The following is a 169,675-nucleotide window of genomic DNA, read 5'->3' as shown; positions in this document are numbered from 1 at the left end:
CTTACTTTCTACGTCGCTCACACAAGCACGAGCGTCGACAAAATCATGCGCGCCTTCATGACGTCGGGAGAGTTACCGGCGACGCGGAACAGATCCAGCAAGCGCAACCGCGCTGCATCCTTTGCTTCCGTGTCATCGGCCGTCGCAATGATCTTCAGCAACAGGTCAAACGCACCTTCGTGATCACCAGACGCAAAGAGAGCATCAGCATGGGCCGCCGGATCAGACGCATCAGCTGAAGCACTCCGCACAGCAACACGCACACGCGCCAAGTGAGCCTTCGCGGCCTCGTCCTTCGGATTCAGATCCAGGACCTTCTCCCACAAAGCGATCGCTTCATCCAGCTGTCCTGCTTCTTCGGCGCTAAGAGGAGCCTCGTGTGCAGGCGGAATCGGAGCAGCCGTATCCTCTTCGGACACCGCAATACGACCGTTAACCCCCATCTGAGCGCCAGCATCCAACACCTGATCAATGATCGGGCGCACCTGATCCTTCGGCGCAATTCCCTGGAACAACGGAAGCGGACGCTGATTCATCAACGCCACAACGGCGGGTACACCCTGAATCTGGAACGCCTGCGCAATGTGAGGCGACGCATCAACATCGCCAGTCGCCAACTGGAAACGACCCGCATAGTCGCGAGCAAGATCCTCCATCGAAGCAACAAACGGCTTCGACTCCAATTGTGACGACGAATACATGACAATGATCACCGGAACGGTCGCTGAATTCGCCATCAGATCTTGGAAGTTCTCTTCACTGACCTGCACAACCAGTGGCACATTCAACCCCACCTGAGCCTCAGGTGAGCCCGTTTCCTGGCCAGAAACCTGAGCGGAAGCTAAAGCCCCCAGCTCCACTGCCCCATGGGAGTCAGCAGGCATCATGCTCGATTCATTCGGCATTGTTCCTCCAATGCATTTCAGACATACGTCGGCGGTAGTACCAATCAAGCGCCCCTCGAAGCGTGAGAACTCTAGTTACCGGGGTTCGTTGATTCGTCCATCGTCACGGATTCAAGAACACGTTCAGCGCCGATAATACGCGCGACACCGCCTTGTTCGCTCGACGGAATGTTCATCATCACGGTCGCCACGTAGGTTGCAACCGCAGTGCCCTTGACCGAATCATCATCTCCTGCGTTCATGGTTGCCGTCTGGCCCCCCAGTCGCATCGTCGAGCCAGCAACCGTACGAGAGTACGTCAACGTGTACGAGAATGTCGTAGCGACAAGAGCCGAACCATCTTCCAGTACAACGCCCGTCACCGGGTTCTCCGTCAGTCTTGCCGACGCAGTCACATTACCGGCAGCTGCCAGCGAGGAATTCAACGACGATGCCGCATCAAGGTACTTGGACGTGAACTCGTCCGAAGCGAAGTGTTCATTCGAAGACAAAGATGCGTTCAGCATGTCCACATACGCTTGCGCAGCGTCACCGGGTGTCATGACAAACCCCTCGGTGTCATTCGTTACGTATGCCGACCCCTTCGTCACCGCAGGGGTGGTCAGCGAAGTTCCCCCGAGCATACGCGCCCACGCAACCAGCGAGTATTTGCTACGAGCATCGTTCTGCACGAGCATCTCGATGACGGGCAACTGCGACGTGTCGGCTTGGCGGATATTCACGATGGCACGAGGCCACTGCAACGAGTTTGTCACTGCTGTCGTCTGAGGAGTCAGGTCAAGCTGGGTAACAGCCTCACCGGACGCAACAGAGTAAGCGTATTGGGCTTTACGCATACGAGCTGCGCCACCGGAAATACGGCCGTCAAAGACGTCACCATTGAGCGCTTCATCAGCACTGTTCAACGTTTCTTGAACCTCTGCCAGCGCTGACGAAATCCGCTCTTGATCAAGGTTCGGCGAAACGGAGGCCGACTGGTTGGTGTCAGAAACAGTCAGTTCTCCCCCGCCACATCCAGCCAGGCCAAGCGTCGCTACAAGAGCAGTCGAAAAGACGAGAGTGCGTCGTTTCATTGCAATCTCCTTCGTCAATTCTTCTTCAACCAGCGAGACATGAGCTTCGTCCACGAGTCACTTCCGCTACGGGAAGCAGACGAGGATTCTTCAGACTCTGATCCCGCAGACTCATCAGAATCCGTCTGGTGCACAATCGGAATCAGGCCGGTGTGGAACTCGCGTCCATCAATCACGATCTTCTCTTCGCCCTTCTCACGGGCTTCGCGCAGTGCGCGACGGCTTGGAAGTGTGACGCCGGGGCGGATGCTCGACAGATCGATGATGCCGGTATCGGTTGAGACCTTCTCGGGCGGATCCTGGTCTTCGGTGCCCGCCCATTCACCGTGACGACCAGCCACCGGCTTCACAGTCTCTTCTGCTTCGGGGACTTCTTCTGAGGTGTTGTCTTCGCCCCCAGCTGAATCTTCAGATTCAGCTTGAGCAACCTGCTCACTGTCGCCGGAAACAGGGTCACCATCGATGGTCACATCATCGAAAGTGGTTGCGTCACTGGTTTCTTCAGTGGTTTCGCCGCCGTTTAGTCGGTCATCCGTCGCCCATTCGTCGATTGCCTGAGCTACTGCCTCTTCAGAATCGCTGACCTTGTCTGTAGCTTCAGTATCTGCGACTTGGAGGGCGTCATCAGAAGTGTCCTGTTGCGCAGACTCTTCGTTTTCCTCGGTGGAAGCGTCCTGAATAGAAGCTTCTTCGGCCTTCTTTGCATCGGCTAGGGCGCTCACCGCATTAACGTCAATTGCTTGAGTCTCGGTCGAGTCAGCGCTACGACGCTCTTCCAGCGCCTTCGCGCGCTCAGCACGATGACGAAGAAGCTGGTAACGGCTCAGGAATGCCACACCTGCGATCAACGCAAACAAGATCGCAAGAATAAAGGAAACAATCGCAAGAGTATTCACACTACGGGTTGCCCACGTCAGTGTCAGGGTCGTATCAGAAGCACCCGACGTAGAGACTGCCAGCACCGAAAGACCAGCGGAAACATCATCTAAAGACACGGATACCGTGCCCTCACCCGTCACGGAGTGCAACCACATATCAGACTTGGATGCGTCGGCAACCAACTGAGCAGGCTCAGTCCCCACCTGAGATTGAGTAGCACCAGACTGTGCACCAGACTGTGCACCTGACTGAGCACCGGAGTGCGCCGTATCCGAGCCAGACTGAGCACCAGACTGTGCACTCGACTGACCGGTATCACCAGCAACGCCTTCGTGCTGATTCACCTTCAGGACACTACGATCCGAGGTCAGACCAACAACTTCGGTGTAGGGATCGTTCCCGATCCAACCGAGGACGTCACCGGGAGTGCCGACACCCAGTGTCAGCTCAGCGCCCGATTTTGACGTCGCCGTCACGACAACGTTCTTGTCAAGCAACGGCAGAACGCGGTCACGCGTCATGATGATCGCCGTTGGCGACTCAATAGACGACGACAGTTCCTTTGGTGGCTGAAAAATGGTCAGAGCAAGGACACCAATGATCACAAAAACCAGTGCGATCGCGCCAGCGGTGGTAGCAGCGGCGTACGCCTTGATTCGGTTCACGCGTTGCCTCCTCGGTTATGAAGTAAAGACTCTAACCGTTCAACGATACGAGGAAACGCACGAACAGGCACATGAAATTCACTATCTCGTGACAAATAACATGAGATTAAAGGGCGCTTCCATACTCCTATGCCACTTCCTAGTTCGGACGCAGTCTCCTGTTCCAACAAGCCGTGTGCCAATGACGCCTACCATCGAGTCCCTGTGGCAGACCATAGGGAGCTTCTTCTGGCCATGCAACAACGTGTGCTGCCCCAACACGCACCGGGCGCAAACACCCCGGGCATGTATATTCCTTCGAAGATGACGAGACGCGACGAACCTGATAATCACTACCATCAGGCCCAGTTTCCGTATGAGGCATCGACGAAAGCCGTGTCATATCAAGCTCACGGTGAGGCTCACTCCATCGCCGTTTCATTGAACGCCGTGCCATGGCCCTACTTCTCCATTCGCTTCGTCATCATGGCGATAGATGTCAGCGCGCGTTCGACGACATCAGAACAGACGTAACTCAGGATCATCGAAGCCACGCATAGCGTCATAATCGAGCACAACACAGCGGATGCCACGATCCTCGGCCAGAGTACGAGCCTGCTTCGAAATCTCCTGGGCGGCAAAAATGCCCGACACATTCTTCAACAACGGATCGCGCGACAAAAGCGAAAGGTAGCGAGTCAACTGCTCAACACCATCGATACCGCCACGACGTTTCACTTCAATAGCAACATGCTCACCCTGCGGATTCTTCACCATCAAATCAACGGGGCCGATCGGAGTTTCAAACTCACGGCGAACGAAAGTCCAGCCTTCACCCAAGACTTCAGGAACCTGCTCTGCCAGCAACTCCTGAAGATGTGTCTCAACACCGTCCTTCACAAGACCGGGGTCTTCGCCCAAATCAACATTCACATCCGAGACGATGTCGTGAATCGAGATGACAAGACGGTCATCTTTCTTATCTGCTTGGACAGTCCACACTTCAGTAACGCCGTCGACTTCCTCATCACTTTCAGGCACTTCCACAGTGACCGTGCACGGGGCATTCATCCAATTCAGAGGCTTATATGATCCACCATCCGAGTGGATCAAAATTGAACCATCCGCCTTGAGCATGATGACGCGCGTGGCGGGGTCAAGGTGGGCTGACAGACGACCGGAATAATCAACGGTGCACGTTGCAATGAGGACTCGCACGCCCCAGAGCCTAACAGGTGAAGGCACTCGATCTTTACTATCAACGCCTCAGACGTGGCAAGATGCTCAAATTTCAAAGCTGAGAAGCAGGAAGCAGACAACCGAGTAGCAGTGCATGAAAGGAACTCAGACCTGAGGCGGACCGGATTCGACCCACGAGACAAGCGCATTGTATGTTTCCTTTGACAATGCGATCTCATAGCGCTTCTCGTTGGAGAGCAGGCGAATCTCAACAAGTTCGCCATCTTTAGAATGCGGGTTCGCCGCAGAGATCTGAAGTCCTCGACGCTTCACGGAATACACGGGCTTATTCGTCAAGCCAACCAAGCGATACCACGACAGCGATTCAACGTCGTAGAGTCCCAGTCCCGCGGTCCATCCCGAGTGCTGATCGGGACGTGAGAATGACCGGAATGCGCCAAGCTTGTTTTCCAAGTGACGCGCACGCACGTTAATGATCAGCAAGACAGGCAGACCAATAACCACAACACATACCACGAGCCACAGCACAATGGCGAAAAGCGAAGTCATAAAGCACCTCCGATCAAAAGTATGAAAGTGCCCCCGCTCGGATTCGCCCGAACGGGGGCTCCTTATCAGGAAATCGTACCGTGATCAGCGACCACGGTCACAAAATCAGAGTCAATGGACGCAAATCCGCTGTCAACGGTGAACGTCTGGACACCTTCCTTGGTCGTCACCAGCACAGTGCCTGCATTCAGCATGGCAAGCATGGGCTGACGACCCGGAAGAATACCCAGCTGTCCATCAACCACGGGGATCTGGACGGACGTACCAACGCCGTGCCAGAGACGTCCCTCGTGGGAGACAATTTCGACTTGGAGTACCTTGTCGGCCATCAGGCGTCCTCGCCGAGCTCGCGCCAGCGGCGCTCGAGGTCCTCGATGCCGCCGATGTTGAAGAACGCCTGCTCCGGAACCTTGTCGTAGTAGCCCTCGGCGATGCGCTTGAAGGCCTCGATGGTCTCCGACAGCGGGACCGTCGAACCGGGGACGCCCGTGAACTTCTCCGCCATATAGGTGTTCTGGGAGAGGAACTGCTCGATGCGCCGGGCACGCGAGACCGTGACCTTGTCCTCCTCGGAGAGCTCATCGACGCCGAGGATCGCGATGATGTCCTGGAGCTCCTTGTTCTTCTGGAGGATCGCCTTGACGTGCGTCGCCGTGTCGTAGTGCTCACGACCCACGAGGGCCGGATCGAGGATTCGCGAGGTCGAGGCGAGCGGATCCACGGCCGGGTAGATGCCCTTCGAGGCGATCTCTCGGGAGAGCTCCGTCGTCGCGTCGAGGTGCGCGAAGGTCGTGGCCGGGGCCGGGTCGGTGTAGTCGTCGGCAGGCACGTAAATGGCCTGCAACGACGTAATCGAGTGACCGCCCGCCGAGGTGATGCGCTCCTGCAACTGGCCCATCTCATCCGCGAGGTTCGGCTGGTAGCCGACCGCCGAGGGCATGCGCCCGAGGAGGGTGGAGACCTCGGAGCCCGCCTGGGTGAAGCGGAAGATGTTGTCGATGAACAGAAGCACGTCCTGGTGCTGCACGTCGCGGAAGTACTCAGCCATCGTCAGACCGGTGAGTGCGATACGCAGACGCGTCCCCGGCGGCTCGTCCATCTGGCCGAACACGAGGGCGGTCTTGTCGAAGACGCCGGCCTCGCCCATCTCGCGGATGAGGTCGTTGCCCTCTCGGGTGCGCTCGCCGACGCCCGCGAAGACGGACACGCCGCCGTGGTCCTGCGCGACTCGCTGGATCATCTCCTGGATGAGGACGGTCTTGCCGACGCCCGCGCCGCCGAACAGGCCGATCTTGCCACCCTGGACGTAGGGGGTCAGAAGGTCGATAACCTTGATGCCCGTTTCGAACATCTTGGTTCGGGCTTCAAGCTGATCGAATGCCGGAGGCTGGCGGTGAATTGGCCAACGCTCAGTGATTTCGAGTTGCTCGCCTTCCTTCAGATTCAGCGGTTCGCCGGTCACGTTGAACACGTGGCCCTTGGTGATATCGCCGACGGGAACCGAGATCGGTGCACCCGTGTCAGTGACAACAGCACCACGAACTAGGCCATCGGTCGGCTTCAGCGCGATGGTACGAACAAGGTTGTCACCGAGGTGCTGCGCGACCTCGAGGGTCATGGTGAAGGATCCTTCACCCTCGCCCTGTCCGGCAAGGTCAACATCAACCTTCAGTGCGTTGTACAGCGGAGGAATGCTGTCTGGCGGGAACTCGACGTCAACGACGGGGCCGACGACGCGAGCGACGCGACCTTCCGCTTTGTGTTCTTCCTGGCTCATAGTTCTTCTCCGTGTTCTGGGGCTCAGCCCGCGACCAATGCGTCGGCCCCGCCCACGATCTCACTGATCTCCTGGGTGATGTCCGCCTGACGGGCCGAGTTGGCCAGGCGCGTGTACTTGGTGATGAGCTCTTCAGCGTTATCGGTTGCGGTGTGCATTGCGCGCTGACGCGACGCAAGCTCAGAGGCAGCCGACTGCAGGAGCACATTATGAATACGACCTTCCACATACAGCGGAAGGATCGCATCGAGTACGGCTTCCGGAGATGGGATAAATTCGTATTCGGGGAACGTCGATGATGGATCGTCGTAGTAACCGCGTTCTTCCCCGCGTTCTTGGTCCGATTCGGGAGCATCAACAACAGAAAGCGGAAGCATCTGTCGGACCTCGGGAACCTGACTCATCACGGACACGAAACGCGTGTATACCAGGTGAACTTCTGAAACACCCGTCATCAGAGTACCGTCCAAGAAACGGGAGAGAAGTTCGGTTGCGATCTCACGAGTTGTTTCAAGAGTCGGCGAATCAGATTCGCCTTCCCATGAACGTTCGATGGCGACTCCACGGAATCGGAAATACGAGCGTGCACGACGACCGAAGGTATAGATGATGGGTTCTTTGCCCTCGTCCTTCAGGCGAGTAATCAGACGTTCCGATTCACGAAGAATCGTCGCCGCATAGGCACCCGCCATGCCACGGTCGGAAGCAATGACAAGAACAGCCACGCGAGGAGTATTGTGACGTTCACGCGTCAGTGCGTGATCCAAATCCGTGTGGATCGCGACTGCTGCAACTGCCTGCGTCAATGCCTTTTCGTACGGGCCAAGGCCCGAAGCCGCGCGACGCGCAGCACCAATCCTTGACGCTGCGATCATTTCCATCGCGCGGAAGACCTTCGCCAGCGTTTGCGTTGAGGCAATCCGCTGCTTGTAGATCCTCTGCTGACCACCCATGGATCAGGCCTTCTCGTTCGAGGGACGCTGACGGGTGATTTCTTCGCGAGTCTGAGCTGCTTCCACCTCGGAGTCATCCAGATTGGCAACGCCTCGACCGGCGCTGACCCACTGATCATGGAATGCCTTCACCTGGGATTCCAGTTCAGCTTCTGTTTCGCTTTCCAACAGACCGGTTGATTCGATCGTGCCCAGAACTGAAGAGTTCACGCGCAGGTGATCCAGCAGGGAGCGCTCGAAGGAAAGAACCGCGTCGACCTCAAGATCATCCAAGTAGCCATGCGTACCAGTCCAGATCGAAGCGACCTGCTCTGCAGTCGAATACGGCGATGCTTGCGGTTGCTTCAGAAGCTCCATCAGACGCTCACCGCGAGTCAGCTGCTGGCGGGTTGCCGGATCAAGGTCGGAAGCGAACATGGCGAATGCAGCCATCGAACGATACTGAGCGAGTGTCAGCTTCAGCGTGCCAGCAACCTTCTTCATTGCCTTCACCTGCGCGTCGCCACCAACTCGAGAAACCGAGATACCGACGTCAACGGCCGGGCGCTGATTCGAGTTGAACAGATCGGACTGCAGGAAGATCTGACCATCGGTAATCGAAATGACGTTGGTCGGAATGTAGGCAGACACGTCGTTTGCCTTGGTTTCAATGATCGGAAGCCCCGTCATTGAACCCGCACCGAGCTCATCGGAGAGCTTCGCACAACGTTCAAGGAGACGAGAGTGCAAGTAGAAAACGTCACCGGGGTATGCCTCACGCCCTGGCGGACGACGCAGAAGAAGGGAAACCGCTCGGTAGGCTTCAGCCTGCTTGGAGAGGTCATCGAAGATGATCAGAACGTGCTTGCCCTGATACATCCAGTGCTGGCCAAGTGCAGAACCCGTGTAGGGGGCCATGTACTTGTAGCCTGCGGGGTCGGAAGCCGGGGAGGCAACGATGGTCGTGTATTCGAGTGCACCGGCATCTTCCAGAGTTGAACGCACAGAAGCGATCGTCGAGCCCTTCTGACCGATAGCAACGTAGATGCATCGCACCTGCTTGTTCGGATCGCCGGATTTCCAGTTTTCGCGCTGGTTCAGGATCGTGTCCAGAGCAATCGCGGTCTTACCGGTCTTGCGGTCACCGATGATCAGCTGTCGCTGTCCGCGACCAATCGGGATCATTGAGTCGATTGCCTTCAGGCCGGTCTGCAACGGTTCGTGAACCGACTTACGCATCATGACACCGGGGGCCTGCAGTTCGAGTGCGCGTCGGCCATCAACATCGGTGATCTCGCCCAAGCCATCGATCGGGCGACCCAGCGGGTCAACCGTACGCCCAAGGTAGCCATCACCAACCGGGACAGAAAGAACTTCACCCGTTCGGTGAACAACTTGGCCTTCTTCGATGCCACCGAAGTCACCGAGGATAACGGCACCGATTTCGCGTTGTTCAAGGTTCATTGCCAGGCCAAGTGTGCCATCGGAGAAGCGGAGAAGCTCATTGGCCATTGTGCCCGGCAAGCCTTCGATGTGAGCGATACCGTCGGCGGTCTCGGTGACGTGGCCAACCTCTTCGGTGGCTACTTCACTGGGACGGTAGGACTGCATGAAGGAGTCCAATGCGCCACGGATCTCCTCGGGACTGATAGACAGGTCAGTCATGAGTAATTCCTTCTGTAAACGTTTCTAATCGGTAGTGGTGGCTGTTAGGAAGCCAGAGCCTGTTTCATATCTGAGATACGAGTCGAGAGGCTGGCATCGATCGATGTTGTCTGTGCACGTATTTTGAAGCCACCGACAAGACCGGGAACGACCGAGATAGCAAGCGAAATCTCTGAGTTGAAGCGCTTTTCCAAGAGCGAACGCAAGCGAGAAACCTGCTCTGGCGACATTTCGACCGCGCTTTGAACTGTGACAAGCCGCCTGTTTTGGATGACAGCTGACCATTCGGCGAAGCGCCGAAGGTTCACCAGAAGGCGCCCACGACGAGAACGACCGACGGCACGACGTAGCAAACGCATCGTCCACACTGAAAGCTTCGATTCAAAAATCGCGGTGGCTAGATCACCACGTTCATGGGATGTGCCTAGCGAAGCATCGGAAAGCTTCAAGCGGAGTTCACGGTTGCCTTCAAGGAAATGGCGTACTTCAAAGAGCTCGGATTCGACTCTATCGAGGCTCGAAGCACGATTCGCATCTGAAAGAACTGCGAGGATACCAAGGACCTCCGTGGCATCGGCAAAACTATCGAGATTCGACCAGTGTTCACGCACCATCATTTGAAGAACGCTGAGTGAAGCGTCCGTTGTAAGGTGCGAGCTCAGCAAAGTGCGAACCAGCTGGGCTTTGTCGTCACCACTACGTGATGGATCAGTGAATGCACGAATAACCCGCGGTTCTTTCTTCACGAGGTCAGTGATGGAGAAGAAGTCCTCTCCCACTGCACGCGCGTCGACACCGCTCTGGGCTAGTGCGTCTTCGAGTTGCGTTGCATATGCAACGCGAGAGAGTCGACCGAGTTCACTCATCGATTCGTACGCTCGCTTTCACGGAGAGTATCCGCCTCAAGATCGTCAAGGAAACGATCGACGACACGGCTGGTCAGTGCGGTGTCGCTCAGATGTTCACCAACGATCTTTTCTGCCAACTCGGTTGCCAGAAGACCAACGTCAGAGCGCAGGGAGATCTCAGCTGCCTGCTTTTCAGCAAGAATCTGACGTTGCGCGTTCTCGAGGATACGGGTTGCTTCGTTCTGTGCTTCCACCCGCGCGTCAGCAATGATGCCCTGTGCTTCTTGGGAAGCCTTTTCACGAATCTCGTGAGCCTCGATATTCGCCTGCTTCAGCACGTCTTCACGATCGCGTGTTACACGCGCCTGGTCTTCCTTTGCCTTTTCGGCAAAAGCAAGGCCCTCTTCGATCTTCGCTTGGCGTTCGTCCATTGCAGCGTAAAGACGCGGAAGAGCAAACTTACCAACGAGGAGGAGGACGATGAGTAGAACAAACGCCGACCAGAAGATCTCGTAGAGTGGAGGAAGAATGACGGCGAGGCCACCTACTTCCTCACTCGCGGCGATTACCTGGTGCATAGCGATGGTCACTTAACGATGAGCGGAAGAACGAAGCCGATGAGACCGAGTGCCTCGACCATGCCGGCGCCGATAATCATATTGGTGAACAGACGGCCACCAACCTCAGGCTGACGAGCGGTGGATTCCTGGGTCTTTCCGACCAGGAGACCAATGCCGATGCCAGGGCCAAGGGTTGCAAGACCGTAGCCGATGTAGGCAAATGCTGCGGTTGTCATAGTGTTCTTCCTTTTGTATTGGACGCCAAGAGGCGCGGTTGGGCTCAGTGAGCTTCGATGGACAGTTTGATGTAAACGGCGGAAAGGATCGTGAAGATGTACGCCTGAAGGAACGCAACGAAAACCTCGAAGGCCGTCATGACAAACATTGCTGCGCCGGTCAGCACGCCGAGGGAGCTCATTGCGTTGAGCTCGTGCAGAAGGATTGCGGTACCGAAGTAGGTCATACCCAAGAGCAGGTGACCAGCAATCATGTTCGCCAAAAGTCGCAACATCAGTGTGGATGGGCGAACGATGAACGTCGAGAGGAACTCAATCGGCGTGATCAGCAGGTACATTGCCTTCGGCAATCCCGGCGGGAAAAGCTGGGACTTAAAGTAGTGGCCAATGCCTTGGGCCTTGATACCGCTTCCGACGAAGGTCACGTAAGAGATGATGGCGAACACCATCGGAACAGCAACGACCGAGGATGCTGCAATGTTGATGCCGGGAATAACGCCGGCAAGGTTCATGGCCAAGACGCCAAAAAATGCAAACCCGATGAATCCTGCGAAGCGACGACCGTTCTTGTTCCCAAGCATTTCAAGCGCAACATTCGCGCGAATAAAATCGGCGAGGAATTCAACGGCCATCTGACCGCGACCTGGAACGAGCTTCGGCTTACGGGCAACACCGACCAGTGCAAGGCAGAGAACAAGCGCCATGATCACGCGGGCAAGAGTCAAGCGTGAGAACTCAAAAAGAGTTCCTTCCCCGAAAATTGCGCTCGGGAAAAAATCCTCAAGTCCGGGTTGATGGGGGTGCTGTGTAAAAGCGGGAATTGCCGTAACAACGATAACGATGACGAGAATGACAAGAAGCGTCCAATACCAGACCGGTTTTGCGGTGCTTGCTCGACGGCTCGTCGAGGGCGATGACGTGGACAGGGTGTCCTCCCGGGTAGGTTACTCGACTTTGACAGGCATTTTCACCGTTGATGAAGCGGTCTGACCATCGTATCAGCAGCGTGAGCTTTGATTCATCTTTAAACATGAACTCACCAGATTGGTATGGCTCACGTTTTCCAAATGGGAACGAACGAGCGTTCAGAGGAGCAGTTCACACACGCAGTCGAAAGCCAGTCACGAGGTTCTTTCTGAGCCTCGTGAACCTTCGCACAACTAGTCGACGTTGAACTGGCGCATTCGCACCAGCGCCACCAACTCGAACAATTGGGAGCCGACGATCGCGATCAAAGCGCAGGTAGCGGGAAAACGCACCGGCTGGGCAAAAGCGGTCGGTAGATAGACGAACAGAGCGATTGCGCCGATGCGACCGATGTACGAAAAGGCAATCCACGCCAGAGGATTGCGGGCGGGCTGGGCGAGCTCCAGAAGCGACCTCACATGAATGCCAATAACTGACGCGATCACGCCGATAGCAAGGAGGATTGAGAGGATTTGCGCTCCCCCCGCGTACCCCAGCGCCCCTACAAGGAGGATCGCCACCACTGCGGTCACGATTTCAAGACGCGCAAGCTTTGCCACGGTCGAAGCAAAGAAAGCGGGACGAGAATCGTCTACTCCTTCGTTTTCCTTCGGTTCGTGATTGTGGGAGGAAGTCGTCATTACAGGGTAGTTCTCTCAAAAGTGGGCGACGGGTATTCAGCGTGCGCTGTAGCGGGCACTAGGGAATTCGCGCAGTGTCAGCCCGACAGCAACAGCCAAGAATGGGCTGGTAATCAGCAGAATGATCTTCCAGTCGACCACAAGCAGACAGACTGCGGGAATACACACTAGGGCTGTCCACATCCACATGATCGCGACGACCGTACGGTGCGAGTGTCCTCGCATGATCAGACGATCATGGAAGTGGGATCGGTCGGCGTGGAATGGGCTCTTGCCTCGAAGCATTCGCCTGATCGACGTGACAATCAAGTCAAGAATCGGGATGAAAATGACCGACAAGGGCAGAACAATCGGGAGCACCCCGACGAAAACCTGTTGCGTTCCCAGCAGTGATGGGTTAATTTGCCCAGTCATGATGATGCCGGCTGCAGCCAAAACAAGACCGAGTGTCTCCGCTCCCCCGCCCATCATGATTGACGATGGGTGGAAGTTGAACCAGAGGAAGCCGACACATACGCCTACCAGCGTGATCGTAATCAACGAGGCCGTCGTCGCATACGATGTTGCGCCGACGATGCGGGTCACCGAATAGGAATAGACGAAGAATGCCGCCGCCCCGATAGCGATAATCCCCGCTGCTAGCCCATCAAGACCATCAATGAAATTGACGGCGTTAATGATGCCGACGACAAGGAACACTGTCACGATCAAAGACAGGCGCGATGACCCGATGGTGATGCCGAAGATCGGGAAAGATACCAGCTGAACACCGTTAAACGCCATGATTCCGGTGATCAGAATCTGCCCGGACAGTTTCGCCATCCAGTCCAGTTCGATGACATCGTCGATAACTCCAAGGATGCACATTCCGAGAGTGGCAAAAAGGACTGCCCAGGGAATACTGGTTGCATACAGGGGACTCATGTAGGGAATCCTCGACGCCAATAAAAGCGTCACGACAAGACCGACCGTCATCGCGATTCCACCAAGGCGAGGAATCGGGTCCTTCTGGATATCGCGGGAACGCAGCTTGGGAACAATCCCCCACGCAATGCACGCACACCTGACAATGGGAGTCATCAAAACGGTGACTCCCATGGCGACGAGCATGAGCAGAAGATAGACCTTCATCGGTCGGGGGTTCCTGGCCTTTCAGTGTGAACTGGTTGCGATCACTTTGACGTATTCGCGGGTTCGATGGTGGTTCCAGCGGTAAGCGATAACTGTTCTAAGGATAGTGTGCCCAGACGGATTGCCCGTACCCCACCCTTCGTGAAGTCGAGGATTGTTGAGGGTATCGAGCCGGGAGTCGGGCCACCGTCAACGTAGAGCGGAACCTGCGTCCCAAAGTAGTCCACTGCTTCACCAACGCTTGTTGCCGGTGGATTTCCGGTGGTGTTTGCGCTGGTCAAAGCCAGTGGGCCGACCGTATCCAACAGCGTGCGGATGCGGGGCTCGTTCGGCATACGCACACCGATTGTTCCCCCGGTTTCACCCAGATCCCAGCCAAGATCGGGGCGTGCCCGCAGGATCAGAGTCAATCCGCCCGGCCAGTATTCATCTGTCAACCGGTATGCAGCCTCGGGGATATCGATGCAAAGAGTTTCGATTGATTCGCGCCCCGGAACGACAACGGGCGGCGGCATTTGGCGACCTCGTCCCTTGGCTGCAAGAACGCGAGCCACTGCGTCAGGATTACTCGCATCGCACCCGATTCCGTACACGGTATCTGTCGGGATGACGATCAGCTGACCGCTTTTGACAGCGGTTGTCGCTTCCTTCAGGTCTGAGCTATCCCACGTGGGGGTGCAAGAAATGATTCGCGTAGTCACATCGGCATTGTGCCACGTCTGGTAACAAGATAGCGATCACGACCCGTCAGATCGGGCATGGTCTGAGGGTGCGTGAAGCCTGCCCGTTGTGCAGCGGTACGCATCAGTTCTGATTGACTCGGCGAGTGTTCAACAATCACCCAACCGCCGGGCTTCAGCAAGGTGGCGCTGCGCGCGAGGATCGCAGATGGAATCTGCATGCCATTCTCTCCCAGCCCGTAGAGTGCCATATCCGGGTCTCGCTGGGCTTCTGTCTGCGTCGGAGCCTCGTTAAAAGGAACGTAAGGCGGGTTCGAGACAACAATGTCGACACTGCCGTCAAGGTCAGCCAAAGTGGCCGGGTCAGTTGCGTCACCGTTCACGAGGCCAATGCGCCCGCCACCGTATTTTTCACAATTTTCCCTGGCGCATTGGAATGCCACCGGCGACAGTTCGACGGCAAAAACATCGCTTTTGGGGATTTCGTGTGCGAGCGAGCAGGCGATTGCACCAGATCCGGTACACAGATCGACGAGGCGCACGCTGTCACGAGTTTTCAGGATCTCGCGCGCCTGATCGATCGCCTGGCCCGCAACGACTTCGGTTTCTGGACGGCACACGAAGACACCTGGCATTGCACGCAACGTCAGACCACGGAAGAACATGCGCTCAGTGATGTGTTGCAGTGGAACACGTTTCATTCGTCGTTCAACCCCATCAATAAAGCGATGAACGATCACTGGGGCGATGGGCTCACGGATTGACCACAGTGATTCCACATCCGCCGCCCATTCCAGAAGTTCGCGCGCCTCGGAAGCTGGAGCGGCCTCGTCGATCTGTGAAAGCTGGGCGCGTGCGAAGGCAAGAGCGTCGCGGACGGTGGAAATCTCGGCAGTCATTGGACGGTCGGTGAAATGGTCGCGAGAGACTCTCAAGCGCTGGCAGAGGCGAGTCGCTCGGCTTCATCGGCTTCGATCAGCGAAGCGATGACAGGCTCAAGTTCTCCGGCAAGCACGCGATCAAGATTGTGCGCTTTGTAGCCGGTGCGGTGTTCAGCGATGCGGTTTTCTGGGAAGTTGTAGGTGCGTACGCGCTCGGAACGATCAACGGTGCGAACCTGACTGAGGCGCTGGGCCGATGCTTCAGCTTCGCGCTTCGCACGAGCTTCGGCTGCCAAACGGGACGCCAAGACGCGCAGGGCTGCTTCCTTGTTCTGTAGCTGCGATTTTTCGTTCTGCATCGAGACCACGATGCCCGACGGAATGTGGGTGATGCGGACAGCGGAATCCGTGGTGTTCACCGACTGGCCACCGGGACCCGAGGAACGGTAGACGTCAATGCGCAGGTCGTTCGGGTCGATGACAATCTCAGTGTCATCTTCAATTTCGGGCATGACGAAGACGCCGACTGCGGAGGTGTGAATACGACCCTGCGACTCGGTGACGGGCACGCGTTGCACGCGGTGAACTCCGCCCTCGAACTTTAAGTGAGCCCACACGCCTTCTTCTGGGGTCACGGTTCCCTTGGCGCGAATTGCCAGCGTGATGTCTTTGTAGCCACCGAGTTCAGTGTCCGTTGAAGAGAGTTCGTGGACGCTCCAGCCCTTCGATTCGGCGTAGCGCGCGTACATGCGAGCGAGGTCGGAGGCGAAAAGAGCGGATTCTTCACCGCCCTCCCCTGCTTTAATTTCGAGGATGACGTCGAGGGCATCCTCACTGTCGCGCGGTGCGAGGATTTTCAGTAGCGCGTCGTAGGCGTCTTGCGCCTCATTTTCGAGGCCTGGAATCTCGTCAGCGAACGATGGATCTTCCGTGGCCAGTTCACGGGCAGCCTCAAGGTCATCTCGGGTGCTCGAGAGTCGATCAGCAGCAGTCTTGATGCGAGACAGCTCAGCGAAACGCCTTCCCACGCGACGCATCTTCGCAGGGTTGGACAGAGTATCCGGCGCCGACATCTCCTGTTCGACGCTTTCGTACTCGCTCAAGAGTGCTTCAAGGGCACTCAGACCTTCACTGGTCTCGTTATCGACTGTCATGGACTTCCTTTAAAGCTGAGTGGCCAGATACGCCTCGGCGCCGGGCGCTTAACGCTCCCGGCGCCGATCAAAACGCAACGTACGCTTGCCTCATTTGGAGGGGCGAACACGCTTTCCGTAACGTGCCTCGAACTTAGCGACGCGACCGCCGGTGTCGAGGATCTTCTGCTTGCCGGTGTAGAACGGGTGGCAAGCGGAGCAGACGTCCACGCGCATCTCACCGGTGGTGAGGGTGGAACGGGTGTGGAAGCTGTTACCGCACGTGCAAGTCACGAGGGTATCCACGTATTCGGGGTGGATGTCCTTCTTCATGGAGTATCTCCTGGGTTCGTTGGTGCCCCGGGTCCGGATCCGCAGATCTTCCCACATCTGGTGGCAAGTATCCTTCCGCCTTGGAGTATCCAATTGGAGTATCCAAACGGTGGCGAACCGGTGAACCGATGGCCGACGGCGTCAATTGTGCCACTTTCGGCGCTCTTACGTCTATGTGGCAGGGCCCTCATATGCGTGAAACGCGCGACCTTTTGACGCGCGTTTCACGTCAGGGGGTTCTCAGTCAGCACTGGGAGTGGTCTTTTGGACCATCATCAGGAACTCAGCGTTCGACTGGGTTTCCTTGAGCTTTTCAAGGATCAGTTCCAGACCGGACTGCTGATCCAGCGTGCCAATCACGCGACGAAGCTTCCACATGATGCGAAGTTCTTCAGGCTGGAACAGCATTTCTTCACGGCGGGTACCGGACGCATTGACGTCGATCGCTGGGAAGATACGACGGTCTGCCAGCTGACGCGACAGACGCAGTTCCATATTGCCGGTGCCCTTAAACTCTTCGAAAATGACCTCGTCCATCTTCGAACCGGTCTCAACCAGAGCCGACGCGATGATGGTGAGCGAGCCGCCTTCCTTGAGATTACGGGCGCCGCCGAAGAACTTCTTCGGCGGATACAGGGCGGATGCGTCAACGCCACCCGACAGGATACGGCCGGAAGCCGGTGCGGCTAGGTTGTAGGCGCGCGACAGTCGCGTGATCGAGTCAAGAAGAACGACAACATCCTGGCCGAGTTCAACCAGACGCTTTGCGCGCTCTATGGCAAGTTCGGCGACGATCGTGTGATCCGATGCGGGGCGATCGAAGGTCGAGGCAATGACCTCACCCTTGACGATCGAACGCATATCCGTCACTTCTTCCGGACGTTCGTCAACCAGGACGACCATCAGGTGAACCTCGGGATTGTTGATCTCGATAGCCTTCGCGATCTGCTGGATGACCATCGTCTTACCGGCCTTCGGTGGCGAAACGATCAGACCACGCTGGCCTTTACCGATCGGAGCGACCAAGTCGATAACGCGTGGCGTGTATGCCTTTGCGGACGTTTCGAGGCGTAGTTGCTCATTCGGGTAAACCGGGGTGAGCTTGGAGAACTCGCGACGAGCCTGGGCTTCCTCGATCGACATGCCGTTCACGGAGTCAACGCGAACCAGAGCGTTGTACTTCTGACGCTGCCGTTCACCTTCACGGGGCTGCCGAACGGCACCTGCAACGGCATCGCCCGCACGCAGACCCCAACGGCGAACGTTGCCAAGGGTGACATACACATCGTTCGGACCGGGAAGATAACCAGAAGTGCGAACAAATGCGTGATTGTCCTGGATATCCAAGATGCCCGCGATCGGAGCAAACTGTTCGTCTTCGCGCACCTGTTCTTCGCGGTCGCCACGATCATTGCGGTCACGGTTACGACGATTATAGCGATCGTTGCGGTTGTTGCGATCACGGCGACGGTTGTTGCGATCACGGCGGTTACGACCGCGCTCTTCGCCTTCTTCCCCTTCGGGAAGCTCAATGGCGTCCAGGGACGGAGCCTTGACGGAAGCGTTTTCTTCCGCTTCGGGCTTCTCACCGCCCTTCTTGGGAGCCGGCAGTTCAATCGTCGCCGGTTCGGTTGGTCCAGCGGTCGCGACGCGACGACGACGCGACTTGCGCTGGGGCTGTTCAGCATCGTCATTCTTCGTTCCCTGATCCTGGGCAGGTGCCTGGGTAGCAGGCGCAACCTGCTCATGTGAAACTTCAGCGGTAGCCGCACGACGCGTACCACGGGCACGGCGCGTGGGGGCCTCGTCAGATGAAGCGGAAGCCTTCTTAGCTGGCGCAGACGAGGAAGAAAGAGCTTCGATCAGGTCGGCCTTACGCATCTTTGACGTACCCTTGAGACCTTGGCTGGAAGCTAGCGCCTGGAGTTCAGCCAGCTTCATGCCCCGCAATGCAGACTGTGTCTTGGGGGCGGCTTGTTCGTTTGTCACGAATGAATCCTCACTGGATATGGAATGCTCTTTTCGAGCAAATGGGGATCTCCCTTTAAAACGGGAGGAATACGTTGCGATAACGCTGATCGCGTGACGTAAGGGATGAGCCACCAAAACGTGGCGGGCCGTAAGACCCGCTTCAAGTGTACCAACCGTTTATCTCTATACGCACCACAACGTTAAAGTCGCGCGTTTGTGCGCATAAAGTCACACGAGAGTGAAAGAAAACAAAGAAAACAGAACTGAAGGATAATCAGTAGAGCTTCGCCAGTCGCCCGCGAGTAATCGCCGCACCTTTGCTTGGCACGTCAAGAGCCATGACCTTCCAGCCCGCTGATCTGGCGTCCGCGCAGATTTCGTCCGGCACCATCTCCACGGCCAGAACCGTCGGTCCAGCACCAGAAACTGTGGCCGCGATGCCGGCATTGCGCAACCAATCCACCAGCGCAAGCGAAGGCTCCATGGCTTCGCGTCGGTATTCCTGGTGCAAAACATCCGCCGTGGCATCCATCAGCAGATCATGGAACGAGGCCTGCCCCACCGAACGAGCCTGTCCTGAAAGGAGCGCAGAAAGAAGAGCGGCTCGGGCAACATTGAAGCGCGCATCTGTATGGGCGACCACTTGCGGAAGAGCGGAACGGGCCTTTTCGGTTGCCAGTTCAAAGTCAGGTATAAACACGACGGGGGCAATGGTGTGAGGAACCGAGAGTGAAACTGCACCCGGCCGGCCGTTATCGACCCACGCGATTGTTGCTCCACCAGCGATTGCTGGCGCAACGTTGTCGGGGTGTCCTTCCAATTCGGTACCGATCATGAGGACTTCTTCGTCCGTCAGGACATCCTCGCGCCCGATAAGCGCGCGAGCAAGAAGAATTCCCGCAACGATCGCACTGGCCGATGAACCCATTCCGCGCGAATGAGGGATGCGGTTTGTGCAACGCATTTTCACGCCAACCTGAGGTGCGCCCGCACGATCGAGCGCTAAGCGCATCGCTTGGACGACAAGATTGTCTTCACCGGTTGCAACGTTCCCGGCGCCCTCACCTTCAACGGTGACGCTTGTGTGGACTCCGGAGGTTGCGTGAACTGCAACTTCGTCCCAAAGGTTCAGCGCCAGACCCAGCGAATCGAATCCTGGGCCAAGGTTCGCGCTGGTTGCGGGGACGCAGACGGCAACGAATTCTTCGGTGACTCTCATGTCACTCCCCTTCGACGCGAATCGCGCTGGTGACTTCACGAACCGCGGGCGAGTGCGACAGGGCGTGTGCGACTGCCGCCAGATCCGCTTCGCGGGCAAGGTGGGTTGTCGCCACGATCACGCAGGCACCCGGTTCCTTGTCGTCGCGCTGATGCACAGACTGGATGGAGACGCCGTGGCGAGCGAATATTCCGGCAACATCGGAAAGTACACCAAGGCGATCCTCTACCTGCATACGAATCTGGTAGCGAGTGAAGGCCGTGCCCGGGTCAAGAATCGGCAGGTGAGCGTAGACGGACTCACGGGGTGCGTGTCCGCCGAATGCGCGGTGGTGGGCAGCAGCGACGAGGTCCGAAAGAACAGCGGACGCGGTGGGAGCACCACCTGCACCCTGACCGTAGAACATCAGACGGCCTGCTGCTTCACCTTCGATGAGGATGGCGTTGAACGCTCCATCGACACTGGCCAGAGGCGAATCGAGCGGGACGAGCGCGGGGTGAACGCGCATGGCAACGCCGTCTTTACCGTCTTCTCCAACACGACGCTCAGCGATGGCAAGAAGCTTGATCGTACGACCGAAGAAGGCAGCTTCTTCCATATCTTCTGCCGTGATCTTGGTGATGCCCTCAACGGCAACGTCATCGATTCCGACGCGCGTATGGAAAGCCAAGGAGGCCAGAATTGAACACTTTGCTGCCGCATCGAAACCATCAACATCTGAGCTGGGATCAGCTTCGGCAAAACCGCGCTCCTGGGCTTGATTCAACGCTTCCTCATAGGACAGGCCGCGCGACGCCATCGCATCGAGGATGAAATTGGTCGTGCCATTGACGATGCCCATCACCTTGGTGATGCGGTCACCCGCAAGCGATTCGCGCAGGCCGTAAACGACGGGAACTGCGCCCGCAACCGAGGCCTCGTAGTAGAGGTCTGCGCCGGTTTCAGCCGCAGCGGCAAACAGCTCTGGACCGTGAGTAGCAAGAAGCGCCTTGTTGCCGGTCACCACGGAAATGCCCTGTTTGAGTGCTCGGATGACATAGGTTCGGGCTGGCTCAATACCGCCGATCAATTCAACGACAATATCGTGGCCATCGATTGCTTCTTCGGGATGGGTCGTCAGAAGTGCAGGATCCACATCGTAGTCACGAGGCGCATCAAGCCTGCGGACCGCCACCTTGTTCACGCGTATACGCGCACCTGAACGAGCTTCAAAATCGTCGGCCTGCTCTGTGAGCATTCGGATAACCTGTGATCCGACGGTACCTGCACCGAGAACACCGACTTTCAGTTCGGGGCTACGCTCTTCCACCGAGAAACTCCTTGACCACTCACGCACGTGTTTGCACTGTTGGTAATGAGCATAGGCATAGATAGGACTCAATACATACGCGCGTCCATTTCTTTGAGAGAGAACAATAGTCGAGCGCGACCTCGTGCTTAAAGAACATCACACCCATGCTTAGGACTAACGTCCCCATCAAAAATGTTTATTGTTAACAATTGTGCAGGTTGTGATAACCCGCACCTGTGACAAATGACCTCTGTATGGAAACCCTAACTATGTAGGTACACAATTGTTACAAGGTACCTACCGGTACACATTCGAGAATCATCTAATGCAGTGCGGTACAACGATCGTCCGCAAGCATTTATTGAGAAGAGGAACGATGACAGAGCAGACCGCTCCCAGCATCCCCACACAAGAGGCTTGGACCGATTTCAAAACTGGAAATTGGGACAAAGAAATCGACGTCCGCGACTTCATCCAGCGTAACTACACGCCGTACGAGGGCGATGCCTCCTTCCTCGCAGGTCCCACCGACAAGACGCTCCGCGTCTGGGACACCCTCGAAAAGGAGTACCTTTCCGAGGAACGCAAGGTCCGCATCCTCGACGTCGACACCCACACCCCCGCCGATATCGACGCCTTCAAGCCCGGTTTCATCTCCTCCGACGACGACGTTATCGTCGGCCTGCAGACGGACGCCCCCCTCAAGCGCGCGATGATGCCCAACGGTGGCTGGCGCATGGTCGAGACCGCCATCAAGGAGGCCGGTAAGGAGGTCGACCCCGAGGTCAAGAAGATCTTCACCCAGTACCGCAAGACCCACAATGACGCGGTCTTCGACATCTACACGCCGCGGATCCGAGCCGCCCGCTCCTCGCACATCATCACTGGCCTGCCGGACGCCTACGGTCGCGGTCGCATCATCGGCGACTACCGCCGCGTCGCCCTCTACGGCGTCGATCAGCTCATCGAGTGGAAGCAACAGGACAAGGACCGCTACGCAGACCAGCCTTTCTCCGAGCACTGGGCACGCTACCGCGAGGAGCACTCCGAGCAGATCAAGGCGCTCAAGAAGCTGAAGAAGATGGCGGCCGACTACGGCTTCGACATCTCCGGGCCCGCGAAAACCGCGAAGGAAGCGGTCCAGTGGACCTACTTCGGCTACCTCGCCTCTGTGAAGTCGCAGGACGGCGCCGCGATGTCGATCGGTCGCCTCTCCGCCTTCTTCGACGTCTACTTCGAGCGCGACCTCGCCGCCGGTCTCATCACCGAATCCGACGCACAGGAGATCATCGACGCCCTCGTCATCAAGCTCCGCATCACGCGCTTCCTTCGCACGATTGATTACGACCAGATCTTCTCGGGAGACCCCTACTGGGCAACCTGGTCAGACGCAGGCTTCGGCGACGACGGTCGCACGCTGGTCACCAAGACCTCATTCCGCCTGTTGCAGACCCTGCGTAACCTGGGCCCCGCCCCCGAACCGAATATCACGATCTTCTGGGACGAAAACCTGCCCAAGGGCTACAAGGAATTCTGCGCAGCGATCTCGATCGAAACCTCGTCCATCCAATATGAGTCCGACCCGCAGATCCGCCAACACTGGGGCGACGACGCCGCCATCGCATGTTGCGTCTCCCCGATGAAGGTCGGCAAGCAGATGCAGTTCTTCGGCGCACGCGTCAACGCTGCAAAGGCCCTGCTCTACGCCATCAACGGTGGTCGCGACGAAATGAGTGGCAAGCAGGTCGTTGAAGGCTACGAGCCCATCACCGGCGACGAACCACTGAAGTTCGACGAGGTCTGGGCCAAGTACGAAGAGATGCTCGACTGGGTTGTCGGCACCTACGTTGAAGCCCTCAACATTATCCACTACTGCCACGACCGCTACGCATACGAAGCAGTCGAGATGGCACTGCACGATTCCGAAATCATCCGCACCATGGGTTGCGGTATCGCAGGCCTGTCGATCGTTGCTGACTCGCTGGCAGCCATCAAGTACGCAAAGGTCACGCCGATCCGCGACGAAACCGGACTGGTTGTCGACTACACAACCGAAGGCGAATTCCCGACCTACGGCAACGATGACGACCGCGCCGATGAGATCGCCGCAACCGTCGTCCACACCGTCATGGACAAGATCCGTCAGATCCCGATGTACCGCGACGCAATCCCGACGCAGTCCGTCCTGACGATCACCTCGAACGTCGTCTACGGCAAGGCAACCGGCGCATTTCCATCCGGTCACCGCGCAGGCACCCCGTTCGCACCGGGCGCAAACCCGGAGAACGGCATCGACACCCACGGCATGGTTGCTTCCATGCTGTCGGTCGGTAAGCTCGACTACAACGATGCGCTCGACGGTATCTCGCTGACGAACACCATCACCCCGTCCGGCCTTGGCCGTACAAAGGCCGAGCAGATCGACAACCTTGTCGGAATCCTCGATGCAGGCTTCGTCCCGGACGATACCTGTGAAATGATTTCCAGTAACTAATCATTCTTACCGGGAGCGGGGCACTACCAAGCCCCGCTCCCGAGACCAGACAACCCCCATAAGGAGAAAATCATCATGGCAACCAAGACCTACGAAGAGCGCCTCGCAGACATGAAGGCAGCCCGTGAAGAGCGCGGCGAGTCCGACGGCCTGTACCACGCCAACATCAACGTTCTTGATCGTTCCACCCTGGAAGACGCAATCGAGCACCCCGAGAAGTACCCGAACCTGACCGTTCGCGTTTCCGGCTACGCCGTTAACTTCGTGAAGCTCACCCGCGAGCAGCAGCTTGACGTTCTCTCGCGTACCTTCCACCACTCGGCCTGATATCCGCTTTACGCTGGCGTAAAACAGATTCAGCACCTTCCGGTTCGGGGCGCGGGATTCTTCCTGCGCCCCGAATTGCGTCGGCGCCTTTAACAATTGCGCACTCACAATGAACAGAGCATGAACGTGCGCCTCGTTCCCTTTCATTCACGATCAGGACACCATGACTGAGCTTTCCCACACCGCCCCCGTAGGCGATGGATCTTCAATCGTTCCCACCGGACCCATTGATTCCCACTCGAAGCTCCGCGATCAAGACTTCCAAGCACCGACCGGTCGCGTGGGCGGTCAAGGAGTCGCAGGCCTGGGTGAGCTGAGCGAGATGGAACGCACGGAGCGCCTGCACAAGATGCATGACGGCACGCTGGGATCCGTTCACTCGTGGGAGCTTGTGACCGCTGTCGACGGTCCGGGAACGCGTCTGACAGTTTTCCTCAACGGATGCGGGCTCCGCTGCCTGTACTGCCACAATCCCGACACGTTCTTCATGAAGAATGGAACGCCCGTTGAGATCGACGAGATCCTCGGCCGCATCCGTCGCTACCGTAAGATTTTCCGCACGACGGGTGGCGGTATCACCCTGTCCGGTGGCGAAGCCATGATGCAGCCGGAGTTTGTTCGTCGTATCTTGGCCGGAGCGAAAGCAATGGGGGTTCACACCTGTTTGGATACGTCGGGGTTCCTTGGCGCGAACTGCGATGACGCGATGCTCGACGATCTGGATTTGGTTCTGCTGGACGTGAAGTCCGGTATCCCTGAGCTCTATAAGAAGGTCACGACCGGCGACCTTCAGCCGACCGTTGACTTCGGTGATCGCCTGGCGGCGCGTGGCACGACACGCGTGTGGATTCGTTTTGTCTTGGTGCCGGGATTAACTGATGGCAAGGACAATATCGAAGCGATAGGAAACATCATCACGAGGTGGCGCAATATCATCGACCGCGTTGAGGTCCTCCCCTTCCATCAGATGGGTCAGGATAAGTGGGATTCACTGGGCTTGGATTATCAGTTGCGTGACACAAAGCCACCCTCGCCTGAGGCGACCGAGGAAGTTCGTGATTACTTCCGCTTACTGGGCTTCGAGGTTCACTGACGCTCAGTCGCTGTTCGTCCTATCGACGAGGCCCCACATGAGTCTCTTTACTCTATGCGCCATGCACTTTGCAGGTATTTTTTCGTGAAAGGGGCGGGTGCTATCAATGAGTAGCACCCGCCCCCACGTTTATTCAGGTCGGAAGTCTCACCGTTCTTGGCACATTCGCCACGAGACGTCACGGGGTCTGACGCGATCGGCTAAGCGCCCCCAGTGAAACCAGAAGACCGAGTCAGTTGGTTGCAACAAAAGCGTCGAGCTCACCCAGCAGGCGTGCACGCTCTGCGTCGGAAACCCAAGCGATTTCAAGAGAATTACGTGCCAGCTGAACAAGCATGTCCTTGGTGAAGCCTGCCTGGTCGGCAAGAGCGTAGAAATTGTCGGCAACGTAGCCACCGAAGTAGGCCGGGTCATCAGAGTTGATGGTGACCTTCACGCCACGTTCAAGGAGAGTCTTCACTTCCTTGTCCTTCATATCGTGGTTGTTCGCGGTGACGAACGAGTTCGATAGCGGGCAGGAGGTCAAGCCAATGCCCCTATCTGCGACCAGCTGAACCAGCGCATCGTCTTCCACGATGTTCGTGCCATGGTCAAGGCGCTCGGCACCGAGCTCAGTCAGCGCACGACGGATATTGTCGATAGAGCCAACCTGATCAATGTCGCAGTGCATCGTGACATGCAGACCGTTGTCCTTCGCCATCGCGAAGACCTCGGCGAACTTCTCCGGTGGATTATCGCGCTCGTCAGAATCTAGGCCAACGGCGAAGAACTTGTCCTTGTATGGCAGTGCTGCTTCAAGGGTTTCTCGCGCGGATTCTGCGCTCATATCACGCAGGAAGCAGAGAATCAGGTCAGCGGAGAGTCCGTCTTCGCGTGCCTTCTCAACAGCCTTGTAGTAGCCGTTGATGACAGTTTCAATCGCAATACCACGCGTGGTGTGAGCCTGGGGATCGAAGAAGCACTCAGCGCGACGAACACCGTTCGCCTTGGCTCGCGCAAAGTAAGCGGAGGCCAGAGCCTCGAAGTCCTCTTCATCCTGCAGGACATTCATCGCCGGGTAATAGACGGCGAGGAACGAGGTCAGGTCGGTGAAGTTGTAGCTGGCCTGAACTTCCTCGATGGTCGACTGACCGATATCGACGCCGTGCTTGGTAGCAAGAGCAAGCTTAAGATCGGGTTCAAGCGTGCCCTCAAGGTGGAGATGCAGTTCTGCCTTGGGCAGGCCAGCAACGAATTCACGCGTGACGGTAGTGGTCACGATTCCTCCTTGGTAAAAGTTGTGCGACGAAAGTGTCACCCGCCCATTGTGTCACGACCGAATGACGAACATCTAGCCACTGAACAAATCGGTAGAGTGCCAGTTCGTGCCTCGTCAATCTACGTCCCCACTTTGTCACTTTTCGCAACTAAGCTTGATTGCATGAGCGTGCGAGTCCACGCATTCACCAACCGTCAGGAGCACCCATGCCTACCCGTCACGCGTCCGGTTACGAAATCTTTCTTTCTTCTGGAGAATATGAGGCTCGGATTGTTACCGTCGGCGCCGGACTCGCCTCACTCACGTACGCAGGGCGCGACTTAGTCGTCGCCCATGACGCGGATGAAATTCCCGAAGGCTACTTGGGGAAAACGCTGATGCCCTGGCCGAACCGTATTGCCGGAGGAACATACACATGGGAAGACATCACCTACACGGTTGACGTGAATGAAGCTGCAACCGGCTCAGCATTGCACGGTCTGATGACCTGGGTTGACTGGACGATTATTCACGCTGATTCTGACTCAGCAACACTGGGAGCATTCATCGCTCCCCGCTATGGCTACCCGTGGCCGATTGAAGCGTGGGTAACCTACGCGCTCAGCGCCTGCCGTGGTCTGACCGTCACTCTCGTGGCAAAAAACGTCGGCTCCACACCCGCCCCATATGGTGTTTCGTCCCACCCCTACCTGTCACTCGATGGCAAGAAGAATGATGGATACGAGGTTACGATTCCAGCCTCTGAAATCATCCGGGTCGATCAGAACATGGCTCCTGTTGAAACGGTCCCGGTAGATGATCTTGAGCGTGATTTCCGCACTCCGCGCCTACTTGGCTCACAATCTATTGACCATGCTTTCACCGGTTTGCCCGAAGGTGAATGGACCGTTCAACTGCGTGATCCAGAAACCGGATTGACGGTTCAATTGAAGGCTGACACCCCGTGGGTTCAGGCGTTCACTGCTGATTCCATGGGACGAACCGGCATCGCTGTTGAGCCAATGACCTGCCCCCCGAATGCCTTTAATTCAGGCAAGGATCTCATTGTGCTTGCCCCTGGCCAATCCCACACAATGACCTTCACGATCATCGGTTCGATCGAAAACTGAGGCTTTAACCCATACACGTACTGCTGGCCGACGGTATTCACTGTCGGCCAGCAGTACATACGCTCGAGTTACAGGCGTCCAAGCGTCGCGCTTAAGAGTGTCGCTCCCACGGCTCCAGCCGTCGACGAGCGAAGAACATTCGCGCCAAGACCAACCAAAGACGCCCCAGCGTCTTGAAGCCAGTTCACTTCTTCGCTCTTCATTCCGCCTTCTGGGCCAACCACCAGCGTCAAACTTGACGCTGTGGTGAATGACCTGGGATCACTGGCAATGATTGAGCTCAGCGATTCGGTTGCTTCCTCGTGGCAAATTAAAACTTTGCCCCCGGCTTCTGTATTTGCCTCAACCCATGTGGCGAGCGCTTTTGAGTTGACAACGTCGCCGACGCTGGGGATCCACGCTCGCCGCGCCTGCTTAGCGGCCGCACGAACGACGGATTCCCACTTCGCTTTACCTTTTGAGGCTTTTGAACCGTTCCACCGGACAACCGAATACTCAGATTGCCAGGGAATCACTTGATCAATCCCGATTTCGGTGCAGGCTTCAATTGCCTGTTCGTCTCGTCCAGCCTTTGCAAGCCCCTGAACAAGAATCAGTTGGGGCGTCGCCTGAGGTTCGATCACACGCTGATCGACACGAAGAACAAGACCTTTCTTCGAGGTGGAGAGAACCTCGCACGTGAGCCTCGCGCCGTGGCCATCTATCAGGTCGATCCACTCACCTACTCCGATGCGCCGAACGATGGCCGCGTGATGGCCTTCAGTTCCTTCAAGCGAGACTGTATCGCCTGCATCCAACTCGCAGGGGACGAGGTCGCCCTCGTAAATGAAAACGGGACGTGTCATTGGCCGGTGAACGCTTCGCGGATCTTGTCGAACATTGACGAGGGACGACGGTCAGGTTCGATACGCGTCTCTTTGCGAAGATTCGCAAGCTGCTCAAGAAGGTCACGCGAACGATCATCAAGCTTCTTCGGGATCTCAACATTCACGTGGACGTGCAAGTCACCGCGACCAGAACGCTGCAAACGACTGACGCCCAAGTTCTTCAGTTCAATATCAGCATTCGGCTGAGTACCAGCCGGGATCTCGACGTGTTGCGCACCGTCGAACGTATCGAGGTCAAACTTCGTGCCCAAGGCCGCCGTTGTCATCGGGATCGTGATCCACGTGTGCAAGTCATCGCCTTGGCGGACGAAAACATCATCCGCTTTCTCGTTGATCTCAAGATAGAGATCACCATTCGGACCGCCACCGGGGCCAACTTCAGCCTCGGAACCAACCCTGATACGAGTTCCTTCGTCTACACCGGCGGGAATATCAACCGTAATCGTACGACGCGAACGAACACGCCCCTGACCGGCACATTCATGGCAGGGCGATGCAATAATCGTGCCATACCCCTGACAGGTCGGACAGGCTCCACGCGACTGCATACGACCAAACATCGTGTTCTGGACGCGCGTCACCGAGCCCGTTCCATTACACGTCCCGCACCGTGTGGGCTCAGTATCCGGAGCACACATCGAACCATGGCACGAATCGCACAGAATATATGTTCCGTATGAAACTTCCTTCTTCGCGCCGAAAACAGCGTCCTTCAAGGAAATCTCCACGCCGATCAGCTGGTCGGAACCACGACGAACGCGAGGCGCAGGCCCGGAAGCTTGACCGGAGAAACCAGAGAACATCACATCAAAGATGTCAGATAACCCGCCACCAGCACCACCAAATGGTGAACCGCCACCACGCAAGGCATCCGGCCCTCCAAGGTCATACATTTGACGCTTCTGGGGATCTAAGAGCGTTTCGTAGGCGACAGAAAGCTCTTTGAAAGCCTCTTCTGACTCGGGTCCAGCGTAGTCAGGGTGTAGCAGACGTGCTTTCTTACGATACGCCTTCTTAATCTCGTCGACAGTCGCATCCTTTGATACGCCAAGGACCTCGTAGTAGTCGTTCACTCGTCTTCGTTCCTTATGTTCTTTCGTGTGATCACCGCATCGGCGGTGAAAGCTCATGGGAGGTGATCTAGCGATTCAAGTACCGCGAAAGATAGGCAGCAACAGCCCTGACCGAAGCCATCGTTCGCGCATAATCCATGCGAGTCGGGCCAACAATACCAAGGTGAGCACGCGTATCACCACTACGTGGAGGCGCATGGTACGTGGAAGCCACAACCGATGCTTCAGCAAGCGCGTCATGTTCATTTTCCGCACCGATCGAAACATGAACATCATCATCAAGCTGCAGTTCAGAGAACAGGCGCATCAATACCACCTGCTCTTCCAAAGCGTCTAAGACCGGCGCAATATCATGGAAGTCAACCGCTCCCCTAGCAAGATTCGACATACCAGCCATGACGATCTTCGATTCACCACTGGGGCGAAGGAGACGCGCGATGCTCTGGGCAAGAGCATCTGCCACATCATGCAAACGCATTTCAAGAAGCGCCTTCAGGGCCTCGACGCTACCGAGAATCTGATCGGGGCCCAGAGCTGAAAAAACAGCGTTGAGCTTCTCGCGAAGAACCGCAATATCTCCGCTAGTCAACTGCGTACGAAGCTCAATAGTGTCCTGAGAAACGCGTCCGGAATCGGTCACGACAATGACCAGCACGTTGGTCGCAGCAAGATCAACGATCTCTACCCGCTTCAACGTCTGCAACGCCAACGTCGGATACTCAACAACAGCCACCTGATGCGTTACTTGCGCCAGCAGACGCACGGTCCGGACAACCACATCGTCCAGGTTCGAAGAGTCCTCAAGGAAATGCTCAACAGCACTGCGCTCCGGGTCACTCATCGGTTTCAACGCGGACAGGGAATCAACAAAAAGTCGGTAGCCCTTATCCGTGGGAACACGACCAGCACTGGTATGAGGCTGATAGATCAAACCGGCTTCTTCCAACAGAGCCATGTCATTACGAATCGTCGCAGAAGAAACACCTAAATCGTGCGACTGAGCAATCACCTTCGAACCCACGGGTTCACGGGTGTGCACGTATTCAGTGACGATCGCTCGAAGAACGCCGAGCCGACGATCGTCGTTCATGTGTCCTCCGTTCCAAGCGAAAACTGACGCGGAGTACCACACGCCATCGAAGCCGTGATGTGAAGGATCGGTTTCGACACGAATCTGGCACTCGCTCTATCTGAGTGCCAATTCTACTCCCTGCCCATCAAAGCACCCAGCCGAAGTAACGAGCACAACGTTGGCACTACCTCTTCACAACGGGCACTACTCACGCAAAGTCTTTGCTGACGGTCCCGGCCTCGTCACTACGAAACAATGAACGGCGGTGGAAATATCCCCCAACTGCGCAGACGCTAACGAGTACCGGGTTCAGTGACAAAATCAATCAGCTCTTCAACGCGCCCCAACAGAGCCGGCTCAACGTCCTTATAATTGCGGACCTGGGCGAGAATTCGCTTCCACCCCATCGCAATATCCGCTTGATTTGCATGCGACCAGCCCAGCGCATCGAGAGTGCCATGCTTAATATCCGTACCTCTCGGAATATCCGGCCAGCGAGTCAGCCCCAGGCGAGCAGGTTTCACAGCCTGCCAAATATCCACAAACGGGTGACCAACAACCAGCACACCGCTAGACCAACGCGACTGAACACGCTGGGCAATCCGCGACTCTTTCGACCCCTCCACAAGGTGATCGACCAGAATACCGGCGCGAACTTCATCAGACGGTCCGAAGACTTCCAGGATCTCTTCAAGATGATCCACGCCCTCAAGCAACTGGACGACTACTCCCGCTTCTGCCAGATCATCGCCCCACACGTGTTGGACGAGCTCCGCATCGTGGCGACCCTCAACCCAGATCCGCGACTGCTTCGCTATCTTCGGGCCCCCCTTCGGCCCAGCAATCGAACCCGAGTTCGTCACCGCACGCCCACCATGGGTAGTCAGCTGAGGCTTGAGTGTGGGCACATCAGATTCTTGTCGACGAGGTGGCGCAAGCATAACGGGACGGCCCTCCAGCCAGAAACCGCCACCGAGCGGGAAGGAACGGACAGAGCCTCGCCGATCTTCTAATTCAACGACGTGCATGCCACCCGATTTTTCAACGCGAATAACAGCACCCACCCAGCCTGTTGCCACGTCCTCTAACACCATGCCCAGTTCAACCGGGATTTCCTGCGAACGCGGGCGAAGCGCATGTGGCCCCTCACGGTGCGGGTCGGAGCTCAAAATATCCGTGCCATACGGGTCGAACGAAGTCGAATATGGGTCGAAGCGGTTTTCTTGGGACATCACTCGACCACACTAAGCAAGATTGCGAGGCAGTGCCTGCCCGAAACGCCGCCGTTGATGACCAGACGGACACGTACGCGACTGTCCCCCCTCCGCTGATCGCCCCTACCAGTTCGGTTATACGAGGCGACAGAATCGGGCTCCCCGCCAAGAAAACGGCGCCTTACACGACACACCCCACCACAGCGCCCCGCCCGAAACGCAGGTGCCCGGCACCCCTAATGGGGCACCGGGCACCTCAGTGCACAATCGCACCAGAACGCGTGAGTTCGCGTTGATCAGTTCAGCGTGTCCTTGCGGGTCTTGGAGTACAAGAAGCCGATCACACCAGCGAAAACGACCAAGCCGAGCCACTGAGCAACTCCCGCGAACGAGTCAGGCATGAACGCAAGTGGTGCGTCCTTACCGGAGAAGCCGACGATACCGGCGTAAACGACGCCCCAGAGGGACTCACCGACGATCAAACCGGTGGCAACCAGGGTACCCATGCGCCTTGCCTTCTCGGGATCCTTCTGCTTAACGGCCCACTTGTCGTGGATCATGCCGAGTAGCGCACCGATCGGGATAGTCAGGGTGATCGAGACCGGCAGGTACATGCCCATGCCGACAGCCAGACCGGGGAGCGACATCTTCTTAGTGGTCTTCTTCAGGACCTCGTCAATGATGATGATGACGATGCCGATCAGTGCGCCGATGCCCAACAGATTCCAGTTCAAGTCTCCGCCGAAGACGCCCTTGATCAAATCAGAGATCAGAGAGGCCTGCGGAGCTGCAAGAGCGTTTTCGCCAGCGCCCGGAGCTCCCTGGAAACCGAAAGCGTTTCCCATCAGGTTCAGAACCGGCGGAATGATGATCGCGCCGAAGAGAACGCCGATGACCAGAGCAACCTGCTGTTTCCACGGGGTTGCACCCACCAGCTGACCGGTCTTCAGATCCTGCAAGTTGTCGTTCGAAATCGTGGAGATACCGAAAACAACGGCTGCAGTGAACAACGTGTAGGCAACCAGGGCGGACAGTTCATCACCGGATGCGGTGCCGTGAATAGCCTTCACAACCAGGGCAGCTGCGATAGCGACGATGATGCCGACACCGGAAATCGGCGAGTTGGAGGCACCAATCAGACCCGCCATGTAACCGCAGACGGATGCAACAGCAAGCCCCGTGATCAGGATAAACAGGATCGAAATGATGATCAGGCCCAACGAGTTGTGTGCAATGGCGGTGTCTTTTAAGAACAGCCAGAGCAAAACACCGATCGGGAGCATCACCGCAAGGGTCACGCCGATAACGATCTTGCCGGACAGGTCCTGCTCGGTCAGCGGGACAGTTTCACCCGACTCGCGCTTCGCGGTCGATGCAAGCGAATCCTTAATACCGATGACGATGGGGCCGATCAGCTTGATCAGCGTCCACACTGCTGCAACAGCAATCGCGCCGGCGCCGATCAACCGGACTTCAGAACGGAAGACGGTACCAACCGTGTCAGCCAGAGCCGAGGGATCAACAATTCCCCAGGTCCGCCACGGTAGCAAGACGATGTACGAAATCGCCAGGCCGACGATCATTGCGATACCCACACCAATGCCAACCAGGTGGCCAACACCGATCAGGGCCAGCGAGAACGAAGCCGAAGCCATGGTGCCACCCGCTCCGAACTTGAAAGCGGTGCCGATTTCGGTCCCGAGAACCTTCATCGAACCGAGGATGGCAAAACCAGCTGATGACAGACCGCCCCAGATAATGGCGAGCAAACCACGCTTGGATTCTTCGGCACCTTCGTTGGTGTCGCCAACCTTCAGGACCTCGGCAGCTGCAACGCCTTCGGGGTACGGGAGATCAGAGTGCGTGACCAGTGCGCGACGTAGCGGGATCGAATACATCACGCCGAGAATGCCACCGAGAGCGATGACGAAGACCGACTGCCAGTATGGGAAACCCTGCCACCAACCGACCATGACGAGGCCAGGGAGAACGAAGATGATCGCGGACAGTGTGCCTGCCGCGGACGCGATCGTTTGAACGATGTTGTTTTCTTGGACCGTATGGTCTTTGAAGTAACGCAGAATTGCCATCGAAATGACGGCCGCGGGGATGGAGGTTGCGAAGGTCAGGCCCGCCTTCAGGCCGAGGTACACGTTCGCTGCGGTGAAGATGATGGTGATGATGCCACCGATAATGACGCCTCGCAGGGTCAGTTCCTTCACCGACGTCCCCGTCGATTGTGTTGTCTGGGACATATAACCGGACTCTCTACTTAATAGACTGTGCCGATGGGAGTTTACCACCGCACTATTTCTCAGCAAATTCGGCAAAAGTTTGTCATTGTTGCAGTTCACGTACATGCTCAGCCTCTCGTTTCGCCGACGAGGCAACGCGATGGGACTACAGGCTGGATTTGAATGGAAACAAAAAGCGGGTGATACCGGATCGCTCCGGTATCACCCGCCCCTTGAAAGACTCAGTGCCTTCTATGAAACTCAGTGTTCGCCATGCTCCAAGGCTTCGGCTTCCATGGCTTCTTCGTAGGTCACGTGGATGGTGCCATGTGCGTGCTCCGGCGGAGCGTAGATCGAGTAGACGCGAAGGGGCTCATCACCGATTGCGGTGACGTTGTGCCAAGAGCCAGCCGGAACGAAAATGGCATCATCGTCTGAGGCTTCGGCCTCGAAGGACAGATTATCCTTGGTCGGCCCCATCTGCACCAGGCCTCGCCCGCCTTCGATGCGGAGGAACTGGTCGTGGTCTTCGTGAATTTCCAGGCCGATGTCGTGTCCGGGCTGGATGCACATGACGGTGAGCTGCAGGTTCTTACCAGTCCACAGGGTGGTGCGGTAGTTGGTGTTTTCCATCGTCGCATCTTCGATGTTGACGACGTACGGGTTGGGTCCCATGTCTTGGCTCATTGCGCCCTCCTATTGACGGATCATCTGCGGCCAGTAATGACCGCGCTCCCTTTCAAGAATAGAGGCACCCCTGTAGGGGTGCAGTGGCAACGAGAGATGAAGGTTAGAATCCCATGAGTTCGCGGGTCACATAATCGGCAAGAAGTCGCCCTTTCAGGGTCAGAACGACCCGCCCTTTCAGCGCATGTACTCCGTCGATCAGCTGGTCTGCGATCAAGCCTGGCAACGCGTGGATATTGATGACATCCGACGTGCGTATGCCTTCGGAGGTGCGCACGGCGAGCATGATTTTCTCCAGTGCTCGAGCATCGGATTCAAGTATTTCGCCCGCGAGCGCCGGAGAAACTCCCGCTTGCACGCGCCCCGCGTAGGCGGTCGGGTGTTTGACGTTCCACCAGCGGTAACGTCCCACGTGCGAGTGCGCGCCGGGCCCTAGCCCCCACCAGTCCCAGTCACGCCAATAGGCCAGGTTATGTCGACTTGCGTGGCGCAGTTCGGTCGGTTCCACGCCAGCTTCGTTTACGTCCGGGCGCGCAAAATTCGAGATTTCGTACCATTTGAAGCCCGCATCAGTAAGGACCTGGTCAGCGAGTTCATACTTGGTTGCTTCGTCGTCCGGGTCCGGCATGGGCAACTCACCGCGAGCGACCTGCGCACCCATTTTTGTGCCCTCTTCGATAACCAGCGCATACGCACTAATGTGATCCGTTTCCAGGGCGACCGCAGCATCCAACGACCGATGCCAATCATCGATGCTCTCCCCCGGCGCCCCATAGATCAGGTCGACGGACACGTCCAAGCCAGCATCGCGCGCGGCTTGGACGACAGAGGGGACTTTCTGGGGATTGTGCGTGCGGTCCAACGTTGCAAGCACCTGAGGTACTGCTGACTGCATTCCGAAAGAAACCCGAGTGACACCCGCCTCTTTTAGCTTGAGCAGCCCCTTGGCGTCGATTGAATCGGGATTCGCTTCAATCGTGAGCTCGGCTTGGTGTGCGATCCCAAAATGATTTCGCAGGCTATCGAGGATGCGTGCCAGTTCGTCGGTGTCAAGAAGAGTGGGCGTTCCACCACCGATGAAGACAGTTTCGGCTGGTCGCGGTTCAAATCCGGCATTCACGAGGCCGCGCATACCGAATTGTGCTTCGGCTTCAATTGAGCGCGCGTATGAGCCGGGCTCTGCCCCCACGCCGAACCCTGTTGTGTACGTGTTGAAGTCGCAGTATCCGCATCGAACCGTGCAGAATGGCACATGCACGTAGAGCGAAAGCGGACGCCCTTGGTCGACTTCAGCTAATGCTGGCTCAAGATGGCCATCTTTTGGCCATTCAATTCCATCGGGTTGGACCGGAGGCAACAGCCAGCTCCTTATTCCGCCTGATCGGAAGTATTTTCACCCTGGGTCGTACGCGCATTCGTGGTTTCACGAGGCAAACGAACTCCGACAACGTCGTGGGCAACGCGACCTTCGTTAAGGCCTCGGGTTTCGAAGTGCGTGACAATGCGACCTGCAAAGCGAGGGGCAAAACCACCGCGAGTCGGTTGTTCATCGGCTTCGTCGGGGCGCTCGCCTTCGTAGGGATTAGCCAGCAACGGGCATCCCTCTACTACGTCGCGCATCTGCCAGGCGTAGTCGTCCCAATCGGTTGCAAGTCGCCAGATACCGCCGTCAGCGAGGATTCGGGCAACCTCGAGCGCAAACTTGGGGGACACAAGACGACGCTTATGGTGACGCGACTTCCTCCACGGATCGGGGAAGAATGTCCACACCTCGTCTGCGACTGAGTCAGCGAAAACAATCGGGAACGCCTGCTGAGCATCGGCTTCGATCACACGAATATTCGTTGCTCCAGCTTCAACGGCTTTGGAGATCAGCTTCGCAATACCGGGCACCCACACTTCAAACGCCAAGTAATCACGTTCGGGGTGTGTGCGAGCCGCTTCAACGATCTGTTCACCCGTGCCCGATCCGATTTCAACGGTCAGAGGGGCCTTGCGAGCGAAAAGTTGAACCGGATCCAAGCGAAAAGTATCGGCGACAGTCGTATGGCCGATCCCCCGCTCAGGTTCGATCACATACTTCGACGCGTGAGCATCCCAGGTTCGCTGGAGATTCAGCGGGAGCTCACGACTACGACGTGTAAACGACTTGGTCCGCGCGAAGAAGACTTCCCCTTCGGGAGCCTCTCCTGGGCGATAGCTGGGGCGATCCGCCACAATCACTTCTTTCCGGTCGGAACATCCGATGTCAGAGCTGCGATGAAGGCTTCCTGTGGCACGTCCACGCGACCGATGGACTTCATGCGCTTCTTGCCTTCCTTCTGCTTTTCGAGCAGCTTGCGCTTACGCGTAATGTCACCGCCGTAGCATTTAGCCAGCATGTCCTTACGCAGTGCCTTGATCGTTTCGCGAGCGATAACGCGTGCACCTACTGCCGCTTGAACAGGGATTTCGAACTGCTGGCGGGGGATCAGCTCCTTCAGACGCTTCGTCATCCGCTGACCGTACGCATATGCGGCATCGCGGTGAACAATCGCGCTGAACGCGTCAACGCGGTCACCGTTGAGCAAAATATCGACCTTCACCAGATCGGCACTCTGCTCGCCCTTCTCCTGGTAATCGAGCGAGGCGTATCCGCGAGTGCGCGACTTCAACTGATCGAAGAAGTCGAACACGATTTCTGCCAGAGGCAAGGTGTAGTGGAGCTCGACGCGGTCTTCGGACAGGTACTCCATGCCCTTCATGGTTCCGCGACGATCCTGGCAGAGTTCCATGATCGTGCCGGTGAAATCAGTCGGCGTCAGGATTGTTGCTTCGACAAGAGGCTCGCGAACCTCAGAGATCTTCCCTTCGGGGAACATCGCCGGGTTTTCAACGATGATCTCGCTCCCGTCTTCTGCAACGACCGTGTAGACAACGTTCGGCGCTGTTGCGATCAAGTCGAGTCCGAATTCGCGTTCCAATCGCTCCCGGATGATTTCGAGGTGCAACAGTCCCAAGAAGCCACAACGGAACCCAAAGCCGAGGGCTGCCGACGATTCAGGTTCGAAGGTGAGCGCTGCGTCATTGAGTTGAAGACGTTCAAGGGCATCTCGCAGATCAGGGAAGTCCGAACCGTCAACCGGGTAGATACCGGAGAAGACCATCGGACGTGGATCCTTGTATCCGGACAGCGGTTCCTCAGCGCCTCGAACGTTCAATGTCACCGTGTCACCGACGCGCGACTGACGCACGTCTTTCACGCCCGTGATGAGGTAGCCTACTTCGCCGGCGGCAATACCTTCGCTGGGCATCGGTTCTGGCGAAATCACACCGATTTCAAGCAGTTCGTGGGTCGCGCCGGTCGACATCATCTTGACGCGCTGGCGCGTGGACAGGGCACCATCAACGACACGAACATAGGTCACCACACCGCGGTAGGTGTCGTAGACGGAGTCGAAAATCATGGCTCGGGTTGCACCGTCTGGATCGCCATTCGGAGCGGGAACGACTTCGACGATACGATCCAGCAACTCGGCAACGCCTTCACCGGTCTTACCCGACACTTTCAGGACCTCGGATTCATCGCAACCAATCAGCTGAGCAACCTCAGCAGCATACTTTTCAGGCTGAGCACCGGGCAGATCGATCTTGTTCAAAACGGGAATGATCGCAAGATCGTTTTCCAAAGCGAGGTAAAGATTCGCCAGAGTCTGTGCTTCAATACCCTGCGCAGCATCAATCAGAAGAACCGCGCCTTCACACGCTGCAAGCGATCGAGAGACCTCGTAGGTGAAGTCAACATGACCGGGCGTATCGATCATATTGAGCGCGTACGCCTGGCCATCTCGTGTCCACGGCATACGAACAGCCTGAGACTTAATGGTGATGCCACGCTCACGCTCAATATCCATACGATCGAGGTACTGAGCGCGCATATCACGCTGCTCAACAATGCCGGTCAACTGCAACATGCGGTCAGCAAGCGTGGATTTACCGTGGTCAATGTGCGCGATGATGCAGAAGTTTCGCAGGCGTGACTGCTCGGTGTGAGCAGGACGAATCGTTTCCACTTGTGCGGGCGTAGGGATTGGCACGGTACCTCCAATAGATATTCCCCTTTATCGTCCCATTAACGCGCCCCCAAGTGCCAACTATGAGCGCGCGACCTCGCGCACATCACGTTCTTCCGTGTAAAAGAACTGTGTCGCATCCCTACTCTTCACCTTCCATGACAACGATCTGACGATAGCTTTCACTAATCTGGCGGAAGGTTTCGATCTCTTCTTCTTCCAATTCTTCGGGGGGATCATTGACAAGCATCTCTGAGAGGTCGATAACCGCCTGCGAATCATCCATATCAATCGACGCAGCAAGAAGAACACAATGAATCTCAAGTGTCAGCGGATTATGTGCTCCAAGAACCTCTACGCAGTCGGTGAACGTCTGTTTCCACTCTTTCATCGCCTGTTTTCTGCGTCCAAGCAAGAATTTTGTTCGAGCAATTTCCCCGCGCAGGCGAAGAGTTCTTCCGTCTTCAAGCCCCCACTTCTTCTTTGAGATCCCATGCAGACTTCTATAGATTTTTAGTGCAGAGTCGTACTTATCAGCCAGCACCAAGGCTTCAGCCAAGTTGTCTTGCGCGGCCATCGCCAGCGAGTCGTCTTCGGCCAAGCGCGTCCCCATATCGCGCACAACGCGCCGATAAATTGAAACGGCCTTTGTAAAGTCACCCCTAGCTTTAGCGGGCATCGCGGAATTTGTTCGCACCGCCCACGCAAGTTCGCTGTGGTTCCCCATGACATGCTCAACATCGCGAATCAGAATCCGGTAGTTCTTATCGATATTTTGATAGTTTCCCAGCGTCACCTGCCAGTAAAGCTCAGAATTACGGGCAACCAACACATCCTCATCCAACGGTCCCAGGTTGTCCATTCCGATCTCGGTGGCGATACGTGCCACGCGAAGACAGTCGGTTGCTTGGTCGTTGAGCGCATACCAATCAACAAGTGCGCGAGCAATCGTCAACCGCTCGCGCACATCAACTGATTCATCCTTGACCAGCTCCTCAATCTTTGCGATTACCTCGCCCGAGTCTGATTGGAGAGCCTCTTCCATACGCTCGCGCACACGCATGTGCGGAAAACCCATGCCGGTCCCACCCCAGTCAGGCGCATGCGAATCGGCGGGATTCCCTGCCTCGTCGATAGGGGTGGCAGACGTGCACTGAAGTGCCATGATCGCGTTCCTCCTTGTACGCATTGGTCACTGGTGCACCCACTGTCTACCTTCGACGACAAGTGCGCCATCTTCCCGGTGACACATTGTGGATAACTCAGGGGGTGTGCACTGTGTGGATAACTTCGCGCCCGCCATCACGCAGAAGTCGGAATCCTCGTGTCACACTTGACCGCAGAAAACAGTAAGGAAGGACCTCACGCGGCACAGGAAGCACCTAACGGCAGGTACTGGCTGGATATCGGATCGGGCGCATGGGACACATCAGGTCGCCCATCCGAGGTTCGCTTGGACCGAGCTCTTGTCGTGAGCCCCCGCGCTATCAGGCGTGAGGGCGCCACTGTGCCTCGCGACACGTGGGAAATGATGCTTCAAGCGCTCAAGAAGCACCCATAAGCGCGTTTAGTGAGCGCATTCACGCCCACTTTCCGCTAAGAAAATAGCGTTCGACGTATCGCGCTGGTAACGTTGTTAGTCGGACTCCCGGCCTGGTCGGGCAGGGGGTCTGGTCCGAGCCGTTTGCGGATGTCCCCACGTCCCAGTCCCGGTTCTGACACAGCCCTCACCGACCCTGTAATCACTTCAAGCAAGGAGTTTTCCGACTGTGGCGAATATTAAGTCTCAGATCAAGCGGATCCGCACCAACGAGAAGCGTCGTCTTCGTAACCAGTCTGTGAAGTCCGAGCTCAAGACGCTCGTTCGCAAGACCCGCGAAGCTGTTGAAGCAGGAGACAAAGAGCTCGCAATCGAGTCCCTCAAGACTGCTTCCCGCAAGCTGGATAAAGCCGTTTCCAAGGGCGTTATCCACAAGAACCAGGCCGCTAACCGCAAGTCCAAGCTTGCAAAGCGAGTTTCTTCGCTCGGCTGATCGCTCATTCTTCACCTTTGGGGTCGCATCCACGTGAGATGCGACCCCAAAGTGTTTGTGTACGGCGTGTTCATCAGGCAACGGACGGACGTGTTGGGTAACCCGTTCGCCCCGCGAACTTGAGCGTTTAACGCCTTCGACGCAACCGACAGATCGTCGTAATGGCCTTTTCAACTGCGTAGCGCGGGTCTCGGGACAAGCCTTTTGTTTCACTGTCTGCACGTCCAAGCGCTTGGATAGCATCTGCGAGCGAACGATCGTTCCACCCCCGCAACTGGCTACGCACGATATCCACCTGCCACTGTTGCATTCCCACGTTGACTCCGCGTCCGCTTGATGAGGCAGATACTTTCACCATCTGTCGGATCTTGATTGCCAGGGCAGCGACAAGCTGTTGAGGTTCAACACCCGTAGCGAACGCGTGCCGTACAAGGGTGAGGGCTCGCGCTGTTTCACCAGCGATGGCTGCATCGGCTACTTCGAATCTGCTTGCTTCAATGCGTCCCGCGTGATAACGATGCACGTCCTCTAGCGTGATTGTGCCGTCGCAGTCAGAGAGAAGCTGGGCAACTGCGGCCGCCATTTCGCGCAGGTCGGAGCCAAGCGCGTCAACGATCGCTTGCATCGCATCACGATCCATCTGACGGTGAGCACGGCGAACATCAGAGCGGATCAGCTCAAGCTTGTCCCGGTCAGATTTAATGATTTCTGCTGAGATAACGGGGAATTTAGCTTTTGCGATAGCGTCGGTGACCTTTTTTCCCTTCGCGTTTCCGCCGGGGTGAACCAGAAGAAGCCACACATCGAAGGCAGGGGCCGCAATATAGGTCAAGAGGTCGTTGGCAAGAGCGTCGCTCATCGTTTCAAGGTCACGAATGATCACCAGTCGGCTTTCACCAAACAGTGATGGCGAGGCAATCATGTCCAGTTGACCCGCCTGATAGGTGGCAGCGTTCAGGTCTGTGCGTTCAAGGTTTGGATCTACAGAACGCGCCTGCGAGCGCAGAGAATCAAGAGCGCGATCAATCAGCAGCCCTTCTTTGCCCTTAATCAAGACAATAGGAGCCAGTTCAATAGCAACCGGAGCTGACGGTTTACTTCCCCGACTAGCCATTGATTACCTCTCTTTCTTCGCACGCCCTATAAGTCTGACACGTTCCATGTACACATGCGTTTGCACTCGACGTAGTAGGGGGATGACGAGCGCACGCTTCCAGTAGAGCACCAGTGTCGCGCTCACAATGCTAGCGACGATCACGTCACGCGACGAAAGCTGATGGCTAGCCCCTGGAAGGTGTGCAAAGAAGAAAGCAACGTTCGTAATCCACCGCGTGAAGAACGCTGATCCTTGCGCACACGCGTGAGCGAGCCAAGGAGAGACTCCAAGCAGGCACGTTGCCGCGATCGCCAGCAATGTCGCCGGCGCAACCGCTACCGAGGCCATAACATTCGCCGGTATGCCGTATACCGGGACGCGTGGGGTGGCAAGAAGCAGGATGGGGAAAGTCATCGCATAGCAACTGACTGGGATTGCCAAGTAGTCAATCGCGACGCCAATTGTTTTGCCGATGAGTGTGTCCGAACGGATTTTTCTGCGCCGATAATCGAGGATGTGCCGAGCGATCACAACCATTCCAAAGGTCGCCGCTACGGAGAGTGAAAAACCGAAGTTACTTGCGACCCATGGGTTGAACAGGATTGATCCGATGGTGACTGCGCTTAACGTCGTCACCCCCTGTTTTCCCCTACCGCTAGCCTCTGCCCCAATCCCCAACGCCGAGGTGAGTACCGCTCGCATTACTGCAGGCGTTGCCCCAACTATTGCAACCACAATGGTCAGAACTACTACGATTCCGAACAGACGAAAACGTGTGCGGCCTCGTAGGACGAGGGCCGCAACTCCCATGATGATCGCCAAGTGCGAGCCGGAGACTGCAGTTAAATGCAATAGTGAGGTCCGGCGAAAAGCTTCCTTCAGTTCTTTCGTCATTGCAGAGTCATTACCGATTGCCATTCCCGGAACCAAAGCTTGCGCTTGAGGTTCCAAGTCAGCAACCAGATCGACGAGGCCGGCGCGAATTCTTCGCACCGTAGCTCGCCACCCTTGTGGCCTAGCAACACATTTCAGTTTCGAGGTGTGAATGATTCCTGCCCAAGGAAGATGCGCGCTGAACTCAGTGTCGATCACTCCCCTGGTTTCAACTGTGTCCCCACGATAGAGAGTGGGCCAGTGGCTTCCTGTTAGTCGCACTTTAATAGGGCTAGTTGGTCGCATCCCTTGTGTGCCCGCGCCTGTCACGCGAAGGGAAACGATCTGCGAATCTGACGAGAACTTCCCTGAGACTTCAGATGGATCATCTTCTAGCTCGCCACGTATCGTGATCAGCGATCCGGTTTGAGCCGCTTGAAAGACCTCGGTGCGCCGTGCACTGTTGTGAGCGACCGCCCCCAAACACACGGCCACAACAGTGGCAAAACAGACCAGTGCTAGCAGGGCTCGCAGGGAACCAAATGGGATCAGGGTGTGACGCCCTTGGCGTGGATGAACCGCATTCAACGATGCCAGCATCCACACGCACCCCAGGCTTGTAGCACCAGCAACAGCAGCTATGGCCGTGTTGCTGTCCGTTTTCGTTCCGAAGAGGGCACCGCACCAGACTGCCACCGCCACGGGGGCAAGACGCCAATCATGCATTGCCGGTGGCGGTTTCATTGACACGCCCGAGAACGGATCTTCTCTAGTAGTGCTGGTCCTATCCCCGGCACCGCATCAACGTCATCCACCGATTGGAACGGACCGGATTGGTCTCGGAACTCTTTGATTCGCCGGGCAAGTGCCGGACCAACGCCATCTAACTGCTCGAGAGCACCAACATCGGCCGTATTCAGGTCAATACATGAGCTCCCAGTTGTTGATGCGGTCGGTGACGAGGAATCAGAAGGGGTGTGTGCGACCTCGCCCACCCGAGGAATCACAATATGTTCCCCGTCCACCAGTGGGCGCGCTAGATTTACTTGTTCAACATCGGCATCTTCTGCCACTCCGCCCGCTTCTTCGAGTGCGTCAGCGACCCGTTTGCCCATTTCTAGGGTCAATAGGGACGGCGAATTGACCGCTCCCGTCACATAAACGGTGACCTGTTCTCTGTTCTGTTGAGGTGCCGGAAGCGACGTGGGTTGGCTGGCGGATGACGCTACCCGAATCGACTGCCCAGACTCAGTGCTGGCGTAGTCTTCACTGTCATTCATCTGTTTCGCCGACGATGCCGTGGTTGTTTTCCACACACCGATCCCCGCAACAAGAAGAACAACGACTCCCAGTAGCACCATCGATTGAACCGACGGGAGCAGACGCACCTTCCACTCGGGACGCGGCTCATCGAGCGGATCCTCATCTTCAGGCTCAAACACTGCCTCGGTCAGACGAGCGACATTCAGACGATTCGTGACATTCATGCGCACACACTAAGAAGCAACACCTCCTCGCGCACCTACGCAATAAGAAAACTGTGGATAACTCATCCGGCTATCAACAGGTTGGCTTGAGTCACGCCACCCGGCCTCGTCCCCCTTGAGGATGAAAGGTAGAACGTCGAGTTCAGACATTCCCCGAAACGCCTTTGGCGTTGAACGAGGTTCTGACGCATCGTGGTACCGGACAAGCATGTGTCACGGTTCTCAATGAATCAGGTCGCCCAACTCCGGTTGCGCCGACGTCCATGTGGGCACCGCTTGGGTCATGGGACCGGCAAGCGCTGACTTTTGAGAAGGACTCCAAATCAGACAGGCGCGCACACTACGGCCTATCCCAACTAAGCTAAGGGTTTAAGGAACACAGCAGTGGCGAGCATCTCGCTTCATCCACTGCGGGATGCTTCTTCATCAAGCAGAGCCTGAAAGAGGAATCGACATGCGCATCGGATTTATTGGAGCCGGTTCAATGGTCGCCGCAATTGCACGTGGTGCGGTTGCGGCCGGAATGAACGGAGCTGATTTCCTTTTCACTGACGCGAATGGTGTCCATGCTCCGGCGCTTGCCCGCGAAGTTGGTGGGCAGGTTGCTTCATCCAATGGGTCGCTCGCTCATCAGGTTGACCTGCTTGTCCTTGGGGTGAAACCTCATATTCAGTCTGAAGTGATCGAACAGATCGCTCATATCGTTCGCGAGCGTCCAGATATGGCCGTTGTTTCTTTGGCTGCCGGTCGCACCCTTGATTCGATGCTCCACGATTTCGGCGCAGCGGTTCCCTTGATCCGCGTGATGCCGAATGTCAACGCACAGGTTGGCCAGTCAATGAGCGCAATCTGCTCTCAGGATGCAACCGAGGCTCAGCTTGGAGCAACCGAACGCCTGCTCGGCGCTGTCGGGCGTACCGTGCGAATCAGCGAGAAAGAATTCCCTGCGTTCATGGCGTTGGCAAGTTGCTCGCCCGCGTGGGTTTTCCAGATTATTGAGACGCTTGCCCGAGCCGGCGTGAAACATGGGCTGACGAAGTCTTCTGCCACCTTGATTGCCGCCCAGGCTGTTGCTGGCTCAGCGGACCTGCTTCTTGCAAGCCAAGAACGCGGTGTGAATGCTGCCCAGCTTATTGATTCGGTCTGCTCGCCCAATGGCACCACGATTGCCGGTCTGCTGGCCGCTGAAAACGCCGGTCTGTCCCCCGCACTTGTGACAGCTGTCGACGCTGCTATTGCGCGCGATCAGGAAGTGTCTTCCTGATCTTTGTCTATCCGGCGCGTCATCGCTCCCAGTTGCGCGAACCCGACCAAGAAAACCCCATCTCCCCATGAATGCTGTTGTCCTCTGATTGCGGATTTCACACTCGCGTGACTGGCTACGAAGGAGACTTCGTAGCCAGCCTTTATTGTGTTTCATTGACGAGGTTCCTCCCCGGGCCTCGTTGATTGATCGCCAGGGGCAAAGGTCGCGAATACCCGATGCGCACGTTTGGTTTTCCCCTTGAAACCCCACTACTCTAGTGGGGTACATGTCCACGACTCGGATGGAGAATATTGATATGGGTGGCCGTCTTTCGACCCCGACTTCTGTTGTAGCACCGACGGTTCCTGACCGTGTTGGCGCTGAAGGTTTGGAACACAAGTGGGGTGAGAGCTGGGAGAACGCAGGTACCTACGATTTCGATCGTACGGCAACGCGCGAGCAGGTGTACTCGATTGACACTCCGCCACCCACGGTTTCGGGTTCTCTTCACGTTGGACACGTGTTCTCGTACACCCACACTGACGTTATTGCGCGTTACCAGCGCATGATGGGTAAGTCCGTTTTCTACCCGATGGGTTGGGATGACAACGGTCTGCCGACTGAGCGTCGCGTGCAGAACTACTTTGGTGTTCGCGTTGATCCGACGCTCCCCTACGATCCTGACTTTGTTCCCCCACATGAGGGTGGCGAAGGTAAGTCGATCAAGGCTCGTGATCAGAAGCCGATTTCGCGTAAGAATTTCGTTGAGCTCTGCGAACGTCTGACGGTTGAAGATGAGGCTCAGTTCGAGGCGCTGTGGCGCTACCTTGGTCTGTCCGTGGATTGGAAGCAGCATTACCAGACGATCGGTAAGCGCGCCCGCAAGGTCGCTCAGGCTGCATTCCTCCGCAACTTGGCTCGCGGCGAGGCCTACCAGAGCGAGGCTCCCGGTCTTTGGGACATTACGTTCCAGACCGCTGTTGCTCAGGCTGAGCTTGAGTCGCGTGAGTACCCGGGCTTCTACCACCGTCTGGCGTTCCACCTCACAGATGCTGATGCTGCCGCGAAGGCTGTCGCTGCCGGTGCTCCCGTGGAGAACGGCGTGGATGTCTGCATCGAGACAACTCGTCCAGAGCTGCTCGGCGCGTGTGTCGCCCTTGTTGCTCACCCGGATGATGAGCGTTACAAGCCTTTGTTCGGAACGACCGTTGCCTCCCCCGTCTTCGGTGTTGAGGTTCCTGTTCTTCCTCATCCGCAGGCCGAGATGGATAAGGGCGCTGGTATCGCCATGTGCTGTACCTTCGGTGACACCACGGATATCGACTGGTGGCGTGACCTCGACCTTCCTCTGCGCGCGATCCTACGTAAGGACGGCCGTATCATCGCTGAAACGCCCAAGTGGATCACGTCCGCTGAAGGTATCGCAGCATTCGAGGCGATCGCCGGTAAGACGACGTTCTCCGCACGCGAGACCCTGGTTGCGATGCTCGCCGAGTCCGGCGAGATGCGCGGTGAGCCGACGAAGACGATGCGTCAGACGAACTTCTTCGAGAAGGGCGATAAGCCACTCGAAATCGTGACCTCGCGCCAGTGGTACATCCGTAACGGTGGCAAGCCGTGGACGAACCCGGCGTCGGGTAAGGATCTGAACGAAGAGCTGGTTGCTCGCGGTCGCGAGCTGGCATTCCACCCCGACTTCATGCGTGTACGCTACGAAAACTGGGTGACTGGCCTGAACAATGACTGGTTGGTTTCCCGCCAGCGTTTCTTCGGTGTTCCGTTCCCGCTGTGGTACAAGGTGAACGAGGCCGGCGAGGTCGATTACAACCAGATCATTACGCCGGCCGAAGACGAACTGCCCGTCGATCCTTCGTCTGATGTTCCGACTGGATACACCGAAGCCCAGCGTGGCGTTGCCGGCGGTTTCGTGGGAGAACTGGACATCATGGACACGTGGGCAACGTCGTCCCTGTCCCCGCAGCTGGCATGTGGTTGGCTCGAGGACGAGGATCTGTTCAGCCGTACGTACCCGATGGATCTGCGCCCTCAGGGTCAGGACATCATTCGTACCTGGCTCTTCTCGACCGTTGTTCGCGCAAACCTCGAGTTCGGAGAACTTCCGTGGAAGCACGCTGGTATCTCGGGCTGGATCCTTGATCCGGATCATAAGAAGATGTCGAAGTCCAAGGGCAACGTGGTCACCCCGATGGGTCTGCTTGAAAAGTACGGTTCGGATGCGGTTCGCTACTGGGCAACGTCCGCTCGACTGGGCTTGGATGCGATCTTCGACGAAGCGCAGATGAAGATCGGTCGTCGTCTGGCAATCAAGGTTCTGAACGCTTCGAAATTTGCTCTGACCATGGGTGGTGAGGGCGCGGCGATCGATCTGGATCCGGCGCAGGTGACGGTGCCGCTGGATCGTTCGGTTCTGGCGACGCTGGCCTCCGTCATCGACGAGGCCTCGGCTGCTCTGGCGTCCTACGAGCACTCTCGCGCGCTCGAGGTCACGGAGTCGTTCTTCTGGACGTTCTGCGACGACTACCTGGAGCTGGTCAAGGAGCGCGCCTACAACCGTGATAGCGCGTGGGACGAGGCCTCGGCCGCATCCGCCCGTGCGGCTCTGGCGATCGTTATCGACAACGTCGTGCGTCTGCTCGCCCCCTACCTGCCGTACGTGACGGAAGAGGTGTGGAGCTGGTACCGCGAGGGCAGCGTGCACACCGCTCCGTGGCCGGTCGTAGCTGACCTGGCTGGCGTCGAGGGCAATCCCTCAGTGCTCGAAGCCGCGTCCTCTGCTCTGATCGCGCTGCGTCGCGTGAAGTCTGAAGCGAAGGTGTCGCCGCGTACGCCGTTCCTAGCGGTGACGGTGCGCGCCCCGCAGGCTCAGGTCGAGGCTCTGAAGTCCGTGAAGGGTGACCTGGAGGCCGCGTCAAAGGCCGTGGATGCCCTGACCGTGACCGCCTCCGATGACGCTGAGGCCACCGAGGCCGTCGTCGAGTCCTTCAAGCTGGGCGAGGCTCCTGCCAAACGCAAGGGCTGAGCGTTAGGCTGCTGGGGCCTCCGTGGGAAACCACGGAGGCCCCTCCTTTTACCCAGTATTGAAAGACGGGGCTAATGTCCGAAAGACACAGGTCTCAACAGCACTGATCTGCACGTTGACGACCTAGGGTGAAGCCATAGCACTCAAGAGGCTCAATGGGTTCCTGGCGGCCATCCCACACTCCGACAACCGCGCTCGGATGGTAGAGGTGGCGGACTGGGGTGTTCACAACTCCCCGGAACTGGAGCTACGCATCGCGTGGAACCAGCCGATGTTCACTCACCACAGCACGTATATCATTCGCGCTGAACTGGGATTGAATAGAACGAGCGATGCTCTCGCCTGATCCTGTCCCGCAAGGCTCGGCGACAGTTCAGAGAACTTCGACGCTCCCTCTCCCCCGTTCTACGGGCGCGTAGGATAGGGGGGAACAGTAGGAGCGCCGCTGGCCCCGTCCCGCAGCACACACCGCCCAGCGACCAGGGAGCAGACATGACCGCCGAAGAAACCCCGGCCTCGTCCAACGACGACACGACGACGCAGGCGCAGACGACCACCAAAGCCCTCGAGTGGCACGCCCCCGTCCTGGTGCGCATCGACGATCACACGACGATCCCCCACCTGCTGAAAGAGCGCGTGCAGCGCAGTGCCACCCGCCCCCTCATCCTGCGCAAAATCGGTATCGGCGACACGTGGCGTTCCATCACGGCGCGCGACTTCTACGATGAGGTGCACGCGCTCGCCGCTGGCCTCATCGCGCGGGGCCTCGAACCCGGCGACCGCGTCGCGATTATGAGCCACACCCGCTACGAGTGGACGCTCCTCGACTTCGCGTGCTGGGCGGCCGGCCTCGTCCCCGTGCCCATCTACGAGACCAGCTCCATCGACCAGGTCGCCCACGTCCTCGTCGACGCGGACGTCAACCTCATCATCACCGAAACCGTGTCCATGGCAGAGATCGTGCGCGCGGCAGCAGAGCGAGAAAACCGGGACAGCACCCACGTGCTCTCCCTAGACTCCGAGGCCATCGAGACCCTCATCGCGGAGGGCTCGGCCACCCCGCGCGAGCGCGTCCTCGCCCGCTCGGAGGCCCTCACCAAGGACGACATCGCAACCATCGTCTACACGTCGGGCACGATGGGCACGCCCAAGGGCGCAGTCCTGTCCCATGAGAATTTCACGAACCTATGCCTGAACGCCCACTCGTGGATGCCGGAGATTGCCGCCGGCAAGGACTCGCGCCTGCTCCTCTTCCTACCGCTGGCCCACGTGTTCGCGCGCTTCCTGCAGGTCTTCCAGATCAGTGGCAACGGCGTGCTTGGCCACGCCTCTAACATCAAGAACCTGCTGAACGACCTGGCATCTTTCAAGCCGAGCTATCTCCTCGTCGTCCCGCGCGTCCTAGAAAAGATCTACAACTCGGCGGACACGAAGGCTTCCGGCCCCAAGCGCAAGATCTTCCGCTGGGCCGCCAAGATCGCGATCGCCTACTCGCGTGCCCTCGACACCGAGGAAGGCCCCAGCGCCTCCCTCAAGGCCCAGCACGCGCTGGCGGATAAGCTCGTCTACCAGCAGATCATCCGCCTGGTGGGTGGCAACGCAGACTACATCGTCTCGGGCGGCGCGCCCCTGGCCACTTGGCTCGCCCACTTCTATCGTGGCGTCGGTATCCCCGTTCTAGAGGGCTACGGCCTGACAGAGACGGTCGGCCCGGTCTCTGTCAACACGCCCCACCTGTCCAAGATCGGCACCGTGGGCCCGGCTCTGCCGCCCATGTCCTTCAAGATCAGCGACGAGGGCGAGATCCTACTCAAGGGCCCAAGCATCTTCCAGCACTACCACAACGACCCCGAAGCAACGACCGCCTGCTTCACCGAAGACGGCTGGTTCCGCACGGGCGACCTGGGGTCCCTGGACCGCGACGGCTACGTGTCCATCACGGGCCGCGCGAAAGAGATCATCGTGACGGCGGGTGGCAAGAACGTCGCCCCGGCTGTCCTCGAAAACCCGATGCGCTCCCACCCGCTCATCTCCCAGGTCCTGGTCGTGGGCGACCAGAGGCCGTTCATCGCCGCGCTTATCACGCTGGACGCGGAGATGCTGCCCGATTGGCTCGCCACCCATTCGCTGCCCCCGATGAGCGTGGCGGAGGCAGCCACGAACGTCGAGGTCCTGGCCTCCCTAGAGAAGGCGGTGGCCTCGGCGAATAAGCACGTCTCGCGCGCCGAGTCGATCCGCAAGATCAAGGTCCTCACGACCGACTTCACGGAGGCAAACGGCCTGCTCACACCCTCGCTCAAGGTCAAGCGCCTGAAGGCCACGCACCGCCTTGCCTCCGTCATCGACGAGATCTACGGCGGTCCCGTGCAGAACTGACCTGCTCATGAACAAAGCCGTGGCCGGCTCGCTCCCCTCTCGGTGTCGGGGTTGGCGAGCCGGCCACGGCTTTCTTATGTGGGCAACCTACTGCGAGGCGAGCGCCGCTGTGGGTGGCGTGCGGGCTGCTCGGATCGCGGGGTAGAGCCCGGCGACGGCGCCGATGAGGAGAGTGGAGCCGAGGCCTGCGGCGATCACCCACCAGTGCAGGGTTGGCGGCCATCCGTACGCGTAACACATGCCCCAGGTGACACCGGCGCCGATGAGGCATCCGGCGAGTCCTCCGAGGAAGGACAGCAGCAGGGCTTCGGCCAGGAACTGCACGGTGACGTGTCCCCGCTTGGCGCCGAGCGAGCGGCGCAGGCCAATCTCCTTACGACGTTCCAGGACGGAAATGATCATCGTGTTGGCCACGCCGATGCCACCGACGAGCAGGGCGATCGAACCGACGCCGGCGAGCAGGGTCGTGAGCGTCTGGTCGGCCGCGTTTTGGGCGGCCAGTGCGTCGGAAGGGCGTGAGACCTTGAGGCCGGTGGCGCCCTGCGGGGCGAGCGTGGGTCCGAGGAGCTCGCGGACGTTCTCCACCTGGTCCTCGGAGGAGCGCTCATAGATCGTCGTGGGGGTCTTGCCCGCGCCGAAGTACGTGTCCGCGGCGGCAACGCCGATGAGGGCGGCGTTATCAAGTTCCTCGGCCAGGGGTGCTGGATCCATAATGCCCAAGACGGTGAACGACATGCCACCCAGCCACACCTGGGTGCCTGGCTCGACGACGCCGAGCAGCTGCGCGGCTTTCGAGCCCAGGACGACGCCCGGATACTTCGCGGTGGCATCGTTGAGCCACGTGCCCTTCTTCATGGTCCCGGATACGACATTCAGGAGGTTCGTGTCAGCCGCCATCGTGATGATGCCGCCGGTCGCGTTCGGGTCGGACAGGCGCGAGCGGTACACGGAGACGCCACTCAGCGTCGACGTCGAAGCCGCGTCGGTGACGCCCGGGATCATGAGAGTGCGGCCCACGGCGTCCTCGGGCAGGATGAGGTCCGTCCCCGACAGGTCAGCGCCGCTGCGCGCCGTCAGCATGTTGGTACCCAGCGCCCGCAGCTGCTCTTGCAGGCGGGCCTGCGAGGATGCGGAGACGCCGACGACGCCGACCATGGCCGCGATGCCGATCGCGATGCCCAGGGCCGAAAGGACGGCGCGCATAGGGCGAGCGCGTAGGCCCGTCAGGCCCAGGCGCGCGACGTCCGAGAAGCGCAGGGCGGAGCGACCGGTTCCTGAATTCTTCTCACTCTCCATGGTCACCTCCTGGGTGTGCGGAGTCGGAGACGATCTCGCCATCGCGGATGGCGATCTGCCTGGGCAGCGAGGCCGCCAGGTCGTTGTCGTGGGTGATCACGATGATGGTGGTGCCGGCCTCGTTGAGCTCGCGCAGGAGGGCGACGATGGACGCGCCCGAGCGCGAGTCGAGGTTGCCAGTGGGCTCGTCGGCCAGCAGCAGGGCCGGGTGCCCGATGATGGCACGAGCGATCGCGACGCGCTGGCGTTCACCGCCCGACATCTGGTGGGGCTTGTGGTCCATGCGGTGTCCGAGGCCCACGCGGGTCAGAGCCTCACGCGCGGCCTCGCGACGCTTGGCACGGGGCACGCCCCGATAGAGCAGTCCGTCTGCGACGTTGTCAAGGGCGCAGACGCCGGCCGTCAGGTGGAACTGCTGGAACACGAAACCGATCAGCGACGATCGCACTCCCGACAGCTCCGTGTCGCGCAGGGAGGACACGTCTGTGCCGTTAATGCACACGCTGCCCGAGGTGGGGCGGTCGAGCGTTCCGATGAGGTTGAGCAGAGTGGATTTTCCGGAGCCGGACGGCCCGACGATGGCGACGAACTCTCCCTCGTCGACGGCCAGGGATACTCCGTTACAGGCATGCACGGGCGGGCTGCCGAAGGACCGGTGCACGTCGGTCAGTTGCAGGATGTGGCTCATCGGTTGGGCACCACCACGCGCTGGCCTTCGGCGATCTCGTCGCCGCTCACTTCGACGCGGTCTCCCGCGAACAGGCCGACGGTGACAGGGACCCGACGAATCTTGCCCGACTCATCCACGACCTCGACGCCGAACTGGTCGGCACTCAGGGCCACGAGCGCGCTGAGGGGCACAGACAGCACGTCCGTGCGAGTCTCGGAGGTCAGGCCCAGGGAGACCGAGGCCTCCTGGAGCCCTTCGAGGGCGGAGGTGTCATCGGGGGTGACGGTGATCGGAATAATTCGTTCCTTGGTCGTCTCCTCGGATCCCTCCTCGCTGGCTTTTTCGCGCGGGGGTTCGACCGAGGTAATCGTCCCGGTCGTCGTGGTGGTGGAGCCGGGCAGGCGCACGGTCACTGAGTTTCCGACGACGCCGAGAGCCTGGTCGGAGAGCTTCAGGTTCGCGGAGATGACTTGACGCGAGGAAGAGGCCGTGAACAGTTCCGTCTCCATCGTCGCGTTGTCGCCGACACGGGCCTTCAGGGCACCAATACGCAGGTCCTCAGGTGCAAAGAGGACGGTGCCCAGCGGCAGCGAGCCGGTCTGGGGCAAGTTGAGGGCCTTTTGCCACCTCTGGATCGCCACGGTCGTGTTCCAGTCGAAGTGGGCATCGGGGGTAGCCTCGAAATAGCCGAGCTCGGACAGCGCGGTCTCCAGCTGGGTGACATCCTCGCCGTTGTCCATGCCTGCCTCAAACGTGCGCCAGGCGGGGGTAGAGCCGTGGAGCAGATACGTGTTGTCGCCACCGACCGTGTACACGTGCGATCCCTGGGTGAGGGTCGTGCCGGGCGTGGGCAGGGAGGTGACAACGCCTTCGAAGGCGCTCTTGAGGGTGTAGGAGTCGGCGTAGTGGAGGTTTCCCTGGACGGTGGTCTCCCCCGCCAGGTCTCCCTTCGTAATGGTCTCCGTCGCACCGTCAAAGGACTGGGGGGCTTGGGCGTCTGTGTTGGTGCCCGAGCAGGCGGACAGGGTCAGCGCGCCGATCGCCAGGATCGCGAGTGCCGCGGGGCGCAGGGTTTGCGAACGCTTCACTTGGCGGCCCCTGACTGCTGGAAGCACTTGTTGAGCACATCCTCGGGGATGTCCTTGACGCTGATGCCTTCGCCCGCCTGCGGGTCCTTGACGTCATATCCGGCCTCACGCAGGCACTGCGCTGCCTTGACCATTGACTCGCGCGCTGCGGGGTCGTTCGCAATGTTGTCCTCGCCGGTCAAGCCGGAGACCTTCATCATGCACTCGTTGAGGGCAGAGTCGAAGGCGGTGGAGTGATCGTTGAGCTGATCGGGCGTCAGGCCCGTGTCAGGCACGTCGAAGCCCTTGTCACGCATGCACTGAGCAAACAGCAGATTCGGGTCGTTGCTGGCCGCGCTGGTGGCCGTTCCGCTCTGGCTCTTGGTGCTGGACGCGGACGAGGTGGACGAGCCGGTCGATCCGCATGCGCTGAGGACCGTAGCCAGGGTGACGGCGACGACGGCAAGAGCGCGCATCTGCGTGCGATTCTTCATCAAAAAAACTCCTTGAGGACTGCTTATCGGCAATGGTTCTCACTGCCTGAATAGATTACAGTCCACAACCCTGAAAGCTGCCTGAAAACTATCGGGGAGCCTGCGCAGAATTTCATCAGACAATCCTGAGAGGGCAAAACGAGACGGGGGACGCTCGCACATCCACCGTCTCTCAACAGATTCTCTTCCTCGTCGGGTGCTTATACGGTCAGTCTTCGCCCCCTCGGAGTGAGCTGTGTTTTGCTCGAGGATGGACAGGATCTCTACGCGCTTGGCCTCACTCAAGGCAACCTACCGGGTGCCCATCATCTCCCAACAATGCCATGCTTCGGTATTGAGTGGGCGCTCCCCTCGTCGTACTCGGCCTTGATGTCTTCGTGGTGGCGAATAACTTCCTTCACCATGAAGGCAAGGAACTTTTCAGCAAAGTCGGGGTCGAGGCCGGATTCTTCGGCGAGCGATCGCAGACGCGCAACCTGTCGTGCTTCACGTGCCGGGTCAGCCGGCGGAAGATCATGGAGAGCTTTGATGTGTCCGACTCGCTGGGTACAGCGGAAACGCTCAGCAAGAATATGGACGAGCGCAGCATCGATGTTGTCGATGGTTCCACGCGCGTCAGCCAGCTCGGCAGGGATGCCTGTTCCGATCAGGGCCTCTCCGGACGTGTGGGCGCTGATCTGCGTTTCTTCTGCCACTGGTTTTCCCATCCGGTTCAGGCGGTGCGAATCTGATGAGCGCGCTCGGCGTAGAGCTCAGGCTCACCTTCACCAAGAACGTACTCGCGCGTAATCACAACACGCCCCACGTCGTCACGGCTGGGCAGCTCAAACATCAGGTCAGACAGTGTGTTCTCCATGATCGACGACAGGCCACGGGCACCGGTCTTACGCTCGTTCGCCAAGGCCGCGACCTCGAGCAACGCCTCGTGCGTGAACTCCAGATCAATGCCGTCAAGCTCGAAAAGATGCTGGTACTGGCGAACTAGGGAGTTCGTCGGCTCGGTCAGGACGCGGACGAGGTCTTCTTCGGTCAGTTCCTGCGTGGACGTCAGGATCGGCAGACGACCAATGAATTCTGGAATCATGCCGAACTTGTGCAGATCTTCCGGGGTGATCTCTTTGTACAGGTCACCCATTTCAGCAGCAGACTTCAGGTCTGAGCCAAAACCGGTGGAACGCTGACCCAAACGAGCCTTCACGATCTCTTCAATACCTGCGAAAGCCCCCGCTGCGATGAACAGGATGCCCGACGTGTCAATCTCAAGGAACTGCTGGTTCGGGTGCTTGCGTCCACCCTGCGGCGGCACCGAAGCAACCGTGCCTTCAATAATCTTCAGCAGAGCCTGCTGGACACCTTCGCCGGAAACATCGCGTGTGATCGAGGCGTTCTCTCCTTTACGGCCAATCTTGTCGATTTCGTCGACGTAGATGATGCCCCGTTCAGCCTTTTTAATGTCACCATCCGCGGTCTGGATCAGACGAAGAAGAATATTCTCGACGTCCTCACCAACGTAGCCGGCTTCCGTCAGCGCAGTCGCGTCAACGATCGCGAAAGGAACGTCAAGCATACGCGCCAGCGAACGCGCCAAGTGAGTCTTGCCCGTACCCGTGGGGCCAAGCAACAGAATGTTCGACTTGGTCCCCTGCATATCTTCAGCATGCCCAGCGTCACGCGACTTCACACGCTTGTAGTGGTTGTAGACCGCGACAGACAGCGCACGCTTCGCACGATCCTGGCCGATCACCCACGAATTCAGGAAGTCGTTGATTTCAATTGGCTTCGGCAGGGGCAGTTCCGAGGTTTCTTCGGGAGCCTTGCCCAATTCCTCAGCGATGATTTCGTTGCAGAGGTCTATGCACTCGTCGCAGATGTAGACACCGGAACCGCCGATGAGCTTGCGCACCTGCTTCTGACTCTTTCCACAGAACGAGCACTTGAGCAGTTCAGCTCCGTCGGTCAGTCGAGCCACGTTAGCCCTCCATCGATCAAAATTCATCACTACCGCGCGCCACCGGGACATCACACGTAGATATGTTGGTTGCCACCTAGGATTGGCGTGCAAACGCTTCCGTTCAGCGTGTCTTCAGCCTATGTGAGGACAGGTAAGTCCGCCATTCGGCGCGCCATTTTCTCCCCACAGCGTAGCCACCTTCACGCTAGTGAGCGCCAGCGTTTTATCCCTTGCGGGACTGAAGAACCTGGTCGATCAGGCCGTATTCTTTCGCCTGGGGAGCGGTCAGGATCTTGTCGCGTTCGATGTCGCGACGAACCTGCTCAACCGGGGTGCCCGAGTGATGCGCGAGCGTATCTTCCAGCCACGCGCGCATACGGTCGATCTCGTCAGCAACGATCTGGATATCGGATGCCTGCCCCTGCATGCCTTCCATGGCCGGCTGGTGGATCAGAACACGAGCATTCGGCAGTGCCAGGCGCTTGCCCGGTGAACCGGCCGCCAGCAGAACGGCTGCAGCCGATGCGGCCTGACCAAGGCACACGGTCTGGATCTGCGGCTTAATGTACTGCATCGTGTCGTAGATTGCGGTCAGCGCGGTGAAGGAACCACCGGGGCTGTTGATGTACATGGTGATCAGCGAATCTGGATCCTGGCTTTCCAGAACCAGAAGCTGCGCCATCACGTCATCAGCAGACGCGTCATCAACCTGCACGCCGAGGAACACAATGCGATCCTCGAACAGCTTGGCGTAGGGGTCCTGGCGCTTAAAACCGTAAGCGGTGCGCTCTTCGAAATTCGGCAGAACATAGCGAGCCTGTGGCATCTGACGGGCGATACCTTCAAAGTACGGGGTGGTGCTCATCAGTTTTCTCCATCCTGGCCGAGCGTGCTAATTTCCTGCGGGTTCACGATGACCTTGTCAACGAAGCCGTATTCCAGGGCCTCGTACGCCGAGAACCAATTGTCACGGTCCGCGTCCAGTTCGATCTGCTCAACGGACTTGCCGGTACGCTCAGCGGTGATCTCGGCGAGTTCCTTCTTCATCTTCAGAATCAGGTCCGCGTTAATACGAATCTCAGTGGCGCTACCACCGGCACCACCAAGAGGCTGGTGGAGCAGGACGCGAGTATGCGGGGTGATGAAGCGCTTGCCCGGCGCGCCTGCGGTCAGCAGGAACTGACCCATCGAAGCAGCCAAGCCCATTGCGACAGTGACGACATCAGGCTTGACGTACTGCATAGTGTCGTAAATTGCCATGCCTGCGGTCACCGACCCACCCGGGCTGTTGATGTACAGGTAGATGTCGCGGTCCGGATCTTCGGCGGCAAGCAGAAGCATCTGGGCGCAGATCGCGTTGGCGTTTTCATCACGGACCTCGCCGTTCAGCCAAATGATGCGTTCTGCAAGAAGTCGCTGGTACACGGAGTCGGACAGACCCATCGGCGATTGCACGCCGCCGCCTGCCATTACAGCCTGGTCGCTCACGAGGATTCTCCTTGGTCGAATAGATCCGCTTTCAGATCCCACTGGGTATAACTTATCGGTTTCACGCGGACAAGGCTCAGCCAATCCCCCTCTGTTCGCTGTAGGCGCAGTGCTCATAGCAGTATGAGGCCTCCCACATGCAATGTGGCCGGTACCCGAAAGTACCGGCCACATTCACTCGCGTGTTGCTAGCGCATGCTTGAATCAGGCTTCAGTGGTTTCTTCTGCCTCTTCAGCTTCTGCTTCTTCCTTTGCAACGTCGCCGAAGAACTCAGAGAGGTCAACGACCGTGCCTTCAGTGTCCTTGACGGTGACCTGACGCAGAGCCTCGATCATAGCCTTGGAACGTCCGAGGTCTGCGACAACTGCTGCCATCTGCTGCGAGGAGGAGAACAGCTGGTTGATGTCGATGCCGAGGTTCTGCGACATCTGGATCGCGTAGTCGATGAGTTCCTGCTGGGAAACCTGAACATCGAACTTCTTCGCGATTGCCTCGGAGAGGAGTTCAGAACGCAGTTCGCGCTCGACGGCCGCGCGCGCTTCCTTCTTTTCTTTCGGCTTGGCATCTTCGGAGACGCGGCGCGAAACCTCGTGCTCGATGACCTCTTCAGGAAGAAGAATCTCAACCTGTTCGAGGAGGTCGGTGATCAGGTTGTCGCGGGCCTGTAGCGCCTGCTGCGAGGTCTTTGACTGGCCGGCCTGCGTGCGCAGGTCTTCCATGAGCTCGTCGATGGTGTCGAATTCAGAAACCATCTGAGCGAAGTCGTCGTCCGCCTTCGGCAGTTCGCGCGCCTTCATGGACTTCACGGTGATGGTGATGTCTGCTTCTTCACCTTCGTGGTCGCCGCCCTTGAGGGTGGACGTGAAGGAAACCTCGTCGCCTGCCTTGGTGCCACGCAGAGCCTTGTCCTGACCATTGAGCATGTTGCCCGAGCCGATTTCGTAGGACACGTCTGCGACCGAGTCGACCTCTTCACCGTTGATGGTGGCAACCATGTCGATGGTTGCGTAATCGCCGGTCTTGGCCTTGCGGTTGATGGTCTTCAGAGTTGCGAAGCGAGAGCGGAGCTCGTCGAGTTCCTTCTGGACGTCTTCGTCGGTGACCTCGGTGGTGTCGACGGTGACAACGGTCTTCTCGTCGAATTCGGGGAGCTCGAAGTCCGGCACAACCGGGACCTCAGCGGTGAAGATCAGCTGTCCCCCCTGTTCGCCGGTGGTGTTCGGGATCTCGGTAACCTCGACCTGTGGCTGTTGCATCGGGCGGAGCGAATGCTCTGCGACTGCATCCGAGTAGTGACCCGGCAGGACCTCGTTGACGACCTGTTCGATGACGGCTGCGCGACCGAAACGCTGGTCGATGATGCGAGGTGGCACGTGGCCCTTACGGAAACCGGGGATGGAGACCTGCTGGGAGATATCCTTGTAGGCCTTGTTCATCTCATCGGACAGTTCCTCGTAGGGAACCTCAACGGTCAGGCGAACCTTGGTGGGTTCGAGAGTCTCAACGGTGCTCTTCACGTGCGTGCACTCCAAAACGTTTCAAATTTGCGGGAGCACCCAATTCGGGCGCATGACAACTCGCCTAGTTTACGACAGACCCGCGTCAATGTCCCTATCGAGACCAGGTTTATGGCTTAAATGCGCGCAACTCCACTAATCGAGGGCGACTCCACCTTCGAAGTTTCCAAGGAGTGATCCACAGACCAGTCATTCATCACGTGCGCAAACTCGAGGATCCCTAGGCTCTCACATACATAACCCCAACAATGCAGCTTTCGCCAGTGAAAGATCTGGGGTCTTCATCTCAGGCATACAGAAATTATCGCGAGGAGTATCCGCTGGGCGCGCTATCTCCCAGAAGGAGATCCACTCAATCCGCCTGCCTCGCCCTACTTAATCGCCAGAAGAGATCATGGACGCACGGCGTAGGCGTAGTACACCGACGAGGCCGAGGACAAGGAAGAGGCTCGCGGCTAGGAGTGCCCAGCTTGTGGCGTCACTAAAGCCCCTCGTCAGTGCTTCCACGGTGAGAGCAGTTTGATCACCAAGGGCGCTGTGATCGCCTTGAGCTCGCAGTTGCGCGATCATGACGCCGGCGGACGAGCGCGTTGCCTCGGCAATGGAATCGAATGCCTCCCCTGTCAGTCCGGCGTCTTCAAGCGCTTGAGGAAGAGCCATCGAGAGCGAAACGGAGAGCATGGCCCCCGCAACAGCAGTTCCCAAAGCCGAACCAATCTGCCTGACCGTACTCTGTGTCGCCGATCCTTGACCGGAGAATTGAACAGGAATATCCCGAAGTACCGTGCCCGTCAACTGCGCTGATGCAAGACCGAGTCCAAGACCATAGACGGTCAGAGGCAGGCCAATCCCCCATCCCGGGGTCGTCGGGCTCACAAGAAGTGCGAGAACCAGAATGCCTACCACTTCCAGAGCCAGTCCGATCAATACTGTCGCCGGAGCGCCGAACCTCGCCGCAAGATGTCGCGCAGACGCACCCGACAAGAACGCACCAACTGCCATCGCCGCAAGGACGAGCCCCGCGCCCATGATGTCCAAGCCAAGTGCGTTGATGAGATACAGGGGAAGAACAAAAATGATCGCAAATTCTCCCACTGCAACCATTCCGGCAGTCACGTTCCCCCACGCAAAGGTCGGTAGAAGAAAGAGGTCCAGGCGAAGAAGAGCTGTGCGCTGAACCTTCTCACGATGGCGTTCCCACATCACGAAGAGAGCCAGCGCAATCACTGCGACTCCCAAGGCAACGGGGACGGGAGAAAGCGCAGCAGTTGTCGGCCAATCCCACCCAAAGATGCTGAATTCACCCTTCGGAGTCCACCACCCAAGGTCAGGGCCCTCGATAACGGCGAAGACAAGAGCTCCGAAGCCAATCGCACTGAGCATGGCTCCATCAACATCGATGCCGGGACGCCCACTCTTCCCCCGAGTATTCGGCACGGTAAACAGCGCGGCGACGAATACCAGCGCGCCAATCGGAAGGTTGACCAGGAAGATCCACGGCCACGAGGCCCACTGAGTCAGCGCTCCACCCGCAAGTGGCCCAACTGCGGCAGCGCCGGAAATAACGGCACCCCAGACACCGAATGCCGCCGCCCTATATCGACCGCGGAATACCGCGTTTACCGTTGAAAGCGTCGAGGGCATGATGAAAGCCGCCCCCAATGCTTGGATCGCGCGCGACGAGATCAGAACCCCCGCAGTTTCGGATTGGGCAGCTACAAGACTCCCCGCTACGAACACGACGATACCGATCAGGAATACCTTTTTACGTCCCCACCTATCAGCCAAGTTGCCCGTCGAAAGCAGAAGCGCTGCGAGCAGGACTGCATAGAGACTGTTTACCCATTGCGCGTCGGTGATATTCAGCTGCAAGTCCCCAATAATGACAGGGAGAGCAACTCCGACGATTGTGCCGTCAAGGACAATGAGCCCCAGACCGATGGAGAGAACTGCTAGAGCCATCCAGTCACGGCGCGTGGGTGCTACTTCAGAATTCTGGTTTACTGCGCTCATACTTCAACGACCTTTGACGTGGATCAACGAACGAATGCCATATACACAATTATTATGACACTCTGTCAGATACTTTGCTGAGCGAAGCGCACATAAAAGGGGCAAAGCACCGAAGAGGGGCAATCTCACAGCGCTGAGGGCAAACTTTATCTGACCAAAGAAGCGAAACCTTACCCGCGCCACCCCACCGTTCTAATACCACCAAGACAACGGCGGGCAGGTAGTCGCGTTGGGGTTACCTGCCCGCCCTGTTGACAGGTAGCAGGCCGGATACGGACTTGCGAGGGGCGGATGTTAGGAGTTGGCGAGTTGGCAGACGCGAGAGCGAGACAAGCCCATAATGTAGCTAATATCTGCCAGAGAATAGTTGGCGTCTTTCAGCGCTCGTATTGCTTTTCGGGACGCTACGGAGGCTACTTTGGCGGATTCTTCAGCTGTTTTAGATGCTTCGATGGATTGTTTTACTTGGGCGGATTGCTCTATCTCAGGGACGATAGTGATGTTCCAGGTGGAGTGATCGACGTTTTCTTCCATCGTGTCGAGGTAGTCGATTACTTGCTGGCGGGCTTTGGGAAGAGTGCGCACTTGTGTCCAGATGTCGTCCCCGTTCCACAGTTCCCAGCCACCGCTCCAGTGGCGGGCGGTGATGGTTATCGTGTTCATTTTGTGTTCCTTTTGCTTGCTTCGATCGTTTTGAACGCTTTGCGGGTCAGGCCCGGGGAGATTTCGCGGGTTTGGGTGATGGAAACGCTGAAAGACCCGTTTGACCATATTTCGTGATCGCCTTTGCCTTGGCGTGAAGTAAAGCCTGCCTCTTTGAGGAGTGTGGTCAGTTTATGGCATCAGGATCCGTAAAATCCTGACGAGTACTGGAGTCGAATCCTATTCAGAACGGCAATTCAATGATCTCAAGGCTGTTGGGAAGCTACTTGATCATGTGGAAACCGGCAAAAAGTACATCCTCGTAACTGGTAGACATGCTGCTCTAATCAGAAATACAGGAAGCAGATACGAATATTTGGAGCTACAAAGCCCCTATCCAGATCAAAACGGCTGGCATGAGCTCACAAAAGCAGAACTGCGAGAGCGTTTCGCCTGTAAAATGTCACATAGTTTCCGAGGTTTTAGGTACGAGGCTGACTCGACAATCGCGGAAATCACCACACTTGCACTCAGTGACGGAGACGCTGAACTGGTGGGCTACCTTAACACTGTGGAAACAGCGCAACGAAAGGGGTCGCTAGGTGCTGTTAAATGATGAGTTTGTCATCGACGATCCTGAAGTTGCTGATCCTCATGTGTGGACTGTAGGGCGCGTCTGTGAAGATGGGTCTTTTGAGATAGGTTCCCTGTATGTCACGTTCGATAAGAAGACAGTGTTGAACCTGTGGACGGACTACCCGCAAAAGTTCACTCCAGAGCAGATTCAGATCCTGCGGGAAGAACAACCATACTGGTATAAGTTCTTCCTGCCGAGGCTAGAAGAAGCTTGAGGGCTCTATTCAGACGCAGCACCAATACACATCGACATCAGTCGGGCAGAAAGCCGTTTACGACCACAAGCCGGTGCAGATTCATTTCAGCGTTCCCCAAGGAACTCGGGCGGTCAATCCGATGCGGATTGGTCAATACGGTGCATCTGAGCGCGAAATCATTCTCCACCGCGGCCTGAAATACAGAATCGATCACGTGCAAAACGATGAAATGGCAGGCCAGATTCACGTCTTTGCTACGATTCTCGAGGAAAAAGAGTAGAACAACGCCATGGAACCGCAGAAGAAGAAGCCACTCTCGAATGAGGAGCTGAACAGGCTCGTCGAAGAATCCGGCTGGATCGACGGCGAGTGGCATTCTGCTGCTGCGATAAGTCCCGCCGGCGAATCGTCCCTCCCGGAGGGTCGCTACCCATGTATGCTCTTCCTCGTCGACGAGACGCCAGTCTCATGGGTCGACCTGATCCGCGATGGTAAGGTCGTCGCCATGCTCGCCTGGTACGGAGACCCTGTCACCTACATCGACCCGGACTGGATCAGCCTCAGCACGGCCGATGATGAGCTCCAGCACTACATGGACGAACTCGGGATTCGCAGGCTCTCCATGACCGAGGCGCGCGACCACATCCTGGAGATCTGGGAGCACACCGAGATCCGCACAGGCACCCTCGGTGAGTGCAACGCGATCTACGAAGAACGGCTGAACAAGCTGTAGAAGCTCAAGCGCTAACAGCACCAATACCTTCAACACACGGAGAGGACCCCGAAGCTACTGAGGCTCCGGGGTTTCTTTATGCCGAGGCTAGAAGAAGCCTGACCGGATAAAAGCTCACACGCTGTTACTGACCCCTGTCACCGTTTTGGTGCCGGGGGTTTTCTGTACCCAAGTTTCCCTGACCACTGGGGTTCAGTGGGTTCATCATGGCCGACGGGCCTTGTACGGAGAGGACACACTTGGCAGACCAGCAGACCGAGCTATTCCCGATGGATTGATGAATTCACCACTTCCCGCGGCCTGTCGTCAGTGCCCCTCACAATCCGCACGGGAAAGTGAGGGCGGTTTTTGCGTATCTGCCATCAATTGGTTGTCTTTGACCAGTTGCCGCGTCCTGGGCGACGAGCGTTCCACTCGTCGATTGTTTCTGCTTTCCAGCCCATTGTGCGCCTGCCTTCGAGTCCGATGTACACGTCGGGCTCTGGAAGCGCGTAGCGCCCTAGAGTGCCTACTTGTACGCCGATACGGCGGGCAAGGTCAGAGCGAGACAGATAGACGGGTGTCTGGTCTGTCATTTCTTATTCCTTCCCATGATGAATGCAATCAGGTAGATGACCCCTGCGACGACAAGCAACGTGCCTGCGATTGCTGCGTAGACCGTATAGCCTTCGACGGCAAGCCAGACAATGATGCATACGAGGGCGAGCAAGATCAGGATGTCCTTGATGTTGTTCATATTGTGTGGTGGAATTTTTCGTAGGGGCCGGCGGCCCGGAGTTGCTAGTGACATCTCCGGACCATCGGTCTCATTTGCGCTTGCTCCTCGATGCTGTGATCACCTGGGCGCTTGCCTTGATGATTTCAGCGATCCCGAAGAGAATTCCCAGTAATTCCTACGAAATCCGTTTCCTTCACCTCCTTCCTACACCCCCATAATACCACACTAGTAAAGTGTTGACAGGTGGAAAGAGGATACAAAGCAAGAAAATGACTAGAACTTAAAACTCTCCCCCAGCTTCCGCACATTCGGCTTCCTCAGCTTCCTTCTGACGCTTACGGCGCTCAGCAGGTGTGATATACACCCCACAAACCATCTCTGACTTCGCAATCGCCATCGCGTTTTGGGCGTCTTTCAGATTGGAATACGAGCCGATTAGATATCGTTTGCCTTCAAAACTGAAGCGGACGCGGTATTTTCCTCAGTATTCCTCGATTCCACGCGGTAAATGTGGCATTTCAGCTCATTGTTTGCGCCTGGTATCAATTTCAGCGGCTCTTGGTATCAGACGGGCTTGATACCAGCATGATACCAATTTCAGGTATCTAAACGGCTTTCACTCTCACCCGCACCACCCCACCACAAACGGCGTGATAGCAACAAAAACCCCCGATTCTCAACGAAAACCGGGGGTTATCAGAGCGGATGACGGGAATCGAACCCGCGTGATCTGCTTGGAAGGCAGAGGCTCTACCATTGAGCTACATCCGCAGACGCATCAAAGCGCGCATGGTCGATAGTAGCGGGTTTTCACTTCGATTGCGAAATTTAACCGTCTAGGCCTTATGATCTTCCATGTAGCATTTCGCTTCGGCGCCCTCAAACGCCGTTGCGTGTGTTTCGGGGTGTGGCGCAGCTTGGTAGCGCGCCTGCTTTGGGAGCAGGATGTCGCAGGTTCAAATCCTGTCACCCCGACAGTCAAAAAGAGGCCGTGACCCGTATAAAGGTCACGGCCTCTTTCCCTTCAATGCTCATGAAGCAACGTATTTCAGAACGTTGCCGTATCGATCACGTAGCGGTAGCGCACCTTGGAGTCGACAACGTTGTTGTAGGCCTCGGTGATGTCTTCGCCACTGATGATCTGAACCTGCGGGGCGATTCCATGCTCTCCGCAGAAGTCCAACATTTCCTGCGTTTCGGGGATGCCACCAATGTTGGAACCAGCAACGATTCGGTTACCGCCAATGACCGCACGCCACGGCAGGGTCAGCGGTGTCTCGGGCAGGCCGATGTTCACGAAGGAACCGAGCGGACGCAGTGTTGCAATCAGCCCCGCGTAATCAAGGTTCGCGGCGCTGACGGTGCAGATAATCAGGTCAAAGCTGGAAGCAAGCGAGGCGACTGTCCCCTCTTCACTGGTGGCGTAGAAGTGCGTTGCGCCGAACCGACGCGCATCTTCTTCCTTCGAACGACCGTGCGAGATCACGGAGACCTCGGCACCCATGGCTGCCGCAATCTGGACTGCCATGTGCCCCAGTCCGCCCATGCCCACAATTGCGACCTTCTTGCCGGGGCCAGCTCCGAAGCGCTTCAGTGGCGAATACGTCGTAATACCCGCGCACAGCAACGGAGCCGCTGCCTCAAACGGGATTTCATCCGGGATACGGCACGCAAAGTTTTCCGACACCGTGAAGCCCTGGGAGTAACCGCCGGCAGTCGGATTTCCATCGGCATCCAAACCGTAGGTCCAGAGCGCTCCTGGAAGGCCGGCCTCGTCCCCTGTACAGAACTGTTCGTAGCCCGAGGTGCACATTTCACACGTGCCACACGAGTTGGTCAGGCAACCGACGCCGGCCTTGTCGCCGACCTTGTACTTCGTGACGCCTTCGCCGACTTTGGCGACGATGCCGGCGATCTCGTGGCCGGGGACCAGAGGGTACTTCTTCGGGCCCCACTCGCCCCTGGCGCTGTGAATGTCGGAGTGGCAGATGCCGGCGTACTTGACCTCGAAATAGATTTCGCCGGGGCCGGGTTCGCGCAGGTGAATGGTGGTTTTGTGGAAAACGCTGGCGGTGTCGTCGCACGCGTAGGCGAGAACGTCGGGCATGATGCCTCCAAAGAATGTGGGGGGGCGCCGATTATCGGCGTCGTTTCATTATCCGCGTTGGGTGCAATTCGCACACGCCGACAACGGTGATGAAGTTGCTGGCGACGCGAGCACGGTGGACGTGGGTGGATTCAGTTGCCATAAGTGGATCATTCCACGATGCACGAGATCGCACCCCTGATGAGGGCTCAACGCCTATTTGGCGCGAATATCACGAAGCATTTCCGCTGAGCGCTCTGGGGATCCTCGTAGCTCGTCGCCTTACCAGCGACGAAGCGGCACCAACCGTAATCTGAAGGTCGCGGTGGCTGAACCAGGTTTGCCTTCGTCTTCACACACAAACGAGAAAAGATCATCAATCATTTCTCGCAATTCGCGGAGCGTGTGACCCTGCGTGTGGTAGGTCTGCCCAGCGTACGTTAAATGAGCGATCCACCAGCCACGATCACGAGCGACCTCAACGGTCATCATTTCCCCTCCAGTTCCTCGTAGGAAAAATACCACTGTAGTCCTCAGGCATTCGCGGAGCACCCCTTATTCCCCTTATGCCCCCGTCAGCGTAGGAAACTCCTTACGAAAACAAAATCCCGGAACCGCAAGGTTCCGGGATTCATCTGGGTGGCTGACGGGACTCGAACCCGCGACGTCCTGGACCACAACCAGGTGCTCTACCAACTGAACTACAGCCACCATTGAAGCGCTTAGCGCAACGGAGAAAACTCTAGCAAATAAGTCACCTCAAATGAAAATCGTACTGGGTACTAGCGCGTGTCATTCGCCACGTCGCCCCCAACAAGCGCAAAGCCACACCAAGCAAGGCGCCACGTCACCAACCGCACCCAACGCGACAAAACCGAGCTTTTAAACCCACATTCGTCGCACCAAGTGCACGTGGGAACAGAAAAGACTCAGCCAGGCACCGATGCAATATCGGAATCAGACCCTTGAGACCCTAACCACCTAGAATTAAACCAGTCCAACTTCCGGGGGCTAGTTCACCAACTGCCGGGGGCTAGTTCAGGCCTTCGCGGCGTCCTCACTCAAGCGAGATGCTCACCAGTGCGCACGCACCGAGATTGCGTCAGCAAAGTTTCCGAGCGCTTCCGGCGTCGCCCCCAGGTACAGGTCAGCGTCAACCAAAGACACTTCCATGACCAGGAACGAGCCCTTACCGTCCGGCACCAGGTCCACGCGGTTGAACAGGAACTGTTCGTCGCGTCCAATGCGTTCCTTCACGTATGCGTGCAGGTTACGGCGGATTTCTTCGCCCCACTGCCATGCGACAGAGTCGGCTGCCTGAGCGGTAACGACTGCTTCGTGCATGCTCGGGTCGGTGACGGATGCGGGGTGCAGCTGCGCACGCTTCACAACAGCGTGCGAGACCAGACCATTGAAGAACACCAGCGAAATCTCACCGTTGGTGTCGATTTCTTCAAGGTAGCGCTGAACCATGACCGCACGTCCCTCGCCCAACAACTGCTGGACCTGCGCGATGGCGGCTTGACGCTGCGGGGTGGAAAGAGTGGTGTATCGGCCGATATCACGCACGCCGGACGAAACGGCGGGCTTGACAATGAACTCACCAGAGGCCGGGAATCGTGTGTGGATCTGGTGCTTCGACAGATTCTGCTCAGGTTCCAGCCAAGTGGTGGGAATGGTGGGCAGACCGCGCTTCGCCAGCGAGCGCAGGTAGGTCTTATGCGTGTTCCACTCGAGAATGTCGGGGTGGTTCAGGATTCGCGGAACCTTCTTGGTCCATTCGAGGAAGGTGTCGCGTTGCAACGGGTAGTCGCTGACCGAACGAACGATAACCATTCCGGCTTCGTTCCAGTCCACGTCCGGGTCGTTCCAGACTTTAATGTGGGGGTCGCATCCGCGTTCCGCGAGAGCATCCAGCAACCCTTCCTCACCGTGGTAGAGGTTCGGCATTGCAGATGAGGTCACCAGCGTGACTTTGGGCTTGGTCGTCATAGTTCCAAAGATACCGAATCGGCGCATGCTTGTGGGAGTTAAGTCCTGAGAGCCAGCGCACGCCACAGTGGTCGTTTGTTCGCTCAGCAACGAGGCCGCCTCCACTTAGAAACCGTCTCACCACTACAGGGGCGGGGCACACTCGCGCCTAAGATCAAGGAGGGGCGTACTCAAATCTGGGTACGCCCCTTCCCGTTGTCATTATCGGTTCGACACTTATCGCAATCCGAGTTCCCGATCGAGCGCTTCTTCAAGAAGTGTGTCAATCAAGCTGGTGTAGTCGAGTCCTCCCTTTGCCCACATTTGCGGGAACATGGAGATCGGCGTGAATCCGGGCATGGTATTCACTTCGTTGATGATGACGGATCCGGTTTCTTCATTGTGGAAGAAGTCGACACGTGCCAGACCTTCGCATTCCAAAGCGTCGAACGCGCGGGCAGCCGTGTCGCGGATCTTCTTTTCGAATTCGGGCGCCACGTTTGCCGGGCACACGAGGCCGATGGCTTCGGTGTCGACGTATTTGAGTTCGTAGTCGTAGAACTCGCCTTCGGGGACCTCGATTTCGCCGAGGGGCGCGGTGCGCGGGTGTCCCGTGGCGGATCCGAGGACGCCGCATTCGATTTCGCGTCCAACGATTCCGGCTTCGACGATGACGCGCGGGTCAGCGTTTTGCGCTTCCTTCATGGCGACTGCAAGCTCGCCCGCGGAATCGACTTTGGTGATACCGATGGAGGAGCCTGCGCGACAGGGCTTCACGAACACAGGGTATCCAAGTGCGCTCACGCGGTCGGTGCATGCCTTGGGGTCTTCTGCCCATTGAAGAGCGGTGATGAGTTCCCACTGCCCCACGTCGATTCCGGCTGCGGCAAGCACGGTCTTCGTCAGGTGCTTGTCCATAGAGATTGCGCTGGAGGTGACGCCGCATCCGACGTAGCGGACGTTCGCCATCTCGAAGAGGCCCTGGATGGTGCCGTCTTCGCCGTAGGGTCCGTGCAACAGAGGCAGGACAACGTCAACATGTCCAAGGTCTTCAACGCCGGAGACATGAGAATCTAAAGCCGAGGGATCGCCTTCGTAGGTGACGTCAAGCAACGACCCAGAACCGGGAGCAAGAACAACGCGCGAGGCGCCGGCCGTCACGCTCTGGCCGTGTCCGTCTTTGAATTCCAACGCCGAAGGGTCATCGGCTACGCGCACCCATTCCCCATCGTGAGTAATACCGACGGGCAGAACATCCCACTTCTCGCGATCAATTGCGCGCAGAATTCCGGCCGCTGTCGCACACGAAACCTCGTGTTCACCTGAGCGTCCACCAAAAACGATGAGGACGCGACGCTTTTCAGTTTCAGTCATGCGTTAAGAGTATCGCCACCGCGCGCCCGTTCGACTACGCGGTGGCGGTGTGCCCGTTTACTCGCATTGCCGAAGCCGCGCTCGGCATATTTTCACGCTACACGTGAACGCCACCCGAACAAGGGCGCGAATAGGAACCTCAGAGTAACGAGATCTCCCAGCCATCCATCTTCTGCGGGCGCGCAAGGAGCATCTGCCCCATCTGTTCGATCGTGGCGTCACCGCTGACAACGGCTAGAACGGCTGCGCTGATCGGCATATCGATGCCCAGCGAATCAGCGACGGCAAGGATCGGCTCGGCAGAACGCACACCTTCAACAACGCCAGGTGACAACGCGAGGGCCTTGTCCAAACTCAAGCCCGTACCCATACGATGACCCAAGGAGAAGTTACGTGACAGGCGCGACGAACAGGTTGCCATCAGATCACCAATACCGGCGAGTCCAGCAAAGGTAGCGGGGTCTCCCCCAAGCGCTTGACCCAGGCGAGTCATCTCAGCAAGACCTCGTGTAATGAGAGTCGCGCGGGTATTGAGCCCCAGCCCCATCCCCTCTGCAGCGCCAATAGCCACGGCAATGACATTCTTCGTCGCGCCCGCGATCTCACAGCCAATAACGTCCGTCGAGACATACGGCCTAAAGTACGAGGTGTGACACGCCTTCGCAATATCGATAGCCAACTGCTGGTTCGTTGAGGCAACGACTGTGGCCGTCGGCTGATGCTCGGCGATTTCGCGCGACAGGTTCGGCCCGGAAATGATAGCAATACGATCTTGGCCTAGTCCCGAGGCTTGTTCGATAATCTCGTCGACGCGCAGATGACTTGCAAGCTCCAAGCCCTTCGCAAGAGACACGATCACAACATCATCACTCAAGCATGGGCGCGCAGCCTCCAGAGTCGAACGCACACCGGCAACCGGCACAGCGATAACGATCAGTTGAGCGCCGGTCACAACCTCTTCGATAGACGTCGACGCACTGATCTGATCCGACAGTTCAATACCGGGAAGATAGGTCGCGTTCTCACCCGAGTTGATGAAGTCAACCGTGGTAGCTTTACGACCCCACATTGTTACATTGAGCCCAGCATCCGCAAGAATCTGCGCAAAAGTAGTACCCCAAGCGCCGGCACCTAAAACCGCCGCGCGCGTAAACACACGTTCCTTACTCATATGTGAGACCCTACTAGCACCTCGACAATTATGGCGGTGAAGATTCAATGATGTCTCGTAAGCGTGTGATTGGCGTTGCCCTACTGGCATCCTGCGGTGTGATCTTGGGCGCGTGCGCACCTCAAGTCGACGACACTATGAGTGATGGATCGACACCACAACCGATGCCCTCACAATCTGGCCAGTCAGGCCAGTCGGGTGATGCCACCCCAGAATCTGGCCCTGACAAACAAGAACAGGGCACGCAGCCAATTAACGGCGACGCTTGGGTCAACGAGTTGGAAGACGCCCCGTCTCAACCTGGTAAAACCCCCGCGATCTTCCACGATATGCGTGTTGGCGAACACGACACTTTCTATCGCATTGTCGTTGAGTTCACCGGCGAGGCCACCCTGGGCTACCACCAATCGTGGGCCGACAAGCCGATCGAACAGGGACGCGGACAGGAATTGGACGTGGAAGGCGTCGCCTATCTTGATTTCGTCCTGACCGGAACATCAATGCCGATCATGGACGGACAACTCGAGCAGTATTATCAGGGGCCACGAAACCTGCAGGTTGGTCCCTTGGACGTACGCGAAGACGGAACCTTTGAAGATTCGACCCACATCGTGATCGGTATGGATCACGCGAGGAATTTCCAGCTCGGCTTCCTGACACATCCGCTTCGAGCAGTAATCGACATCCAGAAATAGCAAGCAGAGCTAATCCAGAAATAGCAAGCAGAGCGAGAGCCTCGGGAGCGCTTGTCTCCCCCAGCCTATTTGCCTGCCTTCTTCGCCTTCTTCGCCTTCTTCTCTTCGAGCTTCTTACCTTCTTTTTCCCACCACGGGCCGGCCTTCGTCTTCGCCTGCCACATACGAGTCGGAGGTTCAAGGCCGCGCAGTTGTGCCACTCCCTTGGTCAGCGCAGTGTGCATGCGCGAAGTCGCTTCTTTCACTGCCTCGTGATTATCTGCCCCTTGGTCACTCATCAGATCCGACAGGTCAACAGGAGGCATGATCTGGTAGCGAATCGTGCGCCCAGGGCGGAAATCAATCTTCGACGAGTATGGGCCCTTGACGAATTGAGCACCCCATTGGGCAATCGGAACCACCGACACACCGGTGTCCAACGCCAGGCGCGCAGCACCCGTCTTGAACGACATCGGCCATTGATCGGGGTCTTGAGTGAATGTGCCTTCCGGCCAGATAGCGACAATATCGCCGTCTTTCAGAGCCTCGGTGGCAGCTTCCAAAGACTGAGCGGGATTCACTTCGCGGTCAACGGGGATCAGCCCCATGCCCGCAAAAATTGTGCCCATCACCGGCACAGAGAACATCGACTTCTTCGCCAGAAAACGAATCTTCGTCTTGCGCTTCATATAGAACCAGCAGAGGCTCAGCGGATCAACGGCTGACAAATGGTTCACAATCAGCAAATACGGGCCGTTTTCCGGGATGTTTTCGGTACCCTGCGCATCAATCTTCACCCACGGTGTCATGATCGGACGCAGGACGTTCTGGGCGAAGCGGTAGACGCCAGTGATCTTCGTGCTCATGGATCGAAGTCTAACGTGAGAACAGGCACTCGCCGCGGAATGTCAGGGTGCTGTCCACCTGCGCCTTTGCGTCTAAGGTCGGCGAATGGGTGCAGGAGCGATCCGTCACGCCTTACGCCGACTACGTTCCTCAGACCAGAACGTCGACGATGTGCGGCGCCGAAGTCACGGTGAAGGGAATCTCGGCCACCTTATCGCCGTCCGCCATGGCAACCATGCCAACGGGCTGGGTAATTTCAATCGACGAGGCCGGCTCCACATGGATGACCTCATGCCCCTGCGAGCGGCCACCCACAACCTTCGCCAAGATCGGAAGAGCCTTCAACAACGGGATGTCTTCAACGTGGCACAGTTCCATGATCCCGTCGGTCATATCGGACTGAGGAACAAGGCGAACGCCACCACCCAATCGTCCAGAGTTAGAAACGGACGTGATCCACCCAGTAAGCTCGCGTTCTTGCCCATCAATCTTCAGCGTAATGGTGGAAGGACGATGGGTTGCGAGAGCAGCGAACGCTCCATAGCCGTATGCGATAGGACCAGACGTAAACATTGACTCGTTCGCCAATAGATTCGCCTTCGCATCCAAGCCCAAAGAGACCAGGCCCAAAACCAGGGAATGAACAGTTCCGTCTGGGGTGGTCACCCACATTCCGTCCATCGGGCGAATTCGCGAAGCAAATAGCTCGTCGCTTTCTTCGTTCACAAAACCCAGTTCTGCCAACTGTTTCGCGCGAGCTGACGCATCGGGGCTGATCCCAAGAGCTCGACACAGATCATTGCCTCGTCCGCCAGGAATCGGCGCGAACAACGCGCCAGCTTCGTGGGCGCCTCGTGCGATCGCCGAAATGAAACCGTCACCACCCAGGGCGCCAATCACATCCTCGGTTGTTGCAGACGCAATCTGACAAGGGTCATCTGACGCTCTGGTGACGCTGACTCGGACTGCCCAACCACCGCCACGTAAAATGCGGACAACTTCGGGGCCGACGTTCACTGAACGACCACCGGCTGACATAGAAGAAATCAGCAGATGGATTGATCGCCTCTCCGCCGTAGTGTGCGCAGTCATTGATTCGCTTACTTCACGTAGTCGACGCGAGCATCCAGCTGGTGCAGCTTCTTCGTAAAGTGCTCATAGCCTCGAGCAATCACGTCAATGCCAGCAACCGTAGACGTTCCCTGAGCGGCAAGCGCAGCAATCAGATGCGAGAAGCCACCGCGCAGATCAGGAACCTCGATGTCCGCACTATGCAGCGGAGTGGGGCCGGAAATAACAGCGGAGTGGAAGAAGTTACGCTGGCCGAAACGGCACGGTGTTCCGCCCAAGCACTCGCGGTAGACCTGAATATTTGCGCCCATCTTGCGCAGGGCCTTCGTGAACCCAAATCGGTTCTCATAGACGGTTTCGTGAACGATGGACAGGCCTTCAGCCTGAGTCAAAGCAACGACAAGAGGCTGTTGCCAGTCGGTCATAAAGCCCGGGTGTACGGCCGTTTCAAGGGCAATCGACTTCAGTTCGTCACCGGGATGGTAGAAGCGGATGCCGTCAGAGTCGATGTTGAACGCTCCACCAACCTTGCGGAAGGTGTTAAGGAAGGTCGTCATGTCGGGCTGGTGTGCGCCACGGACATAAATATCACCGCGGGTTGCCAGCGCAGCGGCGCCCCATGATGCAGCCTCAATACGGTCAGGAAGTGCGGTATGACGGTAGCCCTTCAGCGTGGGCACGCCTTCGATGCGGATCGTGCGATCCGTATCGACGGAGATGATGGCACCCATCTTCTGCAGGACGTTAATGAGATCCATGATCTCAGGCTCGATCGCCGCCCCCTTCAAGGTGGTAATACCTTCAGCACGAACAGCGGTCAAAAGGGTCTGCTCGGTGGCACCGACTGAAGGGAACGGAAGCTCAATAACCGCACCGTGCAAGCCCTCTGCGGGCTTCGTGATGTGGACGCCGTCAACACGCTTATCGACGTTCGCGCCAAACTTGCGCAGGCCTTCAAGGTGGAAGTCAATGGGGCGACCACCGATGTTGCACCCACCCAGTTCCGGGATGAAGGCTTCACCGAGCTGGTGCAACAACGGACCGCAGAACAGAATCGGGATGCGCGAAGCCCCGCCGAGGGAATCGATGTCAGAGCGCGACGCAACCTGAACGTTCGTCGGGTCCAGCGTCATCACACCGGTTGTTTGGTCGAAATCAACAGTCACGCCGTGAAGGCGCAACAGGTCCGACACAACATCAACGTCGCGAATCAACGGCACGTTCGACAGCTGTGACGGAGATTCACCAAGAAGCGACGCAACCATCGCTTTGGGCACGAAGTTCTTGGCACCACGAACAGTGATTTCACCGGTTAGCGGGTGACCGCCTTCAACGCGAAGCACGGAGGGCATGAATCAGGCTCCTCAAAAAGATGAATAGTCTGCCTCAACTTTAAAGCACGGCGTGCCGTGAGCGTCTGCAAAGGAGAGTCACGTCTCCCACAGATTCACTCACGGCACAACACACTCAGATGAAACCGAGTTTCGAAGTATTCAGTGACCCGAACTCGTTCAGCGAGCGGACGGCATTCCCAGCCCAACAGGACGAGCAGGAATGACCTCTTCCTTCGGAAGATACTTCGCCGGAAGCGTCTTCGGCTTGAAAGAAGGACGGCTGGTTTCGTAGGCGTCGATTGCGTCTTCGTCGCGGAGAGTGAGAGCAATATCGTCGAGGCCCTCCATCAGGCACCAGCGCACGTAGTCATCAATCTGGAAGGACGCGGTGATCGGACCGGCGGTCACCGTCTTGTTTTCAAGCGAGACAGTGACTTCGGTGCCCGGCTCGTTTTCGAGGATCTTCCACAGGGACTCACAGTCTTCTTGAGAGATCACGCCAGCAACAAGACCCTGCTTGCCCGCATTGCCTCGGAAAATATCGGCAAACTTGGCAGACAGGACGACGCGAAAACCGTAGTCCTTCAACGCCCATACCGCGTGTTCACGCGACGAACCGGTACCGAAGTCGGGGCCGGCAATCAGGACAGAGCCAGAGCGGTACGCATCCTGGTTCAAGATGAACTCGGGATCGTTACGCCAAGCAGCGAAGAGAGCGTCTTCGAAGCCGCTGCGAGTAATGCGCTTCAAGTAGACGGCGGGAATGATCTGGTCGGTATCGACGTTCGAGCGACGAAGCGGAACACCAACACCGGTATGGGTCGTGAACTTCTCCATGAGTGTTATCTCCTTCTTCGTTTCTTACAGATCAGCGGGGCTGGACAGGGTGCCTCGAACCGCAGTTGCAGCGGCAACCAGCGGGGAAACCAGGTGGGTGCGACCACCCTTACCCTGGCGACCTTCGAAGTTACGGTTCGAGGTGGATGCTGAACGCTCCCCTTCCTTCAGCTTGTCGGGGTTCATTGCCAGGCACATCGAGCAACCGGCATTACGCCATTCGGCGCCGAAGTCGGTGAAGATCTTGTCCAGTCCTTCAGCTTCAGCCTGCAGGCGCACGCGAGCAGAGCCGGGCACGACCAGCATGCGCAGGTTGTCTGCCTTCTTACGGCCCTTGATGACGGCTGCCGCTGCACGCAGATCCTCGATACGACCGTTCGTGCACGAGCCGAGGAAGACGGTATCGATCGGGATTTCACGCATCGGAGTGCCCGCCTCGAGCCCCATGTATTCAAGCGCACGCTGGGCTGCCATCTTGCCAGTCTCATCGGTGAAGTCATCCGGATTCGGGACAGTGGCTGAGAGCGGCACGCCCTGGCCGGGGTTTGTGCCCCAAGTGACAAATGGTTCAATATCGGCTGCTTCGAGGATGACCTCGTTATCGAAGACGGCATCATCGTCGGATCGCAGAGTCTTCCAGTATTCGACTGCGCGTTCCCACTCTTCCCCTTCGGGAGCGTGCGGACGTCCCTTGATGTATTCGAAGGTGGTTTCGTCGGGAGCAACCATGCCGGCGCGGGCGCCCGCTTCAATCGACATGTTGCAGATCGTCATGCGGCCTTCCATCGACAGCTCGCGGATTGCTTGACCTCGATATTCCAGAACGTAGCCCTGGCCACCGCCGGTGCCGATCTTTGCGATGACAGCGAGGATGATGTCCTTCGCAGTCGACCCTGCAGGCAGGGAACCGTTGACGGTGATTGCCATGGTCTTGAACGGAGCCAGTGGCAGGGTCTGGGTTGCCAGAACGTGTTCGACCTGGCTGGTACCGATACCGAATGCGAGTGCGCCGAATGCACCGTGCGTCGAGGTGTGCGAGTCACCGCAGACAATTGTCATACCCGGCTGAGTGATACCCAGCTGCGGGCCGACAACGTGAACGATGCCCTGGTCGGCATCACCCAACGAGTGCAGACGAATACCGAACTCTTCAGCGTTCGAACGCAGAGTGTGAATCTGTGTACGGCTGGTCTCATCAGCGATCGGCAGGTCGATATCGAGGGTCGGGGTATTGTGATCCTCGGTGGCGATCGTCTGATCGGGACGACGAACCTTTCTCCCTGCCAAGCGCAGCCCTTCGAAAGCCTGGGGACTGGTCACTTCGTGAACAAGGTGGAGGTCAATGTAAAGAAGGTCAGGGGCGCCACCTTCGCCCTTTTTCACAATATGGTCTTGCCAGACCTTTTCGGCCATTGTGCCGGTCATGTTTCCCCCTTACGTGCGTTCAAAATAGTCCTGAACAGCGCTTACTTACAGACAAACGGTCACCGAGCGACTTATTCGCTTGCTGTTTCCTTGTTCATCGTCTGCCGTTTCAGCATGCGAAGAGTTGCAGTCTCATTGGTTGAGATGGCAAACTTTTGAATATGGAGGATTCAACGACTAGTGGAGTCGGAGTTCTTGACAAGGCAGCACTCGTTCTCGGCGCGCTTGAAGCCGGACCTGCCACCTTGGCTCAACTCGTCTCCGCGACAGGTTTGGCCCGACCCACCGCGCACCGTCTAGCGGTTGCCCTTGAGTACCACCGCATGGTTGCTCGCGACATGCAGGGACGTTTTGTTCTCGGTCCCCGCCTCCAAGAACTCGCTTCGTCTGCTGGCGAAGACCGTCTGCTTGCGGCGTCGATGCCCGTCCTGAAGGCTCTTCGGGATCATACGAAGGAATCCTCACAGATCTTCCGTCGCCAAGGCGACTACCGTGTCTGCGTTGCCGCATCCGAACGTGAGATGGGTCTGCGCGACTCCATCCCGGTTGGCGCAACTCTATCGATGTCCGCCGGTAGCGCAGCACAGGTTCTGCTTGCATGGGAAGAACCCGACCGCCTCCACCGTGGTCTTTACGGAGCCTCCTTCAACGCGACGACGCTCTCTCAGGTTCGTCGGCGCGGGTGGGCACAGTCTGTCGGCGAACGCGAGCCGGGAGTCGCGTCAGTTTCCGCTCCGGTACGAGGCCCCTCGGGTCGAGTCCTCGCTGCCCTGTCGATTTCCGGTCCGATTGAACGCATGGGGCGCCAGCCCGGTCGCCAGCACGGCCCGTCCGTCGTCGCAGCAGCAAACCGCCTGTCTGACTTCCTGCGTAGTGTCGAAGACGGCGAGCTCTAACCTCCTCTTCCGCCTTTAACCTCCAACGCATAAAAGTGTGAGCCCCAAGAAAACTCTTGGGACTCACACTTTTTGACTATCGAGTCGTCAGCAGTCCGTTGTCGTGTTCAGACGCAGGACACCGTAGGTCCAACCGTGTCGGTGGTAGACGACGCACGGTTGCTTCGTTTCCTTGTCAATGAACAGGAAGAACGGGTGGCCAACCATTTCCATCTGGTTGAGTGCTTCATCAACCGTCATCGGTTCGGCTTCGTGAACCTTTTGACGAACCAGGATCGGAGTATCGCCAAGCTGCTCTTCGCGTGCTTCACCAACCTTGAGGTCTTCCGCAGAGCGAAGCTTGAGCGGAGCGGCCTCTTCGATGGTATCTTCAACCGGCACGGGTTCTTCGAGGAACTCGACCTCATCCATCTCGTGAGAGTAGCGACGATGATGATCCTTGGCGCGGTCACGCAAGCGACGGAGGCGTTCGAAGAGTTTACCGGCCGCAATATCTACAGCTGCGTAGCGGTCGCCGGATTCTGCTTCTGCTCGAATGATTGGACCCTTGCCGTAGACCGTGAGCTCAATTCGCTCGGCGGTATCTGCTTGGCGAGGATTACGTTCGTGTGTCAGTTCCACGTCGACGCGCTGAGCGCGCGGGTAGAACAGGGTAATCTTCGAGACTTTCTCTTCGACGTACTCACGGAAGTTCGGGTGGATTTCCGCGTTGCGTGCGACGACAGTGATGTCCATTTTTCCTCCATGGGAAGCTGGCGAGCTTCGTTGCTCGCGGGGTTGAATGTCCGATTGCCTCATCGCATCGGACGGTGATCGTAGCTATCACCCCCAGTCACTGGGCAAAGACGCCATTCTTCGGGTCATCTTTGCTCTATCGGTTATACGCCTATCATACCCCTTTTTTCGTGAGCTGCGTCATAGAAAGGCTAAACTCGGGCGCATACGCCGACCGCGTCAACCCGTCCAACAGCGCGCGCCACCTCACGGCATGTCGCTCCTGTTGTCAACACATCATCAACAATCACTACCGCCACATTGGCGGGAATATGAAGCCGCCGGCGCATGGATCCGGCTCGATCGAGACGGCGGCCTCGTCCCCCACGACCCGCTTGAGAGCGCACGCCAAACCGCAAACGAACTGCGCCAACCACCCGCGCTGGCCGTCCACTGACCTGCGCAAGCCCTAACGCAACACCCCGGGCAAAAGCGCCGGTCACATTCTTACCGTGAAGCACTCGTTTCCAGCTCGACGGCGCAGGAATCACCCACCACGGCTCATCGCCTGGAAGCGCAGTGGCAAGACAACGCCCCACACTTGCGCCCGCGTCATATAAGAAGTCGTCGCCACGAAAGGTCGGCGAATGTTTAGAGGCGATGATGATGTTCCTCAACTCGCCGTCATACCTTCCGATAAACGCCATCGGCACGGTGGCGCCACTTCCGTCATTATCACAGGGCGCGCATGGCATTCCCGTTTCGCTCTTCCCTAAGGTGACGAGGCCGATCCGCTCTAATCGAGCGGATCGAAGCGCGATACTACGACAACGCGGACACACGACATGATCCCAGACCATACAACCCGCACATTGAGCAGGCATCAGTATTGACAGCAGGGACAAAACCGCGATGCGTAAACGCTGAAGAACCTCCATTTCTCCATCATGTGCCTCTGCTTCAAGGAGGGCGAACGGGGAATCTGCATTCTGTGGATAACCCGCCTCAATTTGCTACGGTGTTTAACAATTGTTCACTTTGACGTGAAAACGAAACTGAAAATGAATCAGATGCGCACTCTAGCCAGGGAATCGCACGTCGGCGAAAGTTGCGGGCATAGCCTGCCATAAAGCACCCGTTCGACACGTGACGCTACCCGAAGGGGCCTTCACACACACATTCGCCGTCGTCAGACCAGCACTGACTGCTAAGGCCTGATCTGGAACCTCGGACTGGGAAACAAAGCCACCAATCGCAACTTCATCCAGTTCCATATCGTCACTATCAGCCGACGATTCAGCCGAACGAACAACCACATAGGACGACGAACCAGCCCACGAAAGATCAGCAATCTGCCCGTGAATACCGAGAATCGCCTGACCGTCTTCAAGGCCTAATGGCACACCGCTACTATCTCGCGCAACCGCGAACATCCAAGCGGTCGCGTTCGACGGCGTTCCAGACAAAACAAGAGCTCGCGCGCCATCGGGCGAAATGGCAACGCGAAGCACGCTCACAACACCTGTTTCATTCATGGGAACACGTCCAACCTGGCCGTCGGGAGTCGTTGCAATGATCGGTCCGCTTGTTGAAGCGGGCGACCAGACCCAGCCGAAGCGGTCAATCGAAGGAGCCCCGGCCTCGTTCCCCGACCCCACGTCCACCGACGAATGCGCGCCTTGAGCACCCGAGGCGGACACGACCAGCGAATTTCCTTCGCGCCATGCCACAACATCGCGGTTAATCGGCGACACCGCCGGATACGACGCGGAAGACGCAGGAGAAATCGGCAAGTCAAACGGTGTCAGAGTAGAGCCCGCCAGCGATCCAATGCGGCCTGCCTGCAAAGCAATTCGCGTATCCAACGAATAGGAGGACAACGCCGGAGTCTCGACCCCTTCAAGAGAAACCCCGGAAAGACTCAGATCCACTGTGGAAATCTGCGAATCCTGAAGGAGGGTTTCCGTCACCTCCCACGCAAGAAGCTGACGCGGGGTTCCCTCGCCAACCGTGGGGGAGCTCAGATCCACTTTCGCGATCTGATCACTGATTTCAACCCCCTGAGCCGGGAACGTCGTTCCACCGGGAATCGCATTCATGACCGCCGCTTCGATCGTTTGGCTCGGCCCAGCGATCAGACCTGAGAGCAGATGCGAGGCAAGGCGACGCGAAGGATACCAACGAGGATCCGCAACCAAGGCATCCCCGGTCCTCGCTGGGAAATAGAGGTTCGCTTGTTCATAGGCAGCGCTGAACGCCGTTTGAGAAACGATGAACGCATCTTCGGGGGAATCGATGCGCCACTGCCCGCCCTCTTGGACCAGGTTGAACGTCGACGAGATCATGGAGTCTTCGCTCCGCGTCATCACGCCTTCACTGTTCACTGAGGCGACAGCGGGAACAGTCACCGTTGCTGTTAACGTTCCCGATCCCTCATCACCTTTAATTGAAATCGACGGCGACGAAGCAGTGTCATAGATCAGAGCCTCATCATCTGGTGCCCACACCTGCTGGGAAGCAGCCGTTAAAAACAAGCGCGCAGTCGCAAAATCATCATTCGTTCCCGCAGCGCTTGCAAGAAGAAAATCAGAAATCAACGTCTGCGGATCAGAATTCTTCAAAGGCCCATCAGCAGCAAATTCAACGGGATCAACGTCAGGAACAGACACCTCAAAGGGCGCTGGATCCGATGCCAGAGGCAACGCAATACAGCCGGCAAGGCCAAACATGAGGATTCCGGACAATAATCCGGACGCACATCGTCGCTTGAGGGCACACCTCATCATGTGGCTTCCTCCCACAATTCAAGAGGAGTCGACACTACGGTCCCACCCGCCGCCTTCGGCAGGGTCATCACGAACGAGGCTCCTTCGCCAATCTTTCCTGTCGCAACCAAAGTGCCCCCGTGAAGCGCCACGTCCTCTGCAGAAATGGACAGACCCAACCCGGTACCACCCGTTGTGCGTTTACGCGAAGAATCCGCGCGGAAGAAGCGGTCAAAAACGTGGGAGGCTGTTTCCTCACTCATACCGGCGCCATGGTCGCGCACCCTGACAGCAACGTCTGTTTGACTCTGAGCGACCGTAATATCAACCGGAGTTCCTTCAGCGAATTCAAGAGCATTCACGAGAAGATTGCGTAGCACGCGCTCGATACGACGCACATCAATCGGGCACGCACACCGTTCTTCGCCCGCGTGAAGTGCGACGGGTACACCCAGCCGATATGCCAGCTCAGTATTAGCTTCAATAACCCTGGCAACAACCGTCTTCAGGTCCGTCATTTCAGCTTCAAGATCGGCTGAGCGAGCATCGTAGCGTGAGATCTCAAGCAGATCGGTAAACAGTGAATCCATTCGTTCTGTCTGATCGTGGAGAAGTTCAGCCGATCGTTTCGCCAGAGCGGGGAGGGCATCCCGGTTATCCCAGATGACTGAATCCGCCATCTTGATTGTCGTCAAAGGCGTTCGAAGTTCGTGGGACACATCGGAAACGAAGCGCTGCTGAAGCTGTGAGAGCTCATCGTATTCTTCGATCTTTAATTGTAAGGATTCAGCCATCAGGTTGAAGGCCCCCGACAGCTGAGCCATTTCGTCACTGCCCTTGACGTCAAGACGAACGTCCAGATCACCGGTAGCAAGTTTCTTCGCCGCATCTGCCGTTTTGCGAACGGGACGAAGCAACTGAAATAGCATCCAAAACGCGCCAACTGGCAGAGCAATCATCAAGGGAGTGGCGGCGACCAAAAGGACACGCATCACCATATTCACTTGGCGTTGATCGGAGGCAAGGGAATAGACGATGTACAGTTCGTGCGTTCCTGCTCGAGGAAGACGCACCGTCGTTCCGACAAGGATTCCCGGATCCACGTGATCGCCGTTGGCTGGGATGGCAACAGACTTCCACTGAGCCTGTCCCCCGTTTTGCACGGCATCACGCATTTCGGTGTCGATCAACGCATCAACATTCGCGTCGACGATCTGGTTGATACGGAACGTCGATGTCGAGGTCTGAGAACGCAAGAGAATAACAGAAACAGCACCCGCACCGCCGGCAGATGCCCGAATGTTCTGAACAACCTGACGGGCAGCTTCCTGAACCTGATCGGGAGTTGAAGCCGTTGACTGGTCGAAAACAACCTGGGCGCTTGAAAAACGCAGGGCTGCGTCTTCGAGGATCTGAATTCGACGCGACTCAAATGCGGTATCTTTCAACTCAGCAGACACGAGCAGTCCGAAAACAGTGATCACTCCGAGGGCTGCAACCGTGATCGCTAAAGCCGAACGAAGTGATAGCGAGGCGCGGACCGCGCGCGCAGGCCCAGAGCGATAGACGGCTGTGTAGACACGCGAGTTCGTCCACTTACGCACACGTGTTCGAAGGCTCTGAACCCACTTCTTCAGCCGCGGATACTTGTGATAAGGCGTGTCAGGCGAGCTGGCAACATCGCTGGTTGAAGCCACCGCGTCATCTTGAACGAGCTCCGAGTCAGTGTCGCTTGCCACGCCACGGTCAGGCGCCTGCGCCGGCACGGTAGCCGACTCCCCTCACCGTGATAACAACTTCAGGCTTTTCCGGATCTCGTTCGATCTTCGAACGCAGACGCTGGATATGAACATTCACAAGACGTGTATCCGCCGCATGGCGGTACCCCCACACCTGCTCAAGAAGTTCTTCTCGACTAAACACCTTCCACGGTGCTCGCGCCAGCGCGACAAGAAGATCGAATTCAAGCGGGGTCAGCGAAATTGCTTCGCCCCCACGCATGACCTCGTGCCCAGGAACATCAATCTCGACGTCATTAATCGACAGCTTTTCGTCACCTGAGTCGTCACGCCCACGCAGACGTGCACGAATTCGAGCAACAAGCTCCTTCGGCTTAAACGGCTTTGCCACATAGTCGTCCGCACCTGCTTCCAGGCCAGCCACAACATCTGACGTATCCGTGCGAGCGGTCAGCATGACAATCGGAACATCCGACTCCAGACGAATCTGTCGGCAGACTTCAATTCCGTCGAGACCGGGCAGCATGAGATCCAAGAGGATCAAATCAGGATTCGACGCGCGGAAAGCCGCGAGCGCTCCGCTTCCATCTGAGCAGGTGGCGATAGCAAATCCTTCGGCTTCTAATACGATGCCAATCATCTCTGCAAGGGCGACGTCATCGTCGACTACTAGGATTCGCGAAGTCATATAACGATCGTGTCACGATCGAACGGTTTTTGTGACTCGACTCGCCAAATGGTTCAACGTTACCCCTTTTCGCTACCCTTTTCCCTTATCTTTTTATCGTCTCATGCCATACTTTTTTCATCTTCATTGATTGAAGTGACCTCCAGAGAGCCGTCATGACTGATTCAAACGACTTCCGCCACCTCCACGTGGGTTCATGGGGAGAACCGGATTCTCCGAACACTCCACAGTTCCACCCACAGGACAATGCCACTGTGTGTGCCTCTCAGGATCCTTCGTCCACCCAGGGATTCAATCAGCCTCCCCTTCAGGCAATGAACTCCACGCCAATGTCGCCCGGTTCTCCCTCCCCAGTTCAGCCCGGAATTATCCCCCTGCGCCCACTGGGCGTGGGTGACCTGTTTTCTGGAACGTTCGAGGCTCTTTCAAAGAACCCGTTCATCTTGTTTATTCTTCCCGGAATCGTCACGATTGTTACTGGGATCATTACGCTCGTCACGATCTATTTCGCGTTACCGAATTTCACGTCGCTTGTTGATTTTGACGGTCGCATATCGACCGATGACCTGTCGACAATCGGGATGACGATGACGCTTCGTACTATTCCCTTCGTTCTGATTCTGCTTGGTCTAGCTGGCTTGTTCCCAGCGATCGTGGTTCCAAACGGTACGGCTGACGCGATCATCGGTAAGAAGCTATCCGCCGAAGATGCCTTCAAGCGCTTTAAGTCCAGACTGCTTGCCATGATCGGTTTAAACATTCTCTGGGCATTCCTCTTCACCCTGATCGTCAGCGTTACGTTCACCGTATTCTCGCTGGTCGCCCTAGGCGTAAACTACGTCACCGACCGTAGCCACACTCAGATGATGATGGTTTTCTTGCTCTTCGGCTCAGTTGGAGCGATCACGACATTCCTTGTGTGCGTGTTCTTCCACGTTCGGTTCATTTTTGCTCAAACGGTATGCGCGGTAGAAAATCTCTCCCCATTTAAAGCGTTGAAACGCTCGTGGAAGCTCACACAAGGCGTAGCGTTCAAGACTCTTGGACGCACCATCCTGATTGCAATGGTGATGGGCGCGATCGGAAGTATTTTCTCCGGAGTGCTCTCCACATTCACTACGTTCACCATCAGTACCGACTTCACTTCGTTCACCATCAGTACCGATCCGCAGATGTATCTGACCGCAATTCCGTTAGCGGCAGTAGCATCCACGATCGTGCAGATGCTTGTCATGCCTCTTTCGCAGACATACATCGCGTTGATGTACGTCGACGAACGTATCCGCAAAGAAAACTTCGCGTACACGTTGATGGAGCAGATTCGTCACTGAGCCTGCTGAGCGCGTCCGTTTAGTGTGAGTGCGGAGCGTCAGAATCAGAAATAACCGTGAACTGAGCCCTGCGTTTCGCATACGGAGACTGCGGGTCAAGAGGGCTTGAAGTATCAGGATCTTGGGACGTAAACGGACCTCGTTCGCAGGCCTCGTAGGTTCGCGGTCTGGAACTACGCGATGGCGAATCCGTTGCCTGAGAGGCGGACGAACGCGGAGGAACTCCAGCCTGCGATGCTTCGGATGACGAGGTAGGCGTCTTGGCGGCCTGGCGAACCGCGTCCACAAGGGCAAGCAGATCGTCGCCCGAAGGCGGAACCGAATCAAAGTGGGTGACAAGTCGGATGAGCTGCCAGTCCTGAGGCGGATTAAAGCGGTTCGCGTGGTCTTCGCACATGTCATACGCGTTGGGTTGCGCATATGTTGACAGTGGGCCGAGGACAGCCGTAGCGTCCGCATAGTCATAGGTCAACGTGGCAACTGCCGGACGTGAGCATCCTGGCTTAGAACAAAGACGAGCCGAAATCACCCCCATAGCCTACGCCAGGATTACCCATTCGGGGCGTTGGCACTCTGACTAAGGCGAAGCACGTTAATGTTGTGGGGTGCCTAGTCGAATTCATCATCCTCGTCGCGATCCTCATGGTCGTGGTGGCAGGGGTCCCGTCTTTTTCCCGGGAACACCCGCATGGCGAACCAGGCGCGAAGCCTTCGATGAAATGATCGGCGCGCACATCGTAGAGCTCACTCGACGCTGGCCCGAAGTGGCAACAATCGAATTCGCTACCGAGGATGTTCCTCCGTCAAATCCAGCTCCGTGGGAATCTCACGCTGAAGTGCTTGCACGCATTTTCCACGCTGATCGCAGGCGAGGTCTTCGAGACAGAATTGTCATCTATCGGCTTCCGATCGTTCTTCGCGCAGGCGATCAGGACGTCGTGAAGATTACACGTCAGATTCTGGTCGACAGGATCTCGCACATCTTGGCGATTCCGCCGGATGAATTAGACGAATACCTGCGCTGACAGGTTGAAGACACACTGCCAGCCGAACACGTTGTCAGCGCGTCGGCTAATATGCGTGCCTTACCTAGTTGAAAACACACTGCCAGCCGGGACGTCGTCAGGGGCCGACGTGGACCCTAGCTTGTTGCGTTGCCAACCCTCCGGTGCCAACATTCCACGTTGCGTGCACAACACCATTCGGAGTTGTTGCGCTGACAACGATGGAGGCGTAAATCTGCTGATCAGATGTCACCTTGCCGTCATCTCTAGGAAGATCAACGACGGTGGATGTGCCCGCAGGAACTTGGACTTCCCGACCAGCAACGCTGACCGTAGCGTCTGAGGACGCATCCGTGAGAGGATTCACCAGTACCATCTGCGCAGTCACGTCGCTCACACCGGAGTTACTTTCCAGAGACGTTGCGCGCAGAGGCGTGGCACTCAGTTCCTTTGTTACCAGATCACTCAGGGTTGTTAGCCCTGGAATATCTGCCTTCGAGAGAGCGTTCGCAGTGGCGATACTCGACAGGATCGTCCACGTCTGATCCGTCTGCGCCCACTTTCCGCCATCCCACGATTGTTCAATGGCACTCACGACCGGCGCATCGGACGTGACCATAATGCCACTGGCGGCTGATGCGATACCCGTCAGTGGAATATCCAGAACGGTTTGGGCATCAATTTCCAGTTCTGTTCCTTCGACAACCTTTGACCCGTCCTCGCCGATCAAGGTGACCTGAATCGACGCGGGGTCTTCCCCGGGGACACCGATGCGGAGAAGAGACGCTGTTTCGCCACCAAGACCCGCGAACACTACTTGTGTCGCAGGTTTCGTCGACGCACTCCATGTGGCACCAGCGGGGATTTCGCCATCCAATCGGGAAGTTTGAGCCCACGCGGAGATGCCCACCGAATCGGACTCAATATGCAGGGCGATTCTCTCTTCGTCGGGGTACCAGCCCGAGGGCACGACGGTGATCGTTTTCCCAGCGGGCACGGTGAGCGTGTGCGGAGCATCGTCCAGCAATCCAATCGGCCCATAGCCGGTCACGGAAACGGTTGCTGGGGTTGCGCTGGGATTGGCCAGAGCAAGAACAACGTCATTACCCGCATACGTCGAGCCCGTAAGAATCCATTGATCGCCGCTGGGAAGTGAGCAGCCCGTGGCTGACAATCCCAGTAGTTCTCCGCCACCTTGGCCAGTGATGACAACACCTGTAGGAACGCCGATTTCTTCATTTGGCGCCCCTGAGGCAGTGATCGATCGGGCCAGTTCATCACCGTCTGTGGGGGCAAGAGTCGACCAGATGTGTCCTGCAGTCGTGGTGGCAGGAGTCGACGCGAATGGGTCAATGATTCCCGGTGGACATGCAAGCGTCACCGATGACGGGGCAGCCGTGATGACGGGTGTTTCAATCGTCGTGGGTTCTTCACCGGACAGGAACGTTGTAGCGCTAGCGGCAAGCCCCAAGAGTGCAAGCGCACCAAGGGAAGCGAGCAGTGCGACCGGTTTGTTCATGCGTTCAGTCATGAGCGACGCTTCCTCCACGGCATACCGGCCAAGAACGCGAATCCTAGAGCCACCAGTGATGCGATCATCCACGGGAGTTGCCACCAGCTTTGATGCCACACGTGAAGCTCTCCGTCGGTAACCCCACTAAATGCTTGCGCCCAGCCATTGGAGGCCAGCTGCGGGGTGAGCTCGGTTCCGTTCACTGTTGCTTTCCAGCTGGAATGCGCGCGTTCTGCCAGCTGCACTGTCGCATTCGTTCCGGTGTTTTCAACCGTTCCACGCGCATCAAGCAAGCCGGAGTCGAGGCTGGCGACGGTGTTGAACGCATTCAGTGTCACCCGCGCAGGGGTACGGCCTTGCGGGCGGATACGCCACAGGTATCCCGCATCGGTTTCGCCAACGCGTTCAATGTCGGGGGCAGATGCCAGTGCTTGCACGAACTGCTGGACTTGTACAGAATCAGAGCGCACCAGAATCGAGTCGATTCCGTGCTCACCGATTGCCTGGACTGTAGAGGCGTCAGGGTAGGAAACGAGCGTGAGCACCAGCGTTTGAAGGTCTGCTGTTGCTGCGTCCGATGGTGCACCCGAGGTGGCCTCGTGGTAGGCGATCGCGCGGGTAAGCGCTGTTGAGTCGGTGAATGACGGTCCGTTTGCGCGCCACACGTTGGCATCAATGACGAAGAATGTTGCGTCTGCGTCCAGGACAAGAACGCGTCCTGCAGTTTCGGACGTTTGCGCCTGCTTGGACACTGCCGCGATCACATTCGGGTTGGCGACGACGTGGTCTGAAGTCAAGCGTTGAGTTTGCGTCAAGTCGCCGTCAGCGCCAAGCGCACGAATGTGAGTGAAAGCAGGAAGCACCCCACCGGCGACGATTCCGATTGTGCCGATGAAAGCGACCAGTTTCAGCCAGAACGGTGCTTTGGCGTCCCACGTCTTGACGTGAGAGGACGAAAGTGCAATGGCAACAAGCATGCCGACCGCGCCAAGCGAGAAGTAAGTGCCAGTCCAGATAGTTGTCGTGGTTGCTCCGCTCAGGCCTGCATCGAGTCTGGAGGCGAAGGGTGTCGACGCAAGAATCAGTGCACTGGTGAACACGATCAGTGGGACGACGCGGTTGCGACGGTGCGCGCTAAGCGTCGACGAGGTCATGACTGCGAAAGAGCATGCCACTCCCCCGATGATTAAGAATGCCGAAGGCGCGACCCAGATGCTCATTTCAAGAATCGACGAGGCCGCGCTTCCCAATCCGAGCACCGTGAACCACGAGGGCGCGGTCGTGGAAGCAAAGGTTCCGCCCGAAGCGTCCAGCAAGGCTCGCCAGCCTCCGGGACTGGTCAGGGCGAAAGCGTAGAGCGGAGTGACAAGAGCGACCGAAGGAAGAAGAGCGAGCAGAGCGCGAACCCATGGCAGGCGCCGGGTTGCGGTAGCCACAATCAGTACGAAGAGCACTGCAAGAAGCCCGGAAGGAAGCGCTGCAACAAGGAAAGCCGAGGTCAACGCAAAGCGCGCTAACGCACCGGTTCGTTCTGACCTGAGCAGTTCCACGGTGCCTTGCGCTCCGGCAATTCGCAGAGGCTCTGGCGCAGTGAGAACGCGGAACCATTGGTCAACGGCAAGGGGAAGCAGGACGTGGAAGAGTGCCGGTCCGATACGCCCCTGCGAGGCGGCAAGGCTGAGGGACGGAAGGAATGCCCATGCGAGCGATCCCAGGGCACGCACTGTGATGGACTGAGTCAGACGACCGGTCAGGTGCCATGCGCTCAGGCAGGAAAGTGGCCCGGTGAGCATCGCAATGATGCCGATAACGGTAGTCGGTTCGATGCCGGCAAAAGAGAAAGGCCACGTAATAAGTGCGAAGGGAATCAACAGCGGATCGTTAGGGCCGGCCATACCATCGCCACCGGGGATCCATGAAGCCCATGCTGCGTCCCAAAGATCGCTCCACGACGAAGGGAGAGTACGCCACGCGCCACCACTCACTGACGAGGTACGTCCCCACCAGAAGGCCACGCCGAGGGCGATCGTGGCGAGCATGATGGTCGCGAAAGCTACGCGTGAGCGCGAACGATACTGAGCGCGCGATGCGGTAACCAGCGGGTCTTCGTCTTTGTCTTGACCGATTGCCTGACGTCGTCTGCGCGCACTGTCACGCACCTGTCGACCGCTTACGTACAGCTCGCGAAGAACCTTGACGGGAACGATACGACTACGTGCTGCACGGTGACGCGCTAAGAGCAGGTGCGGGGTTATCGCAATCAGAGCCAACCATGCCCGCAATTCAGGCCAGAACAGTTCACCGCGACCGCTGACTAAGCGCCCAAAAGCACGCGCGGGCGACCAGAAGGCAAGCCAGAGCGCCAAGAATGGCAAAGTGAAGACTCGCACGCCCTTTGCCCAGTTATAGAGCTGGGCAAAGCGACGCTGGCCAAAACTCATATCGCGGGGGACGCGCACGGAAATGGAGGAAGGCTGGTTGAACAGATCGAGAACGCTGGCATCGTCACTCGCCGTTGCAGGCTGGTCGTCTAAAGACTCTTCAGTGTTTTCGCTGAGCGCCAGTAGTGCCGGAGGAATGTACGAGGTACGAAGGTGGCGAATCCTCGCTTTGGGCGCTACAACAACGCGATAGCCGGCAAGGTGCAACCGGCGGGAGAAATCGAGGCCTTCTCCGAACGGACCGAGAGCAGTGTCAAATCCTCCCACTGCGTTCCAGGCAACGGTGGAGACGAGCATTCCCGCAGTGCCGACGCCCAGGACATCAGAGGTTGAGTCGTATTGTCCTTGGTCGATTTCGCCACGGAGAATTCCGTCAGCTCGACGCGCGCTGGACGTTGCCTGAATACCGCATTCAATGATGTGGGACCCATCGGAGCACATTTGTTTTGGACCGACGGCACCGATGGTGCGTGAGCGGTCTGCATGTGCCCAGAGGGCATTCAAGCAGTCTGGTTCAGGAATGGAATCAGAGTGAAGGACCCACGCCCACGCGTAGGTGTTCAGAGCAGCGTCTTTATCGGCGAACGCCCGATTGAGAGCCTGCGAAATGTTCTTGGCGCGGGGCGCGCTGATTCTGTGGGCCGTGGGAGCAATGCGACCAATGAGCCCAGCAATTTCAGTGTCTGACGCTGGAGAACAATCAATAACATAGATTGCACCAGGCTTCATTGTCTGGGCTTGAACAGCAACGAGGACATCGCTGAGGATTTCAGTGGCCTCGTGAGCAACAACGAGAGCTACGACAGAGGAGCTCACTGGAGAGTCATCTTTCAGATAGCGAGGCGACGCATACGACGGCGTTCGCGCTCTGACAGCCCGCCCCAAATACCGAATCGCTCGTCGTGGTCGAGAGCGTACTGCAAGCATTCTTCACGAACTTCGCAGGACTGGCAGACAGCTTTTGCTTCGCGTGTTGACCCGCCCTTTTCGGGGAAGAAGGCTTCCGGGTCGGTCTGAGCGCAGAGTGCGTGCTCTTGCCATGCAAGAGGACCGTCAATCGACGCGTAGAAGTCAGCATCGAGTGCTTCAGACCAAGAAATCGGTCCGTCACCGAGAATGTTCCACACGCGAATATCTCCTTGCAGTTTTACATCAATATAAGAATTACACGCGTGTCATCTTCATAAGTCAAGCCCGAGGGAGTAATTGAGAAATCCTTGCCTGCCAGTTGCAAGAAGTGAACTATTGTGGTTAGCCAGTATTTGTGCGCCTCAAGCAGGTTTTCGGCAGGAATCCGGCATTGTTATTCGATGAGCTTGGAGAACATCTGTCCACTACGATTCCACTTATGACCACTTTCCCGCAACTCATTTCGCTTCTGGCAACACGTCCATCCCCGCAAATGACGATCTATTCGCACGAACGCGTTGAGTTCAACGGACCGGTCATTGCCCGCTGGTTCGCGAAGGTCGCCAATCTTCTGGGAAGCGACCTTGCTCCGAACCTGTTTGATGGCCCCTTTGGCTTCGAAACTCCCTCGACCGTCTCTTCTGACTCCAACAATGAGACGCGCCAAACACTGTGCCTCGCCGTGGGCCCGTGGCAGAAGCTCACGTGGAGCGTTCCCGCGCTTGCTATGGGATTGAAGCTCTGCAGTGATTCAGCAACGCTAGGTGTTTCCGACATCCTTGTGACAGATTCGGTTGACGAGGCCTCACGCGACGCGCTGAAGCGCGGCGCGTGGGTGTTAGCCCAACCACGCACCTACCTCACGTTTTCGTGGAATGGAGAGCCCCTGCCTGATGGAGTGCTCGATGCACTCATGGAGGTCGGCGCTCAAAGCGACGCACTCGAAGTACCCATTCCACAGCTGGCACCCACATCCGTTGAAGAAGCGTGTGGCATCACCCACCTGCTTGAACCAGCCACCGCGTCTTCTGAATCGCAACGCATTGCCCTTTATCAGTTGGATCATTGCGCCCCCATCGCAGTCACGCACTGGTTAAGTGGGCGCAGCCTCGTACTTATTGATCCGAAACTGTATTCCGAGCAAGAGGCACAACGAATCGCTCAGTCAGAAGGCGCATCGCTCCTTCACGACGGCGCGCACTGAACGCGACTGAACAATCGGCGACTACCACACGCCCAATACGTGTGCGAGCGCCAGCTGGAAACCTTCATGAGGCTTGCGTCGAATCTGACGCCAACGACGAGCGAACTTCAGACGACCAGAAACAGACGTGTCCTCAAGCTCGCCGATCAATGTACTCAGATCCGCCATCACCTGATCGTCGTATCGTGCCACCTGACGCACAGCACGCGCGACCGCCAAGAACTGACCACGATAGAAACCGCTACGCAGACGCGCAAAACGGTCGGCATACGCTCCCAATCCCCTATTCGCGCCCTGCACATTCGCTTCATGCTGACGATAATCCAGGGTCGGCGTCGCACTCACAATCCACTTGGCACCAATCGCACGCGAAATCGCATACACGTACCAATCGTGGACACCGATGGCAGAGTAGTCCAAAAGCTCTAGAGCATCACGAAGTTTTTCATGGAATTCCGGCGTAAAAACATAGGTCGACCCCGGTCCGGCAGCCTCAAAAATGTGGTCCCACCGTTGCATGGCACCCGCTTTATCAATCAGAGTCTTCTTCCCCGACTGATCGAAGCTCGTGACATTCGAGGATGTCACATCCGCATGTTCAGCTTCAAGAATCGCAATCTGTCTGGACAACTTATCCAGATGCCACACATCATCTTGATCCGTAAACGCAACATACGAACCATCCGGACGATGCGTCATGAACAGATGAAGGAAATTCCCCGTCACACCCGGCGTACCGTCGCGAGGCGGAAGAAGGCGAATACGTCGATCCTGACCAGCGCGCTGTGCAACGTGTTCAACAGTGCCGTCTGTTGACCCGTCATCAGAAACGAGCAACGTTACGTCGACTCCCCTCTGATCAAGGATTGAATCGATCTGTTCGTCAATCCACGTCCGACCGTTGTAGGTCGCCATTAAGACCGTGACGCGCGGGTTTTCACCCAACGCGCCACGTGCGTGGCTATCCACGAATCAGTGACCTTCAGCCGCGTACTTCGCTTCGACGGCTTCCTTCAGCGGCGCCCACCATGCTTCGTTATCGGTGTACCACTTGATCGTGTCGGCAAGACCCGAGCGGAAGTCCGTAAAGTGGGGCTCCCACCCAAGTTCTTCGCGGAGCTTCGTGTTATCGATCGCGTAGCGCAGGTCGTGGCCAGGGCGATCGGCGACATGATCGAAATCGTCTGCCGGGTAGCCCATCAGTTCGTTCAGGATCGTGACAACATCATGGTTGTTCGTTTCACCGTCAGCGCCGATCAGGTATGTTTCGCCGATACGACCCTTCATCAGGATGTCCCAGACCGCCGTGTTGTGGTCGCGAACATGGATCCAGTCGCGAACGTTCAGACCATCGCCGTACAGGCGCGGACGGACACCGCGCAGACGGTTCGTGACCATGCGAGGAATGAACTTCTCGATGTGCTGGTAGGGACCGTAGTTGTTCGAGCAGTTCGAAATCGTTGCTTCCACACCGAACGAACGCACCCACGCGCGAACCAGATGGTCCGAGCCGGCCTTCGATGCCGAGTAGGGCGACGAGGGGTTGTAGGGAGTGGTCGGCATGAACTTAGCGGGATCGTCCAGTTCCAGATCGCCGTAGACCTCGTCGGTTGAAATGTGGTGGAAACGAACCTTGTGGCGTCGGACTGCTTCAAGCAGGGTGAACGTACCAACCAGGTTCGTCTGAATGAACGGCGACGGATCGTTCAGAGAGTTGTCATTGTGTGACTCGGCAGCAAAGTGCACGACAGCATCAGCCTTCGCAACGACTGAATCGACAAGATCAGCATCCGCAATGTCGCCTTCAATGACGCTCAGACGTTTCGCCATGTCCTCGGACACATCGGTCAACGAGCCACGGTTGCCTGCGTAGGTGAACGCATCAAGAACAACAACATCTACATCCGGATGGTCTTCAAGAAGAGTGTGGACGAAGTTAGCTCCGATGAAACCAGCACCACCAGTAACGACGATTCGCACGATGAACTCCTAACAATTGAACAGCTTTATAGGCAATTATGCCGTACGAGGACATTGAATGAGCTTCAGACGCACCATCAACAGAAAAGAGAAGCCGGGGGAAGCACATTTCTTGATGCCGTGCTTGCGAGCACAAGAAGCCCTGATCACCTGAGGGGAGAAAGACGCACTCCCCTGATCCCCATCAGCTAGATATCGTCTCAGGAATCAAAGCTTCGCAGAAGATCACGACCGAACGCCCAGATACCTCGCGAATACTTCGAGTAGTTGCCTTTAGACGCCTCCCCCATAAGCGTTGGGATCCGAGAAAGATGCCCTTTGGGCATGAGTGAACGAGCCTGCTGATGCTTCGCTGCCCGTTCTAAGCGTTCTCTGTCCTCTTCGAGTCCACGGTTGGTGCTGGCGACAAAGTGGAATGCGCTGAGGGCTCGCGTCAAGCGTCGCGCGTCATCATCAGAGTCTGCTGAAATCTTGCGTTTGATCTGAACAGATAACGGTTCTTTTTTCGCGCCAATTTGGTTATTCTCATGCTGGCGATAGTCCGTCAGGGCTTCTGGAAGAAGAACCAGCTGACGGTCAAAAGCGGCAATGAACGCAAGCCACTCGTCGTGGATCCAGCCGTCAGGAACCGGCATAATACTGCGCGCGAATTCCCCCTTCACCGCAGCCGTTGCGCCCGTAACAAGGTTCCGCTTGAGTAGTACCGCGAGCGCATCGCCATCGACGAGGTTCCGTTTCTCCCACGCGCTGACGTTGAGCTCTTCAAGAAGCGCCGATCCCTTTGGATTCCCCTCAGCGTCGACAAGGCGGGCATCAGAATGAACGAGCTCTTTGTCGTCAAGAGTTTCGACTAGTTTCTCAACTTTGTCCTGATGCCAGACATCATCCTGATCGCACAAAATAATGACGTCACCGGTCGTCGCGCTGATTGCATCAGCAAAGTTACTCCTGACGCCAAGGCCGGGATTATGACGCCGGACCATGAGGTCGATGTTTGTTCCAGCAACACGCTCTTCAACAATCTGAACTGTGTTGTCACTAGAAGCGTCATCGCCCAGAACAATTTCATCCACCGGCATGGATTGAGCCAGAATCGACTCAATCTGCTGAGCGATAAATCGTTCGCCGTTATACGTACACAGGGCGACGCTGATGCGCGGAGAATCAATCATTGAAAGTAATTGTTGGCATCATCGCAATCGGCCCCGTACCTGCATAAGGCCCAGCAACGATCAAGTCCCACGCGTTGTGGCGATGATTGATGGTCCTCCCAAGTCCATCTGCAATCCCCGCATGAAGGCGATACATTCCATCCCCAAGAGGAAGATTAGGAATCGAGAATGTGACTCGATTCTGACCCGTAACTGAAGGCATCACCGATTTTGAGGCATTGGTATCAAATGTAAACAAGTGCTGACCAAGATTGGTCTCGAATGTAATACCAACCAGCCAGTCATCCATTTTCTCTTCAGTGGTGAAAACCATCTGGACTTTCATATCATCGCCAGTATTCAGGCGATGAACACGATTACCGTGTGCGTCCTCAATATAAACATCATCGAGACGGACTTTGCCAAACAAGTAATCTGAAGGATCGCTTTCCTTCTGTTCCCTATCGGCAAGCTCAAATGCTTCACGAAGAGCATGAACTGCTTCTTGCGTATTACCGTCAAAAACAACGTGTCCATGATCGAGAACAACACCGCGGTCACAGACCGCATTCACTTGATCTGCTGAGTGCGAGACAAGAAGAATCGTTCGTCCTTCACGTTGAAATTCGGAAATCTTATCCATGCACTTTCGTTGGAATGGCTCATCACCAACCGCAAGGACTTCATCAACAAGAAGAATGTCCGGATCCGAGTGAACCGCAACTGCAAAGGCTAGGCGCACATACATTCCGGAGGAATAGAACTTCACCTGAGTGTCGATGAAGCGTTCGATTCCAGAAAAGGCAACGATCTCATCGAACTGTCGTTCAGTCTCCACGCGAGTCATGCCAAGAACTGATGCATTGAGAAAGACGTTCTCTCTACCAGTTAAATCCTGATGGAAGCCAGCTCCAAGCTCAAGTAAAGCCGCCATGCGCCCACGTGTAGTCACCGTTCCTATCGTCGGACGAATGATCGAGCCCATGATTTTAAGCAGTGTAGATTTACCAGAACCGTTGTGTCCCATCAGACCGACTGTTTGATTCATTGGGATCGACAAAGAAACGTCTTCCAACGCATTAAACTCTTCGATATGAGCTTTTGAAGAATGGACGACTCGATCCTTTATCGACATATCTCGATGGATCTTAAAAGATTTTGACACATTATCTACACGGATAACATCTGGATAAGTCTTAGCCATTATCACAGCTCCTGTGCGAAGTTACCTTCGAGACGCACAAACACGCGGTGCGCTCCGAAAAGAAGAAGAATTCCGACAATCAAAGCAATTGTCATGCGGAGAATCATATGAGTGGGATAGGGAGCATCGACTCCTGCCGCCCACATTGTCCTTTGGAACCCAAGAATTGCTAGGGTAATTGGATTAGCCAGGTACAGTTCAAGAATCCATCCGGAAACTGTGTTTGCTACGAAAGAATAGGAATAGACAATAGGGGAAGCCCAGAATCCTAGAAATGTAATCACTTCAATCAGATGTTGAACATCACGCAAGTAAACATTTATTGCTGAGAGAAATAAGCCTCCAGCCAAGCCGTAAACGATAAGGAGAAGAAGGGCTAGCGGAAAGAATACGAGTAAATGCAGATGCGGAAATTGAAAAGTACATACGACAGCAATCAGGAGGATGATGAACTGAGTTAAGAAGTTAACAAGCGCATTTCCTGCAACAGATAGTGGGAATACCTCACGTGGAAGGTAAACCTTCTTTACAAGCCCGGAATTTGCGACAATTGATCCGGTTCCTCCATTAATGATGTCAGCGAATAGCGTCCATGCTGTCAATCCGGAGAAGACGAAGATAGCAAACTGCGGGATACCTCGCGCTGCTCCAAGAAAATGACCAATAACGATGAAGTAGATCAGCAATTGTGCCAGTGGCTTCACTAGCGACCAGGCAAAACCGAAAGTTGAGTCCTTGTATTTTGCTTTAAGCTCTCGTCTGACAAGGTAACCGAACAGTTCTCGACGTCGCCACAGATCTCGGACAGCCGTCCGCGTACCTTTGATAATTCCCGTCTTGTCCCCGAGCTCTTTAAGAGGTTCTTGAACCAGGCGTGCTTCCCGATCAGCAACGATCTTGTCGAGTGTTTCTGGTGTCATCCCTGATAATTCGGCTCCTGATTCAGAGGGGCTATGAAACTCTGAGTTCGCTCTTGTAGTCACTTCACTCTCCCCCTCATTCTCCATAGCGCTTCAACGCTGAACGCACTCCTCGACGTACGCCTCGCCAGCGCTGGACATGATAGGCCGGGTTCACAAGCAATCCGTGAAGCTTGCGTTTGGTTGTAACCTCGCGATCACGAACTAAACGAACAGCATCCCGAAGCACTCCACCAACAACAAGCTTTGCGACTGTAGGAATCGACGGAAGGGCTACATCAATCCCGACTTCGCGAAGGCCCTGCGTTTCTTCGAACATACGATCGTCGTATTCTAAGATCGTCATCTCGTTAGAGTGCCAAACGACAGCTCGCGGAGCGTACGCCTTAATATAGCCAGCATCAATGACATCTCGGCCAAGCAACTGATCCTCGGCATACGAAACATCGCGGTAAGGAATCTCGCCTGTGAGAACTGAACGACGAGCTGCCGAATTCACGTCGGAATAGAAGGTCACCGCATTACGCACGCCCTCGTCCTGAATGAAATCATCGTCGTAGAACAAGGTTGTACCGTGCATCGGCCCAAAACTGGCAAAGGTGTTTTTCACGTCGTAGCGCAGCAATGGGAATGCATCTGCACGAGGCACTTGAGAACCCATAACTGCAACAATGCGCTCGCTAATATCAAAGGGAGCAGTGATCTCATGAAGCCAGCGATCAGATGCTGGAGTCGCATCGTGAGTCAGGTAGACAACATAGCGCCCCTTAGCCAAGTGGGCACCAAGGTTGCGTGTTTTTCCATGACCAAACTCGCTATTCGGGATCTGATGAAGCCTGACCCACGGATTCTTCGCGATGATGTCGAGCGTCGAGTCTGTGGATCCCGAATCAATGACGAGCGTTTCAAACGTGCCACCATAGCGCTGAGCATGAACCGCATGAAGAATTTCCTCAAGGTGTTGCTCACCGTTATAGGTCAGAATGACGACTGTTGCGTCGAATTCATATTCTTTTTCAGAAGCCATGTTCACAAATCTCCTGCCACGTACGTTGAATACCGACCTCAAGTTCAGTCATTTCGAACGGTCCGAACTCGTTTTGGATGCGTGTCGTGTCAAGAACGCTACCGTGGACATAGGTGCTGGGAACGTCACGGTATTCGATAACGGGATGCCTACCCGTCACGTTGACCATCGCGTCGACAAGTTCGTTCACCGTAGTGCCACGTCCCGAACCAACGTTGTATACCGGCTGGCTTGGGCCCGTCGAAATCATCGTAGCGACGATATTCGCGAAATCTTTGACATAGATGTAGTCACGGAACATCGTTCCGTCTCCCATCACTGTCAGAGGCTTATTGTTCAGAATATTCCTCAAGAAAATCGGAATAATTCCCTGGCGCTTATGCGGGTTTTGACGAGTCCCATACGGGTTCGAAATACGGAAACTCGTTGAACGCAAACCATATTTCCGTTCAAAGAAACGCATGTAGTTTTCGATGGCAAGCTTTCCAATGCCATAGGGAGAAACTGGAAGCGTCAGATCCTCTTCGGAAAAGTTTTCTTGATCGCGGTCTCCGTAGATCGTGCCACCTGAAGAAGCAAAGTAGACATGCTCAACTCCCTCGTCAGCACAGATCTGGAACAACTCAACCGAGCCAAGAATGTTCGTGCGAATATCCACGATCGGGTCATTTTCTGCTGTTGCAGGATCCGTCGTCGACAGCATGTGAACAACAATCTGCTTGCCGCGAACCGCCCGTCGAAGATCAGCTATGTTCAGAAAATTTCCATCAACGATATCAACGCCTTCCGAGGCCCAATGGGTAGTCCCCGAAAACATGTCGAATACGGTGACACGATGCTCACGCACTACGAGAGCATCCACGAGGTGGGATCCAAGAAAACCGTTTCCGCCAATGACGAGAATGTTAGCCACGCATTGCCTCCTCGAAGGCGGTGACAAATTGAGCCCCCGCATCGTCCCATGAGAAATCCGAAACGGACGAGGCTGCCTCGCAAGATTTTTCAATCTGCTGAGAATCATCGAGAATTTCAACGATTCTATGCGCCAATGCCTTTGGCGACAGTGGCGTGTATGCGATATGCGGATTAGCTGAAACCAGACGGTTATTCTCTGCGTCATTTACGACCGGGATCGTTCCGCACGAAAGCAATTCAAGTGGGAGCAACGACATGTTCGTCAGTGACATCACCAGAGCGGCCGCACATTTGTTGTAGAGAGGACTCAAATCACTGATACTCATCGCACCATGATCGATAAAGTCGAATGGCACATCCCAACCACCGAGAGGCCATCCTGCCATGTGAATCGTTGTTAGAGGACGTAGCCGTTTCACTTCAGCAAGAGTCATGACCCCCAGCTCAAACCCTCGACGAGCCGTCACTGGTCGCGCATAGAAGAACACATCTGATCGGCGCTGTTCATTCGTTCGCTTATAGAGTGAAAAATCTGCCGCAAAATCGAAGGGATGTGTTTTCATTCCGTAGTCAGTGGAAAGCTTCTTTGCAAGCCAGCGTCCAGCAGTGAAAGCTTCAAAGCCGAAGCGGTACGTATTTTCGGCAAGCACGGATTCGGAGCCAACAGAGTAGAACGACGGCTCGAAGTCCTGCACAAAGTAGTATCTGCGCGCATTCGAACGGTCGAGGTACGAGGGGTATGCCGTCTCCCAACCGGTGGAGAAGATCGCGTCGACTTCTTCGCCGACTCCAGCCGATGGCGAATACACCTCGATTGAAGCATTCAACTGAGGATAAGCAACCGAATCACGAAGTATCTTTTGGATGCCCTTGATGTTGATCGGCAGGGGGTTAGAGGAATAGAGAAAGATCTTGACCGTATGTCCGGCTTGTTCCAAGAAAGAAAGGAAACGGAATATATTCTGGTGTCCACCTGAATGCTCTCCGGGGGGAGACATAATCCAGGCAGTCGTAAATGGGCCGTCTCCGACCGATCGAGGCTCTTGTTTCCACTGCGGAGCTACTGTCCAGTCAGCAACCGCCGCGTCCTCGAACTTCACCAACGAAGCATTCCTTCGTCCGCTGAGCCCACCCGCATTTTTGGGAGAGGATAAGTGAGTGCCCACTCCAAGGAAGAGGCGCCCTACTGTCAGTCGTGCGCCGTTACGTTTGTAATACGAGGCGCCCAGCTTTGAATAGTTCGCGAGCTTCTTCATTCCATTCATACGCGTCAGTGTATATGTCCGAGGCCTTGATACAGGGCAGTACATACACAGGTCTGCCAGTTCCCCATCACACGACGTTGACGGGAAACTGACAGATCAGATCACTTCAACAGGTCCAGCAGGTACTGCCCGTAACCGGACTTCACCAGCGGTTCAGCGCGCTGACGCAGTCCTTCATCATCAATGAAGCCCATACGCCAAGCCACTTCTTCAGGAGCTCCAACCTTCATCCCCTGGCGTGCTTCCACTGTACGAACGAAGTTCGTTGCATCAGCAAGGGAATCAAATGTTCCAGTATCGAGCCAAGCAGTACCTCGAGGGAGAACCTCAACTTGAAGCTTTCCTGCTTCAAGGTAAACCTTGTTCACATCCGTGATTTCGTATTCACCGCGTACGGAAGGCTTGAGATTCTTCGCGATCTCTACGACGTTATTGTCGTAGAAGTACAGACCGGGAACCGCATAGTTCGACTTCGGATGAGCAGGCTTTTCTTCAATAGAAATTGCGGTGTAGTTATCATCGAATTCAACGACACCGTACGCGGTTGGATCTGCCACATGGTAGGCGAACACTGCACCACCATCAGGATCCACATGACGGCGAAGCTTCGTGCCCATACCGGGACCGTAGAAGATGTTGTCACCAAGAACGAGAGCCGCGGGGTCAGTTCCAACATGATCAGCACCAAGGACAAATGCCTGGGCAAGTCCGTTCGGCACTTCTTGAACAGCATACGAGATATTGACACCAAGCTGTGAGCCATCGCCCAGCAGGCGGTGGAAAGCTTCGGCATCATGAGGTGTCGTAATGACAAGGACGTCTTGGATACCTGCAAGCATCAGCGTTGACAACGGATAGTAGATCATCGGTTTGTCATACACCGGGACAAGCTGTTTTGACGTTCCCAATGTAATTGGATTCAATCGGGTTCCTGATCCGCCGGCAAGGATAATGCCCTTCATCGTTCCTCCGCAGGTTGAGTGCGCGCACTGATCGACTTACTTGTGCACCTTGACGCTCATTATGCCAAGACTTTTTCTAATGTTGCGCATCACACTCACACATGTACCAGAGTGCAACTGAGGAATATCACCGTCTGCTTCACCGATAAACGGCCCCCTATCACCTAAACTCGTTCCAGTACTAGTTTCCACTCAGCGCCAGCCATGGATGTAGGAGCACGATTCACGATGACGACAGCGACAGGAAAAGCTCTTGGCATTGAAGAAACCCCTATTCCTGGCTTCCTACGCATTGATCTCACCGTGCATGGAGACAACCGTGGCTGGTTTAAAGAAAACTGGCAACGAGAGAAGATGCTTGCTCTTGGGTTACCTGACTTTGGCCCCGTGCAGAACAACATTTCTTTCAACGATGAAGTTGGCGTAACACGCGGTATTCACGCTGAGCCGTGGGACAAGTTTGTTTCGGTCGCAACCGGCCGAGTCTTCGGCGCGTGGGTAGATCTGCGCGAAGGCCCTTCGTTCGGAACGGTTTACACGACTGAAATTGACCCCTCGGTTGCAGTCTTCGTTCCTAGAGGCGTGGGCAATTCATACCAGACTTTGGAACCAAATACCGCATACACCTATCTGGTGAATGACCACTGGTCTGCCGACGCAAAATACACCTTCTTGAACCTCAACGATGAAACTGTCGCAATTGATTGGCCAATTCCGTTGGAGGACGCGATTCTGTCCGATAAGGACAAAGCTCATCCCAAACTCGCAGATGTTATTCCTTTCCCTTCCCCAGATACGCGACGTGTTTTGGTAACCGGAGCAAATGGTCAGCTTGGACGCGAACTCCTCAAGCAACTCCCCGAAGCTGGGTACAACGTGACGGGTGTCGATCTTCCAGAATTTGATATTGCTGACGATGCCGCCATGGACGCGCTCGACTGGTCGCAATACGACATCATTATCAATGCAGCAGCGTGGACAAACGTCGACGGAGCAGAAACACCTGAAGGACGCCCGCTTGCTTGGCGAGCCAATGCCCATGGACCTGCGAATCTCTCTCGAATCGCAAGCAAACACCACTTGACGGTGGTGCATATTTCTTCCGAATACATCTTCGATGGTTCAGTGGAATTTCACACGGAGACCGAGAATCCAAGCCCTCTAGGCGTGTATGGTCAGTCGAAAGCTGGTGGCGATGCAGCAATTGTCACCACTCCCCAGCACTACTTGGTTCGGACCAGCTGGGTTGTTGGCGATGGAAAGAACTTCATTAAGACGATGAAGGGTCTTGCTGATGAAGGTGTTAATCCCACCGTTGTCAACGACCAAAAAGGGCGTCTTACCTTTACTACCGACCTAGCAGGTGGCATCATTCACCTTCTTTCAACTAACGCCGAATACGGAACATACAACCTTTCTGGTGGAGGTCCCGTTGTCTCGTGGTGTGACATCGCGAAACGAGTTTTCGAGTTAGTCGGTCGTTCGCCAGACGACGTTATCCCCGTAACAACCGTTGAGTATTACGCAGGAAAAGAACAGATTGCTCCCCGTCCTCTCAACTCGACGCTTGATTTGATGAAGCTTGAACAGACAGGCTTCACACCACGAAACTCGATGCAGGTTCTTACAGAGACTCTCAGCTGACCGCAACTTACGCGTTATGACCGCCCTGGATACCAAACCAAGTGAAGGCACTCGCACCATCATGAACATGAAACTGTATCGGGATGCTTCTGAGGCGCCACTGTGGGTACGAACTATTCTTTTGGCTCTTATCTTTACGGCGCTCTCAGCGCTCGTCGGTTATCGCTATATTTCGGAGCATAGTGCGATCTCCCCGCAAGACGAGTACGTATATATCGACGCTGTTGATAAAGCAATGCACGGCGAAGTTACTCGTCAATACTCTGAAACGGACGAATACGCGCGTTCGCTCATTACATGCGTAGGCATCGAGATTTACGGCCGGCAAGGTCCTGCCTGTGGTGACACCAATGCGCCCTCTGAAGATTATCCCTTTAAAGGCTATTCAACCGCTTCAGTTCACTCACCTCTCTATTTCTTTATCACTGCTTTCTTGACGAAGATTCTTCTCTTCCTCGCTCCCGGCAAACAGATGTATTTGTTAGCCAAGTTCACCGGTACTCTATGGCTCGGGCTGGGATTAACTGCGACATGGCGCCTTGCGCGATACCTCGGCGGTTCACGCCTTATCACGGCATCAGTGACCGCTCTTATGCTTGCAAGTCCCGCGATCAGGTGGGCGAACTTCTATATCACCCCTGACTCGTTCAGTTTGCTCGCAGGTTCATTCATCTTCTTATCTACGCTGAAAATGGTCCGCAAAGAATGGACTTCGATTCCCCTCATCGTTGCCTCGATTTTTTTTGGTCTGATTAAGTTCCAGATGCTCTTTGCAACGGGTGCAGCACTGCTGTTTATCCTCATCTATTTCATACGCGTTAAAGAGGAACGCTCTTCACTCAAGCGACCAATTCTTCTTACATTCTTGGCGCTACTTTTGGGCCTTGTCGCTCAGTTTGCCTACCAGCATTACAGGAACGTCACTGCAATCCACATCGCCGAAAATTATTCAATCGATGCGCATGTTCCCTTCTCACCGACTTTTGCGGTCGAGCAACTGGATAATTTCCTTACCTACCTTTACATGGGCCCTGTATCACTCAATGGCGGCTTAATCGGCGCAGTCGGGCTCCCTTATGCTTTCACAACGTTATCTTCCTTGCTTCTGGTTTCAGGTCTCGTTGGAGCAGCTCTCTTCGCTGTTAACACTGAAGTACTTAACCAATCATTCGCGCTTGCCCTATTGTTGGCCTCAATCTTCGTAGCCCCCGCGTTCTACATCTACCTGAACCTCACAATGGGTGTTGGGTTTGACCTTGCTCCGCGATATGGTGCCGCTCTTCTACCGGCTCTTGCGATAGGTCTACCCGTGACAGTAAAGTCCAAGACTTCTTCGGTTCTAGTGGCAGTATTCGCCGTGTTTGCACTCGCGTTTGCTCTGATTGCAAACAGTATTGTCTAGGTCAGTACATTCACTATGCACTTAACACCGACGAGCAGAAAGTAACAGATAATGGCTGAAGCAAAATCACGAATCTTGGTCATCGTTCCGGCATGGAACGAAGAAGCAGTCATCGGACCTGTGCTTGAAGAACTTCGTAGCGAAGTCGGCTCGATGGCTGATATAGCTGTTGTCTCTGACGGCTCCGGCGATCGCACAGCAGCAATTGCCAAAGAACACGGCGCGATAGTTCTTGATCTGCCAATCAACCTCGGTGTCGGAGGAGCGATGAGGACAGGTTATTCCTATGCTCAACGCAACAACTACGACTATGCTGTTCAGCTCGATGCAGACGGGCAACACGACCCCAAGGAGATCTCGAATCTCTTGGCATCCGCGAAGAAAACGGATGCCGATGTTGTGATCGGCGCACGCTTCGCAGGAAAAGGCGACTACACCGTTCGAGGCCCCCGTCATTGGGCAATGAAAGTTCTCTCCACAATCCTTTCGAGAGTATGCGAAACAAAATTGACTGACACAACGTCGGGCTTCAAACTAAGCAACCGAAAAGCTATCGCTTTGTTTGCACGGAACTATCCGGCTGAGTACCTGGGTGACACAATCGAAGCACTTGTCATCGCAAAACGTCACGGTTTATCGATTCGGCAGGTCCCCGTAGAAATGCGTCCCCGTGCTGGAGGAGAACCCTCACATAATCCTCTTAAAGCTGCTCGATTCCTGATTCGTGCATTCATTGCACTGTCCGTTGCCTTGACACGCCCCTCTGTTGGCTGACGAGTGAGAGAAACTGGAGATCAGAAATGACATCAACATACTGGCTCGGCATCCTTTTCGCGCTCGTCATCTTTTACGCAATCTTCATCAAGATGCGCAATGCTGGAATGAAGGAACGCTACGCGACGTGGTGGTTCGTCATTGCAATCGGGGTATTGATCGTTTCCTTGTTCCCGAAGGCCCTGAGCTTTGTTGCTCATCTCTTGGGTGTGCAGGTTCCTCTCAACCTTGCTCTAGTGACTGGAGCAGTTGTTTTCATGCTTCTTACACTTCGAATGAGCGTTGATCTTTCCCATGCCAGCGAAGAGCGACGAAAGCTCACTGAAGAAATCGCAATCCTCAACTACGAGCTCGAGATCATTAAATCCCAGCAAGTTGGAAAGCAATCAGATCACTAAAGCCATTCAACGTGTTATCTCGGAGAGCTAAGACCTCACTGGCAACGTGACGAGCACCAATCTTTTCGGTAAGAAGAACTTGAGATCAGTCAGGTAGGCTCACAACATGAATGTGCAGTTCCTAAGAGACTCCGTGCGCGCCACGGCGCTTTTTCTGTTTTCTCTGATCACAGTTGCTCTGTTCGGAATGGTCGTCAAGACCGGCATCGCCTTGGTATTCTGGACAGCCGTCATCGTTGCGCTTGCCCTTCTTGGCGTCGTCATCTATCGGAACTACCAGACACTGACTCGTCGGTCTTTCTTCACTGCACTCGCAATTCTTCTTCCCTCTCTTGTCGGTATCGCTTCAGTCGTCTATTTGCTCTCGTACTATGACGGTGGCGTTCCGGTTCAGTTCACGCGTAACGATATGGTGATGAATACCATCGAAGCGCTGACAATCCACCAGAACGGCGGACTAGGCTCCGGCGATGAGGTCAAACCTGTCTTCCTTACTTCGGTTATCACCTCAATTTTCTATGGGCCAGGTACTTCCTTCAGCCCGCTTCTGACGATGCTGTATGGCAATATCGTTGCGGGTCTCGTTGTATGTTGTCTCGCCAGTATGTTTACCGGCTGGTTGACGTGGGCGTTGTTGCCAAACGCTCCATGGCCCCTACGTACAGCTGCCGTGTTTGTTATCGGATGGGTCCCCTTTACTCGTAATATTTTTGGCGCGGTTGAATTTGATGGCTACCTCAACATCCCAGTTATCTATTTGATCTTGATCCTTTCGTGGATTACCTATCGGACCCTCCGTCCTGCCCAAGCACTCATTTGGCTTCCTGTGCTACTGGTCGCCACACTTGCTACGTGGTCTCCAGCTTCCCTGATGCCTGGCCTGCTGCTATTAATGGCACTTGTACGTTGCCTTCATAATCTTCCCGTTCATCACCCAACGTCACGAGAGTTGATTTGGATCGCACTGACTTGGCTCTGCGTTGCAGTATTCTTCTTCGCTTGGTCACTGCCAGCACTCCGCATCGACGGTGATTACCTCTCTGCTGGTCCCGGCTATTTTGCTGGTGAGATAAGCGACCACCTTACAATTGCCAGCATTCTTCTGCTTCTCCTGCTCTTCGTTTTCGTTGCCGCCTTTCCCCGGCATCGCTCGCCCGAGACAATGGGACTTGGTGCCTTTGCAGTTGGCGGTTGGCTCGCGACTTTCTTCCTCCTCTTAATGCGAGAATCTGGCGACTCTCGCTGGGGCTACTATCCCCTGAAGATGATGTGGATCTCAACGATCACATTTGCAACCATCATGACGATTGAAGCGCTCCGCCAAGCGTTTACCCATCGGTCAGCATCTGACCGACGCTCCTACGCATGGTGGCGAGGGCGTTTTGTTCAAGTCGCCTTCTTCGTTCTGTCGGTAGTCATCATGGGTGTAGGCTCTCTTCTCCCATTTGAACATTTCGGTCGGGGTGGGACTCTCTTCCCCACCCTTCCTCGCTACGCAACAATGCCCACAAATAAAGACCACACAATGCCGACCGCTGAGGAAAAGAAACTGTACGACCAGTTGGTTGAAGTTTTTGACGAAAACCAGGGCGCTCCTGTCGTATTTATTCGTCACGCGTCCAACCGCGCATACGATGGCGATCGAAATCGCTACCTTATTCAATTCTCAGCGCCTACCAGTTATGATGTGCGTATTCACGCATACCGCGAATGGCAAGGCGACTACTACGGAATGCTATGCCCACTCCTACGCGCTTGGGATAAAGAAGCGACTGTTATTACGTCCACTGAGGGCTACGAAACTACGCGTGAGCAGATTGACTACTGTGGCCTATCGGATCGCGTCAAACTCATCACCCTCGACAACTGATTCAGTCTTGTCTTTAGCTCTTTAGGAATCCATGCTCGATAAGCTACGAAAGACCTTCGTCCAAAAAGATCTCAGTTCTCGAGATAACTCGCTGAATTTTCTACGTTTGCTCTTCGCTCTACTCGTCGTCTTCTCCCACGCGCAGATTCTCACCGCTACAGGTGATGGCGTCGTTGTTCTAGGACAACACCTCGGAAGCTGGGCAGTTGTTGGATTCTTTGGAATTTCGGGTTACCTCATTACCGGAGCCCGAGTCCGAAGCGATGCGGGAAAATATCTGATTAACCGCGTCGCCCGCATCTATCCTGCATTCCTTGTAGCACTAGCATTCGTCGCTTTCGTGCTCGCTCCTATTGCCCACGTGATTGAAAAGGGCACTATTGACGGATATTTTGGTTCTTCCCCTACCCCACTTGACTACGTTTATAGCAATATCCTGCTGAAAGTCAGCTACTACCACATCGGTACAACCCTGTCAGATCATCCGCTTACGGCGTGGAATGGGTCGCTGTGGACGCTCTCATATGAATTCTGGTGCTACATCATCATCGGCGTATTCATGTCCTGGGCATTTATGCGCAAGCATGTCTGGCCAACTGCCGTTCTATTCGCAGTTTCAGTGTTGGCCCACGCTGGTATTGGACGCCTCAATCCCTACATCGATAGCAACTACGATTTGGGACTGCTCATTTTCATGCTTCCCTATTTCTTGGGTGGTGCACTGATTTTCCAGCTGAAGGACAAGCTTCGAATGCGTGGTCGCTATGCACTGATCGCTGCTATTGCTTCGGTTGGCATCATCTACGCCTTGCCAGACTTCGGTAAGCAACTCGCCTCTCCGCTCATGGCATACTTCGTTCTCTACCTCGGTACGATCGTGCCATCACCGCGTTGGGTGAAAACACATGATATTTCGTACGGGATCTACGTATTCCACTTCCCCATCATTCAGTTCCTGATCACTCTTCACCTGGACAAACTCGGATTCGTTCCATTCTTGATTGTCGCTGCACTTATCACGATGGCACTGGCGACTCTCAGCTGGTTTGGTGTCGAACGTGCTGCAATGCGGTGGGCACGTGGAAAATCACCGTGGGGTGACCTAAAGGAGACCTCTTCTTTTTCTCCGGTGCCGGCGAGTGAAAACACAACCGAGGACAGGCCTGTTGTACGTTAAGATCTGTTTTCCTCACCGCTAATCCAGCTTGAAACCACAGCTGGGATTCCCAAAGGGTGCTCAGATCATTAGACTCGCCCTATGGGATCTCATCGCATTCGCTCTGTTGCATCATTGTGCCTCGCGCTGACACTGCTACCTTCAGTGACAGTGTCTTCCATCGCTGAGCCAATTACAGCCTCCCAGGACGGATGGTCGCTCCAGGACAATAGCTGGATGTTCACCCGTTCGGGACACGTTCTGCGGGGCTGGTTCCAAGATCGCGGTTCTTGGTATTGGGCTGACTCAGAGGGCCGAGCCGTCCTTGGATGGAAGCAGATCAATTCTTCGCGGTATTACTTCAATTCCTCGAATGCGATGGCTACTGGCTGGCAGCCCATCGGGGGCAAATGGTATTACTTTGCCACCAGCGGCGCCATGCAAACTGGGTGGCTCCACAATGGAAACACCTGGTACTACCTCGACTCTTCCGGAGCAATGGCCACCGGCTGGACCCTCGTCAACAACACCTGGTACCACTTCACCCAGAGCGGCGAAATGAAAACCGGCTGGGTCGACAACGGTGGCACGTGGTACTACCTCACCACCTCGGGAGCAATGGCCACCGGCTGGCAATCAGTGAACGGAACCTGGTATTACTTTGAAGCATCAGGCGCCATGAAAACCGGTTGGCTGGAAAACAACGGCACCTGGTACTACCTCACCACCTCCGGAGCAATGGCCACCGGCCGCCAGGTCATTGATTCGGCCACCTACTACTTTGCCTCCGACGGAACGTGGTTTACTCCTACGCCGATCATGGGAGCCCCCCACACAAACCGTGCCACAACGATCCAAGCAATGCTGAACGCATACGCCCAATCGGGTCATTCCTATCCCTCGGGTGCACTCAGCATTGGGGGCGCTCCCACCGCTTTAGACTTCTTCTCGATCCTCTATGACGAGGCAACAGCCGAAGGCGTCAACCCGGAAGTTGTCTTTGCCCAGTCCATGCTAGAAACCGCGTGGCTCTCATTCGGTGGCGACGTCAAGATTCAACAGTTCAACTTCGCAGGACTTGCCGCAACAGGTAACGGAGTACAAGGCAACGGCTTCCCCAATGTGCGCACCGGTCTGCGGGCACAAGTCCAGCACCTACGCGCATACGCTGACCCACATGCAACTGTATCTAGTCTTACCTACCCCTTGGTAGATCAGCGGTTCGCCTACGTTGTAACGGGAAGCGCGCCCATCGTTGAATACCTCGGCATTCAAGAAAATCCCCAACACCGCGGGTGGGCGACCGGCAAAAACTACGGGTTCCACATCGTTGCCCTGATGAAGCGGTCTTTCAGCTAAAGAGTGAACAGAGGTATGCCCAGTTGGGCTTGAAGCCGTTTCGGCTCTCACATACGACTACTGTTCGACGGCTTTCTTATCCCTGTTCGCTACCAGTACGAGTCCGAAGATCATGGAGAGCACGGTCATCGCTATTCCATATGCAATCGAAGCACCCATAATCTGATAATGCGGGATCAGAATGGGAACAAGAGCTGCAATCGTCAACGCTGACGCGGCGTACCCTACAAAGACCAGCTTCTGCTGGCGCATCGTCGTAATCGCGTAATAGAGAATCACACTGGCAGAGTTCATGGCTCCGCCAAAGACAAGTACAATCAGCTCCGTTCGATATGGAGCAATATCTTTACCGAAAACAAGATTGAGAATCGGAACACCAATAAAGTAGGTCACAATCGCAACCGCGACAAATGCGCCCGCCGTGGCAGTAAGCCCGCGACGCACGATCCCAACAAATCCTGGCCAGTTGCGGCGAACCCAATGATGAGCCATCTGTGTCAGAAGTGGTCTAAAGACAACCAATGCCAGCAAATTGATCGCTACCGCAGGCATGTAAAGAATTGCGAAAATACCCTGTTCTGTCAGGCCCAAGTAACGGTCAATGCCGAAACGTGGAGCATTCGCAAGATACATGGAAATAAACGATGCAAGAGCAAGCGGTAGACAATCAATGAGGAGAGCAGAAATCTCGCGTTTTGTCCATAGCGGTGTGAAAGCAAAAAGACGCACGCTCTGAGGAACAAATAGAACGATCATCGCTACGAGCGACGCAACCAAAGTTGCAATTACTGTTATCCAAAGGTTCTGCGTAATGACAAGCCCGGCGCTAAATACAGCTGTAGTGACAAAAGTACGCCAGAACCCTGCTGCACCAGCAATATCCAGATGGCCACTACGTTGAAGCTCGCAGTAGTAAACATCTTCGAACGCATCAAAGACGCGGATCGAGGCAACCAGGATCATGAGCATCACAGCGGAGAGCCCATCGCCACTCACAACCGCGTATCCTGCAATGCCAATAATCATTGCAACGACGGTCAAGATCCTCGCTGCATGATAGGTGCCGAAAGTGAACTTTCCCGACGCGTCTGTCACATGGTACGTGCGTACTTCAAACATTCCCAGCGTCTGGAATTGTTGACCGACCGCAATTGCTAATGAATATAAGCCGGCAATCTCAATACCGAGAACACGAGTGACAACGATCAACATGACTACCGTCGCCACAGACTGCATCAGAGAATATGCGGTATTCCAAAAGTAGTCACGTTTGAGAGAACTACTGGCACTGGTGTCCGACATGGACTCGTCCTTCTCTCAGGAGAGGGGCTCGTAGGGACCGAAATCGATTTCTACCGGCTTATGGTTACGGCGCTTCTCTTCCGGTGGCATCTGCATATAGTCGCCGTACGAACGTGTCAGAACCGCGTCGTACTCGCGCTGGAGTTTGACCGTAATGTCTTCAAATGGAACATCCCGAGCTGGGAAGAGCTCCTCACGAGTCACTGTCCAGTTCCACGGATCACGCATCGAAAAGTCAGCGTAGATCCCTGTATCAACCGATTCGAAACGACGAGCAGCCTTATCCCACTTGTTCTGCAACATTTGTGGGGTTACACGGAATAAACGCATAGCCCAATGAGCAAGCGAGGTTGCGCTGTGGATCGCAAAACGCTTGAAGCCGTGTGTGTCGATCAAGTAGGGAGTCGGGGTTCCCTGTACGTAGAGCAGACGACCCCACACCCATGTTCTGCGACTCATTGCTTTAACCGCTGCAGGATCATCGCCCGGAACATTATCGAGAGGAAGGAGATCGATTGCTAGGCGCATCCGGTACTTCGAGTCCTTGCCAAACTCAGGAATGAAGACAGTTCCATCCAGCCCAAGTTTGGTAAACATGAAGGGATATTCTGGCACCGTACGCGTATTGTCGAAACGATAGTCTTTCGACATAATCTTCGGCGCCTCGGCAAGGAAACGCTCGTAATCGGCACGGGGCATCAGCACGTCAACATCATCGTCCCACGGGATGAACCCCTGATGCCGCACAGCCCCAATAGATGTTCCACCGTAGACCGTGTACTCGACCCCAAGCTCGCGACAGGCTTGATCAAAATCCTTCAGAATCTTTAGGAGAACTGCCTGAATCTTCGCAAGTTGCTCCGGATCTGAAAATGCATCAGGCGTTGCCATACGTTGTCCTTAAACTCGAGCATCATTCCAACTTGATCGTTACCCGATTATCGCACAGGAGAGTATTTCAGCCGAGAAACACATCGTGCTTCAACAATGATCCCAGACTCGTTACGCCACAAGAATTCACATGCACATCCACGTTGTTCACCACTGTCGTAGGTTGCACACGAGAAACAAGAGTCGATCAAGGGGAGCCAGATACGCGTCCATTACACTAAGTGACCATGCATCTGCCCCAACCATATACGCGAGATCTTGGCTCTCGCGATAACGCCCTCAACCTCCTGCGATTAGCCCTTGCGTTTCTGGTTGTGTTTTCTCACGCCCAGATTCTGGCAGGTGTTGGAGATGGTGTTGTCTGGCAGGGACAACACCTGGGTAGCTGGGCAGTCGTTGGTTTCTTTGGTATTTCCGGCTTTCTTATCACGGGCGCACGAACTCGAAGTAATGGCGCACACTATTTGATGAATCGCATTACTCGCATCTATCCCGGATTCTTGCTGTCCCTAGTTGCGGTTGCTTTCATCTTCGCACCGATTGCCTATTACGTTGAAAAGCACTCGTTCGACGGGTTCTTCGCAACTCCGACTACGCCACTCCACTACATTTACTCGAATATCTTCCTTTTAATTAATCACTACGATGTCTCGGGCACTCTTGCATCGGTGCCTTATCCGTCGGCTTGGAATGGTTCCCTCTGGAGTTTGTACTACGAGTTCTGGTGTTACATCATCATCGGTGTCTTCCTGTCATGGACGTTCACAAAGAACCACGTGTGGCCAACAATCCTGCTATTCCTCGTGTCGGTAGCAATTCACGCGAGAATCGGTTGGTTCCTTCCCTACGTTGGAAATAGTGGCGATTTTCAGCTACTCATCTTTATGCTCCCGTACTTCCTTGGGGGCGCGATTATCTTCCAGCTAGGCGATAAGTTGCCAATGAGATGGGAGTACGCTTTTGTTTCCCTCATCCTTGCGCTTGTGTGTATCTACGGTTCGGACGGTTTCGGTAAGCAAGCAGCATCACCATTTATGGCCTACGTGATCCTCTGGCTGGGAGCTGTTCTCCCCTCTCCGAAACTCATTCAGGTTCATGACATCTCGTACGGCGTGTATATTTTCCACTTCCCCGTCCTTCAGCTTCTTATCCTGTTCGGCGTTCACACGATGGGGTTCTGGTTCCTTTTAATGGTTGCCACGTTCATCACTGTCATCTTGGCGACAGCGAGCTGGTTGGGTGTTGAACGTGCAACGATGCGTTGGGTTCGCGGAAAATCCCCCTGGGGAGAGCTCTCCTTAGCTGCTCGTTAGTAAGCCTCAGCAAACAAGGCTTTTCGCTACAGAGAACTCACTTCCCTCATTTCCGCCATTGCCTTCCAACGAAGTGATAGCCATTCACTGAAAGAGGTTGGTGGGCGCTTTTCAGAAGCACCCACCAACCTCTTTCAGTGTGCTCTGATACACTACGAAATCACATGCTTCAGAAGTTGCGAGACAGCCGCGTTATCCTTCTGCTTCAAGGCTTGGGGAAGCAAAGTCAGAGCATGTGCTCTCGACGTTGAATGAATACGCGCAGCACGTGCAGCGCGCCTCCAGCCATTCTTCAATACGAGCTTCTCGGCAATTGCAAAGTAATCGCGTTCTCCTTGGAAACGACGGCCATCAAAAAGTGCAGTCGACGATGCAGATTCAGCGTGACGACGGTATGCAAAACATACATAGGGATCGAAGAGCAGAGAGCCTCCAGCCACGATGACATCCATGACAAGCGCAAGATCCTGAATAATCGGGAAACCCGGACGGAACTGCGTTGTTTCAAAAACCTCACGCTTGAAGACGAGCGAAGGCCAGTACAACCAATCGGCTCGCAACAGCGATACGGCAAGATCCTCACCGGACAACAGACGAGGCCGCTGCGCATCAGGTCGCAGTAGGGACTTAACCCGGTCGACAACAGGAGTGACCGCAGAGCTGCTCTCATCAATGATTCGAACTCCCGGCTGGATAATGGATGCAGAGGGAAATTCAGAGTGAAGCTTCAAGATTCGTTCGACGAAGTCGCGTTCTGGAACATCATCGCATCCAAGCAACATAATGAGCTCCGCCGAGGCAAGTTCAACGCAGTGCTCATAGTTCTGGGTGATGCCCAGATTGTTTTCATTGCGAATATAAGTCACGCGCTCGTCATCAAGGTGCGAGAAGTACTCGCCCACCTGCGGATCTGGGTAGCAGTCATCAACAACCGTCAACTTCCATCCGCCCACGCTTTGGTTACGAACGGCCTCTACTGTTTCAAAGAGGTACGACGGTTCGCCCCAAAACGGCAACATAATGTCGAGGGTATGCATAGCTCAATCTCTCAGATTCTTCGGGGGAAGGTAGACAACGGGTCTGGCTTCTACCTTTCAGATAACTCCATCTTAGTTGCTCGATTATTATCTCGGCAGAACCTACAGGGAACGCCAAGATAGTGCGCGAACCCTCACCTATATTTTTCAGCTCACGGTGTCTGATTTAGCTCGTTTTATACGAGGTAATGGCAAAGCCAACTGATACCATCACACCTATGCGAAAGACTGTTCTCGTTACTGGTGCCGGTGGCTATATTGGTCGCCATGTCGTCGACGCTCTGCTGAAGCATGACGTCAATGTTTCTGTCGTGGATTTGAAGTTTGACGCAATCGATGAACGCGCTAAACGCCTGAACGTCAATATCTTTTCAGGCGACGCTGACATCTACGAGCAGCTAGGCAAGCCCGATGTTGTGCTTCACATGGCCTGGAGGGACGGTTTCAAGCACAATTCTCAGGCGCATGTGGACGATTTGGCTTCCCACTACCACTTCATCTCAAATCTGCTTGAAGGTGGGTTGTCTCAGATTGCAGTGATGGGCTCAATGCATGAGGTCGGATATTGGGAAGGCGCTATTGATGCTGACACCCCCTGCCACCCCGCGTCCCTCTATGGAGTAGCAAAGAATGCTCTGCGTGATCTCACCGCTATTCGCGCTTCTCAAACTGGCTCATTGATGCAATGGATCCGTGGCTACTACATCGTCGGCGATGACAAATTCGGTAATTCCATTTTCAGCAAGCTTCTTCAGGCTGATGAAGAAGGCAAGACATCTTTCCCCTTCACCATGGGAAAGAATCTGTACGATTTCATTTCCGTTGATGGTCTAGCGCAACAGATCGCCGCGATCGTGACGCAGGATGAGTACACGGGCATCATTAACGCGTGCTCGGGTCAACCGATCTCATTGGCTGACCGCGTTGAGGCATACATCAAGGAAAACAATCTTTCTTTGACACTCGAGTACGGCGCCTTCCCCGATCGTCCTTATGACTCCCCCGGCGTTTGGGGCGATCCAACGATCATCAACCAGATCATGGCAAAGAACTGACTTCGCGTTCACATAGGTGTGGCCTCCCTACAGACAGGGAGGCCACACCTTTTTGACCAGGATCCTATGTGAACTGCGAACGCAGTTCCTTCCAGTTCGGCGTAGCAGCCAGAACCGTACCCACCAAGATAACCACACAGCACACGATCTGTAGGACGCTGGGAACGGTCCCTTGCAAAAGGAATGCGAAGATCACCGCCCACGCAGAGTAAGAGATGTTCAGTGCCATCCCTCGCGAGGCGCCGACTGTGTCGATGGCCTTGTAGTAGAAGAGATACGAAGCCGTTCCGGCGATTGCGGCAATCGCGATCACACCAGTTCCCACCGTCGGGATTGCACGGAGGGTAAACCCGACGACCCCAGCGATCGGAGCAACAACAATGACATACACGAGCGCCGATGTTGTTTCACGAATATGGAGGGCAGTCTCGTTGTCAACGGCATCGTCACGCATTCCCCACGCGAGAATGACAGCTTCGGAGCCCCAACCAAAAACACAGGCAAGAGCGGCAATGACGCCAAGGACAGGGTTGCCCTCGGTAACCGTCTGCGTGGACGAATAGCCGATCATCACAATGGCTCCAAGAGCTACGAGCAAAGCAATAATCTGCTTGGGGCTCATACGTTCTTTCAGGAATACGAACGCCAGAACGGTACCCACGGCCGGGTAGAAGGTGGAAATGATGGCCGTAAAGCCCGGCCCGATGTGATTGATCGCAATCAGGTACCCGGTCATACCGAACGGACCACCCAGCAATGCGCCGAGCATGACGGCTCGACCCGATCGAGTCTTCACCGCAGCTAAAGAGTCACGTAGACGACCTCTCAGGCCCATATAAACAAGCAGGACCAGGGCGGCCGTCACATCGTGCAGTAGCGCGGATGAAAGCGATGATTCTGACGCATCGAGGAACGGGACAAAGACTAGTGCGAGAGCCAGGATCGACGTGTCCAAGCCCCAGAGAGCACCCGAAAAAATACCCCACTTCATTGCGTGTCTCCTCTTCAGTTATCCAGCTCGGCGTTCTCGTACGCAGCAAGTAATTCGTTGAGCTTTCCGGTTGCGTGCGAGTAGTAGATGTACAGCCATTCACCGACGTTGTCGCCCTCTGCTTCCTTTACGAGGGACCAGATGTACCAACACCACCCAGCAAAGACAACGTATGACCAGAAGTGACGCTGTTCGGTTGGGGTGGGTGTTCGGCCAAAATAGTATTCGAGGGCTTGGGTAGCAAGCTCATCGGTGAGATCGGTCGCGCAAACGACCATTGTCCCGAAGTCAGCAGCGATATCGGACATCCCCGCGTATTCCCAGTCGATCAGGTCAAGATGCCCGTTCTGAGAAACAAGGAAGTTCAGGTTGAAGAAATCGTTGTGGCTGGGACCCAGCGGGAAGTTGTCCGCATCGGCGTGTGTCTTCAGCCGAAGGACCTTGGTGCGAAGCTCCTCATATCCAGGTACGTCGATGGGACCAAACTGTTTCAGAATCTCTTCGTATCGCAGACCTTCAGTGACGAAGTCAAAGTTGCGAGTGAGAGTCTTCCCACTGTCATGTAGGCGTCGGGACATCTGCATCGCGCGACGAAGCTCGTCGGGATTCGTCACGTCAAGGTTGCGACAATCGGGGATAAAGCGAGAGATCTTCCATCCTTGAATCGGGTTGGAAGCAAGGAATGTCGAGTCTAGTTCCAGTTCACTCGCCAGATTCAGTGCTTCGCTTTCGGCTTGTCGGTCCACGATCTTGTCAGTTCCCAGGCCCGGATGGCGATAGACATACTCTTTGTCTCCCACAGCAAAGTGGCATGACAGATTAGTAATTCCCTGCTTGAGGGGGTAGACATCCTGGATATCATTCACATCGCAGTTCAATGTTGCCGTGATGTTGTCAAAAATCTCGGAGTCAACGTTCTCCATGAAGAACGGGTCAAAAGAGCGAAGTTCATCAAGAGAATCAAATTCGTTAATCAGGCCAGCAGGGTATGTGCGCATGACCATCGAGAACTGCTTGATGTTGTCGACATAGATCTGTTCCCAGAGCTTCGGGGTGGTTTCTGGAAGGTGATAAACGCGCTCGAGGATCTCCACAAACGTGGCTGAGAATTCACGGTCGAAGTAGACGTGGCCAAGCATGATCCACGCGTCATGTCCGCCAACTTCAACGCCGGTAATGCGACCGCCAGCGCCGGTTGTCAGACACCACTCATCGGTCTCACCTTCAACATACTGGGCAGAGTAGTAGGCGCGGTAAACGTGGGATTCGAAAGGATTTTCGGTGAAGTAATCGTCGGACGAGCAGACGTAGGTATTGGCCAGTTTGTCGCGTACCAGCCACAGCGAACCATTGTTGTTTCGCGTGGCGTATTCGGAGTTCACAACGATTTTCACGCCGTATTTTTCGACGAGGTAGAAGAAGTATTCCTTCTTGTAACCGACAACGACGGTGATGTCTGTAATTCCGGCTTCGTGGAGCTGCTCGATCTGGCGTTCGATCAGAACCTCTCCGTGAACACGCAGGGTCCCCTTCGGTCGTTCATAGGAGATGGGGGCGAAACGTGATGAGAGACCTGCTGCCATAATGACTGCGTTATCGACAGCATATGGCGCGAGAGCTTCCAGGCCAGCGTCAGTGATCTGACGGGCCGCAAGATACCCGCTCGCTTCAAGCTCACGAACAGCCGAGTTCACACGTCCTAGTGACATACCCGTTATTGCTTGGATCTCACGCTGAGTAAGCGTTCCTTCGTTACAGTTCACTGCGTAAAGAACATCGAATTGCGCGTGTGACAGTGGTGCAGACATCAGCCATCCGTTCAAGAATTGTTTTCCGAGACTCACGTTCAAACATAAGCCTTGTGTAAATAATTATGAACACACAGCGTGGTGATGTCACGCATTTTTGCGTATTTCACATATTTTCAATCGACTTCAACGAAGCAAATACGTGCACTTCATCGACTTTCTGGCACGTTATTCACCAATAACGACGCGTGGCACCCCCGCCCACAACTCGGGTGAGGTCACGCGACGCCCATCGAGTAGCAGACGAATTCCTGGGCAATCCGCTGGGGTGAGCGTGCGGTACAGTGCATGATCGGCCTGAACAATGGCGCAGTCGCACGCATCAGCCCCCAGATGATACGGCTCCCACCCGAAGCCTCGTAACTCATCGTCTGAGTACATCGGATCATGAACGGCGACGTTTGCCCCGCGAGTGCGCAGAGACTCAACCGTGGCGAACACGCCGGAGAACGCCGTCTCTTTCACTCCCCCCCGGTACGAGGCGCCTAGAACCGCAACTCGTAGCCCCGCTAGCGAACCCAGCACGGACTCCGCGCGAGACACAACGTATTCCGGCATCGTCGCGTTGTAGGAACGCGCAGTGCGCACGATCGATGCATCCGGGTCGGTCGACAGGTAGAGGCGCGGGTAGACGGGAATACAGTGCCCTCCCACTGCGATCCCCGGACGGTGGATATGCGAGTAGGGCTGGGAATTGCACGCGTCGATCACTCGCTCAACATCAATCCCCACCTTGTCCGCATAGACTGCAAACTGGTTGGCCAAGCCAATGTTGACATCGCGGTAGGTAGTTTCAGCGAGTTTCGCCATCTCTGCAGCCTCGGCGCTTCCCATATCCCAGACTCCGTTGGGGGAAGGCAGGTCAGCGCGCTCATCGAAGTCGAGAACCGCTTCATAGAAAGCGATACCCGCTGCTGTTCCCGCATCGTTCAGCCCACCAACCAGCTTCGGGTATTTACGCAGGTCAGCAAAGACTCGTCCGGTCAGCACACGTTCGGGCGAGAAGACGAGATGGAAGTCTTGCTCTTCCTTCAATCCCGAAATCGACTCAATCATTGGCTTCCACCGGTTGCGGGTTGTACCCACGGGCAGCGTGGTCTCGTAGGAGATAAGAGTATTCGGAGTGAGATGCGTGGCCAGCGAGCGCGTCGCATCATCCATCCACCCGAAATCCGGCTCCCACGTCGTGTCATTAACGAAAAGCGGAACAACAAGGACAACAGCGTCAGCGCCGGGAATCGCTTCTTCATACGACGTTGTCGCACGCAAGCCCCCTGAAGCAACAACGTCGCGCACGTATTCATCAAGGTGCGCTTCACCTGGGAAAGGTTCGACGCCCTTATTCACCAGGTCAACGGTCGTTTCATTCACGTCGACGCCGATGACGTCATGCCCTTTCATCGCATACTGCACGGCCAGTGGCAGTCCAATTTTTCCGAGGGCAACAACAGCGATACGCACGGGTACTCCTTCAGGGCTCTGTTCGCCATCAAGTATGCGCTGAAGAAGCCGTGACTCTCTTGATTCACGCGCGGAGCGCCGGTATCCGTGGGCGCACACAACAGATAGATAGAATGAATTCCATGTCGCGTCCCCAAATTCTGGTCCTCTCATTTTCTCCGCTTATGCGCGATGCCCGCGTACTGCGTCAGCTCAGCGTCGTTGCTGAGTTTGGTGACATCACGACCTGCGGATACGGTCCTGCAACGCCCTATTCCACGCATCATGTTGAAATCCCAGCAGGCGCGGCCTCGTTGCCCCAGACTCCCCTGGGAGTTGCGTGCTTGGCACTTCATTGCCACCGCGCATCGGACTTGGCAGCCCCCGGCACGCGCGCAGTCATTGACGACTTACGGGCACGTCACTTCGACGCAGTGATCGCCAACGATGCGCGCGCACTTCCGCTTGCGTACGAGGCCGCCCAGTCTGCACCGATCTGGGCTGACCTGCACGAGTGGGCACCTGAAGAGCGCACCCACGTTGCAGCGTGGAGGATCCTTATTGCGCCGTGGATCGATTCGGTCTGTGAGCGTTATCTTCCCAGGGTCGCGAATGCGACGACGGTTGGCACAGAAATTATGAAGCTCTACGAGCGCCGTTATGGTGTTCGCCCGCAGCTCATGCGTAATGCCGCTCCTTTCGCGGACCTCACGCCATCAACTACTCCTACACACAGGCCACTACGCATCGTCCATTCGGGTGCGGCAGTGCCCGGGCGTAGCCTCGAAACAACGATCGACGCAACCCTGGCTACGGACGGCGATTTCAGCCTTGACCTGTACGTGGTGCCCGGTGGGGATAAGGGCGCTTATCTCAAAGAATTGAAGGCGCGAGCATCCGGTTCGGACCTCGTTCGTTTCCACGATCCTGTCGCTCCCGCTGACCTGCCGGCCACCCTGAACGCCTACGACATTGGTGCATTCTGGATGCCACCGGTGACAACAAACGCACGCCTCACGCTACCCAATAAGTTCTTCGACTTTGTGCAGGCACGTCTTGCCCTGGCAATTGGGCCGAGCATTGAAATGACCGCTTTACTCGAAAAACACGAACTGGGCGTCATCTCCGCCGGGTACGAGGTTCCTCAAATCGTTGATTCCCTGCGCCAGCTGACACCAGAAGTGGTTGACCAATTCAAACAGGCTTCGCACACCGCCGCACCCGAGCTCTGCTTTGAGAAGGAAGCTGAAGTCGCACGCGGAATCATGCGCGACATGTTGGGATGTTCTTAACGAATAGTTCGCTCCCACATCAGCACATTGAGTCGCAGGTTCCCCGAAGTGACCCCCTGTTGAAACTCAGCGTGAAGATTGAGCCACTTCCAGCACGATTGCGGTAGCTCGCGCAGATGAGACCGCAACCGATCGGTGTTCTACAACCCAGCGATGAAGGCGCGCACGATCACAGCGCGGATCATTGTCATCAAGAGTTGACAGCTCAACCATCGCATCACACACCGCATCGACATCTACATCAACTGCGCACCCCAGGTTTGCTTCCGCCACGTCGAGTGCAGCCTGCCCGGGACCAGCAAAAATAACAGGAGTTCCCGCTGAAAGGGACGATAAAATCTTCGTCGGATACGCGTAGTCGTAGGCGCCGGGCTTCATTGAGGCAAGCGACGCAGTGGCGAGCGCGTACCAGCGTTGGGCTTCCTCGGCGCTGACAGTTGGGTGGAATTCAATTCCAGCAATCCCGCGAGCGCGATCGCGCAACTGCGCCCACGCACTCCCCTGCCCTAAATAAATGAGGCGCGCCTCCGGAAGCTTCTCCTTCACCTTTTCGAACGCATCGATAAAGATCTCCGGAGCGAGCCACTGGGCGACTGTGCCCGCGTAAAGGAAGACGGGGCCTGAAGTTTGGGGGAATCCTTCGGGGACGAGGCCACGATCCCCGCTCAATTTGCCGTCGCTTGTTTCATCGCGGGTCGTATCAATGCCATTGGGGACGACGACTGCTTCCCGACCTGAAATGGCCTGGACTCGATCCGCGACACCCTGGGATACGGCGATGACTGCCGTTGCTCGCTTCATTGCGGTTCGTTCCATCCACGTCACCGCGTCAACGACAAGTCCAGTGGTTCCTTGGGCGCGCGCCGCGTCCGACACGATATCCGCCGCATAGTAAATGTGAGGAATACGCCGTATACCGCATGCTATAGCGGTAACAAGACCGGTGGTCGGTGGCGGTTCGTTTACCACTGCATCTGGGCGTTTCGCCGTTAGCAGGCGGAAAAAGAGCGGAACGTCGAAAGACATATAGGGAACGTATCCGCGTACTGCTCCCGTTGCGTCACGAAGAACCGGCCAGCGCCTGACGTCGATATCGTTCATCCACGATGGGAGTGGGAGGCTCCGCAGTGATTTTTCGGGTTTTGAGGTGAAAACACTCACCTGAGCCCCGCGCGCATGCAGGGCACGAGCGAGAGCACTCAAGCGAAGTGCCGCGGCAGCTGGATCAGGCGTAAAAGTACGGGTCGCAATAACGACACGAGCCTTTGATCGCGATGGTGAGCGTCGTCGTTTCACTCTTTAAGTGTGCAGCACTCTCCCCTGATACTCCAAGCAGACACCGTAATGGCACAATTGCACGTATGGGTCCGTCTATCCTGCGTCGAATGCGAGCTGAACATCCTCAGCTGGCACATATTTCGACGCTTCTGACGGGAACCGTCATTGCACAGCTGATTGTCCTTGTGACAACCCCCATCATCGGGCGCCTCTATACTCCTGAAGATATTGGATCATTTGCTGCGTTCCTTGCTGTTGCGCAGATTGTCGCGGGCGTGAGTGCTGGCAGATACGACATGGCAATCGTGCTTCCCGACCGTGACAACGAGGCGCGACGCCTTGTCCGCGTTTCGCTCACGCTGACATCCATCGTTGCAGTACTGACATCCGTATTCTGTTGGATCTTTGCCCGCCCGATTTCCCGCGCTTTAAACCACGAGGAATTGGCGGGGATTCTTGGCTGGTCAGGCATTGTTGTCATGTGCCTTTCCGTCACGTCAGTGATGAATTACTGGCTCACTCGAGTCGAACGATTCTCAGTCATTTCATCAAATAGGGTGCTCAATTCTGCCGGTATTGAGTTGAGCCGCATCGGAGCCCCGTTTGCTGGCTTAGCTCCCCTAACGGGTCAGCTTTTCAGCCAGTTCTTCGGGCAGATCCTCTCTACTTCTACTCTGCTGTATCGTGGCCGATCGAGCCTCGTCGCCCCCGAGACTGGCGGACGCACCACGAAGCAACTCCTGCGCCGCTATCGGCGAATGCCGTTACTGAACGCTCCCAATGCGTTGGTTGATGCTGTGCGAGTCAACGGAATCGTCCTGCTCATTGGCGTGTGGTATTCAGCTGATCCGCAGGGGCAGTTTGCCAAAGCGTGGCTCCTCATGCAAGCGCCCGTAGCTCTGATCACCAGCGCAGTTTCTCAAGTGACCTATCGTTCCCTCGCTGTTGCACCCCGCGGAACGCTGTTGATGACAGTCCGTAGATCGATCCGTTTATCCTTCTTCGCCTCCATCGGTCCCTTCGTTCTGCTTGCCTTGATCGCTCCTTCGTTGTTCCCCTGGTATTTGGGGGTCGGTTGGGAACAGTCTGGGCTGATTGCTCAAGCCCTCCTCCCCTGGCTTCTGCTCAATGTCGTGACATCGCCGATTTCAACGGTTTTCGTTGTCACAGACAGGCAAGGTCTGATGCTCGCATTCGCGTGCGTGTATGCGGCAACTCCCCTTGGAATCATCCATATCATGGGTGGCGCAGGCTTTCCGATCGTCACCACGCTCTGGGTTGTCTCCATCGTCCAGGCACTGTTACTTGCCGGCCTCACCGCGCTCACGGTTCGCGTTGCTAGAGTCTGGGATAAGTCTGACAATACGGAGTCTTACCCCGTTACGCCACGCACTAGTGGCGTGGCGCCCATGACCGTTGAACAGGCAGATACCGAATGAAAGTCACACTTGCCAAAGGTACCCTGTCGATTCCTCCCACGTATTTCGCCACCGCCCATGCGCTCGCAATGCCGGATATCGACTGGACCATCGTGACTCGTACGGCGTTCATCGATGATCCATCAATGAGCATTCCTGTTCTCCAGGTGGTTCCCGATCGTCTTGCCCCTACAGTTCAACGCGCTGCGAAATGGGCGTATGGGCACGCCATGACACGCATGATTGTTGCCAGCCACCCCGACATCATTCATCAACAGCAGGCAACGTGGTCTCTTCCAGCGGCTCGAGCATCACGCAAGCTCGGTGTTCCACTGGTGACAACCGTGCACGGTGGGGATGCCTATCATCATTCCAACCTTGGAATCCATCTTCCCTCTATACCGAGAAGAGCCGGCGCATATTGGAATGACCTCAATATTGAGGCTGCGTTCCATCAATCTACACAGGTGCTCGCCGTGTCGAGGTTCCTTGCTGACAAAGCTGTTCAATCTGGAGTAGATGCCCGCAAACTGACTGTTCATTACCAAGGCGTCGACACCAGCTGGTGGACTCCCGCCACTTCTTCCATCACCGGCGAACAATCTCCGCTTGCCACCGATGATCCAATCCTGCTTTTCGTCGGAGCGCTGAGCGAGCTCAAAGGGATCCCCGACCTGCTTTCTGCTCACGATTCCCTCTTAAGTTCGTACCCCCATCGCCTTGTCCTGATCGGAGATGGGCCGCTACGTTCTCAAGTCGACAAGGCCGCTTCCGCCGACCCATCAATTCACGTGCTCGGACGCGCAACAAAGGAAGAGGTCCGCAAGTGGATGCGTTGCGCGACCGGCCTCGTACTCCCCACCCAAACAACGAACGGTAGAGCCGAAGCCGCCGGACTTGTCCTTCTTGAAGCGCAAGCGTGCGGGACCCCCGTTATCGCGAATCGGGTCGGTGGAACTCCTGAAATGGTCGCACCATCGTGGAGTGAACATCTCGTAACGGAGCGCGATGTGCAATCCCTTGCATCCCAGATGACAGCCCTGTTGAGCATGAACGAATCTGAGCGTGAAGAACGCGCTCAGCATGCGTCACGCTGGGTCAAAAAGAATCGCAGTGTCACACGCGCAATCGAACAACTACGGGATATCTACAGTCAGCTCACACACTCAACAGCCTTCTGAGCGCGCGGAGTCCGAAAACACCGTGGGCGTTGTGAGGAATTCTCCTTTCGCGCCCACTTTGCTGTTTCTGGTCACCTACTTGCGCACATCCGGGCTTTCATGAGAACTTCGTCTGAAACAGCACCGGTTCCGCCTAGAGCGACAACCTTCTTGGGTTTAACGTCCTTCAAGTAGTCGCAGACACTGGAGGGCAGTGAAGCGGTTTCGGTCAACAGACGAGGACCATCCGTGAGGGTGCCTGATGCAACACCATCCATGAAAACATCGCCGCGGACAAGATAGACAATTGAAGGCTTTGTCGGATACGAATGACGCGCTGAAGCAACCGACGTGGAGTACCGGTCTGTCCCTCCGAGCGAGGTGGCACCAGCAGCTAGCGACACCGAGCCCAGCTGATACCTCTTTCCACCCAGCTTTGATGCCAAAGAAGCAGACGCACTATCCAAGCCAACTCCCGGCTTCGCCAAGAGAATCGGCCCGTCTTCGGCGTTTGCAGCAACCAGAGCGTCAGCTGAGCCAACGCCGTTCACACCCAAGCCATCTGCAACGTAAACCGCTGCGGATGTCGTGGGAAACACGTATGAAGCAACACGACGAGCAGTATCAAAACGATCAGTTCCGCCCAAGCGCACTCGAGAAACACCCGGGAGCGAGTTCCAGAGCGAATCTGGCAAGACTCCGGTTCCACCAACCATGACGACCTTTGAAACACCAAGGCGTCTCATTTCGTTGACTGTTTCAGGCTTCACTCCCCCGCGTGAAGCGAAGAGAATTGGCCCGTCTTTAACGACGCCGGCAGCCAAAGCATCAACCGGCGACAGGCGGTTCACCAGATAGGCTGTCGTCGCTCCCGAGGGGAAACGCGCTTGCGAAATGGCAATTGCGGTGGAATCGCGGTCTGCGCCCGAAAGACGTCCGCCTTCAGCGGGAACAGCTCTGGGAGTCTCCTGAACATTGCCTGCTCCGTCAATCCAAGCGTTGTTGCCTTTAACGAGGCTGGCAACAACCTTACGCAGACGCGGAAGCTTGTCATAGAACGCTTGACCTGGGCACTCTGTTCCCCCGACGTCACGGTGACCCGACAATGCTGGAATCCAACGACCACCGGCTGGCTGCCCCTGAACCCAGATGCCCTTGTAGGGATCCTCGATACCGATTCGTTTAAAGAGCCACGCAGCGAGCTTTGCCACGGAGTTCTGAGCTACATATGGCGGTTCTTCGTAGACGAAGTTTCCGACAACAGAAATGCCCAGCGTGTTCGTGTTCGCACCGTAGGCATGACCGCCTTCGTAGAAGCCAGTCAAAGATCCTTCGCGACCTTCATATACGGTGCCATAGCGATCAACGAGGAAGTGGTAGCCCACATCACCCCAACCATTCACGTTGGTGTGAAAATTCCAAATACCCTTCACCGTCGCCGCGGCGCTTGCCTTAGAGTAGCTGTTGTCCGAGGCAGTGTGGTGGATAACAACACCCTGAGGCCTAATCGCTTCAGGAGTCCAACCTGACGACCATGGCAGACCGTATTCGCCACGGGACAAAATATTCAGTCCCTGCATTCCAGTGTTGTACGAGGCGCCTCGTACACCAGTATTCACTGCACGCGCGCCCGGTTGCTCCTTGAAGTCAACCTTCTTCAACGAAGAATCAGAGCCAAGTTCATTTTCCTGGGTTTCGGTGTACACCACGCTCACATGAACGTTCCCCAGGGCCTGGACATCAGTATCAGTGCCAGGCGCCGCTTTCACGACAGCTTCGATTTTCGAGGCATCCTCAAGATAAATGGGATTCGTGCTCTGCGTCATTGTCTCAGCAACAGCATCCTCAAGTTCGACGTCTGTCCAGCCAGACCACATACCATCGGCTTCGCTTCGGTATGCGATCGTGACTGCGCCTTCTTTAATACCGTCTTCGAACACAACACCGGCAATAACAACACCTGAAGGAAGATCAGACGCGACGTGCAGAACAGATTCTTCATTCTCTTCGGGAACTACTTCGGAAGCATTGTGAAGAGAGCGCTGTTCAACCTCAACAAGGAACGGATCTTCACTTTCACCAGTTCCGTATTCACTTGGAGCGACTTTTTCTTCCATGGGAGCTTCAGCGATGTCTTCCATGCCATGAATATCAGCAATGGAAACCGTGGCAGGAGCAACATCCATGTCAGAGGGAAGAACTAAGTCAGTAGCAGTCGAAGGCGTCGATGGCTGAAGGGCAAGAGCAGCAGCTAACGCGCCCACACTCAGAAGCGACACAATAGACAATCGGCGCACAATTACTCCAAAACGCGGTGACAGATGTTGCTAGTGTGACACATGTTGTTAATGGAAACAATGTGAATTCACCAGTATCACGCCATTGAGCCCCTATTTGTTACAGGGTCACCGCGTACCCTTCGCGCGCAGACTCCAGTATCGCTTCCGTGATTCGTAGGGTCTCTAAAGCTTCACGCATCGAAACATGATTCGCCCCTATACCGTTGATCGCATCGCGGAAGTTCTCCTGTTCAACAACAAGAGGTTCACGCTTATCAATCGCATAGCGAGTCACTGTTCCCTCACTGACACCCCTAAAAGCTGCCACTTGATCCCACTGAACGCGTGTTGAGCCGTTTTCGTAGAACGTCAGGTCCGCCATCGCAGTATCGGCGACCAGGGCCCCCTTCTCTCCAACGACAATCGTCGTGCGATCTTTATAGGGAGAAAGCCAGTTGATCTGGTGGTTGACCAAGATGCCATTATCCAAACAGCCCGAAGCAACCAGCATGTCTTCATCTTCGCGCCCCGAACGATACGCCGTTTGGGCAAAGATTGTCCGATAGCTACTCCCCGTCACCCACTGCGCAAGATCAATGTCGTGCGTTGCCAGATCCTTCACTACACCGACGTCGGAGATGCGCGCCGGGAAAGGTGATTGCCTCCTGGTTGAAATCTGAAAAATTCTTCCAAGCTGACCGCCAGCGATGCGCTGACGCATTTGCATGAGCGCAGGGTTACAGCGCTCAACGTAGCCAACAGCACCGATAACACCAGCATTATCGAATGCTTCAACGATCTTCTTGCCCGCTTCGTATGACGTGGCAAGTGGCTTTTCAACCAATGTGTGAACACCAGCGTCAGCAAGGCTCAGTGCCACTTGCTCATGGAACACCGTCGGTACAGCAACGATCGCCGCATCAATACCTTGGGAAATCATGTCATCAACGCCAGGCAGAACTTTCATGCCATTGCCGACACCAAAGCGATCTCCTGCTGGATCAACAAGGGCAACCAGCTCAACTCCATCGGTTTGTCGAGCAATGCGAACGTGATGGCGCCCCATTGAGCCAACGCCAACGATACCCAAACGAATAGTCATCGAAACCTCACGCCCCAGCGCGAGCAAGCGTGTTCACGGCTTCAACGATGCGTTCACGTTGCTGGTCGATCAAGGATGGATATACGGGCAACGACAATACCTCGCGCGCAGCGCGAAGCGTATTGTCGAGTTCGGTCGATGGCGCATAGGGTTTCAATGACTCAAGCCTATGATTCGGAATCGGGTAATACACTCCGCTTCCCACTCCCCATTCCTCAGCCAATGCCTTCATGAAACGGTCTCGATCAGTATCAATCAGACGAATCGTGTACTGGTGATATACGTGAGTCGCTCCCTCAGCGACACGAGGAACAATTACTCCTTCTAAATGAGTGTCAAAGAATGCGGCATGAGCTTGACGTTGCTTGGTCCACTGTCCAACTTTCGTCAATTGCACCCGCCCGATTGCCGCATGGATGTCGGTCATGCGGTTATTCAAGCCAACCAGCTCATTCGCATACCGTTGTTCCATACCTTGGTTACGCAAAAGACGAACGTTTCGTGCAATCGTCTGATCCGTTGTCGTCACCATGCCACCCTCACCGGATGTCATGTTCTTCGTCGGATAGAAACTGAAAGCTCCAAATGCTCCAAATGTTCCAACGAATTGACCATCAAGCTGAGCCCCGTGTGCTTGGGCCGCGTCTTCAAAGAGCATAAGCGAGTATTTGTCCGCGAGCGCTTTCAGCTCATTCATCGGCGCCGGATGACCATAGAGGTGAACCGGCATAATGGCTTTCGTTCGCTCAGTGATTGCATTTTCAACCGAAGCGGGACTCAGACAGAACGTATCAAGATCAATGTCAGCAAAAACAGGCGTTGCTCCGGCGAGTACAACTGCATTGCCCGTTGCCGCGAAAGTAAACGACGGAACAATAACCTCGTCGCCGACGCCGACCCCCGATGCAAGAAGACCCAAATGAAGCGCAGAAGTTCCTGAATTAACGGCAACGGCATTGGCGCCACCAGCAAGCTGAGCTGAAAACTCGTTTTCAAATGCGGCGACTTCTTTACCCTGGGCAAGCATTCGAGAACGTAGAACTCGGCAAACAGCGTCTACTTCCTCTTCGCCGATAAGGGGATGGGCGGCAGGAATCATTGCAGGCATCAGTCATCGTCTTTCGTCAGGACAGTATCGCCAACGACAGTGTAGGTTTCACCCGTCTTGGGGCAACGCAAACGCGACGGTTGTCCCTCAATCTCTTTCAGTGGAACGCCAGCCGTTCCTACCCAGCCAACCTGTCGGGCAGGAACACCAGCGACAAGGGCATAGTCTGGAACATCTCGCGTAACAACAGCGCCTGCTGCAACCATCGCCCAACGACCAATTGAGACGGGAGCAACCACAACAGCTCGCGCGCCCACCGAAGCTCCATCACCAATTGTGACGCCGACAGGTTGCCAATCATCAGCAGATTTGATGGAGCCATCTACGTTCACTGCTCGTGGAAAATGATCGTTTGTCAGGACGACTGCTGGCCCAATAAAAACTCCGTCACCCAATAGGGCAGGTTCGTACACCAAGGCATAGTTCTGAACTTTGCAGTTAGCTCCCAGCCTGACACCTTCGCCGATATACGCGCCACGACCGATGATGCAGTTCTCGCCCAGAATCGCGGCCTCGCGAATCTGAGCGCAATGCCAAACCGCGCACGAAGGCGGAACTGAGGCGTTCTCGCTCACATCCGCGCTTGCTTGAATACTCACCGGTCATCCTTTCATAGGCAACACTCCTACTGTACCGGCGACGTTTCTTTCCTCTCAATGCTCTTCATCCCCATACACTCACGTCGCCACGCTGCATATAAGAGTGCGAGAATAGCGGTCATGAGGATTGATGACGATACGTGGATCATCATCCCTACGTACAACGAGGGACAGATGATCGGCACCGTTATCGATGCTTTGATGCCTTATTTTTCTCGGATTCTCTGTGTAGACGACGGGTCAAACGATGATTCTGCCAAGGTCGCCCGCTCACATGGAGCCACTGTCATTACCCACCCGATCAATCTTGGTCAGGGCGCAGCTCTGCAAACAGGAATCGAATGGGTGAAGACTCATACATCGGCGCGCTGGATTGTCACTTTTGATGCTGACGGTCAACACGATCCGAAAGATGCTCGTTCAATGGTGGAATACGGGAAAGAGAATCAGCTGGGTTTCGTGCTTGGATCTCGTTTCTTAGGAAGACACGGCAAGTCCGTTCCGCTACTACGTCGCGTTGCGCTAAGAACAGTGGCATTCATTTCCGGTCTACTCGGGGGGCTTCGTCTGTCGGATGCACACAACGGGCTTCGAGCTCTGAACCGTGATGCTTTTAGCCACGTGCACCTGCATCACAACCGCATGGCACACGCCTCGGAGATTAATTCTCAGTTGGCACGCACTCACTTGCCTTATGCTGAGTACCCGGTCCACATCACGTATTCGGACTATTCGCAAGCTAAGGGACAATCCCTTTTAAACGGCGTCAATATTCTTGTTGATCTTATGTGGGAGCGATGATGACAGAGTATTTTCTTATCCGCGCCCTACTGATCATCGGTCTTGCCCTTGTCACGTGGCTACTGGTTCGCCCAGTTCAAAGCCAATCGCATCTTGCCGCCCAACGGCTACTGATCCTCGTCATCGTTATCTTTGCCATCATCACAATTGTGTATCCGCCACTTCTGAACCAGATTGCGCGGGTTGTCGGTGTAGAACGGGGCATTAACCTTTTGGTCTACGCCCTCATTATCTGTGTACTCGCCCAGATGAGCGCGTCGTATCGCAATTCCATGGCGCTGGAAAAACGAATCACTCTTCTTGCCCGCCAAGTCGCGCTTCGCAACGACCCACCTTCGCGCGAATCCCCTCTGACGACGCATACTCACACCACCGACGAGCCCGGGAATCCCTCAAGTGAGCCAAGTACCACTCTGAACAACACGGGCGATTAAAAACGCCACTTTTGGGTGCCCAACCGCCGAAAACGCTTCTATTCACGCTACGATCGACACCGATGAGTAAAAAAACGTTGAAGAATCGGGCAAACCTGGTTCAGCATGCCGCACGGAACCCCTTCCGTTTTGGTGTTCTGCGAACCGTGCTCGCATCTCTTTTGACCGTGACGCTATTCGTTGGCTCCACTGCGGCTTTCGTCTATCGGAGCCTTGCCAATCAGGTAAAGAACGCGTCGCTGGATATTTCCGCGCTTGAGGCACCTCAATCCACCAAACCAGAACCAATGAAGCTCATCGATGCTTATGTGGGACAACCGATCAATATTCTTGTCTCCGGTGTCGACTCACGCTATAACCAAAGCTCTGACTACGGTGACGCCGAAGAACTGACGACGATTCAGTCCGACACGACGATGATCGCCCATATTTCCGCCGATCGTTCGGAAGTCACATTTGTCTCCATTCCTCGCGATCTTCTGACCCATATCCCTTCGTGTATGCGTTCAGATGGTTCGATTACGTCGTCGTACTACGGAATGTTTAACTCAGCATTTGCAATGGGTGCCGGCACAAACGATCTGGCAGGTGGCGTTGCCTGTACCAAAGCAACGGTCGAAGAACTGACTGGTTTAACGATTGACGGATTCATTGTTGTTGACTTCACCGGCTTTAAAGGGTTGATCAATGCTGTCGGTGGCGTGTGGCTAGATATTCCTGAAGAAATGTACGATCCCGCGTCCGGTCTCGATCTTGAGGCAGGGTGCCAGTACCTCGACGCGAATAGCGCGCTAGCGTACGCGCGCGCTCGTAAAAATGTCGGCGACGGTTCAGATATCTCTCGTATTGGACGCCAGCAACAGCTGATCGCGGCAGCGCTTCGTGAACTTTTGTCCCGAAACTTTATTACTGATTTCCCCGCCCTGATTTCTTTCGTTCAGGCAGCAATTGCTTCTCTTACAGTGTCACCGAACTTCGGCGACATTAACGCTGATGCCGGTCTGTTTGCCTCCATGCTGAAGTTGCAGGCATCGAACATTCGCTTCACAACGATGCCGTGGGCTGAAGCCCCCGAGGATCCCAACCGAGTGATTGAGATTGAATACCTTTCGCGACCATTGTGGCAGGCATTAGCAACTGACACTCAGCTACCGGGCGGTACAGAGTACACCGACGGGACCGGGGCTCAAATGACGATCCCTTATGAAGACGCACCTGCTGATTCCACTCAATCAGTTGCTCAGGCTTCTTCCTCCTCTTCCGGCGGAGTCATTGAAGAACAAGATGAATCTGACACGACTGCCGTGTCAGGTACTGCATCATCTGCTTCCACCGACACCGCTCAACCTGTCCCTGCAACCTGTCCCCCGAACCGATGAGCACCGAACCTCCCTCTTTCGTCCCTTCATCTGGTCGAAAGCGTCCTACACGCGCGGATGTAAAGAAGGTGAATGGCGAGACACGCCACCCTGATTCTCCGGGCATTCCTCGCCTCTCTGTCGAACAGCGAGCTATTTCGTCCTCAGAATCGGGAGCAGATTCGAAGGATCAGGTTCTTCAGCGCCCCGTTATTCGGCTCCGTGAACGCCCTCGTGTCAGCGGTATTGCGGCAGACGATGCCGAACCGCATGCGTGGCGAATCGGATCAGAATCAGCAGATGAACAGATGCCGAAGCGTTCTTTGCTCCCAACAACCGCTGACCAACCTGCTGAAAATCTTCCTCCATCTTTTGCTCCCGGACGCAAACATCGCGTGGGGCGAAACTCAGATTCAAGCGAGCATCGGCAAACAGCAAATCCCCCTGCTTATACTCCGGGTCGCACGATGTCGAAGCCTAGCGGGATCACTCATACTCCACCTACTCAGGAATCTCGCCAACGTGGAATGTCAACAACCACGTTTTCTGTTCAGCGCTTTCAACCACGGGGTCAATCAACGAACGCTGTCTCTTCGAAAGCGTCACTTCGTCACCCTGTAGCACCAAAGAAACGTTCTGCTCATTGGGGACGCAAACTCGTCTCCCTTGTGGTCGCCCTTCTTGTCCTGATCGTTGCGTGGGGAGCTTTTTTGGTGTGGGATGCTAATTCTCACCTTGGTCGAACAAACGCTTTGACAAGCGGAGCGAACACGCCCGGTACAACCTATCTTTTAGCGGGATCTGATTCCCGCGCAGACGGCGCAGTGCAGGATGATTTTGACGGGAATGATCGCTCGGACACCATTATGTTGGTTCACGTCGCTCAGAATGGTCAAGCAACAGCCCTCTCCATCCCGCGCGACAGCTACGTGGAGATCCCCGACTATGGCTGGGACAAGATCAATGCTTCTTTCGCATATGGTGGAGCAAATCTGCTGACACAGACAGTTGAAAATCTGACCGGATTGCACGTTGATCACTATGTTCAGGTCGGCATGGGTGGCGTTGCGAATATTGTCGATGCCGTTGGCGGAATCAATGTATGTTTCGACGGTGATGTCAGCGATGATCCTTCTGGGCTTGTCTGGCAAGCTGGATGTAGCGACGTTGATGGGACGACAGCCCTCGCCTTCTCACGTATGCGCTACTCGGATCCGAAGGGCGATATTGGTCGTGCTGAGCGGCAACGTCAGGTGATTTCAAAAGTTATTGACAAGTCCGCAAGCACCGAAACATTTGTTAACCCTGCACGTACTTTACGCCTTGAGCGAGCTGGCTCTGAGTCCTTCACTGTTGATGAGGATTCGTCCGTTGTCGATGTTGCGAAGCTTGTTTTGGCCTTCCGCTCTGCATCGAATAACGGATTGATCGGTGCGCCCCCAATCGACGAGGTTAACTATCAGACTGATATGGGCACCTCTGCTGTCCTTCTTGAAGGAACAACAGCCCCTGATTTCTTTGAGAAGCTGCGTTCAGGCTCACTCTCCATCGAAGATTTCAATATCATCAACGGTTAATTCTCAGTTTCAAGCTGAAGATCATGCAACGGTGTGTGGGGGATGGTCGTAACGATCATCCCCCACACCGCAAGTAATCGAAGACTTACTTCATGTACTTTGTCACGTCGATACGGCGAGGTCCGGCCTGCCAGCCGGAAAAACTTGACTCCAAAATATCGTGAAGCGTATGGCGTGCTACCCAACCGAGTTCTTCACTGATCCGTGTTGCGTCCCCAACAAGGACGGGGGGATCACCCGCACGCCGCGATTCCTCAACGACTTCGAAATCCCAACCGGCAACACGGCGCAGTCCGTCAATGATTTCGCGGACAGAAGTGCCCCTCCCGGTTCCAACGTTGAAGACGTTATGTTGAAGTGGACGAGAATCAGCAAGAGCATCGAGGGCAGCGATATGAGCTTCTGCAAGATCTCGAACGTGGATGTAGTCGCGAACGCATGTACCGTCCGGAGTGTCATAATCCGATCCGAAAATCCTGGCGGGCTCATCGCGTTCAACACGATCGAGAACCATCGGAACCACGTTCAAGATTGCCAGATCTGCTAGATCATCCCAACCAGCACCGGCAACATTAAAGTAGCGCAACCCGATCCATTTGAGGCCCCATGCGACCTCGCAGTCATGCATCATCCACTCGCCTATAAGCTTCGTTTCACCATAGGGATTAATCGGATGGCATTCGGTATCTTCGCTAATGATATGAACGTCCGGCATTCCGTAAACAGAGGCTGACGATGAGAAGATGATCTGTTCAATACCAGCATCGTTCATGGCGCGAAGGACGTTCGCGAGGCCACCAATGTTCTGCTGGTAGTACCACATGGGGCGTCGAACCGACTCCCCTACCTGCTTTCGTGCTGCACAATGAACAACGGCAGTGACGTCTTCATCCAGCATGACGTTCGCAAGATCTGTGCTTGCGCTATCGGTAGCGATATCAAGAGTGATGAGTTTTGCGCCTTCTACCCTTGATGCTGTGCCCGTTGAAAGATCATCGACAACGATGACCTTTTCGCCTCGTTCCAATAGCAGTCGGACTACGTGGGATCCGATATATCCAGCGCCACCAGTGACAAGAATGCTCATGCTCTCATCCTAGTCGCCGTATAGCCGCCTCAAAGGACTTCGTCGGTTTCTTCCGCCTTTGTCCACCTATTGGCGAGGCCCAGCTAGGTCGTACTTCCGTCACACACAGTGCGAGCCACGATGCCCGCGGGAATCTTGCGGAGCCACGTTTGTCTTGGCGTTAATGCTTAGCTCAACGAAGCTTTCACTGTGTCAGCTAGGGCGCTCCCCTTTGCCGTTGCAACGTCGCGCAGAGCAACTTGGAATTGACGCATTTGGGCGCGCAGTTTCTCGGCCTGGGCTCCTTCACCTGCTCCAAGGATTCGTGCTGCCAGAAGGCCAGCATTGCGCGCACCGGCAATCGAAACCGTAGCAACGGGAACGCCTGCCGGCATCTGGACGATCGAGTGCAGGGAATCGACACCATCAAGGTGTTTGAGAGGAACGGGAACACCGATGACTGGAAGTTCCGTAAGGGCTGCGAGCATACCCGGCAGGTGCGCCGCACCGCCTGCGCCAGCGATGATGACGCGCAAACCTCGAGCGGAAGCGCTTCGCCCGTACGCAACCATGTCTTCGGGCATACGGTGTGCAGAGACCACACCCACCTCGCAGGCGATACCGAATTCTGCGAGCGCAGCAACAGCGGGTTCCATGGTGGGCCAGTCGGAATCGGATCCCATGACGATACCGACTGCAGGGTTGTCTCCGGTCTTTGTCAGAGTGATATCGAGCTGGTGTGTTTCGGTTGTCATCGATGGCTCCTTCACTAAAACGGTCAATGGGTCATGTATGCGGGCATGATTACGGATCGGGGGTGTGAGTGCCACCCGGCCTCGTCGATGACGAAGAACGAGAGGCGAAACGTGAGCGTTAGCCACGCAGAGTGGCGACAACGGCTTCAGCTTCGGCGCGCGCAACGGCTGGGTCCTTGTCGACGACGGTGACGTGACCGAGTTTGCGCCCGGGGCGAACCTCTTTGCCGTAGAGATGCACTTTGGCGCGCGGGTGGTCTGCGAGCGCAGAGGCAAGGTGGCGTGCTGGGTCGACGAATTCGGAGCCAAGCAGGTTCACCATGACCGCGTGTGTTCCAGGATTGACGAGGTCTGTTGAACCGAGGGGCAGGTCAAGGACAGCGCGAAGATGCTGTTCGAATTGGCTGGTGAACGCCCCATCGATCGTCCAATGGCCGGTGTTGTGTGGGCGCATCGCAAGCTCGTTCACAAGGACGTGCTGGTCGCTTCCTTGTCCGACGACGAACATTTCGACGGCTAGGACACCCGTGACGCCAAGTTCACGCGCGACCGTTTCACCAATCGATGTGGCCTGGGCACGTGTTTCCTCAGTCAGGCCTTGAGCAGGCGCGGTAACCACGGAGCAGACTCCGTCCACCTGTTCGGTGGATGCGACCGGCCAGGATGCGATCTGACCGGAGGGAGTACGTGCGCTCAGGGAGGCGACTTCTGAGGTGAAGGGGACGCAGTCTTCGGCAAGAAGAGTTCCTTTGGCAAGCCAATCGACGGCGTCTTCAGCTTGGTGAATCACTCGTACACCGTGGCCATCATATCCGCCGACCGGAGTCTTCACGACGATCGGCCACGTGCCAGCATCACCGAAAGAGGCGAGTTCTTCAAGGGTGGACACTTTCGCCCAACGGGGACATGGAATGCCCAGCTCGGTCAGCTTTTCGCGCATTGCAAGTTTGTCTTGGGCATACAGCAACGCGGTTCGCGGGGGCTCTGCTGGAAGGTGACCCTCGGCGGCGTCAAAGACCGAAGCCGGAATATGTTCGTGTTCGAACGTGACCACATCCGCGCCGTCAATCAGCTGTGCAACGGCGCAGGTATCGCCTGGCATTCCGACGATCGACGTGGCGAGTGCCTGCCCTGTTGCGCCATCCGAGGCTTCAACAAGCGCACGAAGTTCAAAGCCGAGGGCGATCGAACTTTCCGCCATCATTCGGGCAAGCTGCCCACCGCCAATTACTGCAACAACCGGACGAGTGTCCTTGGCTTGATCCATGGCTCTTAATCTAGTCGCAAGGGGCTTATGGGCGCACCTACGTTCACGGCGACGTCAGAGCCTCATTGTTCTTCCTTTGGGATGCGCGCGAAAGCAACGCCAATTTCAGAAGCGACGAGAACGACGCCCCATCGAGACAACCGATCCCTGTGGCATGACGTGATCCGGGTCCATCGAAGCAGGAATCGCAGAAAGCGAAACGGTGAAAACCGGAGGATGGTTCTGTGTCAGTTCCAGACGCCCACCCATCGCTTGAGTCAGGTCTTTCGCCAGCGCTAAGCCGATCCCCGTCGAACCGTGGCCGGAAACTCCCTTGGCAAAAATATCGGGAGCAAGATCATCGGCGACACCCGATCCTTCGTCTGAGACTTCGATAATGACTCCGCGCTTGTTCGCCGACTTCCGTGCGACGACCAGGGTTGTGCCTTCACCGTAGTTCAGCGAATTTTCAATCAATGTGGCAAGGACCTGGGAAAGCTTGCTGGCGTCGGCAAGCAACGGCAGTTCAGCTTCGTCGGTGAATACGAGGCTGCGCCCGGCTTTTTCGAACGCGGATTCCCATTCTTCGCGCTGTGTGTTGAACGCTTCAAGAATGTGGATTGCTTCAGTTTGCGCAGATGCTCGGGCGTTCGCATCAAGGAGTTCAGCCACAACGCCCGTGAGGCGTTCGACCTGTTCGAGACAGTTGCGAGCTTCTTCTTGTACCTCGGGTTCAGTGGAGATCATTTCAATCTCTTCGAGGCGCATGGAAAGTGCAGTCAGTGGAGTGCGAAGCTGGTGTGACGCATCGGCTGCGAACTGACGTTCGGCAGCTAGCCTGCCCGCCATGCGTTCACTGGTACGCGACAGTTCTTCTTGGACCAAGTCGATTTCTTCGATGCCCGAAGGTTTGACCTGAGCACGAACCTGGCCCGCACCGACCTGCTCAGCGTGGGCTGCCAGGTAGATGAGGGGCGCGGATAGCTGGCGTGAAAAGCGGAGGGCAAGGGCTAAACCAACCAGCAGGCACACTGCGATTCCGGCAATAAAGATTCCGAACACGAATGCGATACGTTTCAGCGTTTGTTCTGCGGATACTTCCATGCGGATCGACGTTCCCGCCGTGGATGACGCATGCACGACGAACGACATTCCCCGGGGTTTTTCCCCGGCAAGCATCAGTCCGTGTTGGCGCGTGTTCACACTGATATAGGCATTCCCCTGCATGTCGGTCACTGGTTTCGCCAAAGAAGTGACCGTGTCTTGATCGACATCTGCACCAGTCGCTATACGACGATCGATTGTGTTCACAATCGTCTGTGCCCGGGATTGGACGCGATCCCAATCAGAGTTCCACACAATGGTGGAGGTTGCGACCGCACCGGGAATACCCATCAGGAAACACACCACTGCAACAGCGGTGACAATCATGCGAACGGCTTTTTTACGCATGGGTCCCTTTCATTCCCTACGATTCCCGGCGAAGCGATGCTGTCAGATCGTTCCCCTGAAATAGGTTACCCGCGGCGAAGGATTCGCCGCGGGCCCCATAAGGTTGTCAGTGTGTCAGCGAACTTCGAAACGGAAGCCCATACCCCTGACGGTGGTGATGTAGTGCGGTTTGGTCGCATCATCGCCAAGCTTTCGACGAAGCCATGAGACATGCATGTCCAGAGTCTTCGTGGATCCTGTCGGGTCCGATCCCCAGACCTCACGCATCAGAGCGTCACGTTCGACAACGCTTCCCGCGTCGCGAAGCAGTACGCGCAACAGGTCGAATTCCTTCGCCGTCAGTTGTAATTCTGTTGAACCAACGAAAGCACGGTGAGCGTTCACATCAACGCGAACATCCTGAGCGCCCAGGTCACCCTCGACGCTTTCGGTTCCCGTGCGACGCAGAAGAGCACGGACGCGCGCAAGAAGTTCTGCAAGGCGGAAAGGCTTGGTCACGTAATCATCGGCGCCGGTATCCAAGCCAACAACCATATCGACTTCATCAGTGCGCGCCGTCAGGATCAGAATCGGAACGCTCTTTCCCGACGCACGAATTTCACGCGCGACATCCAGACCATCCATGTCTGGAAGGCCAAGGTCAAGCAGAACGAGGTCAGCGCCATCTACTTCAGCGAGTGCGCCACGACCGGTGCCGTGCGCACGCACTTCGTAGTTCTCGCGGCCAAGGGCGCGAGCGAGAGGTTCGCTGATCGCGGGATCATCTTCAACGAGCAGAACAGTAGTCACGTACCCCATCATATACTTTCAAGATAATTTCTTTCAGATTTCTTGACCTTTTGGACACGGGTTTGTTGAGAAGCTCATGCACGTCAAAGTGCCCGGCCTCGTACCTAAAAGCGGCACCCCTAGTCTTGGAGCGTCAGCAAGTAGGGGGAAACCGGACCAAATCCGTGGAGGTCCGCGGAGGGGAATTCCTCCAAGCGATACCCATCCCCCGCCTTCGAAGCAACGGCAGTAGCGGTCGCTGGGTCCGTCAAAATCTGACCGACCGGCGCAATATCAACCAAACGAGAAGCCAAGTTCACCGTCGGGCCGAACACGTCACCCGAACGTGAGAAGACATCGCCACGGACGAAAGATGCACGAACAGGAAGGATCGTATCATCCGCATTCAAGCGCTCAATCAGCGAAAAAATCACGTTCAAACCGGTCTCAAGATCGTCGGCAATGTACAAAACAGCATCGCCCAGCGTCTTCACCACGCGACCGCCAGCCTGCGTGATCGCCTGACGCGATTCGGCTTCAAAGTGCTCGATCAGTTCGACGACCTCACCACCCAGGATTGTCGACGAGGACGTGTAGGACACCATGTCGACAAAGCCCAACGAACGATTGAGTGGGAACCGAGCCTTGGAGTTCTCGTGACCGCGCTGGGACACTTCCTTATCCAAGCGCGACAGCAATGCCTCCATCTGACGCTGCCACGAGTGAATGAACATCCTCTCGAATGCCTCGACACGGTCCTTCATATGGTCTAGAACGTAGAGGCGAGCCGTCGTGTCATCCAAGCCTAGGCGTCGCACCGCGTCTTCAACAAGCGCTTCACACTGCCACAGCGCTAGACGATCGGCCAAGTGGGAATTCGCCCTCAGAAGCGAATGGCTGGTTGCCGTGTCAATCGCCTGTGAATCAATCATGTCGTTCCACGAGACGAACACGTCCAGATCACGTTCGGTGAACGTCTTTTCGCCAGGCTCAGGGGGGCGGAATCCCAGTGAATTCCAAAAGTCATTGATTTGTTCAACGGTAGTACCAGCGTGCTGGGCGAGCTCGTCGGCACTCATCGTCAGAGGACCGCCCAAAAGGCGGGGAACGTAGCGTTTAACGGTCTGATGGTCGTCCGAAGTAGGGGACTGAGACTGGTGAGCTTGAGCTTCGCCATTGGGCACAGCGCTGTCCATCTCTCCCCTTCACATACAGATCCACACAGATACTTCAGTAGCGTACATCACGTTTGACAGATTCGTGCAGTTACTGCACACAATTATCAAGATGTATCAATTGCCGATTGAAAAGGCAAAATAGACCTATGCGTTTTCTTCTTGCCTCAAAGTCACCGGCTCGCCGAGCAACTCTGATTTCCGCTGGCATCACACCTATTGTTCGCATATCCGACGTTGATGAAGACCTCGTGCTCGCCGACTTCTGCGCGCGTAGCGCCGGCGTTCCTTCGCCCGGCGATCAGGTGACAACCCTGGCAGACGCGAAGTGCGGTGCGGTCATTTCCGGCTTAGTCGATGGCACGATTGTGATCGACGAGGCCCACTGCGAACGCCTCCTCGTCGTTGCGTGCGATTCGATGCTGCTGCAGGACGGGCAGATGCTGGGCAAGCCCCACACTGCAGAAATTGCACGCGAGCGCATCCGAGCTTTCAGAGGCTCCGAAGCAATTCTGTGGACCGGCCATAGCGCAGCGCTCGTCGAGCGAGATCCCTCTACCCCGCTAGATTCCTACGCTCTGATTGCGCGCACCCACGCCTCGACTTCAACCATCGTCCGATTCGGCTCGATGAGCGACGCCGAGATTGATGCCTACGTAGACTCCGGCGAACCGCTCCACGTTGCGGGGTCTTTCACGATCGACGGTCTTGGCGGACCCTTCATTGCTGGGGTCGACGGCGATCACCACAACGTTGTCGGGATTTCACTCCCACTGGTTCACACGATGGCTGAAGAAATTGGTGTTTTCTGGCCAGATCTCTGGGATCATCGCCAGCCTCGCTGAACTTTCCCAGCATTTGGGAGCACTCATCACACCTTGCAAACCTGCCGAAAGGCGGAATGGGCACCCCACAGCGGGCACTCTCGCTTTACAGTAAGCCCATGGATACGAATCAGGCATGGGGCATTGGCCTCGCAACAGTGACGAAGAACGGCGAGACTCTCGACGTCTGGTACCCGCGCCCACACCTGGGTCAGATGGAACCTGGCGATGACACAGATCTGCTCGACACCCTGACTCACATGCAGCGCCACAATGATGCGCGCGGTGTTCGCACCACGGTTGTCACCTGCAGGTCAGATCTGGACGATCAACCGCAGTCCACTGCGGATTCCTACCTGCGCCTCCACCTGCTTTCCCACCGAATGAAAAAGCCGAACACCATCAATCTTGACGGTATTTTTGCTCGCCTCCCCAACGTCGTATGGACCTCCGAGGGCCCGTGCGCAGTCGCAGACTTCGAAGAAACACGTCTGCGTATGCGCGCTCACCTTGGCCACCCGATCACCGTGATCGGCGTCGACAAGTTCCCCCCGATGGTGAACTACGTCGTACCGAAGGGCGTGCGTATTGCAAACGGTGCAACCGTACGCCTGGGCGCCTACCTATCTGAAGGAACAACCGTCATGCACGCCGGTTTCGTGAACTTCAACGCCGGCACCCTCGGTCGATCCATGGTTGAAGGCCGTATCTCTCAGGGCGTTGTCATCGACGACGGTTCCGACGTGGGCGGCGGCGCATCCACAATGGGCACCCTGTCCGGCGGTGGCCGCCAGCGCGTGAAGCTTGGTAAGCGGTGCTTGCTCGGCGCAAACTCCGGTCTCGGAATTCCTCTTGGCGACGACTGCGTCGTCGAAGCTGGTCTGTACTTGACCGCAGGAGCAAAGGTTGCCGTCATGGAATCCGGTGGCGTCGTCCCCGGTTCGAACGGCCTCTTCGCAGAACCTCGGACGGTTGCAGCGCGCGAGCTTGCAGGCGCATCAAATGTCTTGTTCCGACGCAATTCTCAGTCGGGTCGAATCGAAGCACTGGCCCGCGGTGGCAAGGGCATCGAATTGAACGATGAGCTACATGCAACCAACTGATGAAGGCTCGATCCTTTTCATGCTCACGGGGGTGGCAGACCACGGTCTACCACCCCCGTTGACGTTCAGTTGATCGGCCTCGTCCACGCGCGGCAAGGACTTTGGCTATGCGCCGAGCGCAAACCCGACAGCGCGTTAGTCAATCACGCGAGCCGAGCGCTGGCGAAGAAGCACATAGTCGCGTTCAGTCGAGCCAACGTACACCTGACGCGGGCGACCAATCTTCGTCGACGGATCCTCGGTCATTTCAACGTACTGCGCAATCCAACCGGGCAGGCGACCAAGTGCGAACAGTGGCGTGAACATCTTGGTCGGGAATCCCATCGCCGAGTAGATCAGACCCGTGTAGAAGTCGACATTCGGGTAGAGCTTGCGCTCCTTGAAGTAATCGTCATTCAGAGCGATATCTTCAAGCTCCATCGCAATATCCAGGAGCTCGTCGCGCTTGCCGAGGCGAGACAGAACATCGTGTGCGGTTTCCTTCACCAGAGCCGCGCGCGGATCGTAGTTCTTGTACACGCGGTGCCCGAAGCCCATCAGACGTACACCTTCAGCCTTCGACTTCACCTTGTCCACATAGCTCTGAACCGACTCACCTGTGTCGCGAATCTGATTGAGCATGCGCAGAACCGCTTCATTCGCGCCACCGTGCAATGGGCCAGCAAGCGCGCCCACGCCGGCCGCAACAGATGCATACAGGTTCGCCTGCGAGGAGCCGACCAGACGAACGGTCGAGGTCGAACAGTTTTGTTCGTGATCAGCATGAAGAATCAGCAACATATCGAGTGCTCGAACAATCGCAGGATCAATGTCGTACGCCTGATAGGGCATACCGAAGGTCATGCGGATGAAGTCTTCGGTGTAGCTACGTTGCGAGTCTGGGTACAGCAGTGGCAAGCCTGCGGCGCGCTTCGCGATGTAGCTGATCATGGTCGGCACCTTCGCCAGCAGAAGAACCAGCGCGGTATCCAACTGAGTGCGGTCGCGCGGATCAAGCGTGTCTTCGTAGTAGGTTGCCAGGCCTGCGACACCCGCTTGGAGAATCGCCATGGGGTGGCCCCTGTGCGGGAACGCGGTGAAGAAAGCCTTGAAGTCTTCGTGAAGCAAGCGGTGGCGGTGGACGGCGCGAATGAAGCTTTCCAGTGTGGAGGCATCAGGGAGTTCGCCGTAGATCAGCAGGTAAGCAACCTCTAGGAACGACGAGCGCTTTGCCAATTGTTCGATCGGGTAACCGCGGTAGCGCAGAATTCCCGCACCGCCATCGATGTAGGTAATCGCAGACTGGCATGACGCTGTGTTCGTAAAACCGGGGTCGAGGCTGACTACGTCGCCGTCGGCGAGCAAGCGGGAGACGCTCAAGCCATCATTACCGACGGAGGCGCTGGTGCGCGGGAGAACGATCTTCTTTTCCCCGACGGTAAGCACACTGTCGGGAGTAGTGTCGACCGATTCCACTTTTGCCTTGGCCATGAGGACTCCTTAACGCGTTGGGCAATGCGGAGCCATGCAAGCACACAGGTTGGAAGAATGCGCGAAAGCGCTTTCGTTCTCAACGAGTCGCTTCACTGCGACCACAATCGCCACTTAGGACGAAAGTCCGTTATTTCTGTCACTCTATACGCCGCTGTTCGACCTGTAAAGCGCTAGAACATTAAACTTTCTTCAAAGTTATTGTAAAGGACTAGTCAATAACATGCTAAGTGTGGATCATTATTCGCAGACAGGAAGACATCACACCCGGGAGAGTTTCCCCTTACGCGAGGAAATTGACGCACGTTTCAAGGCGCTGCGAGGCAGCCTCGATTCGCTCATCACTTGCCGTCAGAGCCACTCGCACACGCCCCTTCGCAGCCTCCCCATAGAAATCACCGGGGGCAACCAGAATTCCCAGTTTCGCGAACGCGTCAACCAACACCCACGAATCCTGCGTGCGCGGATGTGCGAGCCAGAGATAGAGTCCGGCAACAGAATTTTCATCATTCACGAGGCCAGCTTTACCGCACGCTTCGACCAGCCTGCTACGTCGCCGTTCGTACACAGCACGCTGAGCCTCGACATGCGCCTCGTCGCGAAGAGCGATTGCCATCGCATGCTGAACGGGAGCAGGAACCATCAGTCCAGAGTGCTTGCGGACCTCGACGATCGGGGCGACGAGCTCAGGATCCCCGTAGACGAGTGCGGCGCGATACCCCGCGAGGTTCGACTGCTTGGAGAGCGAGTAGAGGACGAGGAGGCCGCTCGGGTCGCCCTCGCACACGGCCTCGTCGAGGAGGGAGGGGACGCCCTCCGAGATCCAGGGCTCGGCCCAGGGCAGGGCCGCGTAGCACTCGTCGGACACGACAACGGCATCGTGCTCACGCGCCCACTGACGAACGGCACGAAGTTCGTCAACTGACAGGACATGACCATCCGGGTTTCCAGGAGAATTGAGGAAAACAAGAACGGCATCCGGCCACGTATCCGGCTTCCTAGGATCAACTGGAACGGGGGTTGCTCCACCAAGACGCGCACCAATGTCATAGGTCGGATAAGCAACCTCTGGGACAAGCACCGTATCCCCCGGGCCAACTCCCAGCAGACGCGGAATCCAGGCAACCGCTTCCTTCGAACCGATGGTGGGAATAACGCCGGACAAGCCAACGTCCACCATATTGCGACGTTGCCCCCATGCAAGGATCGCTTCGCGCACTTCCCGAGTGCCAATAACCGTCGGATAACCGTGAGCATCCGACGCTACCGAAAGTGCCTCGCGGATAAAACCCGGAGTCGAATCGACGGGGGTTCCCACCGAAAGATCGCAGATCCCATCGGGATGCGACGAAGCAAGCGCCTTCGCGGGAGCAAGCTGATCCCACGGAAATGCAGGAAGATATAAAGAATGAGGCAACGTGGTCATATAGACACGTTAGCGACTCAGTCCTGATTCTGCGGAGGAAGTCCAGCAATCATCGAATCGTCGAAGTCCTGGACACCGGTCTTCTGCGCGCCACCGGGGGAACCAAGATCCTTGAAGAAGTCAGCGTTTGCTCGGTAGTAATCCGACCATTCCTCGGGCAGATCGTCCTCGTAGAAAATTGCCTCGGTCGGACACACCGGCTCGCACGCACCACAATCCACGCATTCTTCGGGGTGAATGTAGAGAGTACGCGCACCTTCGTAGATGCAATCGACCGGGCACTCATCAACGCAAGCGCGGTCCTTCACGTCAACACAGGGCTGTGCGATGACGTAGGTCATGGCAACTCCTCATTGGAATCGATAGGGAAGCTTCTGCCCTCTATTATCTCCTTTATGAGTCAAAGTGCCCCAATTGAAAGCGCCAATGCGCATAATCGCGCCGAAGACAAGACCTCGTCCCCCACGAGCGAAACCAACGCGAAGGCGCGATTTTCCAAAGACCCACGGGGCGCAATTCCTGCCAACATAACCGAAGGCGCGAATCTACCACCACTCCCATGGCTCGCATGGACACCCGGCGAACGCGTTGTTGTCCGCTACCGTTTAGCCGACGGACTCCATGACGCTCTTGGCACCCTCAAAACAACGTCCCGCGACTACGTCGAGATTGAAACCCGACGTGGACTGGTCCGAATCGATGCCGAAACCATGGTCACGGGTAAAAAAGTTCCGCCCCCACCAGCCTTCGGATCGTTTCAGAAGGAAAACTGACGGGGACGGAATCTATAGCTGAGCTAGTAAAGCGTGGCTGCGCCACTCACTTCGCTGCGCGACGCTCGCGTGCTGCGATCTTGAAACGTTCCTGCGCATCCAAGACGACCTTGCGGACGCGAACCGCTTCAGGCGTGACCTCGACACATTCGTCGTTAGCCGCAAATTCAAGCGACTCTTCAAGAGTCAGCTTGCGCGACGGAGTCAGCGATTCGTACACATCAGCGGTAGCTGAACGCGTGTTCGTCTGCTTCTTCTCACGGCAGATGTTGACGTCCATATCTTCGCCACGCGGATTTTCGCCAACAACCTGGCCTTCGTAAACCTCGGAAGAAGGCTCAACGATGAAGGAACCGCGTTCCTGCAGGTTCGTCATCGCATACGGAGTTGCCTGGCCTGCACGGTCAGCAACCAGCGAGCCGGTCAGACGCTGCTCGATGACACCCTGCCACGGGGCGTAGCCGTCAGCGATCGACGATGCGATACCGGTACCGCGCGTTTCGGTGAGGAAGCGGGTACGGAAGCCGATCAGACCGCGCGCCGGAACAACAAACTCCAGGCGGATCCAGCCCGAACCGTGGTTCGACATGGTTTCCATGCGCCCCTTACGGGCTGCCATCAGCTGCGTAACGGAGCCGAGGTACTCTTCGGGAATGTCGATAGTCATACGTTCCATCGGCTCACTGCGAACACCTTCAATGTCCTTCGTGACAACCTGAGGCTTACCGACGGTCAGTTCGAAGCCTTCGCGACGCATCTGCTCGACCAGGATGGCAAGAGCCAGCTCCCCGCGCCCCTGGACCTCCCAGGCATCGGGACGCTCGGTCGGCAGAACCTTCAGAGACACGTTGCCCACCAGCTCGCGGTCAAGACGATCCTTGACCTGACGTGCGGTGACCTTCGCACCCTTGACACGACCAGCCATCGGCGAAGTGTTGATACCGATCGTCATCGAGATCGCCGGATCATCAACGGTGATCAACGGCAGAGGACGAGGATCTTCAAGGTCGACCAGCGATTCACCGATCATGATGTCTTCAATACCGGCAACAGCGACGATATCGCCGGGGCCAGCAGTCTCAGCAGAAACGCGCTCCAGGCCTTCAGTGCGTAGCAGTTCGGTGATACGCACGGAACGAATGGTGCCGTCATGGCGGGCAAGACCCACATTCGCACCCTTGGTCAGTGTGCCATTGTGGATACGAAGCAGAGCAAGACGACCTAGGAACGGCGATGCGTCAAGGTTCGTAACGTGTGCCTGAAGCGGAACGTCCTCTTCGTATTCTGGGCCGGGGATACGGTTCAGAATCGTTTCAAACAGGGGCTCGAGATCCTCGGTCGGAAGCTGGCCGTCACCGGGGTTTTCCAGCGAGCACACGCCAGCCTTGGCGGACGCGTAAATAACGGGCACATCGAGCAGAGAATCAACATCGGTTTCAATACCGTCATTCAGCAGATCTTCACCCAGCGACAGCAGAAGGTCGGTCGTTTCAGAAACGACCTCTTCGATACGCGAGTCCGGGCGGTCAACCTTATTCACAACGACGACAACCGGGAGCTGTGCCTGCAGAGCCTTACGTAGAACGAAGCGAGTCTGAGGAAGCGGCCCCTCGGAAGCATCGACCATCAGGACAACACCATCAACCATGGACAGACCACGTTCAACCTCGCCACCGAAGTCAGCGTGACCGGGGGTGTCAATAACGTTAATGGTAACGCCGTCTTCAAGGCCGAGCTTCTGAGCGGCTGGACCTCGATAGTGGACAGCCGTGTTCTTCGCGAGGATCGTAATGCCCTTTTCGCGTTCAAGATCACCCGAGTCCATGACGCGCTCGCCCGTCTTCTCGACGGTGTCACGGTCAGAAAAAGCGCCGGACTGCCAGAGCATCGCGTCGACCAGGGTCGTCTTACCGTGGTCAACGTGCGCCACGATTGCGACATTACGCAGGTCAGAGCGGGTTGGCATAAATGAACTCCTCAATAACAAGTCAGCCAGCAGCACCTAAATCAGTCAGTGCGAACATGGCCGGTGGGCACGCATTCGACCCACACAAATGGCTGAAACCAGAATATCGGCTTAACGCCGGCATTCCCCTACCCATACCTGCGACGTTCACCACGTCATGTGGGACGCTCATGCACGCTCGCGAGCCGTCGTACTACCGTTAGATAGGAAGTACGACCACATGATGCGCCTCGTTGCCCATCATTGTCGAACGCCACCCAACCACCCCGAAGCACCCACCATCGAGAGGGACACTGTGCGAATACGCCCGCTGATCGCCCGCACGTACATGAAGTTCTCGCGTTGGACTCTGTCCGCCGAACCCCTGCCTGAAAAAGTCATGGTCATCGGCGCACCTCACACGTCCAACTGGGATGGCGTTTTCATGGCGCTCGCATTCTGGTCGATTAACCGCGAGTTCACGTTCCTCGTCAAAGACTCCGTGGTGAAGGTCCCCATCTTCGGCAGGTTCGTCAAGTGGATCGGCGGACGTGCGATCGATCGCAGTGGCGCACACGGTGTCGTTGGGCAGATTGTGGAGCAGTCGAACGCCGTAGATGAGTTCACCATCGTGCTCACCCCGAAGGGTACGAGGTCCCCGCGCGACTACTGGAAGTCCGGTTTCTACCGCATTGCGACGGACGCTCACCTGCCTGTTCAGCTCGGGTTTGTCGATAAGAAGACAATGACTTTCGGATGGGGTCATAACATCACCCTGACCGGCGACGTGCGCGCTGACATGGAGGTCATCCGCGAGTTCTACGCCGACAAGGTGGGCGTGAACCCTGAAATGGCATCGGTTCCGCGCCTGCGCGCTGAGGACGAAGAGGCCTAACCCCCTGGTTTTTTACGGGCAGAACGCCGGATTGTGTGGCCTCGTCTCCTATTTTGCGTTGAGAGAAGTCGCTCCCTTGGGGCGCGCAAGGCACCGTCGCAGGCCTCGAGTCCGGTGGTGGCGGAACGGTCGCAGTGGCCATCATTTCGATCCTTCTGATTGCGTTCTTCTGGCTGCCGCAGGCAAACGCATGGTTCATCAGGAGCACTGAAGAAGCTGACCGGGCATCGGGCATGACCACCTAACCACACAGCTGATTTCAGAAGCAGCCGAAGAGCGTTCCCTAGTCGATGACGAGGGAACGCTCTTCGCTTACAACGAGCACCTCGGCCCCCTTGAGGGCCTCACCGAGAACGTCGTTGACCGCCCACTCAAGAGAGTCAAGGGCGTCTTCTCCCCCGCTGATGGCCTCAGCCTCGCAGTCGTTGACCCGGATGAGCGCAGCCCCGCCGATTGGCACAACACCCTCGGCATCAGAACCGTGCTCTTCAACAATGCGCGCCCACGCGGAGTCCAGCGCTTTCGGCGTTATGACACGCACCCGGACTCGGTATGCCAGGTCTTGGGTTGTGTGCCGATCAAACCAGTCATCAGACACTTTCCACATCGTCATGCTTCAAGTATCAGACCGAGCAGCAGAAACTACAATGGGTGGGGCACCCCGCTCAACGTTGAAGCAGAGCTCAACCTACTCGAGGTTCTTAGCCGAAAGCATCACCGAGCGAACAACACGAGTAGCTACTGCGAAAGCGAAGAATGTTGGCATCGGAACGAGCGAGGTGCGCAGTGCGTGGCGGGTTACAGCCTTCGACTTGATGAGGCCCTTGGCGCGCGCGGTCCGCACATAGTCAGCTCCGAAGGGACGACCCTGCTCATGCGGGCCTTCCAGGCGCGTGTTCTTCATCCTTGTCACATATGAACCCAACACATGCTCACGCGTCTGAGAATCACCACGACCGCCTTGCGGCCCAGATGAATCCCGTCGACACACACTACGTCATGAACCTAATCCACCAGTGGGGAAAGCGGCCAAATACTCCACAAGTCCTTACAACGACGTCTAAACTATCTTCCCTAACTAGGCATATCCACCTGCCTGGCGCCAGATAAAAACCAGGACGAAAACTCCTCTAAACGCTTAACAGTGTTGGCAATACTGTTAAGCCCACTAACGTTACAAGCCGTACAACGCCGCCGTTGCCGCCCCTCGCCGTTGTACCCGCAGTTCCCGATCATCGTTTATGCTCCGCTTGCTTCCAGTAGCAGGTAGATCGCCGAGTGCCCAGGAAGCCAGCCCGGAGCCGACGGAACCATCTCGATCCGTTCTTCGACCCGCATCTCGGAGAGGTCGACCATGGTGGAACGATGGTTCACGATGATGGCGTGGCGTCCGAAGCGCGCTATTTCAACGCCTCTACTCTCGGGCATGGGCGCGGACTCAGGGGTCCCGAGGATCGCTCCGACCGGTGTCCGGTCGAATAACACGACAGGATGGATGTCCTGCTTCCCATATTGAGGCGGCACCGCTGGCATCGTCCGTCGAGAATAGGCGTACCCGTACTCGAACCCGAATGAGTACACAGAACCTCGACCCACGTGTGTGCACGCAAAGGCCGTCTCACCCGAGCCGTAGTATGCACCGAACTCCTCGTCCGCCGATTCATAGGCCACGGTCGACCATCCGTGGGGTATGACTCCTTGTTTCTCCCAGCTGATGCAGTCGTATGGCACATCAGATCCTGTGATCCCGAACGCCGCCTCGACTAGGGCGTCGTGTGGTCCATGGAGAACAGTCCCACCCGACTCCGCGAACTCATGCACTGCTCCTTCCAGAGTCTCGTCGCGGCTGAAGCGGTACATCGAGTTCGCAGGGATCACCAGGTGGCGATATTCGCTCAGGGCGCCGGAGACAACCTGATCCTTGTGCAGAATATCCACCTGCCACCCGAGGTCCGTGAGCTGTTTGTACCACCCCAGAAGATCCATGCGATGGCGCCCGTCCTCGTCAACCTCGACCGGTTCGAAGAGGCTCATCTCCGCAGGAAAGAGCAGAGCGACCTCCTTGTCGCGCGGAGCATCGATCAATGGGATGACTTTTTGCGCCCACAGGTTCGCCTCTCGTATCGACTGTTTAAAGTCGCTGCCCATTCGCCACAGAACGCCCCCATCATCAAGCCCGGAATACCCGTAGACGTGCATTCGGCGGGCGCCACCGGCCACCTCCGTGGCGATCGCCTCACCAGGTGAGACGAATGCATAAATATCCTCGTTCACATGTCGGCCAAGATAGAGGCCTCCTGTGAAGTCCCTGCCACCATTCGCACACCGCGCGATGGAAGTCTCCACGGACAGGGCGTAGGCGTTCGGACGATTCTCGGCGTCCAGCGGAGCCGCAATGATCAGGGCCGAATCGACGTGACGCGCAATCCTGTAGACGTCCAATGCACGCTGGCCTGTTTGCCACACAGCTCGGCCTGGCGGATTGAAGAAGTAACCCCATTGCTGCAGGACAGGTTCCGAGAACACACGTGTATCCTCGGATAACCAGGAACTCTCCATGGTTGCGAAGTACTCAACCGTCAACTCCGAGAGGTACTTCTGATTGTCGAGCCATCGGAAGAGATCGGGCGTCTCACCACTGAAGTCAGCCTTCGTCGGGACGGCGCAGCCTGCTGAACTCAGTTCCTCCGGTCGCAGCCAGTATTCGCAGGGACTGAGATCATCAAAGCTCTTCGCATCCAAGTCGTACTTCCGGTTCAACGCATCGAGGTCGTAGGAGTATTGCTGACGTAGCCACGAGATGTAATGCCGCCGTCCCTCCTCATCGAAGCTGGGTTTGACCATCGGGTCGAACATCGTCTGAACGACGGGGCGACCGTCCACACTCCTACGCATCCCCTGGCCATACAGGCGCAGTAGGCCTTTGACATGATCGACCATTGTCTGACGGGCACGGGTGGACCAGTATTTGTAGGTTCCCAGGGACTCGCCATTAATCCCAATCGCGTCTTCGCCGCGAACGGGCGGCACATCGCGAATGTTCGGATAGAGGTTGTCGCCGCAGAAGTACAGAGCAAGGCACGTGTAATCCATGCCTAGCGCAGCGCACTCCGACATGATGAACTCCTGCATTGCCACATACTCGCTTGCTGGCTCCCCGCGATAGCGAGCGAAGAAGTCTTCCCATGGCTTGGAATCGAGGTTCACCGTGGTGAAGCCCAGACGCGCAGTATCCGCCAACCCCTCACGTACCGCCTCAACATCGGAGAAGAACGGCTCGAAAAAGTTGCCAAACCAGAGCTCCAACATCGGCCGCACATCGACATTCATCACGTGTTCCTCCACTCCGGGTCACCGCCGCAAAGACAGGCGGACGGTCAGGATCTCGAAGGGTCTTAGATCCACGACAACTGAGTTCGCGTCAACGCGGAGTTCACTTTCCACTCGTTCCAATAGATCCGTCAGAGCAGCACGAGTGATCTCCTCGCTGACGTGCAGGCGGATCCTCGCGCGGCCACCGAGAGCCTCGTAGACACGGAGGATCAAGTCGCCACTGCGATCCTCGGCAAGTTTGACGGTGTCGAGGAGTGCGCAGCCAGCCTCGTTCTCGGGTCTCACCAGTGGCTCAACCGGCCCTTCGGACTCCACCGGACGGGGAGGACAGTTGACCTCGTAGCCCGCTGCGATAACCTCTTCAAGGCCCTCCCCCACGACAATGCGGGCCCGGAAACGGTGCTTCCCCTGGTCCGCATCGGGATCGGGATACTTTGGCGCGCGCAAAAGGCTTTGACGGATCACGGCGCCTCTGCCCGATTCGTCCTTTGCGACGTCATGCCCATAGATCGAGTCGTTGACAATTCCCACTCCGAAGCCGGACTCCCCGACGCACACCCATCGGTGTGCGCACACTTCGAACTTGGCTTCGTCCCAACTTGTGTTCGTATGCAGCGGCCGGTTCAGATGGCCAAACTGAATCTCCGAAGAGAAGTGGTCAGAATGGATATCAACCGGGTAGGCAATCTTCAACAAGTGCTCTGACTCGTGCCACTCAACATCGCACACCACATCCACCTGTGCCTTGCCTGGGACCAGGCTGATGCTCTGAGACAGACTACTGCCACCGAACCTCCGCGTGACCCTTACCGTCGGCTCTGGCGACTCCCGATCCAAACAGACCGCCTCGACGTCAAGCAGGGTGCGACCGGTACCTGCCGGGGTTGGGTCCAGATCCCACGCATCCCATTTTGCTGGGTTGTCTCGGAACAGCTGCGGGACAGCCGCCTTCTCTCCCTGGAGAAGGACCTCCCGGTCGAGCGCCACGTAGATGAGCGAGTCAATCGCACCGTCATGGCCTACGTGGACACGGAGTTCACCGTTGTTCAATGTCCATCCCGTAGCATCCTCGACGGCGAGGGTACGTGTTTCCGGAGCCTGCGCCGTTCCCACACCTCCGGCTGGAACGCCAGCCAGGGAAAACGGAATTGAATTTGCGGAGGCCATGACACGCGGTGCTCCGGTGTTACCCTCACCGCAAAGGCTACGCAATGCTGATGTCGTTATCTCCTCTGCGCCCCTTTGGACCGCAGCGTATTTCTCCTTGAATTCGTCGTATACCCACCCGATCGCAGACCCCGGCAGAATGTCGTGGAACTGCCCCAGAAGGACCGTGCGCCACAGATTCGATAATCGGTCATAAGGATAGGGGGTGCCTCGACGCACCGAGGCCGTCGCAGCCCAGAGCTCAGCCTCGTGGAGAAGCGCCTCCGAGCGTCGATTGCCCCGTTTCGTCGCCGACTGTGAGGTGAACACCCCCCGGTGCAGCTCCAGGTAGAGTTCGCCGCACCACACTGGTGGGCGCGCATCTTCCGCTTCACTTGTAATGAAGAACTCTTCGGGCGTCCCTACTGACACCTTCGGAGAGCCTTCGAGATCCGCCGTGCGGCGGGCAGCTTCCATCATTTCCCGGACAGGGCCGCCACCGCCGTCACCATAGCCAAAAGGCACCAGAGACACGTTCGCGCGCTCCGGACTGGAGAACTGGCGCTCCGCACGGTCGAGATCCGCAGCGGACAGATCGGAGTTGTAGGTGTCGACGGGTGGGAAGTGTGCGTACAGGCGACTCCCATCAATGCCTTCCCACAGGAAGGAGTGATGTGGCATCTGATTCGTGTCATTCCACGACAGCTTCTGGCTGAGGAACCACCCACAACCCGCTCGCCTCGCAATCTGCGGGAACGCTGCTGAGAAACCAAAGGAGTCCGGCAGCCACACCTCGTGGGTTTCCACCCCGAATGTGTTCCGCATGTACTGCTTTCCCTCGACAAACTGGCGCACCAACGATTCTCCGGAGGGCATGTTCGTATCCGACTCTACCCACATGCCCCCTACGAGGACGAACCGGCCCACCTGAACTGCCTCACGCACACGGGAAAATAACTCCGGATAGTCGATCTCGATCCAGGACAAGTGTTGGGCCGCTGGACATGCGTACACTAATTCTGGGTACTCCTCCATGAGGTCAAGGACGTTCGAATACGTCCTCGCCACCTTGCGCCGAGTCTCCCTCAACGGCCACAACCACGCCGAATCGATGTGGGCATGACCAGTCGCGACCACGGCATGCGCCGATGGGACCGCCGGACTCGCCAGCACTGGGCGCAATGCCGAGCGCGCTGCCCCTGCGGTCGACGCCACATCGTGCGGATCGGTGACTGCCAGCACGGCATCCATCGCCTCGAGTATCTGGCTTCTCCTCGGGCGATCCGCCGGCAGGAAGTCCACCAAGCCGCGCAACACCCTCAGGTCCTGAAGCAGGCTCCATACGACTTCGTCCCTTTGTATTAGCAGAAAGTCACCGCGCTGATACTGAAAGGCAGTGCCTGCGGTCTCTCGGCGCCCCAATTCCGTCGGCATGAACGACTCGGCACCGCTCCGAGCCAAGTCCGGGTTTCCCGCTGCCTCAACATAAACGACGACTTGCTGACCAGCGGAAGCATGAACCGGAATATGGGCGTTGCGAGGCTGAACACCCTTAATGATCCGACCGTCGACGCCCCATGCTGTGCCCTCGGCCTGGAATCCGGGGTTTGCCTGTGTGAATCCCAAATCGACTGTGAGCTCGATGCGACCCTCCTCTGGGCGCCACGTCGTCGGGATCATCGTCTCGAGGCGGAACCAAGTGGTCGACCAAGGTGCGCCCCACGCCTCTCCGGATACCGACGGCCGATAGTCGGCCTGCGTCGCCTCAGCGAAGGACACCGGCTCTCCCGGGGCATCCCAACGCAGGACGTCGACCGGGATGGCGTGGATATTCACTGCAGGAACAATGCGGTCGTGAACCAGGCGATCGATGCGATCGATAGTGAGACGTGCATGCGATTTATTCATTGCTTTGACCAGATCCTTTCATGTCCGAAACCTCCGGCCCCGCATCCGCAAGCCGTCCTAGTCGCCTTCGATGTGGAAGCGAACGGTGCGCTTTGCATCCCCACAGTCTTCATTAACCCTTCATCGAACCAGCCATCGATCCACGCACGATGTAGCGTTCTAAGAGGAAGAACACCGTGAGCGGGATCACCATAGACACGAACGCCCCGGAAGTCAACAGGTGCCAGCCCACACCGTTGGTCCCTGCCAGATTCGCCAGGCGTACCGTTAGCGGTGCCGCATCAACATTTCCACCGACGAAGGTCAATGCGATGAGCAGGTCGTTCCAGACCCAGAGGAATTGCAGGGTCGCATAAGACGCGATACCGGGCAACATCAGGGGAAATACCACCCGGAGGAGGATCGATACTTCGCTTGCACCATCAACACGGGCGGCCTGGATCAGCTCCTGAGGAATTTCAAACATGAAGTTGTGCAGGAGGAAAACCGCCAACGGCATTGCAAATATAGTGTGTGTGATCCAGATTGGAAGAAAAGGCGAGATCGAGTTGAGATCGACGCTCACAGCGATCGTGAGCAGCGGGATTAATGCCATCTGAATGGGAACGATCTGCAACCCAAAAATAATCAGAAAGACGACGTCCTTGCCTTTCCATTCCAAGAAGCAGAACGCATAGGCCGCCATTAGTCCCAGAGCAAGCGGAATGAGGACTGATGGTAGAGCAATCACCACGGAATTGACGAAGTAGTCCGCCAGCTGTCCGGAAGAGCCAGAGCCGAATAGGACGTTCTGGTAGTTCTCGAGGGTCAGCGATGGGTTCGAAAAGACGGTCCACCAGCCTGTTTTTTTGATATCGTCCTGATGCCGGATCGACGAGACGAATAGGCCAACTGTGGGAATGGTCCAGGCGATGGCGATGATGACCGCAACCGCGCTGGCAGTTCGGTTAGCCAACTTCTGTCTAGCTGTACGCGCCGCGGCGGATATCGAGGAATTCTTTGTCACTACCGAAACTCCTTGTTCCTTCGCATCTGCACAGCATTACCAATCATGACGGGCAGGACCAGCAAGAGGAGCAGAACAGCAACAGCTGCGCCCTTGCCAGGCTCGGAGTACTTGAATGACTGGTCATACATCATGTTGGCGAGCACCGTTGTCTGAAATTGTCCGCCAGTCATTGTGCGGATCACATCGAAGAGTTTAAGAATCGCCACCGATATCGTTGTCAGCGAGACGACCAATGACGGGCGCACGAGTGGGATCGTTACACGCGTGAGAATCTGCCATGCCCCCGCGCCGTCCAAGCGAGCTGCCTCAATCACCTCGGCGGGGATAGACTTAATCGCTCCGGACATGACAATCATTGCGAACCCCGTCTGGGTCCATACGACGACGACCATGAGAAAGAGGGAGTTCCAGGGCGTGTTGACCAGGAACTGCTGCGGCGCAAGCCCCAGCCACACTAAGATTTGGTTGAGAAGACCGATCTGCTCCTGGCCACCTTGCCGGTAGGTGTACACGAATTTCCAGATGACTGACGCCCCGACGAACGAAATCGCCATAGGCATGAAGAGAACGGCCTTCAGGATGTTCTCGTACCTGGATTTGTCGACCAAGAGCGCGTATCCGAATCCGATGGAAACGGAAATGATCGGAACGACGAGCACCCATAGAAATGTATTCCGCAGCCCGATCAGTGCCCCAGAGTCTGTGAAGATCCACAGATAGTTGTCCAAACCAATGAAACATGCACCGTCGGAGCTACGAAACGATCGCGAGACGGTCTGGATAGCAGGATATAACAGTCCCGCAACAACGAACACGATCGTGCCACCGATTAGAACGTGGGGTGTTACCCATTTCTGCCATTTCCTCGGTAACTTCTCAGCGAACGTCACCATTGCGAGGATCGTTACCACGATCACTGCAAGCACGCCGATAACGCCGAGCAGATGAAGTACCTTCGTGACCACGTCACTCATCCGATCACCTCCTGCTATACAATCGTCCGGCTGGCCGCCCCGATCCGGGAATCGAGGCGGCCGCCATCACGTCCGATGTCAGTTGCCGGCCGGCCAGCTGGTTTCAATCTTCCCGAGGGTCTCCTCGGTCGAGGCTCCCTGGATCCAATTGAGCATCTCAGTCCAGAAACTACCCGTGCCAACAGTGGACGGCATGAGATCCGAGCCGTCGAAGCGCAACACGGAGTTCGGATCGTTGAGGATGTCGAATCCGCTCTTGTCAATTGCGGAGGGGATCAATGCTGAGTCCATGCCCGAGTTCGAACTGATATACCCGCCGAATGGAGCCCTATCGTTCGCCCACTGGACGCTCGACACGTAGTTCTGGAACGCCTGAACCTCAGGGCGGTCAGAGAATGCGGCGGTGAACTGCCCAGAGACGACGACCGGGTTGCCGACCTTATCGTTGACCACGGGGAATGGGAACGCATAGACATCCCCATCGGGGGCTACCTTTACCGAGTCGTCGAACAAGGAGACAGCAGTACCTGCCGCCAAGTGCATTCCGCATTCACCCGACGTGATAGGCAATGGCGCGTCCGCCTTGGAGGTCGACACGATCGAAGAGGAATCACCGAACCCTCCGTTGACATAGTCATTATTCTTCAGGATCTTGCCCGCAAGATCAGTCGCCTTGCTCACCGCCGTGTCATTGAACGGGATCTCGTGACCCACCCACTTGTCATAGGTCTCACCGCCAGCGTCGGCCAGCAACAACACCTCAACCCAGTCGGTAAGCGGCCATCCGCTGGCACCGCCGGACTCAGCACCTTCACACCAGGGTTTCATTCCATCTGCGACCATCTGGTCCGACAGTGCGATCATCTCGTCCCAGGTCTTCGGTTGCTTATATCCACGCTCCGCGAAGAGACTAGGGGAGTACCACACAAAGGATTTCACGGCAGTCGTAAAGGGCGCGGCATAGAACGTGTCGTTCACCGTCCCATATCTGACCATGTCGGCATTCCAGCCTGCCTCAGCGTTCTTCTTCGTCTGCTCCGGGGCGGCGACCAAATCGCCTGACTTCGCAAAGCGTTGCATAAGACCAACCTGAGGGAAGATAACCAGATCGGGTGCATTTCCAGCCTCTACTTGCACTACGACCTGGCTTTCAAAGTCGGAATCGCCGTTGTACCGGACGTCAATTCCAGTGCATTTCTCAAAGTTAGCCCACGACTCTTCGTTCAGGTCAGCGTCGTTGCCAACGAAAGAGCCCATAACCGTAACCGTAGCGTTATCGAAATGACCATACTCCGCATAGGATGCACAATCGGCCGATGTTGTTCCAGACTGCTCGCTCGAGGCGACATTCTGCGTGCCGCTCGAACAACCCGCAAGTGCCACGAGCGCAACACCCGCGCAGGCCACTGCCGTCACGGCTCCACGCCTTCTTCCTAATTGCACCATGTGCCCCACGACCTCACTTCCTTGTAAGTCCATTCTCGTGTCGAACACCTTGCCCCTATTGACACAGATCAGAGCATATCTTGGCCCCGACGAAGTTAGTATATCATCTGGATTTATTTAGAGTCAATAACACTTGTACCATTAGAAGTGCTTCACCCCGAGGATCCGAGGAGAGATTTCCAGTGAATCTACCAGCTACGCGCGCCCGATCCCTGCGTCGAGGATCGAACCTCCCCCAAGTCGCCGACTTCAACGCCAGCGTCATTCTCGGAGCCGTCCGACGCGCTCGAGAAGGGATCGCCCGAACCGAGATCAGCGAGCAGACCGGGCTGACAGCCCAAACAGTATCGAACATCACTCGACGCCTGCTGTCCGAGGAGCTCCTCATAGAGGGCGAGCGGGTGACGGGCTCTCCCGGAAAACCGCGAACGCTCCTGAGGATCAACGCCTCGGGCCGATTCGCTATCGGCATGCACGTCGATCCCGCTGTCCTCACCTACGTCCTCCTCAACTTCGACGGCACAGTCATCAGGCAGTCGCGGATATACAATCCCTCGGATATCAGACACGAAGAGCTCGTCGACCTTTCGCGTGCCGAAATCGAGTCATTGATCTCCGCTTCCGGCATTGAACGCAGCCGGATCACAGGCCTTGGAATCGCCTCTCCTGGTCCGATTGACACTAAACTTGGAATCGTCGTTGACCCGCCACACCTCAAAGGGTGGAATCGTGTCCATCTACGCAAGGAGCTACAAGACACCACCGGCCTCCCTGTCATCCTCGATAAGGACGTCACAGCGGCCGCCGTCGCGGAACGCTGGGCCGGCGCTGCAACCGAAAGTGCCGACTTCCTCTTCCTCTACCTTGGCACTGGTCTAGGAATGGGGATGGTCATCAATGACATCGTGGTCAGAGGGTTCTCCGGAAATGCCGGGGACATCGGTCACATCATCACCGGACAGGGGACGAGCGCGTGTTCCTGCGGTCAGAGAGGCTGCCATGGGCAAGTCGGATGCGTCGGAGTGATCTGCTCCCCCATTTCCCTCGTCTCTCAGGCCATCGAACGCGGGATCATGGCGCCAAGCCCCTCATTGCCCGCCGGCGAAGCTCTCACACGGTTCCCTGAGCTGTGTGACCTCGCTTCACAGGGCTCAGCCGAAGCGAAGGCAATCCTAGATTACGCAGCAGTGCGGCTCGGCGAGTCTCTCAGTCAAGTCTGCAATCTCATGGACCCTGAATTAGTCGTAGTCGGGGGCCCCGCGTGGACTCCTGCTGCTGACCACTACCTCACGCCGCTCCGCCAGTCGCTTGAATCGCAGTCAGTGGCCAGAGACATCCACCCACTCAGGCTCGTCGGCACATCAATTGGCGACGACGTCGCCGCCGTAGGTGCGGGATGCTTGGTCCTCGACTCAATCTACTCTGCACGCCCCGACTCACTGATGGTGTCCTAGCAAGGACTACGCTGCGAAAGGATACGGAATTATAGGACAAAATGGACTGGTTGGATCTAGTCCCAGTCGGCGCGGTAGAGGCATTGGCGGCAGAGTTCGAGCCAGGCGTTAGAGCCACTCCATGGGGGGATGGAATCCGCGGTGGGGCAGTCTCGTGAGGCTTGCTGCCAGGCCTGTTCGATCTGAGTGTCGCGGGCATGACTTTCAAGGATTTGAGCGCCCGATAAGAAGTGTCCCATGCACGTATAGCCACACCAGAATATCGTCTCAATCTTGCGCGTGAGCCGCATGCTGCGAGGGGCGCTCAACATTTGACGCAGGAATGCGTTCGATGCCTTTTAGCGAACCCACTCGAAGGAAGGCGGTGTCGATAGCCCCACAGCGTCTACCTCGCAAGGAATAAGCTCTCCAGAGGTGGTATAGCCCATCGGCTGCACGCTCTTGGGCGACCGTCCTGTCGCACTCGTTGCACGTGTGCATGGGATTGTCGCAACCCTCTTACGCTCGACTTCGGCACGTGCGACGGCGGCCTTGATACGCTCGTACATCCTCCCGCCATCACTACTGAGGTCGGCATCGCCATTCGAGGTGACAAGGAGCACGCCGCGTAATTTGGCACGGTCGATCCAATCTTCCAGCTCTAAGGGCCGGCGGGTTAGGAGATCGAGGCCATAACAGACGATTGCGTCGAAAAGACCCGCCTTGTAGTCCTGCGCCATCCGCAGGTAGATAGGACGCTTCTTGATGTGATCGGACGTAGAGATGGACTGGTCTGTGTAGGTTTCCACGATCTCCCAGTGGCGGTACTTCGCGAGGTTCTCGCCGTCCTCAAGCTGGCAACCGGTCGCTAGCTAAACCTGCCCATCTCCCGGTCTAGCGAGATGCGCAGGTAATATGGGTTGGGAGGAGAACTAGGGGGTCTGATTCATACCCCCATTCTACTTCTTTGATGTAAGCCCCGTTCGGAACTTGGTCAGAGGTTCAGACGTTGAACCTGAATTCGACGATGTCGCCGTCAGCCATCACGTAATCCTTGCCTTCCATGCGGACCTTGCCGGCCGCGCGGGCTTCCTGCATGCCACCGTATTTGATCAGGTCGTCATAGGACACGATCTCAGCTTTAATGAAGCCCTTCTGGAAGTCCGTGTGAATAACCCCAGCAGCCTGCGGAGCAGTATCACCGCGATGGATCGTCCACGCGCGTGATTCCTTCGGACCTGCCGTCAGATAGGTCTGCAAGCCAAGAGTTTCAAACCCCACGCGCGCCAGCTTGTCCAAGCCAGCTTCGCTCTGTCCGGATTCTTCCAACATCTCGCGCGCATCGTCTTCATCAAGCTCAACCAGTTCGGCTTCGAACTGAGCGTCAAGGAAGATGGCATCAGCCGGAGCGACCAGCTCACGCAACGATGCTTGCAGGGCCTCGTCTTCCATCCCCTTCGCGTCCATGTTGAACACGAAAATGAACGGCTTGGTCGTCATGAGCTGGAACGATTTCAGCGCATCGGGATCCAAGTCAGCGCCCGCAGGGCCCGACAGGAGCTCGCCACGTTCGAGGATTTCAAGAGCTGCCTTGGCTGTTTCAAGGACGACCGCTTCGGTCTTCTTACCTCGTACCTCTTTTTCGAGGCGCGGGATCTGCTTTTCCAGCGTCTGGATATCGGCAAGAATCAGCTCGGTCTGGATCGTCTCAATGTCGGAAGCAGGATCAACCTTGCCGTCAACGTGCACGACATCCGGGTCTAAGAATGCGCGAGTCACCTGGCAGATCGCGTCAGCCTCGCGAATATTCGCGAGGAACTGGTTGCCCAGGCCTTCACCCTCAGACGCACCTCGAACGATACCTGCAATATCAACGAAGGAAACCGTCGCGGGAATGATCTTCTCTGAATGGAAGATATCCGCCAGCACCTTCAGGCGAGGATCCGGCAAAGGTACAACGCCAACGTTCGGTTCAATGGTTGCGAACGGGTAGTTCGCCGCCAGAACGGTGGCGCGAGTCAGAGCATTGAACAGGGTCGACTTGCCGACGTTGGGCAGTCCTGCGATTCCGATAGTAAGAGACACGCTGACCATTCTAGGTCAGCGCGCCATCGTATGGAGTATCAGCTAGTGTGATCAGGGCCAGCCTTGCGCGGTGCGTGAGGGCGCGCGTCGACTAAGCCGTTCGCTTCCAGTTCCGTTCGCAAATTACGAGGCAACGCGAAGGTGATCGTTTCCGTTTCAGTTCGAACAACGTCAACCGTGGGGAACCCACGAGGTTGCAACCACTCAATAACATCGCGAACCAGGATCTCAGGCACGGAAGCACCCGAGGTCAGACCGACCGTCTTGGCGCCTTCAAACCAGACTTCCTGCAGTTCTTCAGCCTTATCCACGCGATACGCTGCACCGGCACCGGCTTCAAGAGCGACTTCGACAAGGCGCACCGAGTTCGAGGAGTTCGCCGAACCGACAACCACCATGACGTCAACCTTCGGGGCAATCGTCTTAACGGCAACCTGACGGTTTTGGGTCGCGTAGCAAATGTCATCCGACGGCGGGTCAATCAGATTGGGGAAACGCTGACGCAGACGGTCAACCGTTTCGCGCGTCTCGTCAACGGACAGCGTGGTCTGTGAAATCCACACGACACGGTCAGGATCACGAACCTCAACGTTTGCGACCTCGTCGGGTGTTCCCACGACCTGAATATGCGAAGGGGCTTCACCGAAAGTACCTTCGACCTCTTCGTGCCCCTGATGTCCGACCAGAATGATGTCGTAGTCTTCCTTCGCGAAACGCATGGCCTCGCGGTGAACCTTGGTCACCAACGGGCACGTCGCATCAATCGTGGCAAGCCGACGACGTTCAGCTCCATCACGTACTTGTGGCGAAACACCGTGCGCGCTAAAGACAACGCGTGCTCCTTCGGGGACCTCGTCAGTCTCTTGGACGAAAACCGCACCACGCTTCGTCAGTGACTCAACGACGTATTTGTTGTGCACGATCTCTTTACGCACGTAAACCGGCGCACCGTAAAGGTCCAAGGCCTTTTCAACGACATCAACAGCCCTGTCCACTCCGGCGCAGTACCCACGTGGGGCGGCCAAGTAGATATGGCCGGTCTCGTTCCCCGATTCCTTCGAAGAAGCGGAGTAGGTCGAATCGATGGCGGGAAAAGCATCCGTCAGGTCACTCATGCTCTCAATTTACCGACATCTGGGTCGTGAGTGCGCGTTGAACGAGGCTTTGAGCACAGCTCCACATTTCTGCAATTCGATTCACCCATGGCCTGTGGCATTCTTGGATGCGTGACGAATCAACCTCTGGCACTTCGGGCCGCGGACACAACCGCAGATAACCCCTGGCCTCTCCGCAAGCTAACGGAGAACATCAAAATCTACGTCGAACGCATGTCTACGCTCTGGGTCGAAGGCCAGATCGTTGAATATAAGCCACGCGCTACCTCGAAAATCGCATTCTTCGTCCTCCGTGATGTTGAGACCGACACTTCGATGACCGTCACCGCATGGCCGGGGATGCTGAAGGAACTTGGTGGCGCTTTCACAGAGGGCGCACGGATCGTCACGCGTGTTACCCCTCAGTTTTGGACATCAAAGGGTTCCCTGAATCTGCGCGCACAAGAAATCCGTATCGCGGGCTCGGGCAATCTTCTGCTTCAGATCGAGCAATTGCGCGCTCAGCTTCAAAAAGAAGGACTCTTTGCCTTTGAGCGAAAGAAGCCCATCCCCTTCCTGCCCGGTCGAATCGGCCTGATCTGCGGGTCGAACGCGAAGGCGAAAGACGATGTCCTCGTCAACGCCACAGACCGCTGGCCCGTCGCCGACTTCGAGATCAGGGAAGTCGCCGTTCAAGGCGAACGCTGCGTACCCGAAGTCATGAGTGCTCTCAGTGAATTGGACGCACGGCCCGATATTGATGTCATCGTCATCGCACGCGGTGGCGGCTCCGTCGAAGACCTTCTGCCGTTCTCTAACGAGCGACTACTGCGCGCCGTCGCATCAACTTCCACTCCGGTCGTGTCGGCGATTGGACACGAGGCCGACGCTCCCCTGCTGGACTTTGTCGCCGATTTCAGGGCGTCGACTCCGACGGATGCTGCGAAGCGAATCGTCCCGGACTATGCAACTGAGCAAGCGCACATTCAAACAGCAATCGACACAATGCGCGGAGCCATCATGCTTCGATTGGGCCGCGAGCGCCAGCTCATCGATTCATACGCTTCTCGCCCGGTTCTGCTCAGCCCGGGGGCGGTCGTCGATACGCATCGCGCGGGGCTTGCTCAAACGCTCACCGGTTTGCGACATGCAGTCGAGCGACGCCTTTCAGCTGAAACAACCGCACTGGGACGGATGCAGGCAACACTCACTGCTCTTTCCCCGCAGGGAACACTCGATCGCGGATATTCAATTCTGAAGCTTCCCAGTGGAGCAATCATCAAGGATGTTGCCGACGCACCAAAAGGTAGTTTGATCGAAGGCATCCTTGCATCGGGCCGAATGGTCGCTCAGGTTGTGGGAACTACGCCCGCGTCGCCGACAGGCCAAGCGAACGGATAAATGGGCGTGGCCTCGTCCCCCTTTCTTTGCACATCAACCATTCACTCTCACATCGACTGTCATACCCCGGAGGTACATATGGATAACGAACTGGCTCCCGTCGAGTCACTGTCCTACGAGCAAGCACGCGACGAACTCGTGCAGATCGTCAAGCAACTCGAATCGGGTCAAGCACCGCTTGAAACGACTCTGTCTCAGTGGGAGCGCGGGGAAGCGTTGGCCACTCACTGCAAGCAGATTCTTGATGTTGCCGCGTCTCGTCTGGATAAGGCTGAGGCCCCCACACAGTAAGCTGGCAGGCGCGAATGATGGTTCGCGTAGAGCTTGTATCAGATTCGTTTGGAAGTCTTTGTGGATGTGCTTGAGATCCAGTTGATATCCGCTTTGGGGTCGAACACGGCGACCATGGCGGGCAACAGACCAACACCCTGCGCACAGATGCCACACGCGAGCATCGATTGGGCACGTTGATACCCTGCTCAGACTAAAATCGGTACAGATCGCGCAGCCTGTCTGCGCACCCGACAAAGGATGTGCCATGGATCTTGCTCACGAGCCTCATATTCTCGCCATCGGCGAAGCGCTCATTGACATCGTTACGCCTATTTCTCACCCTGAAGATGCACGCGAAATCCCCGGTGGTTCGCCAGCGAACGTCGCTATGACCCTCGGGCGTCTGGGACGCCCATCGGTGCTCTCCACGTGGTTTGCAAACGACCCGCGTGGCAAGGTCATCGAGGAACACTTCACCGCTTCCCACGTGGTCATCACCCCCGAATCGCGCGGGGCTCACCACACGACCACTGCTCTTGCATCCATTGATGACAAGGGCGCGGCCACCTACACCTTCGACTTCGACTGGAACCCCACCAGCCCGATCCCCGTTTCTGACCAGGCGCTGATCGTGCACGCAGGCTCGATTTCCGCGGCCGTCCAACCCGGTGCCGACACCGTGTACGAGGCCCTGAAAACCGCGCGCCCTCACGCACTGATCACCTTCGACCCGAACGCTCGTCCTGCCATTATGGGCTCGCCAGAAAAAGCCATGCCCCTGGTCGAAAAATTTGTCGCAGTATCGGACGTCATCAAGGTGTCCGACGAGGATCTTGAGTGGCTTACCAATGGTGAAGACCTCGATCATGTGATTGCCCGTTGGCTTGACCTTGGGCCTTCGTTGATTATCGTCACTCGTGGCAAGAAGGGCGGTCTAGCCGTTTCGAAGTCAAGTGTCCGCGTCGAAGCTACCCCCGGCGATGTCAAGGTCGTCGACACCGTTGGTGCCGGTGATTCGTTCATGGGTGGCATTTTGGATGCAATGTGGGGTCTTCAGCTGTGCGGTGCTGAAGGACGCGTCGCTCTTGAGACAATTGATGCTGACCAGGTTCAAACAATTCTTGACCGCGCTTCCCGCATCTCTGACGTGACCGTGTCGCGCGCGGGCGCTAACCCACCGTGGTCGTACGAAATCGACTGACGCGCTACGTACAATACGGGCGATACCTCATGAAGTATCGCCCGTATTCTTTATCCAACAGGTGGCTTTACTCCACCAGTGTCACACTCCGACGGATCTATTTTCCCAGCCTGCGTTCACGTTGAGCATAGGAGCGCAGAGCACGCAGGAAGTCCACGCGCCTAAAGTCCGGCCAATAGGCCTCGCAGAAGTAGTACTCCGAATGGACTGACTGCCAAATCATGAACCCGGACAGTCGTTGCTCGCCGGACGTGCGGATCACCAAATCGGGGTCCGGTTGGTCTTTCGTGTACAGGTGAGCAGTGATATCCGCATCGGATAGACAGTCCGCGACTTCGTCAAGGTTCTTCCCCTGGGCCGACGCCTCACGCATGATCGCGCGAACAGCTTCGGTGATTTCGTGGCGTCCTCCGTAGCCGACGGCAACGTTGACTTTCATGCCCCGAACGGTCGCGGTCGATGCAACCGATGCGCGGATCCGCGCTGCTACGTCTTCGGGGAGTAGGCCCAAGTCTCCAACGACGTTGAGATGCCATTTTCCTTGCATAGCCAAGTGGTCAACGGCGTCGGCGATGATACCAAGGAGTTCGGTCAGTTCCTCTGATGTGCGAGAAAGATTGTCGGTCGACAGCATCCACAAGGTGATGACTTCGACGCCGAGTTCTTCTGCCCAGACGAGGAATTCGGAGATCTTTTCGGCGCCGGCACGATGACCTTGCGACGCTTGTTTTCCGGTGGATTTGGCCCAACGACGGTTTCCGTCAAGAATGACACCAATGTGTCTGGGGATGGCCGACTGGGGAAGCTGCTTGCGCAGACGTTCCTCGTACAGGTCATAGGCCAGAGCGAGTCGCGCCATGGTCCCTCCCATTTCAGACTACCGGTAGCAGTTGACAGTGTCGTAACCGTTAGCGACACCGTATTGGGCAACCGCTAGCGATCGTTGATCTGCGTTAAGGGTAATCGTTTTTCATAGTGAAAGTGACCTTACCTGCGCGCGTATGCACAGTGGAGGTGCGCGATGACCACGATTGTTGGAACCGAACACCTTGGAGGCCTTGGAAGATGTTCATCTGCTGAATTGCCACTCGTACGCATTCGTTAACTTACGGTAACGTAGGTTATGTGGATGTCAGCGTGAGACTGACAGCCACGGTTTGATTAATTCGCGTTTGAATTCGTTGTGGGAGGCATCATGAAGGTCGCATCGCTTCATCCGAAGTCGTGGGTTCCAAACCAGCTGATCGCTATTAAGCCTCACCTGCGAGGATGGTTGCATCTTGTTACAGCCCCACTCTCGCTAGCGGCATCAATTGTGCTGATCTGTCTTGCCCCAACGACTCCGACGAAGTGGGCATCCGCGGTTTACCTTGCCTCGTCTCTTCTTCTTTTTGGCATCTCGGCTCTCTATCATCGCTTCTACTGGAAGCCGAACTGGGAGCTCGTGTGGAAACGGCTTGATCACTCGAATATTTTCCTTCTCATCGCTGGCACATACACTCCCTTGTCGGTTGCCTTGCTCACCAGGCACGATGCAATGGTTCTGCTGTCGATTGTCTGGATTGGGGCCGTCATCGGGATCCTCATCAACCTTTTCTGGCCGACCGCCCCGCGGCGGCTCTCAACGTTAATCTACGTGGTTTTGGGATGGACTGCTGTCGCATACCTCCCTCAGCTCTGGAGCGCTGGTGGCCCGGCTATGGTCTGGCTGATCGTCGCGGGGGGCATTCTTTACACACTGGGCGCAATAGTCTACGCAACAAAGCGTCCGGATCCTTCCCCGACGTGGTTCGGGTTCCACGAAATCTTCCACGCTTTCACCGTTGCCGCCTGGGCATGCCACTGCGTGGGCGTGTACTTGGCCGTTCTTCTCTGATTTTCTCTGCCCGTGTTGACGAGGCCGGACGGCTCATCTGCACGTTACGTTTGCGCCCGGAATTCACCTGACTACTTCACATTCGGGCAGGAATGTTTTGACATTGCTAGACTGACTGAGTCTTAGCGCCGGTACCATCGTTCCGGCTATCGTTTTTGGAGGACACTTATGGCCGACACTCAGTGGCTGACTCAGGCTCAGTACGACCTTCTGCACAAAGAGCTCACCGAGCGCATTGAAATCAAGCGCCCGGAAATTGCGAAGCTGATCGATGCGGCTCGCCAAGAGGGCGACCTGCGTGAGAACGGTGGCTACCACGCTGCACGCAACGAACAGTCGATGAACGAAACGCGCATCCAGACTCTCCAGGAGATGCTCGCTTCAGCAGAGGTTGGCGAAACGCCCGCTGATGACGGCATCGTTGAACCCGGCATGGTTGTGACTGCTCTGGTTGGCGGACGCGAGATGACGTTCCTGCTCGGTTCACGTGACGCTGGTGGAGACTTGGGCGTGCAGGTCTTCTCTGCGAAGGCTCCTCTGGGTGCCGCGGTCACCGGGCACAAGACGGGCGACAAGGTGTCATACGAGGCTCCAAATGGCAAGGAGATCGAGGTCGAGATCCTCACAGCAAAGCCTTTCGCGGGCTGATCCGCTCTAGAGCGCCCCTTCATTCCTACTCTTTCACGGTCAGCGTTTCAAAGAGGATACGCTTCCGTAGAACACCCGGAGGGAAATAGCGCCGAAGCA

151 protein-coding genes, 3 tRNA genes and 2 pseudogenes are annotated in these 169,675 nt (G+C 56.4%); 44 read left to right on the top strand and 112 right to left on the bottom strand.

The window, feature by feature from the left end; genetic code table 11:
* Nucleotides 1-17: 17 nt before the first annotated feature.
* The 23 genes from AC5RE1_RS08390 to AC5RE1_RS08280 form a co-directional block, all read right to left on the bottom strand.
* Complete coding sequence (locus tag AC5RE1_RS08390; protein WP_493938642.1) at nucleotides 18-905, bottom strand: tetratricopeptide repeat protein; 888 nt, start codon at nucleotides 903-905, stop codon at nucleotides 18-20.
* Between the two features lie 71 nt (nucleotides 906-976).
* Nucleotides 977-2,032, bottom strand: a complete 1,056-nt coding sequence (locus AC5RE1_RS08385; protein WP_285068067.1) for a hypothetical protein — start codon at nucleotides 2,030-2,032, stop codon at nucleotides 977-979.
* Nucleotides 1,993-3,522 (bottom strand): hypothetical protein, encoded by a 1,530-nt coding sequence (locus AC5RE1_RS08380; RefSeq protein ID WP_285068066.1) that lies wholly within the window; start codon nucleotides 3,520-3,522, stop codon nucleotides 1,993-1,995. Before AC5RE1_RS08380 ends, AC5RE1_RS08385 begins: the two co-directional genes overlap by 40 nt.
* Nucleotides 3,523-3,661: 139 nt before the next feature.
* Nucleotides 3,662-3,958, bottom strand: coding sequence for an Rv1322 family protein (locus tag AC5RE1_RS08375; protein WP_493938639.1), 297 nt, complete (start codon nucleotides 3,956-3,958; stop codon nucleotides 3,662-3,664).
* 62 nt (nucleotides 3,959-4,020) lie between these two features.
* Nucleotides 4,021-4,719, bottom strand: coding sequence for an endonuclease NucS (nucS, locus tag AC5RE1_RS08370; protein WP_493938637.1), 699 nt, complete (start codon nucleotides 4,717-4,719; stop codon nucleotides 4,021-4,023).
* Nucleotides 4,720-4,845: 126 nt separating this feature from the next.
* The gene (locus tag AC5RE1_RS08365) at nucleotides 4,846-5,250 is read right to left on the bottom strand and encodes a DUF2550 family protein (RefSeq protein ID WP_103631922.1); all 405 of its coding nucleotides are present in this window, start codon (nucleotides 5,248-5,250) and stop codon (nucleotides 4,846-4,848) included.
* A 65-nt stretch (nucleotides 5,251-5,315) separates the two neighbouring features.
* A complete protein-coding gene (locus tag AC5RE1_RS08360; RefSeq protein WP_103631923.1) occupies nucleotides 5,316-5,579 on the bottom strand; it encodes a F0F1 ATP synthase subunit delta/epsilon in 264 nt (87 codons plus the stop codon).
* On the bottom strand, nucleotides 5,579-7,027 hold the full coding sequence (atpD, locus tag AC5RE1_RS08355) for a F0F1 ATP synthase subunit beta (RefSeq protein ID WP_103631924.1): 1,449 nt from the start codon (nucleotides 7,025-7,027) through the stop codon (nucleotides 5,579-5,581). Before atpD ends, AC5RE1_RS08360 begins: the two co-directional genes overlap by 1 nt.
* A 23-nt stretch (nucleotides 7,028-7,050) precedes the next feature.
* Nucleotides 7,051-7,980 carry a F0F1 ATP synthase subunit gamma gene (locus AC5RE1_RS08350; RefSeq protein ID WP_103631925.1) on the bottom strand — a complete coding sequence of 310 codons (930 nt, stop codon included), beginning with the start codon at nucleotides 7,978-7,980 and terminating at the stop codon, nucleotides 7,051-7,053.
* A 3-nt stretch (nucleotides 7,981-7,983) separates the two neighbouring features.
* Nucleotides 7,984-9,624, bottom strand: a complete 1,641-nt coding sequence (gene atpA / locus AC5RE1_RS08345; RefSeq protein ID WP_103631926.1) for a F0F1 ATP synthase subunit alpha — start codon at nucleotides 9,622-9,624, stop codon at nucleotides 7,984-7,986.
* Between the two features lie 44 nt (nucleotides 9,625-9,668).
* A complete protein-coding gene (gene atpH / locus AC5RE1_RS08340) occupies nucleotides 9,669-10,490 on the bottom strand; it encodes an ATP synthase F1 subunit delta (protein ID WP_179369756.1) in 822 nt (273 codons plus the stop codon).
* Nucleotides 10,487-11,050 (bottom strand): F0F1 ATP synthase subunit B, encoded by a 564-nt coding sequence (locus tag AC5RE1_RS08335; RefSeq protein ID WP_103631928.1) that lies wholly within the window; start codon nucleotides 11,048-11,050, stop codon nucleotides 10,487-10,489. Before AC5RE1_RS08335 ends, atpH begins: the two co-directional genes overlap by 4 nt.
* 8 nt (nucleotides 11,051-11,058) lie before the next feature.
* Nucleotides 11,059-11,268: an ATP synthase F0 subunit C gene (atpE, locus tag AC5RE1_RS08330; RefSeq protein WP_006681264.1), complete on the bottom strand. Its 210-nt coding sequence runs from the start codon at nucleotides 11,266-11,268 to the stop codon at nucleotides 11,059-11,061.
* A gap of 44 nt (nucleotides 11,269-11,312) precedes the next feature.
* Nucleotides 11,313-12,194 (bottom strand): F0F1 ATP synthase subunit A, encoded by an 882-nt coding sequence (atpB, locus tag AC5RE1_RS08325; protein WP_219585870.1) that lies wholly within the window; start codon nucleotides 12,192-12,194, stop codon nucleotides 11,313-11,315.
* 234 nt (nucleotides 12,195-12,428) lie between these two features.
* Nucleotides 12,429-12,875 carry a hypothetical protein gene (locus AC5RE1_RS08320; protein WP_103631930.1) on the bottom strand — a complete coding sequence of 149 codons (447 nt, stop codon included), beginning with the start codon at nucleotides 12,873-12,875 and terminating at the stop codon, nucleotides 12,429-12,431.
* Between the two features lie 36 nt (nucleotides 12,876-12,911).
* Nucleotides 12,912-14,006: a glycosyltransferase family 4 protein gene (locus AC5RE1_RS08315; protein ID WP_103631931.1), complete on the bottom strand. Its 1,095-nt coding sequence runs from the start codon at nucleotides 14,004-14,006 to the stop codon at nucleotides 12,912-12,914.
* Nucleotides 14,007-14,047: 41 nt separating this feature from the next.
* Nucleotides 14,048-14,707 carry an L-threonylcarbamoyladenylate synthase gene (locus AC5RE1_RS08310; RefSeq protein ID WP_480939164.1) on the bottom strand — a complete coding sequence of 220 codons (660 nt, stop codon included), beginning with the start codon at nucleotides 14,705-14,707 and terminating at the stop codon, nucleotides 14,048-14,050.
* A complete protein-coding gene (gene prmC / locus AC5RE1_RS08305; protein WP_493938631.1) occupies nucleotides 14,704-15,585 on the bottom strand; it encodes a peptide chain release factor N(5)-glutamine methyltransferase in 882 nt (293 codons plus the stop codon). The genes AC5RE1_RS08310 and prmC overlap by 4 nt, the downstream gene beginning before the upstream one ends.
* Nucleotides 15,586-15,617: 32 nt before the next feature.
* Nucleotides 15,618-16,721 (bottom strand): peptide chain release factor 1, encoded by a 1,104-nt coding sequence (prfA, locus tag AC5RE1_RS08300; protein WP_285084372.1) that lies wholly within the window; start codon nucleotides 16,719-16,721, stop codon nucleotides 15,618-15,620.
* Nucleotides 16,722-16,811: 90 nt separating this feature from the next.
* Nucleotides 16,812-17,033: a 50S ribosomal protein L31 gene (gene rpmE / locus AC5RE1_RS08295; protein WP_006681271.1), complete on the bottom strand. Its 222-nt coding sequence runs from the start codon at nucleotides 17,031-17,033 to the stop codon at nucleotides 16,812-16,814.
* Between the two features lie 240 nt (nucleotides 17,034-17,273).
* On the bottom strand, nucleotides 17,274-19,022 hold the full coding sequence (gene rho, locus AC5RE1_RS08290; protein ID WP_285084371.1) for a transcription termination factor Rho: 1,749 nt from the start codon (nucleotides 19,020-19,022) through the stop codon (nucleotides 17,274-17,276).
* Nucleotides 19,023-19,278: 256 nt separating this feature from the next.
* Nucleotides 19,279-20,223 carry a homoserine kinase gene (gene thrB, locus AC5RE1_RS08285; protein WP_285084370.1) on the bottom strand — a complete coding sequence of 315 codons (945 nt, stop codon included), beginning with the start codon at nucleotides 20,221-20,223 and terminating at the stop codon, nucleotides 19,279-19,281.
* 1 nt (nucleotide 20,224) lies between these two features.
* Nucleotides 20,225-21,532, bottom strand: a complete 1,308-nt coding sequence (locus AC5RE1_RS08280) for a homoserine dehydrogenase (RefSeq protein ID WP_285084369.1) — start codon at nucleotides 21,530-21,532, stop codon at nucleotides 20,225-20,227.
* 358 nt (nucleotides 21,533-21,890) lie between these two features.
* Between AC5RE1_RS08280 and pflB the strand changes: the two genes are divergently transcribed.
* The 3 genes from pflB (at nucleotide 21,891) to pflA (ending at nucleotide 25,428) form a co-directional block, all read left to right on the top strand.
* Entirely contained in the window at nucleotides 21,891-24,008 is a 2,118-nt protein-coding gene (gene pflB, locus AC5RE1_RS08275) for a formate C-acetyltransferase (protein WP_285084368.1), read from the top strand.
* Between the two features lie 75 nt (nucleotides 24,009-24,083).
* Nucleotides 24,084-24,335 (top strand): autonomous glycyl radical cofactor GrcA2, encoded by a 252-nt coding sequence (gene grcA2 / locus AC5RE1_RS08270; protein WP_179369766.1) that lies wholly within the window; start codon nucleotides 24,084-24,086, stop codon nucleotides 24,333-24,335.
* 163 nt (nucleotides 24,336-24,498) lie between these two features.
* A complete protein-coding gene (gene pflA, locus AC5RE1_RS08265) occupies nucleotides 24,499-25,428 on the top strand; it encodes a pyruvate formate-lyase-activating protein (RefSeq protein WP_285084367.1) in 930 nt (309 codons plus the stop codon).
* Nucleotides 25,429-25,660: 232 nt separating this feature from the next.
* On the opposite strand, the gene add is transcribed toward pflA, so the two are convergent.
* Complete coding sequence (add, locus tag AC5RE1_RS08260) at nucleotides 25,661-26,686, bottom strand: adenosine deaminase (RefSeq protein ID WP_103631940.1); 1,026 nt, start codon at nucleotides 26,684-26,686, stop codon at nucleotides 25,661-25,663.
* A 206-nt stretch (nucleotides 26,687-26,892) separates the two neighbouring features.
* Between add and AC5RE1_RS08255 the strand changes: the two genes are divergently transcribed.
* A complete protein-coding gene (locus AC5RE1_RS08255) occupies nucleotides 26,893-27,795 on the top strand; it encodes an aldose-1-epimerase (RefSeq protein ID WP_285084365.1) in 903 nt (300 codons plus the stop codon).
* Between the two features lie 68 nt (nucleotides 27,796-27,863).
* Here AC5RE1_RS08255 and AC5RE1_RS08250 read toward each other — a convergent pair whose 3' ends face one another.
* From AC5RE1_RS08250 to AC5RE1_RS08205, 10 genes are all read right to left on the bottom strand, one after another.
* Nucleotides 27,864-28,640, bottom strand: a complete 777-nt coding sequence (locus AC5RE1_RS08250; RefSeq protein ID WP_103631942.1) for a 16S rRNA (uracil(1498)-N(3))-methyltransferase — start codon at nucleotides 28,638-28,640, stop codon at nucleotides 27,864-27,866.
* Nucleotides 28,637-29,755, bottom strand: coding sequence for a molecular chaperone DnaJ (dnaJ, locus tag AC5RE1_RS08245; RefSeq protein ID WP_103631943.1), 1,119 nt, complete (start codon nucleotides 29,753-29,755; stop codon nucleotides 28,637-28,639). Before dnaJ ends, AC5RE1_RS08250 begins: the two co-directional genes overlap by 4 nt.
* 67 nt (nucleotides 29,756-29,822) lie before the next feature.
* A complete protein-coding gene (hrcA, locus tag AC5RE1_RS08240) occupies nucleotides 29,823-30,845 on the bottom strand; it encodes a heat-inducible transcriptional repressor HrcA (protein WP_103631944.1) in 1,023 nt (340 codons plus the stop codon).
* Nucleotides 30,846-31,120: 275 nt separating this feature from the next.
* A complete protein-coding gene (locus tag AC5RE1_RS08235; RefSeq protein ID WP_103631945.1) occupies nucleotides 31,121-32,059 on the bottom strand; it encodes a DUF3097 family protein in 939 nt (312 codons plus the stop codon).
* Nucleotides 32,060-32,337: 278 nt separating this feature from the next.
* On the bottom strand, nucleotides 32,338-34,296 hold the full coding sequence (locus AC5RE1_RS08230) for an OPT family oligopeptide transporter (RefSeq protein WP_181002089.1): 1,959 nt from the start codon (nucleotides 34,294-34,296) through the stop codon (nucleotides 32,338-32,340).
* Between the two features lie 240 nt (nucleotides 34,297-34,536).
* Nucleotides 34,537-34,962: a cupin domain-containing protein gene (locus AC5RE1_RS08225; protein ID WP_006681285.1), complete on the bottom strand. Its 426-nt coding sequence runs from the start codon at nucleotides 34,960-34,962 to the stop codon at nucleotides 34,537-34,539.
* A gap of 103 nt (nucleotides 34,963-35,065) precedes the next feature.
* On the bottom strand, nucleotides 35,066-36,319 hold the full coding sequence (hemW, locus tag AC5RE1_RS08220; RefSeq protein WP_103631948.1) for a radical SAM family heme chaperone HemW: 1,254 nt from the start codon (nucleotides 36,317-36,319) through the stop codon (nucleotides 35,066-35,068).
* Nucleotides 36,320-36,330: 11 nt separating this feature from the next.
* Nucleotides 36,331-37,185 (bottom strand): tRNA (guanosine(46)-N7)-methyltransferase TrmB, encoded by an 855-nt coding sequence (trmB, locus tag AC5RE1_RS08215; protein ID WP_006681287.1) that lies wholly within the window; start codon nucleotides 37,183-37,185, stop codon nucleotides 36,331-36,333.
* Entirely contained in the window at nucleotides 37,182-39,038 is a 1,857-nt protein-coding gene (gene lepA / locus AC5RE1_RS08210) for a translation elongation factor 4 (protein ID WP_285101485.1), read from the bottom strand. Before lepA ends, trmB begins: the two co-directional genes overlap by 4 nt.
* 118 nt (nucleotides 39,039-39,156) lie before the next feature.
* Nucleotides 39,157-40,179, bottom strand: coding sequence for a tetratricopeptide repeat-containing protein (locus AC5RE1_RS08205; RefSeq protein ID WP_219585224.1), 1,023 nt, complete (start codon nucleotides 40,177-40,179; stop codon nucleotides 39,157-39,159).
* Between the two features lie 604 nt (nucleotides 40,180-40,783).
* On the opposite strand from AC5RE1_RS08205, the gene rpsT reads away from it, so the two are divergent.
* The gene (rpsT, locus tag AC5RE1_RS08200) at nucleotides 40,784-41,047 is read left to right on the top strand and encodes a 30S ribosomal protein S20 (RefSeq protein WP_006681291.1); all 264 of its coding nucleotides are present in this window, start codon (nucleotides 40,784-40,786) and stop codon (nucleotides 41,045-41,047) included.
* 127 nt (nucleotides 41,048-41,174) lie between these two features.
* Here rpsT and holA read toward each other — a convergent pair whose 3' ends face one another.
* The 3 genes from holA to AC5RE1_RS08185 are packed head-to-tail and all read right to left on the bottom strand — an operon-like array spanning nucleotide 41,175 to nucleotide 44,503.
* A complete protein-coding gene (holA, locus tag AC5RE1_RS08195; protein ID WP_179369775.1) occupies nucleotides 41,175-42,161 on the bottom strand; it encodes a DNA polymerase III subunit delta in 987 nt (328 codons plus the stop codon).
* A gap of 3 nt (nucleotides 42,162-42,164) precedes the next feature.
* Nucleotides 42,165-43,760, bottom strand: a complete 1,596-nt coding sequence (locus AC5RE1_RS08190) for a ComEC/Rec2 family competence protein (RefSeq protein ID WP_493938620.1) — start codon at nucleotides 43,758-43,760, stop codon at nucleotides 42,165-42,167.
* Nucleotides 43,757-44,503: a helix-hairpin-helix domain-containing protein gene (locus AC5RE1_RS08185; RefSeq protein ID WP_219585226.1), complete on the bottom strand. Its 747-nt coding sequence runs from the start codon at nucleotides 44,501-44,503 to the stop codon at nucleotides 43,757-43,759. The genes AC5RE1_RS08190 and AC5RE1_RS08185 overlap by 4 nt, the downstream gene beginning before the upstream one ends.
* Before the next feature lie 137 nt (nucleotides 44,504-44,640).
* Between AC5RE1_RS08185 and AC5RE1_RS08180 the strand changes: the two are divergent.
* The 4 genes and pseudogenes from AC5RE1_RS08180 to AC5RE1_RS08165 form a co-directional block, all read left to right on the top strand.
* A pseudogene (locus AC5RE1_RS08180) lies at nucleotides 44,641-44,801 on the top strand (helicase HerA-like domain-containing protein); the annotation flags it as partial.
* A gap of 156 nt (nucleotides 44,802-44,957) precedes the next feature.
* The gene (proC, locus tag AC5RE1_RS08175; protein WP_285068051.1) at nucleotides 44,958-45,767 is read left to right on the top strand and encodes a pyrroline-5-carboxylate reductase; all 810 of its coding nucleotides are present in this window, start codon (nucleotides 44,958-44,960) and stop codon (nucleotides 45,765-45,767) included.
* 298 nt (nucleotides 45,768-46,065) lie between these two features.
* The gene (gene valS, locus AC5RE1_RS08170; protein ID WP_219585228.1) at nucleotides 46,066-48,789 is read left to right on the top strand and encodes a valine--tRNA ligase; all 2,724 of its coding nucleotides are present in this window, start codon (nucleotides 46,066-46,068) and stop codon (nucleotides 48,787-48,789) included.
* Between the two features lie 492 nt (nucleotides 48,790-49,281).
* The gene (locus AC5RE1_RS08165) at nucleotides 49,282-51,165 is read left to right on the top strand and encodes an AMP-dependent synthetase/ligase (RefSeq protein ID WP_493938617.1); all 1,884 of its coding nucleotides are present in this window, start codon (nucleotides 49,282-49,284) and stop codon (nucleotides 51,163-51,165) included.
* An 87-nt stretch (nucleotides 51,166-51,252) separates the two neighbouring features.
* On the opposite strand, the gene AC5RE1_RS08160 is transcribed toward AC5RE1_RS08165, so the two are convergent.
* The 11 genes from AC5RE1_RS08160 to AC5RE1_RS08110 form a co-directional block, all read right to left on the bottom strand.
* Nucleotides 51,253-52,461, bottom strand: a complete 1,209-nt coding sequence (locus AC5RE1_RS08160; protein ID WP_285084361.1) for an ABC transporter permease — start codon at nucleotides 52,459-52,461, stop codon at nucleotides 51,253-51,255.
* A complete protein-coding gene (locus AC5RE1_RS08155) occupies nucleotides 52,451-53,149 on the bottom strand; it encodes an ABC transporter ATP-binding protein (RefSeq protein WP_493938615.1) in 699 nt (232 codons plus the stop codon). Before AC5RE1_RS08155 ends, AC5RE1_RS08160 begins: the two co-directional genes overlap by 11 nt.
* Nucleotides 53,146-54,219 carry a peptidoglycan-binding protein gene (locus AC5RE1_RS08150; protein WP_181002091.1) on the bottom strand — a complete coding sequence of 358 codons (1,074 nt, stop codon included), beginning with the start codon at nucleotides 54,217-54,219 and terminating at the stop codon, nucleotides 53,146-53,148. The genes AC5RE1_RS08155 and AC5RE1_RS08150 overlap by 4 nt, the downstream gene beginning before the upstream one ends.
* Nucleotides 54,216-54,692 carry a hypothetical protein gene (locus AC5RE1_RS08145; protein ID WP_219585230.1) on the bottom strand — a complete coding sequence of 159 codons (477 nt, stop codon included), beginning with the start codon at nucleotides 54,690-54,692 and terminating at the stop codon, nucleotides 54,216-54,218. Before AC5RE1_RS08145 ends, AC5RE1_RS08150 begins: the two co-directional genes overlap by 4 nt.
* Nucleotides 54,693-54,997: 305 nt before the next feature.
* Nucleotides 54,998-55,387, bottom strand: a complete 390-nt coding sequence (locus AC5RE1_RS08140; RefSeq protein WP_006681302.1) for a chorismate mutase — start codon at nucleotides 55,385-55,387, stop codon at nucleotides 54,998-55,000.
* A 17-nt stretch (nucleotides 55,388-55,404) separates the two neighbouring features.
* Nucleotides 55,405-56,661: an ATP-dependent Clp protease ATP-binding subunit ClpX gene (gene clpX / locus AC5RE1_RS08135; RefSeq protein WP_006681303.1), complete on the bottom strand. Its 1,257-nt coding sequence runs from the start codon at nucleotides 56,659-56,661 to the stop codon at nucleotides 55,405-55,407.
* A 205-nt stretch (nucleotides 56,662-56,866) separates the two neighbouring features.
* Entirely contained in the window at nucleotides 56,867-57,508 is a 642-nt protein-coding gene (locus AC5RE1_RS08130) for an ATP-dependent Clp protease proteolytic subunit (RefSeq protein WP_006681304.1), read from the bottom strand.
* Complete coding sequence (locus AC5RE1_RS08125; protein WP_040318567.1) at nucleotides 57,508-58,113, bottom strand: ATP-dependent Clp protease proteolytic subunit; 606 nt, start codon at nucleotides 58,111-58,113, stop codon at nucleotides 57,508-57,510. The genes AC5RE1_RS08130 and AC5RE1_RS08125 overlap by 1 nt, the downstream gene beginning before the upstream one ends.
* Before the next feature lie 222 nt (nucleotides 58,114-58,335).
* Nucleotides 58,336-59,649 (bottom strand): trigger factor, encoded by a 1,314-nt coding sequence (gene tig / locus AC5RE1_RS08120; protein ID WP_006681306.1) that lies wholly within the window; start codon nucleotides 59,647-59,649, stop codon nucleotides 58,336-58,338.
* Nucleotides 59,650-60,024: 375 nt separating this feature from the next.
* Nucleotides 60,025-61,662: an MFS transporter gene (locus tag AC5RE1_RS08115; protein WP_285084359.1), complete on the bottom strand. Its 1,638-nt coding sequence runs from the start codon at nucleotides 61,660-61,662 to the stop codon at nucleotides 60,025-60,027.
* A 294-nt stretch (nucleotides 61,663-61,956) separates the two neighbouring features.
* Nucleotides 61,957-62,325 (bottom strand): antitoxin HicB, encoded by a 369-nt coding sequence (locus AC5RE1_RS08110; protein ID WP_219585232.1) that lies wholly within the window; start codon nucleotides 62,323-62,325, stop codon nucleotides 61,957-61,959.
* Nucleotides 62,326-62,906: 581 nt separating this feature from the next.
* Between AC5RE1_RS08110 and AC5RE1_RS08105 the strand changes: the two genes are divergently transcribed.
* The 3 genes from AC5RE1_RS08105 to AC5RE1_RS08095 are packed head-to-tail and all read left to right on the top strand — an operon-like array spanning nucleotide 62,907 to nucleotide 63,870.
* Nucleotides 62,907-63,155: a DUF7675 family protein gene (locus AC5RE1_RS08105; RefSeq protein WP_219585233.1), complete on the top strand. Its 249-nt coding sequence runs from the start codon at nucleotides 62,907-62,909 to the stop codon at nucleotides 63,153-63,155.
* Nucleotides 63,156-63,162: 7 nt separating this feature from the next.
* A complete protein-coding gene (locus tag AC5RE1_RS08100; protein ID WP_219585871.1) occupies nucleotides 63,163-63,417 on the top strand; it encodes an ADP-ribosyltransferase in 255 nt (84 codons plus the stop codon).
* Nucleotides 63,418-63,426: 9 nt separating this feature from the next.
* On the top strand, nucleotides 63,427-63,870 hold the full coding sequence (locus tag AC5RE1_RS08095; RefSeq protein ID WP_285084358.1) for a hypothetical protein: 444 nt from the start codon (nucleotides 63,427-63,429) through the stop codon (nucleotides 63,868-63,870).
* A 362-nt stretch (nucleotides 63,871-64,232) separates the two neighbouring features.
* Here the strand turns inward: AC5RE1_RS08095 and AC5RE1_RS08090 are convergent, their stop codons facing one another.
* From AC5RE1_RS08090 to AC5RE1_RS08080, 3 genes are all read right to left on the bottom strand, one after another.
* Nucleotides 64,233-64,445, bottom strand: coding sequence for an XRE family transcriptional regulator (locus AC5RE1_RS08090; RefSeq protein ID WP_285084357.1), 213 nt, complete (start codon nucleotides 64,443-64,445; stop codon nucleotides 64,233-64,235).
* On the bottom strand, nucleotides 64,442-64,606 hold the full coding sequence (locus tag AC5RE1_RS08085; protein WP_285068049.1) for a hypothetical protein: 165 nt from the start codon (nucleotides 64,604-64,606) through the stop codon (nucleotides 64,442-64,444). Before AC5RE1_RS08085 ends, AC5RE1_RS08090 begins: the two co-directional genes overlap by 4 nt.
* Before the next feature lie 682 nt (nucleotides 64,607-65,288).
* Nucleotides 65,289-65,359: transfer RNA gene (locus AC5RE1_RS08080), tRNA-Gly, on the bottom strand.
* A gap of 130 nt (nucleotides 65,360-65,489) precedes the next feature.
* Between AC5RE1_RS08080 and AC5RE1_RS08075 the strand changes: the two genes are divergently transcribed.
* A tRNA-Pro gene (locus tag AC5RE1_RS08075) sits at nucleotides 65,490-65,563 on the top strand.
* A 73-nt stretch (nucleotides 65,564-65,636) separates the two neighbouring features.
* Here the strand turns inward: AC5RE1_RS08075 and AC5RE1_RS08070 are convergent.
* The 6 genes from AC5RE1_RS08070 to AC5RE1_RS08045 all read right to left on the bottom strand — a co-directional run bounded on the left by AC5RE1_RS08070 (nucleotide 65,637) and on the right by AC5RE1_RS08045 (nucleotide 71,190).
* A complete protein-coding gene (locus AC5RE1_RS08070) occupies nucleotides 65,637-66,695 on the bottom strand; it encodes an NAD(P)-dependent alcohol dehydrogenase (RefSeq protein ID WP_493938608.1) in 1,059 nt (352 codons plus the stop codon).
* A 261-nt stretch (nucleotides 66,696-66,956) separates the two neighbouring features.
* Nucleotides 66,957-67,166, bottom strand: coding sequence for a hypothetical protein (locus AC5RE1_RS08065; protein WP_006681315.1), 210 nt, complete (start codon nucleotides 67,164-67,166; stop codon nucleotides 66,957-66,959).
* 146 nt (nucleotides 67,167-67,312) lie between these two features.
* Nucleotides 67,313-67,385, bottom strand: a tRNA-His gene (locus AC5RE1_RS08060).
* Between the two features lie 363 nt (nucleotides 67,386-67,748).
* The gene (locus tag AC5RE1_RS08055) at nucleotides 67,749-68,666 is read right to left on the bottom strand and encodes an ATP-grasp domain-containing protein (protein WP_040318568.1); all 918 of its coding nucleotides are present in this window, start codon (nucleotides 68,664-68,666) and stop codon (nucleotides 67,749-67,751) included.
* 216 nt (nucleotides 68,667-68,882) lie between these two features.
* Entirely contained in the window at nucleotides 68,883-70,019 is a 1,137-nt protein-coding gene (locus tag AC5RE1_RS08050; RefSeq protein WP_006681317.1) for a D-alanine--D-alanine ligase family protein, read from the bottom strand.
* Nucleotides 70,020-70,158: 139 nt separating this feature from the next.
* Nucleotides 70,159-71,190, bottom strand: a complete 1,032-nt coding sequence (locus tag AC5RE1_RS08045) for an NAD(P)H-dependent glycerol-3-phosphate dehydrogenase (protein WP_285068048.1) — start codon at nucleotides 71,188-71,190, stop codon at nucleotides 70,159-70,161.
* 50 nt (nucleotides 71,191-71,240) lie between these two features.
* Between AC5RE1_RS08045 and AC5RE1_RS08040 the strand changes: the two genes are divergently transcribed.
* A complete protein-coding gene (locus AC5RE1_RS08040; protein WP_285068047.1) occupies nucleotides 71,241-71,885 on the top strand; it encodes an AMIN-like domain-containing (lipo)protein in 645 nt (214 codons plus the stop codon).
* Between the two features lie 65 nt (nucleotides 71,886-71,950).
* Here AC5RE1_RS08040 and AC5RE1_RS08035 read toward each other — a convergent pair whose 3' ends face one another.
* The 5 genes from AC5RE1_RS08035 to leuC all read right to left on the bottom strand — a co-directional run bounded on the left by AC5RE1_RS08035 (nucleotide 71,951) and on the right by leuC (nucleotide 77,377).
* On the bottom strand, nucleotides 71,951-72,730 hold the full coding sequence (locus AC5RE1_RS08035; protein ID WP_285068046.1) for a lysophospholipid acyltransferase family protein: 780 nt from the start codon (nucleotides 72,728-72,730) through the stop codon (nucleotides 71,951-71,953).
* A 130-nt stretch (nucleotides 72,731-72,860) separates the two neighbouring features.
* Nucleotides 72,861-73,802, bottom strand: a complete 942-nt coding sequence (locus tag AC5RE1_RS08030; RefSeq protein ID WP_493938604.1) for a diacylglycerol/lipid kinase family protein — start codon at nucleotides 73,800-73,802, stop codon at nucleotides 72,861-72,863.
* Between the two features lie 8 nt (nucleotides 73,803-73,810).
* A complete protein-coding gene (gene murA, locus AC5RE1_RS08025) occupies nucleotides 73,811-75,133 on the bottom strand; it encodes a UDP-N-acetylglucosamine 1-carboxyvinyltransferase (RefSeq protein WP_285068044.1) in 1,323 nt (440 codons plus the stop codon).
* 159 nt (nucleotides 75,134-75,292) lie between these two features.
* Complete coding sequence (gene leuD, locus AC5RE1_RS08020) at nucleotides 75,293-75,952, bottom strand: 3-isopropylmalate dehydratase small subunit (protein WP_493938601.1); 660 nt, start codon at nucleotides 75,950-75,952, stop codon at nucleotides 75,293-75,295.
* 24 nt (nucleotides 75,953-75,976) lie between these two features.
* A complete protein-coding gene (gene leuC, locus AC5RE1_RS08015) occupies nucleotides 75,977-77,377 on the bottom strand; it encodes a 3-isopropylmalate dehydratase large subunit (RefSeq protein WP_493938599.1) in 1,401 nt (466 codons plus the stop codon).
* Nucleotides 77,378-77,538: 161 nt separating this feature from the next.
* Here leuC and AC5RE1_RS08010 point away from each other — a divergent pair, with 161 nt between their 5' ends.
* Entirely contained in the window at nucleotides 77,539-78,273 is a 735-nt protein-coding gene (locus AC5RE1_RS08010; RefSeq protein ID WP_006681325.1) for an IclR family transcriptional regulator, read from the top strand.
* Between the two features lie 87 nt (nucleotides 78,274-78,360).
* On the opposite strand, the gene hpf is transcribed toward AC5RE1_RS08010, so the two are convergent.
* The 5 genes from hpf to mtrA all read right to left on the bottom strand — a co-directional run bounded on the left by hpf (nucleotide 78,361) and on the right by mtrA (nucleotide 84,179).
* Complete coding sequence (hpf, locus tag AC5RE1_RS08005) at nucleotides 78,361-79,008, bottom strand: ribosome hibernation-promoting factor, HPF/YfiA family (protein WP_493938597.1); 648 nt, start codon at nucleotides 79,006-79,008, stop codon at nucleotides 78,361-78,363.
* 191 nt (nucleotides 79,009-79,199) lie between these two features.
* Nucleotides 79,200-79,694, bottom strand: coding sequence for a ComF family protein (locus AC5RE1_RS08000; protein WP_285069657.1), 495 nt, complete (start codon nucleotides 79,692-79,694; stop codon nucleotides 79,200-79,202).
* Between the two features lie 372 nt (nucleotides 79,695-80,066).
* The gene (locus AC5RE1_RS07995) at nucleotides 80,067-81,773 is read right to left on the bottom strand and encodes an LpqB family beta-propeller domain-containing protein (protein WP_493938595.1); all 1,707 of its coding nucleotides are present in this window, start codon (nucleotides 81,771-81,773) and stop codon (nucleotides 80,067-80,069) included.
* Nucleotides 81,770-83,356 carry an MtrAB system histidine kinase MtrB gene (mtrB, locus tag AC5RE1_RS07990; protein WP_285101511.1) on the bottom strand — a complete coding sequence of 529 codons (1,587 nt, stop codon included), beginning with the start codon at nucleotides 83,354-83,356 and terminating at the stop codon, nucleotides 81,770-81,772. The genes AC5RE1_RS07995 and mtrB overlap by 4 nt, the downstream gene beginning before the upstream one ends.
* Nucleotides 83,357-83,498: 142 nt before the next feature.
* The gene (gene mtrA, locus AC5RE1_RS07985) at nucleotides 83,499-84,179 is read right to left on the bottom strand and encodes an MtrAB system response regulator MtrA (protein WP_285068039.1); all 681 of its coding nucleotides are present in this window, start codon (nucleotides 84,177-84,179) and stop codon (nucleotides 83,499-83,501) included.
* A gap of 155 nt (nucleotides 84,180-84,334) precedes the next feature.
* Between mtrA and AC5RE1_RS07980 the strand changes: the two genes are divergently transcribed.
* Nucleotides 84,335-85,510: a DUF7847 domain-containing protein gene (locus AC5RE1_RS07980; RefSeq protein ID WP_493938592.1), complete on the top strand. Its 1,176-nt coding sequence runs from the start codon at nucleotides 84,335-84,337 to the stop codon at nucleotides 85,508-85,510.
* Between the two features lie 19 nt (nucleotides 85,511-85,529).
* Here the strand turns inward: AC5RE1_RS07980 and AC5RE1_RS07975 are convergent, their stop codons facing one another.
* Nucleotides 85,530-86,039 (bottom strand): DUF3499 domain-containing protein, encoded by a 510-nt coding sequence (locus AC5RE1_RS07975; RefSeq protein ID WP_006681332.1) that lies wholly within the window; start codon nucleotides 86,037-86,039, stop codon nucleotides 85,530-85,532.
* A gap of 76 nt (nucleotides 86,040-86,115) precedes the next feature.
* Between AC5RE1_RS07975 and AC5RE1_RS07970 the strand changes: the two genes are divergently transcribed.
* Nucleotides 86,116-86,535, top strand: a complete 420-nt coding sequence (locus AC5RE1_RS07970) for a metallopeptidase family protein (RefSeq protein WP_219810861.1) — start codon at nucleotides 86,116-86,118, stop codon at nucleotides 86,533-86,535.
* Between the two features lie 97 nt (nucleotides 86,536-86,632).
* On the opposite strand, the gene AC5RE1_RS07965 is transcribed toward AC5RE1_RS07970, so the two are convergent.
* The 3 genes from AC5RE1_RS07965 to AC5RE1_RS07955 are packed head-to-tail and all read right to left on the bottom strand — an operon-like array spanning nucleotide 86,633 to nucleotide 91,595.
* The gene (locus tag AC5RE1_RS07965; protein ID WP_179369793.1) at nucleotides 86,633-88,045 is read right to left on the bottom strand and encodes a DUF5719 family protein; all 1,413 of its coding nucleotides are present in this window, start codon (nucleotides 88,043-88,045) and stop codon (nucleotides 86,633-86,635) included.
* Complete coding sequence (locus AC5RE1_RS07960; RefSeq protein WP_493938589.1) at nucleotides 88,042-91,284, bottom strand: glycosyltransferase family 2 protein; 3,243 nt, start codon at nucleotides 91,282-91,284, stop codon at nucleotides 88,042-88,044. The genes AC5RE1_RS07965 and AC5RE1_RS07960 overlap by 4 nt, the downstream gene beginning before the upstream one ends.
* A gap of 14 nt (nucleotides 91,285-91,298) precedes the next feature.
* The gene (locus AC5RE1_RS07955; RefSeq protein WP_103631983.1) at nucleotides 91,299-91,595 is read right to left on the bottom strand and encodes a WhiB family transcriptional regulator; all 297 of its coding nucleotides are present in this window, start codon (nucleotides 91,593-91,595) and stop codon (nucleotides 91,299-91,301) included.
* Between the two features lie 221 nt (nucleotides 91,596-91,816).
* On the opposite strand from AC5RE1_RS07955, the gene AC5RE1_RS07950 reads away from it, so the two are divergent.
* Complete coding sequence (locus AC5RE1_RS07950) at nucleotides 91,817-92,581, top strand: hypothetical protein (protein WP_493938587.1); 765 nt, start codon at nucleotides 91,817-91,819, stop codon at nucleotides 92,579-92,581.
* 21 nt (nucleotides 92,582-92,602) lie between these two features.
* Here AC5RE1_RS07950 and AC5RE1_RS07945 read toward each other — a convergent pair whose 3' ends face one another.
* From AC5RE1_RS07945 to rfbA, 9 genes are all read right to left on the bottom strand, one after another.
* A complete protein-coding gene (locus AC5RE1_RS07945; RefSeq protein ID WP_493938585.1) occupies nucleotides 92,603-93,550 on the bottom strand; it encodes a glycosyltransferase in 948 nt (315 codons plus the stop codon).
* Between the two features lie 3 nt (nucleotides 93,551-93,553).
* Nucleotides 93,554-94,561: a dTDP-glucose 4,6-dehydratase gene (gene rfbB / locus AC5RE1_RS07940; protein ID WP_493938583.1), complete on the bottom strand. Its 1,008-nt coding sequence runs from the start codon at nucleotides 94,559-94,561 to the stop codon at nucleotides 93,554-93,556.
* 200 nt (nucleotides 94,562-94,761) lie between these two features.
* Nucleotides 94,762-95,733 carry a glycosyltransferase family 2 protein gene (locus AC5RE1_RS07935; protein ID WP_285101507.1) on the bottom strand — a complete coding sequence of 324 codons (972 nt, stop codon included), beginning with the start codon at nucleotides 95,731-95,733 and terminating at the stop codon, nucleotides 94,762-94,764.
* The gene (locus AC5RE1_RS07930; RefSeq protein ID WP_006681341.1) at nucleotides 95,726-96,916 is read right to left on the bottom strand and encodes an ABC transporter ATP-binding protein; all 1,191 of its coding nucleotides are present in this window, start codon (nucleotides 96,914-96,916) and stop codon (nucleotides 95,726-95,728) included. The genes AC5RE1_RS07935 and AC5RE1_RS07930 overlap by 8 nt, the downstream gene beginning before the upstream one ends.
* A gap of 2 nt (nucleotides 96,917-96,918) precedes the next feature.
* Entirely contained in the window at nucleotides 96,919-97,899 is a 981-nt protein-coding gene (locus tag AC5RE1_RS07925; protein WP_219810862.1) for an ABC transporter permease, read from the bottom strand.
* Nucleotides 97,900-97,912: 13 nt separating this feature from the next.
* The gene (locus AC5RE1_RS07920) at nucleotides 97,913-98,863 is read right to left on the bottom strand and encodes a glycosyltransferase family A protein (RefSeq protein ID WP_493938579.1); all 951 of its coding nucleotides are present in this window, start codon (nucleotides 98,861-98,863) and stop codon (nucleotides 97,913-97,915) included.
* Nucleotides 98,853-99,776 (bottom strand): NAD-dependent epimerase/dehydratase family protein, encoded by a 924-nt coding sequence (locus tag AC5RE1_RS07915; protein ID WP_006681344.1) that lies wholly within the window; start codon nucleotides 99,774-99,776, stop codon nucleotides 98,853-98,855. The genes AC5RE1_RS07920 and AC5RE1_RS07915 overlap by 11 nt, the downstream gene beginning before the upstream one ends.
* Complete coding sequence (locus tag AC5RE1_RS07910; RefSeq protein ID WP_103631988.1) at nucleotides 99,769-101,043, bottom strand: rhamnosyltransferase WsaF family glycosyltransferase; 1,275 nt, start codon at nucleotides 101,041-101,043, stop codon at nucleotides 99,769-99,771. The genes AC5RE1_RS07915 and AC5RE1_RS07910 overlap by 8 nt, the downstream gene beginning before the upstream one ends.
* Before the next feature lie 101 nt (nucleotides 101,044-101,144).
* Nucleotides 101,145-102,005: a glucose-1-phosphate thymidylyltransferase RfbA gene (gene rfbA / locus AC5RE1_RS07905; RefSeq protein WP_103631989.1), complete on the bottom strand. Its 861-nt coding sequence runs from the start codon at nucleotides 102,003-102,005 to the stop codon at nucleotides 101,145-101,147.
* A 228-nt stretch (nucleotides 102,006-102,233) separates the two neighbouring features.
* Between rfbA and AC5RE1_RS07900 the strand changes: the two genes are divergently transcribed.
* From AC5RE1_RS07900 to AC5RE1_RS07870, 7 genes are all read left to right on the top strand, one after another.
* The gene (locus AC5RE1_RS07900; RefSeq protein WP_493938576.1) at nucleotides 102,234-103,649 is read left to right on the top strand and encodes a sugar nucleotide-binding protein; all 1,416 of its coding nucleotides are present in this window, start codon (nucleotides 102,234-102,236) and stop codon (nucleotides 103,647-103,649) included.
* 16 nt (nucleotides 103,650-103,665) lie between these two features.
* Entirely contained in the window at nucleotides 103,666-105,051 is a 1,386-nt protein-coding gene (locus tag AC5RE1_RS07895; RefSeq protein WP_219585321.1) for a hypothetical protein, read from the top strand.
* A gap of 51 nt (nucleotides 105,052-105,102) precedes the next feature.
* Nucleotides 105,103-105,825: a glycosyltransferase family 2 protein gene (locus tag AC5RE1_RS07890; RefSeq protein ID WP_006681349.1), complete on the top strand. Its 723-nt coding sequence runs from the start codon at nucleotides 105,103-105,105 to the stop codon at nucleotides 105,823-105,825.
* Nucleotides 105,826-105,851: 26 nt separating this feature from the next.
* Nucleotides 105,852-106,223 carry a DUF2304 domain-containing protein gene (locus AC5RE1_RS07885; protein ID WP_219585323.1) on the top strand — a complete coding sequence of 124 codons (372 nt, stop codon included), beginning with the start codon at nucleotides 105,852-105,854 and terminating at the stop codon, nucleotides 106,221-106,223.
* 106 nt (nucleotides 106,224-106,329) lie between these two features.
* Nucleotides 106,330-108,093 carry a hypothetical protein gene (locus AC5RE1_RS07880; protein WP_219585325.1) on the top strand — a complete coding sequence of 588 codons (1,764 nt, stop codon included), beginning with the start codon at nucleotides 106,330-106,332 and terminating at the stop codon, nucleotides 108,091-108,093.
* Nucleotides 108,094-108,124: 31 nt separating this feature from the next.
* The gene (locus tag AC5RE1_RS07875; protein WP_493938573.1) at nucleotides 108,125-109,270 is read left to right on the top strand and encodes an acyltransferase family protein; all 1,146 of its coding nucleotides are present in this window, start codon (nucleotides 108,125-108,127) and stop codon (nucleotides 109,268-109,270) included.
* An 81-nt stretch (nucleotides 109,271-109,351) separates the two neighbouring features.
* Nucleotides 109,352-110,608 carry a glucosaminidase domain-containing protein gene (locus AC5RE1_RS07870; RefSeq protein ID WP_493938571.1) on the top strand — a complete coding sequence of 419 codons (1,257 nt, stop codon included), beginning with the start codon at nucleotides 109,352-109,354 and terminating at the stop codon, nucleotides 110,606-110,608.
* A 57-nt stretch (nucleotides 110,609-110,665) separates the two neighbouring features.
* Here AC5RE1_RS07870 and AC5RE1_RS07865 read toward each other — a convergent pair whose 3' ends face one another.
* Together AC5RE1_RS07865 and AC5RE1_RS07860 are read right to left on the bottom strand one after the other, a co-directional pair.
* Complete coding sequence (locus AC5RE1_RS07865) at nucleotides 110,666-111,910, bottom strand: lipopolysaccharide biosynthesis protein (protein WP_493938569.1); 1,245 nt, start codon at nucleotides 111,908-111,910, stop codon at nucleotides 110,666-110,668.
* A gap of 15 nt (nucleotides 111,911-111,925) precedes the next feature.
* On the bottom strand, nucleotides 111,926-112,801 hold the full coding sequence (locus AC5RE1_RS07860) for a LicD family protein (RefSeq protein WP_493938567.1): 876 nt from the start codon (nucleotides 112,799-112,801) through the stop codon (nucleotides 111,926-111,928).
* A 227-nt stretch (nucleotides 112,802-113,028) separates the two neighbouring features.
* Here AC5RE1_RS07860 and AC5RE1_RS07855 point away from each other — a divergent pair, with 227 nt between their 5' ends.
* Nucleotides 113,029-114,114 carry an acyltransferase family protein gene (locus AC5RE1_RS07855; RefSeq protein ID WP_493938565.1) on the top strand — a complete coding sequence of 362 codons (1,086 nt, stop codon included), beginning with the start codon at nucleotides 113,029-113,031 and terminating at the stop codon, nucleotides 114,112-114,114.
* Nucleotides 114,115-114,266: 152 nt separating this feature from the next.
* Here the strand turns inward: AC5RE1_RS07855 and AC5RE1_RS07850 are convergent, their stop codons facing one another.
* Complete coding sequence (locus tag AC5RE1_RS07850; protein WP_006681358.1) at nucleotides 114,267-115,151, bottom strand: glycosyltransferase family 2 protein; 885 nt, start codon at nucleotides 115,149-115,151, stop codon at nucleotides 114,267-114,269.
* Between the two features lie 218 nt (nucleotides 115,152-115,369).
* Between AC5RE1_RS07850 and AC5RE1_RS07845 the strand changes: the two genes are divergently transcribed.
* Entirely contained in the window at nucleotides 115,370-116,206 is an 837-nt protein-coding gene (locus AC5RE1_RS07845) for an NAD-dependent epimerase/dehydratase family protein (protein ID WP_493938563.1), read from the top strand.
* Nucleotides 116,207-116,270: 64 nt separating this feature from the next.
* Here the strand turns inward: AC5RE1_RS07845 and AC5RE1_RS07840 are convergent, their stop codons facing one another.
* The 3 genes from AC5RE1_RS07840 to AC5RE1_RS07830 form a co-directional block, all read right to left on the bottom strand.
* The gene (locus AC5RE1_RS07840) at nucleotides 116,271-117,197 is read right to left on the bottom strand and encodes a DMT family transporter (protein WP_006681360.1); all 927 of its coding nucleotides are present in this window, start codon (nucleotides 117,195-117,197) and stop codon (nucleotides 116,271-116,273) included.
* Nucleotides 117,198-117,211: 14 nt separating this feature from the next.
* Complete coding sequence (locus tag AC5RE1_RS07835) at nucleotides 117,212-119,005, bottom strand: NTP transferase domain-containing protein (RefSeq protein ID WP_493938561.1); 1,794 nt, start codon at nucleotides 119,003-119,005, stop codon at nucleotides 117,212-117,214.
* 168 nt (nucleotides 119,006-119,173) lie between these two features.
* The gene (locus tag AC5RE1_RS07830) at nucleotides 119,174-120,466 is read right to left on the bottom strand and encodes a nucleotide sugar dehydrogenase (protein WP_006681362.1); all 1,293 of its coding nucleotides are present in this window, start codon (nucleotides 120,464-120,466) and stop codon (nucleotides 119,174-119,176) included.
* A gap of 122 nt (nucleotides 120,467-120,588) precedes the next feature.
* On the opposite strand from AC5RE1_RS07830, the gene AC5RE1_RS07825 reads away from it, so the two are divergent.
* Entirely contained in the window at nucleotides 120,589-121,737 is a 1,149-nt protein-coding gene (locus tag AC5RE1_RS07825; protein ID WP_257878420.1) for a glycosyltransferase family protein, read from the top strand.
* 66 nt (nucleotides 121,738-121,803) lie between these two features.
* On the opposite strand, the gene AC5RE1_RS07820 is transcribed toward AC5RE1_RS07825, so the two are convergent.
* Nucleotides 121,804-123,033: a glycosyltransferase gene (locus AC5RE1_RS07820; RefSeq protein ID WP_493938558.1), complete on the bottom strand. Its 1,230-nt coding sequence runs from the start codon at nucleotides 123,031-123,033 to the stop codon at nucleotides 121,804-121,806.
* A 65-nt stretch (nucleotides 123,034-123,098) separates the two neighbouring features.
* On the opposite strand from AC5RE1_RS07820, the gene AC5RE1_RS07815 reads away from it, so the two are divergent.
* The gene (locus tag AC5RE1_RS07815; protein ID WP_285084401.1) at nucleotides 123,099-124,454 is read left to right on the top strand and encodes a lipopolysaccharide biosynthesis protein; all 1,356 of its coding nucleotides are present in this window, start codon (nucleotides 123,099-123,101) and stop codon (nucleotides 124,452-124,454) included.
* A complete protein-coding gene (locus AC5RE1_RS07810) occupies nucleotides 124,451-125,614 on the top strand; it encodes a glycosyltransferase family 4 protein (protein WP_285101070.1) in 1,164 nt (387 codons plus the stop codon). The genes AC5RE1_RS07815 and AC5RE1_RS07810 overlap by 4 nt, the downstream gene beginning before the upstream one ends.
* 71 nt (nucleotides 125,615-125,685) lie before the next feature.
* On the opposite strand, the gene AC5RE1_RS07805 is transcribed toward AC5RE1_RS07810, so the two are convergent.
* From AC5RE1_RS07805 to AC5RE1_RS07790, 4 genes are all read right to left on the bottom strand, one after another.
* Nucleotides 125,686-127,890 carry a cell wall-binding repeat-containing protein gene (locus AC5RE1_RS07805; protein ID WP_219585339.1) on the bottom strand — a complete coding sequence of 735 codons (2,205 nt, stop codon included), beginning with the start codon at nucleotides 127,888-127,890 and terminating at the stop codon, nucleotides 125,686-125,688.
* Nucleotides 127,891-127,990: 100 nt separating this feature from the next.
* Nucleotides 127,991-128,974, bottom strand: a complete 984-nt coding sequence (locus AC5RE1_RS07800; RefSeq protein ID WP_179369815.1) for a Gfo/Idh/MocA family protein — start codon at nucleotides 128,972-128,974, stop codon at nucleotides 127,991-127,993.
* A gap of 7 nt (nucleotides 128,975-128,981) precedes the next feature.
* On the bottom strand, nucleotides 128,982-130,082 hold the full coding sequence (locus AC5RE1_RS07795; RefSeq protein ID WP_103632005.1) for a DegT/DnrJ/EryC1/StrS family aminotransferase: 1,101 nt from the start codon (nucleotides 130,080-130,082) through the stop codon (nucleotides 128,982-128,984).
* Nucleotides 130,082-130,681, bottom strand: coding sequence for an acyltransferase (locus AC5RE1_RS07790; protein WP_285084398.1), 600 nt, complete (start codon nucleotides 130,679-130,681; stop codon nucleotides 130,082-130,084). Before AC5RE1_RS07790 ends, AC5RE1_RS07795 begins: the two co-directional genes overlap by 1 nt.
* Nucleotides 130,682-130,801: 120 nt before the next feature.
* On the opposite strand from AC5RE1_RS07790, the gene AC5RE1_RS07785 reads away from it, so the two are divergent.
* The 4 genes from AC5RE1_RS07785 to AC5RE1_RS07770 all read left to right on the top strand — a co-directional run bounded on the left by AC5RE1_RS07785 (nucleotide 130,802) and on the right by AC5RE1_RS07770 (nucleotide 134,851).
* Nucleotides 130,802-131,482, top strand: a complete 681-nt coding sequence (locus AC5RE1_RS07785; RefSeq protein WP_101627541.1) for a glycosyltransferase family 2 protein — start codon at nucleotides 130,802-130,804, stop codon at nucleotides 131,480-131,482.
* A complete protein-coding gene (locus AC5RE1_RS07780; RefSeq protein WP_103632006.1) occupies nucleotides 131,482-131,916 on the top strand; it encodes a DUF2304 domain-containing protein in 435 nt (144 codons plus the stop codon). Before AC5RE1_RS07785 ends, AC5RE1_RS07780 begins: the two co-directional genes overlap by 1 nt.
* Before the next feature lie 62 nt (nucleotides 131,917-131,978).
* Nucleotides 131,979-133,295, top strand: coding sequence for an LCP family protein (locus tag AC5RE1_RS07775; RefSeq protein WP_103632007.1), 1,317 nt, complete (start codon nucleotides 131,979-131,981; stop codon nucleotides 133,293-133,295).
* Entirely contained in the window at nucleotides 133,292-134,851 is a 1,560-nt protein-coding gene (locus AC5RE1_RS07770) for an LCP family protein (protein ID WP_493938553.1), read from the top strand. The genes AC5RE1_RS07775 and AC5RE1_RS07770 overlap by 4 nt, the downstream gene beginning before the upstream one ends.
* A gap of 85 nt (nucleotides 134,852-134,936) precedes the next feature.
* On the opposite strand, the gene galE is transcribed toward AC5RE1_RS07770, so the two are convergent.
* The 6 genes from galE to AC5RE1_RS07740 all read right to left on the bottom strand — a co-directional run bounded on the left by galE (nucleotide 134,937) and on the right by AC5RE1_RS07740 (nucleotide 141,334).
* Complete coding sequence (galE, locus tag AC5RE1_RS07765) at nucleotides 134,937-135,938, bottom strand: UDP-glucose 4-epimerase GalE (protein ID WP_179369816.1); 1,002 nt, start codon at nucleotides 135,936-135,938, stop codon at nucleotides 134,937-134,939.
* A gap of 167 nt (nucleotides 135,939-136,105) precedes the next feature.
* Nucleotides 136,106-136,672, bottom strand: coding sequence for a 5-(carboxyamino)imidazole ribonucleotide mutase (gene purE, locus AC5RE1_RS07760; protein ID WP_285084395.1), 567 nt, complete (start codon nucleotides 136,670-136,672; stop codon nucleotides 136,106-136,108).
* 118 nt (nucleotides 136,673-136,790) lie between these two features.
* Nucleotides 136,791-137,939: a 5-(carboxyamino)imidazole ribonucleotide synthase gene (locus AC5RE1_RS07755; RefSeq protein WP_493938550.1), complete on the bottom strand. Its 1,149-nt coding sequence runs from the start codon at nucleotides 137,937-137,939 to the stop codon at nucleotides 136,791-136,793.
* Between the two features lie 105 nt (nucleotides 137,940-138,044).
* Nucleotides 138,045-139,370, bottom strand: coding sequence for an ATP-binding protein (locus AC5RE1_RS07750; protein ID WP_285101074.1), 1,326 nt, complete (start codon nucleotides 139,368-139,370; stop codon nucleotides 138,045-138,047).
* Nucleotides 139,371-139,484: 114 nt separating this feature from the next.
* Nucleotides 139,485-140,159: a response regulator transcription factor gene (locus AC5RE1_RS07745; protein WP_103632065.1), complete on the bottom strand. Its 675-nt coding sequence runs from the start codon at nucleotides 140,157-140,159 to the stop codon at nucleotides 139,485-139,487.
* A gap of 119 nt (nucleotides 140,160-140,278) precedes the next feature.
* Nucleotides 140,279-141,334: an adenylate/guanylate cyclase domain-containing protein gene (locus AC5RE1_RS07740; protein ID WP_103632014.1), complete on the bottom strand. Its 1,056-nt coding sequence runs from the start codon at nucleotides 141,332-141,334 to the stop codon at nucleotides 140,279-140,281.
* A 128-nt stretch (nucleotides 141,335-141,462) separates the two neighbouring features.
* Between AC5RE1_RS07740 and AC5RE1_RS07735 the strand changes: the two genes are divergently transcribed.
* Together AC5RE1_RS07735 and dapD are read left to right on the top strand one after the other, a co-directional pair.
* A complete protein-coding gene (locus AC5RE1_RS07735; protein ID WP_103632015.1) occupies nucleotides 141,463-142,158 on the top strand; it encodes a Maf family protein in 696 nt (231 codons plus the stop codon).
* A gap of 98 nt (nucleotides 142,159-142,256) precedes the next feature.
* Nucleotides 142,257-143,240 carry a 2,3,4,5-tetrahydropyridine-2,6-dicarboxylate N-succinyltransferase gene (gene dapD / locus AC5RE1_RS07730; protein WP_493938548.1) on the top strand — a complete coding sequence of 328 codons (984 nt, stop codon included), beginning with the start codon at nucleotides 142,257-142,259 and terminating at the stop codon, nucleotides 143,238-143,240.
* 135 nt (nucleotides 143,241-143,375) lie between these two features.
* Here dapD and AC5RE1_RS07725 read toward each other — a convergent pair whose 3' ends face one another.
* From AC5RE1_RS07725 to fdxA, 3 genes are all read right to left on the bottom strand, one after another.
* A complete protein-coding gene (locus tag AC5RE1_RS07725) occupies nucleotides 143,376-144,710 on the bottom strand; it encodes a citrate synthase (RefSeq protein ID WP_493938547.1) in 1,335 nt (444 codons plus the stop codon).
* A gap of 283 nt (nucleotides 144,711-144,993) precedes the next feature.
* Nucleotides 144,994-146,136, bottom strand: a complete 1,143-nt coding sequence (gene dapC / locus AC5RE1_RS07720) for a succinyldiaminopimelate transaminase (protein WP_493938546.1) — start codon at nucleotides 146,134-146,136, stop codon at nucleotides 144,994-144,996.
* Nucleotides 146,137-146,153: 17 nt separating this feature from the next.
* The gene (gene fdxA, locus AC5RE1_RS07715; protein ID WP_006681386.1) at nucleotides 146,154-146,477 is read right to left on the bottom strand and encodes a ferredoxin; all 324 of its coding nucleotides are present in this window, start codon (nucleotides 146,475-146,477) and stop codon (nucleotides 146,154-146,156) included.
* A 54-nt stretch (nucleotides 146,478-146,531) separates the two neighbouring features.
* Between fdxA and AC5RE1_RS07710 the strand changes: the two genes are divergently transcribed.
* Nucleotides 146,532-146,909 (top strand): putative acetyltransferase, encoded by a 378-nt coding sequence (locus tag AC5RE1_RS07710; RefSeq protein ID WP_493938545.1) that lies wholly within the window; start codon nucleotides 146,532-146,534, stop codon nucleotides 146,907-146,909.
* A gap of 46 nt (nucleotides 146,910-146,955) precedes the next feature.
* Here AC5RE1_RS07710 and typA read toward each other — a convergent pair whose 3' ends face one another.
* Nucleotides 146,956-148,875, bottom strand: coding sequence for a translational GTPase TypA (gene typA, locus AC5RE1_RS07705; RefSeq protein WP_006681387.1), 1,920 nt, complete (start codon nucleotides 148,873-148,875; stop codon nucleotides 146,956-146,958).
* Nucleotides 148,876-149,170: 295 nt separating this feature from the next.
* Between typA and AC5RE1_RS07700 the strand changes: the two genes are divergently transcribed.
* A complete protein-coding gene (locus tag AC5RE1_RS07700; protein ID WP_442953407.1) occupies nucleotides 149,171-149,749 on the top strand; it encodes a 1-acyl-sn-glycerol-3-phosphate acyltransferase in 579 nt (192 codons plus the stop codon).
* 283 nt (nucleotides 149,750-150,032) lie between these two features.
* Here AC5RE1_RS07700 and AC5RE1_RS07695 read toward each other — a convergent pair whose 3' ends face one another.
* The 7 genes and pseudogenes from AC5RE1_RS07695 to AC5RE1_RS07665 all read right to left on the bottom strand — a co-directional run bounded on the left by AC5RE1_RS07695 (nucleotide 150,033) and on the right by AC5RE1_RS07665 (nucleotide 159,376).
* Nucleotides 150,033-150,362: an XRE family transcriptional regulator gene (locus AC5RE1_RS07695; protein WP_101627554.1), complete on the bottom strand. Its 330-nt coding sequence runs from the start codon at nucleotides 150,360-150,362 to the stop codon at nucleotides 150,033-150,035.
* 120 nt (nucleotides 150,363-150,482) lie between these two features.
* Nucleotides 150,483-150,605 (bottom strand): annotated as a pseudogene (locus AC5RE1_RS07690) (ABC transporter permease); the annotation flags it as partial.
* A gap of 383 nt (nucleotides 150,606-150,988) precedes the next feature.
* Entirely contained in the window at nucleotides 150,989-153,079 is a 2,091-nt protein-coding gene (locus tag AC5RE1_RS07685; protein ID WP_493938544.1) for a beta-galactosidase trimerization domain-containing protein, read from the bottom strand.
* 21 nt (nucleotides 153,080-153,100) lie between these two features.
* Nucleotides 153,101-156,136, bottom strand: a complete 3,036-nt coding sequence (locus AC5RE1_RS07680; protein ID WP_493938543.1) for an alpha-mannosidase — start codon at nucleotides 156,134-156,136, stop codon at nucleotides 153,101-153,103.
* A gap of 112 nt (nucleotides 156,137-156,248) precedes the next feature.
* Complete coding sequence (locus AC5RE1_RS07675; protein WP_493938542.1) at nucleotides 156,249-157,142, bottom strand: carbohydrate ABC transporter permease; 894 nt, start codon at nucleotides 157,140-157,142, stop codon at nucleotides 156,249-156,251.
* Entirely contained in the window at nucleotides 157,142-158,119 is a 978-nt protein-coding gene (locus AC5RE1_RS07670; protein ID WP_493938541.1) for a carbohydrate ABC transporter permease, read from the bottom strand. The genes AC5RE1_RS07675 and AC5RE1_RS07670 overlap by 1 nt, the downstream gene beginning before the upstream one ends.
* Nucleotides 158,120-158,197: 78 nt before the next feature.
* Nucleotides 158,198-159,376, bottom strand: coding sequence for an ABC transporter substrate-binding protein (locus AC5RE1_RS07665; protein WP_493938540.1), 1,179 nt, complete (start codon nucleotides 159,374-159,376; stop codon nucleotides 158,198-158,200).
* A gap of 371 nt (nucleotides 159,377-159,747) precedes the next feature.
* Here AC5RE1_RS07665 and AC5RE1_RS07660 point away from each other — a divergent pair, with 371 nt between their 5' ends.
* Complete coding sequence (locus AC5RE1_RS07660; protein ID WP_493938539.1) at nucleotides 159,748-161,019, top strand: ROK family protein; 1,272 nt, start codon at nucleotides 159,748-159,750, stop codon at nucleotides 161,017-161,019.
* Between the two features lie 338 nt (nucleotides 161,020-161,357).
* Here the strand turns inward: AC5RE1_RS07660 and AC5RE1_RS07655 are convergent, their stop codons facing one another.
* From AC5RE1_RS07655 to AC5RE1_RS07645, 3 genes are all read right to left on the bottom strand, one after another.
* On the bottom strand, nucleotides 161,358-161,807 hold the full coding sequence (locus tag AC5RE1_RS07655; protein WP_493938538.1) for a recombinase family protein: 450 nt from the start codon (nucleotides 161,805-161,807) through the stop codon (nucleotides 161,358-161,360).
* Between the two features lie 193 nt (nucleotides 161,808-162,000).
* Nucleotides 162,001-163,083, bottom strand: coding sequence for a redox-regulated ATPase YchF (gene ychF / locus AC5RE1_RS07650; RefSeq protein WP_219585357.1), 1,083 nt, complete (start codon nucleotides 163,081-163,083; stop codon nucleotides 162,001-162,003).
* 38 nt (nucleotides 163,084-163,121) lie between these two features.
* The gene (locus AC5RE1_RS07645; RefSeq protein ID WP_493938537.1) at nucleotides 163,122-164,198 is read right to left on the bottom strand and encodes a 4-hydroxy-3-methylbut-2-enyl diphosphate reductase; all 1,077 of its coding nucleotides are present in this window, start codon (nucleotides 164,196-164,198) and stop codon (nucleotides 163,122-163,124) included.
* 87 nt (nucleotides 164,199-164,285) lie between these two features.
* Here AC5RE1_RS07645 and xseA point away from each other — a divergent pair, with 87 nt between their 5' ends.
* The 3 genes from xseA to AC5RE1_RS07630 all read left to right on the top strand — a co-directional run bounded on the left by xseA (nucleotide 164,286) and on the right by AC5RE1_RS07630 (nucleotide 167,052).
* Nucleotides 164,286-165,578: an exodeoxyribonuclease VII large subunit gene (gene xseA, locus AC5RE1_RS07640; RefSeq protein ID WP_493938536.1), complete on the top strand. Its 1,293-nt coding sequence runs from the start codon at nucleotides 164,286-164,288 to the stop codon at nucleotides 165,576-165,578.
* 78 nt (nucleotides 165,579-165,656) lie between these two features.
* Complete coding sequence (locus AC5RE1_RS07635) at nucleotides 165,657-165,869, top strand: exodeoxyribonuclease VII small subunit (protein ID WP_103632023.1); 213 nt, start codon at nucleotides 165,657-165,659, stop codon at nucleotides 165,867-165,869.
* 247 nt (nucleotides 165,870-166,116) lie between these two features.
* On the top strand, nucleotides 166,117-167,052 hold the full coding sequence (locus AC5RE1_RS07630; protein ID WP_219585365.1) for a carbohydrate kinase family protein: 936 nt from the start codon (nucleotides 166,117-166,119) through the stop codon (nucleotides 167,050-167,052).
* A gap of 97 nt (nucleotides 167,053-167,149) precedes the next feature.
* Here AC5RE1_RS07630 and AC5RE1_RS07625 read toward each other — a convergent pair whose 3' ends face one another.
* Nucleotides 167,150-167,911 carry an isoprenyl transferase gene (locus AC5RE1_RS07625; protein WP_219585367.1) on the bottom strand — a complete coding sequence of 254 codons (762 nt, stop codon included), beginning with the start codon at nucleotides 167,909-167,911 and terminating at the stop codon, nucleotides 167,150-167,152.
* Nucleotides 167,912-168,247: 336 nt separating this feature from the next.
* Here AC5RE1_RS07625 and trhA point away from each other — a divergent pair, with 336 nt between their 5' ends.
* Together trhA and greA are read left to right on the top strand one after the other, a co-directional pair.
* Nucleotides 168,248-168,928, top strand: a complete 681-nt coding sequence (gene trhA, locus AC5RE1_RS07620; RefSeq protein WP_103632026.1) for a PAQR family membrane homeostasis protein TrhA — start codon at nucleotides 168,248-168,250, stop codon at nucleotides 168,926-168,928.
* 168 nt (nucleotides 168,929-169,096) lie between these two features.
* On the top strand, nucleotides 169,097-169,576 hold the full coding sequence (gene greA / locus AC5RE1_RS07615; protein ID WP_103632027.1) for a transcription elongation factor GreA: 480 nt from the start codon (nucleotides 169,097-169,099) through the stop codon (nucleotides 169,574-169,576).
* The last annotated feature ends 99 nt before the right edge of the window (nucleotides 169,577-169,675 follow it).

It is taken from the genome of Actinotignum sp. usb-actsch-rep-73 (assembly GCF_059082735.1).
Note: the sequence above shows the minus strand (reverse complement) of the source record. Positions and strands in the feature narration are given on the sequence as shown.

What these genes read in the sequence shown, in the direction of transcription:
- AC5RE1_RS08390 (WP_493938642.1), bottom strand. Translation starts at nt 905, where the DNA reads ATGCCGAATGAATCGAGCATGATGCCTGCTGACTCCCATGGGGCAGTG.
- AC5RE1_RS08375 (WP_493938639.1), bottom strand. Translation starts at nt 3,958, where the DNA reads ATGGCACGGCGTTCAATGAAACGGCGATGGAGTGAGCCTCACCGTGAG.
- AC5RE1_RS08365 (WP_103631922.1), bottom strand. Translation starts at nt 5,250, where the DNA reads ATGACTTCGCTTTTCGCCATTGTGCTGTGGCTCGTGGTATGTGTTGTG.
- AC5RE1_RS08360 (WP_103631923.1), bottom strand. Translation starts at nt 5,579, where the DNA reads ATGGCCGACAAGGTACTCCAAGTCGAAATTGTCTCCCACGAGGGACGT.
- atpD (WP_103631924.1), bottom strand. Translation starts at nt 7,027, where the DNA reads ATGAGCCAGGAAGAACACAAAGCGGAAGGTCGCGTCGCTCGCGTCGTC.
- AC5RE1_RS08350 (WP_103631925.1), bottom strand. Translation starts at nt 7,980, where the DNA reads ATGGGTGGTCAGCAGAGGATCTACAAGCAGCGGATTGCCTCAACGCAA.
- atpA (WP_103631926.1), bottom strand. Translation starts at nt 9,624, where the DNA reads ATGACTGACCTGTCTATCAGTCCCGAGGAGATCCGTGGCGCATTGGAC.
- atpH (WP_179369756.1), bottom strand. Translation starts at nt 10,490, where the DNA reads ATGAGTGAACTCGGTCGACTCTCTCGCGTTGCATATGCAACGCAACTC.
- AC5RE1_RS08335 (WP_103631928.1), bottom strand. Translation starts at nt 11,050, where the DNA reads ATGCACCAGGTAATCGCCGCGAGTGAGGAAGTAGGTGGCCTCGCCGTC.
- atpE (WP_006681264.1), bottom strand. Translation starts at nt 11,268, where the DNA reads ATGACAACCGCAGCATTTGCCTACATCGGCTACGGTCTTGCAACCCTT.
- AC5RE1_RS08320 (WP_103631930.1), bottom strand. Translation starts at nt 12,875, where the DNA reads ATGACGACTTCCTCCCACAATCACGAACCGAAGGAAAACGAAGGAGTA.
- AC5RE1_RS08315 (WP_103631931.1), bottom strand. Translation starts at nt 14,006, where the DNA reads ATGAAGGTCTATCTTCTGCTCATGCTCGTCGCCATGGGAGTCACCGTT.
- prmC (WP_493938631.1), bottom strand. Translation starts at nt 15,585, where the DNA reads ATGACTGCCGAGATTTCCACCGTCCGCGACGCTCTTGCCTTCGCACGC.
- prfA (WP_285084372.1), bottom strand. Translation starts at nt 16,721, where the DNA reads ATGACAGTCGATAACGAGACCAGTGAAGGTCTGAGTGCCCTTGAAGCA.
- rpmE (WP_006681271.1), bottom strand. Translation starts at nt 17,033, where the DNA reads ATGAAGAAGGACATCCACCCCGAATACGTGGATACCCTCGTGACTTGC.
- thrB (WP_285084370.1), bottom strand. Translation starts at nt 20,223, where the DNA reads ATGAGAGTCACCGAAGAATTCGTTGCCGTCTGCGTCCCCGCAACCAGC.
- pflB (WP_285084368.1), top strand. Translation starts at nt 21,891, where the DNA reads ATGACAGAGCAGACCGCTCCCAGCATCCCCACACAAGAGGCTTGGACC.
- grcA2 (WP_179369766.1), top strand. Translation starts at nt 24,084, where the DNA reads ATGGCAACCAAGACCTACGAAGAGCGCCTCGCAGACATGAAGGCAGCC.
- pflA (WP_285084367.1), top strand. Translation starts at nt 24,499, where the DNA reads ATGACTGAGCTTTCCCACACCGCCCCCGTAGGCGATGGATCTTCAATC.
- AC5RE1_RS08255 (WP_285084365.1), top strand. Translation starts at nt 26,893, where the DNA reads ATGCCTACCCGTCACGCGTCCGGTTACGAAATCTTTCTTTCTTCTGGA.
- AC5RE1_RS08250 (WP_103631942.1), bottom strand. Translation starts at nt 28,640, where the DNA reads ATGACACGTCCCGTTTTCATTTACGAGGGCGACCTCGTCCCCTGCGAG.
- hrcA (WP_103631944.1), bottom strand. Translation starts at nt 30,845, where the DNA reads ATGAACGACGATCGTCGGCTCGGCGTTCTTCGAGCGATCGTCACTGAA.
- AC5RE1_RS08235 (WP_103631945.1), bottom strand. Translation starts at nt 32,059, where the DNA reads ATGTCCCAAGAAAACCGCTTCGACCCATATTCGACTTCGTTCGACCCG.
- AC5RE1_RS08230 (WP_181002089.1), bottom strand. Translation starts at nt 34,296, where the DNA reads ATGTCCCAGACAACACAATCGACGGGGACGTCGGTGAAGGAACTGACC.
- AC5RE1_RS08225 (WP_006681285.1), bottom strand. Translation starts at nt 34,962, where the DNA reads ATGAGCCAAGACATGGGACCCAACCCGTACGTCGTCAACATCGAAGAT.
- AC5RE1_RS08205 (WP_219585224.1), bottom strand. Translation starts at nt 40,179, where the DNA reads ATGGCACTTCAGTGCACGTCTGCCACCCCTATCGACGAGGCAGGGAAT.
- holA (WP_179369775.1), bottom strand. Translation starts at nt 42,161, where the DNA reads ATGGCTAGTCGGGGAAGTAAACCGTCAGCTCCGGTTGCTATTGAACTG.
- AC5RE1_RS08190 (WP_493938620.1), bottom strand. Translation starts at nt 43,760, where the DNA reads ATGAAACCGCCACCGGCAATGCATGATTGGCGTCTTGCCCCCGTGGCG.
- AC5RE1_RS08185 (WP_219585226.1), bottom strand. Translation starts at nt 44,503, where the DNA reads ATGAATGTCACGAATCGTCTGAATGTCGCTCGTCTGACCGAGGCAGTG.
- proC (WP_285068051.1), top strand. Translation starts at nt 44,958, where the DNA reads ATGCGCATCGGATTTATTGGAGCCGGTTCAATGGTCGCCGCAATTGCA.
- valS (WP_219585228.1), top strand. Translation starts at nt 46,066, where the DNA reads ATGGGTGGCCGTCTTTCGACCCCGACTTCTGTTGTAGCACCGACGGTT.
- AC5RE1_RS08165 (WP_493938617.1), top strand. Translation starts at nt 49,282, where the DNA reads ATGACCGCCGAAGAAACCCCGGCCTCGTCCAACGACGACACGACGACG.
- AC5RE1_RS08160 (WP_285084361.1), bottom strand. Translation starts at nt 52,461, where the DNA reads ATGGAGAGTGAGAAGAATTCAGGAACCGGTCGCTCCGCCCTGCGCTTC.
- AC5RE1_RS08155 (WP_493938615.1), bottom strand. Translation starts at nt 53,149, where the DNA reads ATGAGCCACATCCTGCAACTGACCGACGTGCACCGGTCCTTCGGCAGC.
- AC5RE1_RS08145 (WP_219585230.1), bottom strand. Translation starts at nt 54,692, where the DNA reads ATGAAGAATCGCACGCAGATGCGCGCTCTTGCCGTCGTCGCCGTCACC.
- AC5RE1_RS08130 (WP_006681304.1), bottom strand. Translation starts at nt 57,508, where the DNA reads ATGAGCACCACCCCGTACTTTGAAGGTATCGCCCGTCAGATGCCACAG.
- AC5RE1_RS08125 (WP_040318567.1), bottom strand. Translation starts at nt 58,113, where the DNA reads ATGGCAGGCGGCGGCGTGCAATCGCCGATGGGTCTGTCCGACTCCGTG.
- AC5RE1_RS08115 (WP_285084359.1), bottom strand. Translation starts at nt 61,662, where the DNA reads ATGAGCGCAGTAAACCAGAATTCTGAAGTAGCACCCACGCGCCGTGAC.
- AC5RE1_RS08110 (WP_219585232.1), bottom strand. Translation starts at nt 62,325, where the DNA reads ATGAACACGATAACCATCACCGCCCGCCACTGGAGCGGTGGCTGGGAA.
- AC5RE1_RS08095 (WP_285084358.1), top strand. Translation starts at nt 63,427, where the DNA reads ATGGAACCGCAGAAGAAGAAGCCACTCTCGAATGAGGAGCTGAACAGG.
- AC5RE1_RS08090 (WP_285084357.1), bottom strand. Translation starts at nt 64,445, where the DNA reads ATGACAGACCAGACACCCGTCTATCTGTCTCGCTCTGACCTTGCCCGC.
- AC5RE1_RS08085 (WP_285068049.1), bottom strand. Translation starts at nt 64,606, where the DNA reads ATGAACAACATCAAGGACATCCTGATCTTGCTCGCCCTCGTATGCATC.
- AC5RE1_RS08070 (WP_493938608.1), bottom strand. Translation starts at nt 66,695, where the DNA reads ATGCCCGACGTTCTCGCCTACGCGTGCGACGACACCGCCAGCGTTTTC.
- AC5RE1_RS08065 (WP_006681315.1), bottom strand. Translation starts at nt 67,166, where the DNA reads ATGATGACCGTTGAGGTCGCTCGTGATCGTGGCTGGTGGATCGCTCAT.
- AC5RE1_RS08055 (WP_040318568.1), bottom strand. Translation starts at nt 68,666, where the DNA reads ATGACGACCAAGCCCAAAGTCACGCTGGTGACCTCATCTGCAATGCCG.
- AC5RE1_RS08050 (WP_006681317.1), bottom strand. Translation starts at nt 70,019, where the DNA reads ATGACTGAAACTGAAAAGCGTCGCGTCCTCATCGTTTTTGGTGGACGC.
- AC5RE1_RS08045 (WP_285068048.1), bottom strand. Translation starts at nt 71,190, where the DNA reads ATGAGTAAGGAACGTGTGTTTACGCGCGCGGCGGTTTTAGGTGCCGGC.
- AC5RE1_RS08040 (WP_285068047.1), top strand. Translation starts at nt 71,241, where the DNA reads ATGTCTCGTAAGCGTGTGATTGGCGTTGCCCTACTGGCATCCTGCGGT.
- AC5RE1_RS08035 (WP_285068046.1), bottom strand. Translation starts at nt 72,730, where the DNA reads ATGAGCACGAAGATCACTGGCGTCTACCGCTTCGCCCAGAACGTCCTG.
- AC5RE1_RS08030 (WP_493938604.1), bottom strand. Translation starts at nt 73,802, where the DNA reads ATGACTGCGCACACTACGGCGGAGAGGCGATCAATCCATCTGCTGATT.
- murA (WP_285068044.1), bottom strand. Translation starts at nt 75,133, where the DNA reads ATGCCCTCCGTGCTTCGCGTTGAAGGCGGTCACCCGCTAACCGGTGAA.
- leuD (WP_493938601.1), bottom strand. Translation starts at nt 75,952, where the DNA reads ATGGAGAAGTTCACGACCCATACCGGTGTTGGTGTTCCGCTTCGTCGC.
- leuC (WP_493938599.1), bottom strand. Translation starts at nt 77,377, where the DNA reads ATGACCGGCACAATGGCCGAAAAGGTCTGGCAAGACCATATTGTGAAA.
- AC5RE1_RS08010 (WP_006681325.1), top strand. Translation starts at nt 77,539, where the DNA reads ATGGAGGATTCAACGACTAGTGGAGTCGGAGTTCTTGACAAGGCAGCA.
- hpf (WP_493938597.1), bottom strand. Translation starts at nt 79,008, where the DNA reads ATGGACATCACTGTCGTCGCACGCAACGCGGAAATCCACCCGAACTTC.
- AC5RE1_RS08000 (WP_285069657.1), bottom strand. Translation starts at nt 79,694, where the DNA reads ATGGCGTTTATCGGAAGGTATGACGGCGAGTTGAGGAACATCATCATC.
- AC5RE1_RS07995 (WP_493938595.1), bottom strand. Translation starts at nt 81,773, where the DNA reads ATGATGAGGTGTGCCCTCAAGCGACGATGTGCGTCCGGATTATTGTCC.
- mtrA (WP_285068039.1), bottom strand. Translation starts at nt 84,179, where the DNA reads ATGACTTCGCGAATCCTAGTAGTCGACGATGACGTCGCCCTTGCAGAG.
- AC5RE1_RS07980 (WP_493938592.1), top strand. Translation starts at nt 84,335, where the DNA reads ATGACTGATTCAAACGACTTCCGCCACCTCCACGTGGGTTCATGGGGA.
- AC5RE1_RS07965 (WP_179369793.1), bottom strand. Translation starts at nt 88,045, where the DNA reads ATGACTGAACGCATGAACAAACCGGTCGCACTGCTCGCTTCCCTTGGT.
- AC5RE1_RS07950 (WP_493938587.1), top strand. Translation starts at nt 91,817, where the DNA reads ATGACCACTTTCCCGCAACTCATTTCGCTTCTGGCAACACGTCCATCC.
- AC5RE1_RS07935 (WP_285101507.1), bottom strand. Translation starts at nt 95,733, where the DNA reads ATGATTGATTCTCCGCGCATCAGCGTCGCCCTGTGTACGTATAACGGC.
- AC5RE1_RS07930 (WP_006681341.1), bottom strand. Translation starts at nt 96,916, where the DNA reads ATGGCTAAGACTTATCCAGATGTTATCCGTGTAGATAATGTGTCAAAA.
- AC5RE1_RS07920 (WP_493938579.1), bottom strand. Translation starts at nt 98,863, where the DNA reads ATGGCTTCTGAAAAAGAATATGAATTCGACGCAACAGTCGTCATTCTG.
- AC5RE1_RS07910 (WP_103631988.1), bottom strand. Translation starts at nt 101,043, where the DNA reads ATGAATGGAATGAAGAAGCTCGCGAACTATTCAAAGCTGGGCGCCTCG.
- rfbA (WP_103631989.1), bottom strand. Translation starts at nt 102,005, where the DNA reads ATGAAGGGCATTATCCTTGCCGGCGGATCAGGAACCCGATTGAATCCA.
- AC5RE1_RS07900 (WP_493938576.1), top strand. Translation starts at nt 102,234, where the DNA reads ATGACGACAGCGACAGGAAAAGCTCTTGGCATTGAAGAAACCCCTATT.
- AC5RE1_RS07895 (WP_219585321.1), top strand. Translation starts at nt 103,666, where the DNA reads ATGACCGCCCTGGATACCAAACCAAGTGAAGGCACTCGCACCATCATG.
- AC5RE1_RS07890 (WP_006681349.1), top strand. Translation starts at nt 105,103, where the DNA reads ATGGCTGAAGCAAAATCACGAATCTTGGTCATCGTTCCGGCATGGAAC.
- AC5RE1_RS07885 (WP_219585323.1), top strand. Translation starts at nt 105,852, where the DNA reads ATGACATCAACATACTGGCTCGGCATCCTTTTCGCGCTCGTCATCTTT.
- AC5RE1_RS07880 (WP_219585325.1), top strand. Translation starts at nt 106,330, where the DNA reads ATGAATGTGCAGTTCCTAAGAGACTCCGTGCGCGCCACGGCGCTTTTT.
- AC5RE1_RS07875 (WP_493938573.1), top strand. Translation starts at nt 108,125, where the DNA reads ATGCTCGATAAGCTACGAAAGACCTTCGTCCAAAAAGATCTCAGTTCT.
- AC5RE1_RS07870 (WP_493938571.1), top strand. Translation starts at nt 109,352, where the DNA reads ATGGGATCTCATCGCATTCGCTCTGTTGCATCATTGTGCCTCGCGCTG.
- AC5RE1_RS07865 (WP_493938569.1), bottom strand. Translation starts at nt 111,910, where the DNA reads ATGTCGGACACCAGTGCCAGTAGTTCTCTCAAACGTGACTACTTTTGG.
- AC5RE1_RS07860 (WP_493938567.1), bottom strand. Translation starts at nt 112,801, where the DNA reads ATGGCAACGCCTGATGCATTTTCAGATCCGGAGCAACTTGCGAAGATT.
- AC5RE1_RS07855 (WP_493938565.1), top strand. Translation starts at nt 113,029, where the DNA reads ATGCATCTGCCCCAACCATATACGCGAGATCTTGGCTCTCGCGATAAC.
- AC5RE1_RS07850 (WP_006681358.1), bottom strand. Translation starts at nt 115,151, where the DNA reads ATGCATACCCTCGACATTATGTTGCCGTTTTGGGGCGAACCGTCGTAC.
- AC5RE1_RS07845 (WP_493938563.1), top strand. Translation starts at nt 115,370, where the DNA reads ATGCGAAAGACTGTTCTCGTTACTGGTGCCGGTGGCTATATTGGTCGC.
- AC5RE1_RS07840 (WP_006681360.1), bottom strand. Translation starts at nt 117,197, where the DNA reads ATGAAGTGGGGTATTTTTTCGGGTGCTCTCTGGGGCTTGGACACGTCG.
- AC5RE1_RS07835 (WP_493938561.1), bottom strand. Translation starts at nt 119,005, where the DNA reads ATGTCTGCACCACTGTCACACGCGCAATTCGATGTTCTTTACGCAGTG.
- AC5RE1_RS07825 (WP_257878420.1), top strand. Translation starts at nt 120,589, where the DNA reads ATGTCGCGTCCCCAAATTCTGGTCCTCTCATTTTCTCCGCTTATGCGC.
- AC5RE1_RS07815 (WP_285084401.1), top strand. Translation starts at nt 123,099, where the DNA reads ATGGGTCCGTCTATCCTGCGTCGAATGCGAGCTGAACATCCTCAGCTG.
- AC5RE1_RS07810 (WP_285101070.1), top strand. Translation starts at nt 124,451, where the DNA reads ATGAAAGTCACACTTGCCAAAGGTACCCTGTCGATTCCTCCCACGTAT.
- AC5RE1_RS07800 (WP_179369815.1), bottom strand. Translation starts at nt 128,974, where the DNA reads ATGACTATTCGTTTGGGTATCGTTGGCGTTGGCTCAATGGGGCGCCAT.
- AC5RE1_RS07795 (WP_103632005.1), bottom strand. Translation starts at nt 130,082, where the DNA reads ATGCCTGCAATGATTCCTGCCGCCCATCCCCTTATCGGCGAAGAGGAA.
- AC5RE1_RS07785 (WP_101627541.1), top strand. Translation starts at nt 130,802, where the DNA reads ATGAGGATTGATGACGATACGTGGATCATCATCCCTACGTACAACGAG.
- AC5RE1_RS07780 (WP_103632006.1), top strand. Translation starts at nt 131,482, where the DNA reads ATGACAGAGTATTTTCTTATCCGCGCCCTACTGATCATCGGTCTTGCC.
- AC5RE1_RS07775 (WP_103632007.1), top strand. Translation starts at nt 131,979, where the DNA reads ATGAGTAAAAAAACGTTGAAGAATCGGGCAAACCTGGTTCAGCATGCC.
- AC5RE1_RS07770 (WP_493938553.1), top strand. Translation starts at nt 133,292, where the DNA reads ATGAGCACCGAACCTCCCTCTTTCGTCCCTTCATCTGGTCGAAAGCGT.
- galE (WP_179369816.1), bottom strand. Translation starts at nt 135,938, where the DNA reads ATGAGCATTCTTGTCACTGGTGGCGCTGGATATATCGGATCCCACGTA.
- purE (WP_285084395.1), bottom strand. Translation starts at nt 136,672, where the DNA reads ATGACAACCGAAACACACCAGCTCGATATCACTCTGACAAAGACCGGA.
- AC5RE1_RS07755 (WP_493938550.1), bottom strand. Translation starts at nt 137,939, where the DNA reads ATGGATCAAGCCAAGGACACTCGTCCGGTTGTTGCAGTAATTGGCGGT.
- AC5RE1_RS07750 (WP_285101074.1), bottom strand. Translation starts at nt 139,370, where the DNA reads ATGCGTAAAAAAGCCGTTCGCATGATTGTCACCGCTGTTGCAGTGGTG.
- AC5RE1_RS07740 (WP_103632014.1), bottom strand. Translation starts at nt 141,334, where the DNA reads ATGGACAGCGCTGTGCCCAATGGCGAAGCTCAAGCTCACCAGTCTCAG.
- AC5RE1_RS07735 (WP_103632015.1), top strand. Translation starts at nt 141,463, where the DNA reads ATGCGTTTTCTTCTTGCCTCAAAGTCACCGGCTCGCCGAGCAACTCTG.
- dapD (WP_493938548.1), top strand. Translation starts at nt 142,257, where the DNA reads ATGGATACGAATCAGGCATGGGGCATTGGCCTCGCAACAGTGACGAAG.
- AC5RE1_RS07725 (WP_493938547.1), bottom strand. Translation starts at nt 144,710, where the DNA reads ATGGCCAAGGCAAAAGTGGAATCGGTCGACACTACTCCCGACAGTGTG.
- dapC (WP_493938546.1), bottom strand. Translation starts at nt 146,136, where the DNA reads ATGACCACGTTGCCTCATTCTTTATATCTTCCTGCATTTCCGTGGGAT.
- fdxA (WP_006681386.1), bottom strand. Translation starts at nt 146,477, where the DNA reads ATGACCTACGTCATCGCACAGCCCTGTGTTGACGTGAAGGACCGCGCT.
- AC5RE1_RS07710 (WP_493938545.1), top strand. Translation starts at nt 146,532, where the DNA reads ATGAGTCAAAGTGCCCCAATTGAAAGCGCCAATGCGCATAATCGCGCC.
- typA (WP_006681387.1), bottom strand. Translation starts at nt 148,875, where the DNA reads ATGCCAACCCGCTCTGACCTGCGTAATGTCGCAATCGTGGCGCACGTT.
- AC5RE1_RS07695 (WP_101627554.1), bottom strand. Translation starts at nt 150,362, where the DNA reads ATGACGATGTGGAAAGTGTCTGATGACTGGTTTGATCGGCACACAACC.
- AC5RE1_RS07685 (WP_493938544.1), bottom strand. Translation starts at nt 153,079, where the DNA reads ATGAATGTCGATGTGCGGCCGATGTTGGAGCTCTGGTTTGGCAACTTT.
- AC5RE1_RS07680 (WP_493938543.1), bottom strand. Translation starts at nt 156,136, where the DNA reads ATGAATAAATCGCATGCACGTCTCACTATCGATCGCATCGATCGCCTG.
- AC5RE1_RS07670 (WP_493938541.1), bottom strand. Translation starts at nt 158,119, where the DNA reads ATGAGTGACGTGGTCACGAAGGTACTTCATCTGCTCGGCGTTATCGGC.
- AC5RE1_RS07665 (WP_493938540.1), bottom strand. Translation starts at nt 159,376, where the DNA reads ATGGGCTCTTTCGTTGGCAACGACGCTGACCTGAACGAAGAGTCGTGG.
- AC5RE1_RS07645 (WP_493938537.1), bottom strand. Translation starts at nt 164,198, where the DNA reads ATGAGTGACCTGACGGATGCTTTTCCCGCCATCGATTCGACCTACTCC.
- xseA (WP_493938536.1), top strand. Translation starts at nt 164,286, where the DNA reads ATGGCCTGTGGCATTCTTGGATGCGTGACGAATCAACCTCTGGCACTT.
- AC5RE1_RS07635 (WP_103632023.1), top strand. Translation starts at nt 165,657, where the DNA reads ATGGATAACGAACTGGCTCCCGTCGAGTCACTGTCCTACGAGCAAGCA.
- AC5RE1_RS07630 (WP_219585365.1), top strand. Translation starts at nt 166,117, where the DNA reads ATGGATCTTGCTCACGAGCCTCATATTCTCGCCATCGGCGAAGCGCTC.
- AC5RE1_RS07625 (WP_219585367.1), bottom strand. Translation starts at nt 167,911, where the DNA reads ATGGCGCGACTCGCTCTGGCCTATGACCTGTACGAGGAACGTCTGCGC.
- trhA (WP_103632026.1), top strand. Translation starts at nt 168,248, where the DNA reads ATGAAGGTCGCATCGCTTCATCCGAAGTCGTGGGTTCCAAACCAGCTG.
- greA (WP_103632027.1), top strand. Translation starts at nt 169,097, where the DNA reads ATGGCCGACACTCAGTGGCTGACTCAGGCTCAGTACGACCTTCTGCAC.